Annotated in this window: 219 protein-coding genes and 3 pseudogenes (2 of these 222 only partly in view); 144 read left to right on the forward strand and 78 right to left on the reverse strand. The window is 65.0% G+C overall.

The features are described 5' to 3' along the window. Positions 1-120: the end of a [protein-PII] uridylyltransferase gene (locus tag F6B93_RS07225; protein ID WP_211698477.1), read on the forward strand. 2,367 nt of this gene lie to the left of the window's left edge; 120 of the gene's 2,487 nt are visible here — the last part of the coding sequence; its start codon lies beyond the left edge, outside the window; the stop codon is at positions 118-120. A gap of 16 nt (positions 121-136) precedes the next feature. On the opposite strand, the gene F6B93_RS07230 is transcribed toward F6B93_RS07225, so the two are convergent. After that, positions 137-1,897 carry a DEAD/DEAH box helicase gene (locus tag F6B93_RS07230; RefSeq protein ID WP_211698478.1) on the reverse strand — a complete coding sequence of 587 codons (1,761 nt, stop codon included), beginning with the start codon at positions 1,895-1,897 and terminating at the stop codon, positions 137-139. Positions 1,898-2,202: 305 nt separating this feature from the next. Continuing rightward, positions 2,203-3,294 (reverse strand): PPE family protein, encoded by a 1,092-nt coding sequence (locus F6B93_RS07235; RefSeq protein ID WP_425518506.1) that lies wholly within the window; start codon positions 3,292-3,294, stop codon positions 2,203-2,205. Positions 3,295-4,159: 865 nt separating this feature from the next. Between F6B93_RS07235 and ffh the strand changes: the two genes are divergently transcribed. From ffh to F6B93_RS07260, 5 genes and pseudogenes are all read left to right on the forward strand, one after another. Beyond that, on the forward strand, positions 4,160-5,737 hold the full coding sequence (gene ffh / locus F6B93_RS07240; protein ID WP_211698479.1) for a signal recognition particle protein: 1,578 nt from the start codon (positions 4,160-4,162) through the stop codon (positions 5,735-5,737). A 7-nt stretch (positions 5,738-5,744) separates the two neighbouring features. After that, entirely contained in the window at positions 5,745-6,821 is a 1,077-nt protein-coding gene (locus F6B93_RS07245; RefSeq protein WP_211698480.1) for an amidohydrolase family protein, read from the forward strand. A gap of 67 nt (positions 6,822-6,888) precedes the next feature. Then, positions 6,889-8,706: a serine/threonine-protein kinase gene (locus F6B93_RS07250; RefSeq protein ID WP_211698481.1), complete on the forward strand. Its 1,818-nt coding sequence runs from the start codon at positions 6,889-6,891 to the stop codon at positions 8,704-8,706. A gap of 35 nt (positions 8,707-8,741) precedes the next feature. Then, positions 8,742-10,582 (forward strand): annotated as a pseudogene (locus F6B93_RS07255) (N-acyl-D-amino-acid deacylase family protein). A gap of 1 nt (position 10,583) precedes the next feature. Further along, the gene (locus F6B93_RS07260; protein ID WP_211698483.1) at positions 10,584-11,186 is read left to right on the forward strand and encodes a TetR/AcrR family transcriptional regulator; all 603 of its coding nucleotides are present in this window, start codon (positions 10,584-10,586) and stop codon (positions 11,184-11,186) included. Positions 11,187-11,204: 18 nt separating this feature from the next. Here F6B93_RS07260 and F6B93_RS07265 read toward each other — a convergent pair whose 3' ends face one another. Continuing rightward, the gene (locus F6B93_RS07265) at positions 11,205-12,089 is read right to left on the reverse strand and encodes a D-alanyl-D-alanine carboxypeptidase family protein (RefSeq protein ID WP_211698484.1); all 885 of its coding nucleotides are present in this window, start codon (positions 12,087-12,089) and stop codon (positions 11,205-11,207) included. 56 nt (positions 12,090-12,145) lie between these two features. Here F6B93_RS07265 and F6B93_RS07270 point away from each other — a divergent pair, with 56 nt between their 5' ends. The 5 genes from F6B93_RS07270 to trmD all read left to right on the forward strand — a co-directional run bounded on the left by F6B93_RS07270 (position 12,146) and on the right by trmD (position 14,796). After that, complete coding sequence (locus F6B93_RS07270; RefSeq protein WP_211698485.1) at positions 12,146-12,571, forward strand: nuclear transport factor 2 family protein; 426 nt, start codon at positions 12,146-12,148, stop codon at positions 12,569-12,571. Between the two features lie 191 nt (positions 12,572-12,762). Continuing rightward, positions 12,763-13,314 carry a 30S ribosomal protein S16 gene (gene rpsP / locus F6B93_RS07275; RefSeq protein WP_211698486.1) on the forward strand — a complete coding sequence of 184 codons (552 nt, stop codon included), beginning with the start codon at positions 12,763-12,765 and terminating at the stop codon, positions 13,312-13,314. 8 nt (positions 13,315-13,322) lie between these two features. Beyond that, entirely contained in the window at positions 13,323-13,565 is a 243-nt protein-coding gene (locus F6B93_RS07280; protein ID WP_211698487.1) for an RNA-binding protein, read from the forward strand. 5 nt (positions 13,566-13,570) lie between these two features. Beyond that, the gene (gene rimM / locus F6B93_RS07285) at positions 13,571-14,107 is read left to right on the forward strand and encodes a ribosome maturation factor RimM (protein ID WP_211698488.1); all 537 of its coding nucleotides are present in this window, start codon (positions 13,571-13,573) and stop codon (positions 14,105-14,107) included. Then, positions 14,104-14,796 carry a tRNA (guanosine(37)-N1)-methyltransferase TrmD gene (gene trmD, locus F6B93_RS07290; protein WP_211698489.1) on the forward strand — a complete coding sequence of 231 codons (693 nt, stop codon included), beginning with the start codon at positions 14,104-14,106 and terminating at the stop codon, positions 14,794-14,796. Before rimM ends, trmD begins: the two co-directional genes overlap by 4 nt. An 11-nt stretch (positions 14,797-14,807) precedes the next feature. Here trmD and F6B93_RS07295 read toward each other — a convergent pair whose 3' ends face one another. Beyond that, the gene (locus tag F6B93_RS07295) at positions 14,808-15,755 is read right to left on the reverse strand and encodes a serine hydrolase (protein WP_211698490.1); all 948 of its coding nucleotides are present in this window, start codon (positions 15,753-15,755) and stop codon (positions 14,808-14,810) included. A 305-nt stretch (positions 15,756-16,060) separates the two neighbouring features. Between F6B93_RS07295 and rplS the strand changes: the two genes are divergently transcribed. The 11 genes and pseudogenes from rplS (at position 16,061) to F6B93_RS07350 (ending at position 26,760) form a co-directional block, all read left to right on the forward strand. Next, positions 16,061-16,402: a 50S ribosomal protein L19 gene (rplS, locus tag F6B93_RS07300; RefSeq protein WP_211698491.1), complete on the forward strand. Its 342-nt coding sequence runs from the start codon at positions 16,061-16,063 to the stop codon at positions 16,400-16,402. 105 nt (positions 16,403-16,507) lie between these two features. Then, positions 16,508-17,347: a signal peptidase I gene (gene lepB / locus F6B93_RS07305; protein ID WP_211698492.1), complete on the forward strand. Its 840-nt coding sequence runs from the start codon at positions 16,508-16,510 to the stop codon at positions 17,345-17,347. A gap of 2 nt (positions 17,348-17,349) precedes the next feature. Continuing rightward, positions 17,350-18,127: pseudogene (locus tag F6B93_RS07310) on the forward strand (ribonuclease HII). Positions 18,128-18,142: 15 nt separating this feature from the next. Then, entirely contained in the window at positions 18,143-18,448 is a 306-nt protein-coding gene (locus F6B93_RS07315) for a DUF2469 domain-containing protein (protein WP_211698494.1), read from the forward strand. 67 nt (positions 18,449-18,515) lie between these two features. Further along, on the forward strand, positions 18,516-20,840 hold the full coding sequence (locus F6B93_RS07320; RefSeq protein WP_211698495.1) for an FdhF/YdeP family oxidoreductase: 2,325 nt from the start codon (positions 18,516-18,518) through the stop codon (positions 20,838-20,840). Next, positions 20,840-21,661, forward strand: coding sequence for a formate dehydrogenase accessory sulfurtransferase FdhD (gene fdhD, locus F6B93_RS07325; protein ID WP_211698496.1), 822 nt, complete (start codon positions 20,840-20,842; stop codon positions 21,659-21,661). Before F6B93_RS07320 ends, fdhD begins: the two co-directional genes overlap by 1 nt. Before the next feature lie 125 nt (positions 21,662-21,786). After that, positions 21,787-22,164 (forward strand): YraN family protein, encoded by a 378-nt coding sequence (locus F6B93_RS07330; protein WP_211698497.1) that lies wholly within the window; start codon positions 21,787-21,789, stop codon positions 22,162-22,164. After that, positions 22,164-23,675 carry a YifB family Mg chelatase-like AAA ATPase gene (locus tag F6B93_RS07335; RefSeq protein ID WP_211698498.1) on the forward strand — a complete coding sequence of 504 codons (1,512 nt, stop codon included), beginning with the start codon at positions 22,164-22,166 and terminating at the stop codon, positions 23,673-23,675. Before F6B93_RS07330 ends, F6B93_RS07335 begins: the two co-directional genes overlap by 1 nt. After that, a complete protein-coding gene (gene dprA, locus F6B93_RS07340; RefSeq protein WP_211698499.1) occupies positions 23,672-24,859 on the forward strand; it encodes a DNA-processing protein DprA in 1,188 nt (395 codons plus the stop codon). Before F6B93_RS07335 ends, dprA begins: the two co-directional genes overlap by 4 nt. A gap of 32 nt (positions 24,860-24,891) precedes the next feature. Then, complete coding sequence (locus F6B93_RS07345; protein WP_211698500.1) at positions 24,892-25,749, forward strand: siderophore-interacting protein; 858 nt, start codon at positions 24,892-24,894, stop codon at positions 25,747-25,749. Between the two features lie 87 nt (positions 25,750-25,836). Further along, a complete protein-coding gene (locus F6B93_RS07350) occupies positions 25,837-26,760 on the forward strand; it encodes a tyrosine recombinase XerC (protein ID WP_211699333.1) in 924 nt (307 codons plus the stop codon). 100 nt (positions 26,761-26,860) lie between these two features. On the opposite strand, the pseudogene F6B93_RS07355 reads toward F6B93_RS07350, so the two are convergent. Then, positions 26,861-27,346, reverse strand: a pseudogene (locus F6B93_RS07355) (M23 family metallopeptidase); the annotation flags it as partial. A 307-nt stretch (positions 27,347-27,653) separates the two neighbouring features. On the opposite strand from F6B93_RS07355, the gene rpsB reads away from it, so the two are divergent. The 10 genes from rpsB to F6B93_RS07405 all read left to right on the forward strand — a co-directional run bounded on the left by rpsB (position 27,654) and on the right by F6B93_RS07405 (position 36,505). Beyond that, positions 27,654-28,493 (forward strand): 30S ribosomal protein S2, encoded by an 840-nt coding sequence (rpsB, locus tag F6B93_RS07360; protein WP_211698501.1) that lies wholly within the window; start codon positions 27,654-27,656, stop codon positions 28,491-28,493. Positions 28,494-28,504: 11 nt separating this feature from the next. Beyond that, positions 28,505-29,347, forward strand: coding sequence for a translation elongation factor Ts (gene tsf, locus F6B93_RS07365; protein ID WP_211698502.1), 843 nt, complete (start codon positions 28,505-28,507; stop codon positions 29,345-29,347). Positions 29,348-29,374: 27 nt separating this feature from the next. Continuing rightward, positions 29,375-30,787 (forward strand): amidase, encoded by a 1,413-nt coding sequence (locus F6B93_RS07370; RefSeq protein ID WP_211698503.1) that lies wholly within the window; start codon positions 29,375-29,377, stop codon positions 30,785-30,787. Between the two features lie 121 nt (positions 30,788-30,908). Beyond that, the gene (pyrH, locus tag F6B93_RS07375; RefSeq protein WP_211698504.1) at positions 30,909-31,706 is read left to right on the forward strand and encodes a UMP kinase; all 798 of its coding nucleotides are present in this window, start codon (positions 30,909-30,911) and stop codon (positions 31,704-31,706) included. Between the two features lie 174 nt (positions 31,707-31,880). Beyond that, positions 31,881-32,438, forward strand: a complete 558-nt coding sequence (gene frr, locus F6B93_RS07380; RefSeq protein WP_211698505.1) for a ribosome recycling factor — start codon at positions 31,881-31,883, stop codon at positions 32,436-32,438. Between the two features lie 32 nt (positions 32,439-32,470). Further along, positions 32,471-33,412: a phosphatidate cytidylyltransferase gene (locus F6B93_RS07385; RefSeq protein ID WP_211698506.1), complete on the forward strand. Its 942-nt coding sequence runs from the start codon at positions 32,471-32,473 to the stop codon at positions 33,410-33,412. A 22-nt stretch (positions 33,413-33,434) separates the two neighbouring features. Beyond that, complete coding sequence (rlmN, locus tag F6B93_RS07390) at positions 33,435-34,529, forward strand: dual-specificity RNA methyltransferase RlmN (protein WP_211698507.1); 1,095 nt, start codon at positions 33,435-33,437, stop codon at positions 34,527-34,529. A gap of 80 nt (positions 34,530-34,609) precedes the next feature. Continuing rightward, complete coding sequence (gene dsbE / locus F6B93_RS07395) at positions 34,610-35,119, forward strand: disulfide bond-forming protein DsbE (protein ID WP_211698508.1); 510 nt, start codon at positions 34,610-34,612, stop codon at positions 35,117-35,119. Between the two features lie 4 nt (positions 35,120-35,123). Continuing rightward, positions 35,124-36,050, forward strand: coding sequence for a cytochrome c biogenesis CcdA family protein (locus tag F6B93_RS07400; protein ID WP_211698509.1), 927 nt, complete (start codon positions 35,124-35,126; stop codon positions 36,048-36,050). Next, a complete protein-coding gene (locus F6B93_RS07405; protein WP_211698510.1) occupies positions 36,047-36,505 on the forward strand; it encodes an SRPBCC family protein in 459 nt (152 codons plus the stop codon). Before F6B93_RS07400 ends, F6B93_RS07405 begins: the two co-directional genes overlap by 4 nt. Positions 36,506-36,523: 18 nt before the next feature. Here F6B93_RS07405 and F6B93_RS07410 read toward each other — a convergent pair whose 3' ends face one another. The 3 genes from F6B93_RS07410 to F6B93_RS07420 form a co-directional block, all read right to left on the reverse strand. Then, positions 36,524-37,579, reverse strand: a complete 1,056-nt coding sequence (locus tag F6B93_RS07410) for a lysophospholipid acyltransferase family protein (protein WP_211698511.1) — start codon at positions 37,577-37,579, stop codon at positions 36,524-36,526. Positions 37,580-38,112: 533 nt separating this feature from the next. Beyond that, positions 38,113-38,367: a DUF2631 domain-containing protein gene (locus F6B93_RS07415; protein WP_211698512.1), complete on the reverse strand. Its 255-nt coding sequence runs from the start codon at positions 38,365-38,367 to the stop codon at positions 38,113-38,115. A gap of 128 nt (positions 38,368-38,495) precedes the next feature. Beyond that, complete coding sequence (locus tag F6B93_RS07420) at positions 38,496-39,158, reverse strand: fasciclin domain-containing protein (protein ID WP_211698513.1); 663 nt, start codon at positions 39,156-39,158, stop codon at positions 38,496-38,498. 157 nt (positions 39,159-39,315) lie between these two features. Between F6B93_RS07420 and dxr the strand changes: the two genes are divergently transcribed. The 7 genes from dxr to map all read left to right on the forward strand — a co-directional run bounded on the left by dxr (position 39,316) and on the right by map (position 47,403). Continuing rightward, a complete protein-coding gene (dxr, locus tag F6B93_RS07425; RefSeq protein ID WP_211698514.1) occupies positions 39,316-40,578 on the forward strand; it encodes a 1-deoxy-D-xylulose-5-phosphate reductoisomerase in 1,263 nt (420 codons plus the stop codon). Positions 40,579-40,586: 8 nt separating this feature from the next. Continuing rightward, on the forward strand, positions 40,587-41,801 hold the full coding sequence (locus F6B93_RS07430) for a M50 family metallopeptidase (RefSeq protein ID WP_211698515.1): 1,215 nt from the start codon (positions 40,587-40,589) through the stop codon (positions 41,799-41,801). Positions 41,802-41,826: 25 nt separating this feature from the next. Next, positions 41,827-43,017, forward strand: coding sequence for a flavodoxin-dependent (E)-4-hydroxy-3-methylbut-2-enyl-diphosphate synthase (gene ispG / locus F6B93_RS07435; RefSeq protein ID WP_211698516.1), 1,191 nt, complete (start codon positions 41,827-41,829; stop codon positions 43,015-43,017). Positions 43,018-43,087: 70 nt separating this feature from the next. Beyond that, complete coding sequence (locus F6B93_RS07440; protein WP_211698517.1) at positions 43,088-43,942, forward strand: GNAT family N-acetyltransferase; 855 nt, start codon at positions 43,088-43,090, stop codon at positions 43,940-43,942. 82 nt (positions 43,943-44,024) lie between these two features. After that, positions 44,025-45,836: a penicillin-binding transpeptidase domain-containing protein gene (locus F6B93_RS07445; protein ID WP_211698518.1), complete on the forward strand. Its 1,812-nt coding sequence runs from the start codon at positions 44,025-44,027 to the stop codon at positions 45,834-45,836. Positions 45,837-45,931: 95 nt separating this feature from the next. Further along, the gene (locus tag F6B93_RS07450; protein WP_211698519.1) at positions 45,932-46,516 is read left to right on the forward strand and encodes a DUF1707 SHOCT-like domain-containing protein; all 585 of its coding nucleotides are present in this window, start codon (positions 45,932-45,934) and stop codon (positions 46,514-46,516) included. 26 nt (positions 46,517-46,542) lie between these two features. Further along, a complete protein-coding gene (gene map, locus F6B93_RS07455; protein WP_211698520.1) occupies positions 46,543-47,403 on the forward strand; it encodes a type I methionyl aminopeptidase in 861 nt (286 codons plus the stop codon). Between the two features lie 10 nt (positions 47,404-47,413). On the opposite strand, the gene F6B93_RS07460 is transcribed toward map, so the two are convergent. Next, complete coding sequence (locus F6B93_RS07460) at positions 47,414-48,910, reverse strand: HNH endonuclease signature motif containing protein (protein WP_211698521.1); 1,497 nt, start codon at positions 48,908-48,910, stop codon at positions 47,414-47,416. Positions 48,911-49,009: 99 nt separating this feature from the next. Between F6B93_RS07460 and F6B93_RS07465 the strand changes: the two genes are divergently transcribed. Genes F6B93_RS07465 through F6B93_RS07480 form a run of 4 tightly spaced genes read left to right on the forward strand, consistent with a single transcriptional unit; the run spans position 49,010 to position 53,292 of the window. Further along, on the forward strand, positions 49,010-50,416 hold the full coding sequence (locus tag F6B93_RS07465) for a glutamine synthetase family protein (RefSeq protein WP_211698522.1): 1,407 nt from the start codon (positions 49,010-49,012) through the stop codon (positions 50,414-50,416). Next, complete coding sequence (locus F6B93_RS07470; protein ID WP_246541033.1) at positions 50,403-51,134, forward strand: gamma-glutamyl-gamma-aminobutyrate hydrolase family protein; 732 nt, start codon at positions 50,403-50,405, stop codon at positions 51,132-51,134. Before F6B93_RS07465 ends, F6B93_RS07470 begins: the two co-directional genes overlap by 14 nt. Before the next feature lie 7 nt (positions 51,135-51,141). Continuing rightward, positions 51,142-52,506, forward strand: a complete 1,365-nt coding sequence (locus F6B93_RS07475) for an aldehyde dehydrogenase family protein (protein WP_211698523.1) — start codon at positions 51,142-51,144, stop codon at positions 52,504-52,506. Positions 52,507-52,518: 12 nt separating this feature from the next. Next, positions 52,519-53,292: a 3-oxoacyl-ACP reductase gene (locus F6B93_RS07480; RefSeq protein WP_211699336.1), complete on the forward strand. Its 774-nt coding sequence runs from the start codon at positions 52,519-52,521 to the stop codon at positions 53,290-53,292. A 6-nt stretch (positions 53,293-53,298) separates the two neighbouring features. Here F6B93_RS07480 and F6B93_RS07485 read toward each other — a convergent pair whose 3' ends face one another. From F6B93_RS07485 to F6B93_RS07565, 18 genes are all read right to left on the reverse strand, one after another. After that, entirely contained in the window at positions 53,299-54,495 is a 1,197-nt protein-coding gene (locus F6B93_RS07485) for a PPE family protein (RefSeq protein WP_211698524.1), read from the reverse strand. Positions 54,496-55,283: 788 nt separating this feature from the next. Beyond that, positions 55,284-56,405: an alkaline phosphatase family protein gene (locus tag F6B93_RS07490; RefSeq protein ID WP_211698525.1), complete on the reverse strand. Its 1,122-nt coding sequence runs from the start codon at positions 56,403-56,405 to the stop codon at positions 55,284-55,286. Between the two features lie 21 nt (positions 56,406-56,426). Further along, positions 56,427-57,191, reverse strand: a complete 765-nt coding sequence (locus tag F6B93_RS07495) for a DUF6390 family protein (RefSeq protein WP_246541034.1) — start codon at positions 57,189-57,191, stop codon at positions 56,427-56,429. Beyond that, a complete protein-coding gene (gene hypD / locus F6B93_RS07500; RefSeq protein ID WP_211698526.1) occupies positions 57,191-58,345 on the reverse strand; it encodes a hydrogenase formation protein HypD in 1,155 nt (384 codons plus the stop codon). The genes F6B93_RS07495 and hypD overlap by 1 nt, the downstream gene beginning before the upstream one ends. 14 nt (positions 58,346-58,359) lie before the next feature. Further along, on the reverse strand, positions 58,360-58,632 hold the full coding sequence (locus F6B93_RS07505; RefSeq protein WP_211698527.1) for a HypC/HybG/HupF family hydrogenase formation chaperone: 273 nt from the start codon (positions 58,630-58,632) through the stop codon (positions 58,360-58,362). Between the two features lie 23 nt (positions 58,633-58,655). Further along, entirely contained in the window at positions 58,656-59,768 is a 1,113-nt protein-coding gene (gene hypE, locus F6B93_RS07510) for a hydrogenase expression/formation protein HypE (protein ID WP_211698528.1), read from the reverse strand. Next, on the reverse strand, positions 59,765-60,433 hold the full coding sequence (locus F6B93_RS07515; protein WP_211698529.1) for a D-sedoheptulose-7-phosphate isomerase: 669 nt from the start codon (positions 60,431-60,433) through the stop codon (positions 59,765-59,767). Before F6B93_RS07515 ends, hypE begins: the two co-directional genes overlap by 4 nt. Then, positions 60,430-61,164 (reverse strand): hydrogenase assembly protein HupF, encoded by a 735-nt coding sequence (locus F6B93_RS07520; protein WP_211698530.1) that lies wholly within the window; start codon positions 61,162-61,164, stop codon positions 60,430-60,432. Before F6B93_RS07520 ends, F6B93_RS07515 begins: the two co-directional genes overlap by 4 nt. After that, a complete protein-coding gene (gene hypF, locus F6B93_RS07525; protein WP_211698531.1) occupies positions 61,161-63,548 on the reverse strand; it encodes a carbamoyltransferase HypF in 2,388 nt (795 codons plus the stop codon). Before hypF ends, F6B93_RS07520 begins: the two co-directional genes overlap by 4 nt. 1 nt (position 63,549) lies before the next feature. Beyond that, entirely contained in the window at positions 63,550-63,813 is a 264-nt protein-coding gene (locus tag F6B93_RS07530) for a HypC/HybG/HupF family hydrogenase formation chaperone (RefSeq protein ID WP_211698532.1), read from the reverse strand. Between the two features lie 3 nt (positions 63,814-63,816). Further along, entirely contained in the window at positions 63,817-64,326 is a 510-nt protein-coding gene (locus F6B93_RS07535; protein WP_211698533.1) for a hydrogenase maturation protease, read from the reverse strand. Between the two features lie 45 nt (positions 64,327-64,371). After that, positions 64,372-64,491: a DUF6893 family small protein gene (locus F6B93_RS23700; RefSeq protein WP_425518507.1), complete on the reverse strand. Its 120-nt coding sequence runs from the start codon at positions 64,489-64,491 to the stop codon at positions 64,372-64,374. A 39-nt stretch (positions 64,492-64,530) separates the two neighbouring features. Continuing rightward, positions 64,531-65,853 (reverse strand): hypothetical protein, encoded by a 1,323-nt coding sequence (locus F6B93_RS07540; RefSeq protein ID WP_211698534.1) that lies wholly within the window; start codon positions 65,851-65,853, stop codon positions 64,531-64,533. Then, complete coding sequence (locus F6B93_RS07545) at positions 65,850-66,509, reverse strand: DUF6084 family protein (RefSeq protein ID WP_211698535.1); 660 nt, start codon at positions 66,507-66,509, stop codon at positions 65,850-65,852. The genes F6B93_RS07540 and F6B93_RS07545 overlap by 4 nt, the downstream gene beginning before the upstream one ends. Beyond that, a complete protein-coding gene (locus F6B93_RS07550) occupies positions 66,506-67,138 on the reverse strand; it encodes a DUF5947 family protein (RefSeq protein ID WP_211698536.1) in 633 nt (210 codons plus the stop codon). The genes F6B93_RS07545 and F6B93_RS07550 overlap by 4 nt, the downstream gene beginning before the upstream one ends. Continuing rightward, positions 67,135-68,049, reverse strand: a complete 915-nt coding sequence (locus F6B93_RS07555) for a NifU family protein (RefSeq protein ID WP_211698537.1) — start codon at positions 68,047-68,049, stop codon at positions 67,135-67,137. Before F6B93_RS07555 ends, F6B93_RS07550 begins: the two co-directional genes overlap by 4 nt. A gap of 3 nt (positions 68,050-68,052) precedes the next feature. Further along, positions 68,053-69,852, reverse strand: a complete 1,800-nt coding sequence (locus F6B93_RS07560) for a nickel-dependent hydrogenase large subunit (RefSeq protein ID WP_211698538.1) — start codon at positions 69,850-69,852, stop codon at positions 68,053-68,055. 85 nt (positions 69,853-69,937) lie between these two features. Next, on the reverse strand, positions 69,938-70,993 hold the full coding sequence (locus F6B93_RS07565; protein WP_211698539.1) for an NADH-quinone oxidoreductase subunit B family protein: 1,056 nt from the start codon (positions 70,991-70,993) through the stop codon (positions 69,938-69,940). Between the two features lie 195 nt (positions 70,994-71,188). On the opposite strand from F6B93_RS07565, the gene F6B93_RS07570 reads away from it, so the two are divergent. Beyond that, entirely contained in the window at positions 71,189-71,827 is a 639-nt protein-coding gene (locus tag F6B93_RS07570) for a TetR/AcrR family transcriptional regulator (RefSeq protein ID WP_211698540.1), read from the forward strand. Positions 71,828-71,860: 33 nt separating this feature from the next. Here the strand turns inward: F6B93_RS07570 and hypB are convergent, their stop codons facing one another. The 5 genes from hypB to F6B93_RS07595 all read right to left on the reverse strand — a co-directional run bounded on the left by hypB (position 71,861) and on the right by F6B93_RS07595 (position 76,663). Continuing rightward, positions 71,861-72,640: a hydrogenase nickel incorporation protein HypB gene (gene hypB, locus F6B93_RS07575; protein ID WP_211698541.1), complete on the reverse strand. Its 780-nt coding sequence runs from the start codon at positions 72,638-72,640 to the stop codon at positions 71,861-71,863. Then, on the reverse strand, positions 72,633-73,004 hold the full coding sequence (locus F6B93_RS07580) for a hydrogenase maturation nickel metallochaperone HypA (RefSeq protein ID WP_211698542.1): 372 nt from the start codon (positions 73,002-73,004) through the stop codon (positions 72,633-72,635). Before F6B93_RS07580 ends, hypB begins: the two co-directional genes overlap by 8 nt. 107 nt (positions 73,005-73,111) lie before the next feature. Next, positions 73,112-74,173: a Nickel transporter NicT gene (gene nicT, locus F6B93_RS07585; RefSeq protein ID WP_246541106.1), complete on the reverse strand. Its 1,062-nt coding sequence runs from the start codon at positions 74,171-74,173 to the stop codon at positions 73,112-73,114. Positions 74,174-74,243: 70 nt separating this feature from the next. Continuing rightward, positions 74,244-75,623, reverse strand: a complete 1,380-nt coding sequence (mtr, locus tag F6B93_RS07590) for a mycothione reductase (RefSeq protein ID WP_211698544.1) — start codon at positions 75,621-75,623, stop codon at positions 74,244-74,246. A 14-nt stretch (positions 75,624-75,637) separates the two neighbouring features. Continuing rightward, positions 75,638-76,663 carry an alpha/beta hydrolase gene (locus tag F6B93_RS07595; RefSeq protein WP_211698545.1) on the reverse strand — a complete coding sequence of 342 codons (1,026 nt, stop codon included), beginning with the start codon at positions 76,661-76,663 and terminating at the stop codon, positions 75,638-75,640. 131 nt (positions 76,664-76,794) lie between these two features. Here F6B93_RS07595 and mqo point away from each other — a divergent pair, with 131 nt between their 5' ends. From mqo to F6B93_RS07635, 8 genes are read left to right on the forward strand one after another with little or no spacing between them, the layout of a single operon-like run. Beyond that, positions 76,795-78,288, forward strand: a complete 1,494-nt coding sequence (gene mqo, locus F6B93_RS07600; RefSeq protein WP_211698546.1) for a malate dehydrogenase (quinone) — start codon at positions 76,795-76,797, stop codon at positions 78,286-78,288. Then, positions 78,285-78,755, forward strand: a complete 471-nt coding sequence (locus tag F6B93_RS07605) for a GNAT family N-acetyltransferase (RefSeq protein ID WP_211698547.1) — start codon at positions 78,285-78,287, stop codon at positions 78,753-78,755. The genes mqo and F6B93_RS07605 overlap by 4 nt, the downstream gene beginning before the upstream one ends. Continuing rightward, on the forward strand, positions 78,752-80,668 hold the full coding sequence (locus tag F6B93_RS07610) for a magnesium chelatase subunit D family protein (RefSeq protein ID WP_211698548.1): 1,917 nt from the start codon (positions 78,752-78,754) through the stop codon (positions 80,666-80,668). Before F6B93_RS07605 ends, F6B93_RS07610 begins: the two co-directional genes overlap by 4 nt. Positions 80,669-80,713: 45 nt before the next feature. Further along, a complete protein-coding gene (gene cobO, locus F6B93_RS07615) occupies positions 80,714-81,337 on the forward strand; it encodes a cob(I)yrinic acid a,c-diamide adenosyltransferase (RefSeq protein WP_211698549.1) in 624 nt (207 codons plus the stop codon). Between the two features lie 4 nt (positions 81,338-81,341). Next, positions 81,342-82,727, forward strand: coding sequence for a cobyrinic acid a,c-diamide synthase CobB (locus F6B93_RS07620; protein ID WP_246541035.1), 1,386 nt, complete (start codon positions 81,342-81,344; stop codon positions 82,725-82,727). A gap of 9 nt (positions 82,728-82,736) precedes the next feature. Then, on the forward strand, positions 82,737-83,963 hold the full coding sequence (gene cobA / locus F6B93_RS07625; protein ID WP_211698551.1) for a uroporphyrinogen-III C-methyltransferase: 1,227 nt from the start codon (positions 82,737-82,739) through the stop codon (positions 83,961-83,963). A 22-nt stretch (positions 83,964-83,985) separates the two neighbouring features. After that, positions 83,986-85,578 (forward strand): MFS transporter, encoded by a 1,593-nt coding sequence (locus tag F6B93_RS07630; protein WP_211698552.1) that lies wholly within the window; start codon positions 83,986-83,988, stop codon positions 85,576-85,578. Between the two features lie 58 nt (positions 85,579-85,636). Continuing rightward, positions 85,637-87,385 (forward strand): proline--tRNA ligase, encoded by a 1,749-nt coding sequence (locus F6B93_RS07635; protein WP_211698553.1) that lies wholly within the window; start codon positions 85,637-85,639, stop codon positions 87,383-87,385. On the opposite strand, the gene F6B93_RS07640 is transcribed toward F6B93_RS07635, so the two are convergent. Both F6B93_RS07640 and F6B93_RS07645 read right to left on the reverse strand, forming a co-directional pair. Further along, positions 87,386-87,874 carry a ferritin-like domain-containing protein gene (locus tag F6B93_RS07640; protein WP_211698554.1) on the reverse strand — a complete coding sequence of 163 codons (489 nt, stop codon included), beginning with the start codon at positions 87,872-87,874 and terminating at the stop codon, positions 87,386-87,388. Next, positions 87,871-88,449 carry a hypothetical protein gene (locus F6B93_RS07645; RefSeq protein WP_211698555.1) on the reverse strand — a complete coding sequence of 193 codons (579 nt, stop codon included), beginning with the start codon at positions 88,447-88,449 and terminating at the stop codon, positions 87,871-87,873. Before F6B93_RS07645 ends, F6B93_RS07640 begins: the two co-directional genes overlap by 4 nt. A gap of 192 nt (positions 88,450-88,641) precedes the next feature. Here F6B93_RS07645 and rimP point away from each other — a divergent pair, with 192 nt between their 5' ends. From rimP to F6B93_RS07700, 11 genes are all read left to right on the forward strand, one after another. Then, positions 88,642-89,193: a ribosome maturation factor RimP gene (gene rimP / locus F6B93_RS07650; protein WP_211698556.1), complete on the forward strand. Its 552-nt coding sequence runs from the start codon at positions 88,642-88,644 to the stop codon at positions 89,191-89,193. Continuing rightward, the gene (gene nusA, locus F6B93_RS07655; protein WP_211698557.1) at positions 89,190-90,233 is read left to right on the forward strand and encodes a transcription termination factor NusA; all 1,044 of its coding nucleotides are present in this window, start codon (positions 89,190-89,192) and stop codon (positions 90,231-90,233) included. The genes rimP and nusA overlap by 4 nt, the downstream gene beginning before the upstream one ends. Positions 90,234-90,407: 174 nt before the next feature. Next, complete coding sequence (locus F6B93_RS07660) at positions 90,408-90,671, forward strand: YlxR family protein (RefSeq protein WP_343232725.1); 264 nt, start codon at positions 90,408-90,410, stop codon at positions 90,669-90,671. A gap of 64 nt (positions 90,672-90,735) precedes the next feature. Next, positions 90,736-93,516 carry a translation initiation factor IF-2 gene (gene infB, locus F6B93_RS07665; RefSeq protein WP_211698559.1) on the forward strand — a complete coding sequence of 927 codons (2,781 nt, stop codon included), beginning with the start codon at positions 90,736-90,738 and terminating at the stop codon, positions 93,514-93,516. Positions 93,517-93,567: 51 nt separating this feature from the next. Then, positions 93,568-94,077 carry a 30S ribosome-binding factor RbfA gene (gene rbfA / locus F6B93_RS07670; RefSeq protein WP_211698560.1) on the forward strand — a complete coding sequence of 170 codons (510 nt, stop codon included), beginning with the start codon at positions 93,568-93,570 and terminating at the stop codon, positions 94,075-94,077. Further along, entirely contained in the window at positions 94,052-95,074 is a 1,023-nt protein-coding gene (locus tag F6B93_RS07675) for a DHH family phosphoesterase (protein WP_211698561.1), read from the forward strand. Before rbfA ends, F6B93_RS07675 begins: the two co-directional genes overlap by 26 nt. A gap of 5 nt (positions 95,075-95,079) precedes the next feature. After that, positions 95,080-96,432: an MATE family efflux transporter gene (locus tag F6B93_RS07680; protein ID WP_211698562.1), complete on the forward strand. Its 1,353-nt coding sequence runs from the start codon at positions 95,080-95,082 to the stop codon at positions 96,430-96,432. A 79-nt stretch (positions 96,433-96,511) separates the two neighbouring features. Further along, entirely contained in the window at positions 96,512-97,417 is a 906-nt protein-coding gene (locus tag F6B93_RS07685) for a carbohydrate ABC transporter permease (RefSeq protein ID WP_425518508.1), read from the forward strand. 47 nt (positions 97,418-97,464) lie between these two features. Beyond that, entirely contained in the window at positions 97,465-98,250 is a 786-nt protein-coding gene (locus tag F6B93_RS07690) for a carbohydrate ABC transporter permease (RefSeq protein ID WP_211699338.1), read from the forward strand. 6 nt (positions 98,251-98,256) lie between these two features. Beyond that, complete coding sequence (locus tag F6B93_RS07695; RefSeq protein ID WP_211698564.1) at positions 98,257-99,567, forward strand: ABC transporter substrate-binding protein; 1,311 nt, start codon at positions 98,257-98,259, stop codon at positions 99,565-99,567. Positions 99,568-99,571: 4 nt separating this feature from the next. Then, on the forward strand, positions 99,572-100,669 hold the full coding sequence (locus F6B93_RS07700; protein WP_211698565.1) for an ABC transporter ATP-binding protein: 1,098 nt from the start codon (positions 99,572-99,574) through the stop codon (positions 100,667-100,669). A 53-nt stretch (positions 100,670-100,722) separates the two neighbouring features. Here the strand turns inward: F6B93_RS07700 and F6B93_RS07705 are convergent, their stop codons facing one another. Next, on the reverse strand, positions 100,723-102,774 hold the full coding sequence (locus F6B93_RS07705; protein ID WP_211698566.1) for a heavy metal translocating P-type ATPase: 2,052 nt from the start codon (positions 102,772-102,774) through the stop codon (positions 100,723-100,725). A gap of 61 nt (positions 102,775-102,835) precedes the next feature. Here F6B93_RS07705 and F6B93_RS07710 point away from each other — a divergent pair, with 61 nt between their 5' ends. After that, the gene (locus tag F6B93_RS07710; RefSeq protein ID WP_246541036.1) at positions 102,836-103,189 is read left to right on the forward strand and encodes an ArsR/SmtB family transcription factor; all 354 of its coding nucleotides are present in this window, start codon (positions 102,836-102,838) and stop codon (positions 103,187-103,189) included. Between the two features lie 79 nt (positions 103,190-103,268). On the opposite strand, the gene F6B93_RS07715 is transcribed toward F6B93_RS07710, so the two are convergent. Both F6B93_RS07715 and F6B93_RS07720 read right to left on the reverse strand, forming a co-directional pair. Continuing rightward, positions 103,269-104,213, reverse strand: coding sequence for an NAD(P)/FAD-dependent oxidoreductase (locus F6B93_RS07715; protein WP_211699340.1), 945 nt, complete (start codon positions 104,211-104,213; stop codon positions 103,269-103,271). A gap of 14 nt (positions 104,214-104,227) precedes the next feature. Continuing rightward, positions 104,228-104,977: an enoyl-CoA hydratase gene (locus F6B93_RS07720; protein ID WP_211698567.1), complete on the reverse strand. Its 750-nt coding sequence runs from the start codon at positions 104,975-104,977 to the stop codon at positions 104,228-104,230. A gap of 36 nt (positions 104,978-105,013) precedes the next feature. Between F6B93_RS07720 and F6B93_RS07725 the strand changes: the two genes are divergently transcribed. Both F6B93_RS07725 and F6B93_RS07730 read left to right on the forward strand, forming a co-directional pair. Next, complete coding sequence (locus F6B93_RS07725; RefSeq protein WP_211698568.1) at positions 105,014-105,283, forward strand: DUF2277 family protein; 270 nt, start codon at positions 105,014-105,016, stop codon at positions 105,281-105,283. Beyond that, positions 105,280-105,837: a DUF1802 family protein gene (locus tag F6B93_RS07730; RefSeq protein WP_211698569.1), complete on the forward strand. Its 558-nt coding sequence runs from the start codon at positions 105,280-105,282 to the stop codon at positions 105,835-105,837. The genes F6B93_RS07725 and F6B93_RS07730 overlap by 4 nt, the downstream gene beginning before the upstream one ends. A gap of 1 nt (position 105,838) precedes the next feature. Here F6B93_RS07730 and F6B93_RS07735 read toward each other — a convergent pair whose 3' ends face one another. Continuing rightward, positions 105,839-107,500 (reverse strand): CocE/NonD family hydrolase, encoded by a 1,662-nt coding sequence (locus tag F6B93_RS07735; RefSeq protein ID WP_211698570.1) that lies wholly within the window; start codon positions 107,498-107,500, stop codon positions 105,839-105,841. A 35-nt stretch (positions 107,501-107,535) separates the two neighbouring features. Next, positions 107,536-108,120 carry a DUF3558 domain-containing protein gene (locus F6B93_RS07740; RefSeq protein ID WP_211698571.1) on the reverse strand — a complete coding sequence of 195 codons (585 nt, stop codon included), beginning with the start codon at positions 108,118-108,120 and terminating at the stop codon, positions 107,536-107,538. A 147-nt stretch (positions 108,121-108,267) separates the two neighbouring features. On the opposite strand from F6B93_RS07740, the gene F6B93_RS07745 reads away from it, so the two are divergent. The 13 genes from F6B93_RS07745 to F6B93_RS07805 all read left to right on the forward strand — a co-directional run bounded on the left by F6B93_RS07745 (position 108,268) and on the right by F6B93_RS07805 (position 124,495). Then, positions 108,268-109,245, forward strand: a complete 978-nt coding sequence (locus tag F6B93_RS07745; protein WP_211698572.1) for a metallophosphoesterase family protein — start codon at positions 108,268-108,270, stop codon at positions 109,243-109,245. Next, complete coding sequence (gene pptT / locus F6B93_RS07750) at positions 109,242-109,943, forward strand: 4'-phosphopantetheinyl transferase PptT (protein WP_211698573.1); 702 nt, start codon at positions 109,242-109,244, stop codon at positions 109,941-109,943. The genes F6B93_RS07745 and pptT overlap by 4 nt, the downstream gene beginning before the upstream one ends. Further along, positions 109,940-110,845, forward strand: coding sequence for a tRNA pseudouridine(55) synthase TruB (gene truB, locus F6B93_RS07755; protein ID WP_211698574.1), 906 nt, complete (start codon positions 109,940-109,942; stop codon positions 110,843-110,845). Before pptT ends, truB begins: the two co-directional genes overlap by 4 nt. 111 nt (positions 110,846-110,956) lie before the next feature. Continuing rightward, positions 110,957-112,171, forward strand: coding sequence for a lipid-transfer protein (locus tag F6B93_RS07760; protein ID WP_211698575.1), 1,215 nt, complete (start codon positions 110,957-110,959; stop codon positions 112,169-112,171). A 6-nt stretch (positions 112,172-112,177) separates the two neighbouring features. Beyond that, a complete protein-coding gene (locus tag F6B93_RS07765) occupies positions 112,178-113,458 on the forward strand; it encodes an acyl-CoA dehydrogenase family protein (RefSeq protein WP_211698576.1) in 1,281 nt (426 codons plus the stop codon). 303 nt (positions 113,459-113,761) lie between these two features. Further along, positions 113,762-116,719: a PPE family protein gene (locus tag F6B93_RS07770; RefSeq protein WP_211698577.1), complete on the forward strand. Its 2,958-nt coding sequence runs from the start codon at positions 113,762-113,764 to the stop codon at positions 116,717-116,719. Positions 116,720-116,848: 129 nt separating this feature from the next. Beyond that, positions 116,849-117,541, forward strand: coding sequence for a manganese-binding transcriptional regulator MntR (gene mntR, locus F6B93_RS07775; protein WP_211698578.1), 693 nt, complete (start codon positions 116,849-116,851; stop codon positions 117,539-117,541). A 64-nt stretch (positions 117,542-117,605) separates the two neighbouring features. Beyond that, positions 117,606-118,580, forward strand: coding sequence for a bifunctional riboflavin kinase/FAD synthetase (locus tag F6B93_RS07780; RefSeq protein WP_211698579.1), 975 nt, complete (start codon positions 117,606-117,608; stop codon positions 118,578-118,580). A 110-nt stretch (positions 118,581-118,690) separates the two neighbouring features. Beyond that, a complete protein-coding gene (rpsO, locus tag F6B93_RS07785; RefSeq protein ID WP_211698580.1) occupies positions 118,691-118,960 on the forward strand; it encodes a 30S ribosomal protein S15 in 270 nt (89 codons plus the stop codon). Positions 118,961-118,969: 9 nt separating this feature from the next. Then, entirely contained in the window at positions 118,970-119,491 is a 522-nt protein-coding gene (gene lppU, locus F6B93_RS07790) for an LppU family putative lipoprotein (protein WP_211698581.1), read from the forward strand. 385 nt (positions 119,492-119,876) lie between these two features. Further along, on the forward strand, positions 119,877-122,162 hold the full coding sequence (locus F6B93_RS07795) for a polyribonucleotide nucleotidyltransferase (RefSeq protein ID WP_211698582.1): 2,286 nt from the start codon (positions 119,877-119,879) through the stop codon (positions 122,160-122,162). Next, positions 122,140-123,456 (forward strand): M16 family metallopeptidase, encoded by a 1,317-nt coding sequence (locus F6B93_RS07800; protein ID WP_211698583.1) that lies wholly within the window; start codon positions 122,140-122,142, stop codon positions 123,454-123,456. Before F6B93_RS07795 ends, F6B93_RS07800 begins: the two co-directional genes overlap by 23 nt. A 4-nt stretch (positions 123,457-123,460) precedes the next feature. Continuing rightward, a complete protein-coding gene (locus F6B93_RS07805; RefSeq protein WP_211698584.1) occupies positions 123,461-124,495 on the forward strand; it encodes a nitronate monooxygenase in 1,035 nt (344 codons plus the stop codon). Positions 124,496-124,503: 8 nt separating this feature from the next. Here the strand turns inward: F6B93_RS07805 and ald are convergent, their stop codons facing one another. Further along, on the reverse strand, positions 124,504-125,619 hold the full coding sequence (gene ald, locus F6B93_RS07810) for an alanine dehydrogenase (protein WP_211698585.1): 1,116 nt from the start codon (positions 125,617-125,619) through the stop codon (positions 124,504-124,506). A gap of 89 nt (positions 125,620-125,708) precedes the next feature. On the opposite strand from ald, the gene aldR reads away from it, so the two are divergent. The 12 genes from aldR (at position 125,709) to F6B93_RS07870 (ending at position 136,510) form a co-directional block, all read left to right on the forward strand. Next, positions 125,709-126,224: an HTH-type transcriptional regulator AldR gene (aldR, locus tag F6B93_RS07815; protein WP_211698586.1), complete on the forward strand. Its 516-nt coding sequence runs from the start codon at positions 125,709-125,711 to the stop codon at positions 126,222-126,224. Between the two features lie 28 nt (positions 126,225-126,252). Then, positions 126,253-126,723: an SRPBCC family protein gene (locus F6B93_RS07820; RefSeq protein ID WP_211698587.1), complete on the forward strand. Its 471-nt coding sequence runs from the start codon at positions 126,253-126,255 to the stop codon at positions 126,721-126,723. Between the two features lie 111 nt (positions 126,724-126,834). After that, on the forward strand, positions 126,835-127,743 hold the full coding sequence (locus F6B93_RS07825; protein WP_211698588.1) for a metal-dependent hydrolase: 909 nt from the start codon (positions 126,835-126,837) through the stop codon (positions 127,741-127,743). A gap of 26 nt (positions 127,744-127,769) precedes the next feature. After that, a complete protein-coding gene (locus tag F6B93_RS07830) occupies positions 127,770-128,846 on the forward strand; it encodes a PDR/VanB family oxidoreductase (RefSeq protein ID WP_211698589.1) in 1,077 nt (358 codons plus the stop codon). Between the two features lie 44 nt (positions 128,847-128,890). After that, positions 128,891-129,628, forward strand: coding sequence for a 4-hydroxy-tetrahydrodipicolinate reductase (gene dapB, locus F6B93_RS07835; protein WP_211698590.1), 738 nt, complete (start codon positions 128,891-128,893; stop codon positions 129,626-129,628). A gap of 10 nt (positions 129,629-129,638) precedes the next feature. Next, positions 129,639-130,127, forward strand: coding sequence for a hypothetical protein (locus tag F6B93_RS07840; protein WP_211698591.1), 489 nt, complete (start codon positions 129,639-129,641; stop codon positions 130,125-130,127). A 94-nt stretch (positions 130,128-130,221) separates the two neighbouring features. After that, on the forward strand, positions 130,222-130,674 hold the full coding sequence (locus F6B93_RS07845) for a flavodoxin family protein (protein WP_211698592.1): 453 nt from the start codon (positions 130,222-130,224) through the stop codon (positions 130,672-130,674). A gap of 153 nt (positions 130,675-130,827) precedes the next feature. Beyond that, a complete protein-coding gene (locus tag F6B93_RS07850) occupies positions 130,828-131,970 on the forward strand; it encodes a PPE family protein (protein WP_211698593.1) in 1,143 nt (380 codons plus the stop codon). A 24-nt stretch (positions 131,971-131,994) separates the two neighbouring features. Next, positions 131,995-133,326 carry an APC family permease gene (locus F6B93_RS07855; RefSeq protein WP_211698594.1) on the forward strand — a complete coding sequence of 444 codons (1,332 nt, stop codon included), beginning with the start codon at positions 131,995-131,997 and terminating at the stop codon, positions 133,324-133,326. A 93-nt stretch (positions 133,327-133,419) separates the two neighbouring features. Continuing rightward, positions 133,420-134,202 (forward strand): SDR family oxidoreductase, encoded by a 783-nt coding sequence (locus F6B93_RS07860; protein WP_211698595.1) that lies wholly within the window; start codon positions 133,420-133,422, stop codon positions 134,200-134,202. Then, positions 134,199-135,407: an acyl-CoA dehydrogenase family protein gene (locus F6B93_RS07865; RefSeq protein WP_211698596.1), complete on the forward strand. Its 1,209-nt coding sequence runs from the start codon at positions 134,199-134,201 to the stop codon at positions 135,405-135,407. Before F6B93_RS07860 ends, F6B93_RS07865 begins: the two co-directional genes overlap by 4 nt. Next, complete coding sequence (locus F6B93_RS07870; protein ID WP_211698597.1) at positions 135,404-136,510, forward strand: acyl-CoA dehydrogenase family protein; 1,107 nt, start codon at positions 135,404-135,406, stop codon at positions 136,508-136,510. Before F6B93_RS07865 ends, F6B93_RS07870 begins: the two co-directional genes overlap by 4 nt. Positions 136,511-136,514: 4 nt before the next feature. On the opposite strand, the gene F6B93_RS07875 is transcribed toward F6B93_RS07870, so the two are convergent. Further along, positions 136,515-137,255 carry an alpha/beta fold hydrolase gene (locus F6B93_RS07875; protein WP_211698598.1) on the reverse strand — a complete coding sequence of 247 codons (741 nt, stop codon included), beginning with the start codon at positions 137,253-137,255 and terminating at the stop codon, positions 136,515-136,517. Positions 137,256-137,576: 321 nt separating this feature from the next. On the opposite strand from F6B93_RS07875, the gene F6B93_RS07885 reads away from it, so the two are divergent. Genes F6B93_RS07885 through F6B93_RS07905 form a run of 5 tightly spaced genes read left to right on the forward strand, consistent with a single transcriptional unit; the run spans position 137,577 to position 142,664 of the window. Then, a complete protein-coding gene (locus F6B93_RS07885; protein WP_211698599.1) occupies positions 137,577-138,377 on the forward strand; it encodes a thymidylate synthase in 801 nt (266 codons plus the stop codon). 18 nt (positions 138,378-138,395) lie between these two features. Beyond that, the gene (locus tag F6B93_RS07890; RefSeq protein WP_211698600.1) at positions 138,396-138,890 is read left to right on the forward strand and encodes a dihydrofolate reductase; all 495 of its coding nucleotides are present in this window, start codon (positions 138,396-138,398) and stop codon (positions 138,888-138,890) included. After that, on the forward strand, positions 138,890-140,104 hold the full coding sequence (locus F6B93_RS07895; protein ID WP_211698601.1) for a winged helix-turn-helix domain-containing protein: 1,215 nt from the start codon (positions 138,890-138,892) through the stop codon (positions 140,102-140,104). Before F6B93_RS07890 ends, F6B93_RS07895 begins: the two co-directional genes overlap by 1 nt. An 11-nt stretch (positions 140,105-140,115) precedes the next feature. Further along, complete coding sequence (locus F6B93_RS07900) at positions 140,116-141,591, forward strand: class I SAM-dependent DNA methyltransferase (protein ID WP_211698602.1); 1,476 nt, start codon at positions 140,116-140,118, stop codon at positions 141,589-141,591. Between the two features lie 50 nt (positions 141,592-141,641). Continuing rightward, entirely contained in the window at positions 141,642-142,664 is a 1,023-nt protein-coding gene (locus tag F6B93_RS07905) for a restriction endonuclease subunit S (RefSeq protein WP_211698603.1), read from the forward strand. A gap of 70 nt (positions 142,665-142,734) precedes the next feature. Here F6B93_RS07905 and F6B93_RS07910 read toward each other — a convergent pair whose 3' ends face one another. Continuing rightward, entirely contained in the window at positions 142,735-145,167 is a 2,433-nt protein-coding gene (locus tag F6B93_RS07910; protein WP_211698604.1) for a bifunctional aminotransferase class I/II-fold pyridoxal phosphate-dependent enzyme/GNAT family N-acetyltransferase, read from the reverse strand. 283 nt (positions 145,168-145,450) lie between these two features. On the opposite strand from F6B93_RS07910, the gene thyX reads away from it, so the two are divergent. The 3 genes from thyX to F6B93_RS07925 all read left to right on the forward strand — a co-directional run bounded on the left by thyX (position 145,451) and on the right by F6B93_RS07925 (position 148,928). Continuing rightward, positions 145,451-146,203, forward strand: coding sequence for an FAD-dependent thymidylate synthase (gene thyX, locus F6B93_RS07915; protein WP_211698605.1), 753 nt, complete (start codon positions 145,451-145,453; stop codon positions 146,201-146,203). Between the two features lie 102 nt (positions 146,204-146,305). Continuing rightward, positions 146,306-147,208, forward strand: coding sequence for a 4-hydroxy-tetrahydrodipicolinate synthase (dapA, locus tag F6B93_RS07920; RefSeq protein ID WP_211698606.1), 903 nt, complete (start codon positions 146,306-146,308; stop codon positions 147,206-147,208). A 43-nt stretch (positions 147,209-147,251) separates the two neighbouring features. Beyond that, positions 147,252-148,928: a ribonuclease J gene (locus tag F6B93_RS07925; RefSeq protein ID WP_211698607.1), complete on the forward strand. Its 1,677-nt coding sequence runs from the start codon at positions 147,252-147,254 to the stop codon at positions 148,926-148,928. Positions 148,929-148,982: 54 nt separating this feature from the next. Here the strand turns inward: F6B93_RS07925 and F6B93_RS07930 are convergent, their stop codons facing one another. Genes F6B93_RS07930 through F6B93_RS07940 form a run of 3 tightly spaced genes read right to left on the reverse strand, consistent with a single transcriptional unit; the run spans position 148,983 to position 151,009 of the window. Continuing rightward, positions 148,983-149,855, reverse strand: coding sequence for an SAM-dependent methyltransferase (locus F6B93_RS07930; RefSeq protein ID WP_211698608.1), 873 nt, complete (start codon positions 149,853-149,855; stop codon positions 148,983-148,985). Between the two features lie 3 nt (positions 149,856-149,858). Further along, positions 149,859-150,692, reverse strand: a complete 834-nt coding sequence (locus F6B93_RS07935) for a mycofactocin-coupled SDR family oxidoreductase (RefSeq protein ID WP_211699341.1) — start codon at positions 150,690-150,692, stop codon at positions 149,859-149,861. A gap of 5 nt (positions 150,693-150,697) precedes the next feature. Next, entirely contained in the window at positions 150,698-151,009 is a 312-nt protein-coding gene (locus F6B93_RS07940) for a putative quinol monooxygenase (RefSeq protein WP_211698609.1), read from the reverse strand. A gap of 143 nt (positions 151,010-151,152) precedes the next feature. On the opposite strand from F6B93_RS07940, the gene F6B93_RS07945 reads away from it, so the two are divergent. Further along, entirely contained in the window at positions 151,153-153,801 is a 2,649-nt protein-coding gene (locus tag F6B93_RS07945) for a DNA translocase FtsK (RefSeq protein WP_211698610.1), read from the forward strand. A 114-nt stretch (positions 153,802-153,915) separates the two neighbouring features. On the opposite strand, the gene F6B93_RS07950 is transcribed toward F6B93_RS07945, so the two are convergent. Further along, a complete protein-coding gene (locus tag F6B93_RS07950) occupies positions 153,916-154,440 on the reverse strand; it encodes an amino-acid N-acetyltransferase (RefSeq protein WP_211698611.1) in 525 nt (174 codons plus the stop codon). Positions 154,441-154,499: 59 nt separating this feature from the next. On the opposite strand from F6B93_RS07950, the gene pgsA reads away from it, so the two are divergent. The 4 genes from pgsA to pspM all read left to right on the forward strand — a co-directional run bounded on the left by pgsA (position 154,500) and on the right by pspM (position 157,338). Continuing rightward, positions 154,500-155,090, forward strand: a complete 591-nt coding sequence (gene pgsA / locus F6B93_RS07955) for a CDP-diacylglycerol--glycerol-3-phosphate 3-phosphatidyltransferase (protein WP_211698612.1) — start codon at positions 154,500-154,502, stop codon at positions 155,088-155,090. Positions 155,091-155,198: 108 nt separating this feature from the next. Continuing rightward, positions 155,199-155,546, forward strand: coding sequence for a transcriptional regulator ClgR (gene clgR, locus F6B93_RS07960; RefSeq protein WP_211698613.1), 348 nt, complete (start codon positions 155,199-155,201; stop codon positions 155,544-155,546). A 126-nt stretch (positions 155,547-155,672) separates the two neighbouring features. After that, complete coding sequence (gene pspA / locus F6B93_RS07965) at positions 155,673-156,485, forward strand: phage shock protein PspA (RefSeq protein ID WP_211698614.1); 813 nt, start codon at positions 155,673-155,675, stop codon at positions 156,483-156,485. A gap of 19 nt (positions 156,486-156,504) precedes the next feature. Continuing rightward, a complete protein-coding gene (gene pspM / locus F6B93_RS07970; RefSeq protein ID WP_211698615.1) occupies positions 156,505-157,338 on the forward strand; it encodes a phage shock envelope stress response protein PspM in 834 nt (277 codons plus the stop codon). A gap of 16 nt (positions 157,339-157,354) precedes the next feature. Here pspM and F6B93_RS07975 read toward each other — a convergent pair whose 3' ends face one another. Beyond that, a complete protein-coding gene (locus F6B93_RS07975; RefSeq protein WP_211698616.1) occupies positions 157,355-157,786 on the reverse strand; it encodes a limonene-1,2-epoxide hydrolase in 432 nt (143 codons plus the stop codon). A 43-nt stretch (positions 157,787-157,829) separates the two neighbouring features. Here F6B93_RS07975 and F6B93_RS07980 point away from each other — a divergent pair, with 43 nt between their 5' ends. Further along, complete coding sequence (locus tag F6B93_RS07980) at positions 157,830-158,996, forward strand: glycosyltransferase (RefSeq protein WP_211698617.1); 1,167 nt, start codon at positions 157,830-157,832, stop codon at positions 158,994-158,996. A 22-nt stretch (positions 158,997-159,018) separates the two neighbouring features. After that, entirely contained in the window at positions 159,019-159,213 is a 195-nt protein-coding gene (locus tag F6B93_RS07985; RefSeq protein ID WP_425518509.1) for a DUF3046 domain-containing protein, read from the forward strand. 14 nt (positions 159,214-159,227) lie between these two features. Here the strand turns inward: F6B93_RS07985 and F6B93_RS07990 are convergent, their stop codons facing one another. Further along, positions 159,228-159,884, reverse strand: coding sequence for a (2Fe-2S)-binding protein (locus tag F6B93_RS07990; protein WP_211699343.1), 657 nt, complete (start codon positions 159,882-159,884; stop codon positions 159,228-159,230). Between the two features lie 170 nt (positions 159,885-160,054). Here F6B93_RS07990 and recA point away from each other — a divergent pair, with 170 nt between their 5' ends. Together recA and recX are read left to right on the forward strand one after the other, a co-directional pair. Continuing rightward, the gene (recA, locus tag F6B93_RS07995; protein WP_211698618.1) at positions 160,055-162,199 is read left to right on the forward strand and encodes an intein-containing recombinase RecA; all 2,145 of its coding nucleotides are present in this window, start codon (positions 160,055-160,057) and stop codon (positions 162,197-162,199) included. Next, complete coding sequence (gene recX / locus F6B93_RS08000) at positions 162,165-162,689, forward strand: recombination regulator RecX (protein WP_211699344.1); 525 nt, start codon at positions 162,165-162,167, stop codon at positions 162,687-162,689. The genes recA and recX overlap by 35 nt, the downstream gene beginning before the upstream one ends. On the opposite strand, the gene F6B93_RS08005 is transcribed toward recX, so the two are convergent. Beyond that, entirely contained in the window at positions 162,686-163,588 is a 903-nt protein-coding gene (locus F6B93_RS08005) for an aminoglycoside phosphotransferase family protein (RefSeq protein WP_211698619.1), read from the reverse strand. The two genes, recX and F6B93_RS08005, sit on opposite strands and share 4 nt — an antisense overlap. Before the next feature lie 148 nt (positions 163,589-163,736). Between F6B93_RS08005 and miaB the strand changes: the two genes are divergently transcribed. Together miaB and F6B93_RS08015 are read left to right on the forward strand one after the other, a co-directional pair. Further along, complete coding sequence (gene miaB, locus F6B93_RS08010; protein ID WP_211699345.1) at positions 163,737-165,266, forward strand: tRNA (N6-isopentenyl adenosine(37)-C2)-methylthiotransferase MiaB; 1,530 nt, start codon at positions 163,737-163,739, stop codon at positions 165,264-165,266. Next, positions 165,254-165,901 (forward strand): Rv2732c family membrane protein, encoded by a 648-nt coding sequence (locus tag F6B93_RS08015; protein WP_425518510.1) that lies wholly within the window; start codon positions 165,254-165,256, stop codon positions 165,899-165,901. The genes miaB and F6B93_RS08015 overlap by 13 nt, the downstream gene beginning before the upstream one ends. On the opposite strand, the gene F6B93_RS08020 is transcribed toward F6B93_RS08015, so the two are convergent. Further along, positions 165,898-167,250, reverse strand: coding sequence for a DUF349 domain-containing protein (locus F6B93_RS08020; protein WP_211698621.1), 1,353 nt, complete (start codon positions 167,248-167,250; stop codon positions 165,898-165,900). The genes F6B93_RS08015 and F6B93_RS08020 overlap by 4 nt on opposite strands. Positions 167,251-167,734: 484 nt before the next feature. Here F6B93_RS08020 and F6B93_RS08025 point away from each other — a divergent pair, with 484 nt between their 5' ends. The 6 genes from F6B93_RS08025 to F6B93_RS08050 all read left to right on the forward strand — a co-directional run bounded on the left by F6B93_RS08025 (position 167,735) and on the right by F6B93_RS08050 (position 174,215). Next, entirely contained in the window at positions 167,735-168,718 is a 984-nt protein-coding gene (locus F6B93_RS08025; RefSeq protein WP_211698622.1) for a DMT family transporter, read from the forward strand. A 77-nt stretch (positions 168,719-168,795) separates the two neighbouring features. Beyond that, positions 168,796-169,512, forward strand: a complete 717-nt coding sequence (locus tag F6B93_RS08030) for a class III extradiol ring-cleavage dioxygenase family protein (protein ID WP_211698623.1) — start codon at positions 168,796-168,798, stop codon at positions 169,510-169,512. Continuing rightward, positions 169,509-170,465, forward strand: a complete 957-nt coding sequence (miaA, locus tag F6B93_RS08035; protein ID WP_211698624.1) for a tRNA (adenosine(37)-N6)-dimethylallyltransferase MiaA — start codon at positions 169,509-169,511, stop codon at positions 170,463-170,465. The genes F6B93_RS08030 and miaA overlap by 4 nt, the downstream gene beginning before the upstream one ends. 4 nt (positions 170,466-170,469) lie before the next feature. Further along, on the forward strand, positions 170,470-171,393 hold the full coding sequence (dapF, locus tag F6B93_RS08040) for a diaminopimelate epimerase (protein ID WP_211698625.1): 924 nt from the start codon (positions 170,470-170,472) through the stop codon (positions 171,391-171,393). Between the two features lie 78 nt (positions 171,394-171,471). Next, the gene (gene hflX / locus F6B93_RS08045; RefSeq protein ID WP_211698626.1) at positions 171,472-172,974 is read left to right on the forward strand and encodes a GTPase HflX; all 1,503 of its coding nucleotides are present in this window, start codon (positions 171,472-171,474) and stop codon (positions 172,972-172,974) included. Positions 172,975-173,054: 80 nt separating this feature from the next. Next, a complete protein-coding gene (locus tag F6B93_RS08050; RefSeq protein WP_211698627.1) occupies positions 173,055-174,215 on the forward strand; it encodes an acyl-CoA dehydrogenase family protein in 1,161 nt (386 codons plus the stop codon). 17 nt (positions 174,216-174,232) lie between these two features. Here the strand turns inward: F6B93_RS08050 and F6B93_RS08055 are convergent, their stop codons facing one another. Next, positions 174,233-175,438: a TerC/Alx family metal homeostasis membrane protein gene (locus F6B93_RS08055; protein ID WP_211698628.1), complete on the reverse strand. Its 1,206-nt coding sequence runs from the start codon at positions 175,436-175,438 to the stop codon at positions 174,233-174,235. 295 nt (positions 175,439-175,733) lie between these two features. On the opposite strand from F6B93_RS08055, the gene F6B93_RS08060 reads away from it, so the two are divergent. Next, on the forward strand, positions 175,734-177,992 hold the full coding sequence (locus tag F6B93_RS08060; RefSeq protein ID WP_211698629.1) for an LGFP repeat-containing protein: 2,259 nt from the start codon (positions 175,734-175,736) through the stop codon (positions 177,990-177,992). A 39-nt stretch (positions 177,993-178,031) separates the two neighbouring features. Here the strand turns inward: F6B93_RS08060 and lexA are convergent, their stop codons facing one another. Next, entirely contained in the window at positions 178,032-178,778 is a 747-nt protein-coding gene (gene lexA / locus F6B93_RS08065; RefSeq protein ID WP_425518511.1) for a transcriptional repressor LexA, read from the reverse strand. A 273-nt stretch (positions 178,779-179,051) separates the two neighbouring features. On the opposite strand from lexA, the gene F6B93_RS08070 reads away from it, so the two are divergent. The 3 genes from F6B93_RS08070 to F6B93_RS08080 all read left to right on the forward strand — a co-directional run bounded on the left by F6B93_RS08070 (position 179,052) and on the right by F6B93_RS08080 (position 180,679). Continuing rightward, positions 179,052-179,546 carry a LysM peptidoglycan-binding domain-containing protein gene (locus F6B93_RS08070; protein WP_211698630.1) on the forward strand — a complete coding sequence of 165 codons (495 nt, stop codon included), beginning with the start codon at positions 179,052-179,054 and terminating at the stop codon, positions 179,544-179,546. A gap of 165 nt (positions 179,547-179,711) precedes the next feature. Beyond that, entirely contained in the window at positions 179,712-180,176 is a 465-nt protein-coding gene (nrdR, locus tag F6B93_RS08075; protein WP_211699347.1) for a transcriptional regulator NrdR, read from the forward strand. Continuing rightward, a complete protein-coding gene (locus tag F6B93_RS08080) occupies positions 180,176-180,679 on the forward strand; it encodes a peroxynitrite isomerase (protein WP_211698631.1) in 504 nt (167 codons plus the stop codon). Before nrdR ends, F6B93_RS08080 begins: the two co-directional genes overlap by 1 nt. A gap of 6 nt (positions 180,680-180,685) precedes the next feature. Here F6B93_RS08080 and F6B93_RS08085 read toward each other — a convergent pair whose 3' ends face one another. From F6B93_RS08085 to sthA, 4 genes are all read right to left on the reverse strand, one after another. After that, positions 180,686-181,372 carry a PhzF family phenazine biosynthesis protein gene (locus tag F6B93_RS08085; RefSeq protein WP_211698632.1) on the reverse strand — a complete coding sequence of 229 codons (687 nt, stop codon included), beginning with the start codon at positions 181,370-181,372 and terminating at the stop codon, positions 180,686-180,688. A gap of 45 nt (positions 181,373-181,417) precedes the next feature. Then, entirely contained in the window at positions 181,418-182,443 is a 1,026-nt protein-coding gene (locus F6B93_RS08090; protein ID WP_211698633.1) for an alpha/beta fold hydrolase, read from the reverse strand. Positions 182,444-182,486: 43 nt separating this feature from the next. Continuing rightward, positions 182,487-183,464 carry a proteasome assembly chaperone family protein gene (locus tag F6B93_RS08095; RefSeq protein WP_211698634.1) on the reverse strand — a complete coding sequence of 326 codons (978 nt, stop codon included), beginning with the start codon at positions 183,462-183,464 and terminating at the stop codon, positions 182,487-182,489. Positions 183,465-183,747: 283 nt separating this feature from the next. After that, complete coding sequence (sthA, locus tag F6B93_RS08100; protein ID WP_211699348.1) at positions 183,748-185,154, reverse strand: Si-specific NAD(P)(+) transhydrogenase; 1,407 nt, start codon at positions 185,152-185,154, stop codon at positions 183,748-183,750. A 114-nt stretch (positions 185,155-185,268) separates the two neighbouring features. On the opposite strand from sthA, the gene F6B93_RS08105 reads away from it, so the two are divergent. Then, a complete protein-coding gene (locus F6B93_RS08105) occupies positions 185,269-186,333 on the forward strand; it encodes a DUF4192 domain-containing protein (protein ID WP_211698635.1) in 1,065 nt (354 codons plus the stop codon). Positions 186,334-186,368: 35 nt separating this feature from the next. Here the strand turns inward: F6B93_RS08105 and F6B93_RS08110 are convergent, their stop codons facing one another. The 3 genes from F6B93_RS08110 to F6B93_RS08120 all read right to left on the reverse strand — a co-directional run bounded on the left by F6B93_RS08110 (position 186,369) and on the right by F6B93_RS08120 (position 188,840). Further along, positions 186,369-187,061, reverse strand: coding sequence for an iron-dependent transcriptional repressor DtxR (locus tag F6B93_RS08110; RefSeq protein WP_211698636.1), 693 nt, complete (start codon positions 187,059-187,061; stop codon positions 186,369-186,371). A gap of 188 nt (positions 187,062-187,249) precedes the next feature. Beyond that, entirely contained in the window at positions 187,250-188,209 is a 960-nt protein-coding gene (gene sigB, locus F6B93_RS08115) for a sigma-70 family RNA polymerase sigma factor SigB (RefSeq protein ID WP_211698637.1), read from the reverse strand. Positions 188,210-188,381: 172 nt separating this feature from the next. Next, a complete protein-coding gene (locus F6B93_RS08120) occupies positions 188,382-188,840 on the reverse strand; it encodes a DUF3099 domain-containing protein (RefSeq protein ID WP_211698638.1) in 459 nt (152 codons plus the stop codon). A 69-nt stretch (positions 188,841-188,909) separates the two neighbouring features. Here F6B93_RS08120 and F6B93_RS08125 point away from each other — a divergent pair, with 69 nt between their 5' ends. Continuing rightward, positions 188,910-189,149 (forward strand): DUF3039 domain-containing protein, encoded by a 240-nt coding sequence (locus F6B93_RS08125; protein WP_211698639.1) that lies wholly within the window; start codon positions 188,910-188,912, stop codon positions 189,147-189,149. Here F6B93_RS08125 and F6B93_RS08130 read toward each other — a convergent pair whose 3' ends face one another. Together F6B93_RS08130 and F6B93_RS08135 are read right to left on the reverse strand one after the other, a co-directional pair. Next, a complete protein-coding gene (locus F6B93_RS08130; protein WP_211698640.1) occupies positions 189,150-190,127 on the reverse strand; it encodes a YihY/virulence factor BrkB family protein in 978 nt (325 codons plus the stop codon). 64 nt (positions 190,128-190,191) lie between these two features. Continuing rightward, entirely contained in the window at positions 190,192-190,377 is a 186-nt protein-coding gene (locus tag F6B93_RS08135) for a DUF7455 domain-containing protein (protein WP_211698641.1), read from the reverse strand. 116 nt (positions 190,378-190,493) lie between these two features. Here F6B93_RS08135 and F6B93_RS08140 point away from each other — a divergent pair, with 116 nt between their 5' ends. Then, complete coding sequence (locus F6B93_RS08140) at positions 190,494-190,898, forward strand: DUF952 domain-containing protein (protein ID WP_246541108.1); 405 nt, start codon at positions 190,494-190,496, stop codon at positions 190,896-190,898. Here the strand turns inward: F6B93_RS08140 and F6B93_RS08145 are convergent. Then, a complete protein-coding gene (locus F6B93_RS08145) occupies positions 190,883-191,260 on the reverse strand; it encodes a RidA family protein (RefSeq protein WP_211698643.1) in 378 nt (125 codons plus the stop codon). The two genes, F6B93_RS08140 and F6B93_RS08145, sit on opposite strands and share 16 nt — an antisense overlap. Positions 191,261-191,446: 186 nt before the next feature. On the opposite strand from F6B93_RS08145, the gene F6B93_RS08150 reads away from it, so the two are divergent. The 4 genes from F6B93_RS08150 to F6B93_RS08160 all read left to right on the forward strand — a co-directional run bounded on the left by F6B93_RS08150 (position 191,447) and on the right by F6B93_RS08160 (position 195,923). After that, on the forward strand, positions 191,447-191,746 hold the full coding sequence (locus F6B93_RS08150; protein WP_211698644.1) for a hypothetical protein: 300 nt from the start codon (positions 191,447-191,449) through the stop codon (positions 191,744-191,746). After that, on the forward strand, positions 191,743-191,874 hold the full coding sequence (locus F6B93_RS23380; protein WP_281426142.1) for a hypothetical protein: 132 nt from the start codon (positions 191,743-191,745) through the stop codon (positions 191,872-191,874). Before F6B93_RS08150 ends, F6B93_RS23380 begins: the two co-directional genes overlap by 4 nt. A 545-nt stretch (positions 191,875-192,419) precedes the next feature. Then, positions 192,420-194,582: a S9 family peptidase gene (locus tag F6B93_RS08155; protein WP_211698645.1), complete on the forward strand. Its 2,163-nt coding sequence runs from the start codon at positions 192,420-192,422 to the stop codon at positions 194,580-194,582. Between the two features lie 15 nt (positions 194,583-194,597). Then, on the forward strand, positions 194,598-195,923 hold the full coding sequence (locus F6B93_RS08160) for an MFS transporter (protein ID WP_211698646.1): 1,326 nt from the start codon (positions 194,598-194,600) through the stop codon (positions 195,921-195,923). Positions 195,924-196,003: 80 nt separating this feature from the next. Here the strand turns inward: F6B93_RS08160 and F6B93_RS08165 are convergent, their stop codons facing one another. Both F6B93_RS08165 and ppgK read right to left on the reverse strand, forming a co-directional pair. After that, a complete protein-coding gene (locus F6B93_RS08165; protein WP_211698647.1) occupies positions 196,004-197,596 on the reverse strand; it encodes an RNA polymerase sigma factor in 1,593 nt (530 codons plus the stop codon). A 177-nt stretch (positions 197,597-197,773) separates the two neighbouring features. Continuing rightward, positions 197,774-198,568, reverse strand: coding sequence for a polyphosphate--glucose phosphotransferase (gene ppgK, locus F6B93_RS08170; protein WP_211698648.1), 795 nt, complete (start codon positions 198,566-198,568; stop codon positions 197,774-197,776). Between the two features lie 137 nt (positions 198,569-198,705). Between ppgK and F6B93_RS08175 the strand changes: the two genes are divergently transcribed. After that, complete coding sequence (locus tag F6B93_RS08175) at positions 198,706-199,575, forward strand: inositol monophosphatase family protein (protein ID WP_211698649.1); 870 nt, start codon at positions 198,706-198,708, stop codon at positions 199,573-199,575. A gap of 41 nt (positions 199,576-199,616) precedes the next feature. Here the strand turns inward: F6B93_RS08175 and cei are convergent, their stop codons facing one another. Continuing rightward, positions 199,617-200,267, reverse strand: a complete 651-nt coding sequence (gene cei, locus F6B93_RS08180) for an envelope integrity protein Cei (protein ID WP_211698650.1) — start codon at positions 200,265-200,267, stop codon at positions 199,617-199,619. A gap of 406 nt (positions 200,268-200,673) precedes the next feature. Between cei and F6B93_RS08185 the strand changes: the two genes are divergently transcribed. Continuing rightward, positions 200,674-200,976 carry a DUF4193 domain-containing protein gene (locus tag F6B93_RS08185; protein WP_211698651.1) on the forward strand — a complete coding sequence of 101 codons (303 nt, stop codon included), beginning with the start codon at positions 200,674-200,676 and terminating at the stop codon, positions 200,974-200,976. A 39-nt stretch (positions 200,977-201,015) separates the two neighbouring features. Here F6B93_RS08185 and F6B93_RS08190 read toward each other — a convergent pair whose 3' ends face one another. Continuing rightward, positions 201,016-201,555, reverse strand: coding sequence for a DUF3093 domain-containing protein (locus F6B93_RS08190; protein WP_211698652.1), 540 nt, complete (start codon positions 201,553-201,555; stop codon positions 201,016-201,018). Between the two features lie 25 nt (positions 201,556-201,580). Here F6B93_RS08190 and dut point away from each other — a divergent pair, with 25 nt between their 5' ends. Continuing rightward, positions 201,581-202,045, forward strand: coding sequence for a dUTP diphosphatase (gene dut, locus F6B93_RS08195; protein ID WP_211698653.1), 465 nt, complete (start codon positions 201,581-201,583; stop codon positions 202,043-202,045). Positions 202,046-202,122: 77 nt separating this feature from the next. Further along, positions 202,123-202,947, forward strand: coding sequence for a DUF3710 domain-containing protein (locus F6B93_RS08200; RefSeq protein WP_211698654.1), 825 nt, complete (start codon positions 202,123-202,125; stop codon positions 202,945-202,947). A 57-nt stretch (positions 202,948-203,004) separates the two neighbouring features. On the opposite strand, the gene F6B93_RS08205 is transcribed toward F6B93_RS08200, so the two are convergent. Further along, positions 203,005-203,703 (reverse strand): alpha/beta hydrolase, encoded by a 699-nt coding sequence (locus tag F6B93_RS08205; protein WP_211698655.1) that lies wholly within the window; start codon positions 203,701-203,703, stop codon positions 203,005-203,007. A 178-nt stretch (positions 203,704-203,881) separates the two neighbouring features. Between F6B93_RS08205 and F6B93_RS08210 the strand changes: the two genes are divergently transcribed. Together F6B93_RS08210 and F6B93_RS08215 are read left to right on the forward strand one after the other, a co-directional pair. Continuing rightward, a complete protein-coding gene (locus F6B93_RS08210) occupies positions 203,882-204,250 on the forward strand; it encodes an OB-fold nucleic acid binding domain-containing protein (RefSeq protein ID WP_211698656.1) in 369 nt (122 codons plus the stop codon). A 30-nt stretch (positions 204,251-204,280) separates the two neighbouring features. Continuing rightward, the gene (locus tag F6B93_RS08215) at positions 204,281-204,958 is read left to right on the forward strand and encodes a DUF3159 domain-containing protein (protein ID WP_211698657.1); all 678 of its coding nucleotides are present in this window, start codon (positions 204,281-204,283) and stop codon (positions 204,956-204,958) included. Between the two features lie 46 nt (positions 204,959-205,004). On the opposite strand, the gene F6B93_RS08220 is transcribed toward F6B93_RS08215, so the two are convergent. Further along, entirely contained in the window at positions 205,005-205,676 is a 672-nt protein-coding gene (locus F6B93_RS08220) for a potassium channel family protein (RefSeq protein ID WP_281426143.1), read from the reverse strand. Between the two features lie 150 nt (positions 205,677-205,826). After that, positions 205,827-206,510 (reverse strand): potassium channel family protein, encoded by a 684-nt coding sequence (locus tag F6B93_RS08225; RefSeq protein WP_211698659.1) that lies wholly within the window; start codon positions 206,508-206,510, stop codon positions 205,827-205,829. 133 nt (positions 206,511-206,643) lie between these two features. On the opposite strand from F6B93_RS08225, the gene F6B93_RS08230 reads away from it, so the two are divergent. The 6 genes from F6B93_RS08230 to F6B93_RS08255 all read left to right on the forward strand — a co-directional run bounded on the left by F6B93_RS08230 (position 206,644) and on the right by F6B93_RS08255 (position 216,528). Further along, entirely contained in the window at positions 206,644-208,641 is a 1,998-nt protein-coding gene (locus F6B93_RS08230) for an APC family permease (protein ID WP_211698660.1), read from the forward strand. A 20-nt stretch (positions 208,642-208,661) separates the two neighbouring features. Further along, entirely contained in the window at positions 208,662-209,885 is a 1,224-nt protein-coding gene (locus tag F6B93_RS08235; RefSeq protein WP_211699349.1) for a class I SAM-dependent RNA methyltransferase, read from the forward strand. A 354-nt stretch (positions 209,886-210,239) separates the two neighbouring features. Continuing rightward, positions 210,240-213,920, forward strand: coding sequence for a PPE family protein (locus F6B93_RS08240; protein WP_211698661.1), 3,681 nt, complete (start codon positions 210,240-210,242; stop codon positions 213,918-213,920). A gap of 240 nt (positions 213,921-214,160) precedes the next feature. Beyond that, complete coding sequence (locus F6B93_RS08245; protein WP_211698662.1) at positions 214,161-215,075, forward strand: ABC transporter ATP-binding protein; 915 nt, start codon at positions 214,161-214,163, stop codon at positions 215,073-215,075. Further along, complete coding sequence (locus F6B93_RS08250) at positions 215,072-215,782, forward strand: fluoroquinolone export ABC transporter permease subunit (protein WP_211698663.1); 711 nt, start codon at positions 215,072-215,074, stop codon at positions 215,780-215,782. Before F6B93_RS08245 ends, F6B93_RS08250 begins: the two co-directional genes overlap by 4 nt. After that, entirely contained in the window at positions 215,776-216,528 is a 753-nt protein-coding gene (locus F6B93_RS08255; protein ID WP_211698664.1) for an ABC transporter permease, read from the forward strand. The genes F6B93_RS08250 and F6B93_RS08255 overlap by 7 nt, the downstream gene beginning before the upstream one ends. A 6-nt stretch (positions 216,529-216,534) precedes the next feature. Here F6B93_RS08255 and F6B93_RS08260 read toward each other — a convergent pair whose 3' ends face one another. From F6B93_RS08260 to F6B93_RS08270, 3 genes are all read right to left on the reverse strand, one after another. After that, complete coding sequence (locus F6B93_RS08260; RefSeq protein WP_211698665.1) at positions 216,535-217,821, reverse strand: ArsB/NhaD family transporter; 1,287 nt, start codon at positions 217,819-217,821, stop codon at positions 216,535-216,537. A 76-nt stretch (positions 217,822-217,897) separates the two neighbouring features. Then, positions 217,898-219,187, reverse strand: coding sequence for an ArsB/NhaD family transporter (locus F6B93_RS08265; RefSeq protein ID WP_211698666.1), 1,290 nt, complete (start codon positions 219,185-219,187; stop codon positions 217,898-217,900). 52 nt (positions 219,188-219,239) lie between these two features. Then, positions 219,240-219,683: a CBS domain-containing protein gene (locus tag F6B93_RS08270; protein ID WP_211698667.1), complete on the reverse strand. Its 444-nt coding sequence runs from the start codon at positions 219,681-219,683 to the stop codon at positions 219,240-219,242. 209 nt (positions 219,684-219,892) lie between these two features. On the opposite strand from F6B93_RS08270, the gene dxs reads away from it, so the two are divergent. Further along, on the forward strand, positions 219,893-221,812 hold the full coding sequence (gene dxs, locus F6B93_RS08275; protein ID WP_211698668.1) for a 1-deoxy-D-xylulose-5-phosphate synthase: 1,920 nt from the start codon (positions 219,893-219,895) through the stop codon (positions 221,810-221,812). A gap of 5 nt (positions 221,813-221,817) precedes the next feature. Here dxs and F6B93_RS08280 read toward each other — a convergent pair whose 3' ends face one another. The 3 genes from F6B93_RS08280 to F6B93_RS08290 form a co-directional block, all read right to left on the reverse strand. After that, a complete protein-coding gene (locus tag F6B93_RS08280; protein WP_211698669.1) occupies positions 221,818-223,134 on the reverse strand; it encodes an HRDC domain-containing protein in 1,317 nt (438 codons plus the stop codon). Between the two features lies 1 nt (position 223,135). Further along, entirely contained in the window at positions 223,136-223,672 is a 537-nt protein-coding gene (locus tag F6B93_RS08285; RefSeq protein WP_246541109.1) for a DUF3000 domain-containing protein, read from the reverse strand. A gap of 234 nt (positions 223,673-223,906) precedes the next feature. Continuing rightward, the gene (locus F6B93_RS08290; RefSeq protein ID WP_211698671.1) at positions 223,907-224,713 is read right to left on the reverse strand and encodes an enoyl-CoA hydratase/isomerase family protein; all 807 of its coding nucleotides are present in this window, start codon (positions 224,711-224,713) and stop codon (positions 223,907-223,909) included. A gap of 52 nt (positions 224,714-224,765) precedes the next feature. Here F6B93_RS08290 and hemE point away from each other — a divergent pair, with 52 nt between their 5' ends. The 4 genes from hemE to F6B93_RS08310 all read left to right on the forward strand — a co-directional run bounded on the left by hemE (position 224,766) and on the right by F6B93_RS08310 (position 228,727). Then, a complete protein-coding gene (gene hemE / locus F6B93_RS08295; protein ID WP_211699350.1) occupies positions 224,766-225,842 on the forward strand; it encodes a uroporphyrinogen decarboxylase in 1,077 nt (358 codons plus the stop codon). Continuing rightward, positions 225,839-227,206, forward strand: a complete 1,368-nt coding sequence (locus tag F6B93_RS08300; RefSeq protein WP_211698672.1) for a protoporphyrinogen oxidase — start codon at positions 225,839-225,841, stop codon at positions 227,204-227,206. Before hemE ends, F6B93_RS08300 begins: the two co-directional genes overlap by 4 nt. 5 nt (positions 227,207-227,211) lie before the next feature. Continuing rightward, complete coding sequence (gene hemQ, locus F6B93_RS08305) at positions 227,212-227,907, forward strand: hydrogen peroxide-dependent heme synthase (RefSeq protein WP_211698673.1); 696 nt, start codon at positions 227,212-227,214, stop codon at positions 227,905-227,907. Positions 227,908-228,019: 112 nt separating this feature from the next. After that, positions 228,020-228,727: a class I SAM-dependent methyltransferase gene (locus F6B93_RS08310; protein ID WP_211699351.1), complete on the forward strand. Its 708-nt coding sequence runs from the start codon at positions 228,020-228,022 to the stop codon at positions 228,725-228,727. A gap of 14 nt (positions 228,728-228,741) precedes the next feature. Here the strand turns inward: F6B93_RS08310 and msrB are convergent, their stop codons facing one another. The 3 genes from msrB to F6B93_RS08325 form a co-directional block, all read right to left on the reverse strand. After that, positions 228,742-229,173, reverse strand: coding sequence for a peptide-methionine (R)-S-oxide reductase MsrB (gene msrB / locus F6B93_RS08315; protein WP_211698674.1), 432 nt, complete (start codon positions 229,171-229,173; stop codon positions 228,742-228,744). Continuing rightward, the gene (gene aftC / locus F6B93_RS08320; RefSeq protein ID WP_211699352.1) at positions 229,170-230,483 is read right to left on the reverse strand and encodes an arabinofuranan 3-O-arabinosyltransferase; all 1,314 of its coding nucleotides are present in this window, start codon (positions 230,481-230,483) and stop codon (positions 229,170-229,172) included. The genes msrB and aftC overlap by 4 nt, the downstream gene beginning before the upstream one ends. 82 nt (positions 230,484-230,565) lie before the next feature. Next, positions 230,566-230,686, reverse strand: the 3' portion of a protein-coding gene (locus tag F6B93_RS08325; protein ID WP_211698675.1) for an alpha/beta hydrolase. Its footprint extends 1,469 nt past the window's final position; 121 of the gene's 1,590 nt are visible here — the last part of the coding sequence; its start codon lies off the right edge, out of view — the gene reads right to left on this strand; its stop codon occupies positions 230,566-230,568.

Here is a 230,686-nt window from a genome sequence, read left to right on the forward strand (position 1 = left end):
GTGTTCTGCGTTCGGGCGCCGACTGCGCCCGGCAGCGCGCGAGCCGCGATCGAGCACCATTTGTTGGCTGTGCTGGGCACCCCTGCCGACGTGGTGCGCGACGAGCCGGGCGGCGAGTAGCCACGGCGGTCCACGGTCAGGGCCGCTCCGAGTTGAGTTGCCGCGCGGCATCGATGCGGGCTTTGAGCTGCTCACGGCTTGCAGCGGCGGTCGGAGGCCCTCCGCAGCGGCGGCGGAGTTCGTTGTGGATCCATCCATGTGGTTGGCCCGTGCGGTGGTGGGCTACCGATACGAGCGAATTGAGTTCGCGGCGCAGGTCGCGGATCTGGCCATGCACCGACTCCGACGTGCCCGGCGCCGCGGCCAAGGTTGCCGGCTGTTCGGTTCCTTGCTGAGTGTGGGCACGCTTTCGCAGTTGTTCGTCTTGGCGGCGATGCAACAGGGCGCGCATCTGCTCGGCATCCAGCAGCCCGGGGATGCCGAGGTAGTCAGCTTCCTCGTCGCTTCCGGCCGGTGTAGCGGTACCGAACGACGACCCGTCGAAGATGACCTGATCCAGCTCAGCGTCGGCGCCCAGCGAGGTGAAACCCTTGTCAGCATCACTCGGCTCGGTCTGTCGTCTGGCGGCGGGATCGGCGCCGAGAGGATCATCACTCGATTCGCGGTCTGGTGGGCTCAGCACGTGGTCGCGCTGGGCTTCCAGCTCAGTGGCCAGCTGCAGCAGTTTGGGCACCGACGGGACGAAGATGCTGGCGGTTTCGCCCGGTCGTCGCGACCGTACGAACCGACCGATGGCCTGGGCGAAGAACAGCGCTGTCGATGCGCTGGTGGCATAGATCCCGACCGAGAGGCGGGGGACATCAACGCCCTCCGAGACCATGCGCACAGCGACTAGCCAACGACCAGTGCCTTCGGCGAACTCGGTGATGCGCGCCGACGACCCTCGATCGTCGGAGAGGACAACTGTGGGCGTTTCCGATGTGATCGTCGTCAGCAGGCGTGCATAGGCGCGGGCTGCCGTGTGGTCCGAGGCGATGATCATGCCGGCAGCGTCGGGAACGTGCGTACGCAACCGGCGTAGCCGTTGATCGGCCGCCGCGATCACCGCGGGCATCCATTCACCGCCGGGATCCAGCGTGGTGCGCCACGCTCGCGCGGTCTGCTCGACAGACAGCGGCTCGCCGAGGCGCGCTTCGTGCTCCGCTCCGGCGCTATCCCGCCACCGCGCCTGGCCGGAGTAAGCGAGGAACACCACCGGCCGAACTACACCATCTGCGAGGGCCTCCGCGTAGCCGTAGGTGTGGTCAGCCCGGGAACGCAGCACCCCGTCGCTGCCGGGCTCATAGCTGACGAACGGGATTGGGCTGTCGTCGCTGCGAAATGGGGTGCCCGTCAGCGCCAGTCGGCGGGTGGCGTCACCGAACGCTTCCCGGATGGCGTCGCCCCAGGTCTTGGCGTCACCACCGTGGTGGATCTCATCAAAGATGACCAGGGTCCGGCGTTGTTCGGTGCGCACCCGGTGCAGCGTTGGATGCGAAGCAACCTGGGCGTAGGTCACCATCACGCCGTGGTACTCCGGCGAAGTCTGGGGATCAGAATTGGAGAACTTCGGGTCTAGGGCAATGCCGTGCGCTTGCGCGGCTTGGGTCCATTGGACCTTGAGGTGCTCGGTGGGCACCACGACACTGATCTGGTCGACAGTGCGATGGCTGAGCAGTTCGGCCGCGACCCGCAGCGCGAACGTCGTCTTGCCAGATCCTGGAGTAGCCACGGCCAGGAAATCCCGTGGCCCGGAGGCCAGGTACTTGACCATCGCCCGACGCTGCCAGCCGCGCAACGGCTGCGTGCCTTCGACCACGTTTCCGCTGTTGGGGGTGCGGCTGGCGGCATGCGGCATGGACACAGTTCCCCCCGGATAGATCCTCGGCTGCGCGTGTGTCGGTACCCTCTCGACACGGCCTGCACGGTTTGGTGGCGGCTGTGAAATCTAGCATGCCAAAGCTTTTCGGCGACGTTGCGCCGCGCCGGCTCGGCTGGCCGGCTGACCGCCGCCGGTGTTGTGTTCGCGATCACGCCGCCCGACAGCCGCGGCAAGGCGAATCTGTCAGGCGGGCCGGATCACCTGGTGACCCGATACAACATGTGACTGTCGACGACTCCTATTGCGCTTCAAGCGAATTAGGGGCACATGGCCCCTGGTCATCAGACCCCCACTCGCGGCAACACTCTCATCCGGGACTGTGCCATCTGAGCAAAACTGCCGCGGCTTATCACAGCGCTGGCGACCCCTGCGCCTCCACCCATCCCGGCCGGCACCATCGGCACCATCGGCACGTGGCTCGCGGCCCCTTCAACGCTCGTTGCGGCGCCAAGACCGGTCACCGCGGCCGGCATCGTGCCCATCCAGGCGGGCGGTACCGACATTCCTGCGATCGACCGAGCCTGACCAAGGCCTGCCGACAGACCACCACCAAGTCTTCCGCCACCGTTGATGATCGTAGCCGCCTTGCTGCCCAACTCCTTCATGGAATTGGATAGCTGGCCCGCGCCCGGCGCCTTGCCCGCCTTCATCATCATTTGGGCCGGCATCATCGCAAACTTGGCAACGGGGGCCGCTGCGTTGAGCGGCACAATAGAACTCACGACGCTTGCAGCTGTCAGCACGTTGGAAGCTGGGCCCGCCGCCGCGAGCTCTGCCGACGGGCCCGCCGATTCTGCGGCCGCGCTACCCACCGCCGCAAACTGCGAACTCGAACCGGCCAACTCCGAGGGCGGGGAGCTGAACGGCATCAAGGTCGACACTACGAATTCGGACCCCAACTGGTACTCCGCCATGGCGCCCACATCTTGAGCCCACATCCCTTCGTATTCCGACTCAGCAGCGGCGATCGCCGGCGTGTTCTGCCCGATGATATTCGTCATCACCAACGAGACGAGCAATGCCCGATTAGCCTCCACCATCGTCGGATGGACCGTCGCGCCCATTGCCGACTCGAACACCGTCGCCGCCGCGCGTGCCTGGTTGGCCGACACCTCAGCCCGCAAGGCCGCTGCACTCAACCATTCCACATACGGAATCGCGGCAGCGGCCATCGTCCGCGACGCCGCACCGGTCCACGGTCCAGAGGTCAGCTCGCTAACCACAGAGTCAAATGACAAGGCCGTGGCCCGCAAATCCGACCCCACAGCGTCCCACGCCGTCGCGGCCGTCAACATCGGCCCCGACCCAGGGCCTGAGAAGATCCGCATCGAGTTAATCTCTGGGGGCAGTCCTGCGTAGTCCAATACCAACACCCACCTAACCAGCCCGCCGCATGCGCGGCCCCAACACTCACAAACAAAAAGCAGCCCACCGCACCGTGAACTGCCAATCAGACTCGTGTGTAAAGATCGGGTAACAATCCACCACACCCAGAGGGCCAGGTCAGCTGTCCCCAGGAACTTCACAGATAAGTACCAGGCAAGCCGAGTACCTGGGTCTCATGACATTCCCCCCGGTGGTCAGACGCCTGGCAGCCCGCGGCTGACCGCCGTTCTGTGGGATCGACGCCGTCAGTGGCATGTACAGTTCGGGCAAAAGTCCTGGTAGAAGGCGTGTGAACGCCCGCGGCTGACCGCTGGGCTGCGACGGGATCTGCTCGACCGATCTCCCCGCACGCTGGGCAATTCGTCGGCGACGGGAGCCGCGCAGTCGCATACTGAGTGGGTGGCGGACGGGGGTCAGTTCAGGCTATAGTTCGCGGGTTTTTGACCTCTGCGGGAGCCGTAGATCGTGGATGCGGCTGCGGTTTTTGTGCTGCGGCAGGTAGTCGCCGGGTGACGGAGCCTACGGTGCATGATGCGCCGCCTTGGCGCAAGTCAGGGCAAATCGTGGCGCCCTGCGCCGGTCGCACAGAGACATCGGAAGCGGTTCGGCGCCGCGAGCTTCTCGAGCGGCTTCCCGGGTGGGCGAGCAAACCGTCGACCGCCTGACCGCCGTCTCAGTCCGCTACGCTCTTGCTGCGCCCCGCTGCGCGGGGCTGGCGATCACCACGGGTCCGATCTGGTGGTGACCCGCTGCGCCCCGCTACGCGGGGCTGGCGATCACCACGGGTCCGATCTGGTGGTGACCCGCTGCGCCCCGCTACGCGGGGCTGGCGATCACCACTAGGCTGGCGGGGTGTTTGAATCGCTGTCCGACCGGTTGACGGGGGCGCTACAGGGGCTGCGCGGCAAGGGTCGGCTGACCGCCGCAGATATCGATGCGACCACTCGCGAGATCCGGCTGGCGCTGCTGGAAGCAGACGTCTCACTGCCCGTGGTGCGGGCATTCGTCCACCGGATCAAAGAACGCGCCAAAGGCGCCGAGGTCTCCGGCGCCCTCAACCCGGCGCAACAGGTCGTCAAGATCGTCAACGACGAGCTCGTCGGCATTCTCGGCGGCGAGACCCGGCAGCTGGCATTCGCGAAGACACCGCCGACCGTCGTGATGCTTGCCGGACTACAGGGCTCCGGTAAGACCACGCTGGCCGGCAAGCTGGCCGCCTGGCTGCGCGGGCAAGGTCATACGCCGCTGTTGGTGGCGTGTGATCTGCAGCGCCCCGCGGCCGTCAACCAGCTGAAAGTGGTCGGTGAACGCGCCGGCGTCCCGGTGTTCGCACCGCATCCCGGCGCCTCGCCCGAGTCCGGTCCCGGCGACCCGGTCGCGGTGGCTGCGGCGGGGCTCGCTGAGGCTCACGCCAAACACTTCGACGTCGTCATCGTCGACACCGCCGGACGGCTGGGCATTGATGACGAGCTCATGGCCCAGGCCGCGGCCATCCGGGAGACCGTCAATCCCGACGAGGTGGTGTTCGTCCTCGACGCGATGATCGGCCAAGACGCTGTCGCGACCGCCCAAGCGTTCGGTGAGGGTGTCGGCTTCACCGGCGTGGTTCTCACCAAGCTCGACGGCGATGCCCGCGGCGGTGCCGCGTTGTCGGTCCGCGAAGTGACCGGCGTCCCAATCCTTTTCGCCTCCACCGGCGAAAAGTTGGAAGATTTCGACGTCTTCCACCCGGACCGGATGGCGAGCCGCATCCTGGGTATGGGCGATGTGCTGAGTCTCATCGAGCAGGCCGAGCAGGTCTTCGATGCCCAGCAGGCCGAAGAGGCGGCGGCGAAGATCGGCGCCGGCGAGCTGACGCTGGAGGATTTTCTCGAGCAGATGCTCGCCGTGCGGAAGATGGGCCCGATCGGCAACCTGCTGGGCATGCTGCCGGGCGGCGCGCAGATGAAAGATGCCTTGGCCGACGTCGATGACAAGCATCTTGACCACATCCAGGCCATCATCCGCGGAATGACGCCCGAGGAGCGGGCCGACCCTAAGATCATCAACGCGTCGCGGCGGCTGCGTATCGCCAATGGGTCGGGCGTTTCGGTGTCCGAGGTCAATCAGCTGGTGGACCGCTTCTTCGAAGCCCGCAAGATGATGTCGTCGATGCTCGGTGGCATGGGCATCCCAGGTGTTGGTCGCAAGTCCGCAACGCGCAAGAGTCGGGGCGGAGGCAAAGCCAAGACCGGCAAGGGAGGGAAAAAGGGCAAGAAGGGGGCGCGCGGTCCGACACCGCCAAAGGTCAAGAGCCCCTTCGGGCCGGGCATGCCTGGCATGCCCGGAGGGTTCCCCGATTTGTCGCAGATGCCCGAAGGCCTCGACGAGCTGCCGCCAGGCCTGGCCGACTTCGACCTGTCCAAGCTGAAGTTCCCGGGCAAGAAGTAGCCGCCCCGTGCGCCTGCACGTGCGGGGCCTGGGGCTGCCCGATGAAACCGCCACCGAATTGTGGATCGTCGACGGTCGCATCAGTGCCGAGCCGGTTGCCGGGGCCGACACCGTCTTTGACGGCGGCTGGGTCTTGCCCGGGCTCGTCGACGCCCATTGTCACGTAGGGCTCGGCCAGCAGGGCGCCATCGAACTCGACGAGGCGATCGCGCAAGCCGAGACCGAACGCGACGTCGGCGCACTGCTGTTGCGTGACTGCGGCTCACCCACCGACACCCGCAGCCTCGACGATCGCGAAGATCTGCCCCGCATCATCCGAGCCGGAAGGCATCTCGCCCGCCCCAAACGCTATATAGCCGGCTTCGCCATCGAGCTCGAAGACGAGTCGCAGCTGCCCTCGGTGGTTGCCGAGCAGGCCCGCCGTGGTGATGGTTGGGTCAAGCTCGTTGGTGACTGGATCGACCGCCAAATCGGCGATCTGGCCCCACTGTGGTCCGACGACGTGTTGAAGGCTGCGATCGGCGCCGCTCATGCCCACGGCGCGCGAGTCACCGCGCACGTCTTCAGCGAAGATGCGCTACCCGGCCTGATCAACGCCGGAATCGACTGCATCGAACACGGCACCGGGTTGACCGACGCCAGCATTGCCCTCATGGTCGAACACGGCACCGCTCTGGTTCCCACCCTGATCAACCTGGAAAATTTCCCGGGCATCGCCGACTCCGCCGTGCGGTATCCGATCTACGCCGCCCATATGCGTGAGCTCTATGACCGCGCCTATCATCGGGTCGCTGCGGCGCGAGAGGCCGGCGTGCCGGTGTACGCCGGTAGCGACGCCGGGAGCACCGTGGTGCACGGGCGGATTGCCGACGAGGTCGCCGCCCTCACCCGCATCGGGATGAGCGCCACCGAGGCGTTAGGTGCGGCGTGCTGGAATGCTCGTCGCTGGCTGGGCAGGAGAGGGCTCGACCATGGGGCATCGGCCGATCTGGTTTGCTACACCGAGGATCCGCGGCTGGGCCCGCATGTGCTCAACTATCCCGACGTGGTGATACTGCGCGGCAAGGTGTTTCGGCCCTGGTAGTGGCCCTTGTTGGCTGGGCGTTGGTCGCCGGCAGACGCGGTGACTCCATACCGGCTACGATCGGCAGATGGCGCTGGCCAGCGGTGCGATCTTTGCCGGCTACACCGTTGTGCGGATGCTCGGCTCGGGGGATATGGGCGAGGTTTATCTTGTCCGGCACAAGCAATCGGCGGGCCAACTCGCGCTCAAGATCCTTCCCGCCGAGATGTCGGCAGAACGCGAGTTCCGGCGACGATTCGCCGCGGAGACCGAGATCGTCGCAAAGCTCCATCACCCGCACATCGTGGCAGTTCATCAGCGTGGCGAATCCGCGGGACGGTTGTGGATCGCGATGGATTACATCGACGGGAGCAATGTCGGACAGGTCATGCGGGAGCGGCATCCGGCCGGGATGCCGCCGGGTCCGGTGCTCAGTATCGTCCGTGCCGTCGCTTGGGCGTTGGACCATGCCCACCAACGGGGATTGCTGCATCGCGCGGTGAAACCCGCGAGCATCCTGATGGCCAATCCGGTTGCTGAGCAGCAACGGATCCTCTTGACGGACTTCGGAATAGCGCTCGGGCGTGCCGATTCGGCCTGGCTCGCGACGACCAATCGGGAAACGCTCAGGTATGCCGCGCCCGAACAGCTGACGGGCTCCTCCTTCGATGGACGTGCGGACCAATATGCGTTGGGGGCGATGGCATTTCACTTGCTCACTGGGGTTGCGCCATTCGGGGACTCCAACTCCGCTGCCGTTGTCGGTCAGCGCGGCACCCCAGCGCCGCCTCAGCTTCGTGACCGGCGTCCCGATCTAGCTCGTCTTGATCCCGTGATGTCGAGGGCACTGGCGTGGAACCCCGCCGACCGATTCACCCGGTGCAACGACTTCGCGGTCGCGCTTGCCGAACAGGCTTTCGTCTTGATCGGTGATCACGGCTTCGGGGCGATCCCTACCTTCGAGTATCCGGCTGACCCGTGGCCGGAGACCGAGGGCATCGCCATCGCTCGAAATAGCACGGACCCGCCGGTGACTGTCCCGGGAAAGCGGCAACGGCCCGGCACGCTGGTGCAAAGGGCGGCAGCCGCGTTGGCGCGGCGACTCGATGCGTTTTCCACCCGGACCGATGGGCGGACCAAGACCGATGGGACCATGAAGCCGGCGCGGATTGAAGCGGCGGAATCCCCACCTGCGCCGCCGCGGCGCAGGTATCGCCGGGTGTTGGTCGGTGCCGCGGCGCTGCTCTTGCTTGGCAGCCTGGTTTCGGCCAGCATCATGGTCGCGCTCACCGACGAACCCCCGGCCCCGACAGCAGGCCCCCCCACAACTGCGTCGGCGCGGCCCACGACCCAGACGTCGGCCACCGCGACGATAGTGCCGCTCCTGCTCGACGGCACCTACCGAATCGAGGTCGAACGGGCCAATCAGACGTTCAATGATGTTCCCAGTCCGCAGCCACCGAATGTGATTACCTGGTGGGCCTTTCGGACGTCGTGTAGGACGGGGGAATGCGTCGCTGCGGGCACGTTGCTCGACGATGACGACCACACGCGGGCGAAGTCAGCGGGCCGCAGTCGGCCGCTAGTTCTGCGGTTTGGCGACGGGCAGTGGAAGTCTCGGCCGGAAACGGTGCAGTTCCCGTGCGTCGGGCCAGATGGCAGGCAAAGTTCGCAAAGCACGACGCAGGTGTTGTCCCTGGGGCCACAGCCAGAGGGCCACCTTGTCGGTGAGGTGGTTGTGACGGTTCATAGCAACGAGTGCGGCCAGCAGGATGCGGTGATCCGGGTTCCCGTGGTGGCTAGCCGTAGCGGCGATCTGCCGCCGGCGTTGACCGGACCGAATCCGCGGACTGTCACCGATACCTCAACGGCGCCGACAACGACGACATCGGGGCCCGGGAGGTGACCCGAAACAAGAAAGATTGCGAGTACTTGCTATCTATGTTAGCCTCGGGGCAAGCGACGACCCTGGAGGAAAAGTGACATACGACGTGATCATTCGTGACGGATTATGGTTCGACGGCACGGGCGGCGCGCCGCAACTTCGCACCCTGGGCATTCGCGACGGCGTGGTGGCGACGGTGGTTTCGCCTGGTGCAGAGCCGCTCGACGAGACGGGCTGCCCGGACGTGATCGATGCGGCCGGGAAGTGGATTGTCCCGGGATTCATCGACGCGCACACGCACTACGACGCCGAGGTGTTGCTGGAGCCCGGATTGCGCGAGTCGGTACGCCACGGAGTCACGACGGTGCTGTTGGGCAACTGCTCGCTGTCGACGGTATTCGCCAACTCCGAGGATGCGGCCGACCTGTTCAGCCGCGTCGAGGCCGTGCCGCGCGAGTATGTGTTGGGCGCGCTGCAGGCCAATCAAACATGGTCGACGGCCGCGGAGTACGTCGAGACCATCGACGCGCTTCCGCTGGGTCCCAATGTGGCATCCCTGCTTGGTCATTCGGACTTGCGGACAGCGGTACTGGGACTTGAACGCGCCACCGACGACACCGTGCGGCCCAGCGAAGCCGACCTGGCGAAAATGGCCGAATTACTACAGGAGGCGCTCGACGCCGGGATGCTCGGCATGTCGGGGATGGACGCGGCGATCGACAAGCTCGACGGCGACCGGTTCCGTTCGCGTGCCTTGCCCTCCACCTTCGCCACCTGGCGGGAGCGGCGTCGGCTGATCAACGTGTTGCGCACGCGGGGCCGGATTCTGCAGAGCGCACCCAACGTCGAGAGCGCGGTGTCCGCGCTGATGTTTTTCCTGACCAGCAGCCGGATATTCAATCGCCGCAAGGGAGTCCGGATGAGCATGCTGGTCTCGGCCGACGCCAAGTCCATGCCGCTTGCGGTGCACGTCTTCGGTGTCGCGACCCGGGTGCTCAACGCTCTGTTGCGCTCCAGCGTCCGCTTCCAGCATCTTCCCGTCCCGTTTGAGCTGTACTCCGATGGAATTGACCTACCGGTCTTCGAAGAGTTCGGTGCCGGAACGGCCGCCCTGCACCTGCGCGAGCAGCTCGAGCGCAACAAGCTGTTCGCCGACAAGGACTACCGGCGGTGGTTCCGGCGTGAATTTGACCGCCGCAAACTCGGACCATCGTTGTGGCACCGCGACTTCCACGACGCGGTGATCGTCGAATGCCCGGATCAATCATTGATCGGCAAGAGCTTCGGGGCGATCGCCGACGAGCGCGGGACACACCCACTCGATGCCTTCCTGGATGTCCTCGTGGAAAACGGTGAGCGCAACGTCCGCTGGACGACCACCGTTGCCAATCACCGGCCCAAGCAGCTCAACAAGCTTGCCGCCGAGCCGAGCGTTCACATGGGTTTCTCCGATGCCGGTGCGCACCTGCGCAACATGGCCTTTTACAACTTTCCGCTGCGGCTGCTCAAGCGCGTACGCGATGCCCAACTGGCGGGGGCGCCGTTCCTTTCGACGGAGCGCGCGGTGCATCGACTCACCGGCGAACTGGCCGACTGGTTCGGGATCGACGGCGGGACCCTGCGCTTGGGAGACCGGGCGGACTTCGTGGTGATCGATCCGAGCCACCTGGACGCGTCCGTGGACAGCTACCACGAGGAAGCCGTTCCCTTCTTCGGCGGCCTACGCCGCATGGTCAACCGCAACGATGCGACCGTGGTCGCGACGGGCGTGGGCGGTGAAGTCGTCTTTCGCGGCGGTCAGTTCCGCGAGGGCTACGGACGGACGGTGAAATCGGGCCGCTACTTGCGGGCCGGCGCGGGTCAGCGGCAGTCGACGACCTCCGGTGTCGGCGCCTGACATGGCCAGAACTCAGCAGCAACGTCGCGAGGAGACCGTAGGACGGCTTCTGCAGGCCAGCATCGACACGATTGTCGAGGTCGGATACGCCCGGGCATCGGCGGCCATGATCGCCAAACGCGCAGGGGTGTCCGTAGGCGCCCTGTTCCGCCACTTCGACACGATGGGCGATTTCATGGCGGCCACGGCCTACGAGGTGTTGCGTCGTCAGCTGGAAACATTCGCCAAGCGAGTCGCTGAAGTACCGCCCGATCGACCGGCTCTGGAAGCGGCGCTGACAATTCTGCGCGACATCACCAGCGGCTCCACCAACGCGGTGTTCTACGAACTGATGATCGCCGCACGCACCGACGAGAAACTCAAAGAGACCCTGCAGAACGTGCTCAGCCAGTACTCGGCGAAGATTTATGACGCGGCCCGCTCGTTGCCGGGTGCCGAGAGTTATCCGGAGGAGACGTACCCGGTCCTGGTGGCGTTGTTGACAAACGTCTTTGACGGGGCGGCCATTGTTCGCGGGGTGTTACCGTTGCCCGAAATCGAGGAGCAGCGGATCCCGATGTTGACGTCGCTGCTGAGTTTGGCCCTGCCGAATTCGGATCGATAACAAGCGATTTAGTTGAAGTTACAGGGAGCCGACGCTGGCTTGCGGGTTGAGAGCGAAACCCCAGTCGAACAGGCTCGCGGCTTGATCCCAGTAGGTGGGGCCGCCTTCCTTGACCAGGCCGTACATCATCGCGATCACCAGCCTGCGGCTGCCACGGGCCGCGGCGCCGACGAACGTCTTGCGGGCGGCGTTGGTGTAACCCGTCTTGCCGCCGATCGCGCCTGGATAACGCTGCAGCAGTTCGTCCTGGTTGACGATCGGTTGATCACCGTTGTCGGTAGGAAATATCGCCGAGGGTTGTGCCGTGATTTGGGCGAACACCGGGTTGGCCATGGCGGCCCGGAAGATCACCGCCAGGTCGTGGGCGGTCGTCCATCCAGAACCGCCGGGCCCGTCCAGGCCCGACGGCGTCACCGCGCGGGTGTTCCACGCCCCGAGGGCAGCCGCCTTAGCGTTCATCTTGTCCACGGCAACGCCGTGGCCACCCAACCCGTGCGCCAGGGTGTTGGCGGCATCGTTGCCGGATACCAGCAGCAGGCCATCGAGCAATTGGCGCACCGTATAGGCGCGGCCCGGCTTGACGCCCACGCAGTTGCACTCGACCTCGGTATCGGCGTCGTCCGCGACCACCGTGGAGTTCAGATTCAGCTCGTCGAGAACCACCAGCGCCAGCAATACCTTGATGGTGCTGGCGGGCGGGTGAGCCAGATCCTGCTGGCGGCCGGCCAGCACCCGACCGCTGTCGAGATCGGCCACAATCCAGGTCTGGGCCGGACCGTCCGGGATCGGCGCCGAACCTAGCGGCTGGACGTCAGCGTCCGCCGACGCGGTTGCGGCGCCAAGCATGGCGCCGCAGGCCCAGAAAGTGAGCAGCGCGGCGGCCGCGGCCATGAGCTTTCGCATGGCCGCACAGCCTAGCTTCCAGGCCGCGGCCGTGCCCAAGGTGAAAGAATCGGTGCATGCTGAGCTTGGCCGAAATTTCCGACCGATTGGAGATCCAGCAACTGCTGGTGGACTACTCCACGGCGATCGACTCGCGCCGATTCGACGACCTTGACAGGGTATTCACGCCGGACGCCTACATCGACTATCGGGCGCTCGGAGGCATCGATGGCCGGTATCCCGACGTGAAGCAGTGGCTGTCGCAGGTTTTGCCGAACTTTCCGATGTATGCCCACATGCTGGGCAATTTCTCGATCCGTATCGACGGGGACACGGCATCATCGCGGGTGATCTGCTTCAACCCAATGGTGCTGGCTTCCGAGAGCGAAAAGGAGCAGGTGCTGTTCTGTGCGCTGTGGTACGACGATGAGTTCGTCCGGACGCCACAGGGGTGGCGAATGGCGCGGCGGGTCGAAAGCAAGTGCTTCCAAAAAGTGATCTGACGCTCACTGGTGAGTATCTGCTCGAATTTCTGCCGGAGTGCGGCGTTCTGGCACAATGGGCGGCTGTCCGCCGCACGGCTCGTCCTGCTGGGTCCGGCTGGCGGTCACACACGCGAGGCAAAACCGGATCTGGGTAACCCGCCTGGGTCGCTGAATTGCAGCGTGACACATACAGGAGAATTCGCGTAACCATGGCTGTCAAGATCAAGCTCACGCGGCTCGGCAAGATCCGCAATCCCCAGTACCGCATCGCCGTCGCCGATGCGCGCACCCGCCGCGACGGGCGTTCCATCGAGGTAATCGGCCGGTACCATCCCAAGGAGGACCCGAGCCTGATCGAGATCGACTCCGAACGCGCTCAGTACTGGCTGTCGGTAGGTGCCCAGCCCACCGAGCCCGTCCTCAAGCTGCTGAAGATCACCGGCGATTGGCAAAAATTCAAGGGCCTGCCGGGCGCCGAGGGCACGCTGAAGGTCGCACCGACCAAGCCCAGCAAGCTCGAGGTGTTCAACGCCGCACTGGCCGCCGCCGAAGGCGAGCCCACCACAGACGCCACGAAACCGAAGAAGAAGGCCGCGCCCAAGAAGCGCGGCAAGGCCGCCGAGGCTGATGCCGAGCCCGAGAACCCCGAGACCCCCGAGAATCAAGCCGCCGACAAGGCCAGTGCCGAACCGGAGAAGGCGGCGACGCCCGAAGACAGCGGCGAGCAGCCCGAGTCAACCGAGCCGTCCACGGAAGGCTGACGAGCGCTATGAATACGGTCGTGGTCGACGCCGTCGAGCATCTGGTCCGCGGGATAGTCGACAACCCGGACGATGTGCGCGTCGACATGGTGACCAGCCGCCGAGGACGTACCGTCGAGGTCCACGTCCACCCCGACGACCTTGGCAAGGTGATTGGCCGTGGGGGTCGTACCGCGACCGCGCTGCGCACGCTGGTCGCCGGTATCGGCGGCCGAGGTATTCGGGTCGACGTGGTGGACACCGATCAGTAGCTCTCATGGAGCTGCTTGTCGGGCGCGTGATAAAGGCGCACGGCGTCGCCGGTGAGGTCGTCGTAGAGATTCGCACCGACGATCCGGATACCCGATTTGCGCCCGGCACCACGTTGCGCGTAGCGGCGCCCGCGGGCACCGGCGGCACTGGTCACCCGAGCAGCTACGTGGTCGACGGCGTGCGCCACCACGGTGCCCGGCTGTTGCTGCAATTGGCCGGCGTAGCTGACCGCGATGCCGCCGAAGCGCTGCGTGGCAGTTCGTTCGTCATCGATTCCGATGACCTGCCGCCGATCGACGAGCCGGACACCTACTACGACCACCAACTGGAAGGCCTATGCGTGGTTGCGGCGACCGGGGAAGCCGTCGGTGTGGTCGCCGAGGTGCTGCACACCGCGGCCGGTGAGTTGCTGGTGGTCAAGGGGGATTCGGGGGAGATATTGGTGCCGTTCGTCAGCGCGATCGTTACATCAGTATCGCTGGACGAGGACTCCGGCACCGGGGTGATTGTGATCGACCCGCCCGATGGACTGCTGGCATGAGAATCGATGTTGTTACGGTTTTCCCGGCCTACCTCGACCCGCTGCGGCAATCCTTGCCCGGCAGGGCGATCGATTCGGGCCTGGTCGATCTACGGGTGCACGACCTGCGGCAATGGACCCATGACGTGCACCATTCGGTGGATGACGCGCCGTACGGCGGTGGCCCGGGGATGGTAATGAAGGCGCCGGTATGGGGGGAAGCGCTCGACGAAATCTGTTCCGGCGAAACGCTGTTGATAGTTCCCACCCCAGCGGGGGCCTTATTCGGCCAGGCCACCGCCCAGCGCTGGTGCACCCAGTCCCATCTGGTCTTCGCGTGCGGCCGCTATGAGGGCATCGATCAGCGCGTCGTTGAGGATGCGGCTCGGCGGATGCGCGTCGAGGAGGTCTCCATCGGAGATTATGTGCTGCCCGGTGGGGAGTCGGCCGCAGTGGTGATGATCGAGGCGGTGATGCGGTTGCTCGACGGAGTTCTGGGCAACCCCGCATCGCTAGACCACGATTCGCACTCGCCAGGTCTGGACGGCCTGCTGGAGGGACCGAGTTACACCCGGCCGGCGAGTTGGCGTGGCCTCGACGTACCCCCCGTCCTGCTGTCCGGTGACCATGCTCGAATTGCGACGTGGCGCAGAGAGGTATCCCGGCAACGCACCCGACAACGCCGCCCCGACCTAGCTGGTCCGGAATAGGACCTGATCAGTCAGATGCGCCCATTGGGGAACATCGTCCGCACCGCCTGGGTGATGGTCTCGCGTGCGATGGCGTCGTTAGAGGCCTGCAGGGACTCGATCACCATGATGTAGCGGCGGTCGGCGCCGATCACACCGGTCGACAGGTGTATCCAATCCCGGCCGATACAGCACATCCAGCCTTGTTTGACGGCCACTTTTTCGTTGAACAATCCGTCGGGAATGCCGAACCGTTGCGGGTAACCGTCGATTCCGGTCGGGGTGGACTTGGCCAGGTCATTGAGGATGACGCTCGCCCGTTCCAGGGGGAGCCCGCCGGCGCCGTTGAGCAGCATTTCGTAGTAGCGGATCAGGTCCGCCGCCGAGCTGATCGTGTTCCACCAGCGCCCGTCGCTCGGTGGGACGGTCGACGCCAGCCCGTACCGGCTCGCGACCTGGGTGACGATGGCGTTGCCACCGTCGCGTGCCCAGAATCTTTCGGCGGCGCCGTCGTCCGATGACCGCAACATGGAGTCCAAGGCGTGGTGATCCTCCGGGGTCAGCGCTGTTTTGCCCTCGGACTCCCGTAGGAGCAGATCATCTGCAATGAAAAGCTTGGACACGGACGCGGTGGCGACGATGGCGTTGTTGCCGTTGGAGACCAGCCGGCGGGTCGAGCGATCCAGAATCGCCACCGACAGCGAGGCGCCGCGGGAGGCGGCTTGCTCGGTGGCCCGCTGGATCCGCGCCTGCAGGCCGATGAACCCTGTGGTCGGCAGCACATTCGGTGCTCCGGAGCTCGTGATCGAGCGCAACAGCAACTCGACTGGCTGCTGCTGCGGTCGCGATGGGGACGACACGCGATGCGCAGAATCGGATACCTCGGATGCCTGTGCCTGCGTCGTGGCCTCGCAGCCACCGACCACCAGCGATACCACCGCCAAGGCCGCAGTGAGCATGGTTAGTGGTCGTGAACGCATTCTGCCCTTTCAGCATCCTCCAAACGGGAACGGTTTGACGCCAGCCGTATGTAAGCCGTATGTACGTCATATCTACCATTTGCGCTCTCGTTGCGGCGGCTGCGAACCACCGCGATTTCCTCTGATTTTCCGGGTATGCCTACCTTCTGGCACAATTGAGCGGTTGTCTTTCGCGGTTGTGGGCGGGCCGGGGGTTCCTGTCTGCCGCGAGATGCACCCAGAAGCCGAACCCATCGGCTTGGTGACCGCCTCACGCCTGCGTGTTTTTGGGTCACGAAGCCGCTGACCCCAAGGATGGTTTTGCCATGAACAGGCTGGACTTCGTCGACACGCCGTCGCTGCGCGACGACATCCCGGCCTTCCACCCGGGCGACACGATCAACGTGCATGTAAAGGTGATCGAGGGCGCCAAAGAACGCATCCAGGTGTTCAAGGGCGTCGTGATCCGGCGGCAGGGTGGGAGCATCCGCGAGACGTTCACGGTGCGCAAGGAGAGCTACGGTGTGGGCGTCGAACGGACCTTTCCGGTGCACTCGCCGAACATCGACCACATCGAGGTCGTGACCCGTGGTGACGTGCGCCGCGCCAAGCTGTACTACCTGCGTGAACTCCGCGGAAAGAAGGCCAAGATCAAGGAGAAGCGCTGACTGGGGGCGGCTTGTGACCAGTCCGGGCTGCCTCGGTAGTCCCCGAGGGCGTCAATTGTCGTCAATGGTGCTGGTGTCGGTGATGGTGCTGGCTACGCTGAACTCGTGACCGACACCACTGACTCCCCTTCTGAGCGTCAGTCCGAGGCTGTTGGCTCGGAGCCAGAACCGTCTGCCCAGGACGGAGAGGGCGCGAACGGGTCGGCAGGGCCGGCCGAGACAGACGAGGCGAAGCCGGCCAAGCGGTCCACGGTGCGGGAAATCGCGCTTCTGGCGCTGATCGCAGTGGTCATCTACTACGTCATGTTGACGTTCGTGGCGCGGCCCTACTTGATTCCGTCGGAATCCATGGAACCCACCCTGCACGGGTGCCCGACCTGTGTCGGCGACCGGATCTTGGTGGACAAACTCACCTATCGCTTCAGCTCACCTCAGCCCGGCGACGTGATCGTCTTCAGGGGACCGCCATCGTGGAACGTTGGCTACAAGTCGATCCGTTCGAAGAACCCCGCGTTGCGCTGGGTCCAGAACGCGCTGTCGTTCATCGGTTTCGTGCCTCCCGACGAGAATGACCTGGTCAAGCGCGTTATCGCGGTCGGCGGGCAGACGGTTCAATGCAGGTCGGAAACGGGATTGACCGTCGATGGCAAACGCCTCAACGAGCCGTACCTGGATCCCAGCACCATGATGGCCGATCCGTCCGTTTACCCCTGCCTGGGCAGCGAGTTCGGTCCCGTCACCGTCCCGGACGGGCGACTGTGGGTGATGGGTGACAACCGGACCCATTCGGCGGATTCCCGCGCCCACTGCCCGATGTTGTGCACCGGTGACCCGATGCCAGGGACGGTGCCGGTGGCCAATGTCATCGGCAAGGCCAGGTTTATCGTGTGGCCGCCTTCGCGGTGGGGCATTGTGCGGTCAGTGAACCCGCAACAAGGCCAGTAGCCGTGGCCACCACCTGGCCGCCGCGGACAGTGATCCGCAAGTCCTCACAGTTACGCACGCTGGAGTCCGCGTTGCACCGTAGCGGCTTGGGTCCGGTGGCTGGTGTGGATGAGGTGGGTCGCGGCGCGTGCGCCGGGCCGCTGGTGGTCGCGGCCTGTGTGCTTGGCCCTCGAAGGCTGGAAAGCCTTGCTGCCCTTGATGACTCGAAGAAGCTCAATGAGAAGTCGCGGGAGAAGTTGTTCCCGCTGATCTGCCGCTACGCGGTCGCCTATCACGTGGTGCTGATCCCGTCGGCCGAGGTGGACCGCCGCGGCGTTCATGTCGCCAATATCGAAGGCATGCGCCGTGCGGTGGCCGGCCTGTCGGTTCGGCCCGGGTATGTCCTGAGCGACGGTTTTCGCGTGCCCGGGCTGGCGGTGCCCTCGTTGCCGGTGATCGGCGGCGATGCGGCGGCCGCTTGTATCGCCGCAGCGAGCGTGCTGGCCAAAGTGAGTCGGGACCGGCTGATGGTCGCGATGGATGACGATCACCCGGGGTACGGCTTCGCCGAGCACAAGGGCTACAGCACCCCCGCCCATAGTCTTGCGTTGGCGCGGCTGGGCCCCTGCACCCAGCACCGCTACTCGTTTGTCAACGTCCGCCGCGCAGCCAACGGGTCGCAAACATGGCCGGTTGCCGCATGCGATCCGCACCAACCGGGCGAGCGCGGAGGACACCAGTGAGGAAAGATGGGACCAGAGTTCCCTCGGGGGCGCAGTGGCAAGGGGGAAGGATGTCTGAGCAGATGAGTGGCAGATGAGTGCAGAAGATCTCGAAAAATATGAGACCGAGATGGAGCTCTCGCTGTACCGCGAATACAAGGACATCGTCGGCCAGTTCAGCTACGTCGTCGAAACCGAGCGCCGCTTCTACCTGGCAAACAGTGTCGAGATGCTGCCCCGCAACGCCGACGGTGAGGTGTACTTCGAGCTCCGATTGGCCGACGCCTGGGTGTGGGACATGTACCGCCCGGCGCGGTTCGTGAAACAGGTGCGGGTGATCACCTTCAAGGACGTCAACATCGAGGAAGTCGAGAAACCCGAGCTCCGGATGCCGGAATAGCCCGCGAACGACGCCCGCGGGTCGGCGCCGCGCGACGGCCGATCGGCAATCCGGGTACCTTGGGCCCGTGAGATTCCAGCGCTTCGCCGCTACTCGCGACGTCCCCGCGGACTACAACGAGCATGCGATGACGATCACGCCACCCAAGCAGGAGGCGGCCGGCCTGCGCGCCGTGCTGGTATCCCTGCAGCGCGGGCTGGAGCAGATGGGAGCGGCGCGCACCGCGGCGGCCTTGGCTCGACTCAATCAACGCAACGGCTTCGACTGCCCGGGTTGCGCGTGGCCCGAGGAGCATGGCGGCCGCAAGCTGGCCGAGTTCTGCGAGAACGGGGCCAAGGCCGTTGCCGAGGAGGCCACCAAACGCCTGGTTACCCCGGAGTTCTTCGCGCGACATTCGATGGCCGAGCTATCCGCCCGCCCGGAGTACTGGCTTTCCCAGCAGGGCCGGCTGGCCCAACCGATGGTGTTGCGTCCTGGCGACACCCACTACCGGCCGATCAGCTGGGACGATGCCTACCAGCTGATCGCCGGTCAGCTCAATGCGTTAGACGGCCCCGATCAGGCGGTGTTCTACACATCCGGACGCACCAGCAATGAAGCCGCGTTCTGCTATCAGCTGATGGTTCGGAGCTTTGGCACCAACAACTTGCCCGACTGCTCCAACATGTGCCACGAGTCGTCGGGTTCGGCGCTGACCGAGTCGATCGGCATCGGGAAGGGTTCAGTCACTGTCGACGACGTCGCGCACGCCGACCTGATCGTGATCGCCGGGCAGAACCCGGGTACCAATCACCCGCGCATGCTATCGATTCTTGAGAAGGCAAAAACCAACGGCGCCAAGATCATTGCGGTTAATCCACTGCCCGAGGCCGGGTTGATCCGGTTCAAAGATCCGCAGAAGGTTAACGGTGTTGTCGGCCAAGGTATCTCGATTGCGGATGAATTTGTGCAGATCCGGCTCGGAGGCGATATGGCACTGTTCGCCGGGCTGGGCAAGTTGTTGCTCGAGGCCGATGAGCGCGCCCCGGGAAGCGTCGTCGACCAGGCATTCATCGACGAGCATTGTGCCGGGTTCGACGAGTACCGGCGCCGCACGGGTGACATCGACATCGACACGGTGGTCGATGCGACCGGCATTGGGCGGACGCAGCTCGAGCGGGTAGCGGCGATGATGATGGCATCGCAGCGCACGGTTGTCTGTTGGGCCATGGGTCTCACTCAGCACACCCATGCCGTGGCCACCATCGGCGAAATCACCAATCTGTTACTGCTGCGCGGCATGATCGGCAAGCCAGGGGCGGGGGTGTGCCCAGTGCGCGGGCATTCCAACGTGCAGGGTGACCGAACGATGGGCATCTGGGAGCAGATGCCCGAAGAGTTCTTGGCCGCCCTAGACCGCGAGTTCGGCATTGGCAGCCCCCGCAAGCATGGCTATGACACGGTGGCCGCGATCCGTGCAATGCGCGACGGGAAGGCCACGGTATTCATGGGCATGGGCGGCAACTTTGCGTCCGCGACTCCGGACACCGCGGTCACCGAGGCGGCCTTGCGCGGGTGCGCGTTGACCGTGCAGGTGTCGACCAAGCTCAACCGCAGCCACGTCGTCCACGGTGCCACCGCGCTGATCCTGCCGACGCTGGGTCGTACCGACCGCGACGTCCGTGGCGGAAAGAAACAGGTTGTCTCGGTTGAGGATTCGATGTCCATGGTGCACTTGTCGCGCGGCGGCCTGCGCCCGCCCAGCGACGAGGTACGCAGCGAGGTGGAGATCGTGTGCCAGCTCGCCCGCACCCTGCTCGGCCCGCAGCACCCGGTGGATTGGGAACGGTTCGCCGGTGACTACGACACCATCCGCGACGCCATCGCGGCGGTGGTCCCCGGCTGTGATGACTACAACCGCAAGGTTCGACGCCCCGACGGATTTCAGCTGCCCCATCCGCCGCGCGACGCCCGCGAATTTCAGACCAACACCGGCAGAGCCAACTTCACGATCGAACCGCTGCAGTGGGTGCCGGTCCCCGCGGGACGGCTAGTCTTGCAGACCCTGCGCAGCCACGACCAGTACAACACCACCATCTATGGTCTCGATGACCGCTATCGCGGGGTCAAGGGTGGCCGACGGGTGGTGTTCGTCAACCCCGCTGACATCGAGGCGCGGGGGTTGGCGGCCGGCGACCGGGTCGACCTGGTGTCGGAGTGGACCGATGCCGAGGGCCGACTCCAGGAGCGGACCGCAAAGGACTTCTTGGTGGTGGCCTACGCAACGCCGGTCGGCAATGCTGCCGCCTACTACCCTGAGACCAACCCCCTGGTTCCGCTCGATCACACCGCGGCCAAATCGAACACCCCAGTGTCCAAAGCCATCATCGTGCGGTTGGAGCCGGCGTCGTAGTGGGCCAGGTAACGGCGCGCCGGCGCGCCAAGCATCTCACCGCGGGGCACGTGGTCACCCGGCCAGAAACGCTGGCGGTGGAAGAGCCGCTGGAGATCCGGGTCAACGGCACTCCCGTCACCGTGACCATGCGCACGCCCGGGTCGGATATCGAACTCACCCAAGGGTTTCTACTCACAGAAGGTGTGATCGCGGGTCGCGAGGACGTGCTGACCGTTCGCTACTGCGGTGGCCGCAACGGTGAGGGAGCCAACACCTATAACGTTCTCGACGCGACGCTGGCGCCGGGCGTCAACCCACCCGGTCTCGATGTCACCCGGAATTTCTACACCACCTCGTCGTGCGGCGTGTGTGGCAAGGCATCGCTGGAAGCGGTGCGCCTCGTCAGCCGCTTCTCGCCGGGACATGATCCCGCCACCGTTTCCGCGGCCGCCCTCGAAGCGATGCCGGAGCAACTTCGCAGCGCACAAAAGGTTTTCGCAACCACCGGTGGGTTGCACGCTGCGGCGTTGTTCGGGGTGGACGGCACGATGCTCGCCGTGCGGGAAGACATCGGCCGGCACAACGCGGTTGACAAGGTTATCGGCTGGGCGGTGGAGCAGCGCCGGATTCCGCTCGGTGCATCGGTGCTTCTGGTCAGTGGGCGGGCTTCCTTCGAGCTGACCCAGAAGGCGTTGATGGCCGGGATTCCCATACTGGCAGCCGTTTCCGCGCCGTCTTCGCTGGCGGTCTCCCTCGCCGAGGAGTTCGGGATCACCCTGGTGGCGTTCCTGCGGGAGGACTCGATGAACGTCTACACCCGGGCCGACCGCATCACCTAGCCCTCCGCTGCTGTACCCGCGGCGATTGTGGACAAGCACGCGACTGTGGACAACATCGGCTGACTTCGCCATTTCGGGAGCCGGGGTCGCAGGCAATGTCAGGGCAGGGGTGCAGGTTGGCCGGCATGACGACCCTGAAGACGATGACTCGGGCACAGCTGGGGACGATGGGTGAGGGGCTCGCCGTAGAGCATCTTGAGGGCATGGGGTTGCGGATCCTGAACCGCAACTGGCGTTGTCGCTACGGCGAGATCGACGTGATCGCCTGCGACGCGAGTACCCGGACGGTGGTGTTCGTTGAGGTCAAGACCCGCACCGGCGACGGTTTTGGCGGCCTCGCGCACGCGGTCACCGAACGGAAGGTGCGCACCCTGCGCCGGCTGGCGGCGCTCTGGCTCTCGGACCAGGACCAGAGCTGGGCCGCCGTCCGCATCGACGTCATCGGAGTACGCGTCGGGCGGCGACGGGACCCGGAGATCATCCACGTTCGAGGGATCGGCTGATGGCTCTGGGACGCGCGTTCTCGATCGCCGTGCGCGGACTGGCCGGCGAGATCGTGGAGATCGAAGCTGACATCAGCTCGGGGCTGCCGGGAGTGCACTTGGTGGGCTTGCCCGACGCCGCGTTGCAAGAGTCGCGCGACCGGGTCCGAGCGGCGGTCACCAACTGCGGCAACAGTTGGCCCATGGCCCGGCTCACGCTCGCACTGTCACCGGCGACGCTGCCGAAGATGGGATCGGTCTACGACATTGCCCTGGCCGCGGCAGTGCTCTCGGCACAACGAAAGAAGCGTTGGCATCGGTTGGAGAAGACAGTTCTGCTGGGTGAGTTGTCGTTGGACGGGCGGGTCAGGCCGGTGCGCGGAGTGTTGCCCGCCGTGCTGGCCGCCAAACGCGACGCCTGGCCGGCCGTCGTAGTTCCGATCGACAACCTGGCCGAAGCCAGCCTGGTGGACGGCATCGATGTGTTGGGCGTTCGCACCCTTGGCCAGCTGCAGAGTTGGCTTAGCGGGTCAGCTGGCTTGGACACCCGGATCATCGACTCAGCCAAGACCCCGGATTTCCGGGCTGACCTGGCCGATGTGGTGGGCCAATCGCAGGCACGGTTCGCCGTCGAGGTAGCGGCCGCCGGCGCGCATCACCTGATGCTGACCGGCCCGCCCGGAGTGGGAAAAACCATGCTGGCACAGCGACTTCCCGGACTGTTGCCCGCGCTGGCCGACAGCGAGTCGTTGGAGGTCACCGCCATTCACTCGGTGGCAGGCTTGCTATCGGAGAAGACGCCGCTGATCACCCGGCCCCCGTTCGTGGCGCCGCATCACAGTTCCAGCGTGGCGGCACTGGTCGGCGGTGGTACAGGGATGGCCAGACCGGGTGCCGCGAGCCGCGCCCACCGGGGGGTGTTGTTCCTCGACGAATGCGCCGAGATCGGCGTCAGCGCCTTAGAAGCGTTGCGGACGCCCTTGGAGGACGGCGAGATTCGTCTTGCCCGCCGCGACGGCGTAGCGTGCTATCCCGCTAGGTTCCAGCTGGTGCTGGCCGCCAATCCGTGTCCATGCGCACCGGCGGACCCGCAGGATTGCGTCTGCGCGGCCGCCGTCAAGCGGCGCTACCTCGGCAGGCTGTCAGGGCCTTTGCTGGACCGTGTGGACCTGCGGGTGCAGATGAATCCAGTGCGAGCAGGCGCGTTGTCGCCCGCGGTCGGCGAGCCAACGCTGCAGGTTCGCCAGCGCGTCACAACGGCCCGGGAAGCCGCCGCTGGGCGCTGGCGATCACACGGGTACCGCACCAATGCCGAGGTCAGCGGCCCGCTCCTGCGCCGGGAGTACCGCCCCGGCAGTACGGCGATGGCGCCACTACGGGCGGCGCTGGAACGCGGGCTCCTCAGCATCCGCGGGTTGGACCGAACGTTGCGGGTCGCATGGACTTTGGCTGACCTGGCCGGTCGTGCGTCACCAGGAGTCGAGGAAGTCTCTGCCGCGTTGAGCTTCCGGCAACCGGGAGCGCGGCGATGAGAGCCTCGATCGCCCTTGACGATCCCGCGCGGCGCGCGTGGGCCTACCTATCGCGGGTGGTGGAACCGCCCTGCCACGAACTCGCCGCTCTGGTCGGATGCGTTGGCCCTATAGAGGCCGCCGACCGGGTCCGGCGTGGCCTGGTCGACGATGACCTAGCCCGGCGCACTGAGGCCCGGCGTGAGATCGACCACGTCGCAGACGATCTCGAACTGTTGGCCCGCCGCGGCGGTCGACTGATCACGCCTGACGATGACGAGTGGCCGGTGCTCGCGTTCAGGGCGTTCGGTGGCGCTTTAGCCCGAGCGAAGCCCCGCACCGGGCCACCGCTGGTCCTGTGGGCACTGGGGCCGGCACGTCTTGACGAAGTGGCGCAGCGTGCCGCTGCCGTCGTCGGAACTCGGGCTGCGACCGCCTACGGCGAATACATCGCAGCCGATCTGGCGGCGGGACTGACCGGCCATGACGTCGCGGTCGTCTCCGGTGGTGCCTACGGCATCGATGGCGCGGCTCACCGCGGTGCACTCGAGTCCGATGGCATCACCGCGGCCGTACTGGCCGGTGGACTCGACATCCCGTACCCGGCGGGGCATTCGGCGCTGCTGCACCGCATCGGCCAACGCGGGCTGCTGTTCACCGAGTACCCTCCGGGCGTGCGTCCGGCACGGCACCGGTTCCTTACCCGCAACCGACTCGTGGCTGCAGTCGCGGGGGCGGCGGTGGTGGTAGAAGCGGGCTTGCGCAGTGGTGCGGCGAATACGGCCGCATGGGCGCGAGCATTGGGCCGGGTTGTGGCTGCTGTTCCCGGGCCGGTGACATCGTCATCGTCGTCGGGCTGTCATGCGCTGCTGCGTCACGGAGCCGAGCTGGTCACCCGAGCCGAAGACGTCGTCGAATTTGTCGGTCGCATGGGTGAGTTGGCCGACGACCAGCCGCGGCCTGGCACGCCGCTCGACAGACTGACCGACGTGCAGCGTCAGGTGTACGAGGCCCTGCCGGGCCGCGGCGCGGCAACGATCGATGAGATCGCCGTCTCGTCGGGGCTGGCGCCCGCACAGGTATTGGGTCCACTGTCGCTTCTTGAAGTTGCCGGTTTGGTCACGGGTAGCGACGGCCGGTGGCGAATCATTCGGACCGGTCCTGACCAGGCTGCGGCCCAAGGTTCGGCCGCGCGGCTCGTATAGTCGACGCAGGCCAGGTCTCGAGGGGAGGGCACGTGGCAGGTCGACCAGTACAAACTTTCGAAGTCGTCCGTACCCGGCAACTGGCGCCGCACATGATCCGGGTGGTGCTCGGCGGTCGCGGGTTTGACACTTTCGTTCCCAATGACTTCAGCGACGCCTACGTCAAGTTGGTTTTCGTGCCCGAGGAAGTCGACGTGGCTGCTTTGCCCCGACCGTTGACCATGAACAGCTTTGCCGACCTGCCCAGCTCAAAGCAGCCCTCGGTGCGCACCATGACGGTTCGCCACGTCGACGTCGCCGCACGTGAGATCGCCATCGACATCGCCGTACACGGTGAACATGGGGTGGCCGGTCCGTGGGCGGCGGCGGCACAACCTGGCCAGCCGATCTACCTGATGGGGCCTTCCGGCGCGTACCGACCCGATCCGGCCGCCGACTGGCATCTGCTGGCCGGTGACGAGTCGGCGCTTCCGGCCATCGCAGCCGCACTGGAGGCATTGCCCGCGACGGCACGAGGCAAGGCTTTCATCGAAGTTGCCGGGCCCGACGACGAAATCCCGCTTGCGGCGCCGGAGTCAGTGGCCGTGAACTGGGTGTATCGCGGGGGCCGGGCCGACCTGGTTCCGGCGGATCGCGCCGGTGATCACGCCCCGCTCATCGAGGCGGTCACGACAGCACTGTGGCTACCGGGTCAGGTGCATGTGTTTATCCATGGTGAGGCGCAGGCCGTTATGCACAACTTGCGGCCCTATCTCCGCAACGAGCGCGGTGTGGACGCGAAATGGGCGAAATCGATCTCTGGCTACTGGCGGCGCGGACGCACCGAAGAGACCTTTCGGCAGTGGAAGAGGGAGTTGGCTCAGGCGGAGGCTGGGACTGACATGGCCTGAGCGCTCGCCAAGATCTCACCCTGGAAACACCTCGGCGCGTCGGCTGAATGCCCGGGCCTTGCCTGCCACGGTGGGTGAGTGCCCGTTCTGGACCCCGGTCGGAATCCCGACAACAGCGAGGGGATCCTCGCCGACTTCGACGAATTCCTGGCGCTGCAGTGTGGGCGCTCAGCGCACACCCGCCGCGCTTACCTGGGTGATCTGCGCTCGCTCTGCGCGTTTCTTGGCGACCGCGGATCGGGGCTGGAAGCACTGACGCTGCCGTTGCTGCGGTCGTGGCTGGCCGCGGCGGCGGGAGCCGGCGTCGCGCGCACGACGTTGGCTCGCCGCACCTCGGCCGTCAAGGCATTCACCGCTTGGGCGGCGCGGCGCGGCGTGCTGGCCACGGATCCCGCCGCCCGGCTGCAAGTGCCGAAAGCCCACCGCACATTGCCGGCGGTTTTGCGTCAGGACCAGGCACTGTCAGCTATGACGGCGGCGAAGTCGGGCGCCGAACAGGGCGATCCGCTGGCGCTGCGGGACCGGCTGATCGTGGAGTTGTTGTACGCCACGGGGATCCGGGTCAGCGAGCTGTGTGGCCTGGACATCGACGACATCGACACCGGGCATCGGCTGCTTCGGGTCCTCGGTAAAGGCAACAAACAGCGCACCGCCCCCTATGGTCAGCCCGCGGCCGAAGCACTCCGCGCATGGCTGGACGACGGGCGGCGAGCGCTGGCCACCACCGAGTCCGGGCCGGCGCTCCTGTTGGGTGCCCGCGGCCGGCGCCTCGACGTGCGGCAGGCACGCACCGTAGTGCACCAAACCATGGCCGCCGTGAATGACGCGCCCGATATCGGGCCGCACGGGCTGCGCCACAGCGCGGCCACCCACCTGCTGGAAGGCGGCGCCGACCTGCGCGTTGTCCAGGAGCTGCTGGGCCACGCGAGCCTGGCGACCACCCAGCTATACACCCACGTCGCGGTCGCTCGGCTGCGCGCGGTGCATGAGCAAGCCCATCCGCGGGCCTAGCACCGCGGCGAGTGTGAATCCGGGGATTCGAGTGTTACCAAGCGGCTGGACTTCCCGCGTGTCGGCCGCCATGCACGCACACCAGATGCCTGACTTAGCCGGCCAGCGGCTTGAGCCGGATCGCGGTGGACTTCAGCAGGCCTAGCGGATCGACGTAGTCGGCGCCGGATGCGGGACCCCACATCGCGCCCCAGTGCAGGCATGTCGCGGCTGGGCAGCCGCGATGTCCAGCCGCCAACTCGCCGATCGTGGTGCCGGCCACCACCAGCTGACCGACCCGGACTGTGCCGCGGACTGGCTCGTAGCTGGTGCGCAGACCCCCTGGATGAGCCAGTGAAACGACCGGTCGTCCCGCCAGCGGTCCGGCGAACACTACCGTCGCGCGGCCCGGGGCGTAGACCGGCTGACCAGGCACGCCGGCGAGGTCAACACCGCGGTGACCCGGATGCCAATCGGGTGACGGCGCGTCGAACCCCCGGACGACCGCGGGGCGCGGTCGCAGCGGCCAGAGCATCCGGACGTCGTCTGCATTCGCCGGCGCCGCGCTCACCAGCGACGAGCACAGGACCAGCACCGCCCACCGCACCTGCTTAGTTCAGCGCTGCGTCGATGGCAGCGCCAGTCACTTGGGCCGGGCCTGTGGGCGCCGGCTGGGGAGAACCACATGCCGAGTCGGTGTAAACTGCTCGTCGCGGCTCGCGCAAGCGGGCTGACTTCGCGCGCCTGCATCGCAGCCCCGTACTTCAGGGATTCGCAACAGCAATGCCGGGCGGTCCCGCGTCGGGTTTCCCTTTGGGGGATCCCCGCCACGGGTTCGGCATTGCAGCAGACGCCAGGGCCCGGCTTCAGCCGACGTCGGGCGAACAACCGACAATATTAAGGAATGGCCGACAATGGCTGTTGTAACCATGAAGCAGCTGCTTGACAGCGGCACCCACTTCGGGCATCAGACCCGTCGCTGGAATCCCAAGATGAAGCGGTTCATCTTCACCGACCGCAACGGCATCTACATCATTGACCTGCAGCAGACGCTGACCTTCATTGACAAAGCGTACGAATTCGTCAAGGAGACCGTCGCCCATGGCGGGTCGGTGCTGTTCGTTGGCACCAAGAAGCAAGCGCAGGAGTCGGTGGCCGCTGAGGCCACCCGTGTCGGCATGCCGTATGTGAACCAGCGCTGGCTGGGCGGGATGCTAACCAACTTCTCCACCGTGCACAAGCGGCTGCAGCGTCTCAAGGAGCTCGAGGCGATGGAGCAGACCGGCGGCTTCGAGGGCCGAACGAAGAAGGAGATCCTGGGCCTCACTCGGGAGAAGAATAAGCTCGAACGCAGTTTGGGCGGCATCCGCGACATGTCCAAGGTGCCGTCGGCGATTTGGGTGGTCGACACCAACAAAGAGCACATCGCCGTCGGCGAGGCCCGCAAACTGGGTATCCCGGTTATCGCAATCCTCGACACGAACTGCGACCCCGACGAGGTCGACTACCCGATCCCGGGTAATGATGACGCCATCCGCTCCGCCGCCCTGCTCACCAAGGTGATTGCGGCCGCGGTCGCCGAGGGTTTGCAGGCCCGCGCCGGGCTGGGACGCGGGGACGGCAAGCCGGAGACCGAAGCCGCCGAACCGCTGGCCGAGTGGGAGCAGGAGCTGCTGGCGTCGGCAACCGCTCCGACGGCTGCCGCAGCTGACGCCGCACCAAGCGGAACCGAATCCACCACGGATGCGTCCTAGGAAAGGCTGATATGGCGAACTACACCGCCGCCGATGTCAAGCGGCTACGCGAGCTGACTGGCGCCGGCATGCTCGACTGTAAGAACGCGCTGGCCGAAAGCGACGGCGACTTTGATAAGGCCGTCGAGGCGCTGCGGATCAAGGGTGCCAAGGATGTTGGCAAGCGAGCCGAGCGGGCGACGGCTGAGGGTCTGGTCGCGGCCAAGGATGGCGCGCTCATCGAGCTGAACTGCGAGACCGATTTCGTCGCCAAGAACGCGGAGTTTCAACAGCTGGCCGACCAGATTGTCGCGGCCGCGGTTTCGGCGAAGGCCGCGGATCTCGACGCGCTCAAAGCATCGTCTGTCGGGGGAGCAGCCGCGGCCAAGACGGTCGAGCAAGCAGTTGCGGAGCTGTCGGCCAAGATCGGCGAGAAGCTCGAACTGCGTCGGGTGGCGATTTTCGATGGAACGGTAGAAACCTATCTGCACCGGCGTTCGGCCGACCTGCCCCCAGCCGTGGGTGTCCTGGTGGAGTACGCGGCGGATGCCGACGCGGACGCCGGCAGCGCGGCGGCGCACGCGGTGGCATTGCAGATCGCCGCGCTGCGGGCACGCTATCTTTCGCGCGACGACGTGCCCGACGACGTCGTAGCCAGCGAACGTCGCATCGCCGAGGAGACCGCAAAGGCCGAGGGTAAGCCGGAGCAGGCGCTGCCCAAGATCATCGAAGGTCGGCTGAACGGCTTCTTCAAGGACGCTGTGTTGCTGGAGCAGCCGTCGGTGTCCGACAGCAAGAAAACCGTCAAATCGCTGCTCGATGAGGCCGGCGTGACTGTGACGCGGTTCGTTCGGTTCGAAGTCGGCCAGGCCTAACGGGTAGCGCGAGCGGCGGGCGCCACCATGCAACGGGTTCACGCATTCGGTGACGATGCCCTCGGTGACCTCGACGCGGTCGCGCTCGCCGAAGCCATCCGATCCGGTCTCGTGGATCGGGCCGGTGTGATCGAGGCCGCCGTAGGCCGCGCCGCGGCGGTCAACCCAGCACTCAACGGCTTGGCGTATGACGGCTTTGCGCAGGCCTTAGAAGCCGCCTCCACCGCCGCGGCCACCGCGAGCGGAGGTTTCTTCGCCGGCGTGCCGACCTTCATCAAAGACAACGTCGACGTCGCTGGGCAGCCCACCATGCGTGGTACCGATGCCTGGGCACCTCGTGGTGCCGTGCGCGACGGCGAGTTCACAAAGTTGTACCTGGCGACTGGACCGATATCGCTGGGCAAGACCCGGATGTCGGAATTCGGGTTCAACGGCTCCGCCGAACACCCCCGGCTGGGGCCGGTCCGCAACCCGTGGAATACCGACCACACCGCCGGGGCTTCGTCGTCGGGATCTGGTGCGTTCGTAGCCGCCGGGGTGGTCCCGATCGCGCATGCCAACGACGGCGGAGGATCTATCCGGATTCCGGCCTCGTGCAACGGGCTGGTCGGTCTCAAGCCGTCGCGTGGCCGGCTGCCGCTGGAGCCCGAGCAGCGACGGTTGCCAGTGAACATCGTCGCCAACGGCGTGCTGACCCGCTCGGTGCGCGACACCGCGGCCTTCTACCGGGAGGCCGAGCGCGTGTGGCGGCATCCCAAACTGCCACCAATCGGCGACGTCACCGGGCCCGGCGGGCAGCGGCTGAAGATTGCTGTGGTGACCAACTCGGTCGAGCGCGAATGCAGCCGCGAATTGCGGGAGCTGACGTTGCAGACCGCCAGTTTGCTTGAGGGGCTGGGGCACCGCATTGAATACCTTCACCAGCCACCGGTGCCGGCCAGTTTTGCGGATGACTTCGTGCTGTATTGGGGTTTCTTGGCGCTGGCACAGGTGCGTACCGGCCCGCGCACATTCGGTGGGACCTTCGATCGAGCGCGGTTGGACAAACTCACAATGGGGTTGGCGGGCCACACCAGCCGCAACCTCCATAGGCTTCCACTGGCGGTCATGCGGCTGCGTCGACTCCGGAGGCGCACCGCGCGATTCTTCTGTATGTATGACGCGTTGCTCACCCCGACGGTCGCCGACGAGACGCCCAAGATCGGCTATCTTGCTCCCAGCGACTATCAACAGGTCCTGGAGCGGCTGGCCGGTTGGGCCGCGTTCACGCCGCTGCAGAACGTCACCGGCGAACCGGCAATATCGTTGCCGCTGGCTCAGTCCGCGAACGGCTTGCCGGTGGGCATGATGCTCGCCGCCGACGTCGGGCGTGAACGGCGGCTCTTGGAACTGGCCTACGAACTGGAAGAGGCCAGGCCGTGGGCCGGGATCCGAACCTGAAACAGTCCCTGATCACGCACAATTTCACCACCCCGTCCACCTCAGGGCGCGATGATGAGGCAGTATGTGGATTGCCGTCCCGGGCGATCGCCGGGGATGGCACTGTCATGCGAGGAGACAGATGACGGAGTCCGATGTCGCCGGCCCGGTGACGCCCAAGCCGGAACCGACCACCACCAACGGAAAGTCGGCCTGTCCGGGTGCCGGCACCTCGTCGAGATATTCGCGGGTTTTGCTCAAGCTCGGGGGCGAGATGTTTGGCGGCGGCGAAGTAGGGCTCGATCCTGATGTCGTGGCGCAGGTGGCTCGTCAGATCGCCGATGTGGTCCGCAGTGGCGTGCAGATCGCGGTGGTGATCGGTGGTGGCAACTTCTTTCGCGGCGCGCAGCTACAGCAGCTCGGCATGGAGCGCACTCGCTCGGACTACATGGGCATGCTCGGCACCGTGATGAACAGCCTTGCACTGCAAGACTTTCTCGAGAAGGAAGGCATCGCCACCCGAGTTCAGACTGCGATCACGATGGGCCAGGTAGCCGAGCCGTACCTTCCACTGCGGGCCGTCCGCCATCTGGAGAAAGGGCGGGTGGTGATCTTCGGTGCCGGCATGGGATTGCCCTACTTCTCGACCGATACGACCGCGGCGCAGCGAGCGTTGGAGATCGGTGCGGATGTGGTCTTGATGGCTAAGGCGGTCGATGGCGTGTTTGCCGAGGATCCACGGGAGAACCCGCAGGCCGAACTGCTCAGCGCCGTGAGCCATCGTGAGGTCATTGACCGCGGGTTGCGAGTGGCCGACGCCACCGCATTCAGTCTGTGTATGGACAACGGCATGCCGATCTTGGTGTTCAACCTCTTGACCAATGGCAATATCGCCCGTGCGGTCGCAGGTGAGAAAATTGGGACGCTGGTCACCACCTGAGGGGGAGCAGCGCCAATGATTCGCGCTGGCGACGATGCAGAGCGTAGCGATGAGGAGGAGCAGCGCCAATGATTCGCGCTGGCGACGATGCAGAGCGTAGCGATGAGGAGGAGCAGCGCCAATGATTCGCGCTGGCGACGATGCAGAGCGTAGCGATGAGGAGGAGCAGCGCCAATGATTGATGAGACTCTCTTCGATGCCGAGGAGAAAATGGAGAAGGCTGTGTCGGTAGCCCGGGATGACCTGTCAACCATCCGGACCGGCCGCGCCAATCCCGGCATGTTCTCCCGGATTGTTATCGACTACTACGGCGCGACCACCCCGATCACGCAGCTGGCCAGCATCAACGTCCCCGAGGCACGGCTCGTCGTGATCAAGCCGTATGAGGCCAGTCAGCTCGGTGCGATCGAGACGGCGATTCGCAACTCCGATCTCGGCGTGAACCCCACCAACGATGGCACTCTGATTCGGGTTGCGGTGCCGCAACTTACCGAGGAGCGTCGTCGGGAGCTGGTCAAACAGGCCAAGCACAAGGGAGAGGACGCCAGGATCTCGGTGCGCAGTGTCCGGCGCAAGGCGATGGAGGAACTGCATCGCATCCGCAAGGACGGGGAGGCTGGCGAAGACGAGGTCGGCCGCGCAGAAAAGGAACTCGAAAAGACTACCCACCAGTACGTCGCCCAGATCGATGATCTGGTCAAACACAAGGAAGGCGAGTTGCTGGAGGTCTAACGGCCCTTCAGCAGCTTTGTCTACTCAGGTCTGTGGCAACTACCGATGCCGGTGCCGGCAACCCGCCCGACGAACCCGTACGTGCGGCCGGCACGACAAAGCAGCAGCCGGCCAAGAAGACGTCGCGGGCGGGACGTGATCTGCCCGCCGCCATTGCGGTAAGTCTGGCTATTGGCAGCGTCCTCATCGCGGTGCTGGTGTTCGTCCCACGCCTGTGGATTGCCATCGTCGCGATTGCCACTGTCGTGGCCACCCACGAGGTGGTGCGGCGATTGCGGGAGGCCGGATACCTGATCCCGGTTGTGCCGTTGCTCGTTGGTGGCCAAGCTACAGTGTGGCTGACCTGGCCATTCGGCGCTGTTGGTGCCCTGGTGGGCTTCGGCGGCATGGTCGTGATCGCTATGATCTGGCGGCTCTTCATGGCTGAGAATCGGCCGGATGGCGGGCTTGGCGAAGCCGGCGACCGCGCACCGGCCTCGGGAAACTACCTGCGCGACGCGTCCGCCACAGTGTTTCTTGCCGCGTGGGTCCCGCTGTTCTGCGCGTTCGGCGCGATGCTGGTCTACGCAAAGAACGGCTCCGGATGGGTCTTCTGCGTGATGATCGGCGTCATCGCTTCCGACGTCGGCGGCTATACCGTGGGAGTGCTGTTCGGCAAACATCCGATGGTTCCGGCGATCAGCCCGAAGAAGTCTTGGGAAGGATTCGCCGGTTCGCTGGTTTGCGGGATCACCGCAACGATCATCACGGCGACCTTCCTTATCGACAGAACACCGTGGGAAGGTGCCGCGCTGGGCCTGCTATTGGTACTCACCACCACACTCGGCGACTTGGTCGAGTCTCAGGTCAAGCGCGACCTCGGTATCAAGGACATGGGACGGCTGTTGCCTGGCCACGGTGGCCTGATGGACCGACTCGATGGCCTGCTGCCATCCGCGGTCGCGGCGTGGATCGTCCTGACGTTGCTGCCCTGAAAGGACCGATACTGGACACGTCATGGTCCAACGGTTGACGTTCACCGAGCCGGGCCCTGCCCGGCCGCCACGGCACCTCGCCGACCTCGACGAGGGCGGCCGCGCGGCCGCGGTTGCCGAGCTGGGTCTACCGGCGTTTCGCGCCAAGCAGCTTGCGCATCAGTACTACGGCCGGCTGATCGCAGACCCGCACCAGATGACCGATCTCCCGGCCGCCGTGCGGGGCGTGATCGCCGAGGCGATGTTCCCGAACCTGCTGACCACGTCCGCCGAGGTTACGTGCGATGCCGGCCAGACCCGAAAGACGTTGTGGCGAGCCATCGATGGCACAACATTTGAGTCCGTGCTGATGAGGTACCCGCGACGCAATACGCTCTGCATCTCGTCGCAGGCTGGCTGCGGTATGGCCTGTCCGTTCTGCGCGACCGGACAGCTCGGGCTGACTCGTAACTTGTCAACCGCGGAGATCCTCGAGCAGGTGCGTGTCGGGGCCGTGGCGCTGCGGGACGACTTCGGTGACCGGCTGTCGAACGTGGTCTTTATGGGCATGGGGGAGCCGTTGGCCAACTACGCGAGGGTGGTCGCGGCGGTGCGGCGGATCACCGAGCCGCCGCCAACCGGTTTCGGCATCTCGGCGCGCGCGGTGACCGTGTCGACCGTGGGTCTGGCTCCCGCGATCCGCCGGCTTGCCGACGAGCGGCTAGGGGTGACGTTGGCCTTGTCGCTGCACGCGCCGGACGACGAGCTGCGCGACACGCTAGTACCGGTGAACAATCGGTGGAAGGTAAGCGAGGCCCTGGATGCGGCCCGGTATTACGCCGATGCAACTGGCCGGCGGGTGTCCATCGAATACGCACTGATCCGCGATGTCAACGACCAACCCTGGCGAGCTGACATGCTCGCAAGGCAACTTCGCCGTGTGCTCGGGCCACTGGTGCACGTGAACCTGATCCCGCTCAACCCGACTCCGGGCAGCGACTGGGACGCCAGCCCCAAGCCGGTCGAGCGCGAATTCTTCCAGCGAATTCGAGCCAACGGGGTCTCGTGCACGGTGCGCGATACCCGCGGCCGAGAGATCAGCGCCGCGTGTGGCCAGCTAGCCGCTGAAGGCAGCTAGCCGGCAGCTCAGGCGGGGGTGATGAACCGCTAAGGGTGGTGTTTCGTCATCAGGGAAACACGAGCACACGAGGGGTCCCCATGAGTCGTCGATTGTTGTCCTTGATCAAAGGATCTGCCGCCGTATGGGTGGCGGTCGCCCTGATGTTTGGCGTGGCCAATGCGCCGCGCGCGCTGGCCGCCGATGATCGACTGCAGTTCACCGCAACCACTGTGGGCGGTGCGCCCTTCGATGGCGCCAGCTTGGAGGGCAAGCCGGCGGTGTTGTGGTTCTGGACGCCGTGGTGCCCGTTCTGCAACGCCGAGGCACCCAGCGTCAGCCAGGTGGCAGCCGCAAATCCGGCGGTCACTTTTGTTGGCGTCGCAGCCCACTCCGACGTCGCTGCCATGCAGGGCTTTGTGTCGAAGTACAACCTGAACTTCACCAACCTCAATGACGCCGACGGCTCGATCTGGGCCCGCTACAACGTGCCCTGGCAGCCGGCGTACGTTTTCTACCGCGCGGACGGCACGTCGACGTTCGCCAACAACCCCACGGCGGCCATGTCCGAGCAGGAATTGTCCGCTCGGGTAGCGGCGCTGACGTCCTAGCCCGGTGAACGATGCCCTGATCGGCCTGGCCTTCGCCGCCGGGTTGGTGGCAGCGCTGAATCCGTGTGGATTTGCGATGCTGCCCGCGTACTTGCTTCTGGTGGTGCGCGGGCAGCAGTCCGCCGAGCCGGCGGGGCTGGTATCTCCAACGAGCCAGGTCGGCCGGGCAGTGGCCGCTACCGCCGTGATGGCTTTGGGCTTCCTGACGGTGTTCGGCGTGTTCGGAGCGCTGACCATCTCGGCGGCCAGCACGGTGCAGCGGTACCTGCCCTATGTGACCGTGCTGATCGGGGTCACGCTCGTTGCCCTGGGGGTGTGGCTGCTATCGGGCCGCGAGCTGACGGGGTTGACGCCCCGACAACTCGGCGTGCGATGGGCGCCGACGGTTCGGCTGGGCTCCATGTACGGCTACGGAGTCAGCTATGCGATCGCGTCGCTGTCATGCACCATCGGGCCATTTCTGGCGGTCACCGGGGCCGGCCTTAGGGGTGGTTCCATCCTCGGGAGCGTGGCGATCTATTTGTCCTACGTCGCGGGGTTAACCCTGGTGGTCGGAGTTCTGGCCATCGGCGCCGCCACGGCAAGCTCGGCGCTGGTCGACCGGATGCGGCGGATCCTGCCGTTTGTCAACCGGATTGGTGGCGCGGTGCTCGTGCTGGTCGGCCTGTACGTGGCTCACTACGGCCGCTATGAGGTGCGGTTATTCCACGGGAGCGCCGGTGTGGCACCAAGTCCGCAGGATGGGGTGATCGCCGCGGCCGCTCGCGTGCAAGCTGTGCTGGCTGGGTGGGTGCAGCAACACGGCGCATGGCCATGGGTATTGGCGTTGGCGGTAATGGCGGTCGGCGCGCTCATCGGCCGTTGGTACCGACATGTGCGCGTTGACCGCCGGCCTAGGGTTAGGAATCGAAGGGAGCTGACGAGCCCATGACCGAACGACTCATCACCATCGAGCGAGATATTGCGGCCCGACGACCTGATGTATGGAAGGTACTGGCCGACTTCCCCAACATTTCCGACTGGAACAGCGGTGTCAAAGCCTCCCGAGCGACCAGCGGTGCGACAACGGGAGTCGGAGCCACCAGGCACTGCGATCTGGCGCCCGCTGGGAGTCTCGACGAGACCGTCACCGAGTGGGATGACGAACGCCGCCTTGTCATCACGATTGACCGAGCTACGGTTGTCCCGATCGCCCGCGGAGAGGTTACGTTCACCCTGGGGTCGTCCGCGTCGGACGGCCGGACCCGAACGGTGATGGAGTATCGCTACCAGCCGAAGGGCGGACCGTTCGGGTTGCTCCTGGGGCCGGCATTGGACAGGCGCCTCGCGAAGGGATTCGCGGGGTTCCTGGTCGATCTCGAGGCTGCGGCGCAGCAGATCGGCTGATAGCCCCCCCGGGGGGCGCTAGTCGACGAACGTGTTGCGACGCGTTGCCTGTAGCCGGTGAAGGGTCTGCTGGATGGCGTCGCGTACCTGGTCGGTGAGCTCCAAGGTCACGGCGGGGTCGGCTGCCGCGGAGTCGTCGAATTCGGTAGTCGCAATGGGCGCACCGAATTCGATGTGCCACTTTGACGGCAACGGGATGAGTCCGGCCAGACCGGCCAGCGGAAACAGCGGAGTGATCGGGAAATAGGGAAGCTTCAGCAGTCGCGCTAACGGTTTGAGCTCACCAATGATCGGATAGATTTCCTCGGAGCCCACGATCGAGCACGGGATGATCGGCGCATTGGTGCGCAGTGCAGCTGACACGAACCCGTCGCTGGTGAACGGCTGCAACTTGTAGCGGTCGGCGAATCGCTTGCCCGGGCCGTGGTATCCCTCTGGGAATACCGCTGTGAGCTCGCCGTTGGATAGCAAACGGTGGGCGTCGGTGGGGGACGCTGCCGTCTGGCCCGTCTTGCGGGCCGCCGGTCCCACCAGTGGGGTCTTGAGCACCATGTCGTCGGCGAGCACCCGCAGCGCCCGCCGAGCCGGATGCGCTTCGTGGACCGCGACCGCGGCCATCAGCGTGTCGATCGGCAGCATCCCAGCGTGATTGGCAACCACTAGCGCCCCACCGGCCGCCGGCAGGTTCTCGATGCCACTGACTTCGACCCGGAACCAGACTTTGAACAACGCTCGCAACATCGGCAGCGTGACCGCGTCGGTCAGGTGAGGGTCGAAGCCAAACTCGTCGACTGTGTATTCGCCGGTGATCCGCCTGCGAATAAACTTCGTCAGAGCAGCGACCTGCCGGCCGAGCTCGTTAGGTTCGGGGGTCGTCCCTCTCTTTGCGTGAATGGCGCTTGCCAGGTCGATAACGTTTGTGGCGTCCGCGCTGCGCACATCGGCGGCTTGTCGGGCCCGCCCCGCTGGATGCCGACGCAGAGAGTCTGCGCGGCTTTGCGCGCGCCGATGAGCCGCGGTCGAAATTGGATGCTCATTGAGGTAAACCACTGTTGCGTTGGATGCACTCGCCATGGTGCTTGCCTCCCCTTTTGGCCCTATTGGCGGATTCGGTCACCTGGGGTCGAGGCCGGATTTCTGCGGCGGCTTCCGGGGATCGTCAACTTCGCCGCGTGTGCATGGGCTGACCCACAGATCGCTGGTAGGTGATCAGTTGCGCACTCCTTCCGGGTCAGGATTTGCACTATATCGAGTCAATATCGTTCCAATAACAAGATGATAACACCTATCACGGTTTGATAACAGGAAGATCACGTATCGATAATTGTGACCGCGATCGGGTCATGTGTGAGTGAACGGATGGGCGCCTCATGCTCCATCTCCTCGCACCATTGGAGTTGACCCGCAATGGGCTGGCGACCCCGGCCGGGTTCGACAACTGCCCTAGGGTGGTGAGGGCGCCAAGCCGGGGTCAATTCAAGTGATAGCGCAACACCTTGAGACAGGGCTTGCAGTGCGCTGTGGGTTGACCGTTAAAGAACGCGTGAAGTCGCTGTTCCGGTCGGGCTGGCGGGTCGGCGAGTGCGCGCCGTTCGTCGCGCCGCCTGCTATCGGAGCCAGCCGCGCCGGCGGCCCCACAGGTCACGCACCAGCACGAACAACGCGAGAGCGGCGAACCCGATCAGGTAAATGTCCTCGACGTGGCCGACGTGATTACCACGCAGCATGGCGAGCAGGAATATGACGCCGACGAGGCCGGTGATGTGCCAGGTGCGGTGGTTGATCTTGCTCCACCCCCACGCCGCCGACGGCACCTCGGCCGTGTCGACGCCGGTGACGTGCTCCACCTCAGTACTGGCCACGGCGGTTCCTCCGGATGAGCTGGGTTTCAGACTCGGACTGTGCTCCAACATTCTGGCACACGCGCTTGCGCGCCCCGCCGGTCTGGGCACCTACATCCGCGGCCCCGCCGTGACCAAGTCGAGCGTTACTAGCTTGGAGGCATCAGCACAGTGTCGATCATGTACACCGTTGCGTTGGCGGTATGCACTCCGCCGCAGACCAGGCCCGCGTCGTTGACCTTGAGGTCGTTGCCCGCGCCGGTCACTGTCACCTGAGCACCTTGAAGGGTCGTGTGCGAGCCGTCGACCTGGCCGGGGCCCGCCTGGCCGGACACCACGTGGTACGTCAGGATGCTATTCAGCAGGTCCGTGTCAGTCTTGAGTTGGTCGATGGTGGCCGCCGGGAGCTTGTCGAATGCGGCATTCGTGGGCGCAAAAACCGTGTACTCGCCACTGTTGAGGGTGTCGACCAAGTTTACGTTCGGGTTCAGCTTGCCCGACAACGCGGAGGTCAGCGTCGCTAGCATCGGGTTGTTCGACGCCGCTGTCGCTACCGGGTCCTGGGCCATCCCGGCCACCGATCCGGGGCCGCTGGGGTTTTGCGCCGCGTAGTCGGCGCACCCAATACCGATCAGGTCCGCGGCGGGGTCGGCCATTGCCGATGTCGTCGCCGGCGCTACCGTGCTGGTTGCGGGTGCGGGGGCCGTGGTGTCCTCGGAGGCGGTTTCGCTGCTGGAACAGCCCGAGAAACCCACCATTGCGATCGCCGCGAGGCTTGCCGCTGCGGCTGTCTTGGCCTGAACGTTAATCATCGCGTTTCGATTCCTTTGCTATTGACGGCTTTGATACGACACCTGCTGCCGTCCTTCCGGCCGTACACAACAAATTCGGAGTGACGGCGGTCATGGATGGGTCCCAGAATCCGGGCGAGCCCCAAGGGCGGGAAAAAGACGGCGCGAGCGTGCCGCGATGTGGTCGCGCAAACGGCACAATGGGTGGGTGACGACCTCCGCTGGTGGCTACGTTGGCGACTCCGGTGATGGGCACGCCGAGCGCCGCCTGCGCGTGCTCGTGCTGGGCAGCACAGGCTCGATCGGCACCCAGGCGCTCGAGGTCATCGCCGACAATCCCGACCGCTTCGAGCTAGTCGGATTGGCCGCAGGCGGGACCCAGCTGGACACTTTGCTGCGGCAACGCGCCGAGACCGGGGTAACCAATATCGCCATCGCTGACGAGCGTGCGGCGCAACTGGCCGGCGACATTCCGTACCGCGGATCCAATGCCGTCACCCAGTTGGTCCAGGAAACCGAGGCTGATGTCGTCCTCAACGCCTTGGTCGGGGCGCTGGGCCTGCGGCCGACGCTGGCCGCGCTGGAGTCGGGCGCGCGCCTCGCACTAGCCAACAAGGAATCACTGGTCGCCGGAGGACCGCTGGTGCTGGCGGCCGCTCGGCCCGGTCAGATCGTCCCCGTCGACTCCGAGCACTCCGCGCTGGCTCAGTGCTTGCGCTGCGGTGCGCCGGAGGAAGTCGCCAAATTGGTCCTGACGGCGTCCGGCGGCCCGTTCCGGGGCTGGTCGGCCGCCGACCTCGAGCGGGTCACTCCAGAGCAGGCGGGCGCCCATCCAACCTGGTCGATGGGACCGATGAACACCCTGAACTCTGCTTCGCTGGTCAACAAAGGCCTAGAGGTCATCGAAACCCACCTGCTGTTCGGCATCGGTTATGACCGCATCGAGGTCGTGGTGCACCCGCAGTCGATCATCCACTCGATGGTCACCTTCATCGATGGTTCGACGATCGCTCAGGCCAGCCCACCGGACATGAAGTTGCCCATTTCGCTGGCGTTGGGCTGGCCGCATCGGGTCAGCGGTGCTGCTCCTGCCTGCGATTTCACTGCCGCACAGACCTGGGAGTTCGAGCCGCTGGATACCGATGTGTTCCCGGCCGTGGAGATGGCCCGGAGAGCCGGCGAGGCCGGTGGCTGCATGACGGCGGTCTACAACGCCGCCAATGAGGAAGCCGCCGAAGCGTTCCTCAATGGCCGGATTGGCTTCCCTGCCATTGTCGCCACGATCGCCGACGTCTTGCGCGCTGCCGACCAATGGAGCGCGGCACCCGCTACCGTGGATGATGTGCTGGATGCGCAGCGCTGGGCTCGTGAGCGGGCGCAGCGCGCGGTCGACACACCACGACCCGTCACGATTTCCGGAATGGCTCTAGAAAGGTCCTGACGCACCTGATGATGTTCGTTGTCGGCATAGTGCTATTCGCGCTCGCCATTCTGATCTCCGTTGCCCTGCACGAGTGTGGACACATGTGGGTGGCGCGTGGCACCGGTATGAAGGTGCGTCGCTATTTTGTCGGCTTTGGCCCCACGTTGTGGTCCACCCGGCGAGGCGAGACCGAATACGGAATCAAAGGCGTTCCGTTGGGCGGTTTCTGCGACATCGCTGGCATGACCCCGGTCGAAGACCTCGCGCCCGACGAGCAGGAACGCGCGATGTACAAGCAGGCCACGTGGAAGCGCGTCGCCGTGCTGTTTGCCGGTCCCGGCATGAATTTTGCGATCTGCCTGGTGCTGATCTATGCCATCGCCGTGGTCTGGGGGCTGCCCAACCTGCATCCCCCGACCGAGGCCGTGATCGGCGATACTGGTTGTGTCGCACAGGAAGTGGCCCAAGGAAAGCTGGCCGAGTGCGCTGGCCCCGGGCCGGCCGCGCTGGCCGGAATTCGCGCCGGCGATGTCATCGTCCAGGTCGGCGACACACCAGTGTCCACGTTCGACGAGATGGCGGCCGCAGTGCGCAAATCCCACGGCACCGTTCCGATCGTCATCGAGCGCGACGGCACAAAGATCCTCACCAACGTCACCATCGAGTCGACCCGACGCTGGGTCCCCGACGCCAACGGCAGTCAACTCGAGCCGGCCACTGTCGGTGCGATTGGTGTGGCTGCCTCACGAAGCGGGCCCACGCAGTACGGCGTGTTCACCGCGGTGCCGGCCACGTTTGCTTTTGCCGGCGAGCTGACGGTCGAAGTGGGCAAAGCGCTGGCTGCGATCCCGACTAAGGTCGGCGCGCTGATGAACGCTATTAGTGGCGGGCAACGTGACCCGGAAACTCCCATGAGTGTGGTTGGCGCCAGCATCATCGGTGGCGACACGGTCGACCATGGGTTGTGGGTGGCCTTCTGGTTCTTCCTGGCCCAGTTGAACCTCATCCTGGGTGCTATCAACCTGCTGCCGTTGCTGCCGTTCGATGGTGGTCATATCGGCGTCGCGGTTTTCGAGAAGATTCGCAACATGATCCGTTCCGCCCGTGGCAAGGTGGCGGCCGCGCCCGTGAACTATCTCAAGCTCATGCCCGCAACGTATGTGGTCTTGGTGTTCGTGGTCGGGTACATGCTGTTGACCGTCACCGCCGATGTGGTCAACCCAATCAGGCTGTTCCAGTGACCCAAAGCCGAGGAAAGGGCTAATAGTGACCATTGGTCTGGGCATGCCGGAGCCCCCGGCGCCCACGCTCGCCCCGCGGCGCCCCACGCGTCAGCTGATGGTGGGCGGCGTCGGGGTCGGCAGCGACCATCCGGTCTCGGTGCAATCGATGTGCACCACGAAGACCCACGAGGTGAACTCGACCCTGCAGCAGATCGCCGAATTGACCACGGCGGGATGCGACATCGTCCGGGTGGCCTGCCCGCGTCAGGAGGACGCCGACGCCCTGGCCGAGATCGCCCGGCACAGCCGGATCCCGGTAATCGCCGACATCCACTTCCAACCCAGGTACATTTTCGCGGCCATCGAAGCAGGGTGCGCTGCGGTGCGCGTGAATCCGGGCAATATCAAGGAATTCGACGGTCGGGTCGGCGAGGTGGCCAAGGAGGCCGGGGCGGCGGGGATCCCGATCCGGATTGGTGTCAACGCCGGCTCGCTGGACAAGCGGTTCATGCAGAAGTACGGCAAGGCCACGCCGGAAGCGCTGGTCGAGTCCGCACTTTGGGAGGCCTCGCTCTTCGAGGAGCACGGCTTCGGCGATATCAAGATCAGCGTTAAGCACAACGACCCGGTGGTGATGGTCGCGGCGTACGAGCTGCTGGCCGCGCAGTGCGACTACCCGCTACACCTCGGCGTCACCGAGGCCGGTCCGGCGTTCCAGGGAACCATTAAGTCCGCGGTCGCCTTCGGCGCGCTGTTGTCGCGGGGTATCGGGGACACCATCCGGGTGTCCCTGTCGGCCCCGCCGGTCGAAGAAGTCAAGGTCGGCAATCAGATTCTCGAATCGTTGAACCTGCGGCCGCGTTCGCTGGAAATCGTGTCCTGTCCGTCGTGCGGTCGCGCTCAGGTTGACGTCTACACCCTGGCCAACGAGGTGACCGCGGGCCTCGACGGTCTCGATGTGCCGTTGCGGGTGGCGGTAATGGGGTGTGTCGTCAATGGTCCGGGTGAAGCGCGCGAGGCTGATCTCGGGGTTGCCTCGGGCAATGGCAAGGGCCAGATCTTTGTCCGGGGCGAGGTGATCAAGACCGTGCCCGAAGCGAAGATCGTAGAAACGCTCATCGAGGAGGCGATGCGGTTGGCCTCCGAAATGGAAGACCCGGCCGATACCGATATGAACATCGGTCACGATCCGGGGACGACGGGCAGCGGTTCGCCTATTGTGACCGTAAGCTAATAACCGTCGGGGTTGTGCCACCAGCCCGCGGTTCTTAGCGCAGAAGTTCCCACCACGGAGAGTTCAACAGATGTCGGCTCCGCCCATCTTGCGCCTCGCCGATGAGCGGCGGGTCTCGGTGGTGCGCGACGCGGCTGCTGTGTGGCGGGTGCTCAGCGATAATCCGATCGAGTCCTGCATGGTGGCCGCCCGAGTCGCGGACCATGGTGTGGACCCCAACGCGATCGGCGGGGAACTGTGGACCCGACGGGGTGTGGACGAGTCGTTGTGCTTCGCCGGAGCCAACCTCATTCCGCTGCGCGGCGATGTGATCGACCTCAATACGTTCGCCGATGAGGCGATGAGGGCCTCGCGGCGGTGTTCGTCGCTGGTTGGTCGCGCCGGCCTTGTGTTGCCGATGTGGGAGCGGCTCGAGTCGGCGTGGGGCCCGGCGCGTGATGTTCGCGACGATCAACCGTTGATGGCGCTGAACAGCCACCCGAGCTGTGAGATCGACCCCGGCGTTCGCCAGGTCCGGCCCGAGGAGTTGGACGCCTATTTGGAGGCCGCCGTCGACATGTTCATCGGCGAAGTAGGCGTCGACCCGCGGCTCGGTGACGGCGGTCGCGGTTATCGGCGTCGGGTGGCCAGTCTCATCGCGGCGGGGCGTGCCTGGGCCCGCTTTGAGAACGGTGAGGTCATCTTCAAGGCCGAGGTGGGATCGCAGTCGCCGTCGGTCGCGCAGATCCAGGGAGTCTGGGTGCATCCGGAGTGCCGCGGCAGGGGCCTCGGCACTGCCGGAACCGCAACGCTGGCCGCCGTGATTGTCGGTAGTGGGCGCGTCGCCAGCCTGTACGTCAACGATTTCAATTCGGTGGCTCGAGCCGCGTACGCGCGCGTTGGTTTCACCGAAGTGGGCACGTTCGCCACTGTCCTGCTCGACTGAGCAGCGATCCGCGGACGCTTACCCGGCGGGTCTCGGTGTGTCTACGCCGAGCCCGAACTCACAGTTCTTAACATCAATAACGATGGTAACGAGAACAACACTAGTATCAGCGGCCGGATGTTTGCTGGTCGTAGCGCTCACTGCCCTGCCCGGGTGCACTCCCAAGCCCGAAGGGCCCGGACCCGCCGCAGAGAAGTTCTTTGCTGCGCTGGCTATTGGCGACACCGCGGCTGCGGCTCAATTCAGCGACGATCCCAACGAAGCCCGTGAGGCGCTCAATGCCGCCTGGGCGGGATTGCAGGCCACCGGCGTGGATGTACAAGTTCTCAGCTGGAGGTTCGCCGAGGACACCGGCACCGTTGCCTACCGCATCAGCTGGCACCTGCCGAAGAACCGGACGTGGAACTACGACGGGCAGCTGAAGATGGCTCGCAACGAGGGGCGCTGGCAGGTCCGCTGGGCTACTACCGGCCTGCACCCCAAGCTCGGCGAGCACCAGACGTTCGCGCTGCGGGCCGACCCGCCCCGGCGCGCCTCGGTGAACGAACTGGGCGGAACCGATGTGCTGGCGCCTGGCTACCTGTATCACTACTCCCTCGACGCTGCCCAGGCGGGACGCGACTTGATCGGGACCGTACACGCGGTGGTGGAGGCCCTGCACCCCTTCGACGACACGCTCAACGATCCGCAGCTGCTTGCCGAACAAGCCAGTTCGACGACCGAACCACTGGATCTGCTCACTCTGCATGCTGACGACAGCAACCGTGTTGCGCAAGCGATCGGAAAGCTGCCCGGCGTGGTGATCACACCACAAGCCGCGCTGCTGCCAACGGATGTGCATTTTGCGCCGGCAGCGATGGCTGAAGTCCGAAAGGCTGTGCTCGACGAGCTCGACGGTGAGGCGGGGTGGCGGGTGGTCAGCGTCAACCAGAACGGCGTCGACGTCAGCGTGCTGCACGAGGTCGCTCCGTCTCCTGCGCCGTCGGTTTCGATCACCCTGGACCGGGCCGTGCAGAACGCCGCTCAACACGCCGTCGACACCCGGGGCGGGAAGGCCATGATCGTGGTGATCAAGCCGTCGACCGGGGAGATTCTGGCAATCGCGCAGAACGCCGGCGCCGACGCCGAAGGTTCCATCGCCACCACCGGCCTGTATCCACCTGGGTCGACCTTCAAGGTGATCACGGCCGGCGCGGCTGTCGAGCGCGATATGGCTACCCCCAACACGATGCTGGGCTGCCCCGGCGAAATCGACATCGGGCATCGGACCATTCCCAACTACGGGGGCTTTGATCTGGGCGTGGTGCCGATGTCACGCGCGTTTGCCAGTTCCTGCAACACCACGTTCGCCGAGCTGAGCAGCCGGATGCCACCACGCGGCCTGACCCAAGCCGCACGTCGCTACGGGATAGGGCTGGACTACCAGGTGGAAGGGATCACCACGGTAACTGGGTCGGTGCCACCGACGGTCGACCTAGCCGAACGCACCGAGGATGGCTTCGGACAGGGCAAGGTGCTGGCCAGCCCGTTCGGCATGGCCCTGGTGGCCGCCACGGTCGCTGCCGGCAAGACCCCGGTACCGCAGCTGATCGCCGGTCGGCCGACCACGGTGGACGGTGATGCCGCACCGATTAGCCCGAAGATGATCGACGCGCTGCGGCCGATGATGCGGCTGGTAGTGACCAATGGCACCGCCAAAGAGATCGCCGACTGCGGGGAGATCTTCGGCAAGACCGGTGAAGCCGAATTCCGGGGCGGATCGCATTCCTGGTTCGCCGGGTACCGCGGGGATCTGGCGTTCGCGTCGCTGATTGTCGGAGGTGGCAGCTCGGAGTACGCGGTGCGGATGACCAAGGTGATGTTCGAATCGCTGCCGCCCGGCTATCTGATGTAGGTCGCTCACGGTCCGCGGATACCCATGGGGCGGTAAATTGCGAGGGTAGGCGGCACCGGTGTCGAGAGCCGGTGGGGCGAACATCAGGGAAGGCCATGACGGAGACCGGTGGGGACATGGTGGTGTTGCGGGTCTCGGACGCCGACCGCAACGGCACACTGCGCCGACTGCACAACGCGGTTGCACTTGGGCTGATCGACATCAACGAGTTCGAGCAGCGCTCGTCACGAGTGTCTATCGCACGCACCCGTCACGAGCTGGACGGTCTGGTCGGTGACCTGCCCGGGCCGGGCGCGATCGTCACGTCGGCGGCAGACCGGGTAGAACTGCGCGGCTGGGCCGGATCGCTCAAGCGTCACGGCGAATGGGTTGTGCCGACCCGGCTGGCTCTGGTGCGCCGACTGGGGTCAATCGACCTCGACCTCACCAAAGCCCGTTTCGCCGGGCCGGTGGTGGTGATCGAGCTTGATATGAAGTTCGGCTCGCTGGATATCCGGCTGCCCGACGGCGCCAGCGCCTCGATCGACGACATCGAAGTCTATGTGGGTAGCGCGAGCGACCGCCGCAAGGACGCGCCAGCGGAAGGAACACCGCACGTCATAGTGACCGGTCAGATGGTGTGTGGCTCGGTCGTCATCCGGGGACCGCGGCGAGCGTTCCGGCGTCGCCACCACTCCTGATTGCCTGACCTGACTAAGCTAGCGAGATGCCTGCTCGAACCGCGCTGTCCCCCGGGGTGCTCTCCCCGACACGACAGGTGCCCAAGTGGATTGCCCGGCCAGAATATGTCGGTAAGGCGACCGCCCAGGAGGGCACCGAGCCATGGGTGCAGACACCGGAAGTAATCGAGAAGATGCGGATCGCCGGCAAGATTGCCGCTGGTGCCCTGGCTGAAGCGGGCAAGGCGGTCGCTCCCGGGGTAACCACCGATGAGCTCGACCGGATCGCCCACGACTACATGGCTGACAACGGTGCTTACCCATCAACGTTGGGCTACAAGGGATTTCCGAAGTCATGCTGTACGTCGCTCAACGAAGTCATCTGCCACGGAATACCCGACTCGACGGTGGTCGCCGACGGCGACATCGTCAACATTGATGTCACCGCCTTCATCGGAGGGGTGCATGGTGACACCAACGCGACGTTTCTGGCCGGCGATGTCTCCGAAGAACACCGCCTACTCGTCGAGCGGACCCGGGAAGCAACAATGCGCGCGATCAAGGCGGTCAAACCCGGGCGCGCGTTATCGGTAGTTGGCCGCGTCATCGAGTCTTATGCACATCGATTCGGGTACAACGTTGTTCGTGACTTCACCGGTCACGGGATCGGTACCACGTTCCATAACGGTCTCGTTGTCCTGCACTACGACCAACCCCTGGTCGAGTCGATCATGCAGCCGGGGATGACGTTCACCATCGAACCGATGATCAACCTGGGCACATTGGATTACGAAATTTGGGACGACGGCTGGACGGTGGTCACCAAGGATCGCAAGTGGACGGCGCAGTTCGAGCACACGCTGCTGGTCACCGACAGCGGCGTCGATATCCTGACGCTGCCTGAGTAGCCGCTACACGTCAAAATGGTGGCGGGTCGCTGGCGGTGTCGGGCGGTGCCGGCCCGAAGGAGTTCGCGCACTCAGCCGCCTGGGCTACGCGGGCACGCTGATTATGTCGGCGTTCAGTGTTGATGCGGTGGGCGCGGTCTTGGGCGCGAGTGCGGCGCCGTCTTGGCATCATGGCGGTGCGCTCGGCGCAGTAGTCCAGCGGTAGGTCGACCTCTGGGGCCGGCGTACCTCCGGTGGAGTGGCACAAACTGGGGAACAGCAGGGCGCTGCCCGGGGTAGTGACATACGTGTGGTCTGACGGTGAGGTGAAAATAATTGTCCCGTCGGGCAACTGCCGTTCCCGCCAGCCCCAGAACGTCTTGACCAAGTGGTGAGTTCGGCACTTGCAATTCAGGTTCGACGCATGCGTGGGCCCGCCGTCGGCGTACGGAATCGAGTGATCCACGTCGCAATTGATGGCGGGCTGGTCGCAGCCGGGCCAGCGGCAGGTCATATCCCGACAACGCACAAAATCGGCCAGCGCCGTCGACGGCACATACCCCGGCTCGGGCGGGGCATCGGCCGGATGAACCAGCGGCACCCTCTTGGCTGATGTCGCCAGTTCGGCCACCAGGTCGGCGGTGATGAGCCCGTCGGCGCCGATCTCGGAAGCCGGTGCGCTGCCGGTGCCGTTGATCGTGGCCTGCTCGGCAATCACGTGGATCACCACCGGAGTGGCCGAGGGTCGCTGTCCGGCGGAGCAGGCGGCTCGCCCGCAGCGACAGCCCAGCCGGTCGGCTCCGGCCGCCAGGGCGCCGAGCGCATCGGCGCGGCGCTGCTCCCGGCTGCGGGGATCGCGCTCGCACACCGTGGCTGCCAAGGCGGTCAACCGCTTGTCAAGGGCATTGGCGTCGGGGGTGAACAAACTGCCGTGGATTTCCGAGGTGCCGCCCTCATTCGCCCCGATCCAGATCTCCCGGTCGGTCTGATTCTTCTTGTGTCGCCGCACCGCATCCGCGTCGGCGCGGGCCACGATCTTGTCGATTTGCCCGCCCAGCCGACTGCGGGTCATCGACGGCCAGCGGGTCACCTTGGCGGCCAACTCGGCGTCCACGGCGGCTAGCACGTCGCGGTCGGTGATCAGATCGGTGCGATACACGAGCGTCTGAAACATCCGATAGTCGATCTCACCGGTCTTGAAGACCGCGCCCACCCGCGGCAGCCGTTCGCGCATGGCCCGGGCATAGCGCAGTCGGCTACTGGCTAACCCCTGGCTGATCCGCAACGCGGCGGCCAGCTCCGCAGTCACCGCCTCCATCGTGTCGATCGCCCAGTCTTCAGTATCCGAGCAACGGGAGAGCCGATAGGCGAACAATTCACCGATCGCCACCAACTGCGCGGCCGCCGCCCGGTTCTCGGTGCGCGCCGCCGAGCAGATCCGATCCAGCAGGGACGCCGATTCCGATGTGTTCGACGGATTGCGTCGCTCGAACAGCTCATCGAACCGGGACCGAACCTCTTCGAACATATTTGCGATTATGCCACTGGGGTCCGACGCTGCCGCCGTTTGGGCCGCAGCTCAACCTGGCGCGGCGGCTGGCGAGATGGGGATGGTTGACTAGCCGCTATGGAGCGGGAGCCAGATGCATCGACCGGTTTCGATTCTCGGGCGTTGCCGTGGGCCGAGCTGGACCGACTGGTCCAGGCTGACGAAGTCGACACCGTCATTGTCGCGTTCACCGACATGCAGGGGCGACTCGCCGGCAAGCGGGTTTCGAGTCGGCTGTTTGTCGACGAAGTAGCCACGCACGGCGCTGAGTGCTGTAGCTATCTGCTCGCTGTCGATGTCGACTTGAACACGGTGCCCGGCTATGCGATGTCGAGCTGGGACACCGGATACGGCGACATGGTGATGATGCCGGACCTGACAACTCTGCGGCTCATTCCCTGGTTGCCCGGTACGGCGCTGGTGATCGCCGACCTCTCTTGGGCTGACGGGAGCGCTGTCGCGGCCGCGCCGCGCACCATCTTGGGCCGCCAGCTCGCTCGGCTGACGGAGCGCGGACTGATCGCTGACGTGGCCACCGAGCTGGAGTTCATCGTGTTCGACGAGCCCTATCGCCACGCCTGGGCCAGCGGCTATCGCGGCCTGACCCCGGCCAGCGACTACAACATTGACTACTCGATAGTGGCGTCTTCTCGGATGGAGCCGTTGCTGCGTGACATCCGGCTGGGCATGCAGGGCGCGGGCCTGCGGTTCGAGGCTGTCAAGGGCGAATGCAACGACGGCCAGCAGGAGATCGGGTTTCGCTACGACGAGGCAATGGTCACCTGCGACAACCACGCCGTCTACAAGAATGGCGCCAAAGAAATCGCCGACCAGCATGGCAAGAGCCTGACATTCATGGCGAAATACGATGAGCGTGAAGGCAACAGCTGCCACATCCATCTCTCGCTGCGGGCCGTCGACGGCACCGGAGGCGGTTCCGCAGTGTTCGCCGACAGTACGCGCCCGCACGGGATGTCGCCGATGTTTCGCAGCTTCGTCGCCGGTCAACTCGCCACCTTACGCGAATTCACCTTGTGCTACGCGCCGAACATCAACTCCTATAAGCGATTTGCCGACGGCAGTTTCGCGCCGACGGCGCTGGCGTGGGGCCTGGACAATCGGACCTGCGCGCTGCGAGTCGTCGGGCACGGGCACAGCATGAGGGTCGAATGCCGGGTTCCCGGTGGTGATGTCAACCAGTACCTCGCGGTGGCGGCGCTGGTCGCTGGAGGGCTGTACGGCATCGAGCAGGGCCTGGAGCTTGCCGAACCCTGCTCCGGCAATGCCTACGAGGACAGCAGTGTCCAGCGGTTGCCCACCACGCTTGCCGACGCCGCGGCAGAGTTCGAAGCTTCCGAATTGGCGCGAGAGGCGTTCGGCGACGATGTGGTCGAGCACTACCTGAACAACGCCCGGGTGGAGCTGGCGGCTTTCAACGCGGCGGTTACCGATTGGGAGAGGATCCGCGGTTTTGAGCGGCTCTGAATCGGGGCCGGTCCTGGGCCTGACGACCTATCTGGACCGAGCGCAGACCGGCATCTGGGACGTCACGGCGAGTTTTCTTCCCGCGAGCTACTTCAGGGGCGTCAGCATGGCCGGGGGCATCGCCGTACTGTTGCCGCCGCAGCCGGTGGATGCCGCTGCCGCCAACCGGGTGTTGGACAGCCTGGACGGGTTGGTCGTTACCGGGGGCAAGGATGTCGACCCTGCCGCCTATGGTCAGGCACGCCACCCGGAATCCGATGAGCCTGGCATCATCCGTGATGCCTGGGAGTTCGCGCTGCTGACGGGGGCACTACAGCGCGGGATGCCCGTGCTGGGAATCTGCCGCGGCGCGCAGGTGCTCAATGTGGCTTTTGGCGGGACACTGCACCAACATCTGCCGGACGTCCTCGGTCATAGCGGACATCGGGCAGGCAATGCGGTCTTCACCGAGCTACCGGTGCGGACCGTGGCCGGTACCCGACTGGCCGCGCTCGTCGGAGAATCAGCCAAGGTTCGCTGCTACCACCATCAGGCAGTCGACGAGGTTGGCGCGAGTCTGGTCGTCAGCGCTTGGGACGCAGACGGGGTCGTGGAGGCGTTGGAGCTGCCCGGGGAGAACTTCGTGCTTGCCGTGCAGTGGCACCCGGAGGAGTCTTTGCACGACTTGCGCCTGTTCGCCGCGGTGGTGGACGCCGCGCGATCCTATGCAGGGGGGTGAGTTGACGATGAGAACCGTGCAACTGGTCAATCCAGCCACCGAAGAGGTGCTCCGGTCGGTGGAACACGCCGACGCTGCGGACGTTGATGACGCGGTTGCTCGGGCCAGGGTGGCCCAGCAGCGATGGGCCGGGTTATCGGCGGCGCACCGCGCGGCGGGCCTGCGCGCATTCGCGGCCGCCGTCGAGGCGCATATCGACGAGCTAGCCGCCATCGAAGTAGCCAACTCCGGGCACCCGATCGCGTCGGCGCAGTGGGAGGCCGGCCACGTCCGGGATGTGTTGAATTTCTATGCCGCCAGCCCGGAGCGATTGTCCGGCAAGCAGATTCCAGTCTCGGGTGGCCTCGACGTCACCTTCAACGAACCGATTGGCGTGGTCGGTGTGATCGCGCCGTGGAATTTCCCGATGGTCATCGCGTCCTGGGGCATCGCGCCGGCACTGGCAGCAGGCAACGCGGTACTGGTGAAACCGGCCGAGTGGACGCCGCTGACCACGATGCGGCTGGGTGAGCTGGCGGTGGCGGCAGGGCTGGACAAAGACCTGCTGCAGGTGTTGCCGGGAGAAGGCGCGGTGGTCGGGGAGCGATTCGTCACCCATCCGGGCATTCGCAAGATAGTGTTCACCGGGTCCACCGAAGTAGGCAAGCGGGTGATGGCCGGCGCGGCGGCTCAGGTTAAGCGGGTGACGCTGGAACTGGGCGGCAAGAGCGCCAACATCGTCTTCGCCGACTGCGATCTGGAGCAGGCGGCAGCGACCGCGCCCGCCGGAGTGTTCGACAACGCCGGGCAGGATTGCTGCGCCCGCAGCCGGATTCTAGTGCAGCGCAGCGTCTACGACCGGTTCATGGAGCTGCTCGAGCCGGCGGTGCAGGGCGTCGTTGTCGGAGACCCGGAATCGCGTGACACACAGATGGGGCCGCTGGTGTCCGGCGAGCATCGTGACAAGGTAGCCTCCTACGTACCGGATGACGCAGCCGTGGCATTTACCGGCACCGCCCCTTCCGGCCCGGGATTTTGGTTCCCACCAACAGTTCTCACCCCGAAGCGCACCGACCGAACCGTCCGGGACGAGATCTTCGGGCCGGTGGTCACGGTTTTGATGTTCGATGACGAGTCCGACGCCATCACGCTGGCCAACGACACCGCCTACGGGCTGTCGGGGTCGATCTGGACCGACGACCTATCCCGGGCACTTCGTGTGTCACGCGCGGTTGAGGCCGGCAACTTGTCGGTAAACTCGCACTCGTCGGTGCGCTTCAACACCCCGTTCGGCGGCTTCAAGCAGTCGGGGCTGGGTCGCGAGCTCGGGCCTGATGCGCCGCTGCAGTTCACTGAGACCAAGAATGTGTTCATCGCGATCCAGGAGGGTTAGGTGGCAGCACCGGTGGATCTGCGCCAACGGCTGGCGGGTCGGGTTGCGGTCGTCACCGGCGGCGGCGGCGGCATCGGTCTGGCCGCAGCCCGCCGGATGCATGCCGAAGGCGCGATGATCGTCGTGGGTGACGTCGATCCCGCGGCAGGCGGTGCTGCCGCCGAGGAGCTTGCCGGTTTGTTTGTGCACGTAGATGTTTCCGACGAAGATGAGGTCGACCGTCTCTTTGAGACTGCCGCCGAGACCTGCGGGTCAGTCGATATCGCATTCAACAATGCCGGCATCTCGCCGCCCGAGGACGACGTCATTGAAACCACCGAAATGCCGGCCTGGCAACGAGTCCAAGACGTCAACCTCACATCGGTATACCTGTGTTGCCGGGCGGCGTTGCGGCACATGGTGCCCGCCGGGAAGGGTTCGATCGTCAACACGGCGTCCTTCGTCGCGGTCATGGGGTCGGCGACGTCACAAATCTCTTACACCGCCTCCAAGGGCGGGGTGCTGGCTATGTCACGTGAGTTGGGGGTGCAGTTCGCCCGGCAGGGCATCCGGGTCAACGCGTTGTGCCCAGGACCGGTCAATACCCCGCTGCTGCAAGAGCTGTTCGCCACCGACCCGCAGCGGGCCGCGCGCAGGTTGGTGCACGTGCCGCTGGGCCGCTTTGCGGAACCCAACGAAATCGCGGCTGCAGTAGCATTTTTGGCGAGCGATGATGCGTCGTTCATCACCGCGTCGACGTTCATGGTCGACGGCGGCATCAGCTCGGCGTACGTCACTCCGTTGTAGGGTTGGTCAGCCGCCAGCCGGAGTATGGGGCACCACCCCGGAGCGGAGCTCGAATCGGGAAGCCGCAGCGCCGCTCATGCCGCGTCCGGCCATGTTCCCGATCGGCATGAAGGGCATACCGGCCGGGGTCGCGCCAGCTGATCCACTCAGAGGTGCGGCGCTCCAGGTGCCCCTCGACAACTCAGCGCCCAACGAGCCTGCCGGCGTCGTTAGCCAACTCGGGGGCACCGACAACGCACCGATCGAGAGCCCCCGACCGACACCGGCCGACAGTGCCACGTCGCCAGCACCGCTACCCAGGGCTGATAAGCCGACCGCTTCCACAGCGCGCGCACTCGCACCGACCCCGCCCGCCAGACCGGATTCCACCGCCTTGGCTGCCGCCGCCGGCGCGGAGGCTAAGCCCCTCGACGCCGTCAGCGCCTGGTTCAGGAACGTCATGGGATACGTCGCGTATTTTGTCGGCGCGCTAAAGGTGTTGAAATGCGACATATACGATGCCGCCGACTCAAGGGTGGTCTCCAGCGAGGTGGACGCCGGCGCCGACGCGAGCCCCTGAAGTGCTTGGGGCACCGTCGATACCAGTGCAGACCCGCTCGACATGACCTCCTGTGTCTGTGTCCCGGCCGCGGCGCCGGCCGCTTCGGCGACGACGGCACCCTGACTGGCGAGTCCCGCTGCATCGGTGGTCGCCGGCGGTGAGGTGAACGGTGTGAGCTGGGATGCGGTCGCCGAAGCGGCCGCATACCCGTACATCGCCGTCGCATCCTGAGCCCACATTTCTTCGTAGTCGGCCTCGGTCGCCGCGATCGCAGGGCTGTTCTGCCCCAGGATGTTCGTCGCGATCAGCGACATGAGCAACGTACGGTTCGCAATGATCAACGGCGGCGGCACGGTCGCCGCGAACGCTGCCGCATGGGCACTGGCGGCCGCCTGGGCCTGGGTGGCCGCTTGCTCCGCCTGGGCTCCGGTGGCGCTGAGCCACGTTGCATACGGTGCGGCGGCTTGGGCCATGGCGACAGCGGCGGGGCCCTGCCATTTGATCACGAGGCCTGCGATCACCGAGCTGTAGCCACTGGCCACCGAGTAGAGCTCAGTCGCCAGTATGTCCCAGGCCCCGGCTGCGGCCAGCATCGATCCCGATCCGGGACCGGAATACATGCGCACGGAGTTGATCTCCGGCGGTAGTGCTCCGAAATCCATTGGTGTTCCTCCTTGATATTGGGTCGGGTGGTCGGTTGGTTGGCGCTATCGAATGAGACCAATGCCGACCAAAAGGTATGGATTGTCGTGTGTGGGCGCCGCCGAGAGCCGTTGCCCGCGCACGGCGGCACACTGACTCGTTGACGCCGACTTCAGGTGCGGCGCTCGGCTTGTGTTTGCGCCCGATAGGGGTGCCAACGCAGCACCAGCGCACTCGGGTTAGGTCTCACCGGCCCTGGTGGCCGTCCAGAAAAGCCTGCGCTACCGGATCAGCGCTGGGCTACACAGAGTTCGTGCAGGAGTGCTTGACCGTTGTGCGGAGTGGCAGGCGCACGGGATCGCGGTACACCCAAGGGGAGTCCGGTGGTCGTCAGGGAAGCCGGCGTTCGCCGTGACCACTCCGGGGGCGCCGAGCGTGACCAATCCGGCGGCCGATCACGCTTTATCCCAGCGCTTTTCAGCGGATCTTGAGGCAAAGACGCTTGGTCGCAGGACACTACGGGGCTCGACCCATCAACCTCGCGGACTGGACCGATAGCAACAACTACGTCTGGTGCCGCACTGGGTTCCTCCGAGTCGACCGCGGCGACGTGAGTCCGCAGCGTCCAAAACCCGACGATCGCAACCATCAGGGCAGCCCCCGCAATAATGGCGATGGCAGCTTGCCATCGAACAACGCTAACGGGGTACCCCAAACTCACAGTGCCTTCAACTGTACCAGCGAAGCGGCGACCGGACAGGCGAAGACGCGAACGCTGGCGCCGCCGGTGCCGGCGCCGAGAAGACGATTAGAAAACGATCAACGGTATGGCCACTTCGGCTGCGGTGGCCGCGCCGTGGAAGCCGATGAGCTGAGCGGTTTCCGGCGGCTCGTGACCGGTCGCCAGCACCGCGGCGGCGGCTGTGCAGGTGACCACGACGTCGCCGATCCGGTGCAGGTGGCGTGGACTCACCGGCCCGAACATGCCGGTTGCCACCGCGTCTTCGCGAGTGCGGACGTCGGCCCAGCCGGCGAGAGCCTCGGTCCAGGTGTCCAGCACGTCCGCCGCAGCGTCCGGCTCGGTGTGCAAGTAGCGCACCCGTGGATCGCCGGCCACCACGCGAACCCCCGCCGCCAGCTGTGGGTCCGTGTCGAGGTCGACTCGAGCGTCGTCGGGGACGTTGAGGCCGCCATGATCGGCCGTTATCAGCAGCGCCGCCCGCGGGGGCAGCGCTTCGAGGAGCCGGGTCACCAGGGCATCGACGCGGGATGCGGCCTCGTGCCATGGCGCCGAACCGATGCCGAAGAGGTGAGCCGCCGTGTCCAGGTCGGCGGTGTATCCGTACACCAGTCCGGGAGCCGCGCGCAGTTCGTCGGCCACGCGCACCGCGTAGTCATCGCTTGACTGGGTGGCGCAGAACTGCGCTCCCCGATAGGCCGCGTGGGTGAGACCGCTGCCGATGAACCACTCTGGCAGCACCGCGCGTGCGCTAACTCCGGCCCATGCCAGCCGTTCGAACCAGGTTGGCAGCGGTTGCCAGTGGCGATGTGGTGGGTCGTCGCGCCACCGGATGTGGTTGAGCACCCGGTCGGTGCCGGGGATGTTGAGCGTGAAGCCCAGGATGCCGTGCTCGCCCGGCTGAGCACCGGTGCCCAGGGACACCAGACTGGTCGGTGTGGTGGACGGGAAGGTGCAGCTGAGCCGGTCCAGATCTCCGATTCCACCGGCCAGAACTGAGGCGAGCAGCGGGGCATCGGCGGCCAATTGGGCCAACAGGTCGGCGCCCATCCCATCGACCAGAACGACCGCGATGCGGTCGACGTCGTCGGCGTTGCGCACCCGATCCGCCAACCCGAGCTTGTCGACCGCACCCGGAACCCCGAGCAGCGCCGCGGCGGCCGGCAGCACATCGCAGATCGAACCCGGCATGACGGCCAGTCTGACACGTCACTACGTGCGCGCCAGCCGCTGACTCGTCACCGTCAGCTGGCGGTCCGTACTGGCCGCCAGCGAACGAACCTGTTCCGGCAGCAGCCGGCCGCACACCCGGCCCCAGTGCACCGCAACCTCGTCGCCGATGGCAACATCGGGTACCGCGCTGTACCCGTCGGCCCACACATCGAGTACTCGCGCCGTGGGTTCGGACAGCATCAGCGATCGACCATCCCAGACCAGCTTTCGACACGATACCTCTACGTCATCGCCGGCGCGGGAAATCACTGTCCCCCAGGTGATCCGGCAATTGTCCAGTACGTTGAGCGGATGCTCGTCGAGGTCGCTACGCCCACGGCGGAGGAAGCGCGTCCACGGATAGACGCCGAACACGTGAAAGCAGTGATTGCCGGCCGCTTCACCTGCCAGGTCTGGCGTGAGATGCGACCAGTAGCGTCCCGCTTGCGGGCCAATGATGGCCAGTAGTTTGTCGAAGAACTCCTTGGGCTCGACGGCGGCCCCGGCGCCACCGCCCAGCCAGTACGATTCCACGAGCCGCACGTCCAGCGGGTCGGTGATACCAGTCAGCGCCGAGAGCACCCGCAAGTACGGCCATGCACCGCTAAACCGCGTCGCCGCGCGGCGTAGCTGTTCGCGCGACCCATCGCGCAAGGTGGCTCCCAATGGGGGACCGCAATAACCCAGCGCGTTCGGGGCATAGGCGTAGCGGGCGAACATCTCGGTGCCTGGCTCGGGGCCGCGGCAATCCGCGCTGGCCCTCATTATCCGCGTCCTGAGGACCCCACCAGCTTGGCGGCCTGGCGGTGCATGCGGCCGAAGTTGTAGTAGGCCGCACATGCTCCTTCGGGCGAGACCATGCACGTTCCGATCGGGGTCTCGGGTGTGCATGCGGTGCCGAAAACCTTGCATTCCCAGGGCTTGAGCACGCCCTTGAGCACCTCACCGCACTGGCACGCTTTCGGATCGGCTACCCGGACACCGGGCATCGCGAACCGCAGTTCGGCATCGAACTCGGCGAAGTCGTCATGCAGTCGCAGCGCGCTCTGCGAGATGAACCCCAGCCCACGCCACTCGAAGTGCGGGCGCAGCGTGAACACCTTGCCCATGAGCGCCAGGGCGGCTGGATTGCCGTTCTCGGGGACCACCCGCTTGTACTGGTTCTCCACCTCGCAGCGGCCCTCACGGAGCTGACGCAGCAGCATCGCCACCGATGCCAAGATGTCCAGTGGCTCGAATCCAGCCACCACCAATGGCTTTCGGTATACGTCGGGAACAAAGCGGTACGGCCGGTTGCCCACCACCGTCGACACGTGTCCCGGTCCGATGAAGCCCGACAGCCGCAGGTCGGGTGACTCCAGGATGGCCTTGATCGGCGGCACGATCGTGACGTGGTTGCAGAAGACGCTGAAATTGGTCAGGCCCAGATCGCGTGCCCGTACCAGTGTCACCGCGGTCGAGGGTGCGGTGGTTTCAAAACCGATGGCGAAGAACACCACCTGTTTGGCGGGGTTGTCGCTGTTGTCTTGGGCGATTTTCAGCGCGTCCAGCGGGGAGTAGACGAAGCGCACGTCGGCGCCGCGAGCTTTGGCATCCAGCAGGCTACCGGCTGACCCGGGCACCCGCATCATGTCGCCGAAGCAGGTGAAGATCACGTCGGATTGCCCGGCTAGCCACATCGCATCGTCAATGCGGCCCATGGGAATCACACAGACCGGACAGCCCGGGCCGTGGACCAACTCAACATTGTCGGGCAGCAGGTGTTCGATGCCGTGCCGGTAGATGGTATGGGTGTGCCCACCGCACACCTCCATGAACTTGAAGTGGTCGCTATCGCTGCCCGCCTGCGCCAGGTGGTCAATGGCGCCAAGCAATGTGCGGGCCGCCGCCGGGTCGCGGAATTCGTCAACGAATTTCATGGTGGTCCTTCCCGCTAGACAATCGCCGACGAGTCGAAGGCTTCCATTTCGGTGGCGTAGGCGTCGCCGAGTTTCTGAATGGCGGCCAAGGTGAGCAACGCTTCCTTCTCGTCGATCTTGGCCATCGCGAAGCCGACGTGAACCAGCACCCAATCGTCCGGTTCGGGCATGTCGTCCTCGAGCAGCCGCACGCTGATGGTGCGTTGGACACCGCTGACGTCGACCTTCGCCAAATAATCTGCCGGGTCGGTAATCTCGACGATCCGGCCCGGAATCCCCAGGCACATGTCCGGTTGTCACCTCCTTTGTGTCAGCAGATTCGCGGCAGCGGGTCGCCGACGAGCATGTCGACGATCCGGGTGCCACCGAATCCGGTACGCAGCACGACGGTGTCGGCGGGCTCGGGGAAAATCTCCCCGATGTGGGCCGCATCGGCGCCCAACGGATGCGACCGCATCGCTGTCAGCCCAGCATCGGCCTCTTCCGGTGCGACGACGGCGACGAACTTGCCCTCGTTGGCGACGTAGAGGGGATCGATCCCGAGTAGCTCGCACGCGCCGTTGACCATGGGGCGCACCGGGAGCCGTTCTTCCTCGAGGACGACTCCGCAACCGCAGGCCTGGGCAAGTTCGTTGCACACGGTGCCCACCCCGCCCCGGGTCGCGTCGCGCAACCACCGGGTCGACGGCGCGGCCGCCAGCAACAGCTCCACGAGCGGGCTGACCGACGCGGTGTCGGAATGGATGTCGGCTTCGATGGCCAGGTCGCCTCGGGCGAGCATGACAGCCATACCGTGGTCGCCCATCGATCCGGACAACAGCACCTTGTCGCCGGCGCGTACCGACTCAGCCGATATCCGGCGCCCTGCAGCAATGACGCCGGCCCCGGTGGTAGTGATGAACAGTCCATCCGCCGCACCCTTGGGCACCACCTTGGTGTCACCGGTGACGATCTGCACATCGGCTTTGGTAGCGGCGGCCGCCATGTCGGCAACGATGTCCTTCAGCTCGCCGATCCGAAAGCCCTCTTCGATGACGAACGCCGCCGAGACCCAAGACGGCACCGCTCCGGTCATCGCGACGTCGTTACAGGTCCCGTTCAGAGCCAACTCGCCGATGGAGCCGCCCGGAAAACGTCTGGGCTGTACCACAAATGAATCGGTGGACACCGCGATCCGCTCACCGCCTGGCAAGGAAAGAACCGCGCCGTCGCCGAGCGACTCCAGCGACGGGTTGCGAAATGCCTCCAGGAACACCGCGTCGACGAGGGCTGCCGAGGCTTTCCCGCCCGCCCCGTGCGCCAGGGTGATGTGGTCATCGAGCAGCCTGGGACGGCGTTTGCGGAACGACTCGATTCGCTCGATCACCTCGGCCTCGGCGAACCGCGGTCCCGACGAGAGGTATTCGCCTGCCGACTTGCTCATGCGACCCCCAGATCGTGGTCTCCGGATTTCTTATGTACCGCCAACCAGAGCTGATAGCCCAGCAGTGCTTGCGCTTCCTGAATCCGGTGCACGCTTTGGGAGCGAACGATGAAGCAGGCGTCCACAGTCGGATTGTCCGCGAGCGCACCGCCGTCATATCCGGCGAAACCAATGGTATAAAGACCCCGCTGACGTGCCTCGGTCAACGCGGCGAGCAGGTTGGGTGAGTTGCCGCTCGTCGACATGGCGATCGCAATGTCGCCGGCCTGCGCGCGGGCGATGAGCTGGCGCGCGAACACCAGCTCGAACCCGACATCGTTGCCCAGCGCGGTAAGAATCGCCTGGTCGGCGGTCAACGACCACGCGGGGAAAGGCTTGCCGATCGGCGGCCGGGCGAACAGTCGCGCCAACGTCGTGGAGTCGGTGCAGCTGCCGCCGTTTCCGAAGGTGAACATCCGTCCGCCTGCGGCGAAGCGACGGGCCATCTCGCTGGCCGCCGCATCCAGCAGCCCGGCGTTGGCTTCCAGCGTGCAGCGCCGCAGCGCCAGGCTCTCCGCCGCCTTTTCCTGCGCCGATGCGGCCAGGTCGGCCAGCAGGGATTCGGGGTTGTCTTCGTGCCCGTCGATGAACGGGTACAGGAAGTCGGTGGGCTCGTGCTGGCTCATGAGGCGTCCTCCGCGCCCAGGCGGCAGATCGCCGTTCCCGCGTGCACCAGCACCAACTCGCCGGATGCGACCGGGTCCACCAGCGTCGTCGCCACATCCTCGATACCGCGGGCGGTGCGCACTGCGGCCAGCCCGTCGACCGAAGCGGTGACGACTTCACCCAGGCGACCTTCGTCACTACAGGTCACGCAGGTGTCGTCGCTGGACTCGGGCTTGAGCAACCCGGGGTGCTCGAAACACACGTGGGTCAGTTCCCATAACAGGTGGTAGAACAGCACGAAACCACCCGTTGCGGGCGCCCGTGGATCCGGGTCGTCGAGCCACAACACGTGGTCGGCCAGACCGGCTTGCGGCCGCTGGCCACTGCCGATCCAGATCGTGGTGGCGCCCCAGGCTGGACTTCGGCGCAGCACCGACCGTACGTCGGGCTGGTCCGCATCGGCGACCGCGACAACGATGTCTCCCGGCCGCACGGACACCCGTACCAGATCCACCAGGTCGGGTCCGGTCAGCGCCACGGCGGGCAATGCGCGCTTGCCCACGATTACCGGATGCACAAACTCGACGGCAATGTGCAGGGCATGTGGTTCCCAGCTGGGCGCAATGGACCACATGGTGGCGCCCGCGGCGAATCGTTTGGCCAGCGTCAACGCCGTTGAAGCCAGGTCAGCGGCCAGCGCGGGGGCCAGCTCGGCGCCGAGCCCGCAGTCGATCGCGGTGGTCGTCGTCACCTGTCAGCCTCCTCGCGCGCGGTCAGCACGGAGATCGCGGCCTGACCGAGTGCCAGTCCACCGTCGTTGGGTGGCACCGTTTGGTGCGTCAGAACCTCAAATCCGGCTCCTTGCAACAGGTTACAACACGCGCCGAGTAGCAGCACATTCTGGAAGACGCCGCCGGTGAGGCCCACTAGCCGTACCGGGCCGGCCACCTGACCGACAACCTCGGCAACGGCGACCGCGACCGCCTCGTGGAACCCGGCGGCCAGCATCGCCGGTGGGGTGCCCGCGCGCAGGGCGGAGACGATCCTTCGCAGCATTGCGGCCGGATCGATCACCCCGTCGGTGCCCACCGTGAGGGCCAGCGGCATGGTGCGCGGAGCCGACTCGGCCAGCGCCTCGAGTTCGACAGCGGCTTGTCCCTCGTAGTCGATCCGGTGCCGCACCCCCAACAGCGAGGCGACCGCGTCGAACAACCGCCCCATGCTGGAACACGGAACGCATCCCGCACCGCTCTGCAATTGGCTCCGAATGAGCCGAAGCTCGGCCGGTGTGGCCGCTGCGACCGGCGCCAGGTCCGCGGCCCAGTCGACACCGGCCGTCCACAGCTGAGACAGCGCCATTCGCCACGGATTGCGCACCGCGGTGTCACCTCCGGGCAGCGGCACCGGCAACAGGTGGCCAACCCGCGTGAAACGCTGGCTGGCGCGTCCGAGCGCGAGAATTTCACCGCCCCAGATCGTCTGGTCGCACCCATAGCCGGTGCCGTCGAAAGCGACACCGACGATGGGTTCACCGATACGCCCGTGCTCGGCCAACAGCGACACCACGTGCGCGTGGTGGTGTTGAACCAGATCCAGCGGCCGCTCGTCGACGTGGCGCTCCGCCCAGTTGCGCGTGTGATAGGCGGGATGCAGATCGGCGGCCAACCGCGAAGGCTTGGTGCGTAACTCACTCAACTGGTCGACGGCGCGTTCGAATGCGCTCAGCGTCTCCCAGGTTGCCATGTCGCCGATGTGTCCGGACAGATAGGCACGCGAACCGTCGGTGAGGCAGAAGGTGTTCTTCAGTTCGCCGCCCACGGCCAGCACGGCCGCAGCGGCGGACCCCTCAAGGTGCAGGTCCACCGGCAGGGGAGCGTACCCGCGGGAACGGCGGATCGGCAGCTCGTGGGCGCCGTGGTCGGGTGTGAGGACGCGCACTACTGAGTCGTCGCACGGCACGTGAATGCGGCGGTCGTGGTCGAGGACGGCGTCACAGAGCTCCGGGAGTCGTTGGGCGGCGTCTTCTTCGGTGAAGCAGATGGGTTCGTCGGAACGGTTTGCACTGGTCATTACCAACGCATCGGGGACTGGGGTGGGCGCGCCGGGTGGCTGGGTGAGCAGCAGGTAGTGGAGGGGAGAGTAGGGCAGCATGAGCCCGAGCAGGGGGCTGCCGGGCGCCACGGCGGTGGCGACGGGCGCGGCGGTGTTGCCCGGCCGCCGTCGCAACAACACGATGGGCCGGGCCGGACTCGACAGCACCGCAGCCTCGGCGTCGTTGATATAGGCGTAGCGGCGAGCGGTGTCGATGTCACGGACCATCATGGCGAACGGCTTGGCGCCCCGCGCTTTTCGTACTCGCAGCGCGGACACCGCCGCATCGTCGTCGACGCGGCAGGCCAGGTGGTAGCCGCCGATTCCTTTGACGGCGACCACTTTCCCGGCGGCGAGCGTTCGTTGGGTGGCTGCCACAGCGGCATCGGGTCCGTCAACCCGCCCGGTGTGACCCCGATACCACAGTGACGGACCGCAGTTCGGGCAAGCGATCGGCTGCGCATGGAACCGGCGATTTGCCGGGTCGTGGTACTCCGCGGCGCACTGCGCGCACATGTCGAATGCCGACATTGTGGTGCCCGGACGGTCATAAGGCAATGATTCGATAATGGTGTACCGCGGGCCGCAATTGGTGCAGGTCACGAACGGGTGCCGGTAACGCCGGTCGTTCGGGTCGAACAGCTCTGCGACGCAGTCGTCGCATACCGCCACGTCGGGCGGAATCGGTGTCGCCGCACCGCTGACCCGTTGACTCGAGACGATCCGGAACGCGGCAGCGCACGCGGGTTGGGTTGGGATCTCGGCAACCGAGATGGCGTTGATCCGGGCCAGTGGCGGGGCCTGCGCCCGCAGGCGCCGGCCGAACTCTGCCACCCGGGTCGGGGCGCCTTGCACCTCGAGGAAGACGGCGCCGGAATCGTTTCCGACGAACCCTGCCAGGCCCAGCTGACAGGCGATCCGGTGCACAAACGGGCGGAACCCGACACCCTGGACAACACCGGTCACGACGTAGCGCCGCCGGACATCGTCCGTCCCCGGAATCGAGGGGAGTGCCAGCGAGCTCGATAGGGATTGGCTGGTCATCTCAACGGCCATCCGGGTTGAGCGCCGGATCGCCGCCGCGGCCCATCAGTTCCAGACCGGCCAGTGCCTGTTCGGCTCCGGCCCGGTCGGTCTTCTCGACAACGAAACCCATGTGGATGATCACCCAATCGCCGGGTGCGAAAGTTTCTTCCGGCAGCATGCCGACGTTGACCTTGCGCTGCTCGCCGGCGACATCGACCAGGGCGAGCTGGCCTTGGTAGCCGTCCAGCATCGTGATCACTTGTCCCGGAATACCCAGACACATGGTTCAGCGCCTTCGCGGTGTCGCCTCGGAAGCGGCGGGCGGCCTCTCGGCAAGCAATGCTGCCAGAATCTCCTCGACCGCTCGCACCGCCCGGGGGACGGCGTGGGCGACGGGTGCGGACAGGCCGATTCCTTCCTCGACGGATCCCACTTCGCAGCCGACGACAACGGTGAAGGGCGGCGTGGCGCCCAGTGCCCGTAGGCTGGCGAATACCGCCGCGGGATCCATATTGTGACCATCGAGTCCAGTCGCTTCGCAATCCGATTCCTGATCGTGTTGGAAAACGTGCAGGGTGCCTGGGTTGCCCCGGCTAGGTATCGCATCGACGAGCACTAGCGTGTCCCACTCCTCAAGCAGATCGTAGGCCAGATGCATTCCCCGGATGCCATAGTCGGTGACGCGCACCTGAGCATCGTTTTGGCCGATTTCGGCCTGTCGAACCACCTCGGAGCCGAAACCATCGTCTCCCAGGAAGATGTTGCCGATTCCGGCCACCAGGATGCGTGCTGCCATGGCTGTTGCTTCTTCTTCTTTTTTTTTTGGGGGGGGGGGGGGGGACTACATCCGCCGCAGCTTGAGGTAGCGACGGGCATCGGGCAGTGATGCCACGCCCATCACCACCGCCGCGGCGAGGACCACTGCAATGAGGCCAACGAATACCCAGCCCAAGACTTCCATGTTGATCTCCTTTCCGTGATGGTTTCTCCTGTGCGTTGCTCAACTGAGTAGTGGCTCGATTTCGTCGGGAGAGAAGTAGAGATAGCGGCCGTACCAATCGTGCAGATCGGCCGCTGGGTCGTCGTCCACGACAACCCCTACGTGCCTGTTGCCCTCGACGTCCTCGTGCACGGAGGTGACGCGGGCGGTCTTACCTGCAACGAAGATGTCTTGGGCGTCGGCGTTTCGCCGCGGCCGCAGACGAACACGGCTGCCCCGGGCGACCGGTGTCCCGTTGACCAGGACCGCGTCAATCTCGGGACGAACCGCGTTGTCGGCCAGCGGATCCCACCAGTCGGTGCCCTCGGGAACTTCCGGGAGCAGGCGGGCCGGACTCGGGGAAAGACGCGGGTCGCGCAGCGTGCCATGCAACCGTGCCATCGCTTCGGGCGACATGCTGTCACACTGATCGATGATGTGGGCTGCGCGCGGATCGGTCGCGCGGGCCTGCGCTTTCTCCTCGTCGGTCATGGTCATCACGCGCAGGGTCAGTATCTCGTCGATTTCGGTGCAGTCATACAGCGCCGTGGTGCTCTGCGCGGCGACCTCCGGGTGGTCATAGAGGATTATCGGCGAGATCAGCAGTACGTCGTGGGTACCGCCGGGGCCGGCTAGTACCGGGAAGCAGCGGTGCTGGCGGCAGCGCGATACCGCGTCCACCGCGGCCGGTGGCGGCTCCAGCAGGGAGACAAATCGACCGCCGACAACGTCAGCAATGATATGGCTTCCGATCATCGAGCGTGCGATAGCGTCGCGCTTGCCGGTCGCTGTCGCTCCGATGTTGTTGACCCGTATCGATACCCGAAGCATGCCATCGTCGGGCTCGCTGGATACGGTCACCTCGCCGCGGACCTCGCAGCGCTCGCGGACCAACCGCCCGGGGTGGACCGGCTCGATATCGGTTCCGGCCGGTGCGGTGATCGGCGAGGTCCGCGTGAGCCCATCAAGGGCTATCGGGCCAAGAGATACTTCGCGTTCGACTGCTTCGTCCCAGGTAAGCCAAGACCCTGCGGGGGTGGTCAGTTCGTCGACGGCTTCGAAATCCCCGGTGGACAGCTCGCGCTCGGCGCGTCGGTGCTGTAGCTGCAGGAACCGCACGACGAGGTTCAGTGCGCGGGCGCCGTCGACCAGGAATTCGGCCGCGATCGTGCTGTCTTCGCCCGCGCCGGATTCGGCGGCGCCCGGCGGACCCACGACGCCGAATTGCCAACGCGACTGATTCTTGCTCGACGTGCCCCGGTATGGGTACAACAGGTAACCCTCGTAGAGCACCGCGTCGGCGACGGTGCGGGCGTGGTCTCGGTTCGAGATCTTCGTCGTCATCGCGTGGCCTCCCGCTGCGAAGCGTCTGCCAGCAGCGCAGTGACCGCGTGATCAAGGTCGAGCAGTCCATGCGCGGACTTGTAGCTCGCGAGCGCGGCAACGGTCTCGTGGCGCAGTCGTAACCAGCCGGTATTCGGATAGTGCTGGGCGATCAGGTCCCGCCAGACCGCCACCGGCATGTCGTAGCGATCCTCGCAATCCCAAGACACCTGCTGGACCGAGAATCCCTGTGCTGACTTGACAAAAATCGTTCCGCTGAAAAGGAATTGGAGCGGCAGCGTACCCCCGCGCAACGCATGGAGGTATTTCGACGCGGCCACCTCGAAGTCGTAGGTACATTCCAGTGGCAGCCCAACGGTCGTGTTGCCGGCGAAACCGGGAACCATGACGGCGCAGTGCTGCCACAGGAAGGTCCGTTGAGTAGCCGCCCAGCGTTCGCGGGGTCCGAACAGGTCGGACAGACCGGCGGCCTCGTCGTCGGAGTAGGGACGCCGCAGCGGTTCGATGCGGACCTGGCAACGCAGCGCGACCGCATGCACCGGGTCGTCGCAGGCGGTGGCGACGCCGACGCGGGCAGTCAGTATCGGGCTGACCGCGTATGGCTCCGGCGCCACGTCGAGCACCGCGAACGTCATGTCCATCGGCCGCGCGTTCATGGCGGCGTCTGGACCGCGCGGGCGGCGATATGGGCGAAGAAGCGTTCGGTGAACTCCCGAGCCTGCTGGCCCCCGTCGAAGCCCCGCCATAGCAGGCGTAATTGCCCGACGAACTCGTAGCAGGCATCGATGGGGACGAGATAGGTTTGCGGTTGCGCGGCTTCGGGTTCCGGCACCCGAACAAGCAATGCTTCGACATCGTCGGCGGCCAGGCTCACCCTGGGGTCCGCCTTGCCGATGGTGTTCCAGGTTTCGAGATCGAGTTCGGACTCGCACGCGCCGGCCGGGCCGGGATAGAAGGCTACTGTGCGCCCCAAAGCTGAGTTGGTAAAGAAGAAAGCGACACCGACCGGGATCTGCAGCGACTCCCACGCACGACGGTCCAGGGCGAAATCGTTGAACGCCAGATAGCGTTCGGGGACCGCCCGGTAACGCAGCTCGGCTTTGGGGTCGGTGAACAAGAGATAGCAGGCGCGGCATACGCACATCAATTGCCGGCCAGCCACATTCACCACATGCTGATGCTGGCCGGCGATCGCCGCTGAACACATCTCGCACCGTTCGTCGGCCGACTCGGCTGGCCGCCGATTGCCGGTGATCCGCGACAGGACGTCATACGGCGTTGTCATGCCATGGCACCTAGCGCCTTGCCGCGCAGCGCCACGGACAACACGCCGTCACGGGTCAGCAGCGGGAGGGGGTCGAGGTGGGTTCCGTCGGGGCCGGCGCCCGCGTGCGCGACATCGAAGCCGGTCTGACACCGCGGGCAGCGGACCATCGCCTCCTGCAGGACCGCACCCGCCAGCGAGTCGTCACACACCGGACAGTGGTCGCGATAGGCGAAGGTCTCGTCGTCGACCCGGCAAGCCAGCAATGTGGTCTCGGTGACGTGGAACCCCGCAACTTCGCCGGGCTCCAAATCGGCAAGCTCGGGCACCGGCCGCCAGCGGGTAGCGCTGTGTCCATTCGAATGCACCCGCGCTAGCAGCGATTCCGCCGCAATCACCCCCGGTGCAGGCTCCGCGGCGACCACCTCGATCGAACTGATCTCCGGCGCTGCCGCGCGCACCGCGTCATCGACGGCCAGCTCCAGCGTCACTGCCGACGAAGGGCAGCTCCTGCAGTTGCCTGTGAACGCCAATCTCGCAACGATTTCCCCCGGCCCTTCGCCGGGGGCGATCTCGAGCAGATCGACGTCGCCGCCATGCGATCCCAGATACGGGCGCACCCGGTCGAGCGCGTCGGACACCCGGCGATGCACGTCGTGCGGGTGTAGGCCGTGCACCAGGAGCAGGCTAGCCACCAGGTCGTCGGTGGCGAGCCGTTCGGCCAAGACCGGGTCGTTGGCTATTCGCATGATTCGTTGCAGCCCGGCCCCGTACAGCTCGACCACCTCACGGACGAGCTGCTGGGCGCGTTCGTGTGCGGCCGCGCCACTTGCCGCGCAGGAATCCAGGAGTGTCTGGATCCGATCGCCCGCTGTACGCCAGTGCGGATCTACTTCTGAGGCTTTTGCGGGTTCCTCCGGGCGATCCGCCATCTGTCATTCCCCGACGGGCGACTGTGTTGGCGTGTGCAGTCTCTCTAGAGTCTTGCCCTTCCCCAGATACATGTGCACACCACAGGGCAGACACGGGTCGAAGCTGCGCACCGTGCGCATGACGTCGATGCCCTTGAAGTTCTCGCGGTCATTCTCCTCGAAGATCGGCTGCCCCTGCACCGCGTCCTCGTAGGGGCCCGGCGTGCCATAGCTGTCGCGCGGGTTGGCATTCCACGGGGTGGGCGGGTAGGGGTGATAGTTGGCGATCTTGCCGTCGCGGATCACCAGGTGGTGGCTGAGCACGCCGCGCACCGCCTCGGTGAACCCGCACCCGATGCCTTCGTCGGGCACCTCGAACGCTTCCCATGTCTTGGTACGACCGGCACGTATTTCCGCTAGCGCCTTTTCGGCAAAGTGCAGAGCGCACGCGGCCGCATAGGCTTGGAAGTAGGTGCGGGCCCGGTCGCGTTCAATGGTGTTGCTGCCGTGTTTGGGTACCTTCCACTCAAATTCCACGGGGCCTTTGAGCGCGGTCTTCGGAAGGTTGATCTTGACGCTGTTGCCTGTGGACTTCACATAGTCGATGTCGACCAGGCCGGCAAGTGCGGTGGACCAGAGCCTGGCCAGTGGGCCGCCGCCAGTGTCTAGCGCCAGGTGATCCTTGCCGTCGAACCACCGGGGTGACATCACCCAGCTGTAGTTGCCGCCTTCCATGTCCCGCTTCTGCGGGTGTGGGTTGGTGTGCTGGTTCCAGGGGTGGCGCCGATCCACCGGGTTGCCCAGCGGATCGGTGTGGACGAACATCTCCTGGTCGGTCCAGTCGTCGTAGTACGAGCTGCCCAACAGGATCCGGATACCGAGGTTGATGTCCACCAGCGAGTGAGTGAGCAGCTTGCCGTCGACGACCACGCCGGGGGTGACGAACATCGCGTTGCCCCACCGCTCCATGTCCTTGTACGCGAAGTTGCACACCTCGGGATCCTGGAACGAACCCCAGCAGCCGAGCAGTGTGCGCCGCAGGCCGACCTTCTCGTAACCGGGCAGGGCATCGTAGAAGAAGTCGAACAGGTCGTCGTGCATCGGGACAACCTTCTTCATGAATTCGACATAGCGCATCAGCCGCGTCATATAGTCGGTCATCAGTTGGATGGTCGCGACGGTGCCGACTCCGCCGGGGTACAAGGTCGACGGGTGTACGTGGCGACCCTCCATCAGGCAGAACATCTCCCGGGTCCAGCGACTGACCTGGAGTGCCTCCCGATAGAACTCGCCGCTGAACGGGTTGAGCGAGCGCATGATGTCGGCGATGGTCCGGTAGCCGTGCGCGTCGACGTGCGGCGCCTCGGTCCTCTCTGCCTTGGCGAGCACGCCGGGGTTGGTTTCGGAGACCATCTTCTCGCAGAAGTCAACGCCGACCAGATTCTCCTGGAAGATGTTGTGGTCGAACATGTATTCCGCGGCCTCGCCGAGGTTGACGATCCATTCACCGAGATGCGGGGGCTTGACCCCGTAGGCCATGTTCTGGGCGTAGCAGGAGCAGGTGGCGTGGTTGTCGCCGCAGATACCGCAGATGCGGCTGGTGATGAAGTGGGCGTCGCGCGGATCCTTGCCCTTCATGAAGATCGAGTAGCCGCGGAAGATCGACGACGTGCTGTGGCACTCGACGACTTCCCTGTTCTCGAAATCGATCTTGGTGTAGATCCCCAGGCTGCCAACAATTCTGGTGATCGGATCCCATGCCATTTCGACGAGTTGGCCGGGTTCGCGTTTTGCTGTGGTCGGCTCGGGAACGATTGTTGTCATCGCAATCTCGCTGTCTGGATAGGAGGTGAGCCTTCGGCCTAGGAGGAGCCCTAGTAGGAGACCTCGTAGGGGCTCTACCAGATGCTCACCAGGTTCGGTGGGCTCCGGTGGTCAGTTGGGTGCCCTTGTGGCGCCAGCGCGGCTCTTTGTCGACGGTGCGCTCGGTGATGCCCCGCAGACTCCGGATCACCGTCCCGTACAGCCCGGACGCGGAGCTGGAGAACTTGCCTCCCGGCGGTTCATCCATGAACGGCATGAACTTGTCCGGGAAGCCCGGCATCGTGCATCCGATGCAGATACCGCCGACGTTCGGGCAGCCGCCGACGCCGTTGATCCACCCGCGCTTGGGAACATTGCACTTCACGACCGGGCCCCAACAGCCAAGCTTGACAATGCATTTCGGTGAACCATACTCGGTGGCGAATTCGCCCTGCTCGTAGTAGCCAGCCCGGTCACAGCCCTCGTGCACGGTGCTGCCGAACAACCAGGTGGGGCGCAGCGCATCGTCAAGCGGGATCATCGGTGCCTGACCGGTGGCCATGTAGAGCAGGTAGGTCAGCGTCTCCGACAGGTTGTCCGGATGGATCGGGCAGCCGGGAACGCAGACGATCGGGATGCCGGCCTTGCTCTTCCAATCCCAGCCAAGGTAGTCGGGTACACCCATCGCGCCGGTCGGATTGCCCGCCATCGCGTGGATACCGCCGTAGGTGGCGCAGGTACCCACGGCGACCACTGCGGTGGCCTTGGGTGTCAGCCGGTCGAGCCATTCGCTGGTGGTCATCGGCTGGCCGGTTGCCGGGTCGTTGCCGAACCCGCACCAATACCCCTCGTTCTTGATCTTCTCGTTGGGGATGGAGCCTTCGACGACGAGCACGAAAGGTTCTAACTCGCCGCGATCGGCCTTGAAGAACCACGCGAGGAAATCGTCCGCTCCTCCCGTGGGTCCGCATTCAAAGTCGATCAACGGCCAGTGGACGGCGACCTGCGGGAGGCCGGGGAGGGCGCCTAGTGCGATTTCCTCGACGCTGGGCTGGGTGGCGGCAGTCAGCGCCACCGAGTCGCCATCACAACTGAGACCGGCATTGATCCACAACACGTGTATCAACGTGTCTTCTGCTTTGACTGCTGCTTCTGTTGGCATACTGCAGCCTTCCGGGGCCGGGCTGAGACCCCTGCGCTGCCGGAGTCGACCCTCGGCCCACTTGCGCAGCGATGTTTCCTGGTCTACTCCCGCGGTCAGGCGTTGTCAACGGTTCGGGTGGGGGGTCGGAGATCGCCGGTACGGTGCGTGTCGGGATAGCCGATTAGGTGCGCGGTAGTGGCACACTGTTTAGGCGTGAAGCCGTTTGCTAAGCGTAGGCCCGGCCGTCCGTCTGGAGTCAAATCAGACGAGACGCGCCAACGCATTGTGCGTGCCGCACGTCAGGTATTTAGCCAACTCGGTTACGAAGGGGCGACATTCCAGGCGATCGCCAACCGCGCCGATCTGACCCGGCCGGCGATAAATCACTATTTTGCCAATAAATCGGCGCTGTATCAGGAGGTGGTGGACCGAACCAACGAGCTCGTCATCGGGGCGGGCATCGAACGGGCACTTGCTGCGACGACTCTGGCGTCGAGGATCGCCGCGCTGATCGCCGTCGCACACGAGGTGAATTCCCAGCATCCGTCGACGGCTGCATTCATGGCCACGGACGTGATGGAATCACAGCGGAATACGGAAGTGAGCTCGGCCGGCAATGACACCGTTGACAGTGTCCGGGCATTTCTGACCTGGGCCGTCAATGACGCTATCGAGCGGGGCGAACTCGCCGCAGATCTCGATGCCGCCGCGTTGGTCGAGGAAGTGATGGTCGTGGCGTGCGGCGTGGTGTTCTACGCCGGATTTATCGGGAGCGACGAACAGATCGATTCCGTCGCTGAATCGGTGCGCGATCTGCTAACCCATGAGTTCTTGAGGCTGTCGCCACCCTAGTGGTGAACGCGCCGACGCAACCGGCGAAGCTCGTCAGGCGGTGCCCGATCCCTGCGCAAATCGTCGCAGCCAGCCGAACCAGGCGCCCATGCCGGCGCCGGTGCGGGCGCTGACCGGCAGGATCGTCGCCGTGGCGTTGACCTCGCGGACATGGGTGATGTATGAGTCCACGTCGGCGTCGAGGTGCGGCACCAGGTCGATCTTGTTGAGCAGCACGATGTCGACCGCTCGGAACATGACCGGATACTTCAGCGGTTTGTCCTCACCTTCGGTGATTGAGTAGACCATGGCTTTGGCATGCTCGCCGACGTCGAACTCGGCAGGGCAGACGAGGTTGCCGACGTTTTCGATGATGACCAGGTCCAGGCGGGGCAGGTCCAGTCCTGGTAGCGCGCGGTGGACCATGGGCGCATCGAGGTGGCATTCGCCGCCAAACCCGTTGCTGGTGTTGAGCAGCGACACCTGGGCGCCGCGACCGTTGAGCTTGGCGGCGTCGAGATCGGTCGCGATGTCGCCTTCGATCACTCCGATCGCGAACTCGCCGGCGAGTTCGTCGAGTGTTCTTTGCAGAATGGTGGTCTTTCCCGACCCCGGTGAGCTCATCAAATTGAGTGCACGGATCCCGTTGCTGGCGAACGTCGTTCTATTGTCCTCTGCCAGGGAGTCGTTCTCAGCGAAGATGGCTTCCAGGACATCGATACGTTGCGAGCTCGTCTGGTAGTGCCGGTGATCCCCATGGTCGGGGTTGGGATCATGATGCCGGTGGGTGTGCTCATGCTCAGTTCCATCGTCGTGTCGATGAAATCTACCCATGCTGGCAACCGTTCATGTTCGACACTTTCTCTGAGACATCCATCGAAGCCACCAAGAACTCGTTGCCGCGGAGCACCTCGACATCGGGACTGTCGCATACCGGGCACCAGATCGACCAGGCCGATGTGATCTCCGACTGCCGGCCGCACGCCCGGCATCGCACCTCGGCGCCAACGCACTCGAGTTCCAGCTCGGCGTCGGGCATGTCCTCCGATTCCCGCACCAGGGTCCAGCAGAACAGCAGCGATTCGGGAACGACCTGTCGCAGTGCGCCTACCCGGACTCGGACCACGTCGACATGGCGGCCGTCGGCGTGCTTCTTGACCACACTGACGATCGCTGCGCACAGGGACAGCTCATGCACGGGCAGTCACCGCCGGCTGTCCGAAACCCTGACGGTTTGCCAGGCTCATGAGCACTGTTCTACACCGTCGACCGTGCGCGCGGCTACGGTTCGGCTGGTCGCTGCGGTCAGGTCGCGCTTTCGGGCGCCGGCGCCCACCTCTCTTCGATGCGCCCGTACCGCCAGATCAGCAGGGCAAGCACCCACGTGAGCACGAACATCCCTACGACGATGAAGCCGACGACGTTGAGGTTGAGGCCGCCCAGCCAGTCCCAGAACGTGCCCCGCCAGCCCAGTTGGTCGGCGAAGAGGCCGAGCAGTTCGACGCTGCCGATCAGCAGGGCCACCGCCACCGATAGCGCGGTGACAACGATGTTGTAGTAGATCTTGCGCACCGGTTGGGAAAAAGCCCAGCCGTAGGCGAAGTTCATGAAGGAGCCGTCGATGGTGTCCAACAGGCACATGCCGGCGGCGAACAAGACCGGCAGGCACAGGATTGCGTACCACGGCAGGCCGGCGGCCGCGCTGGTCCCTGCCAGCACGAGCAGCGCGATCTCGGTGGCGGTGTCGAACCCGAGGCCGAACAACACTCCGACTGGGTAGATATGCCACGACTTGGTGATCGATTTCATGAAGCGGCCGAAGAACCGGTTGACCAATCCGCGGTTGTCCAAGTGGTGTTCGAGCGCGGTCTCGTCGAAATCGCCGCGGCGCAGTTGCGCGAACACACGCACGATACCGACCAGGACGATGACGTTGAGGATGGCGATCAAGTACAGGAAAATCCCAGAGATGCCGGTGCCGATCAATCCGGTGTAGTGATGCAGCGCGGAGGAGTCGTCCTCAACCGGTCCGGCGATGGCCCGAAGCCCGGTCGCCAGCAATACCGCCAGTGCAAAGACGACCGTCGAGTGACCCAGCGAAAAGAAGAATCCGACGGCAAGGGGTCGCTGCCCGTCACTCATCAGCTTGCGGGTGGTGTTGTCGATCGCGGCGATGTGGTCGGCGTCAAACGCATGCCGCAGGCCGAGCGTGTAGGCCGTCACCCCGACACCGATACCGAATGCTTTGCTGCCCAGATGGAGTCGCGCCGGTTCGACCAGGAGTATCAAGGTGAGCCAGCCAACGAGATGCAGCCCGACGATCACTGCGAGCATCGCGGCCAGACGCCGCCATTCCGCCGGCGTCAGCCCGGGGGCCGAACGTGTGGACCCGGACCAGGCTGGCCTGACCCTGCGGGGCTCGCAGTGCCAGGACACGTCAGCGCAGGCCCAGTAGCGCGTTCTCGACGACCTCGGGTAACGACGGATGGATCCAGTACTGGCCGCGGGCCATCTCGGAAGCGGTCAGCCCGAAGCTCATCGCTTGGATCAACGGTTGGATGATCGACGACGCCTGGTAACCCATGATGTGCGCACCAAGCAAGCGTCCGGAACCGCGTTCGGCAATAAGCTTGACGAATCCGGTGGTGTCCTCCAAAGCCCAGCCATATCCGACGTCGCCGTAGCTCTGTATCGCGACCGAGATGTCGAGTCCTTGTGCAACACATTCATTTTCGGTGAGTCCGACAGCAGCGAGCGGGGGATCGGTGAATACCGCCGCTGGCACGTACCGGTGGTCGGTGACGGCCATTGACTCCACGTCGTCCCAGTCGCACAGCAGATTGTGCTGCACGACCCGGGCTTCATGGTTGGCGACGTGCTTGAGCTGGTAGGGCGACGAAACGTCGCCGAGCGCGAAAACCCCGCGTGCGGAAGTTCGTTGATACTCGTCGACCACCACCCGGCCGTCCGCAACATCGATTCCGGCCTGCTCGGCGTCCAGCAGGTCGGCGTTGGGCACCCGACCGGTCGCCACGAGTAGCAGGTCGGCGTCGATCGAGCTGCCGTCGTCGAGTTGCAGCGTCACGCCGGAACCGCGGTTTTCTCCGCCGACCACGTTGCGCTGGGTGCGTAGTTCCCATTTCGCTGAAGCGATGCGGGTGAACCGTTCACAGACGGTGTCGTCACAATGCCTCAGCATGCAGCTGCCCCGAATAACCAGGGTGACCCGAGCCCCAAGCGCAGAGAACACATGAGCGAATTCGGCTGCTACAAAACCACTTCCAACGATCACCACGTGCTCGGGCAATTCGGAGATCCGCATGACCGTGTCGCTGGTATGAAATGTGATGCCGGACTCTTCGATCGCCGGCGGAATCAGCGGCCGCGCCCCGGCGGCGACCACCACCTGGTCGGCGGTGAACTCCTCGCCTGCGTCGGTCTGCAGCAGGTAGCGCCCGTCAGCCTGAACCGGTCCGAACCGGGTATGCGTGCGATACACGTCGATGTTGGGCGCCGAGCGCCGATAGTCCTCGCCGCCGTGTGCGATTGGATCGATGCGCCCGAAGATTCGCGAGACGATGTCATCCCATCGCACCCGATCGATGTGGGCGTCGACGCCGTAGCGCGCCGCGTCCCTGATGGTGTTGGCCACCTCGGCGGCGTAGACGAACATCTTCGTCGGCAGGCATCCGACGTTGAGGCACGTCCCGCCGAAGGTGTCTTCCTCGCAGATCGCGGCCCGCTTGCCGGCATAGCGTTCATCCAGAATGCTATTGCCCGAGCCGGTTCCGATGATCGCAATGTCGTAGGTTTCCATTGTGGTTGGGCCGTTTACCTTTCCCGTGACCATGCCGAGGCGTCGGTGTCGTTTGTGCGCAGATAGTCATCCAGCCAAAGATCGAGTTGGCGATAGGCTATCTGGCGCGGCTCCGGCAGCGATAGAAACACGTCGTGTTTGGCGTCCACCACCGGAACGATGGCGGTGCGGTTGCCGATGCAGCCGGCCCAGCGAGCGATCTGGGTGACGTCGAGAACCGCGTCGCCGCGTTGCAGGTCCGCCAGGTCGGCGGTTTCGGGCACGGTGTGATCGGAACGCAGGATCAGGTTGGGCACGCCGACATCGAGCCCGCGATGCAAGCGTGCCTGGCCGCGCCGCGCCGCGTGCAGCCAGCCAAAGGTGATCGGAAAGCCGCCCACCGGCTTCCATTGCAAGTCATAGTCGAATTCTCCCTCGTAGTCCCGATGGAGTGTGAGGCCGTAGCCCCCGTCTTTGGGCGCGCGGGCTACCCGTTTGGGGCTTAAGCGTGACATGGCAGCAAATAGTGCCGAGGCCGCCTGCATTCGCAGAATGGCCGGTCCTTGCAAGTCGAGGAACGGGCTGTTGAGAACCAGGCCGTGGACACCCGCGGCTACGGTGACGCCCCGTTTGCGTAACCGGTCGAGCCACAGCGACACGATGAGCCCGCCGGCGGAATGGCCGTACACCAGGACCTTGGGGGGCTGGGCCGCTCCGCCAACGATCGACAGGGCCTGGTCGAGTTCCTCGTCATAGTGGACCAGGTCGGTGATGAAGTGCGGTGTCTGACCGGAGCGCCGCGAGCGGCCGCACTTGCGCAGGTCCAGAGCGTAGAACGCGAAGCCGCGGTCGGCGAAGTGATCCGCGAGTTCAGTGTGGAAGAAGTAGTCGGTGTAGCCGTGTACCGCCAGAACTGCGTGCGCCGCGGGCGCCGCATCCCCGCGCCGTACCAGGGTCGCGGCGACCTGGCCCTCGCCGTCACGATCGGGCCCGAGCCCGATCGTGGTCTGCCAATAGCCCGGCAGGACATCGGGTGCCCAGCCGCCGACCCCGCCCGTCACGGGCTCAGCTTAGAGCCTGTCCGGATCGGGCGGTGCCCGCACCGCGGCCGGAAGCTCCTATGTCGCTGCTGAGGTCCGAGCGGCCGGGATAACCTGGGACGGCACAAGCCGAGGGAAGGACCCACGATCCGGTGTCAGACCTAGCCACGACCGCGAGGGTCGACGTGGTGCTCGTCGGTGCCGGCATTATGAGCGCCACGCTGGGCGCGTTGTTGCGCCGGTTGGAGCCGGATTGGTCGATCACGCTGGTCGAACGGCTCGATGCCGTCGCCGCGGAAAGCAGCGGCCCGTGGAATAACGCCGGCACCGGTCACTCCGCGCTCTGCGAGATGAACTACACCCCTCAGCGACCGGACGGCTCGATCGACATCACCAAAGCCGTACGCATCAACGAGGAATTCCAGATCACCCGCCAGTTCTGGGCATACGCAGCCCAGCACGGCATCGTGTCCGACGTACGCCGCTTCCTGAACCCGCTCCCGCACGTGAGTTTCGTCCGGGGCGGCGCGCACGTCGACTACCTGCGGCGCCGCCACCAGGCTTTGGCAGGCAACCCGCTGTTCGCCCGCACCGAGTTGATCGAAGACCGAGACGAGTTCGCCCGCCGACTGCCGCTCATGGCCGCCAAGCGCGACTTCTCCGAACCGGTTGCGCTCAACTGGGCGCCGGAGGGCACGGATGTCGACTTCGGTGAGCTGGCAAAGCAACTAATCGGATATTGCGTACGCAACGGCACCACCACACTGTTCGGGCACCAGGTCCGCACTCTGGCCCGCCAGGCCGACGGCAGCTGGACGTTGGGGATCCACAATCGCCGCACCGGCAGGAAGCGCAAGCTCAACGCGCGATTCGTCTTTGTCGGGGCCGGTGGCGACGCACTGCCGCTGCTGCAACAGTCGGGCATCGGAGAGGTCAAAGGCTTCGCCGGCTTCCCGATCGGGGGCCGATTCCTGCGCGCAGACAACCCCGCGCTCACCGCCATGCACCGGGCCAAGGTATACGGCGTGCCATCGCCGGGAGCCCCACCGCTCGGCGCGCTGCACCTGGATTTGCGATTCGTCAATGGCAAGTCGTGGCTGGTGTTCGGACCGTATGCGGGCTGGTCGCCGAAGTTCTTGAAACACGGTCACTTCACCGATCTGCCGCGGTCCATTAGGTTGAACAATCTGCTATCGATGATTGGCGTGGGTCTGACCCAGCTGACATTGCTGAACTATCTCATCGCTCAGCTGCGGCTCTCTGGACCCGATCGAATCGCGGCACTGCGCGAATTCACCCCCGGCGCCGTGGATTCGGACTGGGAGCTGACGGCGGCCGGCCAGCGGGTGCAGGCGATCCGTCGCGATAAGCGCAGGGGTGGTGTCCTTGAGTTCAGCACCACAGTGGTCTCCGCGACGGACGGCACCATCGCCGGTGTGCTCGGCGGTTCCCCGGGCGCCTCGACGGCGGTGCCGATTGTCCTCGACGTGCTTCAGCGCTGCTTCGCCAAGCGCTACCCTGGTTGGCTGCCTATTCTCAAAGAGATGATTCCGTCCCTGGGGGCCAAGCTATCCCGTGAGCCTGCGCTGTTCGACGAGGTATGGTCCTGGGGCACCGAGGCGCTGCAGCTCGAGGTCGCCGCATGACCGAAGCGTTGCGCCGCGTCTGGGCTAAAGACCTTGACGCCCAGACCCTTTACGAGCTGCTCAAGTTGCGGGTGGAGGTGTTCGTTGTCGAACAGGCTTGCCCGTATCCGGAGCTGGACGGGCGTGACCTGCTCGCCGATACTCGGCACTTCTGGCTCGAAACGGCCGACGGGGAGGTCATCTGCACGCTGCGGCTGATGGAGGAGCACGCCGGAGGCGAGAAGGTTTTCCGGTTGGGCCGCTTGTGCACCAAACGCAGTAGGCGCGGCCAAGGTCACTCCACCCGGCTGCTGCGGGCTGCGCTGGCAGAAGTGGGCGACTACCCGTGCCGGATCGACGCGCAGACCTATCTCGCTGACATGTACGGTCAGCACGGGTTTATGCGTGCCGGTGACGATTTCGTCGATGACGGTATTCCCCACCTGCCGATGCTGCGGCCGGGCTCCGGTCAGGAGGCACAGCGGTGAAGCCATACCCCTTCAGTGGGATTGTCGGTCACGATCAGCTGCGACTCGCGTTGTTGTTGTGTGCGATACGCCCAGAAATCGGTGGGGCGCTCGTCCGGGGGGAGAAGGGCACCGCCAAATCGACCGCTGTGCGTGGGCTGGCCGCGCTGCTGTCCGCCGCGACCGGAGCTGACTCCGCAGACGGCGCCGGGTTGGTTGAGCTACCGCTGGGGGCCACCGAGGACCGCGTGGTCGGCTCACTTGATCTGCAGCGGGTGCTGCGCGACGGTGAGCACGCCTTTTCACCAGGCTTGCTGGCCCGCGCTGACGGCGGAGTCCTCTATGTCGACGAGGTCAACCTGCTGCACGATCATCTGGTCGACATACTGCTCGACGCGGCCGCTATGGGACGAGTGCACATCGAACGCGACAGCATCTCCCACTCGTATCAAGCTCGATTCGTGCTGATCGGCACGATGAATCCGGAAGAGGGTGAACTCCGCCCCCAGCTGCTGGACCGGTTCGGTCTCGCCGTCGACGTGGCGGCGTCGCGTGACGTCGACACGCGAATGCAAGTAATCCAGCAGCGGATGGCCTACGAAGCCGACCCGGATGGGTTCGCCCAGCGCTACGCGGACGCCGACGCGGAACTGGCTCGCCGGATTGCGGCGGCACGTGACATTGTCGACGATGTGGTTTTGCCGGACAACGAGTTACGGCGCATCGCCGCACTGTGTGCGGCATTCGATGTGGACGGCATGCGGGCCGATCTGGTGGTAGCCCGCACCGCGGTAGCCCACGCCGCCTGGCGTGGCGCGCACACCGTCGAGGAGCAAGATATCCGGGTGGCGGCTGAATTGGCACTGCCGCATCGACGGCGCCGCGACCCCTTCGATGATCACGGCCTCGACCGTGACCAGCTGGACGCGGCGTTGTCGCAAGCCGGCGCCGAGCCACCCGACGATCCTGATCCGGACCCCGAACCTCCTGGAGGTGGGCAGTCGGTCGACACGAATTCATCTCCGGAACAGAAGAATTCAACCGCGAAGTCCCCACAGCCGCTGAACCCGATGGGCGACGACCCGCAGCGCCCGGCTTCGCCGCCCTCGCGATCGTCGCCGAACCCTAGCGCGCCGCCGTCGAAGATATTCCGTACCCGCGCGCTGACCGTTCCTGGGGTTGGCGAGGGCGCACCGGGGCGACGGTCGCGGGCGCGCAATGCCACGGGCAGCGTTGTGGCGGCCGCCGATGCGAGCGACACCGGGTCCGGCGCGCATGGATTGCATCTGTTCGCCACCTTGCTCGCTGCCGCTGAGCATGCGCCTGGGGCCGGGCCGTTGCGGCTGGGGCCGGACCACGTGCGCCGTGCGGTTCGCCAGGGGCGTGAGGGCAATCTGGTGATTTTCGTCGTCGATGCGTCGGGGTCGATGGCGGCCCGCGACCGGATGGCTGCGGTCAGCGGCGCCACCTTGTCGCTGTTGCGCGATGCCTACCAGCGGCGTGACAAGGTCGCGGTGATCACCTTCCGCGAGCAGCAGGCGGCGCTACTGCTTCCGCCGACCTCGTCGGCGTACATTGCGGGCCGCCGGCTGGCTCGTTTCGACACTGGCGGCAAGACGCCGCTGGCCGAAGGCCTGCTGGCCGCGCGTGAGCTGATCGTCCGGGAGAAGGTGCGCGATCGCGCCCGACGTCCCCTGGTGGTGGTGCTGACCGACGGCCGGGCCACCGCCGGACCTGACCCGTTGGGCCGCAGTCGAATTGCGGCTGCCCGGCTGGTCGCCGAGGGTGCGGCCGCGGTGGTCGTGGACTGTGAGACGTCGTATGTGCGGCTGGGTTTGGCCGCGCGGCTGGCCGGTCAGCTCGGCGCGCCGATAGTTCGGCTCGAGCATTTGCACGCGGATCACTTGACGGAGGCGGTGCGCGGCGCGGCGTGAGCCGGCGGACCAGAACAGCAACTAGATCGGAATGGGTGCCGTCCAATGCCACAGGGCAATCCGCTCGAAGTCCCCGATGATGGCCTCACCACGCGGACTCGGCGCAATACGCCGGTCCTGGCGGTGCACACGGGCGAGGGTAAAGGAAAATCAACCGCCGCGTTCGGAATGGCGCTGCGGGCGTGGAACACCGGCCTGGACGTGGGCGTCTTTCAGTTCGTCAAGAGCGCCAAGTGGCGGGTGGGTGAAGAGGCGGTTTTTCGTCAACTGGGCCGATTGCACGAGGAGCACGGGGCCGGCGGAGCCGTGGAATGGCACAAGATGGGTGCTGGTTGGTCGTGGACGCGGACGTCGCAAAAACCCGATGCCGATGTCGAACACGCGGCAGCGGCCGCGGATGGCTGGGCAGAGATTGCCCGACGGCTAGCCGAGCAACGCCACGACTTCTATGTGCTTGACGAATTCACCTACCCGATGAAGTGGGGCTGGGTCGACGTCGACGACGTGGTCGAGGTTCTGCTGACTCGGCCCGGCCACCAACATGTCGTGATCACTGGCCGCGATGCCCCGCAACGATTGGTCGAGGCAGCCGACCTTGTCACCGAGATGACCAAGATCAAGCATCCGATGGATGCCGGCCGCAAGGGGCAGAAGGGTATCGAATGGTGAGGCCGTGACCGGGGTACCCGCGGTGGTCGTAGCTGCCCCCACCTCGGGCAGCGGCAAGACCACAATCGCAACCGGTCTGATTGGGGCGCTACGTCAGGCTGGTCATACGGTCGCACCGTTCAAAGTGGGCCCGGATTTCATCGACCCGGGCTACCACACTCTGGCGGCGGGGCGTGACGGCCGTAACCTCGATCCGGTCTTGGTGGGGGAAGCCCTGATCGGCCCGCTCTACGCGCACGGTGCCCGCGGCGCCGACATCGCGGTGATCGAAGGCGTCATGGGTCTGTTCGACGGGCGCATCGAGCCTGCCGCACGCGCTGTGGCAGCGGGCTCCACCGCCCATGTCGCTTCCCTGCTGGATGTGCCGGTGATCCTGGTGGTCGACGCCCGCGGTCAGAGTCACAGCATCGCGGCACTGCTGCACGGCTTTTCCACGTTTGACACCGCAACCCGCGTCGCCGGTGTCATCCTCAACCGGGTCGGATCGGCGCGGCATGAGCAGGTGCTGCGGCAAGCGTGCGAGCAAGCCGGCGTCCCGGTGTTCGGTGCGATTCCGCGCGCTGCCGAATTGGATCTACCGACGAGGTATCTGGGTCTTGTCACCGCCGTCGAGTACGGCCGTCGCGCGCGGCTGGCGGTCGAGGCAATGACTGCGCTGGTGGCTCGCCACGCAGACCTGGGTGCGGTGTACTCGGCCGCCCGAGGCTGCGTCGCCGACACGGCGTGGGACCCGGTGACCGCGGTGGGGGAGAGCCGCTGCATGACTAGCCCCGTCGTCGCCCTGGCGACCGGCAAGGCATTCAGCTTCGGCTACGCCGAACATGTCGAGCTGCTTCGGGCCGCGGGTGCGCACGTAGCCGAGTTCGACCCGCTGTGTGAAACGTTGCCGGCCGGCACCGATGCCGTGGTGCTTCCCGGCGGATTCCCCGAGCAATTCGCTGCGGAGCTGTCCGGCAACGATGGCGTTCGTCGACAGATCAACGAACTCGCCGCGGCCGGTGCGCCCGTGCATGCCGAATGCGCAGGCCTCATCTACCTCATGTCTGAACTCGACGAATTGCCGATGTGTGGCGTGCTGGCCGGGACAGCTCGGTTCACCGAACATCTCACGCTGGGATATCGCGAGGCCGTCGCCGTCGCCGATTCATCGTTGTATTCGGTCGGACAGCGGGTCGTTGGACACGAATTCCACCGAACCGCTGTCACTTTCACCGATAGCTACCCGCCGGCATGGGTGCACCGTGGCCACGGCGAGGCGGCTGTCCACGACGGCGCGGTGCACGGCGGCGTGCATGCCTCCTACCTCCACACGCATCCGGCCGCGACGCCGGCCGCGGTGGTGCGTTTCGTCGCAAACGCCGCCGTGCACACCCACAACACTGGCCACTAGGCTTGGCCGGTGGACGAGAACCCTTATCTGGTCGGGTTGCGGCTCACCGGCAAAAAGGTCGTCGTCATCGGCGGGGGCACGGTCGCGCAGCGTCGGCTGCCCCTACTCGTCGCCAGCGGGGCAGATGTGCATGTGATCGCCCGCACCACGACCCGCGCCGTCGAGGCGATGGACCGGATCTCCTTGTCCCTGCGCGAATACCGCGACGGCGACCTCGATGGGGCTTGGTATGCGATCGCGGCCACCGATGACCCGCAGGTGAACGCCGCCATCGTCGCGGAGGCCGATCGCCGCCGAGTATTTTGCGTGCGTGCTGACATCGCTCTGAAAGGGTCGGCGGTCACCCCGGCCTCGTTCAGCTACGCCGGCCTGTCGGTAGGGGTGCTGGCAGGTGGCGAGCACCGCCGTTCCGCGGCGATCCGGTCGGCCATCCGTGAGGCTTTGCAGCAGGGCCTCATCACCGGCGAGAACGCCGAAAGCTCCGACGTCGTACGCGGTGGGGTCGCGCTGGTCGGCGGCGGCCCCGGCGATCCTGAACTGATCACCGTCCGCGGTCGCCGCCTGCTCGCGCAGGCCGATGTCGTGGTCGCCGACCGGCTCGCACCGTCGGAACTGCTCGCCGAGCTGCCGCCGCACGTGGAAGTCATCGATGCCGCCAAGATTCCCTACGGCCGGGCCATGGCCCAAGACGCGATCAACGCCGTAATGATCGAACGGGCTCGATCCGACAGCTTTGTCGTCCGCCTCAAAGGAGGCGATCCGTTTGTGTTCGCCCGGGGCTATGAGGAGGTCTTGGCATGCGCCGACGCCGGAATTCCGGTGACCGTAGTGCCAGGTGTGACCAGTGCCATAGCTGTGCCCGCGATGGCAGGCGTTCCGGTCACCCACCGGGCGATGAATCACGAGTTTGTGGTGGTCAGCGGCCATATCGCGCCCGGGCACCCCGAATCGTTAGTGAATTGGGACGCATTAGCAGCAATGGCGGGCACGATCATTTTGCTGATGGCGGTTGAGCGCATCGAACTTTTTGTCGAAGCTCTACTATCAGGCGGCCGACCTGCGGATACGCCGGTGCTGGTGGTTCAGCACGGAACTACCGCCGCGCAACAGACTTTGCGGGCGACCCTTGCTGACACGCCGGAAAAGGTCCGTTCCGAGGGGATCCGACCTCCCGCGATCGTCGTCATAGGGCCTGTGGTCGGGCTGCGCGACGTTCGGGGTTTAAACAATTCTTAAGATTACTGTAAGGTAACCCGCTATGACTGCTCTCAAGGACACAGAGCGGACGGTCACCAGCTGGACACCTGGACCCCCGGAAGCTGCAGCGTCCACGCGCCCGCCGCGTGCGGCGGAGACCGCCTCAGAGCGTTTAAGCAGGTATTACCCGACGTGGTTGCCCTCTCGTCGGTTTATCGCCGCGGTTATCGCGATCGGCGGTATGCAGCTGCTGGCGACCATGGACAGCACGGTCGCTATCGTCGCGCTTCCTAAGATTCAGAACGAGCTGAGCCTGACCGATGCCGGCCGCAGCTGGGTGATCATGGCCTACGTGCTGACGTTCGGCGGGCTGATGCTGCTCGGCGGGCGCCTCGGCGACACCATCGGACGCAAGCGCACCTTTATTGTCGGCGTCGCGCTGTTCACCATCTCATCAGTGCTGTGCGCAGTCGCCTGGGACGAGGCGACGTTGGTCGTCGCCCGGCTGTCGCAGGGTGTGGGGTCGGCCATCGCATCCCCGACCGGTCTAGCACTGGTGGCGACGACGTTCCCGAAGGGGCCGGCCCGTAACGCCGCAACGGCGGTATTCGCGGCGATGACCGCTATCGGTTCGGTGATGGGCCTGGTGGTCGGCGGCGCGCTGACCGAAGTGTCGTGGCGGCTGGCGTTCATGGTGAACGTACCGATCGGCCTGCTGATGATCTACCTGGCCCGCACGGCGCTGTCCGAAACCAACCGCGAGCGGATGAAGCTTGACGCGGCCGGCGCGATGCTGGCCACGCTGGCGTGCACCGCCGCAGTCTTCGCCTTCTCGATGGGCCCGGAAAAGGGCTGGATGTCCATCATCACCCTCGGTTCTGGCGCGGTGGCCATGGCGGCCGCGCTGGCGTTCATCGTGGTGGAACGCAGGGCGGAAAACCCGGTCGTGCCGTTTGAGTTGTTCCGCGACCGCAACCGGCTGGTCACGTTTAGCGCGATCCTGCTCGCCGGCGGCGTGATGTTCAGCCTGACGGTCTGCATCGGCCTGTATGTGCAGGACATTCTCGGCTACAGCGCGCTGCGCGCGGGCATCGGTTTCATCCCGTTCGTCATCGCGATGGGAATCGGCCTGGGCGTCTCTTCGCAGCTGGTGTCACGGTTTTCGCCTCGCGTGTTGACGATCGGCGGCGGATGGCTGCTGCTGATCGCCATGCTGTACGGCTCGATGTTCATGCACCGTGGCGTGTCCTACTTCCCCAACCTGGTCATGCCGATCGTTGTCGGCGGCATTGGTATTGGGATGGTCGTGGTCCCGCTGACGCTATCGGCGATCGCCGGCGTCGGTTTCGACCAGATCGGACCGGTATCGGCGATCGCGCTGATGCTGCAGAGCCTGGGCGGACCACTCGTACTGGCCGTCATCCAGGCCGTGATCACGTCCCGCACGCTGTACCTCGGCGGTAGCACCGGTCCGGTGAAGTTCATGAACGATGTGCAGTTGAGTGCGCTTGACCACGGCTACACCTACGGTCTGCTGTGGGTCGCGGGGGCGGCAGTCATCGTCGGCATCATGGCGCTGTTCATCGGGTACACCCCCGCGCAGGTTGCCCACGCGCAAGAGGTCAAAGAAGCGATCGACGCCGGAGAGTTGTAGATCGCCCGCGTGACGCTCGCTACGGCACACTGATCGACTCCGATTAGGCTTGCGCGCTGTGATCACCCGGATGTCCGAGCTGTTCCTGCGTACGCTGCGGGACGATCCCGCCGAAGCCGAAGTGGCCAGCCACAAACTGCTGATCCGTGCCGGATACGTGCGTCCCGTGGCACCTGGGCTCTATACCTGGTTGCCGCTGGGGCTCCGCGTGCTCCGAAGAATCGAAGGTGTCATCCGCCAGGAGATGAACGCGATCGGTGGCCAGGAGATTCTTTTCCCCGCACTGTTGCCCCGTGGACCCTACGAGACGACCAACCGGTGGACCGAATATGGCGACGGCGTGTTTCGGTTGCGCGATCGCCGTGAGAACGACTACCTACTGGGTCCGACGCACGAAGAGCTGTTCACGCTCACCGTGAAGGGCGAGTACAGCTCCTACAAAGACTTCCCGCTCACGCTGTACCAAATCCAGACCAAGTATCGTGACGAGGCTCGACCACGTGCCGGCATCCTGCGAGCCAGGGAGTTCGTCATGAAGGACTCCTACTCCTTCGACATCGACAGCGCCGGACTGAAGGCGGCGTACCACGCACACCGCGAGGCCTACCAGCGCATCTTCGATCGGCTGGACGTGCGCTACACCATCGTTTCGGCAGTGTCCGGCGCGATGGGCGGCAGCGCCTCCGAAGAGTTCTTGGCCGAGAGCCCGATCGGGGAGGACACGTTCGTCCGGTGCCTGGAGTCGGGCTACGCGGCCAACGTCGAGGCAGTGGTGACCGCCCGGCCAGAGACGTTGCCCATCGATGGGCTGCCCGAGGCGGTGGTTCACGACACTGGCGATACCCCCACCATCGCTAGCCTGGTGGCCTGGGCAAACGGCGCCGGGTTGGGGCGTACGGTGAGCGCTTCAGACACCCTGAAGAATGTGCTGGTCAAAACCCGTCAGCCCGGCGGGGATTGGGAACTGCTGGCGATCGGGGTGCCCGGCGACCGGGAGGTTGACGAGAAGCGGTTGGGCGCTGCGCTGGAACCAGCGGAGTGCGCATTGCTCGATGACGACGATTTTGCCAAACACCCGTTTCTGGTGAAGGGATATGTCGGACCGAAGGCGTTGCGGGACAACAATGTTCGATATCTAGTCGACCCGCGAATCGTCGACGGTAGCAGCTGGATCACCGGTGCGGACGAGCCCGGCCGGCACGTGGTCGGCCTAGTGGCCGGGCGCGACTTCACCGCCGACGGCCTCATCGAGGCGGCCGAGGTGCGGGCGGGCGACCCCTCTCCGGACGGCGCCGGACCGCTGGTGATGGCACGGGGTATCGAGATCGGGCACATTTTCCAGCTGGGACGCAAGTACACCGATGCTTTCGCCGCCGACGTGCTGGGTGAGAACGGCAAGCCCGTGCGGCTGACCATGGGCTCCTACGGCGTTGGGGTTTCGCGGCTGGTCGGCGTCCTCGCCGAGCAGCACCATGACGAGCTGGGCCTGCGCTGGCCAGCAGCGGTGGCGCCGTTCGATGTTCACGTGGTGATCGCCAACAAGGACGCCCAGGCGCGTGCTGGAGCCGCTGCGCTGGCCGAAGAGTTGGATCGGTTGGGCGTTGAGACGCTGCTCGATGACCGCCAAGCCTCACCCGGCGTCAAGTTCAAAGACGCGGAGCTGCTCGGTGTGCCCTCGATCATTGTGGTAGGCCGCGGCTGGGCCGACGGCGTGGTGGAGCTGCGCGACCGGTTCAGCGGTCAGACGCGCGAGCTGGCCGTCGGCGCCGCCCTGGCGGGTGACATCGCGGCGGCCGTCACCGGATAGCTACTCGTTACCGCCCGGGAAAGCGGCCGTGATGGGCCAGGCGCCGAGCACCTTATTCCACCGTGCCGCCATGACCGCGCTTTCGGTTAGTGCGGTAGCGGCGAATGCTCGATCATCGGCCGTGTCAGCGTGCTCGACGACGGCTCGCCAGGCCGTCGCGCCGTCGCTCTCCATCCGCACGGCCAGCCGTGCCGCATCGTGCGCGCTGCCGATCTGCATAGGCAGCTGGTAGCCGGCGGCAGCGACCGGTGGGGTGACGTTGCGAGCGGTAAGCATCGCGATGACATCGTCTCGCCGCTGGCGATGCTGGTCCAAAGCTTCGACGACCAGGGAGTTGACGCTCAACGGCGAGAGCGCCGAGACGAAGCCGTAGCCGTAGATGGTCGCGTGTTCGACGGCCAGCGCCTCGCACAGCGACGCGTTGTAGTCGTCGGCGTCGGTCGGGGATCGCTTGGGTGAGGCAACCGGAGTGGGTTCCGATGAGGTCATATGGACGGACCCCCAGGGACCAGGGCAACCAGGTAAGAGGAAGTGCACGACGCGGCGATAGAGGCGAGCAGTCCCGCGCGATAGCCCGATGACGTGGTCACCAGGCGACTCGCGTCCTCGGCTGACTTGCGCAGCGAATCGATGACATCGGATACCGGTGGTGGTGGCGGCGGGGGCGGGGCCGGCTCGGTCGAGCTGGGACTGGAGCTACTCGTTTCGCTCGTTCGACTCGTCTCTGACACGAGCTTGCCCGCAGCGCGGGCGATCTCGGTGGCCAGCGCTCGGGCATGTGAGGTGCGCTGGGAGGCGACGACGCCCAGCGCGGCAGCGGTCTGCGGCGCCATGCCGATGGCTGCGGCCGCGGCGGTGGCCAACGCGCTATCGTGGCGAGCCTGTTCCAGCGGTGACAGCAACTCTTCGACCTCGGGCTGCTCGGGTGCAGAGCCGCCGCAGGCGGACACGACCACTCCGAGGGCCGCGAGAGCGGCACCGCCAACGAGCACACTGCGTCTGCTCGCGGTCTTGCTCGCGAGACTGTTCGCGGGCCTCTCGGTGGTGGGTACAGCTCTGGGCACAGCAACATCCTGCCATTGGAACCAAGCCAGGCACGATCAGGGAGGACCACGGTCAGCGACCATGGGGGCGGGACCCTTGACGACGCGATCACCTGGTCAATCCCGATTACTGGCGTATGGTTGGTAGCTGGCAAGGCAGGTGGGCTGCGATGTCCGCCGGATGACCGGACAACTCAAGATGAGGAGCTCGCCGTGACCACCGGGCTACCTTCGCAAACGCAGGTGATCGAGCTGCTCGGTGACGAGTTCGCGCGCACCGGCTACGAGGTCGAAGACGTGGTCATCGATACCCGCGCACGTCCGCCGCAGATCAGGGTGATTGTCGACGGCGACACCGCCCTCGACCTGGATACGATAGCCGCGCTGTCGCGTCGGGCCTCGGCGTTGTTGGACGACCTGGACAACACGCATCCCACTTCCGGTCGATATGTCCTCGAGGTTAGTTCACGGGGTGTGGACCGCCCGTTGACTAGCGAAAAGCACTTCCGCCGGGCGCGGGGCCGCAAGGTGGAAGTGGAGCTGTCCGACGGATCGCAGTTGACCGGCCGCGTCGGCGAGGTACGCGCCGACGCGGTGGCGCTCGTTTTACGGCATGACGGAGAGTGGGCAGTACGCCAGATTCCCCTCGTTGAGATTGTGAAAGCTGTTGTCCAAGTTGAGTTTACGCCACCATCCCAAGCGGAGTTGGAATTCGCCGGCTTGGCCGAGGTGGCTCGGACCCAGGGGACGGAGGCCGGAGCATGAACATCGACATGGCCGCACTGCATGCAATCGAGGTGGACCGGGGCATCTCGGTCAATGAATTGCTCGAGACAATCAAATCGGCGTTGCTCACCGCCTACCGGCACACTCAGGGCCATCAGCACGACGCGCGTATCGAGATCGACCGCAAGACCGGTGTCGTTCGGGTGATCGCCCGCGAAGTCGACGACGACGGCAATCTGATCAGCGAATGGGACGACACTCCGGAGGGCTTTGGCCGTATCGCCGCGACGACCGCACGCCAGGTCATGCTTCAGCGATTCCGCGACGCCGAGAATGAGCGCACCTATGGCGAGTTCTCGACCCGGGAGGGTGAGATCGTCGCGGGAGTGATCCAGCGCGACAGCCGGGCCAATGCTCGCGGTTTGGTCGTTGTCCGAATAGGCACCGAGACCAACGCCTCCGAAGGTGTGATCCCGGCCGCTGAACAGGTCCCCGGTGAGAGCTACGAGCACGGCAATCGGCTGCGCTGCTATGTGGTCGGAGTGAGCCGAGGCGCCCGGGAGCCGCTGATCACCCTGTCCCGCACCCACCCCAACCTGGTACGCAAGTTGTTCTCTCTCGAGGTTCCGGAGATTGCGGACGGATCGGTGGAGATCGTGGCGGTGGCCCGAGAGGCCGGCCATCGCTCCAAGATTGCGGTGGCGTCGCGCGTGGGGGGCCTCAACGCCAAGGGCGCCTGCATCGGCCCCATGGGACAGCGAGTACGGAATGTCATGAGCGAGCTGTCCGGGGAGAAGATCGACATCATTGACCATGACGAAGACCCGGCCCGCTTCGTCGCCAACGCGTTGTCGCCCGCCAAGGTGGTGTCGGTGTCGGTAGTCGACCCGAACGCTCGGGCCGCGCGAGTCGTCGTGCCCGATTTCCAGTTGTCACTGGCCATCGGCAAGGAGGGCCAGAACGCGAGGTTGGCCGCCCGGCTCACCGGGTGGCGTATCGACATCCGCGGCGATTCCCCGTCACATCCGCCGGGTCAGCCGGAATCCGGCGTTAGCCGCGGGATGGCGCACGAGCGCTAGCCACTTCGGTATCCCCGGGTGGTTCTGACCACGAGTTCGGTGACGCTAGACTGAGCCGTGATCCAGCGCGAGCCTTCGGCCTCGGCGCACCGACGCCCGGACAATCCTCGTGGACCGGTGCGGACGTGTGTCGGATGTCGGAAGCGAGAGCTGGCCGTCGAACTGCTTCGAGTGGTGGCTACGTCGACCGGGAACGGCAATCATGCCGTAATCGTTGATACGGCCGGAAACCTGCGGGGGCGAGGTGCTTGGCTGCACCCCGCGCCGGGGTGCCTACAACAAGCGATTCGACGGCGGGCTTTCACCAAAGCGCTGCGGATCACCGGTTCGCCGGATACATCCGCGGTGGTCGAGCACATTGCTTGTCCAGAGGTACTCGACCCGCCGAGCAACAGAACAGGTAGCAACGAACATGAGCACAACGTGAAGTCCCGATGACCATGCGTCATAGCTAAAACCCGAGGCGCGGCCCACAACTGTCGCCTCATGGACAGGAGATGTAGTGGCAGGTAAGGCCCGCGTACACGAGTTAGCTAAGGAACTCGGTGTTACCAGCAAGGAAGTCCTCGCCCGGCTGAATGAACAGGGCGAATTCGTCAAATCGGCATCGTCGACGGTAGAGGCACCGGTTGCCCGCCGGCTGCGCCAGTCGTTCGGTGGCGCCAAACCGGCCCCCGACAAGGCCGCCGAGAAGGGCGGCGGTAAATCCGCTGCCAAGGCACCCGAGAATGCAGTTGCCAAGGGCGCCGACAGGTCGCTGGACACGGCGATTGACGCCGCAGTTGGCAACGGTAAGGCGGCTGGCGCGCCTGTTGCTGCCGCCGACTCCGGTGGGGTGGCAACCGCGGATACCCAAGCGTCTCCGACTGCCGCGGCCCCCGCGCCTCCCGCGGCACCGACACCTGGACAGCCCGCGAGCCGACCGGGCCCGACACCCGGACCACCCTCGGGCAGCCGGACGCCGCACCCGGGTATGGCTCCCGGAGCCCGTCCGGGTCCGGTGCCCAAGCCGGGTGGCCGGGCCCCGCGTGTCGGCAACAATCCGTTCTCGTCGGCCCAACCCGTAGACCGGCCGATCCCGCGTCCCTCGGCTCCTCGCCCTGGAGCGGCCAGGCCGGGGACGCCGCGCCCGGGCGCCTCGCCCGGGAGCATGCCGCCACGGCCCGGCGGATCTAGCGGCGGACCTCGCCCACCACGCACGGGCTCCCCGCGTCCAGGGGGCCGGCCCGGCGGGTCCGGCGGCGGTCGCTCCGATGGCGGTGGCGGCAACTACCGCGGCGGCGGCGGCGTAGGCGCCGCGCCCGGAGCGGGTTTCCGTGGTCGCCCCGGTGGCGGCGGCGGAGGCCGTCCCGGGCAGCGCGGTGGGGCCGCTGGTGCGTTTGGCCGTCCCGGCGGTGCGCCTCGGCGTGGCCGCAAGTCCAAGCGGCAGAAGCGTCAGGAATATGACTCGATGCAGGCCCCGGTGGTCGGCGGTGTGCGGTTGCCGCACGGCAACGGCGAGACCATCAGGTTGGCGCGCGGGGCTTCATTGTCCGACTTCGCCGAGAAAATCGACGCCAACCCGGCCGCGCTAGTTCAGGCGCTGTTCAATCTGGGCGAGATGGTGACCGCCACTCAGTCGGTCGGCGACGAAACGCTCGAGCTACTCGGCAGCGAGATGAACTACAACGTTCAGGTCGTTAGTCCCGAAGACGAAGACCGCGAACTGCTGGAGTCGTTTGATCTGACCTATGGCGAGGACGAGGGCGACGAGGGAGATCTGCAGAACCGTCCGCCGGTGGTCACCGTGATGGGCCACGTCGACCACGGCAAGACGCGGCTGTTGGACACCATCCGCAAGGCCAACGTCCGCGAGGCGGAGGCCGGCGGCATCACCCAGCACATCGGTGCCTATCAGGTGAGCGTCGATCACGATGGCGCCGAACGGTTGATTACCTTCATCGACACCCCTGGTCACGAAGCGTTCACCGCCATGCGTGCGCGCGGCGCCAAGGCCACCGATATCGCGATCTTGGTGGTCGCTGCCGACGATGGAGTGATGCCGCAGACCGTGGAGGCCATCAACCACGCGCAAGCCGCTGAGGTGCCGATCGTGGTGGCGGTCAACAAGATCGACAAAGAAGGCGCTGACCCGGCCAAGATTCGTGGGCAGCTCACCGAATACGGCCTGGTGGCCGAGGATTTCGGTGGCGAAACGATGTTCGTCGACATCTCGGCAAAGGTGGGCACCAACATCGAGGCGTTGTTGGAGGCGGTGCTGCTGACGGCCGATGCTGCCCTGGACCTGCGGGCAAACCCCGAAATGGAGGCTCAGGGGGTGGCCATCGAGGCGCACCTGGACCGTGGGCGCGGACCGGTCGCCACCGTGCTGGTGCAGCGCGGCACCATGCGCGTGGGCGACTCGGTGGTTGCCGGCGACGCGTACGGCCGGGTTCGCCGGATGGTCGACGAACACGGCGAAGACATCGGCGCGGCGCTGCCGTCGCGTCCGGTCCAGGTCATCGGCTTCACCTCGGTGCCGGGTGCCGGCGACAACTTCCTGGTTGTCGACGAGGACCGCATTGCCCGCCAAATCGCCGACCGGCGCAGCGCTCGTAAGCGCAACGCCCTGGCGGCGCGGTCTCGCAAACGGATCAGCCTGGAAGATCTGGACTCGGCGTTGCGGGAAACCAGCCAACTCAACCTGATCCTCAAGGGCGACAACGCCGGGACCGTCGAGGCGCTGGAAGAGGCCGTGATGGGTATTCAGGTCGACGACGAAGTGGTGCTGCGCGTGATCGACCGTGGTGTCGGTGGGATTACCGAAACCAACGTCAACCTGGCATCGGCTTCGGACGCCGTGATCATTGGCTTCAACGTGCGTGGCGAAGGCAAGGCGACGGAGTTGGCCAGTCGCGAAGGCGTGGACATCCGCTACTACTCGGTTATCTACCAGGCCATCGACGAGATCGAGAAGGCGCTGCGCGGCTTGCTCAAGCCCGTCTACGAAGAAGTCCAGTTGGGCCGTGCCGAGATCCGGGCACTGTTCCGTTCCTCGCGGGTCGGTCTTATCGCCGGCTGCCTGATCACATCGGGTGTGGTGCGCCGCAACGCCAAGGCCCGGCTGCTGCGAGACAACATCGTGATCACCGACAACCTTTCGATTCAGTCGCTACGTCGAGAAAAAGACGACGTCACCGAGGTTCGCGAGGGCTTCGAATGCGGTCTGACGCTGGGCTACTCCGACATCAAAGAGGGTGACATTGTCGAGTCCTACGAGCTGGTCCAGAAGGAACGCGGCTGACCACCGCCGACGATGCAGAGCGCAGCGATGAGAAGGAGGCGGTGAATCGGAATGGCGGACCCCGCCCGTGCACGCCGGCTGGCCAAGCGGATCTGCACGATCGTGGCTTCGGCTATCGAATATGAGATCAAGGACCCAGGGCTGGCGGGGGTCACCATCACCGACGCAAAGGTGACCGCTGACCTCCACGATGCGACGGTGTACTACACGGTGATGGGGCGCACGCTCGACGATGAGCCGAACTATGCCGGTGCTGGCGCTGCATTGGAACGGGCAAAAGGGCTATTGCGGACCAAGGTCGGGGCGGGTACTGGTGTGCGCTTCACCCCGACGCTGACCTTCGCTCGCGACACGACGTCCGACACCGTGCATCGCATGGAGGAGTTGCTGGCCCGCGCTCGCGCCGCTGATGCCGATCTAGCGCGGGCCAGAGTGGGCGCCACACCGGCTGGCGAGGCAGACCCGTACCGGGATAGCGGGCCCAGTGGCGGGTTCGAGGCTGCGGGGGAAGCATCCGCGGGCGGGGGAAACTCCGGTGGCGACGATCGACCCCACGACTGAGCCGGCCGGTACACGGCAGCGTGCCCCGGTGCCGGGCGCCCGCGTTGATGCGGTCGGGGCGGTCGCGATGCTTTCCCGCGCGGACACAATCGCGGTCCTCTGCCATGTTCAACCCGACGCCGACACGATCGGCGCGGGACTGGCGTTGGCTTTGGTTTTGGACAAGTGCGGCAAGCAGGTGGAGGTCAGCTTCGCCGAACCCGCGGCACTGCCGGAGTCGCTCGCGTCGCTGCCCGGATGCTATTTGCTGGTCAGCCCGGATGCCATGTGCCGCGATGTCGATTTGGTAGTGACCGTCGATGTACCGAGCATGCAGCGCCTCGGCGCGTTGAGTGAGCTGGTCGCCTCGGGCCGGGACGTGCTGGTGATCGATCACCACGCTTCCAACGCCGCCTTCGGTTCCGCGAACTTTATCGACGTATCCGCGGATTCCACCACGATGATGGTCGCCGACATTCTTGACGCGTGGGGAAAACCAATAGACACCAACGTTGCACACTGTATTTACGCGGGGCTGACCACCGATACCGGATCGTTCCGCTGGGCGACCGCGGACGCTTTTCGATTGGCTGCCCGGATGGTTGAGATCGGTGTGGACAATGCGGCCGTCAGCCGATCGCTGATGGACACCCATCCGTTCGCGTGGTTGCCGATGCTGTCGCGGGTGCTGGCCTCTGCGCAGTTGGTGGGCGATGCAGTTGGTGGGCGCGGGCTGGTCTATGTGGTCGTCGATCATCAGGAGTTCCTGCGTGCCCGGCCCGAAGAAGTGGAGAGCATCGTCGATATCGTGCGCACCACCCAACAGTCCGAAGTAGCGGCGGTGTTCAAGGAGATAGGCCCCCAACGGTGGTCGGTTTCGATGCGGGCCAAGACCGACGTGGATCTCTCGGCGGTCGCTGCCAGGTTCGGCGGGGGTGGGCACCCGTTGGCTGCCGGCTATTCGACTAGCGGCTCGATCGATGACGTTGTGATGTCGCTGCGTGCGGCGCTCGGCTGACCACGTTGACGAACGGGGCCCGACCCGCTGCCGGTAGCCGGCAGATCACCCGGCTCGCGCTACCCGCGCTCGGCGTATTGGCCGCCGAGCCGCTCTACTTGTTGTTCGACACCGCTGTGGTCGGGCGCCTCGGAGCGCTGTCGCTGGCAGGTCTTGCGATCGGCAGTTTGGTTCTTGGGCTGGTTGGTTCCCAGGCCACCTTTCTGTCCTACGGCACCACGGCGCGGTCGGCTCGGCACTTTGGGGCGGCATCCAGGTCGGCGGCGGTCAACGAAGGCGTACAGGCGACCTGGCTCGCGTTGGGTTTGGGCGTGCTGATCATCGTCGCGGTGGAGGCCGTTGCGGTGCCGCTGGTGTCGTTGATCAGCGGGGCTGGAACGCGCGGATCGGGCGGTGCCGAAGGCGGAGCCATCACCGCCGCGGCCGTGCCGTGGCTGCGGATCGCGATCTTGGGCACACCGGCGATTTTGGTGTCGCTCGCTGGCAACGGCTGGATGCGCGGGGTACAGGACACGGTGCGACCGCTGCGCTACGTGATCGTGGGTTTTGGGTTGTCGGCGCTGCTGTGTCCGCTGCTGGTCTACGGGTGGCTGGGGTTTCCCCGGTGGGGATTATCCGGTTCGGCGGTGGCCAATCTCGCGGGTCAATGGCTAGCGGCACTGTTGTTCGCCAGTGCGTTGCTGAGCGAGGGGGTACCGCTGCGGCCAGACCGTGCGGTGTTGCGCGCCCAACTGGTGATGGCGCGGGACCTGATCGTGCGCAGCCTGGCCTTCCAGGCTTGCTTTGTCTCGGCCGCCGCGGTGGCGGCGAGGTTTGGTGCTGTGGCGCTTGCGGCCCACCAGGTAGTGCTTCAGCTGTGGGGTTTCTTGGCCTTGGTTCTTGATTCGCTAGCTATTGCCGCTCAATCGCTCGTTGGTGCCGCGCTGGGTGCTGGAGATGTTGCGCATGCTCGGTGGGTGGCCTGGCGGGTGACGGCGTTCTCGCTGGTGGCCGCTGGAGTTTTGGCGGCGGTGCTGGGGTTGGGCGCTGAGGAGCTGCCGTTGCTGTTTACCGATGATCGCTCGGTGCTCACGGCAATCGGCGTGCCGTGGTGGTTCATGGTGGCTCAATTGCCATTGGCTGGAATTGTTTTCGCGCTCGACGGGGTCTTGCTGGGCGCGGGCGATGCAAAGTTCATGCGCACCGCGACTGTGGTCAGCGCATTGGCTGGTTTTCTGCCCCTGATCTGGTTGTCCCTGGCGTTTGGTTGGGGGCTCGCGGGTATCTGGTCCGGGTTGAGCATGTTCGTTGCGCTGCGACTGCTCTTTGTCGGATGGCGTACCGTGAGCGGTCATTGGGCGGTCGCGGGGGCGGCCTAGCCGCCCACAGTGCCGTGTGGGTCGCGATTCGCCGTCACACACGACCATGGTGGCAATTTCGCAGCGATACACTGCGCCGGTGACGACGCCGCAGCGGCCCCGGTCGCCGAGAAGGCACATGCGTGACTACGCACTGTTCGTCGTCCTCGTGGGTCCCAACGTCGCTTTGTTGCTGCTGTTCATCTACCGGCCGCTGGCCGACAACATCCGGTTGTCCTTCTTCGACTGGAACATCTCCGACCCATCGGCCCGCTTTGTGGGATTGTCCAACTACACCGAGTGGTTCGTCCGCTCCGACACCCGCCAGATTGTGTTCAACACGGCAGTTTTCACCCTTGCGGCGGTGATCGGCTCGATGGTGCTGGGGCTGGTTCTGGCCATGCTGCTCGACCAGCCGCTGCGTGGACGGAACCTCGTGCGTTCAACTGTTTTTGCACCGTTTGTGGTCTCCGGTGCCGCCGTTGGCTTGGCGGCCCAGTTCGTCTTCGATCCGCATTTCGGCCTGGTGCAAGACCTGCTGCATCGCCTTGGGGTCGCGGTGCCCGATTTCTATCAGGAACCGCGGTGGGCACTGTTCATGGTTACCGTCACCTACATCTGGAAGAACCTCGGCTACACGTTCGTCATCTATCTGGCCGCGCTGCAGGGAGTGCGCCGAGATCTGTTGGAGGCCGCTGAGATCGACGGCGCAAGTCGATGGGCTACCTTCCGCCGGGTGCTCTTGCCCCAGCTGCGTCCCACCACTTTCTTCTTGTCGATCACCGTGCTGATCAACTCGTTGCAGGTGTTCGACGTGATCAACGTCATGACCCGGGGTGGGCCGCTGGGCACGGGCACCACAACCATGGTGTATCAGGTGTATGTGGAGACCTTCCGAAATTTCCGGGCCGGCTACGGCGCCACCGTCGCCACCATCATGTTTCTGGCTTTGCTGGCCATCACCTACTACCAGGTGCGAGTGATGGATCGGGGTCAGCGGCAGTGACTTCGCGCCGTATCAGCATCGGTGCACGGTTCGGTGGCTACACCGCGATGGCATTGGTGGTCGCGCTGATCGCTGGGCCGCTGGTCTTCGTCTTCTTCACTTCCTTCAAGGACCAGCCGGACATCTACTCGCAGCCGACCACCTGGTGGCCGCCGCGCTGGTATCCGCAGAATTACCGGACGGCCACCGAGCAGATCCCGTTCTGGACGTTTCTGCGCAACTCAGTGATCATCACTTCGGTGTTGGCCGTGGTGAAGTTCACGCTTGGTGTGCTCTGCGCCTTCGGCTTGGTGTTCGTGCGCTTTCCGGGTAAGACCGCGGTGTTCCTGTTGATCATCGCCGCACTGATGGTGCCCAACCAGATCACCGTGATCTCAAACTATGCGCTGATCTCCCAGATGGGCCTGCGCAACACGTTCGCCGGCATCATCCTGCCTCTCGCCGGGGTCGCGTTCGGAACGTTTCTGATGCGCAACCACTTTCTATCGCTGCCCGCAGAGGTGATCGAGGCCGCCCGGATGGACGGCGCGCGCTGGTGGCAGCTGCTGCTGCGCGTTGTGTTGCCGCTGTCCGGTCCCACGATGGTGGCTTTCGGCATCATCACGGTGGTCAACGAATGGAATGAATACCTATGGCCATTCCTGATGTCCGACTCCGAATCGGTGGCGCCCCTTCCGGTGGGCTTGACCTTCCTCCAGCAAGCCGAGGGCGTGACGAACTGGGGCCCGGTGATGGCAGTAACGCTGTTGGCGATGCTGCCCATCCTGATCATTTTCATTCTGCTACAGCGGCAGATGATCAAGGGCCTCACCTCGGGTGCGGTCAAAGGCTAATTGGCGATGAACGCGTTGAGCCGCCGAGAGTTTCTGTCCCTGGCTGGGTTGACCACGGCCGGGGCTGCGGCCGGTTGCGCCGGATTGGGCGGCAACGATTCGGTGAAGTCGGGGTCGGGACCGCTTGCGTTCTGGTCTAATCACCCCGGCCAATCCAGTGCCGTAGAAACCCATCTCATCAACGGTTTCGAAAACCAGTTCCCGGATCTTTCGGTCAAGCTCATCGACGCCGGAAAGGACTACGACGAAGTAGCCCAGAAGTTCAACGCCGCGCTCATCGGCGCCGACGTTCCCGATGTCGTTGTGCTCTCCGATGTTTGGTGGTTCCACTTCGCGCTCAGCGGCGCCATCGCCCCTCTCGACAACCTGTTCGACGAGGTGGGGGTGGATTCATCGGATTACGTCGACACGTTCTTGGCCGACTACGAGTTCAACGGGCGGCACTACGCCCTGCCCTACGCGCGTTCGACGCCGTTGTTCTACTACAACAAGAGCTTGTGGGAGCGGGTTGGCCTACCCGATCGCGGACCGCGCAGCTGGCACGAATTTGACGAATGGGGCCCGGAGCTGCAACGTGTTGTCGGCCGCGGAAAGTGGGCGCACGGCTGGGCCAACGCCAGGTCCTATTTGTCCTGGACATTCGAGGGCCCGAATTGGACCTTCGGCGGCGCCTACTCGAAGAAGTGGGACTTGACGTTCACCGAACCGGCCACCATTGCGGCGGGCAATTACCTGCGAGACTCCATCCATCGCAAGTCCTATGCGGCGGTTGCCAACGATATCGCCAACGAGTTCGCCACCGGCATCCTGGCCTCGACCGTGGCATCGACCGGCGACTTGGCCGGCATCGCCACAACGGCCCGATTCGATGTCGGCGTCGCGCCGCTGCCCTCGGGGCCGGGGACCGCTGTCGGTTGTCCTACCGGCGGGTCGGGTCTTGCCATCCCTGCCAAGCTATCGCCGAAACGGAAGCTCAATGCGCTCAAGTTCATCGCATTCATCACCGGTCCATCGAACACTGCGTACTTCAGCCAGCACACCGGTTATCTGCCGGTGCGAAAATCTGCGGTCGACGATCCGGACGAACGGACGTACCTGACAGAAAATCCACGGGCACAAGTGGCGCTCGACCAGCTGCCGTATACCCGGACGCAAGACTACGCACGGGTTTTCCTTCCTGGAGGTGACCGCATCATCAGCGCCGGCCTGGAATCCGTCGGACTGAAGGGATCCGACGTGACCACCACCTTCGCCCAGATCAACCAGCAGCTTCAGGTCATCTTCGACCGCCAGATCAAGCGAAAGTTGCCGGGCTAACGCCATGGCTGGAGTTCACTATTGCGGAGTCACCCATCGCTATCCCGGCGCGGACGTGCCGGCAGTCGACAACTTGGAGCTCGACATCGCCGACGGCGAATTCCTTGTGCTGGTAGGCCCTTCCGGTTGTGGAAAGTCCACCACGCTGCGAATGCTGGCGGGTCTGGAACCCCCGAAATCTATTGAGAGCGGCTACATCACCATCGGCGACGTGGATGTTACGCACCTTCGGCCGCGGGATCGTGACGTTGCCATGGTTTTTCAGAATTACGCGCTGTACCCGAACATGACCGTGGCCGCCAACATGGGATTCGCATTGCGAAACGCCGGTGTTTCGCGTACGGAAACCCGGCAGCGGGTGTTCGAGGTCGCCGATATGCTGGGATTGACCGAGCTGCTTGACCGCAAGCCGTCGAGGCTCTCGGGCGGCCAGCGTCAACGGGTGGCCATGGGAAGGGCCATCGTGCGCCGGCCCAAAGTCTTCTGCATGGACGAACCGCTGTCGAATCTTGATGCCAAGCTGCGGGTCAGTACCCGATCCCAGATCTCGGCACTACAACGCCAGCTGGGCACCACCACCGTTTACGTCACCCACGACCAGGTCGAGGCGATGACAATGGGTGATCGGGTCGCCGTGCTCAAAGGCGGTGTGCTGCAGCAGGTTGACGGCCCCCGGGTGCTCTACGACAACCCGGCCAACACGTTTGTCGCCACCTTCATCGGGGCACCGGCGATGAACATCATCGACGCCGCTGTCGAGGACGGCGTCGTAAAACAGCCGGACCTGGCCATAACCGTTCCCCGTCCGGCAGTCGGCCAGAATCGCGTGCTGATCGGCGTGCGGCCGGAGTCCTGGGACGTGACGACTGCCAACACCCCTAGAGCCCTGACCGTGCGCGTCGAACTGGTGGAGGAGCTCGGTTTCGAATCGTTTGTCTACGCAACCCCTGTCGAGCAACAGGGCTGGTCGTCGCGGGCGCAACGCATCGTGTTCCGCACGGATCGTCGCACCGCGGTAGCGGTGGGCGAATCGTTGGGCATCGTGCCGCACTCGCACGAAGTGTGTTTCTTCGATAGCCAAACGGAGGCTCGGGTTCGCTGAACGCCGGCCCGGGCGGTGCTCGTGCTGGTGAGTCTTGGCTCGACCAGGGGCATTCACATTTCTGCGTCATGCGTAATTGTTGGTGTACGACATAAGGCCGGGCCGGCGCTACCGTCACTGGTCTGAGTCGGGGTCGCCCAGGCTCGGCTGTGGAGCAGTCGTAGGCCGTTGAGTACGACGAGGAGGGTGGAGCCTTCGTGGCCGGCAACACCGAGCGGCAGCGGTAGGTGCCCGATGAGGCCCCAGGTGACCAGCACGGCGATAAAGGTCGCCGCGACGGTCAGGTTGGCGGCCACGACTTGGCGGGCGCGGCGGGCAAGCGCCAGGACCGCCGGCACGGTGGACAGGTCATCGCGGATGATGACTGCATCGGAGGTTTCCAGGGTTAGGCCCGCGCCGGATCGCCCCATGGCGACACCGACATGGGCGGCGGCCATGGCGGGGGCGTCGTTGAGGCCGTCGCCGACGAGCATCACCTTTGCGGCGTCTGCTTGTAGTGCGCGTACCGCGGCCACCTTGTCCTCTGGCAACAGTGCGGACCGGACGTCGGTGATAGCCACCTCGTGGGCGAGAGCGGTTGCCGCACGTGGGTTGTCGCCGGTGAGCAGGATCGGGGGGGAGTCGGTGAGCCTGCTTAGCTGCGCTACCGTCTCGGCGGCTTCGCTGCGGGACCGGTCGACGATGCCGAGCACCCCGGCTGGTGAGCCATCGACGCATACCACCACGGCGGTATGGCGGCTGTGTTCGAGTTCGGCCACGATCGGGCGGGCGTGGTGATCGGTGTTGTCGAGCAGGGTGGGGCGGCCGACTTCTACCAGATGGTTACCAACGCGGGCGCCGATACCCCGCCCCGGTGTAGAGGCGAAATCGGTCGCGGGCGACAAGATCAGGTTCATTTGACGGGCCGAGGTGACGACGGCGCGGGCTATTGGGTGTTCGGAACGATGTTCTGCGCTGGCGGCCAGGGCCAGCAGCTCGGCCTCGCTGAGGTTGGCGTCGGGTAGGGCATGGACCCGGGTGAGTCGGGGAATACCCTCGGTGAGGGTGCCGGTTTTGTCAAACGCTACGTGGGTGGCGGTGGCCAGCTTTTCCAGCACGACAGCGGACTTAATTAGCACGCCGTGACGGCTGGCGTTGGCGATCGCGGCTAGCAGTGGCGGCATCGTGGAGAGCACCAGAGCGCACGGTGAGGCCACGATCATGAACGTCATCGCGCGCAGCAGTGCCGATTGCAGGTCTGCTCCGAACATCAGCGGAATGACGAATAAGGCGACGGTGGCCGTCACCATGCCGACCGAATAGCGCTGTTCGACCTTCTCGATGAACAGTTGCATGCCGGCCTTACTGGCGCTGGCCTCGGTGACCATCGCCACGATGCGCGCGATCACGGTGTCGGCGGCCGGTGCGCTTACCCGAACCTGCAAGGTGCCGGTGCCATTGACGGTGCCGGCGAACACCTCACCGCCGGGGGTTTTGTCCACGGGCAGCGGTTCGCCGGTGATGCTGGCTTGATTGACCTCGCTGGCCCCGGCCATCACCACCCCGTCGCCGCCGATGCGTTCGCCGGGGCGGATGACCAGCACATCGCCGATATCGAGGACTGAGGTATCGACGATCTCCTCAGCACCGGTGTCGGTCAGCCGTGTGGCGGTCTCAGGAGCCGCGCGAAGCAGTCCGCGCACCGAGTCCTCGGTGCGTTTGGTGGCTACCGCTTCCAGCGCGCCGGAGGTGGCGAAGATGATGATGAGCAGCGCACCGTCGAACACTTGCCCTATCGCTGCGGCGCCGATGGCGGCGGCCACCATCAGCAGATCAACATCGAGGGTCTTGCGCCGCAGAGCTTGAAGTCCCGCCCAGCCTGGTTCCCACCCGCCGCTGACATAGCAGGCCAGATACAACGTCCAGAACACCCACGGCGGTGTATTGGACAGCTGGGCAGTCAACCCGAAGATGAACAGCCCGATTGCGATCTGCGCCCACCGCACCTGTGGTAGCGACCAGGTGCTAGCTCTTGGTAGGCGCCAGGACGGGGTGGGTGGATCAATCAGCGGTGTGGCAGTGACCGGGGAACTCACCGAACTAACAATACCTGCATAATAGTGCATATTCGCAAATGCAATATTAACGTGGTAGGTGTATAGGCTGGTAGAGGGTATACTCGGGCGCGTGCACACCTCGATTCCCGGCTTCGACATGCCCAGCGAGGATCAGGTGGCTGCTGCGGTCGAGTCGTTTCGGATGCTCAGTGATCCGACCCGGGTCAAGATCTTGTGGGCGCTGCTGCAAGGGGAGTCCTCGGTGGCGTGCTTGGCTGAACTGGCTGGGGTGGCCCCTGCGGTGGTCAGCCAGCACCTCGCAAAACTGCGCCTTGCCGGTCTGGTCAAGGGTCGGCGACAAGGAACGTTCGTCTACTACTCGGCAGCCGATCAAGCAGTCTTGCAGGTGCTCAGCCAGGCCCTATTCGGCAAGGTCGCAGCCGGTTCTGTGGCCGCGTCGCCCACTCACCGCAGCTCGGCTTGACCTCGACGGCGATCTGCAGGTACCGGCACATTTGGTCGATTTGTTGGCCGGACCCCTACAGCGGGCTTACATCGTGACGTCAGCCTTGGGGCATCGCCAGAACTGCTCGTGCGGTGTCGTCTTCGACCAGGTCGGCGTTGAGCGCCATCGCGGCCCGCAGCCCGGACGAGGCCGCGTTGACCACATGCGCCGAAACGTCTGCCACGTTGCCGGCCGCGTAGACGCCCGGCACCGACGTGCGCCCTTCGTTATCGGTCTCCACATTCTCCCCCAACCCCGACGGATGGGGGACCGCGTGAAGCCCGAGTTCGCCGAGGAATTCGGTCCGCGCCACCATCCGAGGCAACAGTGCCAGCGCCGCCACCTCGACTCGGTCTCCGTCGGCCAGCTCGACCGCGTCCAGGCGACCCATGCGGCTGATGACCGCGGTCACCGGTGTGGTCACGACGCCAATCTGGCGCGCCTCGAGTTGGGCGAGCTCAGCTGGGCTCGGATCGATTGTGCCGTTGAGAAACAGCGTGATCGCATGACTCCACTGCCGAAACATCAGGGCCTGATGGACGGACTCGGCACCGGTGGCCAGGACGCCGATCGGTAGGTCGGCTACCTCCCAGCCGTGGCAGTACGGGCAGTAGAGCACGTCGGTGCCCCACAACTCCGCGAGGCCTTCGATGGCAGGCAGCTCGTCGGTGAGCCCGGACGCAACAACCAACCGACGCGCGTGAACGGTGGTGCCGCCGTGGAGGGAAACGGCGAACGCCGATCCGTCACGCCGAGCGGATACGACGTGTCCCTCGGTGACCTGCCCGCCATAGCGAGCGACTTCGGCGCGCCCGGTAGCAATAAGATCCGCAGGTGCACATCCGTCACGGGTCAAGAAATCATGGACGCCGGCGGCACGGGCATTGCGTGCTTGTCCGCCATCGATGACCAGCACGGACCGGCGGGCTCGCACGAGAGTCAGCGCTGCGCTCAGACCGGCGGGGCCGCCACCGATGACCACAACGTCGTAGGTTTGCGCCATCTCGAGGGCCATGGCTAGCGCACCTGGGAGCGTCCACGTCGCAGCACGGCCTCGCGGTTAGCCGCGATGTCGTCACCGCTCGTGCGGAACTGCCTTGCGGCCGTCGCTTCCAGCCACAGGCCCTCGGCGGTCTGGGATTCGTCGATGCGGTGGTAGGACGCCAGCAGCGCGCGGACCGCGTGCTGGTTGTTGCCGACGATGGACGCCGCGACCTGGCGTGCGGCGCCGAGCAGCTCGTCGTGTGCCACCACCTCGGTGACCAGGCCGGCCCGGAGCGCATCGGCGGCCGAGAGGTAGTCGCCGGTGAGGCTCATCCGTCGGGCGAGGCCCACCCCCACCTTCTGTGGCAGCCGCACGCTGAGGCCCCAGCTGGGCAGCAGGCCCACTCGGGCATGCGTGTCGGCGAAGCGCGCCCGCTCTGAGGCGATCAGGATGTCGCAGTACAGCGCCAGCTCGAGCCCACCGGTGACCGCGGCGCCGTTGATCGCACCGATCACCGGCTTGGTCATCGCCGGCCATCGCGGTGAGATATCCGGCAGTGCCGACTGCTCGCCCAGCTCTTTGAGATCCAGTCCCGCGCAAAACACCGGATCGCTGCCGGTGAGAACGACGACATCGACGTCATCGTCGCCGTCAGCGTCGGCCAAGGCCGCGAAGAACTGCGCCCGCAGCGCCCGGGACAGCGCATTACGGGACTCGGGGCGGTTGAGGGTGAGGGTGCGGACCCGCTCCTCGGTATCGATCAGCAGGATATCGGCGGTCATGACATCACGGTAGAGGGCTGGCCTATCGTGGCAGACATGTGCCGGAACATCACCGAACTGCGCGGCCTGCAGCCCGCGGCCACAGCCGAGGAGATCGCGGCGGCGGCACGCCAATATGTACGTAAGGTCAGCGGCATTACCCACCCGTCGGCGGCCAACGCCGAAGCATTCGAGGCCGCTGTTGCCGAGGTCAGCGCGACGACAACGCGGCTATTGGTCGAGCTGACACCACGCCGGCGGCCGCCAAAGACCGTGCCGCCGTTGCGCCGCCCGGATGTCCTCGCCCGGATTGCGAGATCGACGTGACGCTGGGGCTGAAAGAATGGAGTGCCGCCGTGCATGCGCTGCTCGACGGTCGACAGACCATATTGTTACGCAAGGGCGGCATTGGCGAGAAGCGGTTTGACGTGGCGGTCGAGGAGTTCTTGTTGTTCCCGACGGTGGCGCACAGTCACGCGGAGCGGGTTCGCCCGGAACACCGAGATCTGCTGGTCTCGGCGGCCGCCGACAGCACCGACGAGCACCTGGATATCCGTGGTGCAGCGAAAGTTGTTGCCGCACTGCCGGTTAACCGGCCGCAGGGCCTCGGGGCAATCGAAGACCTACACATCTGGACCGCTGAGTCCGTTCGCGCCGATCGGCTCGACTTTCGGCCCAAGCACACATTGACCGTGCTGGTGGTGTCCGCCGTTCCGCTTGTGCAGCCGGTGCGGCTCAACCGTAGCCGCGAGTACGCCGGCTGCACCAGCTGGGTGCAGCTACCGGTGACAGCAGCCGTTGATTTCACGTTGGGTGCTCCGGTGCACGACGAGGCCACGCTATCCGCGGTTGCGGCGCGGGTTCGCGACGCCGTTGGCTGAGTTAGGCAGCCCCGCCGACGGGAAGCAGCAGGCGGGATTGTCCGAGGTGCACTGTGTGGGTGGCGGGCCGGAACGCGCGGCCGGTCAGCGTCGGTTCGGGGGTACCGAGGCTGCGGGCGTAGCGGGGAAACCAACTGCCCGCGACCAGGACGCGGATTCGCGAACCGGCACTGAAGCGGTGGGCGATGGCATCGAGTTCAACGCGTACGGTTTCGGGCGCATCACCGAGTCGTTGATAGCCGTCGCTGACATTGCGGGACCGGCCTCTCGCGTCGACCTCGCTGACCCGGACGAACAGGTCGACATGTGGATTGTCCGACGAGTGCACCAGCTCGACGATTGGGGCTCCGTGGACGTAGAGATCGTGGGTGAGCGTGGCCCCGGTAAAGGTGCGTACGTCGGAGCGCCTCGCAAGACGGCTGTCGTTGCGGTATCCGCCGCTGGGTGCGAGCAGGGGACCGCCGGTTGTGGGAGTCGGGTCGGCGGGGTCGTAACGGAAGGTGGCCGGACACGCTCCCGGCGCCGGCGCGAGCTCGCCCAGACTTCCGCCCGGTTGCAAGTACAGCTCACGTTGGGTGGTTGCCGGCGGCCAGTCAGGTAGGTGGCGCCAGCCCTGCCCGGTCACGAAGACGTGGACTGGGTTGGGGCGATGCGCGGCGCGACCCCCGCCCACGTGGGTGTCCAGCCAGGCCAGGGATTCCCGGGCGCTGATCGCCAACCCTTTGCTGAGCAGTTGGGTGTGTGTCCATGGCCCGACGGTCAGCCCAACGTCGACCCCACGGCTGCGGAGCCGCTGGTACTGCTGCAGTGTCTGTCGCAGGAAAATGTCTTGCCAGCCGCCCAGCAGCAGGACCGGCACCTGCACGCGATCCAGCGCGTGGCCGATGCGCAGTCGGTCCCAAAATGGGTGGTTCTGGTCGTGGTGTGCGACCCACGATTCGAACCACGGCGCTCCCGCGCCGAGCAGGTTACGGGCCGACTCGCCGAGCGGCAACGCGGCGGCCACGCGCGCAACTCTGCGCTGAGAGGTTAGCTGGCGGATGCCGACTCGGACGCGCACCGGGTCTTCTTGGTTGGAAATCAGGTCGCTCCAGCCCAGGAAGTCACTGATCGCGAATGATCCAGTGCCCCATACCGAGGAACTGAGGTCGTGGGGCCCCGCCGTGATGACGGCGGCCGCCAGTTCCGGTGGCGGATCCTGCAGCAACGCCCACTGGGTGAATCCCAGATACGACACTCCGACGGTGCCGAACCGCCCCGTGAACCATGGCTGCTGGCGTAGCCATGTCACCGTGTCGGCACCGTCGGCGGCCTCGTTGATCATTGGCTCGAACGTGCCGCCGGAGCCGAAGGTGCCCCGCACGCTCTGGAGCACGACGTGATAGCCGCGGGCGGCATACAACCTGGCGAAGACCAACGAGAAGGGGAACCCGCGCCCATACGGGCCGCGGACCAGCACGGTGCCAGTGGGCCTTGATGTGGTGGGTGCGTAGTGGTCGGCCGCCAGGTGAATGCCGTCGCGCATCGGGACGCGGACGTGGCTGACGGTGTAGCCAGTCGTGGCGGGGGGCAGACCCAATAGTCCGCCCAGTGCCCGGCCCCCGGCTCGTCCGGTCAGCGTGCGCAACTTCGGCTGCTCCCGACGCGCGGATGTGGTACTCACAACCCCAGGTTAGGACTCTGCGGCAAGTACCAAGACTAGAACTTGTAGTAAGGTGCCAGGTCGTTTGCTCGTTGCAGGTTGGTCGATGGGCAGTCGACGTCGGGCTCGGAGTAGACCGTGGAGTAGAACAGTGACTGCTGGATCACCCCGTAGCTCGTCTTGAGGGTCACCATGCAGGAGAAGTACCAAAAGCTGTTGTGGTACGTCGGCTTCACCACCCAGTACTGGGCAGCGCGATGCCCCTGGACAGTGGTCTCGATTGCGTCCGCGGGCAGTGTCTGAGCGTAGGTGCGCCAGCCGATCGCCTCGACGGCCAACTGATAGTTGCCCGCGTCGAACTGGCAACGCAGCCCATCCTGATGTTCGGGCGGTGTGAATGCCAGGCCCAGCCGTTGCACGGCCTCGAACGGGATGTCGTCACAGGGGTCGAACGGGGTCGGATCCGTCACCGGCACGATCGGACTTTTCATGGTGGTATTCATCGGCTCGGCGGTCGACCGCAGCGCGACGGATCCGCCGCCGGTTGGCAGGTCCGGGACGTCTTGCCAGCCCATCATGCTCACTATCACCGCCATGAGTAGTGCCCCAAGCGCTCCCATCAGTCGCACCTTGGTGAACACGACGCCCCCTTGTCTCGGCGGTCTCTTTGCCCGGAGTGTACAAGTCGTGTGCCCGCCGTCACAGTGGAACAAGAACTTGTTCTAGCCGGCCGGAGAACTGGCAAGCTGGCCGGCGAACATCTCACGGGGTCGTTAGGGTGGTTAATCGTGGCCAGGCAAGTACCGGGACAGGACCCGACCAGCGGGGGGCAACCCACGCTGTGGGCTGTGTCCGACCTGCACACCGGTCACCTCGGCAACAAGCCGGTCGCTGAATCGCTGCACCCGTCCTCGCCGGACGATTGGCTGATCGTCGCCGGCGATGTCGCAGAACGCACTGACGAGATTCGCTGGGCGCTCGATCTGCTGCGGCGGCGGTTCGCAAAGGTCATTTGGGTACCTGGCAATCACGAACTGTGGACCACCAACCGGGATCCGATGCAGATCTTCGGCCGCGATCGCTACGAATACTTGGTCAACATGTGCGACGAGATGGGCGTCGTCACCCCAGAGCACCCGTTCCCGGTGTGGACGGAACGCGGCGGCCCCGCCACGATCGTGCCGATGTTCTTGCTGTACGACTACACCTTCTTGCCGCGGGGCGCCAACAGCAAAGCCGAGGGTGTGGCGATCGCCCGGGAACGTAACGTGGTAGCCACCGACGAATTTCTGCTCTCCCCGGAGCCGTACCCGACCCGCGAAGCCTGGTGCCGCGAGCGGGTCGGGGCCACGCAGGTCCGTCTTGAAGAGCTTGATTGGATGCAACCGACGGTCTTGGTGAACCACTTTCCGCTGGTACGAGAGCCCTGCGACGCGCTGTACTACCCCGAATTCGCGCTGTGGTGCGGAACGACAAAGACCGCCGACTGGCACACCCGCTACAACGCCATCTGTTCGGTGTACGGCCACCTGCACATTCCCCGAACAACCTGGTATGACGACGTGCGGTTCGAAGAAGTGTCCGTGGGCTACCCGCGTGAATGGCGGCGCCGGAAGCCGTACGGCTGGCTGCGCCAGGTGCTACCGGATCCGCAGTACGCACCCGGCTACCTCAATGATTTCGGCGGCCATTTCGTGATCACCCCCGAGATGCGGACCCAACACACGCAGTTTCGAGAACGATTGCGGCAGCGGCAATCACGATGACGGCGACCACGCTGGTGTCGTCGTTGTTGCCCGGCACGGTGTCCGACGACCTGGCGCACGCGGAGTTGTACTCCGACCCGCCCGGTCTCACCGCTCTGCCGGAAGAGGAGTCGTTGATCGCTAGGTCCGTCGCCAAGCGCCGCAACGAATTCATTACCGTTCGCCACTGCGCGCGCGCTGCGCTGGGTCAGCTCGGGGTGGCGCCCGTACCGATCCTCAAGGGCGACAAGGGAGAACCGTGCTGGCCTGACGGCGTAGTCGGCAGTCTCACTCATTGCACCGGCTATCGCGGCGCGGTGGTCGGGCGCGGTAGCGTGGTGCGTTCGGTCGGGATCGACGCCGAACCCCACGATGCGTTACCCGACGGTGTGCTGGACGCCATCAGCCTGCCGGCCGAGCGCAGCGAAATGCCCCGCCAGATTCCTGCGCCCCTGCATTGGGACCGAATCTTGTTCTGCGCCAAAGAGGCCACGTACAAAGCCTGGTTTCCGCTGACCAAGAGATGGCTGGGCTTCGAAGACGCCCACATCACCTTCGAAGCGGACAACCCCGGCACATCTGAATCCGGGCCCTCCAGGGGCCGTTTCGTATCCCGCATCCTCATAGACCCATCCACCCCGCAGGGTCCTCCGCTGAGACGGTTGACCGGGCGGTGGTCCGTCGAGCGGGGGCTGGTGCTGACCGCGATCGTGCTATGAGTGCCAGCGCCAAAGGTCAGGGCTGCGATCCTGGACTTGTCATTGTCGACAAGCCAGCGGGGATCACCAGTCACGACGTGGTGGGGCGATGCCGACGCATCTTCGCCACCCGCAGGGTGGGGCACGCCGGGACCCTGGACCCGATGGCCACCGGCGTGCTGGTAATCGGAATCGGCCGCGCCACAAAGATCCTCGGTTTACTCACGGCGGCTTCGAAGTCGTACGCTGCCACGATCCGTCTCGGCCAGGCCACCTCCACTGAAGACGCCGAAGGCGAGGTGGTGTCCTCCGTCTCGGCCGAGCACCTGAGACCAGAGGCAATAGAAGCGTCGGTCGCGGGGCTGCGTGGTGAGATCAAACAGGTTCCTTCGACGGTCAGCGCCATCAAGGTTGGCGGGCGTCGCGCTTACCAATTGGCTCGCGAGGGTCAGACTGTCGAACTGCAGGCCCGGCCGGTGCATATCGCCCGCTTCGACATTGTGGCCACCAGGCGACGACCCGGCGTTGTCGACCTCGACGTCGAGGTCGACTGCTCGTCGGGAACCTACATCCGGGCGCTGGCCCGCGATCTCGGTGATGCGCTTGGGGTGGGCGGGCATTTGACCTCGCTGCGTCGCACGCGCGTCGGGCACTTCGGCGTGGATCGGGCACTGACCCTCGACGAGCTGGGGCAGCGGCCGCGGCTCAATCTGAGCCTGGACGAGGCCTGCCTGCTGATGTTTCCGCGTCGCGATCTCACTACCCAGGAGGCCGAGGCCGCCAGCAACGGTCGGTCTCTGTCGCCCGCCGGTATCGAGGGCGTCTATGGAGTGACTGATCCCGGCGGGCGGGTAATCGCACTGCTGCGCGACGAGGGGGCGCGGACCAAATCGGTGGTCGTGATCCGCCCGGCGACGCTATAAGGGGCGACAGGGGTCCCGGCCAACGGCTCTGCTCGGGTTGGGCGCACACTGGGATGAGACGGCCCGCGGCGCGCCGATGGGCCAATTCCGAGCCGTGTGGAAGGGGCCGAGATGCCTAACAAAATGTCTACCAACGGGTCCAACAAGGTCTTTGTCATCGGCGTTGGCATGACGAAATTCGAGAAGCCGGGACGCCGCGAAGGCTGGGACTACCCCGACATGGCCAGGGAATCGGGTACCAACGCGCTGGCCGACGCCGGCATCGATTACCGCGAAGTCGAGCAAGGCTATGTCGGGTACGTCTACGGCGAGTCGACGTCGGGCCAGCGGGCGCTCTACGAACTGGGCCTCACCGGCATTCCCATCGTCAACGTCAACAACAACTGCTCGACGGGCTCCACCGCACTATTCCTGGCGGCGCAGGCGATCCGCGGCGGATTGGCCGACTGCACCATCGCCCTGGGATTCGAGAAGATGAAGCCCGGATCGCTGTCGTCGGCGTACGACGATCGCACCCAACCGATGGACAAGCACGTCAAGGCGCTGGTCGAGATCGCCGACCTAGCCTTCCCGGTTGCGCCCTGGATGTTTGGCGCGGCCGGGCGCGAACACATGCAGCGCTACGGCACTACCGCGGAACACTTCGCCAAGATCGGCTTCAAGAACCACAAGCACTCGGTGAACAATCCGTTTGCGCAATTCCAGGAGGCCTACACGCTCGACGACATCCTGGCGTCGCGGATGATCTATGACCCGCTCACCAAGCTGCAATGTTCGCCGACTTCCGACGGTTCGGGAGCGGCGATCCTGGCCTCGGAGGCGTTCGTCGACCGCCACGGGCTGGCCAGCCAGGCGGTGGAGGTCGTTGGCCAGGCAATGACGACAGATTTCTCCTCGACGTTCGATGGTACCGCCAAGAATCTCATCGGCTACGACATGAACGTACAAGCCGCGCAACGGGTTTACGCTCAGGCAGGTCTGGGGCCGGAGGATTTCCAGGTGATCGAGCTGCATGACTGTTTCTCGGCCAACGAGTTGCTCCTCTACGAGGCCCTCGGTCTGTGCGACCCGGGTGAGGCGCCGAAACTGATCGACAATGGGGACACGACCTACGGCGGACGCTGGGTGGTCAACCCCTCCGGCGGCCTGATCTCCAAGGGACACCCCCTCGGTGCGACCGGGTTGGCGCAGTGCGCCGAACTCACCTGGCAGCTGCGCGGCACCGCGGACCGGCGTCAAGTCGAGAGTGTGGCAGCGGCGTTGCAGCACAACATCGGGCTGGGCGGCGCCGCCGTCGTCACCGCCTATCAGCGCGCCGAGCGGTAACCTGCGATGTTCGAGTGGTCCGATACCGATCTGATGATGCGCGACGCCGTGCGCCAATTCATCGACAAGGAGATCCGCCCGCACACCGACGCCTTGGAAACCGGCGAGCTGTCGCCGTATCCGATCATGCGCAAGCTGTTCAGCCAGTTCGGACTCGACGCGCTGGCCTCCGAATCGGTCAAGACAATGCTGGATCGGGAACGTGCCAAGCAGGCCGCTCCTGATGGACACCGCGGGTCCAGTGAGAACCCCAGCGTGGACTCCTTCGCCGGGTTGGGTGCCCAAGGATCGATGGCCGCGGTGCTGGTTTCCGAACTCGCGGGGGTCAGCATCGGGTTGCTGAGCACCGTGGCGGTGAGCATCGGCCTCGGAGCAGCGACAATAATGAGCCGCGGCACCCTGGCCCAAAAAGAGCGCTGGCTGCCATCGCTGATGACGCTGGACAAGATAGCGGCGTGGGCGATCACCGAGCCGGATTCCGGCTCGGATGCGTTCGGCGGCATGAAGACTCACGTCAAGCGCGACGGCGAAGACTACATCCTCAACGGCCAGAAGACATTCATCACCAACGGCCCTGCCGCCGACGTTCTCGTGGTCTATGCGAAATTGAGTGCCAAACTCGTCGACAGCGATGCCGATGACACCGCGCCTGACCGGCGGAACCGCCCGGTGCTCGTTTTCGTTCTCGATGCCGGCATGCCCGGCCTGACGCAGGGCAAGCCGTTCAAGAAGATGGGCATGATGTCCTCTCCGACCGGGGAATTGTTCTTTGACAATGTTCGGCTTACCCCCGATCGTCTGCTCGGCGGCACGGAGCAGCACGGTGATGACGACGGCCGCGATAGTGCGCGGGCCAACTTCGCTGTCGAACGGTTCGGTGTGGCACTGATGGCGCTGGGCATCATCAACGAATGCCATCGGCTTTGTGTGGATTACGCGAAGACTCGCACATTGTGGGGGAAGAACATCGGACAGTTTCAGCTGATTCAGCTCAAGCTGGCCAAGATGGAAGTCGCTCGGATCAATGTTCAGAACATGGTGTTTGTCACCCTGGAGCGGCTCAAAGCCGGCACAGCGCCGACGCTGGCCGAAGCCTCCGCGATCAAACTGTATTCGTCGGAAGCCGCCACCGACGTTGCCATGGAGGCCGTGCAGTTATTCGGCGGCAACGGCTACATGGCCGAGTACCGGGTCGAGCAGCTGGCCCGCGACGCGAAGTCGCTGATGATCTACGCCGGAAGCAACGAGGTACAGGTGACCCACATCGCCAAGGGTCTGCTGGTCTGAGCCCGACGAATGTGGATTGGATGGCGCGCGGTGCCACCCGCTCCTAGCAGAATACGACAAAGCGCCTATTGAATGTTTCCGGTCGACGCCGTAGAAACTGATAGCAATGCGTCGTGGCGAACTGACAGCGAAAGCCGGATAGAACCACATTTCAGCCAGGGGCGATAGCCACCGACGTGGATTGTTATGTCACGTATGGCTGGATGAGCGCATTGAAAAGGCAAATACTGCGCGCGATATCGAAATCGGGATAGGGAAATACAGCGCGTGATTTATAGGTAGTCGAGAGAGGGAGTTTGCAGCGTGAATTTTCTCTTGTTGCCGCCCGAGATCAACTCAGCACGGATTTTTTCCGGTGTCGGAGCGGGACCAATGTTGGCGGCGGGGGTGGCCTGGGATGGGTTGGCCGCCGAATTGGCTTTGACGGCGAGTTCCTTTAGCTCGCTGACTTCTTCCTTGGCGGGGGAGGCGTGGCAGGGCCCGGCGGCGGCGGCCATGGTCGGGGCGGCTGCTTCGTACGCAGGATGGTTGAGCACCACAGCAACCCAGGCCGATCAAGCGGCCGTTGCGGCCCGCGTCTTTGGGGGTGCGTTCGAAGCTGTGCGGGCCGCTGCGGTGAATCCGGCGATTATCGCCGCCAACCGCACTCAGCTGGTGTCGCTGGTGATGTCAAATCTGTTCGGGCAAAACGCCCCGGCGATCGCGGCCGCTGAGGCGACTTATGAGCAGATGTGGGCTCAGGATGTCACCGCGATGTTTGGCTATCACGCTGGGGCTTCGGCGGCCGCCGCGCGGCTGACGCCGTTTGTCCGGCCGGTGCCGAATCTGGCCGGCCTACCGGCCCAGATCGTCGGCGCGGCGACGGCCAGCGTGTCCGGCGCGGCCGGCGGTGTGGCTGCGGCCATCCCGATCGAGGGCGGCGCCGTTGCGAGTGCCGCCGCCGCGGCGGCGGCGCCGAGCAGGACGATCGCCATCAACCTGGGCGTTGCCAACCTTGGCATCACCAACCTCGGCAGCGGAAACGTGGGCTTCCTCAATTTCGGCAACGGAAACCTGGGTAGTAACAATTTCGGTTCCGGAAACTTCGGCGACAACAATGTCGGCTCCGGAAACCTCGGCAGCTTCAACGTAGGCCCCGGAAACCTCGGCAGCTCCAATCTAGGCTTCGCGAATATTGGCATCGGGAATATCGGCTTTGGCAACACCGGCAACAACAACATCGGTTTCGGGCTGGTCGGTGACAACCAAGTCGGTATCGGCGGCCTCAACTCAGGCGCAAATAATCTCGGCCTATTCAACTCGGGCAACGGAAACATCGGTTTCTTCAATTCGGGGACCGGAAACTTCGGTATCGGAAACTCCGGTAACTACAACACCGGCTTATGGAACACCGGTCAAGCCAACACGGGCTTTATCAACGCGGGTTCTTTCAACACTGGCAGCTTTAACGTCGGCGACGCAAACACGGGCAGCGTGAACACGGGTAGCTACAACACGGGCGACGCCAACCCGGGCTCGTCCAACACGGGTAGCTTCAACACGGGCGACCTCAATACCGGCCTGTTGAACGCGGGCAACATCAACACCGGTGCTTTCAACGTGGGCAACATGAATAACGGCTTCATGTGGACGGCCAATGGCCAGGGCGGCCTCACCTTTGGAATCAATACACCTGATATAACACTCCCCACCATAAGTCTACCCGGGATTAGCGTCCCCGGTTTCGACCTGCCAGGGATAACGGTGCCGTCGATATCCATTCCGGCGACCACCACGCCCGCCGACATCACGATCGGCGCATTTAGTCTGCCGGAGATTACGTTGCCGTCGATCACTATTCCGGCGGCGACCACGCCCAGCGATATCACGATCGGTGCATTTAGTCTGCCGGAGATTACGTTGCCGTCGATCACTATTCCGGCGGCGACCACGCCCAGCGATATCACGATCGGTGCATTTAGTCTGCCCGAGATAACGTTGCCTTCGATATCTATTCCCGCGGCGACGACGCCCGCAGATATTACGGTGGGCGGGTTTGCGTTGCCCGAGATTGCGTTGCCTTCGATATCTATTCCCGCGGCGACGACGCCCGCAGATATTACGGTGGGCGGGCTCAATCTGCCGGAAATAACGATACCCGTGTTGACTACACCTACGCTGACCTTCAATGAATTTACCGGACCGTCGATAAGCCTACCGGCATTCGATTTTCCCGCCCTGATCACGCCGACGGTCCTAATAACCGGCTTTAACGGTAATGAGGTTCCCTTGGTGCGGAGCAACGTCCTCGGGACGATATTCCTCCAACCATCCTTTCTGGGTCCAATATTGATTGGGGATCCGGGGATAGCGCCCCCGCCCGGCATTCCTGACCCGCCATTTGCAAACGGTTCCTTCTTCGGCTTTACCCTTCCCGGCATCGTCATCGGCGGCTTCGATTTCCCCAGCATCAGCACAACTGGGCCGTTCACCATTCCCTCCGTCGCGGTCGACGGCTTCACGTTGCCGCAAGTCAGCATTCCGGAGATCACCACGCCGCCGTTGACCATTCCCTCGCTCGGTGTTGAGGGCTTCACGTTGCCGCAGGTCGGCATTCCGGAGATCACGACGGCGCCGTTGACCATTCCTTCGGTCGGTGTTGAGGGTTTCACGTTGCCGCCGGTTGGCATTCCGGAGATCACGACGGCGCCGTTGACGTTGCCTGCGGTGGGTGTTGAGGGTTTCACGTTGCCGCCGGTTGGCATTCCGGAGATCACGACGCCACCGTTGACGTTGCCTGCGGTGGGTGTTGGTGGTCTCACACTGCCGCCTATCGGGATTCCGGAGATCACCACCCCGCCATTCACTATCGCTTCCATCGGGATCGGTGGTTTCACCACTCCCGAGCTCACCATCCCCAGCGTCACCCTGCCCAGCACCTCTATCGCGCAGCTTGTCATCCCGCCGCCGCCCGGCTTCTTCAATTCGAGTGCCACCGGATCGTCGGGCTTTTTCAACACGGGCCCCGGGAGCAGTTCGGGCTTCGGTAACAGCGGCTCGGGTCTCTCGGGTCTGTTCAACGTCAATCCGTCGGCGCTGTCCTTTGCCTCCGGCTTCAACAACTTCGGTGCCGGCTCCTCGGGGTTCTCGAATCTCGGCAGCGGTGTGTCGGGCCTCGGGAACTTGGGCACCCTGCCCTTCTTCGACAACAGCCTGGTTTCGGGCCTAGGAAGCACCGGTCACAGGCTCGCAGGGTGGCTTTTGCACGGCACAACGCCGTAGCCCGGGGCGCCCGGGGACCGCGGGAGCGGCGGCAACGGCGGCAGCGCGGGCGCTGCCCCGATCTCATTGGTGCACGCGGGCACGTCGGACTCGGTGGCACAGCGGCGTCGTTGCCTAGACTCTCTGGTTGTGAGCGCTGATGAGGAGCCTGGCGGTCTCACCGCGGTTGCTCAGGACTATCTCAAGGTTATTTGGACCGCTCAGGAGTGGTCCAAGGAGAAGGTCAGCACCAAGATGCTGGCGGAGAAGATCGGAGTGTCGGCCAGCACAGCCTCGGAGTCCATCCGCAGGCTGGCCGAGCAGGGGTTGGTCGACCATGAGAAGTACGGCGCGGTGGCGTTGACCGACTCGGGGCGGCGCGTGGCACTGGCGATGGTGCGCCGGCACCGGCTATTGGAGACATTTCTGGTCAACGAACTCGGCTATGGCTGGGACGAGGTGCACGACGAGGCCGAGGTGCTCGAGCACGCGGTATCGGATCGCCTAGTTGCGCGTATCGACGCCAAGCTGGGGTTCCCGCGTCGCGATCCGCACGGCGACCCGATCCCTGCTGCCGACGGGCAGGTGCCGACCCCGCCGGCGAGGCAGCTGTGGGACTGCCACGATGGTGATACGGGTACCGTGGCCCGCATCTCCGATGCCGACCCGCAGATGCTGCGGTACTTCGACAGCGTCGGGATCAACCTGGACTCGCGGTTGCGAGTGTTGGCGCGGCGCGAATTCGCCGGCATGATCTCGGTGTCGATCGAAGCCTCCGGCGGCGACCAGGTCACCGTCGAGTTGGGGAGTCCGGCCGCTCGCGCGATTTGGGTGGTGGCTTAGCGGCGCCAGGGAACACGGTGGACAACAACCCCGCCCCGGCACTGCACGCCGTAGGCTGGCGGTCGTGCAGCGGTGGCGCGGCCAAGACGAGATCCCGACTGACTGGGGCAGGTGCGTGCTCACCATCGGTGTGTTCGACGGCGTGCACCGGGGGCACGCCGAACTGATCGCGCACGCGGTGAAGGCCGGACGCGCACGCGAGGTGCCGGCCGTGCTGATGACGTTCGATCCGCACCCGATGGAAGTGGTGTATCCCGGCAGTCACCCGGCGCAACTGACCACGCTGACCCGGCGTGCCGAACTCGTCGAAGACCTGGGCATCGATGTTTTCCTCGTGATGCCGTTCACCACTGATTTCATGAAGCTCACGCCGGACCGCTACATCCACGAACTCCTGGTTGAGCATCTGCACGTGGTGGAGGTCGTCGTAGGCGAGAACTTCACGTTCGGCAAGAAGGCAGCCGGCAAGGTCGACACGCTTCGACGGGCCGGTGAGCGGTTCGGGTTCGCCGTGGAGTCGATGTCGCTGCTGACAGAGCACCACCGCAACGAGACGGTGACGTTTTCGTCCACGTACATCCGGTCCTGTGTGGACGCCGGCGATATGGTGGCCGCCACGGAAGCCCTGGGCCGACCGCATCGGGTCGAAGGCGTCGTGGTTCGCGGCGAAGGTCGGGGCGTGGAGCTGGGCTTTCCCACCGCGAACGTGGCGCCGCCGATGTACTCGGCGATCCCCGCCGACGGTGTGTATGCCGCCTGGTTCACGGTACTGGGACACGGGCCGGTGGCTGGCACCGTCGTCCCCGGTGAGCGCTACCGGGCCGCGGTATCCGTGGGGACCAACCCGACGTTTTCGGGACGCACCCGCACTGTTGAGGCGTTCGTGCTCGACACCAGCGCTGACCTGTACGGCCAGCACGTGGCGCTGGATTTCGTTGCGCGCATCCGCGGCCAGAAGAAGTTCGCATCGGTGCCGGAGTTGGTGGCCGCAATGGGTAAAGACATCGATCGGGTGCGCGCGTTGCTACGCGGGGATTAACTTCACCGGCGCGCGCGCTGCTAGACTGCCCCGGACATCGGCGCGTGCTGCGGTTCGCGGTGGCCGCGCCCTCGTACTCATGATCGCGGACCCATTGATGGAGATAATTCGTGGCGCTGACAGCCGAGCAGAAAAAGGAGATCCTGAACTCCTACGGCCTGCATGACACCGACACCGGCTCCCCGGAAGCGCAGATTGCGCTGCTGACCAAGCGGATCGCCGACCTGACCGAGCATCTCAAGGTGCACAAGCACGATCACCACTCGCGGCGAGGGCTGCTGTTGCTGGTGGGACGGCGGCGTCGGCTGATCAAGTACATTTCCCAGATCGATGTGGAGCGCTATCGCTCGCTCATCGAGCGCCTGGGTCTGCGTCGCTGACGCAGGCGCGTGCGCGCCCTGATCGCAATCCGCGTCACCGCCCTAGCCGTCGTGGCGTCGGCGGGACTCGTCGGTTGCTCGGGCTGGGATGACGGGACCAACGTCGCCGATCTCGATGTGGGGGACTGTCTGCGGCTCGGCGGCACACCAGATCGCCCCCTGGCCACCAAGGCGGAATGCGGTAGCAGCGGGTCTAGCTTCAAGGTTGTTTCGGCGGTTACCGACCGTGCGCAATGCCCCGCCGACGTCGATTCGTCGTATTCGATGCGCAATTCGTTCAATGGCGCAAACAACACCGTCTGCCTGGACGTGGACTGGGTGATCGGGGGTTGCATGAGTGTCGACCCGAGTCACGACGCCGACCCGGTGCGGGTGGACTGCGACGACGCTTCGGTACCGCACCGGCAGCGAGCCACCCAGATCCTCAGAGACCTCCACGCTCCCGTCAGCGTCGACCAGTGCGCGAGTGGCATGGGCTATACCTACCCGCAGCAGCGGTTCGTGGTGTGCGTCGAGGACGTCACCAGCTGACACCGGCCCCGAAACCCCGAGGCCCGAGCCTATCGAGGCTGGTCCGAAGCGCCATAGGGCCCGTGTAGAGTGAGTTCGTTCTGGACCAGTGTGGTCCAGCAGGTGGTGCGGTTCGCGCACATCCGCGTGAGTCGTTCCAGCGTGTCACTATGTATGCCCACGGGAGCAGCCGAGTCTGTTTCGGGCGGTCTTCGGTAGTGGCTGCCGGGCTCCCCGGACTCGGGGCAGGTCGGCCGCTTCGATCGACGGCCGTAACGCATTCAGGCTCTCCACGCTCGCACGGGTGGCTCGCAGCCCGTCCGGGCGGGAGCCGCTCTGCTAACCCACCGGGGTGCGTGTGACAACGCGAAACAGCTGAACAACCGAGAGAGGCCGCACGGACGTCATGTCTGTAGCTGAAATTGAAGAAGGCGTGTTCGAATCAACCGCCACCATTGACAACGGGAGCTTCGGCACCCGCACCATTCGTTTCGAGACCGGGCGGCTGGCCTTACAGGCCGCCGGCGCGGTCGTCGCCTACCTGGACGACGAAAATATGCTGCTGTCGGCGACCACCGCCAGCAAGAGCCCCAAGGAACATTTCGACTTCTTCCCGCTGACGGTGGACGTCGAGGAGCGCATGTACGCCGCGGGCCGCATTCCTGGTTCGTTCTTCCGTCGTGAGGGCCGGCCCTCCACCGACGCGATCCTGACCTGCCGGCTCATCGATCGCCCGCTGCGCCCGTCGTTCGTTGATGGCCTGCGCAATGAGATCCAGATCGTGGTGACGATTCTGAGCCTCGACCCCAACGATCTCTATGACGTGCTGGCGATCAACGCCGCGTCGGCCTCCACCCAGTTGGGTGGCTTGCCGTTCTCCGGTCCCATCGGGGGTGTGCGGGTAGCGCTCATTGACGGCACCTGGGTTGCGTTCCCGAACGTTGAGCAACTCGAACGCGCCGTGTTCGACATGGTGGTCGCGGGCCGCCTGGTCGACACCGCCGACGGGGGCCAGTCGGATGTCGCCATCATGATGGTCGAAGCCGAGGCCACCGAGAACGTGATCGAGCTCGTCGAGGGCGGCGCCCCGGCGCCAACGGAGAGTGTCGTGGCTGCGGGTCTGGAGGCGGCCAAGCCAGCCATCGCCGCGCTGTGTACCGCGCAGCAGGAGCTCGCCGACGCGTGTGGAGCGTCAACCAGGCCGGCCGCTGAATACCCGGTGTTTCCCGACTACGGCGACGACGTGTACTACTCGGTGTCCTCGGTGGCCACCGACGAGTTGGCTGCCGCTTTGACCATCGGCGACAAGGCCGAGCGCGACCAGCGCACCGACGAGATCAAGGCCCAGGTCCTCGAGCGGCTCGCCGACACCTACGAGGGCCGGGAGAAAGAGGTCGGCGCCGCGTTTCGCGCGTTGACCAAGAAGCTTGTTCGCCAGCGCATCCTCACTGACCATTTTCGCATCGATGGGCGCGGTATCACCGACATCCGGGCGTTGTCGGCCGAGGTGGCCGTGGTGCCACGGGCGCACGGCAGTGCGCTCTTCGAACGCGGCGAAACCCAGATCCTTGGGGTGACCACGCTTGACATGGTCAAGATGGCCCAGCAGATCGACTCGCTCGGGCCCGAGACATCGAAACGCTACATGCATCACTACAATTTCCCGCCGTTCTCCACCGGCGAGACCGGTCGCGTCGGCTCGCCCAAGCGGCGCGAGATCGGACACGGTGCGTTGGCTGAGCGGGCTCTGGTGCCGGTGTTGCCGAGCACCGAGGAGTTCCCGTACGCCATCCGCCAGGTGTCGGAAGCCCTGGGCTCCAACGGCTCCACGTCGATGGGCTCGGTGTGTGCGTCCACGCTGGCGCTGCTCAATGCCGGGGTGCCGCTGAAGGCGCCGGTGGCCGGCATTGCGATGGGCCTGGTGTCCGACGACGTTCAGGTAGAAGGGGCGGCGGAGCCGGCCGACGGTGTCGTGGAGCGCCGCTTCGTGACGCTGACCGACATCCTGGGCGCCGAGGACGCGTTCGGCGACATGGACTTCAAGGTCGCCGGAACCAAGGACTTTGTCACCGCGCTGCAATTGGACACCAAACTCGACGGGATCCCGTCAAAGGTCCTAGCAGGTGCCCTTGAGCAGGCCAGGGATGCTCGCCTCACGATTCTCGAGGTCATGGCCGAGGCCATCGACAGGCCCGACGAGATGAGCCCGTACGCGCCGCGAGTGACCACCATCAAGGTCCCGGTGGACAAGATCGGCGAGGTGATAGGACCCAAGGGAAAGGTCATCAACGGCATCACCGAGGAAACGGGCGCGCAGATCTCCATCGAAGACGACGGCACGGTGTTCGTCGGCGCCACCGACGGGCCGTCCGCGCAGGCCGCGATCGACAAGATCAACGCGATTGCCAACCCGCAGTTACCGACCGTGGGCGAACGTTTCCTCGGAACAGTGGTCAAGACAACCGATTTCGGTGCGTTCGTGTCGCTGCTGCCGGGCCGTGACGGTCTGGTGCACATCTCCAAGCTCGGCAAGGGCAAGCGCATCGCGAAGGTTGAAGACGTGGTGAACGTCGGTGACAAGCTACGGGTAGAGATTGCCGATATCGACAAGCGCGGCAAGATCTCTCTGGTTCTGGTGGCTGACGAAGAAGCGTCCGCAGCTCCCGCCGATGCCGCGACGGCCAGCAGCTGACCCTGCGGCCGCCCGGCCACTGCGCCGCACTACTTTGCCGGGCGGTCTGCGCGTCGTCACCGAATATCTGCCAGCGGTGCGCTCGGCGTCCATCGGGGTCTGGGTTGGGGTGGGATCGCGCGACGAGGGTGCCACAGTTGCCGGGGCGGCCCATTTTCTCGAGCATCTGCTGTTCAAGTCGACGCCGACGCGCACGGCGGTCGATATCGCGCAAGCGATGGACGCGGTTGGCGGGGAGCTCAACGCGTTCACAGCCAAGGAGCACACGTGCTACTACGCACACGTGCTCGACAGCGACTTGGCGCTGGCGATCGATCTGGTCTCCGATGTGGTCCTCAACGGCCGCTGCGCTGCTCACGACGTGGAGCTGGAACGCGATGTCGTCCTGGAGGAGATCGCGATGCGCGACGACGACCCCGAGGACGCATTGGCGGACATGTTCTTGGGGTCGCTGTTCGGCGACCATCCGGTGGGCCGCCCGGTGATCGGCAGCGCGCAATCCGTATCGACGATGACTCGGGCTCAACTGCATTCTTTCCACATGCGGCGCTACACGCCGCAGCGAATGGTCGTAGCGGTGGCCGGGAATGTCGATCATGCCGACGTGGTCGCATTGGTGCGCGAGCACTTCGGGTCGCGATTGGTCCGCGGGCGACGCCCGGTTGCTCCTCGCAAGGGAGCCGGTCGGGTCAATGGCTGTCCGGGTTTGACACTGGCTAATCGGGATGCTGAGCAAACGCACGTGTCGCTGGGCGTACGCACGCCTGGTCGCAGCTGGGAGCAGCGCTGGGCGCTGTCGGTGCTGCACACGGCATTGGGCGGTGGGATCAGTTCGCGGCTGTTCCAAGAGGTCCGCGAAGCGCGGGGGCTAGCGTACTCGGTGTACTCCGCGCTGGATATCTTCGCCGACAGCGGGGCGCTGTCGGTGTATGCCGCATGCCTGCCGGAACGTTTCCCTGACGTGATGCGGGTGACCACCGACGTGTTGACATCGGTGGCCAGCGACGGCATCAGTGAGGCAGAGTGCCGCATCGCCAAGGGCTCGTTGCGGGGTGGTCTGGTGCTGGGGCTGGAGGATTCCGGCTCCCGGATGAGCCGGATCGGCCGCAGTGAGTTGAACTACGGCAAGCACCGCAGCATCGAGCACACGTTGCGACAGATTGAGCGCGTGACCGTCGACGAGGTTAACGCTGTGGCCCGTCGCGTGCTCAACACGCGCTACGGAGCTGCGGTTTTAGGGCCTTACAGCTCGAAACGGTCGCTGCCGCAACGACTTCGAGCGATGGTAAATTAGCCCGATGGTATTGGGCTTCTGGGACATTGCGGTGCCCATTGTGGGCGCGCCGATGGCCGGCGGTCCCAGCACCCCGGCCCTGGCCGCGGCGGTGTCCAACGCGGGCGGGTTGGGATTCGTGGCTGGTGGCTATGTGACTGCCGACCAGTTCGCTGACGATATCGCCGCTGCCCGAGCTGCCACGACGGGCCCGATTGGCGCCAATCTGTTTGTGCCTCAACCCAGCGTCGCGGACTGGGTGCAGTTGGAGTACTACGCGGAAGAACTCGAAGACATCGCCGACTACTACCACGTCGCGATAGGGCAACCGCTGTACGAGGACGACGATGACTGGGAGCTCAAGCTCGAAGTTGTCGCCGACGTGCGTCCGGAACTGGTGTCGTTTACCTTCGGCGCGCCGCCGCCCGACGTTATTCATCGGTTGAGTGCGCTGGGGCTCTTGGTGTCGGTCACTGTGACGTCGGCCTACGAAGCTGGCGTGGCTATTGCTGCCGGCGCGGACAACCTCGTGGTTCAGGGGCCAGAAGCCGGAGGACATCGCGGCACTTTTGCGCCCGACATGGAGCCCGGTGAAGAGCCCCTGCACCAACTTCTCCACCGAATCGGCAGCGCTCACGATGTTCCGCTGATCGCCGCGGGTGGCCTGGGCACCGCTGACGACGTCGCGGGGGTGTTGCGCAGCGGAGCGGTGGCCGCGCAGGTTGGTACCGCGCTCTTGCTGAGCGACGAGGCCGGGACCAATCCCCCCCACCGCGCGGCGCTGACGAATCCGGATTTCCGCGACTCCGTGATCACTCGAGCGTTCTCGGGCCGCTACGCACGGGGTCTGGCGAACAACTTCACGCGCTTGCTCGATCACGTGGCGCCGCTGGGCTATCCCGAGGTGAACCAGATGACGAAGCCGATACGAGCAGCGGCGGTCGAGGCCGGTGACCCCAACGGAACCAACCTGTGGGCGGGCACGGCTTACCGGGAGGCCCGTCGGGGTCCGGCAGCCGAGATTGTCGCGGCACTGAGTCCCGACGTGCGGTCGGCCTAGCGTCAGGGTCAGGCCAGCACGCTCGCCGGCTCGGTGAACGGCACACCCAGATCGGTGGCCACCTGGTGGGATAGCAGCGCGCCCTCATGCGTCGAAAGACCCTTGGCCAACGCCGGATCCGACCGGCACGCAGCTAACCAGCCGTGGTCGGCAAGGTCGAGCACGTACGGCATCGTCGCATTGGTTAGTGCAGAGGTCGACGTCTTCGGCACCGATGCGGGCATGTTCGCCACACAGTAGAAAAGCGTGTCATGCACGGCGAACGTCGGCTGATCGTAGGTGGTGGGTCGCGAGTCCTCGAAGCAACCGCCCTGATCGATCGCGATGTCCACCAGCACCGCCCCGGATTTCATATGTGCAACAACAGAATTCGAGATCAACTTGGGTGCTTTGGCGCCGGGCAGCAGGACGGCTCCAATCACCAGGTCGGCGCTCTTGACGGCGCTTTCGAGATCGTAGGCCGAGGAGTAGAGGGTGCGCATCCGCCCGCCGAACTCCGCGTCGAGCTGCCGAAGTTTGTTGACGTTGACATCGAGAACCGTCACCGTCGCGCCCATCCCGTTGGCGACCCGTGCGGCGTTGTAACCCGCCGTGCCGGCGCCGATCACCACGACATGGGCCGGCTCGACACCGGGCACTCCGCCCATCAGCACGCCCCGGCCGCCGCGGGTCCGCATGAGGTGATAGGCCCCGACCTGAGCGGAGAGGCGTCCCGCGACCTCGCTCATCGGAGCCAGCAACGGCAATGTGCCATCGGCCTCCTGGACGGTCTCCAGGGCGATTGACGTTGCGCCGGATGTCAATAGCGCATCGGTGCAGGCGCGAGAGGCGGCCAGATGGAGATATGTGAACAGCGTCTGGCCGCTTCGCAGGTATCCGTACTCGGCTGGCATCGGTTCCTTGACCTTGAGTAGGAGATCCGCGTCGGCCCAGACCTGCTTGGCGGTGCTGATCAGTTCGGCGCCGGCTGACTTGAAATCGGCATCGCTGATCGCCGATCCCTCTCCGGCGCCGGTCTGGACGAGTACCTCATGGCCCCGTTGCTTCAATGCGGCGACGCCGGCCGGCGTGATGGCGACCCGGAACTCGTTGTTTTTGGTCTCGGTCGGAATGCCGACGCGCATGGTCTTCCCCTCTCGGTGTCTACGATCCAGTGTGAAGAACATTCAGCTATGCTGCAATAACTCTGATTAAGATTCATAGATGAGGTCATATGACTGAACATAAATCGGAAATTACCGATCCTCTGGACCGCTCATCGAAGGATGTTCGGTCGGCGGAACTTGCCGAGGTGGACCGCAGAATCCTGGCCTTGCTCCACAGCGATGCGCGGATAGCCAACAACGCGCTGGCGGAGGCTGTCGGGATCGCGCCGTCGACGTGCCACGGTCGCCTTCGGCGGTTGCTGGACCTTGGGGTCATTCGGGGGTTTTATGCCGACATAGATCCGGTTGCCGTGGGTATGCCTTTGCAAGCCATGGTTTCGGTCAACCTGCAGTCCAACGCCCGCGGGAATATCCGTAGTTTCATCCAGCAGATTCGCCGCAAGCGACAGGTCATGGATGTGTACTTTCTGGCCGGCGCCGACGATTTCATCCTGCATGTCGCCGCGCGCGACACCGACGACCTGCGTTCGTTCGTGGTCGATAATCTCAATGCCGACGCGAACGTCGCAGGCACCCAGACGTCGCTGATATTCGAGCATTTGCGCGGGGCGGCCCCCGTTTAGGCAGCCCGTGGCTGGCTAAAATCTTGGGATGACCGACCCGAACGGGGCTTCTGTGACGGCCACCGTGGAGATCGATGCCAGCCCTTCTAGGGTGTACGGGCTCATCACCGACCTGCCAACGTTGGCCGCGATGGCCGAAGAAGCCGTCGCAATGGAATTGCGGCGAGGCGGTTCGGTTTGCCAAGGTGCGGTGTTCGTTGGTCACAACGAACATGCCGGCCACCGCTGGAGCACCACGTGCACAGTCACCGACGCCGAACCCGGCCGGGTCTTCGCTTTCGATGTGCGATACACCGTCCTCCCGATTGCGCGCTGGCGATATGACATCGTCGCGGTCGACGGCGGCTGCCGGGTCACCGAAAGCACCTGGGACCGGCGCCCGGGTTGGTTCCGCAAGCTTGCGCCGCTGGCCACCGGAACCAAGGATCGGACGGCGGCCAACACCGAGCACATCGCGATTACCCTGCAGCGGCTCAAGCAACGCGCCGAGGCCGGATAGCCGGCTCACCCGCAACTATACTTAAAAGGGTGTAATGTCCACTAGGACGACATTTCGGGGCTTTGTGTCCATGCATCATTCATGCCGAGATGAAGTTTTTGAAGGGGCCGCATGTTTACCGTTGATGACCGGGCCGTTGATCCGCAATCGGGCGCCGCAGACCACGAGCGGCTTGTGCTCGAGGCGCGCCACGTTGAGTTCGACTGGTCACAGCTGCCATTCCACTATGTGCCCAACGAGCCGATGGCCACCCACGTACTCAACGTCCTGCACCTGCTGTTGCCGCCGGGCGAAGAGTTTTTCGTGCACGTCTTCAAGAAGGCGCTGCCGCTGATCAAGGACGACCAACTGCGGCTGGACGTGCAGGGATTCATCGGCCAGGAAGCGATGCATTCCCAATCGCACTCCGGAGTAGTCGATCACTTCGCAGCCCAGGGCCTCGACTTAGCACCGTTCACCGACCAGGTGAGGTGGCTGTTCGACAAAATGATGGGCGAGCGCCCGCGGTCCAGTCTGCGACGACGACAGAGCTGGTTGCTGGAGCAGATTTCGACCGCAGCGGCGATTGAGCACTACACGGCCATCATGGGCGAATGGATTCTGAACACCCCCGAACACGATGCCATCGGCACCGATCCGGTGATGCTGGATCTGCTCCGATGGCATGGCGCGGAAGAGGTCGAGCACAAGGCCGTCGCCTTCGACGCTATGAAGCATCTGCGGGCCGGCTACTGGCGCCGGGTACGCACCCAGCTGGTCGTCACACCGGTGATGTTCCTGCTATGGATACGTGGGGTGCGATACTTGTACTCGATCGATCCCCATCTGGCGCCGGGGACCAAGCCCCGGTGGCGCGACTATCGCGACGCGGCACGCCGGGGTTTGGTGCCCGGGCTGCTTAGCTTCACGCGGTCGGTTGGTGCCTACTATCGGCCGCGTTTCCACCCCTCACAGCTGGGCGGGGTCGAGCGCGCCGTCGACTACCTGGCGATCTCACCTGCTGCCCGGGCGTCTCACTGACGAACTCGTCTGACGGGATTTTCGTCGTGTCGCAGAGCATCTGGTCCACTCGGCCGGCCGACCTCTACGGCCGTCGGAGGCGTGACCGATTCTCCACGGTGTTGTGGGGTGTGCGAGTGTTGCTCGAAGGATTTGCCGCGATGTCACGGTGGAAACCATCGCGGGTACGGCCGGTGCAGCGCAAGATTGCCGCGGTGATTACCCAGCGCGAACTGGTCGCCCCGGATGTGGTGGCGTTGACGCTGGCCGACCCCGATGGCGGACTGCTTCCGTCGTGGACGCCGGGTGGGCATATCGATGTGGTGCTGCCGTCGGGCCGGCGCCGGCAGTACTCGCTCTGTGGGCTGCCCGGGCGGCGCACGGACTACCGCATCGCCGTCCGCAGAATCGCCGACGGTGGCGGCGGTTCCATCGAGATGCACGAGGCTTTCGACGTGGGCGGCACCCTCGTGTTCGAGGGTCCCCGCAATGCCTTCTGCCTCGGTACGGCAGAGCGCGACGTGCTTTTCGTGATTGGCGGCATCGGAGTAACGCCGATCTTGCCGATGATCCAGGTGGCCGAACAGCGCGGAATCGACTGGCGCGCAATATATGCCGGACGCAGCCGAGAGTACATGCCGTTTCTGGATGAGCTGGTGTCGGTGGCGCCAGCACGGGTCACGATATGGGCCGACGACGAGCACAGGGGCTTCGCCACCGTCGACGACCTGCTGGCCGGCGCCGGCCCGACGACGGCCGTCTACGTGTGCGGACCACCCCCCATGCTGGAAGCGGTGCGCGCGGCCCGCGTGGAACATGCCGATGCGCCATTGCACTACGAGCGGTTCAGCCCGCCCCCGATCGTCGACGGTATTCCATTCGAATTAGAGCTTGCGCGATCAGGCACCGTGCTGCGCGTGCCTGCGAACCGGTCAGCGCTCGAGGTGATGAGCGACCGGGATCCGACGACCGCGTACTCCTGCCAGCAGGGCTTCTGCGGCACCTGCAAGGTCAAGGTGCTCGCTGGGCAGGTCGACCGTCGCGGTCGCACCGCAGAGGGCGACGACGAGATGCTGGTCTGCGTGTCGCGGGCAAAAAGCGACCGAATAGTCGTCGACGCCTGAGTCAGCTGGCCGCCTGGGATGGCTGCCGGTCTAGGGTGAGGGCCATGCGGGTGGGCGTGCTGGGAGCCAAAGGCAAGGTCGGGGCAACGATGGTGGGGGCGGTCGCGGCGGCGCCAGACCTGACCCTGTCGGCAGAGGTCGACGCTGGCGATCCGCTGAGCCTGCTCACCGATGGCGACACCGAGGTCGTCATCGACTTCACTCATCCGGACGTAGTGATGAGCAATCTGGAGTTCCTCGTCGAAAACGGAATTCACGCCGTGGTCGGCACCACGGGCTTTACCGCCGAGCGGCTGCAACAGGTGGAATCGTGGCTGGTCGCCAAACCCGACACAGCGGTGCTGATCGCGCCGAATTTCGCGATCGGGGCGGTGCTGTCCATGCACTTCGCCAAACAGGCGGCCCGGTTCTTCGACTCGGCGGAGGTCATCGAACTGCATCACCCCCACAAGGCAGACGCCCCCTCGGGCACCGCGACGCGCACCGCCAAGCTGATCGCAGAAGCCCGACAAGGCCTTCCCGCCAACCCGGACGCCACCAGCACCAGCCTGCCGGGAGCTCGCGGCGCCGACGTCGACGGCATCCCAGTGCACGCGGTGCGGCTGGCTGGTCTAGTCGCCCACCAAGAGGTCCTGTTCGGGACCGAGGGGGAGACGCTATCCATCCGCCACGACAGCATCGACCGCACATCATTTGCGCCGGGCGTGCTGTTGGCGGTACGCCACGTCCGGGAGCACCCCGGCCTCACGGTGGGTCTTGAGCCACTGCTCAATCTGCAATGACTCACGCGGCATGAACAATGACTCGCGCGGCATCAACGAGGACGCGCGGCGCACCCTGCGCATCCAGCTTCTCATCGCCTTCATGTGCGCTGCGATGCTGGCCTACTTCGTCATGCTCGGGCGCATCGCCGTCGCCATGATCGGCTCCGGGCAAGCCGCGGCCGTCGGCTTGGGTCTTGCGCTGCTGATCATGCCCGGCATCGGGCTGTGGGCCATGATCGCCACGCTGCGGGCCGGACTGGCGCATCAGAAACTGGCCCGCCTGATCGCCGACGACGGGATGGAGCTCGACGCCAGCGGGTTGCCCCGACGGCCCTCGGGCCGTATCGAGCGCGCCGCAGCCGACGCGCTGTTCACGACAGTCCGCGCCGAGCTGGAAGACGACCCCGACAATTGGCGCCGGTGGTATCGGCTCGCACGCGCCTACGACTACGCGGGCGATCGGCGCCGCGCGCGAGGGGCCATGAAGGCAGCGGTTGAGTTGCAGGGTCGGTCGTGAGCATGAGGCGGAGCTACGTGTCCGGTCGCGATCCGCTGGCGGCCGTGGGGGCGCTCGCTTGCACGGTGCCAAACCATGAAATGGAGGCTTGCCGGTGTCGCGACTGTTGATCGTCCACCACACGCCATCGCCGCACATGCAGGAGATGTTCGAGGCGGTCCTGGCCGGCGCCACCGACCCGGAGATCGAGGGCGTCGAGGTGGTGCGACGACCGGCCCTCACCGTCTCGCCGGTCGAAATGTTGGAGGCAGACGGCTACCTGCTGGGCACCCCGGCGAACCTCGGCTACATCTCAGGTGCTCTCAAGCACGCTTTTGACTGCGCCTACTACCAGCTGCTGGATGCGACGCGGGGGCGACCTTTCGGGGTCTATCTGCACGGCAACGAGGGCACCGAAGGCGCCGAGCGGAGTCTTTCCGGCATCACGACCGGGCTGGGTTGGGTGCGGGCCGCTGAGACGGTGGTGGTGATGGGCAAGCCGACCAAAGGCGACGTCGAAGCGTGCTGGAACCTCGGTGCGACGGTCGCCGCTGGGTTGATGGGCTGAGTTGCGCTACGTGACGCCATAGCTGCTGGACTGACAATCATTGGCTGTGCTGGCGAGCCAAATGCCAAGCCAGCGGCGACCCCGATGGAATAATGGAAGCTTCCGGTGGAGAATCGCCCGCCCATGCCCGCGACTAGAAACGGACTTTCCCGAGTGGATTTTGGAGCTCTTCCACCGGAGATCAACTCTGCGCGCATGTATGCCGGCGCGGGGGCCGCGCCGATGCTGACCGCCGCAGCCGCGTGGAACGACATCGCTGTCGAATTGAGCACCGTTGCTTCTTCCTTCGAGTCCGTCATTGTGCGGCTGAGCACCGAGGGATGGATGGGTCCCGCGTCGCTGTCGATGGTCGCGGCTGCGCAGCCGCTCCTGGTTTGGCTGAGCCACACCGCCGAGTCCTCGGCGCTCGCGGCGGCGCAGGCCTTGGCGTCCGCAGCCGCCTTTGAGACGGCGTATGCGACGACGGTGCCCCCCGCCGATGTTGCTGCCAACCGAGAGTTATTGGCCGAACTGACAGCGACCAACATCTTGGGGCAAAACGTGTCGGCCATCGCGGCTACCGAGGCGCGCTACGGCGAAATGTGGGCCCAAGACGCGGCGGCCATGTACGGCTACGCCGCCTCCTCCGCGGTAGCGGGCAGACTCAACCCGCTGGCGCGGCCGTCTCAGGTCACCAATCCGGCCGGGCTCGCCAACCAAGCCGCCGCTGTTGGCCAGGCCGCAGCCTCCGGTTCCGCACAGCAGGTGGCGCTGGGAAACCTGATTAGCAACCTCCCCGATGCCGCGCTAGGCCTCGCGTCCCCGGTCGCGGCGGCGGCCCAGGTGCCCGGGCTGGACACGATCATCCAGGATATCGACAAAATGCTCGGAAGTCTGTTCGTGTTCAACGCATTTCACGGCTTGGGCGGCATCGCGGACTATGCCACGGCATCCACGTCCACGGCCGTGTTCATGATGGGCGGTACCGACACCGTGGGTCACGCTAGCGGGGCCGCCGCGTTGGGACACACATTGCCATCAGCCGTCATCGGCGGGTCACGGTTTTCCGCCGCCCTGGGCACTGCACCGGCGGTCGGTCGCCTGACGGTGCCGGCAGGCTGGTCGACCGCGGCGCCGGCCATGACTGCCGCTGCGGCTGTGGACGGCACCAGCTGGGCGGTTCCCGCCGAGGAGGGCGAAACGATCGCGATGCTGGGTGCGCCGACAGCAGGAGCGGGCGTCAATGGTGCCGGTAGCGGCTCAGGTCCGCGGTACGGAGTCAAGCCGACCGTCATGCCCAGGCAATTCCTGGTCTGACCGAGCAGAGGGGAAACGTCCTCGGTGGCCACGAAGACCCGCTCCGGCCTGCAGGAGACGCTGGGCCTGCGATCGGCGGTGTTGTTCGGCCTGGCATACATGACCCCGATCATCGTGCTGGGCATCTTCGGGGTTATCGCCGAACGCTCGCACGGCGGCAGCGCCGGATCGTACCTGCTCGCCACCATCGCGTTGCTGTTCACCGCCCAGAGCTACGGCGTCATGGCGAAGCACTTTCCGGTCGCCGGATCTGCCTACACCTACGTGCGTAAAGCGCTCGACGCCCGGGTGGGGTTCATGGTCGGTTGGGCGGTCCTGCTGGACTACTTGTTTCTGCCATTGGTGATCTGGCTGATCGGCGGCTCTTATTTGCAGGACCAGTTCCCCGCTGTGCCGTTCTGGATGTGGATCGTAGGTTTCGCCGCCATCACCACGACGCTGAACCTCGTCGGACTGAAAGTGGCCGACCGCGCGAACTTCGTGTTGATGACGTTTCAACTGCTGATCTTGGTGATTTTCGTGGCATTGACGATCGCTCACCTCGTCGGCACATCGCAGCCACTGGTGTCGCTGAGGCCCTTCACCGGCGACGCCGGGCTGCCGGCCATTGCCGCCGGCGCCGCGGTGGCCGCGTACTCGTTTCTGGGCTTTGACGCGGTCAGCACACTGACCGAGGAAACCCGCGATGCCAAACGCACCATCCCGCAGGCCATCATGCTGATTGCGCTGATCGGCGGCGCCATCTTCATCACGGTCGCCTATGTTGTCAGCTTGGTCGCTCCGGGCAGTTCCTTTCCCAACGCCGATTCCCTCTCCGAGGGCATTGCCAGAAGCATCGGCGGCAACCTGTTCGGCGCTATATTCCTCGCCGCGCTCATCATTGGCCAGTTCACGTCCGGTCTCGCCGCACAAGCAGCAGTCTCGCGGCTGCTTTATGCCATGGGTCGCGATGGCGTCCTGCCTCGGCGCGTGTTCGGCAAGGTGTCGGAGAGGTTCCACACTCCGGTGTTCAACATCGTGCTGACGGGCGCGGTCGGTTTGACCGCGGTCCTGCTCAGTGTCGCGACCTCGACGTCGTTCATCAACTTCGGCGCGTTCACGGCCTTCACGCTGGTCAATGTGTCGGTCGTGGCGTACTTTCTGCGCCACCGCGACGCCGGGCTGCCTCGGTGGCGCTACGTGGTGTTGCCGGCCATGGGCGCCGCAGTCGATCTCTACCTGCTCACCCGCCTCGAGTCAGATGCCCTGATCATCGGAGTGTCGTGGGCCGGCATCGGGTTCGGCTACCTGCTCTGGCTCACCCGCGGCCTCACCCGGGAGCCGCCGGATCTCGCGGGCATAGCCGAGCGGACGTAGCGACCACCGGGTCGACGTTTGATTCGCTAACATTCGTGGTGCATACCACCTGCACGCGTGTGCACACCATGGCACGAGAGATCGGGCGACCGCATGACCTCACTGGATTTGACCGGCCGCACCGCGATTATCACGGGTGCCTCGCGCGGAATCGGGCTTGCCACCGCCGAGCAGCTCGCCGCGGCGGGCGCCAACGTGGTGCTGACTGCCCGCAAGCAAGAAGCGGCCGACGCCGCCGCGGCCCGGATCGGCGACCGCGCCCTGGGTGTCGGTGCCCACGCGGTCGACGAGGATGCCGCCCGGCGCTGTGTGGACCTGACTCTCGAGCGCTTCGGCGGCGTCGACATCCTGATCAACAATGCTGGAACCAATCCGGCGTACGGACCGCTGATTGACCAGGACCACGCACGCTTCGCCAAAATCTTCGACGTCAACTTGTGGGCACCGCTGATGTGGACCTCGCTCGTCGCCAAGGCTTACATGGGTGAGCACGGCGGTGCCGTGGTCAACACCTCCTCCGTCGGCGGCATGCACCAGTCGCCGGCCATGGGCATGTACAACGCCACCAAGGCGGCGCTGATCCATATCACCAAGCAACTGGCGCTGGAACTTTCACCACGTGTCCGGGTCAACGCCATCTGCCCCGGTGTGGTGCGCACCAGGCTTGCCGAGGCGCTGTGGAAAGACCACGAGGATCCGCTGGCTGCCACCATCGCCCTTGGGCGAATCGGTGAGCCGGTCGACGTGGCCGGTGCTGTCGCTTTTCTCGTTTCGGACGCGGCGAGCTGGATCACCGGCGAGACGCTGGTGATCGACGGCGGTCTGCTGTTGGGCAATGCGCTCGGATTCCGCGCTCAATCTGGTGGTGGCCAATGAGCGCCGACAAGGACATATCGGACGTCACCCGAGCCGACCTGAACGCGAGGGTTGCCAAACTCCTCGACGAGCACGACCCCGCCACCAGCGCCCCAAAGGACTTCCTGGGCGCCCGGTTTGATGCGGGGCTCGCTTGGGTGCACTTTCCCGTGGGAAGCGGTGGTCTCGACCTGCCGAACGACGCTCAGGCCCCCGTTGACGCCGCGTTGGCCGCCGCGGGTGCGCCCCCAGCCGGTGGCGGGAGAAACTTCATTGGCCTCGGCATGGCGGCGCCGACGATCGCGACGTTTGGAACTGTCGATCAGCAGCGAAAGTTCCTGCGCCCGTTGTTTACCGGCGAACACTTTTACTGCCAGCTGTTCAGCGAGCCTGGTGCCGGATCGGACCTCGCCGCGGCGGCCACCCGCGCAGTCCGTGATGGCGCCGACTGGATTGTCAATGGTCAGAAAGTATGGACCTCATTGGCGCAACACGCGCAGATGGCGATTCTGGTCGCGCGCACCAACCCGGATGTGCCGAAACACGCTGGTCTGACTTACTTTTTGTGCGACATGACGCAGCCGGGCGTCGAAATCCGGCCGCTACGACAGCTCACCGGCGAAGCGGAGTTCAACGAGGTGTTCCTCACCGACGTCCGGGTGCCCGACGCGAATCGACTGGGTCCCGAAGGAGGAGGTTGGCGAGTAGCGACCACCACGCTGAACAACGAGCGCGTCGCCATCGGCGGCCGGACTGGCATGCCGCGGGAGAGCGGAATGATCGGCAAGGTCACCGAAGCGTGGCGCGGCGAACCGGCACTGCGTAACCCGGCGATGCACGACGAGATGATGCGGCTGTGGGTCGAATCAGAAGTCCTCCGCCTCACCGGCGAGCGGCTGCGCCAGCAGGCCGCATCCGGTCAGCCTGGCCCCGAGGGGGCCGGCATGAAAGTGGCATACGCGCGGCTCGCGCAACAGATTTCGGGTTTCGACCTCGAGTTGCACCCGGAATCCGGTCTGCACTACGACGACTGGACCTTGCGTCGACCCGACACGGTCGACCTGACCGGCCGCGGGCTCGGCTATCGCTACTTGCGGGCGCGCGGCAACTCCATCGAGGGGGGCACGTCGGAGATCTTGCGCAACACGATCTCTGAACGAGTCCTGGGCCTGCCCGGCGAACACCGTGTCGATAAGACGGCCGCCTGGAAGGACCTGCCCAGATGAGTACCGGGGACCTGCTGTACTCCGATACCGAGCAGGCGTTGCGGCGCAGCGTTCGACAGCTTTTTGCCGAGCGTGCGCCGCTGGAATCGGTGGCGAAAGCCTATGACAGTCCGCCGCCGGACTTTTCCGGTGTCTGGCGCACGTTAGCCGCCGAGCTGGGAGTGGCCGGGTTGTTGGTGCCCGAGTCATTCGGCGGGGCCGGCGCAACCACGCGCGAGGCCGCGATCGTCATGGAAGAAATCGGGCGGGCGGTCGCCCCAGTGCCCTTCCTGTCGAGCGCGGTGCTTGCGACGGTTGCGCTGTTGCGTGCCGGCGAGACCGAAACGGTGTCGGTTCTGGCGCGGGGTGAGGCCACCGCGGCGCTGGTGGTCGGCCTTGCCACGGTGCCCGGCGACCCTGTCGCCGGGGTGAGGGGCGGCGCCAACGGGCTGACCGGAGTAGTGGGCGGCGTCGCTGGTGCCCACGAAGCCGAGATTCTGGTAGTTCCGGTTGCGGGTTCCGGCGGACTTGAGCTGCATACCGTCGACCGCGGCGCACCGGGCGTGGACGTGTCGCCGCAGCTGGCGCTGGATATGACGCGGCCACTTGCGGAGGTGCGATTCCGCGACGCGGCGTCGTCGCGCGTAGGCGCGGTCGCCGTTGCCGAGGCCGCAATATCTGCTGCGCTGCAGACAGGGGCGGCCCTGCTTGCCTCCGAGCAACTCGGTCTGGCGCAATGGTGTTTCGACACCACACTGGCCTACGCGAAGGAGCGCAAACAGTTTGGTCGGGCGATCGGGTCTTACCAGGCGATCAAGCACCGCCTGGCCGACCTGTGGTTTGAGGTCAGCTCGGCCACCGCGGCGGCTCGCTACGCCGCCGACACGTGCGCTCGCGGCGATGACGACGCGACCATTGCCACGGCTATCGCACAGGCATATTGCAGTACAGCAGCCGTTCACGCGGCGGAAGAGTGCGTGCAGCTGCACGGGGGAATCGGTATGACCTGGGAGTATCCCGCGCACCTATACCTGAAACGGGCCAAGAGTGATCAGCTGGCCCTCGGCACCGCGTACCGTCACCGGACTCGCCTGGCCGACTTGGTCGACTTGCCGGTCGCCTGATTGATCAGGAGGCCAGCGCCGCGTCGAAGACCTGGGTCAGCGCGGTCCAGTGTCGTTCGTCGGAAGCGCTGTCGTAGGGCGGGTTGTCGGGGACTGCGAACCCGTGGGCAGCCTGATACCACTCGATGCGGTGCTGCACACCGGCCGCTGTGAGGGCCTTGTCCAGCTGCTCGGCGTCGTCAGGCGTGAAAGACGCGTCGTTTTCAGCGCCGCCAACGTACACGGTTGCGGTCATCCGGTCGGCCAGCAGGTGCGGGCTGTCGGGGCTGTCGGTGACCAGGCCGCCGCCGTGAAAGGACGCTGCTGCGGCGACCCGGTCCGGGAGCCGACCGGCCAGCCGAACCGAGATCCGACCACCCATGCAGTAGCCGCACACGCCGAATCGCTGGCCCGCTACCTCCGGGCGAGCGCTGAGGTAGTCGAGGAATGTGTCGGCGTCGCCGGCGATCATGTCCGGCGTCAGGCTGCCCATCATGGACATGATGCGGTTACGCTCCCCGGGGTCGGCGAACGCGGTTCGCATGTCGAACGGCGCCCAGCTGCCGTGGCGGTAGTAGACATCGGGCAGCAGCACGGCGTAGCCGAATCCGGCTAGCTTGCTCGCCATCTGGCGAAAGGTATCGCGCGCGCCGCCGGCGTCGGGGTACATGACCACACCGGGCCATGGGCCGGGGCCGTCGGGGGTGAACAGGTGGACGGGGCAGTTGCCGTCCGCAGTGGTGACGTTGTCTGTGATATCCGGCATAGCACTGTTCTACTCCTTGCCCTCGGATACGGGTTGGATGGCGCCGACCCGCCGCGCCCGGCTTCGCCGCGCTTGCGATCGCCGCTGGGTTTGATGGCGCCGACCCGCCGCGCCCGGCTTCGCCGCGCTTGCGATCGCCGCTGGGTTTGATGGCGCCGACCCGCCGCGCCCGGCTTCGCCGCGCTTGCGATCGCCGCTGGGTTTGATGGCGCCGACCCGCCGCGCCCGGCTTCGCCGCGCTTGCGATCGCCGCTGGGTTTGATGGCGCCGACCCGCCGCGCCCGGCTTCGCCGCGCTTGCGATCGCCGCTAAGCTGACCGCGTGCCGATCGCGACACCGTACGAGGATCTGCTGCGTCTGGTGCTCTCGGCGGGTGCGGCGAAATCCGATCGCACCGGCACCGGAACCCGCAGCCTGTTTGGCCAGCAGATCCGGTATGACCTGTCGCAGGGTTTCCCGCTGCTCACCACGAAAAGGGTGCATTTCAAATCGGTGGTCTACGAGTTGCTATGGTTCTTGCGCGGTGATTCCAACGTCGGCTGGCTGCAAGAACATGGAGTCACCATTTGGGATGAATGGGCCAGCGAGACAGGAGATCTCGGTCCGATCTACGGCGTGCAGTGGCGGTCCTGGCCGACCCCGTCGGGTGAGCACATCGACCAAATCACTGCAGCGCTGGATTTGCTGCGTACCGACCCGGATTCACGGCGCATCATCGTGTCGGCCTGGAACGTCGGCGAAATCCCGCAGATGGCGCTCCCGCCCTGCCATGCCTTTTTCCAGTTCTACGTCGCTGGTGGCCGCCTGAGTTGCCAGCTCTACCAGCGCAGCGCCGACCTGTTTCTCGGGGTGCCGTTCAACATTGCCAGCTACGCCTTGCTGACCCACATGATGGCTGCTCAGGCCGGTTTTTCGGTGGGCGAGTTCATCTGGACCGGCGGCGACTGCCACATCTACGACAACCACGTTGAACAGGTCCGGCTCCAGCTTGGCCGTGAACCCCGGCAGTATCCGGAACTCATTCTGGCACAACGTGATTCGATCTTCGATTACAGCTACAGCGATATCGTCGTGAAGAACTACGAGCCCCATCCGGCGATCAAAGCCCCAGTGGCTGTATGAGCCCGCTATGAAGCCGTTATGACTACCGTGGGCCTGATTTGGGCTCAGTCGGCCTCCGGTGTGATCGGCCGAGGCGGCGCCATCCCCTGGCGGCTGCCCGAGGATCTGGCCCGCTTCAAAGCGGTCACCATGGGCCACACCGTGGTGATGGGTCGTCGCACTTGGGATTCTCTGCCGTCCGGGGTAAGGCCGCTGCCCGGCCGGCGCAATGTCGTACTGAGCCGCCAAACTGGCTATATGGCTGATGGAGCGGAGGTGGCCGAATCTTTGGATGTTGCGGTCGCTGCTGTCGCGAAAGAGTCGGAAGTCTGGGTGATCGGCGGGGGGCAGATCTATGCACGAGCACTACCGCAGGCCACCCGATGTGAGGTCACCGAAGTCGACATCGACCTGCCGCGTGAAGCAGCCGACGTGCTGGCCCCGGTGCTCAACGGATCATGGCTCTGCGAGGCGGGGGAGTGGCACGAGAGCAGGTCGGGGTTGCGTTACCGCTTCTGCAGCTACCGTCGATAATGGGCACCTTGACCGCGGGGCAGGCCCGCCGGGTCGCCGTCGCGGCCCAGGGATTCGCCGACTCCAAACCGGCCGGCCCGATCACGCGCGCGCATCTCAAAAGGCTGATGTCGCGGATCCAACTACTGCAACTGGATTCGGTGTCGGTTGCGGTGCGGGCGCACTACGCGCCGGTTTTCAGCCGACTAGGCCCCTATGACCGCGGCGTGCTCGACCGCGCCGCGTGGTCGCACGGTCGAGCGCGGCTGCTGGTCGAGTATTGGGCTCACGAAGCCGCGCTGGTGGCGGTCGAGGACTGGCCGTTGCTGCGGTGGCGGATGCGCAACTACCCGCACGGCCGTTGGGGCACCCAGATCGTCAAGGCCAGCCCTCAGCTCGTCGACGACGTAGTCGCCGCTGTAGCCGAACTGGGGCCGAGTACCGCCGGCCAGATCGAGGCATATCTGGCGGCCGAGTCGCGCGTGACAAGAGGTGCCTGGTGGAACCGCAGCGAAACCAAGTGGGTGGCCGAGGCGCTGTTCGCCGCCGGGGTGCTCACCACCGCCACCCGGGTCGGCTTCGCTCGCCACTATGACCTGGTAGAGCGGGTGCTGCCGCGGGACGTGCTGGCCCGGGACGTCGACGATGACCAGGCTATTCGCGAGCTGACGCTCCGGGCTGCCAGCGCGCTGGGTGTGGGCACCGAGGCCGACATCCGCGACTACTTCCGGCTGTCGGCCCAACAAGTCAAGCCGGTCATCGCCGAGCTGGTCGCCGCCGGTGAGATTGAGCGGGTGAACGTCGACGGCTGGTCCGCGCCGGCATACCTGCGGGCCGGACGCACGATGCCGCGCCGTGACCGAGGCACGGCCCTGCTGTGTCCCTTCGATCCGTTGATCTTCTATCGGCCTCGGGTGCAGCGGTTGTTCGATTTCACGTATCGCATTGAGATCTACACCCCAGCAGCCAAGCGCCAGTATGGCTATTACGTGTGGCCGCTGCTGCTGGACGGTCAGCTGGTAGCACGGGTGGACCTCAAAGCAGATCGTGCCGCCGACACGTTGCGCGTGTTGGCAGCTTTTGCCGAGCCCGAGGTATCGCGCCCGCGGGTTGCTGCGGCCCTGGCCGGTGAACTCGCGTTGATGGCGTCCTGGTTGGGGGTGGGCGGGGTCACCGCGTCCCGCCGGGGGGATCTGTCCGGGGACTTACGCACAGCCCTGAAACGGGTCAGCTAGTGGGCGACCGCATGGCAGAGGCAGCGTCGACGACGAGAGAGCTCAAACACACGCTCTGGAAGGCCGCTGAGAAACTGCGCGGTTCGCTGTCGGCCAGCGAATACAAAGACGTCATCCTTGGGCTGGTGTTCCTCAAGTACATCTCCGATGCCCACGAGGAGAATGACGAAGGGCACGGCGACGTGTTCAGGGTGCCGTCGGCGGCCTGCTGGAAGCCGTTGGCGGACAACGCAAAGTCCCCAAACATTGGTCAGCTCGTGGACGAGGCGATGGCAGCCGTGATGACCGTCAACCCCAGGTTGGCTGGGACCCTTCCGCGGTTTTACTGCAATGTCGACCAGCGTCGGCTTGGTGATCTGGTTGGACTGCTTACTGACGCGCGATTCAGCAGTCAGGACAGCCATCGCGCGCGGGACCTGATGGGGGAGGTGTACGAATATTTCCTCGGCAATTTCGCCCGCGCCGAAGGTCGACGAGGGGGCGAATTCTTTACCCCACCCAGTGTCGTCCGTTTGATCGTGGAGGTTCTTGAACCGGCTAGCGGACGGGTGTATGACCCGTGTTGCGGTTCGGGCGGGATGTTTGTGCAGACCGACAAGTTCATCAGTGCGCACGAGGACGGTGCCCACACCATCTCGATCTACGGGCAGGAGAGCGTCGAACAGACGTGGCGGATGGCGAAGATGAACCTGGCCGTCCACGGAATCGACGACACTGGCCTGGGCGCCCGGTCGGGTGACACCTTCGTCCGCGACAACCACGCCGACCTGCGGATGGACTACGTGCTGGCCAACCCGCCCTTCAATCTCAAAGACTGGGCTCGCAACGAGCAGGATCCACGTTGGCGCTTCGGCGTTCCCCCTGCCAGCAATGCAAACTTCGCTTGGATCCAGCACATCCTGTCCAAGCTCGCAGCGGATGGCAAGGCCGGTGTGGTGATGGCGAACGGCTCCATGTCGTCGAACGCAGGCGGGGAAGGTGACATTCGAGCGCGGATCGTTGAGGCGGACCTGGTGTCCTGCATGGTCGCGTTGCCCACAAAGCTGTTCCGCAGTACCGGAATTCCAGTGTGTTTGTGGTTCTTCGCCAAGAACAAGAGCGATCGGTGCGGCCAGGTGCTGTTTATCGACGCGCGTGGCCTCGGTTATCCGGTAGATCGCACCCAACGCGCACTGACCGACGACGAGGTAGCCCGGATTGGCGACACCTATCACGCATGGTCCGGCTCCACGTCGGCGGCTGCGAAAGGCGTTGTTTACGAAGATGTTCCGGGGTTCTGTAAATCGGCGACGCTGGTCGACATCAGGGCTGCCGGTTACGCACTCAACCCGGGACGGTATGTGGGTACTGCGGCGCCCACTGGTGACGGGGAGCCCGCCGAGGCCAAGATCGCCCGGTTGACCAAAGAGCTGCTCGCCGCGCTCGACGAATCCGCGCGACGGGACAAGGAAGTACGCCAGCAGCTGGAGCGCGTGCGGTGGAGGTAAGGCTGGGTGATCATCTCGACTTTCGCAGCGGGAGCGGCTCGCCGGCGCGAATGGCCAAAGGACCGTTCCCGGTTTTCGGCGCCAATGGGGCGATCGGGTACGCGGCCACACACAACGTAAGTGGTCCCGCCGTAGTGGTCGGCCGCGTCGGATCGTATTGCGGCAGTTTGCGCTATTGCGATTCCGCTGCCTGGGTCACGGACAATGCGTTGATCTGCTGGGCAAAGAACGTGCAGGAAACCCGGTATTGGTATTACGCGCTACACACCTGCGGGCTCAATGATCACCGAGCCGGATCGGGGCAGCCCCTACTCAATCAAAGAATCCTGCGTGACATTAGGGTCCGGGCGGTCCCTGCGCGGGAGCGCCTGCGGATCGCGGAGTTTCTTGGTGCCGTTGACGACAAGATAGCCGCGAACCAGCGCGTGATCGAGGCCGCCGAAGCCCTGATGGTCGTCAGTATTGAACCGATTTCGGATCATGTACCGCTGTCGACTCTCGCGCGTCGGACGACGGCATTTCTCAACCCTGAGGGCTTCGACGACACGGTCGCCCACTTCAGCCTTCCGGCCTTCGATGACGGAGCGAAGCCTCGGATTGTCAACGCCGAATCCATCCGAAGCGCCAAGTTCCTTTTGACCCAGCCATGCGTGCTGGTTGCCAAGCTGAACCCCAGAATCCCGCGAATCTGGAATGTTGTTCGGCTCCCCGCGGAAATGGCATTGGCAAGTACGGAATTCGTGGCGTTGCGGCCGATCGGCACCGATAGCTCGGCCCTGTGGGCAGCGGTACGACACGATGATGTCGTGGCAACGTTGCAACGACATGTCGCCGGCACCACTGGCAGTCGCCAAAGAGTTCACCCACGGGACCTCATGAACGTTCGGGTGCCAGACGTTCGGCGGTTGACTCACGCGCAGTCGCGCGCGATCGCGAGCTTGGGCAGCCTCTGCGATGAGCGGCGAACCGAATCTATCCGGTTGGCAACCTTCCGCGACGGGCTGCTACCACTCCTGATGTCCGGCACGGTACGGGTCGAGGACGGCCCTGCGAAGGTAAGTCACCCGATGTGAGCCGTGGTTCTGCGGCACCGCTGACGTTGGTTGGCGTCAATGGCCATGCGGCATGGCTTTGTTCCGCGGCTTAGTGGCTCTTGCGGCTGGTGGCTACCGCGGCGACTGTGTCATTGAGGAGTGCCCCGTGATAGTCATCGCTGGTCCGCACATAGAGGCAGATCCGTTCGGTGCGGGCGCCGAGGCGGCGCTTCTCTATCTCGCCGTCCATACCCAGCCGGAGTTTGCGCATCGAGAGGGCACGGGCTCGGCGAATGAGCTGCAGCAGCATCAAGCGGTAAATGTCACGATGTCTCCAGGCGTCGTCTAGCCCACACAGCAAGGGTGCGTAGGTATGGCCGTGCTTGTGCGCGGCCCAGAACGCGACCGGCTGCTGCGGGCCGGCGGCGTCGGCGCGAATCCGCACAACCCCCAGCTCCCATGAGGGGTTGCACAGCATTTCGGGCAGGAGGCTGGGGGGCACCCGAAAAACGTTGATCCGCAACTTTCTTGCTGCAAGTTGTTCGAAGAGGTCATGCAGGTGCACAGTCTCCTCCGTGGTTAGTGGTGCTAGGCCGGTCCCGTGGAAGCTCACCTCGGTGTCGTCCACGTGCTCGAGAGCGGGGCGTAGCTGGTTGCGCTTCTTCTTGTCGAGCCCGGCGTACCAGGTTTTCTCGTCGGCGCCGTCGAGCGCGAGCGTGTGGGTGTCCAGGATCGGCACCTTGGCGAAGCCTTCGTCGAGCATGAAGGCGTCCATTTCGGTGTCCCCATCGGGGAAGTCGCGCAGCATGATCGTGCTCGCTTCGCAGCGCTCGGCTTCCTCTTCGGCGGCGGCCACAATCATTCGCAATGCGTCGCGCCAGGGACCGGTGCGGTCCAGATAGATGTGATTTCCCTCGGACAAGGTGGACCCGGCCATAATCACTTTGGACGTAAGGTAGTAGGGGTCTGTCGCCCGTCGCTCTTCGATCTCGCGTGACACATCCTCGGCCGAGAGCATGTCGTCTTTCGAGAGAAGCGCGGTGAGGAAAGTTGCGGAGACTACCTGCCCGGACCGATCGCGGATAACGAGATAGCGGAAACGCCAACGGTGCTCGGGCGCAGCGTTCTCGCCGCCGTAGATCGCCTCGGCCGCCGCCATCGCGTCCCAGCTGCAATGCGCTGCGTCTCCTAGAACGGCGTCCCAGGTGGCGCGATCGATCTGGTGAATTGAGGTCGCGATCTTCATCCGTAATCCGTTGCCTTCCGGCGGCGTATCCGCGACGGCTTCGCGCGGAATAGCGTTCGCGAAGTCATCGGCGAGTTGACCGTCGGCGACCCCGAAGTCGCGCAGGACCGCGGGGATATGGAAGGCCAGTCGATCGATGGCCTGGTCGATCTCAGCAAGGGTGTGTGCCGCGGTGACGCTGAGTCGAATGCCTCCGCGTTTCATCGGGACGGAAGGAAACACCGAGCAGTTCACATACAGGCCATCGTCGAGCATCCGCTTGGCGACCTCGTAGACGACGCGCGGAAGTCCGCACTGCAGGAAGAAGATCGGGGACTCATTCACGGCCATGGGTGGCAGGCCGGTATCGCACAGCCGTGTGTTGACTCGGTCCACCCCGGCCCGCAGGGCGGCTTGTCGTTCGATAATTTCGGGGCTCAGATGAATGAGCGCGGCAGCCCGGACGGCACCCATCATCGGTGGTTGCATCGGTCCGCTGAATATCAGCGGACCGCCGGTGGTCCGTACCAGATCCCGCTCTTCGGGATCGCTGAATACCAAGCAGCCTCCGCCGGCGCCAAATCCTTTGTTCAGGGAGGTGGCGATCACCACACGGTCGTTGAGTGGGAACCTGCTAAGGAAGCTGCCCCGCCCGTGGCGCCCCGCCCACGACATTCCATGGGCGTCATCGACGTAAAGCCGCACGTTGGGCGCGACGGCCAGGATCTCCTCGAGGAGCTGAGTCGGGGCCATATCGCCGAACATCGAGTACACCCCGTCGAGGCCGAACCACACCGTCCGATGACGATTCGCCAGTTGGCGGATGGTGTCACAGGCCTGGTCAAGGTGATCATGGCGGACTAGCTCCACCCGGGTCCCGCCCGCCCGGGCCTGGTTGGCGCCGAGATGGACGGAATGGTGAACCTGGTGATCGAGCACAATCGCGTCCCGCTCGTCAGCAAGAACCGGCAGGGCCGTCAGGTGCCCAAGCGTGGTGGTAGGGGTCACCAACGCGTACCCGCCGAAGAGCTCGGACAGTAGCGCCTCTACCTCTGCATAGAGCGGGTTCGAGACGTAGGCCCGCGAGCAGGAGAACTGGGTTCCGTACCGCTTTACCGCTTCGGCCACGCCATCGACAAGCGCGGGATGGAACTCCAGGCCCAGATAGGAGCACGAGGAGAAGGAGGTTACGGGTCGCCCGTCAAGAGTGATGGACCGTCCGTCAAGCTCCTCATCCTTGCTGTCGAGATGCAACAACCCGCGTCGCTTGCCGGCATCGACGACGTCCTTGATCATCCCGATGAGTTTGCTGTCCATGGTTCTTGCATCCTTGGGTGGCGGATCGGATGAACTGTCTGCGCGAGCGGACTTGCCAATTCGTGTTTGGGCTGGGGCGCTGGACAGATCCGGCGAGTCTGATCGTGCAGGTTGACGATCCGCGTCCGAGGGCATCGGGGTCAAAGGCAATTCGCCCAAACTGTGGCCAACGCCTGGGCAGCATGCCCAAGTGACCCGGCATCGCACTGTGGTACGAGCCCTGAGTTACCAATCGCCGCCAGGCTGGGGGCAGCCGGGCTAGGGACGGGCTAGGGTGAGCGCCGTGGCCGAGACCGCGCCGCTGCGGGTGCAGCTGATCGCAAAGACGGAGTTTCAGGCGCCGCGAGACGTGCCTTGGACGACCGACGCCGATGGCGGCTCCGCGCTGGTCGAGTTCGCCGGCCGGGCTTGCTACCAGAGCTGGTCCAAGCCCAATCCCAGAACCGCCACCAACGCTGGCTACGTCAAGCACATCATCGACGTCGGCCATTTCTCGGTGCTGGAGCATGCGAGTGTGTCGTTCTACATCACGGGTATCTCGCGATCGTGCACACATGAACTGGTCCGGCACCGGCATTTCTCCTACTCCCAGCTGTCGCAGCGTTACGTGCCGGAAAACGATTCGCAGGTCGTTGTACCGCCAGGGATGGAGGACGACCCGGAGCTGCGGCAAATTCTGATCGCGACCGCCGACGCCAGCCGTGCCACCTACACCGAGTTACTGGAAAGGTTGGAAGCCAAGTTCGCTGACCAACCGAATGCGGTTCTGCGCCGCAAGCAAGCCCGCCAGGCTGCCCGCGCCGTGCTCCCCAACGCCACCGAGACCCGTATCGTCGTCACCGGAAACTATCGGGCGTGGCGGCACTTCATCGCCATGCGGGCCAGCGAACACGCGGATGTAGAAATCCGGTGCCTGGCCATCGAGTGCCTCCGTCAGCTGGTCGAGGTGGCGCCGGCGGTGTTCGCAGACTTCGAGGTCACCGCCCTCGCTGACGGCACCGAGGTCGCCACCAGTCCTTTCGCGACAGAAGCCTGAGGCGCCGTAGGGGGGAAGGTGGAGGTGGCCATCGGGTCCAGCCACCGAAGCCTGAACCTCGGTTGCCGAAGGGCTTGCCGCCGCCAGGTAATCTGGACAACCGTGACCACCGTCGGATTCGACGTCCCCACGCGGCTGGGAACCGTGCTAACCGCGATGGTGACTCCGTTTGGCGCCGATGGCTCCCTCGACGTCGGCGCCGCGGCCCGACTGGCCACCCACCTCGTGGATCAGGGGTGTGACGGCCTCGTGGTCTCCGGTACCACCGGCGAGTCGCCGACCACCAGCGACGACGAGAAGCGCACGTTGTTGAGGGCGGTCTTGGAGGCGGTAGGTGACCGGGCGCGGGTTATCGCCGGCGCAGGCACCAACGACACCGCGCACAGCATCCGGCTCGCCCAGGCGTGCGCGGCCGAGGGCGCTCATGGCCTCCTGGTGGTCACCCCCTACTACTCGAAGCCGCCGCAGCGGGGGCTACTGGCGCATTTCACCGCCGTCGCGGATGCGACCGATCTACCGGTCTTGCTCTACGACATCCCGGGGCGATCCGCCATACCCATCGAGTCCGACACGATCCGCGCGTTGGCAGCACACCCGAACGTCGTCGGGGTCAAGGACGCGAAAGCGGACCTCCACAGCGGCGGACAGATCATGGCCGAAACCGGATTGGCCTACTATTCCGGCGACGACGCCCTTAACCTGCCATGGCTGGCGATGGGTGCCGTCGGTTTCATCAGCGTGATTTCGCACCTGGCTACGGGGCAGCTTCGAGAGTTGTTGTCCGCTTTCGGCTCCGGGGACGTCGCTACCGCCCGCAAGGTGAACGTCGCGCTGGCGCCGCTGTGCAACGCGATGAACCGGGTCGGTGGCGTGACGTTGGCCAAGGCGGGCTTGCGCCTGCAGGGTATTGACGTCGGTGATCCCCGACTGCCGCAGATGGCCGCCACGCGGGAGCAAATCGAGGCGCTGGCCGCCGACATGCGAGCGGCGTCGGTACTCAAGTGAGGCTCTCGAGTGAGGCCAAAGTGAGCCAAAGGATGGCCGGCAAGTGGAGTTAGAGCTCACACCACCCGGTCCTTTGGCCTCGGGCGGCCTGCGGGTCACGGCGTTGGGGGGCATCAGCGAGATCGGCCGCAATATGACGGTTTTCGAGCATCTGGGCCGGCTGCTGATCATCGACTGCGGGGTACTGTTCCCCAACCACGACGAGCCGGGTGTCGATCTGATTTTGCCGGATATCCGCCATATCGAAGACCGGCTCGACGACATCGAGGCGCTGGTGCTGACCCATGCCCACGAAGACCACATTGGTGCGATCCCGTTCCTGCTGAAGCTGCGGCCCGACATCCCGATCGTCGGCTCGAAGTTCACCCTGGCGCTGGTGGCCGCGAAATGCCGCGAGCACCGCATCAAGCCGGTATTCGTCCAGGTCGGTGAGGGACAGAGCAGCAAGCATGGTGTGTTCGAGTGCGAGTACTTCGCGGTAAACCATTCCACCCCGGACGCCCTCGCCATCGCGATCTACACCGGCGCGGGAACCGTCTTGGTCAGCGGCGACATCAAGCTCGATCAACTTCCGCTGGATGGGCGCCCCACTGACTTGCCCGGGTTGTCCAGGCTCGGGAACGCCGGTGTTGACCTGTTCTTGTGTGACTCCACCAATGCCGAGCACCCCGGCGTCGGGCCGTCCGAAAGCGAGGTCGGTCCCACGCTGCACCGGCTGATCCGCGGCGCCGACGGCCGAGTCATCGTGGCGTGTTTCGCCTCCAATGTCGACCGGGTCCAGCAGATCATCGATGCGGCAGTGGCATTGGGCCGGCGAGTGTCGTTCGTCGGGCGATCGATGGTGCGCAACATGAGAATCGCCAAGGAACTGGGTTTCTTGCGGGTCGCCGATTCTGATGTGCTCGACATCGGCGCTGCCGAAACATTGCCTCCCGAACAGGTGTTGTTGATAACGACGGGCACGCAGGGCGAGCCGATGTCGGCATTGTCTCGCATGTCACGCGGTGAGCATCGCAGCATCACCTTGACCCCCGGTGATCTCATCGTGTTGTCCTCGTCGCTGATCCCCGGAAACGAGGAGGCGGTATACGGTGTCATCGACGCCCTCTCCAAGATCGGAGCTCGCGTCGTCACCAATGCCCAAGCCCGAGTGCATGTTTCCGGTCACGCGTATGCCGGGGAGCTGCTGTTCCTTTACAACGGAATTCGTCCCCGCCACGTCATGCCGGTACACGGAACCTGGCGGCACTTGCGGGCCAATGCCAAGCTAGCCGCAAGTACCGGAGTAGCGCCGGAATCAATTCTGTTGGCCGAGAACGGTGTCAGCGTTGATCTGGTCGCCGGCAAAGCCAGCATTTCGGGTGCGGTGCCGGTGGGCAAGATGTTCGTTGATGGCTTGATCACCGGCGACGTCGGTGACATCACTCTGGGCGAGCGACTCATCCTGTCTTCTGGCTTCGTCGCGGTAACCGTGGTGGTCAAACGCGGCACTGGCCAGCCCGTGGCCGCCCCGCACCTGCACTCGCGCGGCTTCTCCGAAGATCCCAAAGCGCTGGAACCCGCAGTGCGCAAGGTTGAGGCCGAGCTGGAGACGTTGGTGGCTGCCAACGTCACCGATCCCATCCGGATCGCACAGGGGGTGCGCCGCACGGTGGGCAAATGGGTGGGTGCGACTTACCGTCGGCAGCCGATGATCGTGCCCACGGTCATCGAGGTCTGACGCGTCTGTGAAAGATCAACCACCGCTGGTCTTGTGGCGGTTGCGACGAGGGTGCTAGCTCTTCTCGGCGTAGGCCGACCACTCGAGCTGCGATGCACCGAGTTTGCGGCCGGTGTGTTCGACATAGCGCTGGACAAGTTCGTCGGGTCCGGCCTGATCCACCAACCGCCATCCATACTCGGAGAGGAAGCCCGCCACGTCGTCAGGCTGCAAGCCGAAATGCCACAGCTGCCGTCGTCGGCGCACCGATCGGTATAGCGTCCGGGTGCCATAGCGATTCGTGCCGTCGATGAAGTCCCGGCGGACGTAGGTGAACACGATGCGGCTGCCCGGAGCGGCCGCTCTCAGGCCTTCGAATGTTCTGCGAACAGCGTCTTCGGTGAGGTATTGGGTAACGCCCTCGCAGATGAAGAAGACGCGGTAGTCGGTGAGGTAGCCGTGCTCGGCCAGTGCGGTCAGCAGATCGTCATGCTCGAAGTCCACCGCCACCAAGCGAACCGACAACGGCAGTTCGCCGAGCACCCGTCGGACCGTCTTGGCCTTTCGGGCAATATTGACCGGCAGGTCTGCTTCGAAGACGGGGATGCGGACCTGCCGGGTCAACCGGTAGGCCCGTGTGTCGAACCCAGCGCCGAGGATGACCACCGCGTCGATATTGTCGAGTGCTTCGCTGAGCTTGTCGCCGACAAAGCGCTTGCGGCAGCACAGATTGACCCACAGCCCGGGCCCAGACCATTCCGACACCTTGATCAGTGCGCGCCGTAGCGGCGCGTATCGGGTCGCGCTGACGAGCCATCGCAGGGGTGCCGGCAGAAACAGGTCCGCGAGGTCGTCGTCTACGAGCCGGTGCTCGGCGGTCTCGTTTTGTTCGACGGCGGCCAAAAGCATGGGGCCGAACGCGGTCTGTGCGGCGGGATTTCGGGTCATCGGCTACCGCTTGTTCACGAAGCCCGCATCAACCGGCAGGGTGACGCCGGTAACATAGCGAGCCTGGTCGGACACCAGCCACGCCACGGCGTTGGCGATGTCATCGGGCTTTACCAACTCGACGGGCAACGCGTTGCCCAGATCCCGGGGTGCATCCGCTTCGGCTGTATCTAGCCACTGCCGGAAGAACTCGTTGTTGATCATTGGCGTGTCGACCCCGCACGGATGTATCGAATTGACCCGAATATTGTGCGACGCAAGTTGGTTCGCGTAAGCCCGCATTAGGCCGACCACGCCGTGCTTGGCGGCCGTGTAGCCAAGCGATCCGGGATCATCGCTGCCGATGCCGACCAGCCCTGCGGCTGAGCTGATCAACACGATCGAGCCGCCGTTACCCTGGGCGATCATGGTCGGTACCGCAACTTGCACGGTGTGGTAGACGCCGCTCAGATTGACGTCGATAACGTCGTTCCAGCCGTCGTCGCCCGCCCCCATCATGGCGATACCCGCATTAGCCACAACTATGTCGAGACGGTCGAACTCTTCGAGGCCAGCTTGCAACGCGGCGGACAGCGATGCGCGATCGCGGACGTCGGCCTGTCTGGCCACGATTCGGGCGCCGAAGTCCTCGACGCGCTTGACGGTGTCTGCCAGATCATCGGCAGTGCTCAACGGATAAGGCACAGTGGCGATTTGGTCGCAGATGTCCACCGCGATGATGTCGGCGCCGCCAGCCGCCAGTCGAATAGCGTGTGCGCGCCCCAAGCCGCGCGCGGCGCCGGTAATGAAGGCGGTCTTGCCTTTCAGGGGCTCGTCTAGCGGTCCGTCCGGCGGCACGTCGATCACTGACGCAGCTGTCCTTTGTCGCGATCCCCGGCTGGAATGGGCTGTAACAATTTGATGTCGGGAGCTCCGGCAAGATGCTCGCCGGCTGCGGTGAACATCGCGGTCGCCGCGGGTGCGGTGGCATGAGTCTGGAGCGCTTCGGGACTTTCCCATTGCTCGATGAAGACAAAGGTTTCGCCGGTTTCGTGGAGCGCATAGAGCTGGCAGCCAGGTTCGCTGTGCACCTCTGCGACTGTGCGCGTGAGGATATCGCGAACGATGTCGACTGATTCGGGTTTGACGTTCAATGTCGCGACGACAACGGGCATGCCAGGCCTCCTGGGTCTGCGGTGTTTATGGGACACGCGTTGGGGGATGCGGGGTTGGTGCGGCGGGAACTCAGAATGACTTTTCTCACCGCTTGTCACCCTACTCACGCGTCTCGGCGACCGACGGCGCAGAGCGTGCCGAGATGAGCGTTACCAGTGTGGCGGGTGGTGTAGATGGTGTATTTGCGACTACCCTTGCGTGCATGGCAAGCAAGACTGTTGGCCGCTCCAGTAGTCGAACGAGCAGGTCAAAGGCCACTTCGCGGGGTGCGCCACGAAGTGCGCGATCAGCTGCTCCCAAGAAGCGTCCCAGTGCTCCCAAAAAGCGTCCCAGCAAGCCCGCCAAAGCAGTGAGCAGGCCGGTCGGCCGGCGCAATCGGTCGATGCTGGTCGCTGCCGGACTCACCTGCGGCCGGGTCATGCGCGCGACGTGGCTAATGGCTGCCAAAGGCACGGGTGGCGCCGCGCGGTCGATCGGGCGGGCCCGCGACATCGAGCCCGGACATCGCCGTGACGGAATAGCGCTGGTTCTGCTCGGAGTTGCCGTGATCGTCGCGGCCAGCTCCTGGTTCGACGCGGCCCGGCCGGTGGGCGTATGGGTCGACGTGGTGCTGCGCACCCTGATCGGCTCGGGTGTTGTTGTGCTGCCGGTGGTCGCGGTGGGGGTGGCGGTAACGCTGATGCGGACCGCGCCCAACCCCGACGCGCGGCCGCGGCTGATCCTTGGTGCCAGCCTGATCGGATGCTCGTTGCTGGGCCTCTGTCACCTATGGGCGGGTTCGCCGCAAGGTCCCGAGTTGCGGCGAAGTGCGGGGGGCTTTGTCGGTTTCGTCATCGGTGGTCCGCTGGCGGACGGATTGACCGCGTGGATCGCCGCACCGTTGTTGTTCATCGGTGCGTTATTTGGATTGTTGCTGCTGACCGGAATCACCATCCGCGAAGTGCCCGATGCCTTGCGCGCGATGTTCGGCACCGGGCTATTCCAACGTGACTACGACGCCGGCGATCCTTACGAGGGTGGCGAGGGCCGCGATGCCGACCTACGGGACCTCGCGAGCGAGGACTTCTCCGACGGCTACTACGACGATTCTCATCAAGGGTCGTTCGCCGACGACGAGGCGCAGGCGTGGCCCGCTGGCGACCTCCCCGAAAACCCAGACGATGTTCCGACCACCCCGGAACCGGCGGTTGCGCGCGGCGCCGGAAAGCCCGGAAAGTCCCGAAAGAACGGTGATGATAGCCGTGGCTCCCGAAAGCAGAACACCCAGATGCTGGACCGGGTGGTCGAAGGTCCGTACACGCTGCCGTCGCTGGACCTGTTGCTAGCCGGTGACCCGCCCAAGAAGCGCAGCGCCGCCAACAGCCACATGGCTGGCGCCATCGGGGATGTGCTCACCCAGTTCAAGGTCAACGCCGCGGTTACTGGCTGCACCCGCGGGCCCACAGTCACCCGCTACGAAGTCGAGCTTGGCCCGGGCGTCAAGGTGGAGAAGATCACCGCACTGCAGCGCAACATCGCCTACGCGGTGGCCACCGAGAGTGTCCGCATGCTGGCCCCGATCCCCGGCAAGTCCGCTGTCGGTATCGAAGTACCCAACACCGATCGGGAGATGGTGCGACTGGCCGAGGTACTCACCGCGCCGGCTACCCGCCGCGACCATCATCCGCTGGTGATCGGACTGGGCAAGGACATCGAAGGGGACTTCATCTCCGCCAACCTGGCCAAAATGCCACACCTGCTGGTCGCCGGCTCTACCGGTTCCGGCAAGTCCAGCTTCGTCAACTCCATGCTGATTTCGCTGTTGACTCGGGCCACTCCGGAGGAGGTCAGGATGATCCTGATTGATCCGAAGATGGTGGAGCTGACTCCCTACGAAGGCATTCCGCATCTGATCACGCCGATCATCACCCAGCCTAAGAAGGCCGCGGCTGCGCTCGCGTGGCTCGTCGACGAAATGGAGCAGCGGTACCAGGACATGCAGGCGTCGCGGGTGCGCCACATCGATGACTTCAACGAGAAGGTGCGATCGGGCGCGATCACGGCGCCGCTTGGCAGCAAACGGGAGTACCGGCCCTATCCGTATGTCGTTGCGATCGTCGATGAGTTGGCTGACCTGATGATGACCGCGCCGCGCGACGTCGAGGACGCCATCGTGCGGATTACCCAGAAAGCCCGTGCGGCGGGCATCCACCTGGTGCTGGCTACCCAGCGCCCGTCGGTAGACGTGGTCACCGGGCTCATCAAGACCAACGTGCCGTCACGGCTCGCCTTTGCAACCTCGTCGCTCACCGATAGTCGAGTCATCCTGGACCAAGCGGGGGCGGAAAAGCTGATCGGCATGGGCGACGGGCTGTTCCTGCCGATGGGTGCCAGCAAACCGATCCGGCTCCAGGGCGCGTTCATCAGCGACGAGGAGATTCATACCGTCGTCGCCGCCTGCAAGGATCAGGCCGAGCCGGAATACACCGAGGGGGTCACTACCGCAAAGCCGTCCGGCGAGCGCACCGACGTCGATCCGGACATCGGCGACGATATGGATGTGTTCCTGCAAGCGGTCGAGCTGGTCGTGTCCAGCCAGTTCGGGTCCACGTCGATGCTGCAACGAAAGCTGCGGGTCGGTTTCGCCAAAGCCGGCCGGTTGATGGACCTGATGGAGACGCGCGACATCGTGGGGCCCAGTGAAGGGTCAAAGGCGCGTGAGGTGCTGGTCAAGCCCGATGAGCTGGCGGCGACGTTGGCGGCGATCCGGGGCCCGAACTCAGGCGCCGATCCCGACGAGGAGACCGAGTAGCACCGCCGAGCAGACACTAAGTCACACGCCGGAGGCGGCGTGGGTGCGCTTCTTGTGCTGCTCGTGCTGCTCGTGCTGCTCGTGCTGCTCGTGCTGCTCGTGCTGCTCGTGCTGCTAGAGCACTAGCAGCATCCGGGAGTTGCCCAGGATGTTCGGTTTGACATAGCTCAGATCCAAGAATTCTGCGACCCCAATGTCGTAGGAACGGCGCATCTCGTCGAATACCTCGGCAGTGACCGGCGTGCCCTCGATCTCGGTGAACCCGTGGCGGCCGAAGAACTCGGTCTCGAACGTCAACACGAACACCCGGTCGAGCTGCAGGTCACGGGCCACTTCGAGAAGCCGATCGACGATGGCGTGGCCAATACCGTGGCTGGTCACGGTGGGGTCGACCGCGACCGTGCGGATCTCGCCGAGATCGGACCACAACACGTGCAATGCCCCACAACCGACCACTTCGCCCGGCATCTCGGGGTGTTCGGCGACCCAGAACTCCTGGACGGCTTCATACAGCGTCACCAGGTTCTTTTCCAGGAGGATCTTTCCTGCATAGGTGTCGACGAGTCGCTTGATCACCGGGACGTCGGAGGTCCGCGCGCGCCGCACCATCGCGCGGTTATCCCGTCGGCTTTCGGTCACGTGTGAAACAGTATCGACATCGAAGACCGGATGAGCTGGTCAACCGTTATTCTGTTGCCGTGTCGGGCCAGCCTCAAACGAATCGATTGCCCGAGCGTGCCAGCATCGCCAACTTGGCCAATATTCTCACTTTCGTCAGGCTGGTCCTGGTCCCGATTTTCTTATTTGCCCTGTTCTACGGCGATGGTCACCATTGGACTGCCCGCGTTGTCGCCTGCGTGATATTCGCGGTCGCTTGCACGACCGATCGGTTCGACGGCCTGCTGGCCCGCAACTACGGTATGGCAACTGAATTTGGTGCTTTTGTCGATCCCATTGCCGACAAGACGCTGATCGGTGCGGCGTTGATCGGGTTGTCGATGCTCGGTGACTTGCCCTGGTGGGTCACGGTGCTGATCATGACCCGCGAGCTCGGGGTGACACTGTTGCGGTTGGCCGTCATCCGCCGCGGTGTCATTCCTGCCAGTTGGGGCGGCAAGGTCAAGACCGTGGTGCAGGCCGTGGCGATCGGGTTGTTCGTGTTGCCCCTATCGGGTGCGCTGCACATGGCGGCCGCGGTAATTATGGGCATTGCGGTTGTGCTCACAGTGGTCACCGGCATTGACTACGTTGCCTCGGCGGTCCGGGGGATTCGCCAAGCCAGGGGCTGAGCCCGGGAACCAACACCGCCGCTGTCGGCGTTCACCTGATGACGCCCGTATGAGGAAACAAAGGCGTATTGGGAAACAAAGGCGTGTTCGGAAACAAAGGAGAGCGTGATGGCGTCCTTGATGCGCGAGGTCATTGGCGACGTGCTGCGCTGGGCTCGGACCTCGCAGGGCCGGACGCTGCGCGAAGTGTCCGATGCGGCCCGGGTGAGCCTTGGGTACCTCTCGGAAGTCGAGCGCGGCCGCAAGGAACTTTCCAGTGAATTGCTCAACGCGATTTGCGCGGCGTTAGAGGTTCCCTTGTCCGTGGTGCTCACCGAAGCCGGGGATCGGATGGCGCAGACCGAGCTGAATGAGAGCGTGACCAGCGTTGCGTCGGATAGCCCGGCAACCGGTGCCACCATCGATGTCAACACCAAGGTCGTCATTCCCCAGGTGGCGTCTTGGGCGGTGGCATGATGCCCGGGGACGGAGTCGACCAGATTCGCGCTGACCAGTTAAATTGAGCGGCAGGATAAGCGCTAGGTCAGTCCGCGGCCCATGCGGGTCGATCCGACATACAAGAAGCGAAGGCGGAGCTCACTGATGGCCAATCCGTTCGTCAAAGCGTGGAAGTACCTCATGGCGCTGTTCAGCTCCAAGATTGACGAGCATGCCGACCCGAAAGTGCAGATTCAGCAGGCCATTGAGGAGGCGCAGCAGACCCACCAGGCGCTGACGCAACAGGCCGCGCAGGTGATCGGCAATCAACGGCAACTGGAGATGCGGCTCAACCGGCAGCTGGCGGACATCGAAAAGCTGCAGGTCAACGTTCGTCAGGCGCTGACATTGGCCGATCAGGCCACCAGCGCCGGCGACGTAGCCAAAGCCACCGAATACAACAACGCGGCGGAGGCGTTCGCCGCCCAGCTGGTGACTGCTGAGCAGAGCGTCGAAGACCTCAAGGCGTTGCACGACCAAGCGCTCGGTGCGGCAGACCAAGCCAAGCAAGCCGTTGAACGCAACGCGATGGTGCTGCAGCAAAAGATCGCCGAGCGCACCAAGCTGCTCAGCCAGCTGGAACAAGCGAAGATGCAGGAGCAAGTCAGCGCATCGCTGCGATCGATGAGCGAACTGGCTGCGCCGGGCAACACGCCAACCCTCGACGAGGTACGCGACAAGATCGAGCGGCGCTACGCCAATGCGATCGGTTCGGCCGAGCTCGCCCAGGGCTCCGTGCAGGGCCGCATGCTCGAAGTCGAGCAGGCCGGTATCCAGATGGCCGGTCATTCTCGGCTGGAGCAGATCCGCGCGTCGATGCGTGGTGAGGCGTTGCCGGCCGGAGGCTCGGCCAGCCCGGCCGCGCCTGCTACCGAGGCCTCACGCGGCTCGATTACCGAGAAGCCTTTCGGGCAGTAGCAAGGCGGGACGGTCGACGATGGCAGTGGAGCCGGGGCAGCGCGGGCGGTGGCGCGCGGTGCTCCGGCGCGGCTACCAGCGTGGTATGGACACCGCCGCGGACCTGTCCGGTCTGGTTGTCCAAAAGATTAGTGCGGCAGCCGATCCGCGAGCTCGGTTGCTTCGGCGTCGTCGCCGGGCGCTGCGGTGGGGTCTGGTATTCAGCGCCGGGTGTGTGTTTTGGGCAGTAGTGACGGCGTTGCTGGCGGCCTGGGGTTGGTTCGTGTTGCTGCTGGTGGTCACCGGCACCATAGCGGTCTTACAGGCTATTCCCGCAACGTTGTTGCTCTTTCGCTACCGTTGGCTGCGCTCGGAGCCGTTGCCAGCGCCGCGGCAGTCCAACGCGCGTCGGCTGCCACCAGCGGGTTCGGCGGCGCGCCCCGCAATGTCTGCCCTTGGCGCCTCCGAACGGGGCTTCTTCTCGCTGCTCGGTGTCATCGAGCGCGGTGCGATGCTGCCAGCAGCCGAAATCCGTGATCTGACGGCCGCGGCCAACCAGACCTCTGCGGCGATGGTGGCCACCGCGTCGGAGGTGGTGTCCATGGAGCGGGCGGCGCAGCAATCCACGTCATCACGTTCGTATCTGGTGCCCACCATCAACGCATTCACCGCGCAGCTGAGCGCCGGCGTCCGTCAATACAACACAATGGTCACCGCCGCAGCACAATTGGTCTCATCGGCAAACGGTGATGCTGGCCGAGGAGCCGCAGTGGGTGCACAGCAGCGCTATCGCGCGGAGCTGGTGGGTGCCACTGATCGTCTGGTCGGCTGGGCGCAGGCCTTCGACGAACTCGGCGGCTTGGCGCACAGCTAGTCGTGGGCTTACGAGGCTAGAACGTGGCCCGCAGCGACGGCAGCACTAATCCCGCCAGACCGCGCAGGGTCGCTTTGAACATGTCGAAGAAATCGAAGTAGTCCCGCCACAGCGTGATCCGCCCATCGTGCACTTCGAACACGCCGCAGACCCAGAACTGAAGCCGCAGGGGACCGAAGATTAGCGCGTCGCTGCGCTCGTTGAGCACGGCAGCGCCATCGGCGGCGCTCCGGTGGATCTTCACCTCGAACGCGGCGCGGCCCTCCATCCGGCGGAACAGCTGCATTGTCCGGTGACGGCCGCGGATGGTCGGCAGTCCGACGTTTTCGTAGACGAGGTCGTCGTCGAGTGCGGCGTCTGCGGTTTCGAAGTCCGCATCCTGCAGGGCGTTCAGGAATCCCTCGACCGTGCGGATGTTCTCAACCGATGTCTGAGCTAGCTCTGTCATGGTTGTCAGCGTACGGCTGGGGCGCTGTGGCAGGGTAGGGCCGATGCGCGTTGCCGTGGTCGCCGGGCCGGATCCCGGGCATTCGTTCCCCGCGATCGCGCTGTGCCGCCGCTTTGTCGAAGCCGGTGACACGCCCACTCTGTTGACGGGGGTGGAATGGCTGGATGCGGCCCGCGGAGCCGGCATTGACGCTATTGAGCTGGACGGGCTCGCTGCCACTGACGACGACCTCGACGCTGGCGCGCGGATCCACCGGCGCGCCGCGCAGATGGCGATCCTCAACGCGCCACAGCTGCGCCAATTGGCGCCGGATTTGGTGGTGGCCGACGTCATCACCGCCTGTGGTGGTATGGCTGCGGAGCTGTTGGGGATCCCGTGGGTCGAGCTGAATCCGCATCCGCTGTATCTGCCGTCCAAAGGATTGCCGCCGATCGGCAGTGGTCTGGCACCGGGCACCGGCATCCGTGGTCGGCTGCGCGATTCCACCATGCGAGCGTTGACGGGGCGGTCTTGGCGCGCTGGCCTGCGGCAGCGCTCGGCCGTCCGGGTGCAGCTGGGGCTGCCCGCCACCGACCCCGGGCCGCTGCGACGGCTCATCGCTACGCTGCCCGCCCTGGAGGTTTCCCGTCCGGACTGGCCGGCCGAAGCCGTGGTCGTAGGCCCGTTGCACTTCGAGCCGACCGACCAAATATTGACCATCCCCTCCGGTCCCGGGCCGGTGGTGGTCGTCGCTCCGTCCACCGCGCTGACCGGAACCATCGGACTAGCCGAAGTGGCGCTGGAGTGCTTGACGCCGGGAGACACGCTTCCACCGGGATCGCGCCTAGCGGTGTCGCGGCTGAGCGGAGCGGATCTGACGGTGCCACCGTGGGCGGTGGTTGGGTTGGGCAGCCAGGCCGAGTTGTTGACGCATGCCGACCTCGTGATCTGTGGCGGCGGACACGGGATGGTGGCCAAGACGCTGATGGCCGGCGTGCCCCTAGTGGTGGTTCCTGGCGGCGGGGATCAATGGGAGATGGCCAACCGGGTGGTACGGCAGGGCAGCGCCCGGCTGATTCGCCCGTTGACGGCCGAAGCCTTGGTGGCCGAGGTCAACACTGTGCTGTCGGCGCCGCCGTATCGTGAGGCCGCCCAACGCGCTGCCGTGAGCATTACCGGAGTTGCCGATCCGGTGCAGGTGTGCCACGAAGCACTCGCGCTCGCCGGGTAATCAGCTGGGTATCTTGGCGGGTGTGCGGTTAACGGAGTTCAACGAGCGGGTTGTCCTGCGATTCGGCGCTGCGTACAGCTCGTCGGTGCTGGTCGATCACGTGTTGACCGGCTTTGACGGCCAGACGGCTGCCCAGGCCATTGAGCAGGGCGTTGAGCCTCGTGACGTGTGGCGGGCACTATGCGTTGACTTCGACGTGCCACGCGATCAGTGGTGAGCGTTTCGTGCTGGCTAGAGCGGGCAGTCGCCGCATTTTCCCGCACCGGGCAAGCGGTAGAAGAGGCAACAACTATTGCGGGTGAAGCCTAGGTCGGCGCCGGTTATCGTGCCGGATCCGGTCAGTCTGCCGGTCCCCAACAGCGAACTGGTTGTGGTGGCGATGGGCTGGCGCAGGTCCGGTCGCGCCGCCAGCAGGGCCTTCGACGATCCGACGAGGGCAGACGCGATGTTGCCGTAAAGCAGACCGGGCGCGAGCTTGACCCGCAGACCGGCCGCGAGAGGTTCCAGATGTTGCTGCACGACAACGCGGTACAGCAAGTCCGCGATGGGTGAGTCGGCCTCGACGGGTTCTCCGACGGGTTCGGGTAGGCGTAGCTGCGCCCCGTCGTCGGCGCGCTGTAGATCGCTGAGGTCTGGGATGACGCCGTGGCCCAACGCGCAGGCGAGAACCGGTGACCACAGCCGGGCGGCATGGCCGAGGTGGACCAGGGAGGCGCGGACTCGTAGCTCGGTCGTGCGGTAGCGCGCGGCGGTGGCCTCGATCAAGTCCGCATGGCCGGTGGCGTAGGACTGACCGACGGGATGCCATCCTGTTGCGTCGCCGCCGACGGCCAGCGCGAAAAACCCTCCATAGGAGGAGATTTCGGACAACTCCACGCAGATGTTCATGTGCTCTTCGAGAGGTGATACTGCCACACGCGGCGTGTCGAACTTGAATCGAACAAGTGTTCGGCTACTGTGGGGACCATTCGGAGATCTCAACTTGTCGGTGGTCGTCTCTAGTGTCACGGCCAACCGACCAATACCGGTCATCGAACACCGACTACAGGAGAAGCGCCATGACGCAAGCCCCCGACCGCGAGAAGGCTATCGAACTGGCAATGGCCCAGATCGAGAAGAGTTACGGCAAAGGGTCGGTGATGCGCCTCGGGGACGAGGTACGCCAGCCGATTTCGGTCATCCCGACCGGTTCCATCGCACTGGACGTCGCTCTCGGCATCGGCGGATTGCCGCGTGGCCGGGTGGTAGAGATATACGGCCCGGAGTCCTCGGGCAAGACCACTGTGGCACTGCATGCGGTGGCCAACGCCCAGGCCGCCGGCGGTGTCGCGGCGTTCATCGATGCCGAGCATGCGCTGGATCCCGAGTACGCCAGGAAGCTCGGGGTCGACACCGATTCCCTGCTGGTAAGCCAGCCGGACACCGGTGAACAGGCGCTCGAGATCGCGGACATGCTGATCCGCTCGGGTGCGCTCGACATTGTGGTGATCGACTCGGTGGCCGCGCTGGTGCCGCGCGCGGAACTCGAAGGCGAGATGGGGGACAGTCACGTCGGTCTGCAGGCCCGGCTGATGAGCCAGGCGCTACGGAAAATGACCGGCGCACTGAACAACTCGGGCACCACGGCGATCTTCATCAACCAGCTCCGCGACAAAATTGGAGTGATGTTCGGGTGCATGAACTATTCGACTCGAGTCACACTTGCTGATGGCACGACCGAGAAGATCGGCAAGATCGTCAATAACAAGATGGACGTCGAAGTGCTGTCCTATGACCCGGGGACGGACCGAATAGTGCCTCGCAAGATAGTCAACTGGTTCAATAACGGGCCGACCGAACAGTTCCTTCAGTTTACCGTCGAGAAGTCCAGCGGTAATGGTAAGTCGCAGTTTGCGGCGACACACAACCACCTCATTCGAACACCAGGTGGCTGGACAGAAGCCGGTGATCTCATCGCCGGTGACCGTGTGCTGGCCGTCGAGCCGCATTTGCTTAGTGACCAGCAGTTTCAGGTAGTGCTGGGATCGCTCATGGGTGATGGGAACCTCTCATCCAATCGGCGTGACCGCAACGGAGTTCGTTTCCGGCTGGGGCATGGTGTCCAGCAGGTGGAGTACTTGCGGTGGAAGACCGCGTTGATGGGCAACATCGGTCATACGGTGCGCGAAAATGCCAAGGGCGCCAGCTTCGTCGACTTCACCCCGCTCCCAGAGCTCGCCGAACTACAGCGCGCGGTCTACCTCGAAAATGGCAGGAAGTTCTTTTCGGAGGAGTATCTCAAGGCGCTGACACCGCTGGCTCTGGCTATCTGGTATATGGACGACGGTTCATTCAGCTTGCGTTCCAAGGGGGTACAGGAGCGTACCGCTGGTGGCAGTGGTCGCATCGAGATCTGCGTCGAGGCCATGACCGAAGGCACACGTATGCGGTTGTGCGGCTATTTGCGTGATACATACGGCTTGGATGTGCGGATGCGATATGCCGGCTCAGCAAACAAGGCGGTGCTGGTGTTCTCTACCGCTGCCACGGCAGCGTTTCAAGAACTGGTTGCGCCATATGTGGCCCCGACCATGGAGTACAAGCTGTTGCCACGGTTCCGTGGTCGAGGCACGGTCACGCCACAGTTCGTCGAACCCACGCAGCAGTTGGTGCCCGCGCGGGTCCTCGACGTGCATGTCAAGCCGCCCACCCGGTCAATGAACCGGTTCGATATTGAGGTCGAGGGCAATCACAATTACTTCGTCGACGGAGTGATGGTGCATAACTCGCCCGAAACGACAACCGGTGGAAAGGCGCTGAAGTTCTATGCGTCGGTGCGCTTGGACGTGCGGCGAATCGAGACGCTCAAGGACGGCACCAATGCGGTCGGCAACCGCACCCGGGCCAAGATTGTGAAGAACAAGGTGTCGCCACCGTTCAAGCAGGCTGAGTTCGACATCCTCTACGGCCGAGGTATCAGCAGGGAAGGCTCGTTGATAGACATGGGTGTCGATCAGGGCTTCATCCGCAAGGCCGGTGCCTGGTTCACCTACGAGGGCGAGCAGCTTGGCCAGGGCAAAGAGAATGCCCGCAACTTCCTGATCGAGAACGCCGACGTGGCCGACGAGATCGAGAAGAAGATCAAAGAAAAGCTCGGTATTGGTGCAGTGGTGACTGATGACTCCGCGCATGACGGCGTCTTGCCCGCCCCCGTCGACTTCTGAGCGCGAGGAGCAGGCGCGGGCGTTGTGCCTGCGTCTGCTCACCGCGCGGTCACGGACCAGGGCCGAATTGCGCGGCCAGCTGGCCAAACGCCGATACCCGGACGACATCACTAACCGGGTATTGGATCGGCTGGCTGCCGTCGGCCTCGTGGACGACACAGAGTTCGCCCAACAGTGGGTGTCGTCGAGGCGGGCGAACACCGGAAAGAGCAAACGCGCGCTGGCCGCCGAGCTGCACACCAGGGGAGTCGACAATGACGTGATCACCGCGGTGCTGGATGGGATGGATGCCGGTGCCGAGCGATCGCGCGCTGAGCAGCTGGTACGCGCAAGGCTGCGGCGGGAGGCGCTCAGCGAGGATCGCAAGGACGAGGTGCGGGTGAGCCGCCGGTTGGTAGCAATGCTCGCGCGCCGCGGATATAGCCAAGACGTGGCGTGCCAGGTGGTCGCCGCCGAGCTGGCCGCCGAACGGGAGCGGCGCCGAGTCTAGGGATTCTGCTGGTGGTAGTCCATCAGCACCTCGGCGATCACCTTCCGGGCGCGGTGAGCGAGCATCGGGTTGGTGTCCTGGTAATAGGGGAGCTGAATCGCCGCGATGGACAATGCCCATCCGCGGCCTCGGTTCCAACTCGCTGGGTCGGCTGCAAGGGCGGTGCGGAATGCGTCGCGGGCAGCCGCAGGGAACAACTCCCAGGCGACGCTGAAATCGCACGCCGGATCGCCCACGCCCACGCCGCCGAAGTCGATGACACCGGCAAGCCTGCCCTGCTGGAACAGCAAGTTGCCGGATGACAGATCGCCGTGAATCCAGACACCCGGCCCTTGCCACGGCGCCGCCCGCAGGGCAGCTTCCCACGCCGCGATCGCAGCTGCGGTGTCAACCTCGTCGCTAAGTTCCGCGATCGCTTTCCGGGTGGCCGCATCTCGGGCAGCGAGCGGGACGCCGCGGAAGAAATTGTGCACACCGGGAGCCGGCCCGCCCGCCAGGTCGATTCGGTGCAGCGCTGCCACGAACGAAGCGAGGTCGTGCGCCACCTGCTGAATATCGGTAATGCCACCCGGGTCGAGGGTGTGCCCCTCGAGCCAGTCGTAGACCGACCAGTGCCACGGATAACCCTCGCCGGGCTTCCCCAACGCCAGCGGTGCTGGGATGGACAGCGGCACCAGCTGCGCCAAGCGGGGTAACCACTGGTGCTCCTTGTGCACTTGGCCGCTGGCCGAGGGCGTTCGGGGTAGCCGTACGCACAACCCGGTACCAAGCCGGTAAATCGCGTGGTCGGTGCCCGCGGACTCCACGCGCGCCAACGGAAGCTCTGACCACCGCGGGAACTGCGCGGCGAGCAACCGAGCAACCATCGTGCTGTCGACGGCCGCTTCGTCACCATGCATCATCGTTCTGCATCGATACCATCAATCCACGTGCCCAGGGGTCAATCCGGCAGGCCAGACGTCGGCTCGCCGCCGGTACCATGGCCCCGTGACTTCGACCATGCCGCGCAACGCCCCGACACCGGGCGTCGCGAACGAGCGTTCTGCGATGTCGCCATCCGCCCACCTGGTGCCTGCGCGGACCTACCAGGTGCGGACCTACGGCTGCCAGATGAACGTCCACGATTCCGAGCGGCTGGCCGGCTTGCTTGAAGAGGCCGGCTATCAGCGTGCGGCCCACGATGCTGAGGCCGATGTGGTCGTCTTCAACACCTGCGCCGTTCGGGAGAACGCCGACAACAAGCTGTACGGCAACCTCAGCCACCTGGCGCCGCGCAAACGCAGCAACCCGGACATGCAAATCGCGGTCGGCGGTTGCCTGGCCCAAAAAGACCGCGACACCGTGCTGCGCAAGGCGCCGTGGGTCGATGTCGTTTTCGGGACCCACAACATCGGCTCACTGCCCACGCTGCTCGACCGGGCCAGGCACAACAAGATCGCGCAGGTGGAGATCGCCGAGGCGCTGCAGCAGTTTCCGTCATCACTGCCGAGTGCCCGCGAATCCGCCTATGCTGCTTGGGTTTCCATTTCAGTCGGGTGCAACAACACCTGTACGTTCTGCATCGTCCCGGCGCTGCGGGGCAGGGAGGTCGACCGTAGTCCGGCGGACATCCTGGCAGAGGTTCGGTCCCTCGTCGACGCTGGCGTGCTCGAGGTCACTCTGCTCGGGCAAAACGTCAATGCCTACGGGGTCTCGTTCGCCGACCCTGAAATGCCCCGCAATCGGGGCGCTTTCGCCGAGCTGCTGCGGGCGTGCGGAGGCATCGACGGGCTGGAACGGCTCCGGTTCACCTCTCCACACCCAGCCGAGTTCACCGACGACGTCATTGAGGCGATGGCGCAGACGCCGAACGTGTGCCCAGCCCTGCACATGCCGCTGCAGTCCGGGTCGGACCGAATTCTGCGCGCGATGCGGCGGTCGTATCGGGCAGAGCGGTATCTCGGAATCATCGAGCGGGTGCGCGCGGCCATGCCGCACGCCGCCATCACCACCGATCTGATCGTGGGATTTCCCGGAGAGACCGAAGAGGACTTCGCCGCGACCCTTGATGTGGTGCGTCAGGCGCGGTTCTGCGCCGCATTCACCTTCCAATACTCGAAGCGCCCCGGGACCCCGGCGGCCGAACTCGGGGGGCAGCTGCCGAAAGCCGTCGTCCAGGAGCGCTACGAGCGCCTGGTCGCGCTGCAGGAGCAGATCTCGCTGGAAGAAAACAGGGCCGTCGTCGGACAGACGGTCGAACTGCTGGTCGCCACCGGTGAAGGGCGCAAAGACAACCGCACAGCGCGGATGAGCGGGCGGGCGCGTGACGGCCGGCTGGTTCATTTCGATGCCAGCCTGTCCGATGCCGGTTTGGTCGGTGATCAGGACCGACAAGTGCGTCCCGGCGACATCATCACCACGGTGGTCACCGACGCGGCGCCGCATCACCTCATCGCGGACGCGGGCGTCCTCACCCACCGTCGCACTCGTGCCGGTGATGCGCACGCCGCAGGACAGCGGCCCCGTGATGTCGGTCTCGGAATGCCCGGTGTCGGTCGGCCCATCAGCACGATCGAGCCCCTTGGATGCAGCCGATGAATCACGACGGTAGTGCCGAGAACTTTGACGAGTTCCGCACCGATATCGAAGCGGTGGAGCGCCGCGTTGCCCAAGAAATTGACCCTGGCGCACGAGCTCTCGTAGTCGCGATCTTGGTGTTCGTGCTCTTGGGGTCGTTTGTCTTACCGCACACCGGCAGTGTGCGCGGGTGGGATGTGTTGTTCAGCAGTCACGGGGCGGGGGCGGCTGCAGTGGCGCTACCCTCGCGGGTCTTCGCCTGGTTGGCGCTGGTATTCGGCGTTGGTTTCTCGATGGTCGCGCTGATGACGCGGCGCTGGGCCTTGGCCTGGGTGGCGCTGGCGGGTTCGGCGCTGGCCAGTGGCACCGGGCTCTTAGCCGTCTGGTCGCGCCAGACCGTGGCGCCGGGCAATCCGGGTCCGGGGGTCGGGCTTTTCGTGGCGTGGCTCACCCTGATCGTGTTGACGTTTCATTGGGCGCGTGTGGTGTGGTCGCGAACCCTCGTGCAACTGGCAGCCGAAGAACAACGTCGCCGGGCCGCCGCACAGCAACAGACCATGACGCTGCTGGACAGGTCGCAAACCAACCCCGAAAAGTCCGAGACCCCCGATGTACCCGAGGCCGGTACACCGCCGAACTCGGGCAGTGAACGCTAGGGTCTGCGGGTCAGCGCGTCAGCGGCGGCCGCGGCCCACTGCCGCCACTGCTCGGCCTTAGCCTTTGCTTCCTCAGCATCTTTGGTTCGCCCAGCCGCGGCCGCTTTGGCTGCCTGCTGTTCGAACTGCTCGGCCCGTGTGCGGAATTGTTCGGCGCGGGCCTGCGCCTGAGGGTCGGCCCAGTCCACTTCACTGGCGTCACGCACCTTCTTCTCGACGGCGCGCAACCGGCGCTCCAACTCGGCTGAACGTTCGCGCGGCACCCGACCAGCCGCATCCCATCTCTCGGCGATCGACCGCAGCGTCGCTCTGGCGGCATCAATGTTGGTGGTGTCGAGCTTTTCCGCCTCCGCCAGCAACGCTTCTTTCGCTGTAGCGTTGGCGCGTAGTTGGGCATCTTTTTCCGCGGTCGCGGCGTTGCGCGCTGTGAAGAAGGAATCCTGCGCTGCTTTGAAGCGGTGCCACAGGGCGTCGTCCACTTCTCGGCTCGCACGTCCTGCCGCTTTCCACTCGGTGAGGAGTTTGCGGAATTCGGCGCTGGTGGTCGTCCAATCCGTCGACGCGGCCATCTCCTCGGCCCGCTCGCAGAGGCGTTCTTTCGCTTGCCGGACGCTGGATCGCTCACGATCCAGCTCAGCGAAGTGGGATCCCCGTCGGCGGTTGAAGGTTTCCCGTGCCGTCGAGTAGCGCTTCCACAGCGCGTCATCGACCTTTCGATCCAGACCGCTGATGGTCTTCCATTCGGTGAGGATGTCCCGCAGCCGGTCGCCGGCGGCCTTCCACTGGGTCGAGTTGGCGGCTAGCTCCTCGGCTTCGGCGGCCAGCGCCTCCTTACGGGCGGTCTGACCCGCGCGATGCTCTTCGCGCCTGGAGCGGTCCGCGGCGGCGATGACCTCCGCGCGCCCACGGACATTTGTCAACCGGTGTGTAAGCGCGTCGACATCGCCCAGCACGCACGCCGTCGGCAACGTTTCGGCCAGGGCGTCTGCATGCGCCTTGATTTTGTCTGGGTCGCCGGTCCCCGTGGCAAGCCGCTCGTCCATCAGGGTGATCTCGGTGCTCAAGTCCTCGAATCGACGGCCGAAATGGGCAAACGCGGCTTCGGGGTCGCCAGCTTGCCAAGAGCCGACGATGCGCTCGCCGGCTTCGCTGATGAGCCACACTGTGCCGTCGTCGTCGACACGTCCGAACCGGCGCGGGTCGCTGGCCGGCGGCGGTGGCACCAGGTGCGTAGGCGGTCGTGGCATTGGTCGCGGACCGGGACGGGGTCCCGGACGCGGCGCCTGCGCGGGTGCGGGCTCCGAAATTGGCTGTGCAGATTCGCTGCTTTGAGGCTCGTCCGCTGTCATGTACGCGTCACCTGACCTTTGCAAACCCTTCGCGCGGCGACATCCCGCGCACCTGCCGCGCACGGCGGCATCTCTTCGGCCGGGAGGGCTGGTGCGGTCAAAGCCACCAGGATCTCCTCACCATTTCCACACCGTTTCCGGCCGTCTCAATCGTCTCCAACAGTCTCACTCGTCTCCAACAGTCTCGTTCGTCTCCAACTGTATTGAAGCAGCTCGACGGGCTGCGCGTCGCCACCTTCGCCCGTCTGGGCCGCCACGGATCGCGACAAGGTCTCAAAGAAGCGCTGCACTGCGCCCGAGCGTTGGTCGCCAGGCCATTCCAAGGGCCGGCGGTCCGGGGTATTGCCCAGCGGGCCGATTGCGATAGGGCCGCGACCAGCGAGGCATAGCTTACGCAAAGGTTCTACATAGGTATTCGCATGGTTCCTACCGTTAAGTAGGGAGGAGGTCGGTCCGACGCCGGACTTCGACGAGGAGGTCGCCCATGACCAGCGCCGACATCGTGGTCGTTTGTCTGGCCTTGGGCGCCGCACTGTCGTCCGCGATCGGCAACGTGGTCCGGCAGCGCTCCGCGAAGGAAGTTACCGATGAGGAGGTAGGCCACCTCGCGCTCTTCGGACTGTCCCTGCGCGATACCCGCTGGTGGCTCGGCGGGGGAGGTGCGGTCGGCAATTACGTCTTACAGGCTGCGGCGCTGACGTTGGGATCAGTGATGCTGGTGTCGGCGCTTCAGGTGACGGCGCTGTTGTTTGCACTGCCGATCTATGCCCACATCACGCGCCGCCGGGTCACCCGCTGGGAGTGGACCTGGGCGGGGTTGCTGGTTGCGTCGTTGGCGGTGGTCGTCGCGGTTGGCGACCCGGATACCGGGGCTTCGCGCGGATCGCTGGGAGTGTGGATCGTCGTGGCGTGCGTGATGGGTCCGGTGTTGCTGTTCTGTGTTGTGGGTGCGCGGGTCTGGTCGGGCCGGGTGGCCGCGGTGTTGCTGGCGGTGGTCGCCGGTTGCTCGTTGGCGCTTTTTGCGGTGCTTACCAAGGCCGTCGTCGAAGTGGTCGGTGGGGGTGTTGTGGCGTTGTTGCGCGCGCCGGAGTTCTACGCGTGGATCGCCGCATCGTTGGCGGGAATGATCTTTCAGCAGTCGTCGTTCCGTGCGGGCTCGCTCACCGCGTCGCTGCCCACCTTGGTTGTCGCCAAGCCGCTGGTCGGCTCCGTTCTCGGGATGGTTGTCCTCGGCGAAATGTTGGATACCAGCCGAACAGGGCTACTCGTGGTCGGCGCGGGCGTTGTGCTGGCGCTCGTCGCGACCGTGGCGCTTGCCCGCGATGAGGCCGAGATGGTTTCCGACGAGGCTGCCGCGACCGAACGCGTCCGCACAACCGCCGATCGTGACGCGGTCTCGGGTGGTTCCCGACCCGCCGTGGACGAAGCCCGTACCGATCCCCTGAGCTTTTCGGGATTGTCGGCGTAGCGACGCCTGGCTCGTCTTTCGTCGAACGGGCTGGCCCAAGGCCCGTGACCGGCACGTCGAGACGCTAGTTTGGTGGCGTGTTGAGCGCTGTCGCGATCGTTCCGTCGGCACCGGTGCTCGTTCCTGAACTCTCCGGAGCCGCCGCCGAGGTAGCTGACCTACGGACGGCGGTGATCGCGGCGGCCGCGGCGTTGCCGCTGCGCTGGATTGCCGTCGGAACGGACTGCGCACGCGGGTCGGTGGATTACACCGTGGGTCCCGACAGCGTCGGGACCTTCGCGGGCTTCGGCGCCGACGTGCCCGTGCGGCTGTCGCCGCAAACTGGTGCGCAAACCAGTCAACGTGCCGCGCCTTGGCCCGAACTGCCCATATGTGCCCTGGTCACCGGGTGGCTGCGGGGTCGGGCCCGGCCCGAAGCAAGTGCGACGGTGCAAGTCTTCGCCAACGACCACGGCCGCGACACCGCGATCGCGCGAGGCCGCCAGCTGCGGACCGAGATCGACCGGGCGCGCGCTCCGGTCGGTGTGCTGATCACGGCCGACGGTGCCAACACCCTGACGCCCGCGGCTCCCGGGGGTTATGACCCGAGCGCCGCCGCCCCGCAGCGGTCTCTCGACGAGGCGCTCGCACGTGGCGATGTTGCGGCACTAGCTGGATTGTCCGACCGGATCCTCGGGCGGGTCGCCTTTCAGGTGCTGGCCGGCCTCATCGAAACCGGACCGCGATCGGCCAAAGAGCTCTACCGGGGGGCACCCTACGGTGTCGGCTACTTCGCTGGTGTTTGGCAGCCATGAGGTCACTGGCGATTGTCGGCCCGACGGGCACTGGCAAATCGGAGTTGGCGCTCGACGTCGTAGAGCGGCTCGCTGGGGAAGTCAGCGCTGAGATCGTCAACTGCGACGCGATGCAGCTCTATCGCGGTATGGACATTGGGACCGCAAAGCTACCTGTCGCTGCGCGCCGTGGCATCCCCCATCATCAACTCGACGTCCTTGAGGTCACCGAAACGGCGAGCGTTGCCAGCTATCAGCAGGCCGCCGCAGCCGACATCGAGGCGATCCTGCTGCGGGGGTCGGTACCGGTCGTGGTGGGCGGTTCGATGCTCTACATCCAATCGCTGCTCGATGACTGGTCTTTTCCGGCAACCGACCCGGCGGTCCGGGTGAAATGGGAACAGCGGCTGGCCGAGGTCGGCGTCGGCGGGCTACACGCTGAGCTTGCCCGTCGCGACCCGGCCGCGGCCGCGGCAATCCTGCCTACCGACGCCCGGCGTACCGTGCGTGCGCTGGAGGTCGTCGAACTCACCGGCCAGCCATTCGCCGCGTCCGCCCCGAGTGTTGGCGCGCCGCGGTGGGACGCCGCCATTGTTGGGTTAGATTGTGAGACAAGGATTCTCGATGGACGTTTGGCAAGCCGGACCGATCTGATGTTCGATCGTGGCCTGGTAGCTGAGGTGCGCGCGTTGCTGGGTATCGGCCTACGCGAGGGTGTCACCGCGGCACGCGCGCTGGGCTACGCGCAGGTGATCGCGGCTTTGGACGCGGGCGGCGATGCTGGCCCCGGTGCCGACCTGCTGCGCGATGCTCGGGAGCAGACATACGTGGGCACCCGTCGCTACGTGCGCCGGCAGCGGTCGTGGTTTCGCCGAGACCATCGCGTGCACTGGCTCGACGTTGGCGCGGCCACCCCCGCCGATCAGGCCCGCACCGTCGACGACGCACTGCGGGTCTGGCGGCACGTAACCTGATCTGGTGATGTTCGCCAAGGGCCACGGGACGCAGAACGACTTCGTGTTACTGCCCGACGTCAACGCCGAGCTGGCGGTCACCGCGGCCCAGGTGGCCGCCTTGTGCGACCGGCGACAAGGGCTGGGTGCCGACGGGTTGTTGCGTGTCACCACCGCGGGCGCGGCCGTGACGGCCGGCGTGCTCGACCGCCTACCCGATGGCGTCAGCGGATTCGACTGGTTCATGGACTACCGCAACGCCGACGGATCGGCCGCACGGATGTGCGGCAACGGCGTTCGCGTGTTTGCGCATTACCTGCGTGCCAGTGGCTTGGAGCTCCGCGACGAGTTCGTCGTCGGCTCAGTGTCCGGTCCGCGTCTGGTCACAGTGCATCAGGTTGATGCGACCAATGCAGATGTCACCGTGGACATGGGCCGGGCCAACCGGCTTGGGGCAGGCGAAGCCGTTGTCGGTGGTAGGCGGTTTCACGGGGTGGTAGTCGACGTGGGCAACCCGCACCTGGCGTGTGTCGATCCCGTGCTGACCGTCGAAGAGCTGCACACTTTGGATGTTGCTGCGCCGGTGAGCTTCGACCGGGCACAGTTCCCAGACGGCGTGAATGTCGAGGTGCTGACGGCGCCCGTCGGCGGGGTGGTGTCGATGCGGGTTCACGAGCGCGGCGTGGGAGAAACCCGGTCGTGTGGCACCGGAACTGTTGCCGCCGCCGTTGCTGCGCTGGCAAGCGCGGGCACGGAGACCGGTGCCCTCACCGTGCGCGTGCCGGGTGGTGATGTCAAGGTCGCAGTCACCGATGCCACCAGCTACCTGCGCGGGCCTTCGGTGCTGGTGGCCCAGGGGGAACTTGCCGATGAATGTTGGAGCGCATGGGGAGATCCCGCGGCATCTGAGGAGCGTTCTGAGCAGACGGTCGGCACGTCGCCGGAATAGGTGGATGGCTGAGGTGGCCATGAGGCGGATTATTCGGATGCGCAGCCACTCGCGACGTGCAACCATCGGGTACTGGCCATGACATATCCAGATTCGCCCAGCATGGGCTTCGCAGATTCTTCAGATGCTCCCGACGGGTGGGACCACACACCAAGCGTCGGTGAACTTGCTCTCGACGACAGATCGGCGTTGCGTCGGGTCGCCGGGCTGTCGACCGAACTCGCAGACGTCTCCGAGGTGGAGTACCGCCAGCTGCGGTTGGAGCGGGTGGTGTTGGTAGGAGTGTGGACGGAAGGCAGTGCCGCCGACAACCAGGCGAGCCTGGCCGAGTTGGCGTCATTGGCCGAAACCGCCGGCTCGCACGTGCTCGAAGGGCTCATCCAACGCCGCGACCGGCCCGACCCGTCGACATACATCGGATCGGGCAAGGCCGCCGAACTGCGCGAAGTGGTGGTCGCCACCGGCGCCGATACCGTCATCTGCGACGGCGAACTATCACCCGCGCAACTGACGGCCCTGGAAAAGGCCGTGAAGGTCAAAGTCATCGACCGCACTGCGCTGATCCTCGACATCTTCGCTCAGCACGCCACTAGCCGGGAGGGCAAGGCCCAAGTGTCGCTGGCTCAGATGGAATACATGCTGCCCCGGTTGCGTGGCTGGGGTGAGTCGATGTCACGGCAGGCCGGCGGCCGCGCGGGCGGCAGCGGAGGCGGAGTGGGGTTGCGCGGTCCGGGCGAGACCAAGATCGAGACCGACCGGCGGCGCATCCGCGAGCGGATGGCCAAACTGCGACGCGAAATCAAGGCGATGAAACGCGCCCGCGACACTCAGCGCAGCCGCCGGGTGCATAGCGATGTTCCGTCGATCGCCATCGTTGGCTACACCAACGCGGGTAAATCCAGCCTGCTCAACGCCCTGACTGGGGCCGGAGTGCTAGTTGAAGACGCGCTGTTCGCGACGCTGGAGCCCACCACCCGCCGGGCGGAATTCGATCCCGATGCACAGGGGGTTCGCCGCTTCCTGATTACCGACACCGTCGGCTTTGTGCGCCATCTGCCCACCCAGCTGGTCGAGGCATTCCGCTCCACGCTGGAGGAAGTCGTCGATGCCGAGCTGTTGTTGCACGTCGTTGACGGCTCCGACGCCAATCCACTGGCACAGATCACCGCAGTGCGGCAGGTGATCTCTGATGTCCTGGCTGACCACGGGGCCGACCGCGGTGGCGATCACTGGGATAAGGGTGCGGACGCGCCGCAGGAGCTGCTCGTGGTCAACAAAGTTGACGCGGCCAGCGATCTGACGCTGGCCAAGCTCCGGCACGGCCTGCCCGGCGCGGTGTTCGTGTCCGCGCGCACCGGGGAAGGGATAGACGCGTTGCGCCGCCGGATGGCTGAGCTCACCGTTGCGACCGACGCCGCCGTGGATGTGTTGATCCCGTACCACCGTGGCGACCTGGTGGCGCGCGTGCACGCCGACGGCCGGGTGCAGCAGGAGGACCACAACTCGGAAGGCACGAGGATCAAGGCCCGGGTTCCGGTGGCGCTGGCCGCCAGCCTGCGGGACTTTGGTGCGCGCGGCTGAGTTCCGTCCCGCAGCTGCCTACCAACCATATGGTTGGTATACGGTGGGCAGCAGAGTTCTCTTGTCGCCGGAGGTCACCCATGGGCAGTGCCATCAAGTACCAGCGCACTCTGTTCGAACCTGAGCACGACTTGTTTCGCGAGTCCTACCGGGCCTTCCTCGAGCGCCACGTTGCGCCCTATCACGACGAATGGGAAAAGGCCAAGATCGTCGACCGCGGCGTCTGGCTTGAGGCCGGCAAACAGGGTTTTCTGGGGATGGCGGTGCCCGAGGAGTACGGCGGTGGGGGTGACCCGGACTTTCGGTACAACACGATCGTCACCGAGGAAACCTCCGCCGGGCGATACAGCGGGATCGGCTTCGGCCTGCACAACGACATCGTGGCGCCGTATCTGCTGGAGCTAGCCAACGACGAGCAGAAGCAGCGCTGGTTACCCAAGTTCTGCACTGGCGAGCTGATTACCGCGATCGCGATGACCGAGCCGGGAACCGGTAGTGACTTGCAGGGCATCAAGACCCGCGCCGTCAGGCAGGGTGATCACTATGTGCTTAATGGAGCCAAGACGTTCATCACCAACGGAATCAACGCCGACCTGGTGATCGTCGTGGCGCAGACCGACCCCGATAAAGGCGCGCAAGGGTTTTCGCTGCTTGTCGTCGAACGCGGCATGGAGGGATTCGAACGCGGTCGCCAGCTGGACAAGATCGGTCTGGACGCCCAGGACACCGCCGAGTTGTCGTTCACCGACGTCGCGGTTCCCGTCGAGAACCGGCTCGGAGACGAGGGGATGGGATTCGTCTACCTGATGCAGAATTTGCCGCAGGAACGCATATCGATCGCCATCATGGCTGCCGCCGGGATGGAAGCCGTCCTCACGGACACGTTGCGATACACCCAGGAACGTAAGGCTTTTGGCCGGTCGATCGGCAATTTCCAGAACAGCCGTTTCGTGCTGGCCGAGTTGGCGACCGAAGCGACCGTGGTGCGCATCATGGTCGACGAATTCATCGCGTTGCACCTCGAGGGCAAGCTGACGGTGGAGCAGGCCGCAATGGCCAAGTGGTACGCCACCGAGAAGCAGGTCCATCTGAACGACCGCTGTCTGCAGCTGCACGGTGGGTACGGGTACATGCGTGAATACCCGGTTGCCCGTGCCTATCTCGATTCGCGGGTGCAGACGATCTACGGCGGTACGACCGAGATCATGAAGGAGATCATCGGGCGTAGCTTGGGTGTTTAACACGCTTGCTTTCGGGGTCACCGATGCGCGTCGCGCACTGCGTGAGCCCGCCGCAGCAGCACCATCACGTCGTCTTGTGCTCCCGCCGGTGGGCGGTATTTCGTTGGCAGTGCATTGACCTGGCGTTCAGCGATGACGAGAGCGGCGAATAGCTTGTTGCGTTCGGCAGGATCCGTTGAGTCGTGCACATCGAGGTATTCGGTTGCATACCGGCGAGCCCTCCTGATGGCGGTCCGTGCTCGCCCGCGCGCCGAGCCGAGCGACGCAAGCGTCGTGATCGTTAGGACGATGATGATGACCGCCAACGATTGGGGGGTGCTCACTTTGGCGATCGGGACCGGGTTGCCGCTGTTGATGAACGGGAGCTTGTTGTCGTGTAGTGCCTCCAGCGCCAGTTTCACGCCGATGAAGCCAAGAATCACGGCCAGTCCATAGCGCAGAAAAACCAGCCGATCGAGCAGCCCGTCTATCAGGAAGTACAGCTGGCGCAGGCCTAGCAGCGAGAACGCGGTCGCGGTGAATACCAGATAGACGTTCTGGGTGAGCCCGAAGAGTGCGGGAATCGAGTCGAACGCAAATAGTAGGTCGGTGCCGCCGACGGTCATCATGACCAGCAACATCGGGGTCAGCATCCGTTTGCCGTTCTCGACGGTGAACAATCGGTCGCCACGGTAGTTGGGGGAGGTCCGCAAGAACCGGTCGGCGATCCGGGCGAGGACCGACTTCTTGACAAACCTGTTGAGAGGGTCGGCGGGGCGGCCTTCTCGCGCTGCGGGTTTGGCGAGTTTGACTGCCATGACGAGCAACACCAGGCTGAACAGATAGAACGCCGAGTGGAAGTTCTTGATGAGCGCAGCGCCGATGAAAATGAAACCGGTGCGCGTGACGAGCGCGAACGCGATACCGAATAGCAGCACCTTTTGCTGCGCGAAGCGGGGAACGCCGAAGCTGCTGATAATGACCAGAAATACGAACAAGTTGTCGACTGACAGGGCCTCATCGGTCAGGTAGCAGGCGTAATACTCGACCGCCAACGAAGGGCCGCCGAAGATGAGTACACCGATGCCGAACAGGACCCCGATACTCACAAAGGTTGTGGACTGGACAACCGCCTGACGCAACGTGGGCACCCGCGCCCGGCGTACGTGCACGACGTAGTCGATCGACATCAAGCCGCCGATCATCATGACGGTGAGGGCCCAGAGGAGTCCGGAAGCACCCATTTCAGCTGGGTTTCCTCTCAGGCAACATGCGGGTCGGCGCTTTTCGGCACCGCAAGTCAAACCAAGCCAAACATTGCCTGGGCGCAGCGCGGTTGCTGGCAGTACTGGCGCGGCATCGCATCATTTCGACATCAGCTGGGTATCCGTTTTCGTAACATTTGCGGATTTACTTCGCAAATGTTGTTCGCTAGAGCAAAGTTGTGCGAGTCCTGCGACAATACGAACCGTAGCGCAGCGGTGTCCTCGGTGGGGTTCACCGCCTCGCGAGTGGGTAGGTCATGGGCTGGGAGGCTCTGTGAATGGACAGAGAGGTCAAGTGAGCAAGCTAATTGCGCGCGCGCTGATCGGCTTGGCGACCACCGTGGTGGCTGCCGTGTTGCTGGCGCCCGCCGCGGTAGCTTCTCCGATAGGTGACGCCGAAGCGGCAATCATGGCTGCGTGGGAGCAGGCAGGCGGCGAGACTTCCCTACTTGGTGCCAGGGAAGGCGACGTCTACCCCGTTGGCAACGGCTTCGCCCTCGACTTCGACGGCGGCAAGATGTTCTTCAGCGAGGCCACCGGTGCCAGATTCCTTTATGGCGAGGTCCTGGACAAATACGAGTCGCTGGGCGGACCCGCCGACAGCGATCTGGGATTCCCGACCATCGACGAAGTTCCCGGCCTGGCCGGACCCGACAGCCGGGTGAGCACGTTTTCGGCCAGCGACAACCCAGTGATTTTCTGGACTGCCGTGCACGGCGCCTTCGTTGTGCGCGGGCCGCTCAATGCCGCGTGGGACGCACTCGGCAGCTCGGGGGGAGTTCTCGGTGTCCCGATCGGTGATGAAACCTACGACGGCGAAGTCATCTCCCAGAAGTTCAGCGGGGGTGAGGTCTCGTGGAACAGGCAGAGCAAGGAGTTCACTACCGTTCCGGCGGTCCTTGCTGACCAGCTCGGCGACGTGGACGTGCCAGTCGATCCCACCGCCGCCATCAACATGGCCTGGCGTGCCGCCGGGGGAGCCGCAGGGCCGCTCGGCGCGAAGAAAGGGGAGCAGTATCCGATTGGCGGTGACGGGATCGTTCAGGATTTCGTTGGCGGCAAGGTCTTCTTCAGCCCGGCGACCGGCGCCAACGCCGTCGAAGGCGACATCCTGGCGAAATACGAGTCGCTGGGTGGGCCGGTAGGCAGCGACCTGGGTTTCCCGATCGCTAACGAGTCCGACGGCGGTATCGCTCCGGCCAGCAGAATCGTCACGTTCTCCGCGGCCGACAAACCCGTGATCTTCTGGACGCCGGACCACGGCGCCTTCGTCGTACGGGGAGCTATGAAGGCCGCGTGGGACAAGCTCCGCGGTCCCGTAGGCCAGCTCGGTGCGCCGGTCGCCGACCAGGCCGTGGATGGCGACGTTGTCTCGCAGCAGTTCTCCGGCGGCACGATCTCGTGGAACCGTGCGGATAACACGTATGCCACCGACCCCGCGAACTTGGCCCCGCTGCTGTCCGGATTGCAGGTCCCGGGGCAGAACCAGCCAAGCACCTCGGAGGCCCCCCCGGAAGGCACAAAGTTCACCTGGCATTGGTGGTGGGTGATCGCGGCCGTGCTGGCGGTGCTCGTGATCGCGTTGCTCGTACTGCTGGTGGTGGGTCTGCGCCGGCGTCACTCGGGCGACGATTCCGGTGATTACGAGCTCGATCAGGACCCGGACGCCGGGTACGACGCCACCGCCGAGGGACGTTGGCCGCCCGACGATCTCGACTTCGGCTCCGAGCAATTCTCGTTCGGTGAGCAACACCCGTCGGAGCATCTGGCGCCAGAGGCCGGACCCGTGTCGCCGATCAGTTGGCCGCGCGGTGAGGCGGCGGCTGCCGGTGTGGCCGAGCTTGCCGCCAGGGGCGAAGCGTACGGCGACGACGACATGTTTGGCGCCGACGAAGGCTATGGATTTGAGGGTCTTGAAGGGCCTGAGGGCGTTGAGGGGATTGAGGATGAAGACCCCGACTTTGTAGACACTACGCCCACACCCGTCGTCTCATACGCCGATCTGTCTGGTGCTTCGGAGGAAGCGGTTCCTGAGCCCGTCGTTCCGGAAACCGTGGCTCCGGAAACCTTCGCTACCGAAACAGAGGTTCCGGATGCCCGCGTTCGGGATGCCGTTTTTGGGGGCGCCTACGTAGCGAGTTCGGCCGCCGACGCCGCCGGCACCGCCTCACCTCAGGAGGCTGACTCGAGCCCCGACGAGCGAATCGGGCGACATGCGGCGGTGGATCACGACGCCTATGCAGGGGAAGCCCGGCGGGCGACCGCAGAATCTGCCTCGGACCCGTACCGGGTTCGCGCGGAAGGGATTACAGCGTCCGCCGGGCCGCCCAGGCCGAGTCCGGCCGTGCGCCCGACATTACACTTGCCCCTTGAGGATCCATACCAGGCGCCGGACGGATATCCCATCAAGGCCAGCGCCCGTTTCGGCCTGTATTACCTGCCCAGCGATGCGCTGTACGGGAACACGCGCGCCGAAATCTGGTTCTCTAGCGAAGAAGCCGCACAAGCGAACGGGTTCACGCGAGCGGACTAGAACTCGGCCCCGGGGCCATGGGTGGGGTTTTCGCGCGCGCTATACCTTGCGGATCACGGTGACGACTTTGCCCAGCACGGTGGCGTCATTGCCGGGGATCGGATCGAAGGCCGGATTGTGCGGCATCAGCCACACTTGACCGCCCGCGCGCTTAAACGTCTTGACGGTGGCCTCGCCGTCAAGCATCGCGGCGACGATGTCACCGTTGTCTGCGACGTTTTGCTGCCGCACTACCACCCAGTCTCCGTCGCAAATCGCCGCTTCGACCATCGAGTCACCGACTACCTTGAGTAGGAACAGCGTGCCCTCGCCAACCAACTCACGCGGCAACGGGAAAACATCTTCGACGGCTTCCTCGGCAAGGATCGGACCGCCGGCGGCGATGCGTCCGAGGACGGGGACAAAGGTGGGTTCTGGTAACGCGTCGGAGCCCGCCACCTCGGTGGCTGGCGCTGTAGCGCCGTCGTCAGCACCGCGCACGTCCACCGCGCGCGGGCGGTTCGGGTCCCGGCGCAGATATCCTTTGCGCTCGAGGGTGCGGAGCTGATGCGCCACTGAGGACGTTGAGGTGAGGCCGACCGCATCGCCGATTTCCCGGATGCTCGGCGGGTATCCGCGTGTCGTGACCGAAGTCCGGATGACGTCGAGAATGGTGCGTTGACGCTCGGTGAGCGCCGAGTCCATGGAACGCAGGCCGGTATCCGAGCCAGTGGCGCCGCTGACGACTGTGCCCATCGTTCCCCCGCCCGATCGCTCGCCAACCCGGGTGTCGTTGCTGTCGCTCATGGCCCCGAATGTAGCTGGAACCAGCCCAAGAATCAAACATGTGTTCGAGCTGGCGTGTCGCGGGACTGCTGCTGGTGACCGGTCGGCAATCCCGGCGGTTTGTCGGTCGGGCAGATCTGTCGGTGGCGTGGTCTAGCGTTTCGCGCAGGCGACACGCATCGATCAAATGTTCGGGTATCGAACACACGAGCGATTACGCTGTCGAACGTACGAGCGAGAAACGCCCCACCCAGAGAAGCTAGAGAAGGCTGAGAGAAGGCTGGAGGAACAGGAATGACACTCATCCACGCTGGCGCGCCGTCTACCGCGAGGCCGCGCGGGCCCTTCAACAGGCCGGCTGGTCCGCCGTCGGTTGGCAGGGCGCGGGTGGACCGATCGCGCCGGCCCAGCCCGTCTCGCCCCGAGGGTCCGCCGTTGTGCTACCGGGGCACCGGTGTGGGGATGTCGGCCGCAGCTCACCGTCGGCGCCCCGTCTCGCCAGCAACGACGCTGGCGTTGGCGCTGCTTGCCGCGCTGATCACCGTCTGGCTCGGGCTCGTGGCGCATTTCGGGGACCTGGTCAACGGCGGCTCGGCCGATTCGGGTGCTGACATGCCGGACAGACTTGCCGTCGTGCGCGTCGAGGCCGGGGAGTCCCTTCGCGACGTGGCGGCTCGGGTGGCCCCAGACGCGCCGGTTCGCGAGGTAACAAGCCGTATCCGCGAACTCAACGCTCTGCCGTCGACGACGCTGGCCACAGGCCAGACGCTCATTGCGCCGGTGGGCTGACGGTGCTCGCGGGTGGGGTACGAAAACGGCAGTGTGCCAACGTTGCTCGTTGATGCCGGCGCCGGGCGATCATGGATCTCGGCGGCATTGGCCCTGCCAGGCACGACGCAGGTACGCTCGGAGTCGTCTGCGATACCCGGATGTCAGCACGGCGAAGGAGCGGCCATGCACTGTCCGTTCTGCCGGCATCCCGATTCACGCGTGATTGACTCTCGGGAAACCGATGAAGGTCAGGCGATCCGACGGCGTCGGTCCTGCCCGGAGTGCGGGCGACGATTCACCACCGTAGAAACCGCAGTCCTCGCAGTGGTCAAGCGCAGCGGTGTCACGGAGCCTTTCAGCCGGGAAAAAGTGATCAGCGGCGTGCGGCGGGCCTGTCAGGGGTGCCAAGTCGATGACGACGCGTTGAACCTGCTGGCCCAGCAGGTTGAAGATTCCGTGCGTGCGGCCGGATCGCCGGAGGTGCCGAGTCACGAGGTCGGCCTCGCCATCCTCGGGCCGTTGCGCGAACTCGACGAAGTGGCGTACCTGCGGTTCGCGTCGGTATACCGGTCCTTTTCGTCGGCCGACGATTTCGCGCGGGAGATCGAGGCTCTGCGCGCCCACCGCAACGTATCGACACCCAGCTGATGAACCGCGGCGGCCCGGACCTACACCCTGATCTGGCAGCGCTGGCACCGCTATTGGGCACCTGGGCGGGGCGGGGCACGGGTAAGTATCCGACCATCCAACCGTTCGAGTACCTGGAAGAAGTTGTGTTCTCCCATGTGGGTAAGCCGTTCCTGGCCTACACGCAGAAGACCAGGGCTGTCGCCGACGGGAAGCCGCTGCATGCCGAGGCGGGTTATTGTCGTGTTCCCGGACCGGGACGCGTGGAACTCGTTCTCGCCCATCCGAGTGGTATCACCGAAATCGAAGTGGGGACGTACTCGGTGAACGCTGAGGTCATCGAACTGGAGTTGTCCACAAGTTCGACCGGCGGTATCGGACTATCCCCGACCGCCAAAGAAGTGACCGCGCTTGGCCGTCGCATCAGCGTCGAGGGCGACGAGCTCTCGTATAGCGTGCAGATGGGCGCCGTCGGGCAACCGTTGCAGGATCACCTCGCCGCCGTACTGCGCCGACGGTGCTGAACGGCGTCAGTCGACCTGTCGGACACCATCATTGACGACGTGGCCGGCCACGCGAACCCACCCTTCCGGACTCCAGGTCGTTTGGATCAACGAGCCTTTGCCCTGGGTGATAGTGAGATCGCGGCTGAGGTAGTCGGTGATCCGAATGGCCGCGGAACCGGTCGCTTCGTCTTCGGGGACACCCAAGTTAGCGGCGAACATCCGGGCGCGTAGCGCGCCAGCGGTCGGATCTGCCCAGGTCCAGAGGTAGTGCGCGATGTCGTCGGAAAAATCGGCGGGATCGGCGCCGGCGAGGGCGTCGAGTGAGTCGAGGTCGTGGATGGCGAATTCCGGTGCCCATTCGGAGCGGGCGCTGATGCTGGTGAGATCACCCTGGTAGCTCACCTGAACAATGCCGGCGGGTACTTGCAGCGTATTGAGTGGCGTACCGGCTTCCCGCAGCCACCAGGAAGCTCCGACGGTCGGGTGCCCGGCGAAGGGAATCTCGAGGCTCGGTGTGTAGATCGTGGCGTGCGCGGTGGTCGAGCCAGCGGCGGGTAGATCGACGAATATTGTTTCGCTGTAGCCCAATTGGGTTGCCAGTTGCTGCCGGTCTGCGGGTTCGACTTTGCTGGCATCGACCACGCCGAGGGGATTCCCAAAATTACCGTGTGCATCGCTGAAAACCCGGAGCACCGTTACCTCAATAGCCATGGCCCGACTGTACGACCCAGCACCGGGCTCGCACAGCCCCCGGCGTCAGGTAGCGCTGCGTTCGTCGGAACCGATCGCGTTGAGAACGGCAACCCGGGTATCCGCTGAGCCGGTGACGGTCTCTTCGCCGCCCCCTTGCCGCAACAGCGCGCGAAGCGCGGCTTGGTCGTATTCGGACGGGGTGGTGTCATCGATGAACCGTTGGACGACGTCGATGAATCGGGCCGGGTCGTCATGGAACGGGAAGTGCCCGGAACCGTCGAAGATCTCCAGCCGGGACCCTGGCATAGCTGCATGCGCCATGTGAGCGTGACGCACCGGGACCACCACATCCTTTGTTCCCCAAATGATCTGGACCGGAATGGCCTGAGTCAAGTAACAGCGATCCAGCATCGTGACAATCTGTCCGCGCCAGTCGACCACCGCTCGCAAGGTGCGTCCGAACGCCGCTGAGGCTGTCGGTTCTGGTAGGTCGTCCAGTATCCGCAGCACGTTCAGCAGATCCTGTTCCAAGCCGGTGGTTCCGATCATTTTTCCCACGAGCCGCCCTGCCATCTGTACCGCCGGCAGTACCAGGGGCAACCGCAGTAGGGCCATTGCCTCACTGCCCATCGGCAACGACGCCAACCGGAACACGACGTTGACGTCCTTGGTGACCCCGCCCACGGACACGAGGATCAGCCGCTCGACGAGCTGAGGAAACTGGTAGGCGAACTGCATCGCCACCCCGCCGCCGAGCGAATGGCCCACGATGGTCACTCGCTCGATGTCGAGCACACTAAGTAGGTCGCGCATCCCGTTGGCGTAGGCCGCAACAGAGTAGTCAGCGCGGGGCTTGTCGGATTGTCCATGACCAAGGAGATCCGGCGCGATGACGGTGAAACGTTGTGCGAGCTTGGCCTGAATGCCCTTCCAGGTGGTGGAATTGTCGCCGATTCCGTGGATCAGCAGAATCGCTGGCCCGGAGCCGGCGATCCGGAACGCGCGCCGGTACCCGTGGATCGTCTGCCGCTGCAGTGTGGGGGTAGCTACGTCCCGCACCGCGCGAAGGTTTCGCTTTCGCTCGGTCATCTCGCCAACCTCGTCGTCGGGCCGATAGGGGTGTCCTGCAGGGCTAGGCTGGGTCGTCCTCGTCAAACTTCTTTTCTGCCTGCTGAGCCAGGAATCGCTCAAACTCTGCGCCGAGCTCGTCGCCGCTTGGGAGATCCTCGTCGCGCTTGAGTAACGATCTGTTCTCCTGAGCGTCGATGAACGCATCGTACTGGCGCTCGAGCGCAGTCACCACTTGAGCGACTTCTGCGCTTGCCTGGACTTGCTCGTCGATCTTGGCGCCGATCTGTTCCGCCGCCTCTGTCAATGCTGTCAGCGGCAGGTCCAATGATCCGGTCTTGGCGACCTGCTCGAGGAGCGCCTGCGCGGCCGCAGGATAGTCGGTCTGCGTCAGATAGTGCGGGACATGCACGGTGAATCCGACGACCTCGTGACCGTGCTGGGCCATCCGGTACTCCAAGAGATTGGAAGCGCTTCCCGGAACCTGGATTTCGGAGATCCACGGCTGGAAGTCGGCGATGAGGTCCGGGTTGTTGGAGTGTGCCGTCATGGTGATGGGTCGGGTATGCGGAACCGCCATGGGAACGGTGCCGAGGCCGATAGTTTGTCGGACGCCCAAACGCTCGGCTAGCAGCCGCACTGCGGTGATGAAACGCTCCCATTTCAGGTCCGGCTCCATGCCCGCCAGCAGCAGAAAAGGTGTGCCGACGCTGTCGTGCAGGGCATACAGGCTGAGGTCTGGATCGTCGTAGTTGGTGAAGTGATCGATCTTGAATGTCATCACTGGCCGACGCGAGCGATAGTCCAGCAGGTCGTCGATCGCGAACGACGCGACCAGCTCTGGGTCCAAGGCCGCCTTGAGGTGGGCAGCGGCAAGCCGGATCGCGTGACCGGCGTCGGAGAAGCCTTCTAAAGCGTGCACCAGCACCGGACCACGGCCATCCGATGTTGACAACTGAGGTGCTGGGAACTCCAGCTCGTACATGCCGGGTTGTCCCGGCTGGTAGTCCTGCGTCTGGTCCGGCCCGTGATCGTCTGCCATCGGTGTCGCCTCCTCTCGTGTGTCTGGGGGTGCTACCACCAGTGTCCCTCAATGTGGCGGACACCAATCGTTGAATGCGAACCCTACGTGCACTTTTCCTCACAACGCAAAAGAGCCAGGCGGTATTCGATGGTGTCCGGGTTGGCCGATGGCGAATTTGCTGGTCGCCCTAATGGCGCGTATTCGGCCGGACTCATATCCGTCGCTAAAGTCGCCGGTCGGCGCGGCGGCCGCGATGCACATTGCGATGGAGGAGGTTTGCCGTGATGCTTGGTGGCTCGAATCAGCTGCGGAATTGGCTGAGCGCGCGCATCTTGTTCGTCACGTCCAGCGCTGCCACCTTGTAGGCCTCCGAGAATGTCGGATAGTTGAACACCGCGTCGACCAGGTAGTCGACGGTGCCGCCGCACCCCATCACGGCCTGGCCGATGTGCACCATCTCAGTGGCGCTGGTACCGAAGATGTGCGCGCCGAGCAGGGTGCGATCTTCGGTGGATACCAACAGCTTGAGCATTCCGTAGGAATCGCCGGCGATTTGGCCGCGGGCGAGTTCGCGGTACCGGGCCACTCCCACCTCGTAGGGTATCGAGTTTTTGGTCAAGTCCTTTTCGGTAGCTCCGACGTACGATATCTCGGGAATCGAATAGATCCCGATCGGCTGCAGCGCGGTGATGCCCTCGGTCGGTTCGCCGAACGCGTGATAGGCCGCCAGCCGGCCCTGATCCATCGACGTTGCCGCCAGCGCGGGGAATCCGATGACGTCACCGACGGCGTAGATGTGGTCGACCTTGGTCTGGAATTCGTCGTCGACAAAAACCCGTCCGCGGTGGTCGGTCTCCAAACCCGCGTTGTCCAGGTCCAGATGCTCGGTTTGGCCTTCCCGGCCCGCGGAGTACATCACCGTCTCGGCGGGTATCTGCTTGCCGCTCGCCAGGGTAGTGACCGTGCCGGCGGACCCGACGTCCACGGCGGTCACCTCCTCGCCGAACCGGAAAGTGACCGCGAGGTCGCGCAGGTGGAACTTCAACGCTTCGACGATCTCTCTGTCGCAGAAATCCAGCATCGTGTCGCGCTTCTCGATGACCGTCACCTTGGTCCCCAGGGCGGCGAACATCGATGCGTACTCGATCCCGATGACCCCGGCGCCGACCACGGCCATCGACGCCGGGAGTGACTTGAGGTCCAAGATGCCGTCGGAGTCCAGCACCCGCGTTTCGTCGAACTCGACTCCGGATGGCCGCGCCGGTTTGGTGCCGGTGGCGATGATGATGTAGTCACCGGTGACGGTGATTCTCTCGCCCTGGGCGTCTTCTTCGACCAAGACGGTATGCGGGTCGACGAAGCGCGCGTGACCCAGGATCATGTCGATACGGTTGCGCATCAGCTGTGAACGCACCACGTCGACCTGCTTGCCGATGACGTGCTGGGTGCGCGCCAACAGGTCGGCCGGGGTGATCTTGTCCTTGACCCGGTAGCTCGCGCCGTAGAGTTCGCGCTGGCTCAGACCGGTGAGATAGACCACGGCCTCGCGCAGTGTCTTGGACGGGATGGTGCCCGTGTTCACGCAGACGCCGCCGAGCATTCGGCCGCGTTCGACGAGCGCCACGGACTTGCCCAACTTGGCCGCGGCGATGGCGGCTTTTTGGCCGCCGGGCCCGGACCCGATCACGATCAGGTCGTACTCTCGCATCGAACTCATGGGATAGACGATAGAGCCCACAGTCGAGAGTTTGTCCACAGACGCGTGGCTGAGTCATGGTGAGCGAGCTTGGGCTGACGGTGTCGGTCGTCAGCGTTGACATCCATGACGAACCACCGAACTGACTTTGATATCCACCGCCCCGGGGCACTGATTGCCGCGTTACCCGCAGTCTTGGGCTTCGTCCCGGAAAAATCGCTGGTCCTGGTATCGCTGGAGAATGGGGGATTGGGGTCGGTGATGCGCGCCGACCTCTCCGCGAAGCTGAGCGAGCGGGTTGAGCAGCTAGCGGAGCTCGCCGCCGCCTCAGACCCCAAGGCAGCGATCGCCGTCATCGTCGACGCGGACGCGGACGCGGCCTGCTGCCCGCAGTGCAACGAAGAGCAACGGCAGCTATGCGCGGCGCTCAACGCGGCGTTGTCCCGACGCGACATCGTGCTGTGGGCAGCACATGTGGTTGACCGCATCGCCGTTGGCGGTCGTTGGCACTGCGTGGACGGCTGCGGTTCAGGTGGGGTCATCGACGATCCGTCCGCTTCGCCACTGGCGTTGGCCGCGGTGCTGGACGGGCGACGCCTATACCCGCGGCGCGCCGACCTGGAGGCCGTCATCGCGATCGACGAACGGGCGCACAGTGCCGAGCTCGCCGCTGCGATAACTCAACAGTCGGCCGCCCGCCAGATCGCTCACCACGCCGACCCCATCGGCTGCTGCCGGCGGGATGTGGAAGACACCGTGACCGCCGCAGCCCAGCTGGCGGATGGGCAACCGCTCTCTGAGATGGAGCTCGTGAGGCTGGGCTGCGCGGTGAGCGATGCGCAGGTGCGTGACGCGTTGTACGGCCTTGCCATCGGTGAGCGCGCCGCTGAGGCTGAGTCGCTGTGGGCAGTCCTGGCGCGCATGCTGCCCGAGCCCTGGCGAGTGCAGGCGCTGGTATTGCTCGCGTTCAGCGCCTACGCCCGCGGTGACGGGCCACTGGCCGGCGTGTCGCTACAGGCCGCCCTGCGCAGTGATCCGGGCGACCGGATGGCGGGCATGCTGGACACGGCGCTGCAATCCGGGCTGCGGCCCGAGCAGATCCGGGAGCTCGCGGTCACCGGGTATCGACGAGCGGCGGAATTGGGCGCGCGGCTACCGCCACAGCAGGTGTTTGGTCGACGTGCGGGGTAGGCGTGGGTCGGGGTGGTGCGCCGTCGCGAAGCGGGTCAGACCTTGTCGACTTTCACCGCGTGTGCCATCTGGTGTGGCAGGGTGACGTTCTCGTGCCCCGGGATGACGATGGTCACGCCGCTATCCGCGTTGGTTTCGACGGTAACGCGCGCGTTGGGCACGACGCCGGCGTCTTTCAGTCGGGTGATCAGCTCGATATCGCCTTGCACGTGTTCGGCGAGCTGGCGGACCACCACTGCCACTGGCGATCCCGCTGGCAACTCGGTCAGCCGAACAAGGTTGGCACTGTCGGCACCGGACTCCGGGCCCACGCCGAGCTCCAACAGACCCGGAATCGGATTGCCGAAAGGCGACGTGGTCGGGCCGTTGAGCACCTTAACCAGCCGGCGCTCCACGTCCTCGCTCATGACGTGCTCCCACCGGCAGGCCTCGGCGTGCACTTCCTCCCACGGCAAGCCGATGACGTCAACCAGGAGGCGTTCGGCGAGGCGGTGCTTGCGCATCACGGCGATTGCCAGCGCACGGCCCTTGTCGGTGAGCTCGAGATGGCGGTCGCCTGCCACCCGCAATAGCCCGTCGCGCTCCATCCGGGATACCGTCTGGCTCACCGTCGGACCGCTTTGCTCAAGCCGTTCGGCGATCCGGGCGCGCAGCGGCGTTACTCCCTCTTCCTCGAGGTCATAGATCGTCCGCAGGTACATCTCGGTGGTGTCAACCAAGTCGTTCATTCACCCATCCTCCGTTGCCGCCGAGTCTACTTGGCCAGTTCCGTCAGTGGTTCGCCAAAACGCTCTCCGCAGCAGTATGCCCGCCGCAGGTCCGGCGGGCATAACGCTGTCCACAGCAGTATGCCCGCCGCTGGCGCGGCGGGCATACTGTCTGCTACCTAGTTCTTGATCGCTATCGGCGCGAAACCTCAACTGGCGTAGGCCCGCAGCCGATCGGCTCGCTCGCCGTGACGCAGCTTGCACATGACATCGCGCTCGATCTGGCGCACGCGCTCACGAGACAGTCCGAACAGTTTGCCGATCTGATCCAGGGTCCGTGGCTGCCCGTCATCGAGTCCGAACCGAAGTCGGATGACCTGATGTTCACGCTCATCCAACGTCGCCAGGACGCTGCGGATGTCGGTGTGCAACAGTTCGGAGATCACTGCGTTCTCCGCGGACATCGCTTCCGCGTCCTCGATGAAATCACCGAGTGGGGCCTCTTCCTCGGAGCCGACAGGCATATCCAGGCTCACCGGGTCGCGACTGTGCTCGAGCAGGTCGCTGATCTTCTCCATCGGAATCCCGGATTCGGCGGCCAGTTCCTCGTCGGTCGCCTCACGGCCCAGGTTCTGGTGCATTTCGCGCTTGATCCGCGCCAGCTTGTTCACCTGCTCAACCAAGTGGACGGGCAGCCGGATGGTACGGCTCTGGTCGGCCATGCCGCGGGTGATGGCCTGGCGGATCCACCAGGTGGCGTACGTCGAGAACTTGAATCCCTTTGCATAGTCGAACTTCTCCATCGCACGGATCAGCCCGAGGTTGCCCTCTTGGATCAGGTCCAGCAGCGGCATGCCGCGACCCGTGTAGCGCTTGGCCAGCGACACCACCAGCCGTAGGTTCGCTTCCAACAGGTGTCGGCGCGCAGCCTTGCCGTCGCGTGCCACTATCGCCAGGTCGCGCTTGCGGTTCTCGCCAAGGCGCTTGCGGGTTTCCAGCAGATGCTCGGCATAGAGTCCGGCTTCAATGCGCTTGGCCAGTTCGACTTCATCGGCCGCGTTCAGCAGCGCCGTCTTGCCGATGCCGTTCAGATAGACGCGCACCAAGTCCGCTGCGGGGCTTTGAGCATCCAGATCGCCGTCAACCCGGATTGTGGTGGCATTTACCATGGCGGCCTCCCGATAGGTTGTCCTGTCATGTGTGTTAACGACAGTTGTGGCGTCATAGTTCCCGCCGGGTCGCCAGCTCACCCCGTTTGACGTGCAGTTATGCGTTGATGACCTGAGAATGTCCTGAGAAGTCTGGTCGGTGCGGCCAGCCGGAAACTCGCGAGCCGTGGTACTAGCCGTGGTTCTGGAAGCCCGGCGAATCCGAATGCGGCGGGCGGCGGCGCGGCCGCTCGAGTGCTGGCCGCTCGGCGGTCGGGAACAACGGCGTGCGGCGCACGTCGTCGAATCGTCGCGGTTCGTCGGCGCTGCGGGGCGGTCGGTCGTTGGCGATCAGCACCGCCATCCAGGGCAGCGGGATCGAGGCAGCCACGATCAGTAACGAGATCAGCCCGTTGTGCCAGAGGCCGTAAGCGATGGCGGCCAGGATGAGCGCCGGAATGCGGAACGCCATCAATGTCATGTATTTGCGCACCCGCGCGCGATGCTGTGCCTCGTACGAGGGAGCGGCCGCGGTGATCAGTACCGGCTTGCCCTTGTCGTCGAAGTCGTCGAAGTCGTCGAAGTCGTCGGAGTCCTCGAAGTCACCGAAACCCAGCCCAGAGCCGCGCTTCATATGTCCACTGTCCCACAATGCATCGATTCCAGCCCATTCTGGTCGCCCGGCCAGACTGCGGGCCAGTCAGAGGGCACAATGTCAGGTATGGATACCCAGACGATCGAGCGCCCGGATACCGACGAACGCGTCGACGATGGGACCGGAAGCGATACGCCGAAGTACTTCCACTACGTGAAGAAGGACAAGATCGCCGAGAGTGCGGTCATGGGTAGCCACGTGGTCGCGCTGTGCGGTGAAGTCTTTCCCGTTACCCGCGCCGCGAAGCCCGGATCACCAGTGTGTCCGGATTGCAAGCAGATCTACGACCGGCTTAAGAAGGGCTGATCAGTTCGGCTGGTCCGCCTCGGCGGTGTCCGGCTGCGCCGATGGTGAACGAGCTGCTCTTCTGGCGGCGCATGTGCGGGCCTCCACCCATTTGCGCAGCCGGTGGGCGTGGGTGGCGGGGGCCGGAAATTCCTCTTGGATGGCGGCGTTGAGTTCGGCGCCCAGCATGACGGCGAAACCCCCGAAGAACGCGAACAACAGGAAAGCAATCGGAGTGGCCAGCGCACCGTAGGTGTAGCCAGTGCTGGTAATCCAGCCCAAGTAGATCCGAAGCCCCAAGGTGGCAATCAAGAACACCACCACCGCCAATACAGCGCCGAAGACCAGGCGATGGGTAGGCAGTGGCACCGGCAGCGCCACTCGATACAGAATGACGACCCCGGCCAGCAGGCCAACGATCACCGCGGGGTAGTAGCCATAACGCAGCAGGTTGGCAAGGCTGTAGGGGATGTGTTCGGCCACCTTGCGCGGGCCCACTGCCAGGACTGGTGCGGTCGCGACCACGAACACCAGCATCGTCACGTAGAGAAAGAGCCCGAAGAATCGCTGCCGCACCGGATGGCGCAACGGAGTCTGATCATGGGCCTCCACCACGGCGTCGACGAACGACGAAATCGCCGATGATCCCGCCCACAACGAGATCACAAACCCGAGGGACACCACCTCGCCGCGGGCACCGTTGGTGATGTCGCGCATGGTCGGTTCGATGATCTCGTTAACCACGCTGGGGGAAAAAAAGCTGCGGGCCGTGGATATCGCGTTTTTCTCGATGTCCGGCAACGTGTCCGCACCGAATATCGGAGCTACGTAGGCCAAGCTGCCCAGCATTCCCAACAGCAGCGGAGGTAGCGATAAGGCCGACCAGAAAGCCGCCTCTGCTGACTCCGAGAAAATCGAGTCATCCCAACTCTTGGACAAGGTCCGCAGACTGATTCGCCAGAAGTGGTGGCGGGACGGCTTGGGGTTTTGGTCACTCATCGGATCCAGCATTGCTGAAAACTGATCGCACAACCGGCATTGCCGATGGGTGAGTTTGGCGAAACTAGCTTCCGCTGACCTCCAGCACCGCGGCGACCTCGTTGAGTTTGGCCTCGTGCTCGTTGGCGTGATGTTGGCAGAACAGGAGTTCGGCGCCGGAAGGCAGCTTCGCACGCACCCGCGCTGCTGCGCCACAGCGATCACAGCGGTCTGCTCTTGTCAGCTCGGGACTGGTAAGAGTTGCGGTCATGGCTTCTCCGTTCTGGGTACCTTCACTCTCTCAGACGTTTGGGGGTTTCGCCGTGTTCCCGCCCCCGCACGGGGTGTGTCGTTTCTCACGAGTTTTTGGCGGGCGCATCGGGCAGGCTGGTTAGGGTGACCTCCGACCCGCCGCTACTTGTGCACCTATGCGGGACTCAGGCGTGGTCGCAAGCCCTTCGCGTCGGTGAGATTCGCCCCGAGTCGGGTGATTCGCCCGGCGCGGCCGGGTTCATTCACTTATCCACGCTGGAGCAGGTCCATCTACCCGCCAACCGGCTCTACCGTGGTCATCGTGATCTGCTTCTTCTCTACATCGACACGGCGGCGCTGAATTCGCCGGTGCGATGGGAACCTGGAGTACCGACGGATCCCGAGGCGATGCTCTTCCCGCATCTGTACGGTCCGCTGCCGGTGCACGCGGTGAGCAGAGCCACCGCCTACCGGCCGGCGCGCGACGGCACCTTCCCCCCGGCCACCGAATTGGCCGACGGGGCTCAGGACGCGACGTAGGCGTCGGCTTCGATCTCCACCAGCAAGTCGGGGGCGATCAGCGCGGCAACTTCAACCATGGTCGCCACTGGACGGATCGCGCCGAAAACCTGAGCGTGAACTTCGCCGACCTCGCGCCATCTGGAAATGTCAGTCAGGTATATGCGGGTACGGACTACGTCGGTGAGCGTGGCCCCAGCCTGTGCGAGGGCGATCTCGATGCGGCGCAGTGCGTCGTGCGTCTGTGCCCTGAGATCCCCAGCCGGTCCAGCGCCGGTGGTACCTGCCACCATCACGTGGGGCCCAACACGCACGGCACGGGAGTAGCCGATCTGCGACTCGAAGTCGGATCCGGACGAAACGAGTGTGCGGAGCGCTGGCATGGAAGCCACAGTATGACGCCGGCCGGATCGGTGTTACCAAAAGGCCTGTGCCGCAGAAAGACCACCGGGAGGTGCCGCGAGACGCGGTAGTGCCGCTCAGTCCAGGTAGTCGCGCACCAGGAATTAGTCAACACTGACACGACGACTACCCCCACCAAGCACATCCGTTGCGCCGAATTAGACCTCTTGGGCGCAAGGACGGCTGCCCGCAATGCATCGCACGCCTTGCCTCCCGGTTCGAGGCACAACAGGGCGACTGACCTGACCGAGCGGATCACCGACGCCCTCGGGGCCGGTGAATGCCTACGGGCTGAGGTCGACGAGGATTGCCATCCGCCCAACGAGATGGTGACCGCGATGATCTCGCTCTTCGACGCCTTCAGCAAGGCTGACGAAGGCTGTGTCGACCTCGACCTGGAATCCGACGGTTCTTTCCCGCCGATGAGCGGCCGGTTGTCGGTGGCTGGTGAGACGGTGCAGCCATGAAAACGACTCTCTACGCCGTCGCCATCGTCGCTCTGATGGTGTTGGGGATCTTGGCAGCACCCATGGCGAAGGCCGAAGCGTGGCAGCGCGCCTGGAGCATCGACCTGCGGATCAACGGGCACGCCTAGCCCGCAAGTACGCCAGTGCCTACGCCGCCTAGGCACTGATCCCCCGGACGGCGCGCAACGCCGCCGAGCAGATGAAGAAATACACGTCTAGTGCCGCCGAAAACAGCAGTTCGGACACGAATCCCATTGCGATGAGCACCGGCCTGATTACACGGAAATGAGGAGCCTTTCACAAAGGCCCTCATGATTAAAACGCTGGGTAGCATCGAAAACGTCAACCAAGTACCCGACAACCTATTGCAGTCTGCCGCTCCAGAGTAAGCAGCGCTGTGCAAGAGCCGAATTGGAGGGGAGCATGCTTGAAGGAGGTGAAACATGATCAAAACAAAGGTCACCCGTGGACACCGTTTTTATCCGAGCTGGCGACCGCGCTGAGTAATTCGGATAACCGCCTAAAAGGCTGTCAGAATTGGCCTGCTTGACTCGAGCAAGCAGGCCAATTCCAGCGCTAAGTGATAGGGAATAGTTGTGATTGTGTCGTTGAAATCGGCGCGGTTCCGAGCCTGCCGGCAAGCCGGGTCGGCCACTATGGGGGGCCGCTGAACATGGCCGGACAAGCAGAGTTGGCGCTTGCGCCCCCGTCGGTAAGTCGCCGGCCCAGTCAGCGCGAACGGCACGGCGATGTGTTCACCGATCACTACGGGTGGCTCGACGCCACCGATGACCCTGAGGTGATTGCACACTACGTCCATGAGAATCGCTATACCGACCAGCAGACCCGTCATCTTCATCCGTTGTCCCAAAGCATCTTCGAGGAAATCTCCGCGCGAACAGAAAAAGCCGGCGCGACCACACCTGTGCGACGTGGCAAGTGGTGGTATTACTCGCGATACTGCAAGGGCCAACCGTACCGGCGACATTTTCGCTGCCCGGTTGCGCAGCGACAACAGTCGAGCCCGCCACTGATAGCAGAAGAGCAGAGCAGCGATGAGCAGCTGGTCCTGGACGAGAACATCGAGGCGCAAGATCACGATTTCTTCGCCCTGGGAGCTGCCGCAGTCAGTCCTGACGGAAAAGTGTTGGCATACACGGTCGACACCAAAGGCGACGAGCGATTCGCCCTGCGACTCAAACCCCTCGACAACCAACCGCGGTATGCATGTGAAATCGGCGATATCGCGCCATGCGAACCCAACGATCGCTGGTCGAGCGTGGCGTGGGCCTCGGATAGCAGAACCCTCTACTACGTCACGATCGACGACACCGGCCGACCCGATACTGTCTGGCGGTGCACGCTGGGGGCGAATCAGCCGGCAGAGTGTGTCTTTCACGAGTCCGACACGAGTTTCAACATCGTCATCAGTCGGACCCGAAGCGGCAAGTACATCTTCATCGCCTCGCATTCGCTGACTACCTCCGAGGTGCGCTATGGGCGCACCGATGACCGCGCGACGATGTTCCGTGTCGTCCTTGAGCGCCGGACCGGTGTCAGCTACACCCTGGACCACGCAGTGCTACGTGGTGAGGACCGCTTTGTCATCGCCCACAATCACAATGCCCTCAACTTCACCGTGATTGACGCGCCGATCGCCGACCCCGCCCAGCAACGCACGCTCATGGCGCACCGCAGCGACGTGTACATCACCGCTGTGGATGCGTTCGCCAACTATGTCGCGATCAGCTCCCGATGCCAGGCCGTATCGCGCGTGGAACTGATCCCCATCGACTCAGCAGGACAATACGGACACCCGGATGCGGTGAGGTTCGACAACGAGTTGATGTCGGCCACCCTTGCCGAGAACCCGGACTGGGACGCGCCGACGTGCCGCATCCAAGTGACCTCGTATGTGACGCCGCCACGGGTATGTGAGGTCGACGTCACCGCAGCACACCGAGTCCGCGTTCTCAAGCAGGAACCGGTCTTCGGGGGATTTCGGCCCGAGGATTACGTCGAGCGCCGCGAATGGGCGCTGGCAGCAGACGGCACGCGCGTGCCGATATCGATCATCTATCGCCGCGGACTGATATTGCCAGCGCCGACGCTGCTGTATGGCTACGGCGCGTTCGGGTGCTGCGATGATTCGTGGTTTTCCATCCCCCGATTGTCGGTTCTTGACCGCGGAATGGTGTTCGCGGTCGCCCATGTACGCGGTGGGGGCGATCTCGGGCGACGCTGGCATGAGCACGGCCGGGGCATGAACAAGCAGAACTCGATTACCGATTTCGTCGCGGTGGCCGAGCATCTCACCCAATGTGGTGTTACCCGCTCTCAGAGTCTGGTGGCCTTCGGGGGCAGTGCAGGTGGTCTGCTGGTGGGCGCTGCGGTCAATATCTCACCGGAGCTATTCGCCGGGGTTCTGGCCGTCGTTCCGGTGGTTGACCCTTTGACGGCGATGCTGGATCCGGGTTCGTATGTGGACATGGCCCTGCAGGGCGAGCTGGGGGATCCCGCCCTCGATGTGGAGGTCTACAACTACATCAAGAAGTACTCGCCATACGAGAACATCGGTCAGAAAAAGTATCCCAGCATTCTTGCCGTTGCGGCGCTGCGTGACACGCGAGTGGCTGCCGTCTCTTCAGCCAAATGGGTCGCCGCGTTGAGGCACATGTCGATCGGGGATGCTCCGGTGCTGCTCAAGACTGAGATGGCTGCCGGGCACACAGGTATCAGTGGACGCTACGCCCAGTGGGAACAAGCGGCATTCGAGTATGCGTGGATGCTGAACACCGCGCGCAATCACCACCAGAGCGCCGTGCCGGTGCCCTAACGCCAGGCGAGAAGCATGCTTCAGGTATCCCGCCCCCACCGCTCGACGGCGGTCACGACGTCAGGTCGACCGCTGAGTCTGCTGCTGGTGGCCACCTTGAGCGCCGCCGCCGGCAACGGCATCTCGATCGTCGCGTTTCCGTGGTTGGTGCTGCAGCACCGCGGGAGCGTGCTGGACGCGTCCATCGTGGCCGCCGCAGCCGCGCTGCCGCCGCTGATCTCGACCCTGATCGCCGGCACTGCGATCGACATGCTCGGCAGGCGCAGAATGTCGATACTGTCCGACGTGCTCTCAGGGGTCACTGTAGCCGCGGTCCCATTGGTGGCCATGGCATTTGGGGCACAAGCCGTGGATGTCGTGGTGCTTGCCACGTTGGCCGCTCTCGGCGCGGCCTTTGATCCCGCCGGGATCACTGCGCGCAGATCCATGCTGCCCGAGGCTGCCCAGTGCGCGGGCTGGACGCTGGATCGGGTCAACGCCGTGCACGGGGCGACCTTCAATGCCGCGTACATCGTCGGCCCGGGTCTTGGCGGGCTGTTGATCCCTGCCATCGGAGGCATCAACACCATGTGGGTCACCGCCGGCGCTTTCGCGGTGTCGATTGCGTCGATGGCCGCGCTGCGGCTGGAGGGCTCGGGTCCGCCCACCGCCCAAGCGCGACCCGAGCATGTGTGGGCTGGTGTCGTGGAGGGCCTGAAGTTCGTGTGGAATCTGCGCCTGCTGCGGGTGCTGGCGCTGGTGCACCTGGTGATTGCGGCGTCATACCTGCCAATGGAAGGAGTGTTGTTCCCGAAGTACTTCTCCGACCGCAACGAACCCGCCCAGTTGGGTTGGGTGCTTGTGGCAATGTCATTGGGCGCTCTGGTTGGGGCGCTGGCATATCCGCTGCTGGTGCGCTGCGTCACGCGGCGGGCGATTCTGCTGATCGCGACACTGACCCTGGGGCTCTGCAGCGCCGCGATGTCGCTGCTGCCGCCGATCGCGGTGATGCTGCTGCTCAGCGCTGTCGTCGGGCTCGCGTGCGGGCCCGTCCAGCCGCTCTATAACTACGTGATGCAAACCAAAGCGCCGCCACATTTGCGGGGCCGCGTCATCGCAGCGATGACCTCGTTGGCGTACTCAGCGGGCCCGGTGGGATTCCTGCTCGCCGGCCCACTTGTCGATACATTCGGGCTGCCGGCCACGTTCTTGGCGCTCTCAATCCCGATAGCGGTCACCGGACTGGTGTTGGTTCGGCTGCCGCTTCTGCATGAACTCGACCGAACGCCAACGAGTCCCACGAGGGGAGTACCTGGGCCAGGTATTCGGGGGGACGTTTCGGCAAACTCGTTACCACGATGACTCGTGATTGACTGCGCTGTGCGTGTCCTCTTTGGTGACTGGCAAAACCTCTGGTCAAACGAGGAATTAAGGGAAGTCGCTCAGTCCAAGTAGTCGCGCAGGACTTGAGAACGGCTGGGGTGGCGCAGTTTCGACATCGTTTTTGATTCAATCTGGCGGATGCGTTCGCGGGTCACGCCATAGACCTGGCCGATCTCGTCAAGAGTCCGGGGTTGCCCGTCGGTGAGGCCGAAGCGCAACCGCACCACACCGGCTTCGCGCTCGGACAGTGTGTCGAGCACAGACTGCAGCTGGTCTTGCAGCAACGTGAAGGACACCGCATCCACGGCTACCACCGCTTCGCTGTCTTCGATGAAGTCGCCCAGCTGGCTGTCGCCCTCGTCACCGATGGTCTGGTCCAACGAGATCGGCTCGCGGGCGTACTGCTGGATTTCCAGCACCTTCTCCGGCGTGATATCCATCTCTTTGGCCAGCTCCTCGGGCGTGGGCTCGCGGCCCAGGTCCTGGAGTAGCTCGCGCTGTATGCGGCCGAGCTTGTTGATCACCTCAACCATGTGCACCGGGATCCGGATGGTGCGCGCCTGATCGGCCATGGCGCGGGTGATGGCCTGGCGAATCCACCACGTCGCGTAGGTGGAGAACTTATAGCCCTTGGTGTAGTCGAATTTTTCGACCGCACGGATCAAGCCCAGGTTGCCTTCCTGGATCAGGTCGAGAAACGCCATCCCTCGACCGGTGTAGCGCTTGGCCAGCGAAACCACCAGCCGCAGGTTAGCTTCCAACAGGTGGTTCTTCGCGCGGTCACCATCGCGGCAAATCCACATCATGTCGCGGCGCTGCGCGGCGGGCAGCTTCTCACCGCGGTCTGTCAGCTCGGTCATCAGCTGGGTGGCGTACAGGCCTGCCTCGATCCGCTTCGCCAGCTCGACTTCTTCCTCGGCGTTGAGCAGCGCGACTTTGCCGATCTGCTTGAGGTAGGCGCGAACAGAATCGGCGGATGCGGTGAGTTCGGCGTCCTTACGAGCCTGACGTAGTGCCTCCGACTCGTCTTCGTCCCAGACGAAGTCGCCGGAAGCTTTGTCCTTTTCGGTGGGCTCAGGAATCTCCTCGTCCTCTTCGGCGGGAGTTCCCGGTGCCCCGGTCGGGGCGGCTTCGCCGGCCTCGTTGTCGTGCTGGGCGTCGTCGGCGGTGTCGGCAGCGTCGGCGTCTTCGGTGTCTTCTTCGTGCTCGGCGTCTTCTGCGTCGGGCGCCACGTCCTCGAGATCGTCGAGGCTGAGATCGGCGTCGATGTCGAGGTCGTCACCGGGCTCGACGTCGAGGTCTGGCTCCGCTTCGAGTTCCTCGGCCTTGTCCAGGGTGGCCTCCGGATCCAGAGAAGGATCCTTGGGCGCCTCTTTGGGGGCGGTGGCTTTGTCCGCTCGGCCGCGGGTAGCGGGTGCTTTGGCGGTCGCCTTCGCCGGGGAGCGGGTCTTCTTCGGGGCGTCGGGGGCGTCGGGGGCGTCGGGGGTCTTGCTGGCCCGCGCCGCGGGTTTGGCCTTGGCGGCCCGCTTCGTCGTTGTGGAGCCGTTGGCGGACTTCGCCGCCGTTCGCCTCGCGGCGGCTTTGGCCGGGGGCTTGGTGGCGGTGCGTTTCACCGGCTCGTCGGTCGCCGCGCTTGCCTTGGTCGCTGCCACATACACCCCTTCGGTGGTACTCACTTCCGGTGGGTCTGGGCGTGCTTAACCGAAAGTGTCTGCTATGTCGAATGTCGGCCTTGATATCAGCGTGAATACTCGCGCGCTATCGGTTCGGCGGTCGCCGTGGACCATTGTAACTTCACTGTGTACTCGTGCTGCCCGACCGGGCAAAATTCAGTGCGTCACGTCGGCAACGGAAGCCATCGCCGCGCCGACAATCCCAGCGGTGTTCTGCAGGGCCGCTGGCACCACTGGGGTGCGATTTTCCAGCAGGTGCACCCATTTGTGGGCTTTGCGGCTGATGCCGCCGCCGGCGATGAACAGATCGGGCCAGATCGCGTTTTCGATCGCGATCAACACGCGTGTCACCTGTTTGGTCCACTTCTGATAGCTCCAGTCGCGCTTTTCTTTGACCGAGGATGCGGCCCGGTGCTCGGCCTCCTTGCCGCCGACCTCAAGGTGGCCGAATTCCGTATTGGGTATCAACGTCCCGTTGTGGATGACCGCAGACCCGATTCCGGTTCCGAACGTGAGCAGAACGACCAAGCCAGAGTTGTCCTTGCCGGCGCCGTATCGTTCCTCGGCAAGCCCGGCCGCGTCCGCGTCGTTGAGGATCGTGACGTCTTGCCCCGGCAGCTCGGCGCTGATGACGGCGCGAGCGTCGGTCCCGATCCACGACCTATCAACATTGGCCGCTGTCCGGGCGACGCCGTTGGTCACCACGCCGGGATAGGTCACCCCGAGCGGGCCGGTCCAGCCGAATCTCTCGACGACCTCGGCGATGGTCTTGGCGACCGCAGGTGGAGTGGCTGGTTGCGGCGTCAGCAGTTTGATTCGATCGCCGATCAGTTGACCGGAATCCAGATCGACGATTCCGCCCTTGATGCCGCTGCCGCCCACGTCGATGCCGAATCCGCGGTGCTGGGGCGTGCCAGCGGCCATGTCGTACGGGGGAACGGTGCTGGTCATCGAATCTCCTCGCCGGGACTGTGGTGTTCGCTCACCTTAGCCCTGCCCCTTCTTGGGCCGATACGAGCGGGAATGGTCGGTCCGCTGGGTCTAAGCCGCAACATCGCGTTCGGCGGGAACTGTGATGCGATAGACCGGTGACACAACCTGGCAACGAGCCTGAGCGGCTACGTTCGGTAGCCGAAGAGCTTGCGAACGAGGCGGCCGCATTCGTGCGTTGCCGCCGCTCCGATGTGTTTGATGTCCACCGCGGTGCCGCGGGCGGCGAGGCGGTGCGAGCCAAGACCACACCGACTGATCCAGTGACGGTGGTCGACACCGAAACGGAACGGCTGCTACGTGATCGATTGGCTCAGTTGAGACCCGGTGATCCGATTCTCGGGGAGGAGGGTGGCGGTCCCGCCGTCTCGGCGGACACGCGCGCCGATGCGGTGACGTGGGTGCTTGACCCCATAGACGGGACCGTGAATTTCGTTTACGGAATCCCCGTGTACGCGGTGTCGGTCGGCGCCCGGGTTGGCGGGGCCTCGGTGGCCGGTGCCGTCGCCGACGTCGTTGGGGGCAGGGTGTACTCGGCGGCGAGCGGCTTGGGTGCTCACGTCATCGACGAGCACGGGACACACGTGTTGCGCTGCAGCGGCGTCGATGACTTGTCGATGGCCTTGCTGGGGACTGGCTTCGGGTACTCACCGCAGCGCCGTGCTGCCCAGGCTGCGCTGTTGGCCCGGATGCTGCCGGTGGTTCGCGACGTGCGTCGCATCGGGTCTGCGGCGTTGGACCTATGCATGGTCGCGGCGGGACGGCTCGATGCCTTTTATGAGCACGGCCTGCAGGTGTGGGATTGCGCGGCGGGCGCCTTGATCGCCGCCGAGGCCGGAGCCCGCGTGTTGCTGCCCGCACCGAACGTCAACGGCGCGGGATTGGTCGTCGCCGTCGCTCCCGGAATTGCCGATGAGCTGTTGGCGACCCTTCGGCGATTCGACGGTCTGGAACCGATCCTGGACTAGACCGGACCGGGCTTCCCGATCAGCAGCTGTTGCGGTGGATTTCAGCAGCTGCTGGCATGGATTATCGACACCAGCTCGGGATCGATCGGCTCGGCGGAGCCAGGGCGCAGGCTGGCAAGCACGGCATCGATATCGTCGTTGTGCGAAAGCGTGGTGAAGTCGGTGCCCAGGGCCAGGTCGACCGAGTCGTCGGCGCGGTTGTCGCGAAACAACTCGGTGCACGGTGCCACCAGCCACAGCGCGGCTGCGGTGGCTTGTCCGGCGGTTCCGAAGCGGATCTGACCTTGGCAGTCCAGGCGGCTGCCAGCGTAGACGGGGTCGTTGGCCGCGGTCGGTTGGGCGAAGCCAAGGTCGGTCAACGCGCCAGCGATGTCGGCGGCTTGACCGCCGCGACCACTGGCGTTGAGGACGTGGATGACGGTGTCGCTCAGTTTGGCCGGCGCGACGTCGGTCATGTCCGCTCGCGAGACCTGCTCACCAAGATCAACGGGGGGCGCCTCCGCCGTTTGCGGGGGAGGGTTGCACACGGCGGCTTCGCGGACATCGGGCGGACGGGTCAGCGCAACTGTCCACACCACACCCGTAACCGCCACCAAGAACACCACCGCGACGATGGCGGGTTTGGGACTGCGTCGCCGAAAGGGCCGACCGTGTTTGTCGAAGGCTGTACCCTCTGTGATTTGTGCGACCACATGTGCACTTTAGTTCGCCGACGATGCGTGCCGGTACGGCACGTTGAGGAGGCGGACCATGGACTCGAGTTCGCCGACGATGCGTGCCGGTACGGCACGTTGAGGAGGCGGACCATGGACTCGAGTTCGCCGACGATGCGTGCCGGTACGGCACGTTGAGGAGGCGGACCATGGACTCGAGTTCGCCGACGATGCGTGCCGGTACGGCACGTTGAGGACGCGAACGATGACGTCTAGTCGCAGTCCAAACGCACCGCTCTTGGCTGAACACAAGGGCAAATCCAGAGGTGTGACGCAAATCACACTTGAATGTTGCGAGATCTGGGCACGAATCGTTTGGTGGATGCGTTCGACGCTGGTACAAAGCGTTGCTTGAAGTGACGAAGGCATGTGAGGGGACAGGACGATGCCGACCGACTATGACGCTCCGCGGCGCACTGAGACTGACGAGGTCTCAGAAGACTCGCTGGAGGAGCTCAAAGCACGACGGAACGAAGCGGCGTCGTCCGTGGTCGACGTGGACGAATCCGAATCCGCAGAGTCTTTCGAGCTGCCTGGCGCCGACCTGTCCGGGGAAGAACTGTCGGTGCGCGTCGTTCCCAAGCAGGCTGACGAGTTCACCTGCTCAAGCTGCTTCCTGGTGCAACACCGCAGCCGGCTCGCCAGTGAGAAGAACGGCGTGATGATCTGTACCGACTGCGCAGCCTGACGGGTCTGGATGCCCGGCTCGCCGCGCAGCGGCGGGCGGTCACTCGCTGCCGAGCGGGTGAGCGGGCGGGCCGGCTTCGTTCAGCCCGCTGAGGGCCGACAGCACCCGTTCGGGGTGACGGCAGCTCACCAGCCAATACGGCGTCGGGTCATCAGGATCGTCGAGGACCAGCAGGACCATGGGTCCAATCCAGGCCTTATGCAACACGAATGCCGCAGGATCTAGCTGGCGGCCCAGCGCCGCGGATTTGGCTGTGCGCGCGATCTCTGCCGACCGGGCTATCACGGTGACGGGCAGGTGGGCCGTGCCGACCCACAGTTCGGCTGCGCCGTCCAGTGCGGAGTCAAGCTGTGTGCCAGCGGTGACACGGATCTCGACGCGGCCAAGCCAGAGCAGCGTTCCAGCCGCAATCGCGAACATCGTTGCGAACGGCAGCCAGTCGGGTAGGGCGCCAACACCCATGTTGACCTCGAACGCGATCAGGCCGGCCAGCCCAAAGCCCAGTGGCCACCACCACCAGGGCACCCACAGTCGTTCGCGATATCGCACGATGTGCGGCGCGACACGCGTACCGGACACGCAGTCAAGGGTAGTCTGTGGCCCCGTGTCGACCAGTCTGGCCGTTGTCCGCCTCGACCCAGGGCTCCCGCTGCCCAACCGCGCCCACGACGGCGACGCCGGTGTGGATCTCTACAGCGCAGCAGACATCGAGCTGGCACCTGGGCAGCGCGCCCTCGTTCCCACCGGCGTCGCCGTGGCCATTCCGGTTGGAATGGTCGGACTGGTTCACCCCCGTTCGGGATTGGCCGCGCGGGTGGGGCTTTCGATCGTGAACAGTCCGGGCACGATAGACGCGGGCTATCGTGGCGAGATCAAGGTCGCGCTGATTAACCTCGACTCAGCCACGCCCATCGTGGTGCATCGCGGCGACCGCATCGCTCAGCTGCTGGTGCAGCGAGTCGAGTTGGTAGAGCTGGTTGAGGTCTCGTCGTTCGACGAGGCGGGGCTGGCCGCGACATCGCGTGGCGACGGTGGCCACGGTTCCTCCGGCGGGCACGCGAGTTTGTGACCACGTGGCGACGAGGCAGAAGGGAGTCGCGATGAGGTGGGGGTCCCCCCCGTGCGCGGGGAAGAGCGGCGCTGGCGATGGCATTCGGTAGACGCGCAGAAAAAGGCAGCAGAAAAGACGCCGGAAGTACCCCCGCCGAGTCGGCGGGCATCGAGCCGGCCGACGAGCAGGCCGGAGAAGCCGGCTCCGCGGGGGCGAGCGTGTCCGCAGCCGAGTCAGACGACGTGCAGGGCCCCTTCGACATCGACGACTTCGATGACCCGGCGGTCGCAGAGCTGGCACGCCTCGACTTGGGTTCGGTACTCATTCCCATGCCCGAGGCGGGGCAGGTGCAGGTCGAACTGACCGACAGCGGGGTCCCCAGCGCGGTGTGGGTCGTCACGGCCAACGGTCGGTACACGATCGCGGCGTACGCGGCACCGAAAACCGGTGGCCTATGGCGTGACGTGGCTAGTGAGCTGGCCGATTCGCTGCGCGAGGATTCGGCCACAGTGTCGATCAAGGACGGCCCGTGGGGTCGCGAAGTCATCGGCACCGCCGCCGGCGCGGTGCGCTTCATTGGGATCGATGGCTATCGCTGGATGATCCGCTGCGTCGTCAATGGCCCGCATGAAACCTTCGAGGCGCTCACTGACGAGGCCCGCGAGGCGCTGGTGGATACCGTGGTTCGCCGCGGTGATACGCCGCTGCCGGTGCGAACGCCGCTGCCGGTGCAGCTACCGGAGCCGATGGTGGCACAGCTGCGTGAGGCAGCCGCTGCGCAGGGCGACCTCCCCGCAGGCGAGGGGGCACCCGCTGGCGGCGGACCGGTCGGGGCGCCACAGCAGCCCGACGCGGCGGCACCACGCCGTGGCGCGAAAGGATCGGCCATGCAGCAATTGCGCAGCACGACCGGAGGCTAGCTTTCCGGTCGCACCGCCTGGCGGGGGGCCAGGTCGAGTGATAGGGGCTGCGCGGTCCTAGAGCTCGCCGAGAGCGGCCAGGCAGGCTGCGCCCAGTGCCGCGGCGTCTGCGCCAATCTCGTCCAGGGTTACCACGTGCAGCGCCGCGTGCGGCGCCGCGGATACCCAGTCGACGCCGACCTGCAACGGGTGAATTGGATCGTCGACCGCGGCAGCGACACCGAGCGGGGCGGCGAGTCGGGTCAGCTCGGCGCGGCTGGGTGCGACGTATTCCGCCGCTTCTTCCATCGCGTCGGGCAACTGGGGCCACTGGGCGTGCCACGACCGGGTCAGCTCCTGGGCAAGCCACGGCGGGCTGGACACCCGCATCTGAGTCGTGGTCGCCGCCAGTCCGTCGCGACGAAGCTGCGCTGCCGAATGCCGCGCCGCGGCCGCGGCAGGCGCTGATCCGGGTGCGCCCGTCCAGGCCGGCAGGGCCGCCAGGACAGCGACTGCACGATCGGGATGGGCCAATGCCCATGCTGCGGCGACCGCGGCACCGATCGACACGCCGCCGACGCCGATCCGTCCGGTGGCTGCGGCGGTGTCGAGGGCGGCCACATACCCGTCGATCAACTGACCCGGCTGTGGCCGCGGAGTCACCAATTGTGCGCCCACCCGTTGCAAGGGGCCGGAGAATGCCCGGTAGACGTAGTCGTCGTCGGATCCGGTTCCGGGCAACAGCACGGTGGTGACACCGCGCAGATCGACAGCCACCCCTTGATAGTGCCCGGAGTCTGAGGTTGCTCCAAGGTGACTTGCTTGTCGGTGTGGCGCCCGGGAACCAACAGGTCTACGGTGACCGTTGGCATAGATAAACGCGCCGGTAGTTAGGTAGCTTGCAGCAACGACTGTGAACAACAAGAAACAACAAAATGAGGTGTCAGGAGTGGCCATGGGGGCCGAGGGTTATCTGCGCCGGCTGACCCGTCGCTTGACGGAAGATCCGGAGCAGCGGGATGTGGAGGAGTTGTCCGACGAGGTGGTCAACTCGGGTGCGCAGCGTGCCATCGATTGCGAGCGCGGCCAGGAGGTGACGATGGTGGGCACGTTGCGCTGCGTGGAAACCAACGGCAAGGGTTGTGCCGGTGGGGTCCGGGCCGAACTGTTCGATGGCACCGATACGGTCGCGCTGGTCTGGCTGGGCCAACGGCGCATACCGGGTATCGACTCCGGTCGCACCCTGCGGGTGCGGGGTCGGCTAGGCAAGCTGGAGAACGGAACCAAGGCGATCTACAACCCGCACTACGAGATCCAACGCTGACCGGCTGGCCACCGGACTCACCAGATCCTCGTGGAGACTAACCGCATCAGTGCCGAGCGCGTGCTGGCACAGGCCGGCGGTGTCAGCGGTCTGGTCTACTCATCGCTACCGGTGGTGGCCTTCGTCATCGCATCCAGTGTCGCCGGCTTGGTGGCCGCCATCGCGGTTGCCGTAGGCACGGCCGCCTTGGTCTTACTGTGGCGGTTGGCCCGTCGGGAGTCTGCGCAACCCGCGGTGTCCGGGTTCTTCGGTGTTGCCGTGTGTGCGCTGATCGCTTACCTGGTGGGGCAGTCCAAAGGTTATTTTTTGCTCGGCATTTGGATGTCGTTGCTGTGGGGTGTCGTTTTCGCAGTGTCAGTGCTGATCCGCCGACCGCTGGTCGGGTACTTGTGGAGCTGGGCCAGCCGGCGCGATCTCAGCTGGCGTGGCGTGCCGCGGGCTGTCTATGCGTTCGACATCGCCACGCTCGGCTGGACGCTGGTATTCGCTGCCCGGTTTATTGTCCAGCGGCTCCTCTACGACGCCGACAAGACGGGTTGGCTCGGGGTGGCGCGGATCGGGATGGGGTGGCCGTTGACGGCGTTAGCGGCCCTGGCGACGTATGCAGCGATCAAGGCCGCCCAGCGCGCTATGCGTGCTCCCATGGAGGTCGCCGACAACCCCACCGCGGGCGTCACCGGGTTGGACACGGATGGCGTCGCTGACTAGGTCCCGGCGTGCGCCTGGCTGTGATAGCGGCGGTCCGGCGCACCGGCTAGGTGGTAGGCAGCAGCAGCTTGCGCAGTTCGTCCTCCACTTCGGTGACCGCCACGAAGAGCAACTCGTCGCCGCCCTCTAACGGCTCGTCGGCCTCCGGCACGATGACTCGCGGTCCGCGCAAGATAGTCACGAGCGAGGCATCGCGGGGCAGCTGCAATTTGCGAACCGGCCTCCCGCCCCATGGGGTGTCGTCGGGCAAGGTGATCTCGACCAGGTTGGCCTGGCTTCTGCGGAACTGCATCAATCGCACGAGGTCGCCGACGGCAACCGCTTCCTCGATGAGGGACGCGAGCATGCGTGGCGTGGACACCGCTACGTCCACCCCCCAGGCGTCGGTAAACAACCACTCGTTGCGGGGGTCGTTGACGCGGGCCACCACCCGTGGCACCGCGAATTCGGTCTTGGCCAGCAGGCTGAGTACCACGTTGACCTTGTCATCGCCGGTGGCGGCGACGACGACGTCGAAGTCCTCGAGGTGTATCGATTCCAGCAAGCTCAGCTCGCAGGCATCTCCCAGCCGCCAACGCGCGGCGGGGATGGCGTCGGCTTCGATGTGATCGGCGTTGCGCTCGATCAGGGTGACTTCGTGGTTGTTCTCCACGAGTTCGCGGGTGACGGAGCGGCCCACGGCGCCGGCTCCGGCGACAACGACTTTCATCTGCGCCACGTCTCCCGCAATCGGGTCGAGTCCCTACCGCGGCAGCAGGGCGCCAACCCGGCAACTCGGGTGCGAACACCAGCCCAGCTGCCGTTTTTGTCGGTGTACTTCATCGTCGTCGGATTTCTTGGTCGTCGGGTTGTGTCTGTCGTTGGGTTTCTATCTTCTGGGTTCGGAATCGAAGTCTTCGCTCGGTGGCAAGGCCGCGATGGCCACCGCCTCCGCGGCTCGGCCGGATATCGCGGCCACGTAGACCTGATCGCCGGCCTGCAGGACGGTCTTCGGTTCGGGTAATACGCCGGTGCCGAATCGGATCAGGAACGCGACCCTGGCACCGGTGGCCTGCTCCAGGTCGGTGGCGCGATGACCGACCCAGTCTTCGTGAAGGATTACCTCGGCGACCGCGACGGTACCGGTCGGATCTCGCCACCTCGCGGTCTCCGAGTCGTGCGTCAAAGCGTTGAGCAGGCGATCAGTGGTCCAGGGCACGGTGGCAATCGTGGGGATACCCAGTCGTTCGTAAACCTCAGCGCGCTTGGCGTCGTAGATGCGTGCGACGACGCGCTGAACGCCGAAAGTCTCGCGAGCCAACCGGGCCGAGATGATGTTGGAGTTGTCACCGGAGGACACCGCCGCGAATGCATCTGCCGCCTCGATACCCGCCCGCAAAAGCACGTCCCGGTCGAATCCCTGGCCCAGCACTCGCTGTCCATCGAACTCCGCGCTGAGCCGGTTGAAGGCGGTGCTGTCACGGTCGATAACCGCGACATCATGGCCGATTCGGGACAGCCCGTCGGCCAGCGAAGAACCCACTCGGCCGCACCCCATCACCACCACCCGCACTAGAGGTCCTCTCGGCTGCGTTCTGCGCGCTTTGCTCCCCGGCCACCAACGTTGGTGGCCCGACACCGGTCGTTCAACATTCTCGCCTACGGAACGCTACCGCCACACCCGCGTGGGCTTACTCTTGGCTCTCGTGTCCAAACTTTCCACCGCCGCGCGCCGGTTGCTCATCGGTCGGCCGTTTCGTAGTGATCGGCTGAGCCACACGTTGTTGCCGAAGCGGATCGCCCTGCCGGTGTTCGCTTCAGATGCCATGTCATCGGTGGCGTACGCCCCGGAGGAGATCTTCCTGATGCTGTCGGTGGCCGGCGTGGCGGCCTATGCGATGGCGCCGTGGATCGCGTTGGCCGTGGCCGCGGTGCTATTGGTCGTGGTGTCCAGCTACCGGCAGAACGTACACGCCTATCCGTCGGGTGGCGGTGACTACGAGATCGTCACCACCAACCTAGGGGACACCGCCGGCCTCGTGGTCGCCAGCGCGCTGATGGTCGATTACGTTCTTACCGTCGCGGTTTCGATCGCCTCGGCGTCATCGAATATCGGCTCCGCTATTCCGTTCGTGTACGACCACAAGGTGTTCTTCGCCGTGTGCGCCATCGTGCTCGTGATGGCGATGAACCTGCGCGGCGTTCGCGAATCCGGGCTGGCGTTCGCGGTCCCGACCTATTTGTTCATTGCGAGTGTCAGCGCCATGCTCATCTGGGGGCTATTTCGGATCTGCGTTCTGAATAACCCGCTGCGTGCCGAATCCGCCGGGTTCGTGATGCACGCAGAACACAGCGGGATCGCTGGTCTCGCGCTGGCATTTCTGGTGGCCCGGTCCTTCTCGTCCGGTTGTGCGGCACTAACCGGGGTGGAGGCGATCAGCAACGGCGTGCCGGCGTTTCGGAAGCCGAAATCGCGCAACGCTGCCACAACGTTGCTCATGTTGGGCGGCATTGCGGTGGCCCTGCTGATGGGGGTGGTCGCGCTGGCAGTCATGACCGGAGCCCAGGTCGCCGATGATCCCAGTACGCAGCTGACCGGCACTCCACCGGACTACCGCCAGAAGACGCTGGTTGCACAGCTGGCCCATGCCGTTTTCGGTAGCTTCCATGTCGGGTTCTTGCTGATTACCGCGGCCACGGCACTCATCCTGGTGCTGGCCGCCAACACGGCGTTCAACGGCTTTCCGGTGCTCGGCTCGGTCTTGGCGCAGCACAGCTACCTGCCACGCCAACTGCACACTCGCGGGGACCGGCTGGCCTTCTCCAACGGGATCCTGTTCCTGGCGGCGTCGGCGATCGGGGCGGTTGTTGCGTTCCGCGCCGAACTCACCGCGCTGATCCAGCTCTATATCGTCGGTGTGTTCATCTCGTTCACGCTGAGCCAGATCGGCATGGTACGGCATTGGACCCGGTTGCTGCGTGACGAGACCGATCCACCCGTCCGGCGCAGAATGGTGCGTTCTCGGTTGGTCAACACTGTCGGCTTCATATCCACCGGCACGGTCCTATTGATCGTGCTGATTACGAAATTCCTTGCTGGAGCCTGGATCGCGATTGTCACCATGGGCGCGCTCTTCATCGTGATGAAGCTGATTCGCAGGCACTACGACGCGGTCAACCGGGAATTGGCGGAACAGGCTGCCGATGAGGAAAACGCGATGGTCCTGCCGAGCCGCAATCACGCCGTCGTGCTGGTTTCGAAGTTGCACCTACCGACGCGGCGCGCGTTGGCCTACGCGCGCGCCACCCGACCTGACATCTTGGAAGCCGTAACGGTCAGCGTCGACGATGCCGAGACGCGCGAGCTGGTGCGCCAATGGCAGGACAGCGATATTAGCGTGCCGCTCAAGGTCATTGCCTCCCCGTACCGTGAAATCACCCGTCCAGTACTGGATTACGTCAAACGAGCGAGCAAGGAGTCGCCGCGAACGGTGGTGACCGTTTTCATCCCCGAGTATGTCGTGGGGCGCTGGTGGGAGCAGGTTCTGCACAACCAGAGCGCATTGCGGCTCAAGGGCAGGTTGTTGTTCATGCCAGGGGTGATGGTGACATCGGTTCCCTGGCAGCTGACTTCGTCCGAACGGCTGAAGACGTTGGAGCCGCACGTGGCTCCCGGTGATACACGTCGGGGGATCCTCGATTGACCCGAGACCCCGACCGAGCCATCGATCACGCGACGCCGCCGGCACCGTGTGGGGACCTCACGGTGGTTGCCGGTGCGCCCGCGAACGGTGGCAGCTGCGTCGCGCACCACGCAGGCCGGGTGGTCTTCGTCCGCTACGCGTTGCCCGGTGAACGCGTGCGAGTACGCGTCACTGCGGACCGCGGTTCCTATTGGCACGCAGAGGTTGTCGAGGTGATTGACCCGTCATCCGACAGGCGGGCGCCGCTATGCCCGATCGCCGGGGTGAACGGCTCTGGGTGTTGCGATCTGGCGTTCGCCGCTCCAGAAGCTGCCCTGGCGCTCAAGGGACAAGTTGTGGCCAACCAGCTGGAACGTCTGGGTGGATATCGCTGGAATGGTGAGGTGCAACCACTGTCGGATGCGGGCCCCACCGGTTGGCGTACCCGGGTCCGGCTTGACGTGGGTGCTAGCGGCCGCGCCGGTTTCCACCGCTACCACAGCGATGAGCTGGTCACTGACCTGCGCTGCGGGCAGCTGCCGGCCGGCATGCTCGATGGGCTTGCAACGGGCGACTGGACGCCGGCGGCCCAATTGCATGTGGCAGTCGACGACGAGGGTGAGCGCCATGTGGTGGTGCGCACCGCGCGGCACGGCCGCCGCAACGCACCCAACCGGTACGCGACGAAGGTGGTCGAGGGTGAGTATCACGCGCTGCAGCGGGTGGGCCTGCGCAGCTGGCGGGTGCCAGTCACGGCCTTCTGGCAGGCCCACCGCGACGCGGCGGCGGTGTATAGCGGCCTGGTCGCCGACTGGGCGCAACCCGGTGCCGGCAACACCGCCTGGGATCTCTACGGCGGTGCGGGAGTCTTTGCGGCCGTGCTCGGCGAGGCGGTGGGGGAGTCCGGGCGGGTGCTGACCGTCGATACCTCGCGTGCGGCATCGGGGGCCGCGCGTGCCGCCGTGGGCGATCTACCACAAGTGGAGACCGTCACCGGTTCGGTGCGACGGACGCTCGAGGCGCAACGAGCAGGTGCTGACGTGGCAGTGCTAGATCCGCCGCGGTCGGGTGCCGGGCGTGAAGTGATCGACCTCGTGGCTGCCGCGGGCGTACCACGTGTCGTGCATATCGGTTGCGAGGCAGCGTCTTTTGCTCGTGATATCGGTCTCTACCTCGGTCATGGTTACCGCGTCGAAAAGATCAAGGTGTTCGACGCGTTCCCGCTGACCCACTACGCCGAGTGCTTTGGGCTCTTAACCCGCTAGCGCACCTCACAAATGGCGGCCCCCTGTCACGGCTCTAACGTCCATGCGTGCCGTAGGCCGCATCGCATACCGCATCAAAGCGCGCAACGAGGCGAAATGCGACAAAACGCTTACTGATTTCTAAAGGCCTGTGTGCATTCTGCATCGTGGCCGTGCACATCGTGTGCACATTGCTACAGGTTGTGGGCACATTGAATCAGCAAATCTATGAACCAAATATGAACTGATCGCGAGTCGCTGGACTCGAGGAATTTTCGGCAACGGTCGATGTAGTGTCCTACGGCCAAGCGGGTAGATGACCGTGTGACACGGACCGCGTGGGAAAACCGCCACGCGAGAAAGGGGGTTTGAGTCATGAACTTTTCGGTGTTGCCACCAGAGATCAACTCAGCCAGGCTCTTTTCCGGAGCTGGCTCAGGCCCGATGTTGGCGGCCTCGGCCGCCTGGGATGGCTTGGCGTCCGAATTAGACTCGGCGGCAACAGCTTTTGTGTCGCTGACCGCAGAATTGGTCGATCAGGCGTGGCAGGGTTCGGCGGCTCAGGCCATGGCATCAGCGGCGGCGCCGTATGCGGGCTGGTTGAGCAGCGCGGCAACCCAAGCAACGGTCGCGGCCTCGCAGGCCAATGCGGTCGCCGACGTTTTTGAGGCGGCGCTGGCGGCCACCGTGCATCCGGCGCTGGTGGCAGCCAACCGCGATCAGTTCGTGGCACTGGTGTTGTCGAATGTGTTGGGGCTCAATGCCCCGGCGATCGCGGCAACCGAATTCCAGTACGAGGAGATGTGGGCTCAAGACGTCGCCGCGATGGTGGCGTACCACGGTGGAGCAGCCGCGGCGGTGGCGCAGTTGGCGGGGGGGCCTGTGCAGGCGTTGGCGACCGCCCCGGCGCAGGCGGTGTCGGCGGTGTCGGAGTGGCCGAACTTTGGTTATGGCAATGTGGGGGGCGGCAATGTCGGGTTCTTCAACACCGGTGAGTTCAACGTCGGTGGGTTCAACACCGGTTCGGCCAACATCGGGTTTGGCAACCTGAGTCCGAATTTCCCGGTGGATCCCAACAACCTCACTGCCTTTGGTGCGTTGGGAATCGGTAACAACGGCCTGAATAACGTGGGCCTGCTCAACACTGGTACCAACAACCAGGGCTTGCCCGTGGGGTTGCTGTCGTTGTTGGGTGCGGGCAATCACGGCAACTTCAACCAGGGCCTGTTCAATACCGGTAATCACAACATCGGTATCGGGCTGACCGGCGACAACCTGATCGGGATTGGCCCACTGCACATCAATTCCGGTGCATTGTCGGCGGTCGCGGCGCAATTGGCGGCACCAGCGTCGGCGGCGGCACAGTTGGTGGCTGCGCCGGCGCAGGCGGTGTCGGCGGTCTCGGAGTGGCCGAACTTCGGTTACGGCAATGTGGGGGGCGGCAACGTCGGGTTCTTCAACACCGGTGAGTTCAACATCGGTGGGTTCAACACTGGTTCGGCCAACATCGGGTTGGGCAACCTGAGTCCGAATTTCCCGGTGGATCCCAACAATCTCACTGCCTTTGGTGGTTTGGGTATCGGTAACAACGGCCTGAATAACGTGGGCCTGTTCAACACCGGTATCAACAACCAGGGCTTGCCGTTGAGCTATCTGTCGTTGTTGGGTGTGGGCAATGAGGGCAGTTTCAACCAGGGGCTGTTCAACACGGGTAATCACAACATCGGTATCGGGCTGACTGGTGATCATCTGATCGGGATTGGTCCGCTGAACTTCGACCACGGTGCGCTATCAGGGTTGGTGTCGCCGGCGCAGGCGTTGGCGGCCGCGCCAGCGCAGGCGGTGTCGGAGTGGCCGAACTTCGGTTACGGCAATGTGGGGGGCGGCAACGTCGGGTTCTTCAACACCGGTGAGTTCAACATCGGTGGGTTTAACACTGGTTCGGCCAACATCGGGTTGGGCAACCTGAGTCCGAATTTCCCGGTGGATCCCGACAACGTCACCGTCTTTGGTGGTTTGGGTATCGGTAACAACGGCCTGAATAACGTGGGCCTGTTCAACACCGGTATCAACAACCAGGGCTTGCCGTTGAGCTATCTGTCGTTGTTGGGTGTGGGCAATGAGGGCAGTTTCAACCAGGGCCTGTTCAACACCGGTAATCACAACATCGGTATCGGGCTAAACGGTGATCACCTGATCGGGATCGGTCCGCTGAACTTCGACCACGGTGCGCTATCAGGGTTGGTGTCGCCGGCGCAGGCGTTGGCGACCGCGCCAGCGCAGGCGATGTCGCAGTGGCCGAACTTCGGTTACGGCAATGTGGGGGGCGGCAACGTCGGGTTCTTCAACACCGGTGAGTTCAACATCGGTGGGTTTAACACTGGTTCGGCCAACATCGGGTTGGGCAACCTGAGTCCGAATTTCCCGGTGGATCCCGACAACGTCACCGTCTTTGGTGGTTTGGGTATCGGTAACAACGGCCTGAATAACGTGGGCCTGTTCAACACTGGTATCAACAACCAGGGCTTGCCGTTGAGCTATCTGTCGTTGTTGGGTGTGGGCAATGAGGGAACCTTTAACCAGGGCCTGTTCAACACCGGTAATCACAACATCGGTATCGGGCTAAACGGTGATCACCTGATCGGGATCGGTCCGCTGAACTTCGGCCACGGTGCGCTATCAGGGTTGGTGTCGCCGGCGCAGGCGTTGGCGACCGCGCCAGCGCAGGCGGTGTCGGCGGTGTCGGAGTGGCCGAACTTCGGTTACGGCAATGTGGGGGGCGGCAACGTCGGGTTCTTCAACACCGGTGAGTTCAACATCGGTGGGTTCAACACTGGTTCGGCCAACATCGGGTTGGGCAACCTGAGCCCGAATTTCCCGGTGGATCCCGACAACGTCACCGTCTTTGGTGGTTTGGGTATCGGTAACAACGGCCTGAATAACGTGGGCCTGTTCAACACTGGTATCAACAACCAGGGCTTGCCGTTGAGCTATCTGTCGTTGTTGGGTGTGGGCAATGAGGGAACCTTTAACCAGGGCCTGTTCAACACCGGCAACCACAACATCGGCATCGGGCTAAACGGTGATCACCTGATCGGGATCGGTCCGCTGAACTTCGACCACGGCGCGCTATCAGGGTTGGTGTCGCCGGCGCAGGCGTTGGCGGCCGCGCCAGCGCAGGCGATGTCGCAGTGGCCGAACTTCGGTTACGGCAATGTCGGTGGCGGCAACGTCGGGTTCTTCAATGACGGTGAGTTCAACATCGGTGGGTTTAACACCGGGTCGATCAACATCGGTTTCGGCAACGTGAGCCCGAACTTCCCGGTCGATCCCAACAACGTCACCACGTTCGGTTCGATTGGTATCGGTAACAACGGTCTCGAGAACGTGGGCCTGTTCAACACCGGTACCGGCAACCAGGGCTTGCCGATCGGCCGTCTGCCCTGGCTTGGTGTCGGCAACGAGGGCAACTTCAACCAGGGCCTGTTCAACACCGGCAACAACAACATCGGCATCGGGCTCGCTGGCGACAACCTGATCGGGATTGGCCCGCTGCACATCGAGCAGGGTGCGCTATCAGGGTTGCTGTCGGCGCCGGCGCAGGCGCTGGCGGCATGGCCGGAGCAGGCGGCGCAGAGCCTGTCGGATCTGCCGAACTTCGGTTACGGCAATGTGGGCAGCGGTAACTTCGGGTTCTTCAATACCGGTGAGTTCAACTTTGGTCTCAACAATCTGGGCGCGGGCAACTTTGGCGGCTTCAATACCGGTTCGATCAACATCGGTTTCGGCAATGTGAGCCCGAACTTCCCGGTGGATCCCAACAACGTCACCACCTTTGGTGCGATTGGCATCGGTAACAACGGCCTCGAGAACGTGGGTCTGTTCAACACCGGAATCGGCAACACCGGCTTGCCATTCAGCTATCTGCCCTGGCTTGGTGTTGGCAACGAGGGCAACTTCAACCAGGGCCTGTTCAACACCGGCAACAACAACATCGGCATTGGGCTCACCGGCGACAACCTCATCGGTATCGGCCCGCTGCACATTGCCGCATAGATGCGGATCTGTCCGTAGCCGATTCAGGCGCGGTGTGAGCAGCGGCCGCTCGGCGGGTGAATCTCCACCGCCGGGCGGGCCGCTGGGGACCTCCACACCCTGCTGCCGCGATGCCGACGCGAGCCCGAGCCCGACTATGCTGACGATGGCGATCCGGGAAGTCTGGTCGGAACAGACAATCCGTGTTCCCGCGCGGCACGTCCGGCGTACCGCGCTCACCGGGAGGGAAGAGCGTCCGTCATGCCCGACATCACGCCAGCGGCCCAACCTGCGGACGTCGCGACCGAGGTGATCCGGGTCCGCGGGCTCACCTTTTCCTACCCCAAGGCGCCAACGCCCGCCGTGCGAGGTATGGACTTCACGGTGAGCCGCGGCGAGATCTTCGGGTTCCTCGGCCCCAGCGGAGCGGGGAAATCGACGACGCAGCGACTACTCATCGGCCTGCTTCGTGGCCACGATGGGGAGGCCACGGTCTGGGGCCACGAGCCGAAGGCCTGGGGACCTGACTACTACGAGCGCATCGGCGTGTCATTCGAGCTCCCCAACCACTACCAGCGGCTTAGCGGGCTAGAGAACCTCAGGTTCTTCGCGTCGCTGTATGGATGCGCAACGGTCGACCCGATGCAGCTGCTCGACGCCGTCGGCCTGGCCGAGGACGCCCACACCCGAGTGGGCAAGTACTCCAAGGGCATGCAGATGCGGCTGACCTTTGCCAGGTCGCTGCTCAATGATCCCGAATTGCTCTTCCTCGACGAACCAACCGCCGGCCTGGACCCGGTGAACGCTCGTGGAGTCAAACAAATGATCCTGGATTTGAAAGCCCGCGGGCGCACAGTGTTCCTGACCACCCACGACATGGCGACGGCCGATGAGCTCTGTGATCGGGTGGCGTTCGTCGTCGATGGGACGATCGTCGCGCTCGATCGGCCCGCCGAACTGAAGATCGCGCGGAGCCGGCGGAAGGTCCGCGTCGAATACCGCGACACGAGAGAACGGGGTGGCGGTCTGGCCGCTGCCGAGTTCGCGATCGATACCCTGGCCGATGATCCCGCCTTCCACGCGGTGCTGCGTGAACATCACGTCGAGACCATCCACAGCAGGGAAGCCACCCTCGACGACGTCTTCGTTGAAGTCACCGGCCGGCGGTTGGCGTGACGCGCCTCGCAACGGCGCTGCGGCTGGAGTTGGTCCTGCAATCCCGGCAGCGGTTCCTGCACGCGGCGACATTCTCCGGGTTGATTTGGCTAGCCGTGCTGCTGCCGATGCCAGGCCACCTACGTCCGGTTGCCGAACCCTACGTGCTCGTGGGCGACATCATCGTCATCGGGTTCTTCTTCGTCGGGGGCACCGTGTTCTTCGAAAAGCAGGAACGCACGCTGTCCGCGGTTATCGCCAGCCCGCTCCGGTTCGGCGAGTACCTCGTCGCCAAACTGGCCGTTCTGCTCCTCATCTCGCTGACAGTGGCCGTCGCGGTAGTGACTGTCGCACACGGATTTTCCTATCGCCCGGCACCGATGATCCTCGGGGTGGCGCTGGGGACGTTGCTGATGCTATTGGTGGGCTTCACCAGCTCGTTGCCGTTTGCCTCCATCACCGACTGGTTTCTGGCGGCGAGCATCCCACTTGCGGTGATGAACCTACCGCTCCTGTACTACTCCGGCCTGTGGCCTAACCCAGTGTTGTATCTGTGGCCGACCCAGGGACCATTGCTGCTCCTGGGCGCTGCCTTCGACCAGATACGTCTGGCGCCCTGGCAGTTCGGATACGCCGTGTGCTACCCGATTGTTTGTCTGGCCGGGCTGTACTGGGCCGCCAGGGCGATGTTCACCCGGCACGTTGTCGAGAAGGCGGGCGGATGGTGATCGCTGGTATGCCGGCGCGGGCACTGGTCGCATTCGGCCGCAACGACCTTCGCGGTACCTACCGCGACCCGCTGTTGGTCATGATCGTCGTCGCACCGGTAATCTGGACCACTGGCGTGGCGCTACTCACTCCGCGCGTTGCCACGATGTTGGCCAACCGCAATGGATTCGATCTCGCTGCCTACTATCCGTTGATCTTGACCGCGTTCCTGCTGTTGACCAGCATCATCGTCGTCGGGGCGCTGGCCGCCTTCCTTGTTCTGGACGAGGTCGACGCCGGCACGCTGACTGCGCTGCGCGTCACCCCCGTACCGTTGTCAGCCTTTTTCGCCTATCGCGCAGGCACCGTCGTCGTCGTGACGGCCATCTATGTGGTTGCCACGGTGTCGTTCAGCGGGCTGCTAGACCTGAGTCTGGTGCCGTCGGTGATCCCGATAGGGTTGCTGGCGGGTCTATCGGCAGTCGTGACCCTGTTGGCGATTATTGCCGTGGTGAACAACAAGATTCAGGCGTTGGCGGCGGTCCGTGGACTGGGCTTGTTGATCGCCGGCCTGCCCTGCATGGCGTGGTTCGTCCACTCAGGGTGGAACGTCGCGTTCGGTGTGTTACCACCGTACTGGGCCGCCAAGGCGTTCTGGGTCGCCAACGATCGTGGCAGTTGGTGGCCCTATCTGGTCGGGGGCGCGGTCTACAACGTCGCCATCGCTTGGCTGCTGTTTCGGCGCTTCCGCGCCAAGTACCCGTGACCCCGGCTAGGTCAACACGAAGTAACGCAGCCACACGTACAGGGCCGCGAGCAGTGTCGAGACCATGGTGACCACAATGCCTTTGCGGGTGAATTCCCAGAACGAGACGGGAGTGCCTGCACGCCTGGCGATTCCAAGCATGACCACATTGGCACTAGCTCCGACCGCGGTCAGGTTGCCCCCGAAGTCGGCCCCGAGCGCCAGTGCCCACCACAGGGTGTTGGGGTGCACATTCCCGGGCATCACGTCGATCAGTTCCGTGACGATTGGTGTCATCGTGGCGACATAGGGAATGTTGTCAATGATGCCGGACACCGGTGCCGAGACGCCGAGTATCGACATCACGGTCAAGAACTCGTTGCCGCCGGTGGCATCGACGGCTGCGCGCGCGAGGTCATCGATGACGCCGGTCTTCACCAAAGCCCCAACCATCGTGAACAAGCCGGCGAAGAAGAGGAGCGTCTCCCACTCCACGCCGGATAGGTACTCTGATCGATCCAGTCCGGATATCAGGATGAGGACGCCTGCGCCCAGCAACGCCACGACAGACGGTTGGACACCCACCACGGGATGGGAAACGAAGGCCGCGAAGACGAACAGGAGGACCGCGCCGCACTTGATCAGCAGCCGGCGATCGCGGATCGCTTCGCGTTCATCCAGCGACATGATGTCGGCGACCCGATCGGCTTCGACGGTAATGGGCCCGAACAGCAGGGGTAGGAGGGCGACCAAGGCGGCCAGCACAATGGCCACGATTGGTGCCATGTGGAGTAAGAAGTCGTTGAACGTCAATCCCGCTCGGCTGGCGATGATGATGTTGGGCGGGTCACCGACCAAGGTCGCCGCGCCCCCGATGTTGGCGGCGAAGACCTCGGCCATGAGGAATGGCGCCGGGTTGATCGACAAGCGGTCACACACCAACAGCGTGACCGGCGCGATCAACAGCACGGTGGTGACGTTGTCCAGCATCGCCGACCCGATGGCCATCACCAGGACCAGGAGGATCATGATGCGGCGCGGCGATGCATTGGCGCGTTTGACCGCCCAGATTGCGACATATTCGAAAACACCGGTCTGGCGCAGCACGCTGACGATGACCATCATGCCCAGCAGCAGGAAGATGACGTCCCAATCGATTCCTGTTTCCGGCGAATAGAACACATCGCGGGAACCCACGATCCCCGCCGCGAGCATGATTCCGGCGCCGACCAGAGCCACCACGGTCTTGTTGATCCGGTCGCTGGCGATCAGCGCGTAGGCGGCGACGAATACCGTGACAGCCACGATGCTCATCGGCGATCCTCCGAATCCTCACGACAGGTTGCGCGTTGTGGCTTCCTCGCTACCACAAGTCCGGTGTGCGCAACGCTCAGCCCAACACGAAGTAGCGCACCCAGAGATAGATCGCCGCCAGCACGAATGACATCGTTGTGACCACAATGCCTTTGCGGGTGAATGCCCAGAACGAGATCGGATTGTCTGCCCGCTTGGCGATGCCCAGAACCACGACGTTGGCGCTGGCCCCAATGGCGGTGAGGTTGCCGCCGAAGTCGGTGCCCAGCGCGAGGGCCCACCACAGCACGTCCGGGTGGCCCGCATCCGTCAGGACGGGGACCAGCTCGGCGACGATCGGAGTCATAGTCGCCGCATAGGGAACGTTGTTGACGATCCCGCTGAGCACCAACGATACGGCCAGGATCACCATCGTCGTCAGCAAAGTGTTGCCGTGGGTGGCGGTAATCGCCAGATGCGCCATCTGCTCGACGACACCCGTCTTGACCAGGGCACCGACCATGACAAACAGGCCCGCGAAGAACAGCAGCGTGTCCCACTCGACGCTGGCTAGGTAGTCGGAATGCTCCAGCCGGGACACGAAGACCAGGATGCCGGCGCCCAGTAGCGCAACCATCGCCGGCTTCAGATGCAGTGCGGAGCTTGCGACGAACGCCACGAACACCGCCACCAGCACGACACCGCACTTGATGAGCAGCCCCTGATCGCGAATGGCCTCCTTCTCTTCCAGCGACATGACATCAGCCACCCGGGCCGGATCGGCGTCGAACGCGCCGGGAAACAGCCGCGGCAGCATGAGGATGAACACCGCCATCACGATGATCACGATCGGCGCCAAATGGATCACGAAGTCGTTGAATGCCAGGCCGCCCTTGCTGGCGATAACGATATTGGGCGGATCACCGACCAACGTCGCGGTGCCGCCGATGTTCGACGAGAACGCTTCGGCCATCAAGAACGGCACCGCATTGATCGCCAACCGGTCGCACACCAGCAGCGTGACCGGGGCGATCAGCAAGACCGTGGTGACGTTGTCCAGCAGGGCTGATGCGATCGCGGTGACCACAACCAGCAGGATCATGATGCGCAGCGGGGAACCGCCGGCTCGTTTCGCTGCCCAGATCGCGACGTATTCGAACACTCCCGTCTGGCGCAGCACGCTGACGATGATCATCATGCCGAGCAGCAAAAAGATGACGTCCCAATCGATTCCGGTCTCGTGGGAGTAGAAGACGTCCTCGGAATCGATGATCGGCAGCGCAACCACGATCGCTGCGCCACCCAGCGCCACCAGCGTCTTGTTGACGCGGTCGCTGGCGATGAGCGCGTAGGCCACCACGAAGACAGTGAGCGCGACGATACTCATCGAGTTACCCGTGGTGTTGCTCGCGGAACGCTTATCGTCGAATTTCTTGAGATCAAGGTTTCAGTGCCGCTCCGAGGAGGCGCGATGCCGTGATCACCCCTTGCAGCCTTCTGTTTTTCACCACCGCGAGTAGCGGGCTGCGCAGCCGCGCCATTCTCGCGGCCACCTCGATGATGGTGTCGTCCGCATCGACTGGAGGAACGTCGACCAGGTGCTCCGGCAACACATCAACAACTCGTTTGCCGCTCAACTTTTCCGCGCACCGGTCAGCCATCGATTCATTGAGTACTCCGGCCAGCGAGGGATCGTCCTGGACGTAGCGCGGCACGAGGAATCGCACCACCTGCGACGCCGGCAGCACCGCGTGCGGTCTGCCGGACTCGTCGATCACCAAGAGCCCTGGCAAGCGATGCTCAGCGAGCATGCGGGCAGCGTCCAGTGCATTTGAGTTGATGCCTATCGTCGGAAAGTCCTCAGCGATTTCCTCGGCGCGCATAGTGCGACCATACTTCTGACGCGCACTTGCGGAGTCGCCGAGGGCCACACTCATCAAATTTTCTCCGGGGTCGCTGGACTGCTATGCCGACCTGGCTCGCCGGCTCACCGCAGACCGACGCTACCAAAGGTGGCGTACGGCGCCATTCAGCGCCATTGCGGGGCGAAGTTGATCGTCGGTGGCACCCGTCGGCTGCGTACACTGGCGGAATGCTGCACAAGATTCGGGGGCCCGCTGATCTGCAGCACCTTACCCAGGCGCAGCTGCGGGGGCTGGCGTGCGAGATCCGCGAGTTCCTGATCAACAAGGTCGCCGCCACGGGGGGACACTTGGGGCCCAACCTCGGCGTGGTCGAGCTGACGCTGGCGCTACACCGGGTGTTCGATTCGCCCCACGATCCGATCATTTTCGACACCGGCCACCAGTCCTATGTCCACAAGATGTTGACCGGGCGCTGCCAGGAATTCGACACCCTGCGCAAGAAGGGCGGGTTGTCGGGGTATCCCTCTCGCAGCGAGAGCGAACACGATTGGGTGGAGTCGAGCCACGCTAGCGCGGCATTGTCGTATGCCGATGGATTGGCCAAAGCGTTCGAGTTGACCGGCCACCGCAACCGGCACGTGGTCGCGGTGGTCGGAGATGGTGCGCTCACCGGCGGCATGTGTTGGGAGGCGCTGAACAACATCGCCGCGTCGAAACGCTCGGTGGTTGTCGTGGTCAACGACAACGGACGCAGTTACGCGCCGACGATCGGCGGCGTCGCCGACCGGCTGGCCACCCTGCGGTTGCAGCCGGCCTACGAGCAGATGCTGGAGCAGGGCCGAGACGTCGTGCGCGCGGTGCCGCTGGTGGGCGAGATCTGGTACCGCTTCCTGCACAGCGTCAAAGCGGGCATCAAGGACTCGCTGTCGCCCCAATTGTTGTTCACCGACCTCGGCCTGAAGTACGTCGGCCCGGTCGACGGTCACGACGAGCGGGCGGTGGAGGTTGCGTTGCGCAGCGCCCGCGGCTTTGGCGCCCCGGTACTCGTGCACGTGGTTACTCGCAAAGGCATGGGCTACCCTCCGGCGGAGGCCGACGAGGCCGAGCAGATGCACTCCACGGTCCCGATCGACCCGGCGACCGGCAAAGCCACCAAGACCGCGGGCCCCGGGTGGACGGCGACCTTTTCCGACACGCTCATCGAGCACGCCCAACATCGCCGCGACATTGTGGCCATCACCGCGGCCATGCCCGGTCCCACCGGTCTGACGGCATTCGGGGAGCGTTTTCCGGATCGATTGTTCGATGTCGGCATCGCCGAGCAACATGCGATGACGTCGGCGGCGGGGCTCGCCATGGGCGGAATGCACCCGGTGGTGGCGATTTACTCGACGTTCCTCAACCGGGCGTTCGACCAGATCATGATGGATGTGGCGCTGCATAAGTTGCCTGTCACCATGGTGCTCGACCGGGCCGGGATTACCGGCTCGGATGGTGCCAGCCACAACGGTATGTGGGACTTGTCGATGCTCGGCATCGTGCCCGGCCTCCGGGTCGCCGCGCCCCGCGACGCCGCCCGGTTGCGCGAAGAACTCGGCGAGGCACTCGACATCGACGACGGCCCTACGGCCATTCGATTCCCTAAAGGTGCTGTGGGCGAAGATATTCCGGCCATCGAGCGGCGGGGAGGCGTGGATGTGCTCGCGGCGCCGGCGGCCGGGGTGGGAAACGATGTGCTGCTGGTGGTCGTCGGTGCGTTCGCGCCGATGGCGTTGGCGGCGGCAAAGCTGCTGCACAGCCACGGGATCGGAGTGACAGTGATCGACCCGCGTTGGGTGCTACCCGTCTCCGACGGTGTTGGCGAACTTGCCGCACAGCACAAGCTGGTCGTGACCTTGGAGGACAACGGGATCAACGGCGGGGTGGGATCGGCGGTGTCCGCGGCGCTGCGGCGTGCGGACACGCACGTGCCCTGCCGCGACATCGGGTTGCCGCAGGAGTTCTACGCCCACGCTGCCCGGGGTGAGGTGTTGGCCGATCTGGGGCTCACCGACCAGGATGTCGCTCGGCGGATTACCGGATGGGTTGCCGCCCTCAGTCCCGACGTCTCCGCGTCCGACGCCGAGCTGCCAGAACATCTCGACTAGCCGGCTCACCCGGATTTGCCAGTGTCACCGTCGGCATCGGTGTCGGCGGTTCCGGCCTGTGTCAACGCCGCCGCCAGTACCGGCACCACGAGTTCTCGCTGCCAGGCTCGTGCTTGGCCGGCGCGCAGGACCTCGTGGACCGTTTCGACGGGGTCCCCGGGTTCGGCCCAGTCCCAACACAGTCGCCGCACCAGTTCCGGTGCGACCAAGTTCTCCGTCGGTACCTCGACGCGTTGGGACACCTCCGCCAGGGCGGTTCGGGCCGCACCGAGCCGCGTCGCGGCATCGGGCTTTCGTCTGCCCCAACGGGCCGCAGGCGGCGGGCCGTTGGCCGGCTCGGCGATCTCGGGCGGATCGTGGTTTTGTCGGGCTGCCTCCAGTGCGGCCAGCCACATCGATGCACTGCGGCGTTGGTTGCGCCCGCCGAACACCGGTAAGGCGATGAGGTCGTCCATGGACTTCGGGTCGGCTACCGCGGCCTCGATGATCGCCGAATCCGGCAAGATCCGGCGGGGCGCGATGTCGCGGCGCTGCGCGACGCGGTCGCGCGCCAACCACAACTCGCGCACCGCGGCCAGGCCCCGCCGGTCATGCACGCGATGGATGCCCGAGGTCCGTCGCCAGCGGTCCCGCCGGACCGCCGGTGTGCCTGTGCGGGTATCGGCATTCCGCAGATGTTCAAATTCCTGCGCGGCCCAGTCGGTTTTCCCGTGCTGGGACAGCACCTCCGAAATCGCGGCGCGCAGTTCGATCAGCACCTCGACGTCCAGCGCTGCGTAGTTCAGCCAGGCCGACGGCAGCGGGCGCTTGGACCAATCCGCCGCCCCGTGCCCTTTGGCCAATCCCAGCCCCAGCAGGCGCTGCACCATGGCGGCCAGGTTGACCCGGTCAAACCCGGCAAGGCGTCCGGCGAGTTCGGTGTCGTAGAGCGCCGGTGGCCGCATGCCCACTTCGTCCAGACAGGGCAGATCCTGGTCTGCGGCGTGCAGGATCCATTCATCTTGGCTGAGCACATCGGCGACGGGCCGCAGCACGGTCAGCGGGTCTTCGCCGTGGCTCACCGGGTCGATGAGCACCGTGCCGGCCTCGGCCCGCCGGATCTGAATGAGGTAGGCCCGATTGGAGTAGCGGAAACCCGACGCCCGCTCGGCGTCCACCGCAAACGGTCCGTTGCCGCGGCCCAGGAGTGCCGCGGCGGCCTCGATCTGGCTCGCTGTCACGGCGAGATCCGGCACCCCATTGGCGGGGTGTAGTAGCGGGGTGGGGTCGGGTTCGGCGCTGGCGGGCGAAGCGGCCGCCTCGGGGGACAGCTCCGGGCTCATGTCAGGCGCGCGACCGCGAGCTAAGGTCGGTGACCCCGGCCGGCGGCAGGCCCGCAGCGTGCTCTAGGACATCACAGAACGCTTCGACATGGGAGCCCACATCTGGTGTGGTCGCCGTCCAGGACGCCCGTAGCTCCAGCTGATGAGCGCGCGCCGGCCCGGAGATATCGCCGTAGCGCACCGACGTGGTGGCGGTGACCGTGCCGCCCAAAGCGGTCATCTGCTCAGTGTGCGACGCCAACCCATCGACCAGCCAACTCCACGCCACCTCCGGCAGCAGGGGATCGATGGCCTCGTGGGAATCCAGGTCAGCCTGGATATAGGCGACCAGCCGGATGTTGCCATCCCATGCCTCGGAGCCGTCCGGGTCGTAGAGAAGGATCAACCGGCCGAACGCGTCGCCTTCGGAGCATTCCGGCACGATTTCGACATCGGGATGCTTGACCTCGGCCCCGAGCGCGTAGCTGTACGGTGCGAGCCGCTGAGGTGGGCGGATCGGGCCGAGCTCGATCTCGGGCCGCACGCTGACGGTACTCATGGCCGCTACCGCCTCGCGGAATGGGGCCGGTTCGGCTGACGTCACGAGCGCCGCTCCTCTCCTCCCCACAGTGGGTGGTATCCCCACGTCGGCGGGTACGTCGTCGGCGCGGGTCACCTCATTCGACGTTAGACCCATCCGGCGGCACGCGCAGACAGGCACGCCGTGCGGTGTGACGAGGGCGTATCGGTGGGGCGACTAGGGCTTATCGGAAGACCGGGGTTTATCGGAGGCTTATCGGACGTCGTGTTCGGTGAATCGTGCGGGACGCTTCTCGCGCAGCGCAGCCAAGCCTTCGGCGACGTCGGGGCCGCTGAACCCGATGAATTCCAGGCCGAGCGAGGTCTCGAAGGTGGGGCCGAACGTGCGGTACCACTGATTGAGGCTGCGCTTGGTCCACCGGATCGCGTCTTGGGCACCATGGGCCAAACGCTCCGCTAGGCGCGTTGCGGTGGGCAGCACTTCGTCGTCGTCGACGCAGGTGGAGACCAGGCCGATGCGCTCAGCCTCCTCGCCGGAGAGGGTCTCGCAGGTGAGCAGGTAGTACTTCGCCTTGGCCATGCCCACCAGCAGCGGCCAGCAGATCGCGGCATGGTCGCCGGCGGCTACGCCGAGTTTGGTGTGCCCGTCGATGATCTTCGCGGTCCGGCTTGCCACCGAGATGTCGGCGAGCAAGGCGACCACCAGCCCCGCGCCGACGGCGGGGCCCCGGATGGCCGAGACTACCGGTTTGTCCAGGTTGACCAGGTTGAGCACCAGATCACGAGCCTCGTGCAAGATCCGAATCCGGCCCTCGTAGTCGCCCATGGTCTCTTCGATCAGGTCGAAGCTGCCGCCTGAGGAAAACGCCCGCCCCTCGCCGCGGACGAGGACCACGCGCACGGCAGGATCGCGCCCGATCGTCGGCCAGATGGCGGCGAGGTCGCGGTGCATCTGCGGTCCTACCGAGTTCAGCCCGGGCGCGTCGAGAACCAGACTGAGCACGCCATCGCCGTGGGGTTCGCAGCGCAGGCTGGGGAACTCGTCGTACGTGGCCGGCATCGTGATGATGTTACGCAGGTGCAGTCTTGTGCTCGTGGCAGCATTGAAGCCAATGGATACTGGTGCGCCTACCCGTCGTGAGCTTCCGCAGTCGCCCTACCTGGCCGCGGTCGCCGGCCGCAAACCCAGTCGCATACCGGTGTGGTTCATGCGGCAGGCCGGCCGCTCACTGCCCGAATACCGAGCCTTGCGGGAACGCCACAGCATGCTGGCCGCCTGCTTCGAGCCGGAAGTGGCCTGCGAGATCACCCTGCAGCCGACACGGCGCTACGAGGTGGACGCGGCGATCCTGTTCTCCGACATCGTGGTGCCGCTGCGCGCCGCCGGCGTCGATTTGGACATCGTCGCCGACGTCGGCCCGGTGATCGCCGACCCGGTGCGCACCGCCGGCGACATCGACTCGCTGAAACCCCTTGATCCGCAGGCGATTGCGCCGGTGTTCGAGGCGGTTTCGCTCTTGGTCGGCGCGCTGGGCGAGGTTCCGTTGATCGGTTTCGCCGGTGCGCCGTTCACGCTGGCCTCCTACCTCGTCGAGGGTGGACCGAGTCGGCACCACGCCCGGACCAAGGCGATGATGCTGTCCGAACCGCAGAGCTGGCATGACCTGATGACCAAGCTGACCGACCTGACCATCGCGGCCCTGCGTGGCCAGATCGGCGCCGGGGTGGACGCGATCCAGCTGTTCGACTCCTGGGCCGGGACACTGTCGTTGGCCGACTACCGGCAGCATGTGCAGCCGTACAGCGCCCGAGTGTTTGGCGCGTTGGCCGATTCCGGCGTACCCATGACGCACTTTGGGGTCGGGACCGCGGAACTGCTCGGCGCCATGTCGGAGGCGGTGCAGCGAGGCGGCGGGGCCGCCGCGGTCGGGGTGGACTGGCGCACAACACTGACCGATGCCGCCGCCCGGGTCGAAGCCGGCACCGCAGTGCAGGGCAACCTCGATCCGGTGGTGTTGATGGCGGGCTGGCCGGCGGTGGAACGCGCCGCGAGGTCCGTCGTCGACGACGGCCGTCGCGCCGTGGACGCGGGTGCGGCCGGATACGTGTTCAACCTCGGCCATGGGGTGCTGCCTGAGACTGATCCCGGGGTGCTGGCCGAGCTGGTTTGTCTCGTCCACTCGCTATGAGTCACCGTTCGTACTGCGTTGTCGGCGGCGGGATCTCGGGATTGACCGCGGCGTATCGGCTTCGGGTGGCCGCTGGCGACGATGCGATCATCACGCTGTTCGATCCGGCCGACCGGCTGGGCGGGATATTGCGCACCGAACAGGTCGGCGGGCAGACGATGGACCTGGGCGCGGAAGCGTTCGTGCTGCGCCGGCCTGAAGTGCCGGCCCTGCTCGCCGAGCTGGGCCTGTCGGGCCGCCAGCTCGCCACGACCGGCGCCCGGCCCCTCATCTACAGCCAGGAGCGGCTGCACCCGCTGCCCGCCGAAACGGTGGTGGGGATCCCGTCGTCGGCGGCATCGGTGTCGAGTCTGGTCGATGAAGCCACGCTCACACGCATGGCGGCCGAGCCGGCACGCCCGCTGCGTTGGCGCTCCGGCGGCGATCCGGCAGTTGCCGAGTTGGTGGCCGACCGATTCGGCGAGCAGGTGGTGACCCGGTCCGTCGATCCACTGCTGGGCGGGGTGTACGCGGGTTCGGCGGCGACGATCGGGCTGCGTGCGGCCGCACCCAGCGTGGCGGCGGCTCTGGACCGCGGCGCCGCGAGCTTGACCGATGCCGTGGGTCAGGGGCTGCCTCCGGCCAGTGCTGGACCGGTGTTTGGCGCACTGGACGGCGGCTACCAGGTGTTGCTCGACGAGCTCGTCGCGCGGAGCCGGCTGCGGTGGGTGCGCGCCGCGGTGGAGAGGCTCGAACCGGGCTGGGAGCTGCACGACGATACGGGCACCCGTTGGCACGCCGATGCGGTGGTGCTGGCCATTCCGGCCGCGCGTCTGAGTCGTCTGGTGCGCGACCTCGCTCCCCGCACCTTCGCTGCCGCCAGCCGTATCAGGAGTGCCTCGTCGGCGGTGGTGGCCCTCGCGGTGCCGGCCGACACCCCCTTCCCGGAGCAGTCCGGGGTGCTGGTGGCCTCCGGAGAGCCGTTGCGGGCCAAGGCGATCACGTTGTCGTCGCGCAAATGGGGGTTGCGTGGGGACGTGCAACTGCTGCGCCTGTCGTATGGGCGGTTTGGGGACGCCCCCAACGACCTCGCCGCGCGGCGGTCAGACGAGGAGCTGGTGTCGTGGGCGCTGGACGATCTCGCCGCCGTCTTCGACCTGAGCATCGAACCCGTCGATGCTCGGGTGCAGCGCTGGATCGACGCGATGCCCCAGTACGGGCCTGGCCACGCGCAGGTGGTCACCGAGGTGCGGGCCGGCCTGCCGTCGACGCTGGCGGCGGCCGGCAGCTTTCTGGATGGGATCGGTGTGCCGGCCTGTATCGCCGCGGCCGGCAGGGCGGCGACCAGCGTCATCGGGGCTCTCGACGCGCAAGTGGCACGATAGGTGCCATGGCACGCCTCGATTATGACGCCCTGAACGCGACTGTGCGCTATCTGATGTTTTCGGTGTTTTCGGTGCGGCCGGGCGAGCTCGGCGACCAGCGCGATGCTGTGATCGACGACGCCGCCACGTTCTTCAAGCAGCAGGAGGAGCGCGGTGTCGTGGTCCGCGGCATCTATGACGTCGCGGGCTTGCGGGCGGACGCCGATTTCATGATCTGGACGCACGCCGAGCGCGTTGAAGCGCTGCAGGCGACCTACGCCGACTTTCGGCGGACCACCGCCCTGGGACGGGCTTGCTCGCCGGTGTGGAGCGCTGTGGGGCTGCACCGGCCGGCGGAGTTCAACAAGAGTCATATCCCGGCGTTTCTGGCCGGCGAGGAGCCCGGAGCCTACATCTGCGTGTATCCGTTCGTCCGGTCCTACGACTGGTACCTGCTCCCGGACGACGAGCGCCGTCGCATGCTTGCCGAGCACGGTATGGCCGCCCGCGGGTACAAGGACGTCCGGGCCAATACGGTGCCGGCGTTCGCGCTCGGCGATTACGAATGGATCTTGGCGTTCGAGGCCCCCGAATTGGACCGCATTGTCGACCTGATGCGGGACCTGCGCGCGACCGACGCCCGACGGCACACCCGCGCGGAGACCCCGTTTTTCACGGGGCCACGGGTGCCGGTTGAGCAGCTGGTGAACGCCCTACCCTGATCCGAGCTTCTACCCCGGCAGAAACTTCTACCCCGGCAGAAACTTCTACAGCGGCAGAAACGAGGAGCGCGTGACCCAATTCGACCCGACCGATCCCACCCGTTTCGAGGAGATGTACCGCGACGGCCGCGTCGCACACGGCCTTCCCGCCGCCACGCCGTGGGACATCGGCGGCCCGCAACCGGTCGTCCAGCAACTCGTGGCGCTCGGCGCGATCAAAGGCGAGGTGCTCGACCCGGGAACCGGGCCGGGTCACCACGCGATCTACTACGCCTCCAAGGGATACTCCGTCACCGGCGTCGACGGGTCGGCAGCCGCGATCGAGCGGGCGCGCGAGAACGCACGCCAGGCCCGGGTATCGGTGGACTTCCAGGTGGCCGACGCCACGAAGCTCGAGGGACTGGACAACCGGTTTGACACCGTCGTCGACTGCGCTTTCTTCCACACCTTCAGCACGGAGCCGGAGCTGCAGAAGTCATATATGCAGGCCTTGCGCCGGGCTACCAAACCGGGTGCGCGCCTATACATGTACGAATTCGGCGCTCACAACGTCAATGGCCTCAGCCCGATCCGCTCGCTGTCCGAGGACGACTTCCGCAATGTACTGCCCGTCGGCGGCTGGGAGATCACCTACATGGGTCCGACGACCTACCGGGCGACGGTGAACCTCGAGACCTTGCAGGAGATGGCGGCACGCAACCCCGATCTAGCGGACGCGGTCGAGCGTACGGCGGAGCGGATCCGGGTTATCGAACCGTGGCTGGTCGACGGCGTGGTGCACATGGCGTTTTGGGAGGTCCACGCCACACGAATGGACTGACGCCCCTGGTGCGCCTATTCGGCGGTGGGTACCAGTTGCAGCGAGATCGAGTTGATGCAATAGCGAAGGTCCGTCGGTGTGGGATAACCCTCGCCGGCGAACACGTGGCCGAGGTGGCTGTGACAGTTCGCGCAGAGCACTTCGGTGCGCAGTTGGCCCAGCGAGTGGTCGGGACGCAGGATCACCGCATCAGTGCTCGACGGGTCGAAGAACGACGGCCAGCCGCAGTGTGACTCGAACTTCTCTGTGCTGCGGAACAATTCGGCGCCGCAGGCCCGGCACTGGTAGACGCCCTCGGTCTTGGTGTCGGTATATCGACCGATGAACGGCGGCTCGGTACCGGCGCGGCGCAACACATCAAACTCTTGCGGGTTGAGCCTGCGACGCCATTCGTCATCGGACAGCTGCAGCTTGGGTCGCCCCGAGGTCGGATCCGAGGAGGTCATGCGTCAACGCTAGCTCGGCTTCGGCTCGCGTGCGTCAACCACGTCGGATCGATACCGCCGTCCAGCCGGTCCTCCGCTTTGGCGTCCAGATAGCGGAAGTACAGCACGGTGAAGACCACGATCAGCAGCAGCGACCAGCCGTAGGTGATCTTGAGGTATTCCAGCGCCCGGCCCCACCTCATCCAGTTGAAGAGCAGCCAACGGTCCAAGGTCATGAACCCGTAGATTCCCAGCCACGCCGGCCAGTTGCGGATCACCGAGTTGGGCAGCACCACCGTCATCAGGAACGGGAACAACATCATCGAGTAGTAGCCCTGGGCCAGCGACATGACCAGCCACGACCACAGCAGCAGCACGCCTGACGAGGTCGCGTACCAGAACAACGGATCACGGGTGCGGTAATAGCGGTACAGCAGCCACAGGCTGGCGATGGCGATCGCCGTGAACAGGATCCGCAGGAATACGATCAGCCATGTGGGCAATCCGAAGTAGACGCCGTTACCAAGAATGGAGCTGTTGAAGTAGTCCCGGGTGCCCAGGATGTAGGGCAGGGTGCGGGTGAAAAAGTTCATCGAATCGCTGACCAGCGGCAACGCGGCCAGGTTGATGACGACCGGCAGCACGATGGCGGCGGTCAGCGCCCGCCACTGGCGATTTAACAGCGGCAGCAGCAGCAACGGCCCCAGGACCGGCTTGAGCACCAACGTCAGCCCGATCGCCAAACCGGCCCACCACTCATGGCCGGCCTTGCCGTCCAGCAGCCACCTGAGGAACAGCACCTCGAGCAGCAGGATGCACCCGTTGATGTTGGTGAACACCAGGGTGTTGGTCACGGTTTCGGTGACATACATGGCCAGCAGCAGGGCCGGGGCAGCCACGGAGTTCAGGGTGTAGTTGAACAACCGCAGCAGCAAATAGGCGGCCAGCAGGATGGCCACCGTGTTGATCAGGATGAACAGGTAGCGCGACGGGGCGAACGGCAAGTATCCGAACGGCGCCATGAGCAGCGTCCCGCCCGGTGGGTACAGATAGTGCGGGTCGACGTAGTCGAAATGCTCGTTATAGATGTCCCAGCCACGCCGGAAATTGACCACTGCCCGGTAAACCGGCTTGAAATCGTCGGTGATGTTTCCGTTGGTGGTGAGCACAATGGTGCGGTGCAGCACCGAGAGGATGGCCGCTGGCCACAGCACCGCTCGCAGGATTGCCGCGGTGCTCGGTGGGCTGGTGCGGGGACGGAATGGGGCCTGTATCCAATCGCGCAGGCCGGTCGGGGTGGAGTCTGCTGCCGTCACCAGCGCACCGTACAGCCGCGCGGGCAGGCTAAGCCCGCCGGCCCCACCTTGCTCGCGGGCGCGGGGCGGAGCCGGGCAGCCGGACCCGCCCGAAGCATCAAGCGGGGCAATAGGTGTCGGTTTCGGGGAGCTCGCCGGTGTCGAGATATCCGACCAGTGGCGGCACGGCGCACGACGAGTAGATGGTGGCGCCGTGGCCGATGCCCTGCCACATCACC

The sequence above is a fragment of the Mycobacterium spongiae genome (genome assembly GCF_018278905.1).
In the GTDB taxonomy this organism is placed as follows: Bacteria; Actinomycetota; Actinomycetes; order Mycobacteriales; family Mycobacteriaceae; genus Mycobacterium; species Mycobacterium spongiae.

Coding starts and splice junctions, on each gene's coding strand:
- F6B93_RS07230 (WP_211698478.1), bottom strand. CDS start 1,897: ATGCCGCATGCCGCCAGCCGCACCCCCAACAGCGGAAACGTGGTCGAA.
- F6B93_RS07250 (WP_211698481.1), top strand. CDS start 6,889: ATGGCGCTGGCCAGCGGTGCGATCTTTGCCGGCTACACCGTTGTGCGG.
- F6B93_RS07260 (WP_211698483.1), top strand. CDS start 10,584: ATGGCCAGAACTCAGCAGCAACGTCGCGAGGAGACCGTAGGACGGCTT.
- F6B93_RS07265 (WP_211698484.1), bottom strand. CDS start 12,089: ATGCGAAAGCTCATGGCCGCGGCCGCCGCGCTGCTCACTTTCTGGGCC.
- F6B93_RS07270 (WP_211698485.1), top strand. CDS start 12,146: ATGCTGAGCTTGGCCGAAATTTCCGACCGATTGGAGATCCAGCAACTG.
- rpsP (WP_211698486.1), top strand. CDS start 12,763: ATGGCTGTCAAGATCAAGCTCACGCGGCTCGGCAAGATCCGCAATCCC.
- F6B93_RS07280 (WP_211698487.1), top strand. CDS start 13,323: ATGAATACGGTCGTGGTCGACGCCGTCGAGCATCTGGTCCGCGGGATA.
- rimM (WP_211698488.1), top strand. CDS start 13,571: ATGGAGCTGCTTGTCGGGCGCGTGATAAAGGCGCACGGCGTCGCCGGT.
- trmD (WP_211698489.1), top strand. CDS start 14,104: ATGAGAATCGATGTTGTTACGGTTTTCCCGGCCTACCTCGACCCGCTG.
- F6B93_RS07295 (WP_211698490.1), bottom strand. CDS start 15,755: ATGCGTTCACGACCACTAACCATGCTCACTGCGGCCTTGGCGGTGGTA.
- rplS (WP_211698491.1), top strand. CDS start 16,061: ATGAACAGGCTGGACTTCGTCGACACGCCGTCGCTGCGCGACGACATC.
- F6B93_RS07315 (WP_211698494.1), top strand. CDS start 18,143: ATGAGTGCAGAAGATCTCGAAAAATATGAGACCGAGATGGAGCTCTCG.
- F6B93_RS07330 (WP_211698497.1), top strand. CDS start 21,787: ATGACGACCCTGAAGACGATGACTCGGGCACAGCTGGGGACGATGGGT.
- F6B93_RS07335 (WP_211698498.1), top strand. CDS start 22,164: ATGGCTCTGGGACGCGCGTTCTCGATCGCCGTGCGCGGACTGGCCGGC.
- dprA (WP_211698499.1), top strand. CDS start 23,672: ATGAGAGCCTCGATCGCCCTTGACGATCCCGCGCGGCGCGCGTGGGCC.
- rpsB (WP_211698501.1), top strand. CDS start 27,654: ATGGCTGTTGTAACCATGAAGCAGCTGCTTGACAGCGGCACCCACTTC.
- tsf (WP_211698502.1), top strand. CDS start 28,505: ATGGCGAACTACACCGCCGCCGATGTCAAGCGGCTACGCGAGCTGACT.
- F6B93_RS07370 (WP_211698503.1), top strand. CDS start 29,375: ATGCAACGGGTTCACGCATTCGGTGACGATGCCCTCGGTGACCTCGAC.
- pyrH (WP_211698504.1), top strand. CDS start 30,909: ATGACGGAGTCCGATGTCGCCGGCCCGGTGACGCCCAAGCCGGAACCG.
- frr (WP_211698505.1), top strand. CDS start 31,881: ATGATTGATGAGACTCTCTTCGATGCCGAGGAGAAAATGGAGAAGGCT.
- rlmN (WP_211698507.1), top strand. CDS start 33,435: ATGGTCCAACGGTTGACGTTCACCGAGCCGGGCCCTGCCCGGCCGCCA.
- dsbE (WP_211698508.1), top strand. CDS start 34,610: ATGAGTCGTCGATTGTTGTCCTTGATCAAAGGATCTGCCGCCGTATGG.
- F6B93_RS07405 (WP_211698510.1), top strand. CDS start 36,047: ATGACCGAACGACTCATCACCATCGAGCGAGATATTGCGGCCCGACGA.
- F6B93_RS07410 (WP_211698511.1), bottom strand. CDS start 37,579: ATGGCGAGTGCATCCAACGCAACAGTGGTTTACCTCAATGAGCATCCA.
- F6B93_RS07420 (WP_211698513.1), bottom strand. CDS start 39,158: ATGATTAACGTTCAGGCCAAGACAGCCGCAGCGGCAAGCCTCGCGGCG.
- dxr (WP_211698514.1), top strand. CDS start 39,316: ATGTGGTCGCGCAAACGGCACAATGGGTGGGTGACGACCTCCGCTGGT.
- F6B93_RS07430 (WP_211698515.1), top strand. CDS start 40,587: ATGATGTTCGTTGTCGGCATAGTGCTATTCGCGCTCGCCATTCTGATC.
- F6B93_RS07440 (WP_211698517.1), top strand. CDS start 43,088: ATGTCGGCTCCGCCCATCTTGCGCCTCGCCGATGAGCGGCGGGTCTCG.
- F6B93_RS07445 (WP_211698518.1), top strand. CDS start 44,025: ATGGTAACGAGAACAACACTAGTATCAGCGGCCGGATGTTTGCTGGTC.
- F6B93_RS07450 (WP_211698519.1), top strand. CDS start 45,932: ATGACGGAGACCGGTGGGGACATGGTGGTGTTGCGGGTCTCGGACGCC.
- map (WP_211698520.1), top strand. CDS start 46,543: ATGCCTGCTCGAACCGCGCTGTCCCCCGGGGTGCTCTCCCCGACACGA.
- F6B93_RS07460 (WP_211698521.1), bottom strand. CDS start 48,910: ATGTTCGAAGAGGTTCGGTCCCGGTTCGATGAGCTGTTCGAGCGACGC.
- F6B93_RS07465 (WP_211698522.1), top strand. CDS start 49,010: ATGGAGCGGGAGCCAGATGCATCGACCGGTTTCGATTCTCGGGCGTTG.
- F6B93_RS07475 (WP_211698523.1), top strand. CDS start 51,142: ATGAGAACCGTGCAACTGGTCAATCCAGCCACCGAAGAGGTGCTCCGG.
- F6B93_RS07485 (WP_211698524.1), bottom strand. CDS start 54,495: ATGGATTTCGGAGCACTACCGCCGGAGATCAACTCCGTGCGCATGTAT.
- F6B93_RS07490 (WP_211698525.1), bottom strand. CDS start 56,405: ATGCCGGGTTCGATCTGCGATGTGCTGCCGGCCGCCGCGGCGCTGCTC.
- F6B93_RS07495 (WP_246541034.1), bottom strand. CDS start 57,191: ATGAGGGCCAGCGCGGATTGCCGCGGCCCCGAGCCAGGCACCGAGATG.
- hypD (WP_211698526.1), bottom strand. CDS start 58,345: ATGAAATTCGTTGACGAATTCCGCGACCCGGCGGCGGCCCGCACATTG.
- F6B93_RS07505 (WP_211698527.1), bottom strand. CDS start 58,632: ATGTGCCTGGGGATTCCGGGCCGGATCGTCGAGATTACCGACCCGGCA.
- hypE (WP_211698528.1), bottom strand. CDS start 59,768: ATGAGCAAGTCGGCAGGCGAATACCTCTCGTCGGGACCGCGGTTCGCC.
- F6B93_RS07515 (WP_211698529.1), bottom strand. CDS start 60,433: ATGAGCCAGCACGAGCCCACCGACTTCCTGTACCCGTTCATCGACGGG.
- hypF (WP_211698531.1), bottom strand. CDS start 63,548: ATGACCAGCCAATCCCTATCGAGCTCGCTGGCACTCCCCTCGATTCCG.
- F6B93_RS07530 (WP_211698532.1), bottom strand. CDS start 63,813: ATGTGTCTGGGTATTCCGGGACAAGTGATCACGATGCTGGACGGCTAC.
- F6B93_RS07535 (WP_211698533.1), bottom strand. CDS start 64,326: ATGGCAGCACGCATCCTGGTGGCCGGAATCGGCAACATCTTCCTGGGA.
- F6B93_RS23700 (WP_425518507.1), bottom strand. CDS start 64,491: ATGGAAGTCTTGGGCTGGGTATTCGTTGGCCTCATTGCAGTGGTCCTC.
- F6B93_RS07540 (WP_211698534.1), bottom strand. CDS start 65,853: ATGACGACGAAGATCTCGAACCGAGACCACGCCCGCACCGTCGCCGAC.
- F6B93_RS07545 (WP_211698535.1), bottom strand. CDS start 66,509: ATGAACGCGCGGCCGATGGACATGACGTTCGCGGTGCTCGACGTGGCG.
- F6B93_RS07550 (WP_211698536.1), bottom strand. CDS start 67,138: ATGACAACGCCGTATGACGTCCTGTCGCGGATCACCGGCAATCGGCGG.
- F6B93_RS07555 (WP_211698537.1), bottom strand. CDS start 68,049: ATGGCGGATCGCCCGGAGGAACCCGCAAAAGCCTCAGAAGTAGATCCG.
- F6B93_RS07560 (WP_211698538.1), bottom strand. CDS start 69,852: ATGACAACAATCGTTCCCGAGCCGACCACAGCAAAACGCGAACCCGGC.
- F6B93_RS07565 (WP_211698539.1), bottom strand. CDS start 70,993: ATGCCAACAGAAGCAGCAGTCAAAGCAGAAGACACGTTGATACACGTG.
- hypB (WP_211698541.1), bottom strand. CDS start 72,640: ATGGGTAGATTTCATCGACACGACGATGGAACTGAGCATGAGCACACC.
- mtr (WP_211698544.1), bottom strand. CDS start 75,623: ATGGAAACCTACGACATTGCGATCATCGGAACCGGCTCGGGCAATAGC.
- F6B93_RS07605 (WP_211698547.1), top strand. CDS start 78,285: ATGACCGAAGCGTTGCGCCGCGTCTGGGCTAAAGACCTTGACGCCCAG.
- cobO (WP_211698549.1), top strand. CDS start 80,714: ATGCCACAGGGCAATCCGCTCGAAGTCCCCGATGATGGCCTCACCACG.
- F6B93_RS07630 (WP_211698552.1), top strand. CDS start 83,986: ATGACTGCTCTCAAGGACACAGAGCGGACGGTCACCAGCTGGACACCT.
- F6B93_RS07640 (WP_211698554.1), bottom strand. CDS start 87,874: ATGACCTCATCGGAACCCACTCCGGTTGCCTCACCCAAGCGATCCCCG.
- nusA (WP_211698557.1), top strand. CDS start 89,190: ATGAACATCGACATGGCCGCACTGCATGCAATCGAGGTGGACCGGGGC.
- rbfA (WP_211698560.1), top strand. CDS start 93,568: ATGGCGGACCCCGCCCGTGCACGCCGGCTGGCCAAGCGGATCTGCACG.
- F6B93_RS07690 (WP_211699338.1), top strand. CDS start 97,465: ATGGCATTGGTGGTCGCGCTGATCGCTGGGCCGCTGGTCTTCGTCTTC.
- F6B93_RS07695 (WP_211698564.1), top strand. CDS start 98,257: ATGAACGCGTTGAGCCGCCGAGAGTTTCTGTCCCTGGCTGGGTTGACC.
- F6B93_RS07700 (WP_211698565.1), top strand. CDS start 99,572: ATGGCTGGAGTTCACTATTGCGGAGTCACCCATCGCTATCCCGGCGCG.
- F6B93_RS07705 (WP_211698566.1), bottom strand. CDS start 102,774: ATGCACTATTATGCAGGTATTGTTAGTTCGGTGAGTTCCCCGGTCACT.
- F6B93_RS07715 (WP_211699340.1), bottom strand. CDS start 104,213: ATGGCGCAAACCTACGACGTTGTGGTCATCGGTGGCGGCCCCGCCGGT.
- F6B93_RS07720 (WP_211698567.1), bottom strand. CDS start 104,977: ATGACCGCCGATATCCTGCTGATCGATACCGAGGAGCGGGTCCGCACC.
- F6B93_RS07725 (WP_211698568.1), top strand. CDS start 105,014: ATGTGCCGGAACATCACCGAACTGCGCGGCCTGCAGCCCGCGGCCACA.
- pptT (WP_211698573.1), top strand. CDS start 109,242: ATGACGGCGACCACGCTGGTGTCGTCGTTGTTGCCCGGCACGGTGTCC.
- truB (WP_211698574.1), top strand. CDS start 109,940: ATGAGTGCCAGCGCCAAAGGTCAGGGCTGCGATCCTGGACTTGTCATT.
- F6B93_RS07760 (WP_211698575.1), top strand. CDS start 110,957: ATGCCTAACAAAATGTCTACCAACGGGTCCAACAAGGTCTTTGTCATC.
- F6B93_RS07765 (WP_211698576.1), top strand. CDS start 112,178: ATGTTCGAGTGGTCCGATACCGATCTGATGATGCGCGACGCCGTGCGC.
- F6B93_RS07795 (WP_211698582.1), top strand. CDS start 119,877: ATGTCTGTAGCTGAAATTGAAGAAGGCGTGTTCGAATCAACCGCCACC.
- F6B93_RS07800 (WP_211698583.1), top strand. CDS start 122,140: ATGCCGCGACGGCCAGCAGCTGACCCTGCGGCCGCCCGGCCACTGCGC.
- F6B93_RS07805 (WP_211698584.1), top strand. CDS start 123,461: ATGGTATTGGGCTTCTGGGACATTGCGGTGCCCATTGTGGGCGCGCCG.
- ald (WP_211698585.1), bottom strand. CDS start 125,619: ATGCGCGTCGGCATTCCGACCGAGACCAAAAACAACGAGTTCCGGGTC.
- aldR (WP_211698586.1), top strand. CDS start 125,709: ATGACTGAACATAAATCGGAAATTACCGATCCTCTGGACCGCTCATCG.
- F6B93_RS07820 (WP_211698587.1), top strand. CDS start 126,253: ATGACCGACCCGAACGGGGCTTCTGTGACGGCCACCGTGGAGATCGAT.
- F6B93_RS07825 (WP_211698588.1), top strand. CDS start 126,835: ATGTTTACCGTTGATGACCGGGCCGTTGATCCGCAATCGGGCGCCGCA.
- dapB (WP_211698590.1), top strand. CDS start 128,891: ATGCGGGTGGGCGTGCTGGGAGCCAAAGGCAAGGTCGGGGCAACGATG.
- F6B93_RS07840 (WP_211698591.1), top strand. CDS start 129,639: ATGAACAATGACTCGCGCGGCATCAACGAGGACGCGCGGCGCACCCTG.
- F6B93_RS07860 (WP_211698595.1), top strand. CDS start 133,420: ATGACCTCACTGGATTTGACCGGCCGCACCGCGATTATCACGGGTGCC.
- F6B93_RS07865 (WP_211698596.1), top strand. CDS start 134,199: ATGAGCGCCGACAAGGACATATCGGACGTCACCCGAGCCGACCTGAAC.
- F6B93_RS07870 (WP_211698597.1), top strand. CDS start 135,404: ATGAGTACCGGGGACCTGCTGTACTCCGATACCGAGCAGGCGTTGCGG.
- F6B93_RS07875 (WP_211698598.1), bottom strand. CDS start 137,255: ATGCCGGATATCACAGACAACGTCACCACTGCGGACGGCAACTGCCCC.
- F6B93_RS07890 (WP_211698600.1), top strand. CDS start 138,396: ATGACTACCGTGGGCCTGATTTGGGCTCAGTCGGCCTCCGGTGTGATC.
- F6B93_RS07895 (WP_211698601.1), top strand. CDS start 138,890: ATGGGCACCTTGACCGCGGGGCAGGCCCGCCGGGTCGCCGTCGCGGCC.
- F6B93_RS07900 (WP_211698602.1), top strand. CDS start 140,116: ATGGCAGAGGCAGCGTCGACGACGAGAGAGCTCAAACACACGCTCTGG.
- F6B93_RS07905 (WP_211698603.1), top strand. CDS start 141,642: ATGGCCAAAGGACCGTTCCCGGTTTTCGGCGCCAATGGGGCGATCGGG.
- F6B93_RS07910 (WP_211698604.1), bottom strand. CDS start 145,167: ATGGACAGCAAACTCATCGGGATGATCAAGGACGTCGTCGATGCCGGC.
- F6B93_RS07930 (WP_211698608.1), bottom strand. CDS start 149,855: ATGACCCGAAATCCCGCCGCACAGACCGCGTTCGGCCCCATGCTTTTG.
- F6B93_RS07940 (WP_211698609.1), bottom strand. CDS start 151,009: ATGCCCGTTGTCGTCGCGACATTGAACGTCAAACCCGAATCAGTCGAC.
- F6B93_RS07945 (WP_211698610.1), top strand. CDS start 151,153: ATGAGCGTTACCAGTGTGGCGGGTGGTGTAGATGGTGTATTTGCGACT.
- clgR (WP_211698613.1), top strand. CDS start 155,199: ATGGCGTCCTTGATGCGCGAGGTCATTGGCGACGTGCTGCGCTGGGCT.
- pspA (WP_211698614.1), top strand. CDS start 155,673: ATGGCCAATCCGTTCGTCAAAGCGTGGAAGTACCTCATGGCGCTGTTC.
- pspM (WP_211698615.1), top strand. CDS start 156,505: ATGGCAGTGGAGCCGGGGCAGCGCGGGCGGTGGCGCGCGGTGCTCCGG.
- F6B93_RS07975 (WP_211698616.1), bottom strand. CDS start 157,786: ATGACAGAGCTAGCTCAGACATCGGTTGAGAACATCCGCACGGTCGAG.
- F6B93_RS07980 (WP_211698617.1), top strand. CDS start 157,830: ATGCGCGTTGCCGTGGTCGCCGGGCCGGATCCCGGGCATTCGTTCCCC.
- F6B93_RS07990 (WP_211699343.1), bottom strand. CDS start 159,884: ATGAACATCTGCGTGGAGTTGTCCGAAATCTCCTCCTATGGAGGGTTT.
- recA (WP_211698618.1), top strand. CDS start 160,055: ATGACGCAAGCCCCCGACCGCGAGAAGGCTATCGAACTGGCAATGGCC.
- recX (WP_211699344.1), top strand. CDS start 162,165: ATGACGGCGTCTTGCCCGCCCCCGTCGACTTCTGAGCGCGAGGAGCAG.
- F6B93_RS08005 (WP_211698619.1), bottom strand. CDS start 163,588: ATGCATGGTGACGAAGCGGCCGTCGACAGCACGATGGTTGCTCGGTTG.
- miaB (WP_211699345.1), top strand. CDS start 163,737: ATGTCGCCATCCGCCCACCTGGTGCCTGCGCGGACCTACCAGGTGCGG.
- F6B93_RS08015 (WP_425518510.1), top strand. CDS start 165,254: ATGCAGCCGATGAATCACGACGGTAGTGCCGAGAACTTTGACGAGTTC.
- F6B93_RS08020 (WP_211698621.1), bottom strand. CDS start 167,250: ATGACAGCGGACGAGCCTCAAAGCAGCGAATCTGCACAGCCAATTTCG.
- F6B93_RS08025 (WP_211698622.1), top strand. CDS start 167,735: ATGACCAGCGCCGACATCGTGGTCGTTTGTCTGGCCTTGGGCGCCGCA.
- miaA (WP_211698624.1), top strand. CDS start 169,509: ATGAGGTCACTGGCGATTGTCGGCCCGACGGGCACTGGCAAATCGGAG.
- hflX (WP_211698626.1), top strand. CDS start 171,472: ATGACATATCCAGATTCGCCCAGCATGGGCTTCGCAGATTCTTCAGAT.
- F6B93_RS08050 (WP_211698627.1), top strand. CDS start 173,055: ATGGGCAGTGCCATCAAGTACCAGCGCACTCTGTTCGAACCTGAGCAC.
- F6B93_RS08055 (WP_211698628.1), bottom strand. CDS start 175,438: ATGGGTGCTTCCGGACTCCTCTGGGCCCTCACCGTCATGATGATCGGC.
- lexA (WP_425518511.1), bottom strand. CDS start 178,778: ATGAGCGACAGCAACGACACCCGGGTTGGCGAGCGATCGGGCGGGGGA.
- F6B93_RS08070 (WP_211698630.1), top strand. CDS start 179,052: ATGACACTCATCCACGCTGGCGCGCCGTCTACCGCGAGGCCGCGCGGG.
- nrdR (WP_211699347.1), top strand. CDS start 179,712: ATGCACTGTCCGTTCTGCCGGCATCCCGATTCACGCGTGATTGACTCT.
- F6B93_RS08080 (WP_211698631.1), top strand. CDS start 180,176: ATGAACCGCGGCGGCCCGGACCTACACCCTGATCTGGCAGCGCTGGCA.
- F6B93_RS08085 (WP_211698632.1), bottom strand. CDS start 181,372: ATGGCTATTGAGGTAACGGTGCTCCGGGTTTTCAGCGATGCACACGGT.
- F6B93_RS08090 (WP_211698633.1), bottom strand. CDS start 182,443: ATGACCGAGCGAAAGCGAAACCTTCGCGCGGTGCGGGACGTAGCTACC.
- F6B93_RS08095 (WP_211698634.1), bottom strand. CDS start 183,464: ATGGCAGACGATCACGGGCCGGACCAGACGCAGGACTACCAGCCGGGA.
- sthA (WP_211699348.1), bottom strand. CDS start 185,154: ATGCGAGAGTACGACCTGATCGTGATCGGGTCCGGGCCCGGCGGCCAA.
- F6B93_RS08105 (WP_211698635.1), top strand. CDS start 185,269: ATGACGAACCACCGAACTGACTTTGATATCCACCGCCCCGGGGCACTG.
- F6B93_RS08110 (WP_211698636.1), bottom strand. CDS start 187,061: ATGAACGACTTGGTTGACACCACCGAGATGTACCTGCGGACGATCTAT.
- sigB (WP_211698637.1), bottom strand. CDS start 188,209: ATGGTAAATGCCACCACAATCCGGGTTGACGGCGATCTGGATGCTCAA.
- F6B93_RS08125 (WP_211698639.1), top strand. CDS start 188,910: ATGGATACCCAGACGATCGAGCGCCCGGATACCGACGAACGCGTCGAC.
- F6B93_RS08130 (WP_211698640.1), bottom strand. CDS start 190,127: ATGAGTGACCAAAACCCCAAGCCGTCCCGCCACCACTTCTGGCGAATC.
- F6B93_RS08135 (WP_211698641.1), bottom strand. CDS start 190,377: ATGACCGCAACTCTTACCAGTCCCGAGCTGACAAGAGCAGACCGCTGT.
- F6B93_RS08145 (WP_211698643.1), bottom strand. CDS start 191,260: ATGCCAGCGCTCCGCACACTCGTTTCGTCCGGATCCGACTTCGAGTCG.
- F6B93_RS23380 (WP_281426142.1), top strand. CDS start 191,743: ATGAAAACGACTCTCTACGCCGTCGCCATCGTCGCTCTGATGGTGTTG.
- F6B93_RS08155 (WP_211698645.1), top strand. CDS start 192,420: ATGGCCGGACAAGCAGAGTTGGCGCTTGCGCCCCCGTCGGTAAGTCGC.
- F6B93_RS08160 (WP_211698646.1), top strand. CDS start 194,598: ATGCTTCAGGTATCCCGCCCCCACCGCTCGACGGCGGTCACGACGTCA.
- ppgK (WP_211698648.1), bottom strand. CDS start 198,568: ATGACCAGCACCGTTCCCCCGTACGACATGGCCGCTGGCACGCCCCAG.
- F6B93_RS08185 (WP_211698651.1), top strand. CDS start 200,674: ATGCCGACCGACTATGACGCTCCGCGGCGCACTGAGACTGACGAGGTC.
- F6B93_RS08200 (WP_211698654.1), top strand. CDS start 202,123: ATGGCATTCGGTAGACGCGCAGAAAAAGGCAGCAGAAAAGACGCCGGA.
- F6B93_RS08210 (WP_211698656.1), top strand. CDS start 203,882: ATGGGGGCCGAGGGTTATCTGCGCCGGCTGACCCGTCGCTTGACGGAA.
- F6B93_RS08240 (WP_211698661.1), top strand. CDS start 210,240: ATGAACTTTTCGGTGTTGCCACCAGAGATCAACTCAGCCAGGCTCTTT.
- F6B93_RS08245 (WP_211698662.1), top strand. CDS start 214,161: ATGCCCGACATCACGCCAGCGGCCCAACCTGCGGACGTCGCGACCGAG.
- F6B93_RS08255 (WP_211698664.1), top strand. CDS start 215,776: ATGGTGATCGCTGGTATGCCGGCGCGGGCACTGGTCGCATTCGGCCGC.
- F6B93_RS08260 (WP_211698665.1), bottom strand. CDS start 217,821: ATGAGCATCGTGGCTGTCACGGTATTCGTCGCCGCCTACGCGCTGATC.
- F6B93_RS08265 (WP_211698666.1), bottom strand. CDS start 219,187: ATGAGTATCGTCGCGCTCACTGTCTTCGTGGTGGCCTACGCGCTCATC.
- F6B93_RS08270 (WP_211698667.1), bottom strand. CDS start 219,683: ATGCGCGCCGAGGAAATCGCTGAGGACTTTCCGACGATAGGCATCAAC.
- dxs (WP_211698668.1), top strand. CDS start 219,893: ATGCTGCACAAGATTCGGGGGCCCGCTGATCTGCAGCACCTTACCCAG.
- F6B93_RS08280 (WP_211698669.1), bottom strand. CDS start 223,134: ATGAGCCCGGAGCTGTCCCCCGAGGCGGCCGCTTCGCCCGCCAGCGCC.
- F6B93_RS08285 (WP_246541109.1), bottom strand. CDS start 223,672: ATGAGTACCGTCAGCGTGCGGCCCGAGATCGAGCTCGGCCCGATCCGC.
- F6B93_RS08290 (WP_211698671.1), bottom strand. CDS start 224,713: ATGCCGGCCACGTACGACGAGTTCCCCAGCCTGCGCTGCGAACCCCAC.
- hemE (WP_211699350.1), top strand. CDS start 224,766: ATGGATACTGGTGCGCCTACCCGTCGTGAGCTTCCGCAGTCGCCCTAC.
- F6B93_RS08300 (WP_211698672.1), top strand. CDS start 225,839: ATGAGTCACCGTTCGTACTGCGTTGTCGGCGGCGGGATCTCGGGATTG.
- hemQ (WP_211698673.1), top strand. CDS start 227,212: ATGGCACGCCTCGATTATGACGCCCTGAACGCGACTGTGCGCTATCTG.
- F6B93_RS08310 (WP_211699351.1), top strand. CDS start 228,020: ATGTACCGCGACGGCCGCGTCGCACACGGCCTTCCCGCCGCCACGCCG.
- msrB (WP_211698674.1), bottom strand. CDS start 229,173: ATGACCTCCTCGGATCCGACCTCGGGGCGACCCAAGCTGCAGCTGTCC.